This window comes from Streptomyces sp. SLBN-8D4 (assembly GCF_049739545.1).
Lineage (GTDB): Bacteria > Actinomycetota > Actinomycetes > Streptomycetales > Streptomycetaceae > Streptomyces > Streptomyces canus_C.
Genome location: NZ_JBMGQC010000001.1, coordinates 7,806,754 through 8,034,022, shown reverse-complemented (window position 1 = coordinate 8,034,022; position 227,269 = coordinate 7,806,754). Strand labels below are relative to the sequence as shown.

Below are 227,269 nucleotides of genomic sequence, written 5' to 3'. Positions count from 1 at the left end.
TTCCCCGCGCTCGGCGCGTCCGTGGCGATGCCGCTGGCGGGAAGCGTCAGCCACCGCTTCGGCGCGCGGAACGCCCTGCGCGGTCTGATCTCCCTGTGGACGCTGGCCCTGGTGCTGCCCTCCCTGGCCCCGAACCTCCTCACGCTCTGCCTGGCCCTGTTCGTCTACGGCGCCACCGCCGGCATGGCTGACGTGGCGATGAACGCGCTCGGCGTCGAGGTGGAGAACCGGCTGGGCCGCTCGATCATGTCCGGACTGCACGGCATGTGGAGCGCGGGTGCCCTGATCGGCTCGGCGGCCGGCACCCTCGCCGCGCATCTGGGCTCGGACGCCCGTCTGCACCACGCGCTCGCGTCGGTCACCCTCACCCTGCTCGGCCTGTTGTTCTGCCGCTGGGTGCTGGACCTCCAGCCCACCGAGGACGAGGAGCCGCCGCCCCGGTTCGCGCTGCCCCCGAAGTCGGCGCTGCTGATCGGCGCGGTGGGGTTCTGCGCGGTGTTCGCGGAGGGCGCGAGCCTGGACTGGTCGGCGGTCTATCTGCGGGACCAGCTGGAGACCTCGGCCGGACTCGCGGCAGCGTGCACCACCGGTTTCACGTTCACCATGGCGGTCACGCGGCTCGTCGGCGACCGGATCGTGGACCGGTTCGGTTCGGTGCGTACGGTCCGGGCGAGCGGGGCACTGGCCGTGCTCGGCGGCCTCCTCATCGTGGTCGCGAACCATCCGGCCGTGGCGATGGGCGGGTTCGCGCTGATGGGGCTCGGTATCGCGGTGGTCGTGCCGCTGTGCTTCGCCGCGGCGGGCCGCAGCGGGTCCAACCCCAGTCTGGCGATCGCCGGAGTCGCGACGATCACCTACACCTCGGGACTGATCGCCCCGAGTGCGATCGGCACGCTGGCCCAGGCGACGAGTCTGATGGTCTCCTTCGTCCTGGTGACCGTCCTGGCCGGCGGCCTCGTCGCCTTCGCGGGCGTGCTGCGCGCCGGCGACCGCGACCGCCCGAAGGTCAGTCCTGCGGCCGCAGCAGTTCCCGACCGGCGGCCCTGAAGCCCTCGCTCCAGGGCGTGGGGCGCAGCGTCTCCGCGTCCAGCCGGACCAGGACGCGGGTGCCGCGCGCGTACGTCGTGACCCCGTCCGCGGAACAGAACCGGAAACCGTAGGTCAGGCCGGTGGTGCCGAGCCGCTCCAGCCAGAGGTGGACGGCGTAGGGGCCGGTCCGGGTGACGGGGGCCTCGTAGCCGATCAGCAGCTCCTTGACCACGTTGCAGGCGTCCCCGGCGCTCGCCCAGTCACCGTCGAAGCGGATGCCGTGCCCCTCCCAGAACTCGGCCCAGGCCCGCTCGACGAGCAGCGGGTAGCGGGCGTTGTGGAGCATGCCCAGCGCGTCCAGGTCATCGAAGTGGACGGTGACCGGCATCAGCCGTCCGTAGGACAGGGCGGGGACGAGGTCGGGGACGAGGGTGGCTTCGGCGGTCACGGCGGGACTCCTGGGTGCATACGACAACGACCCCTATCCTAAGCGGTCGCTCACCCCGCCTGGTGTGGCGGTCCGGCTACGGCGAGGCCAGGTCATAGGCGTACGACGGGCTGAACGTGCCCGGTGTGCCCCTGCAGCTGTCCGACTCCCCCGGCAGCTTCACCCACAGGTAGGCGTCGATCTTCGCCTCGCCGGGGCTCAGGGTCGGGGGCCGGCCGATCTTCCGGCCCGCGGGGTCGCACCACTCGCCGTCGGGCGGGGCGCCGTTGCCGTTGCGGCTGGTGTCGATCACGGCCCCCAGGGTCGGCGGTCCGGCCAGGGCGTCGAGGACCCGGCGGTCGTAGGCGATCTCGGTGGACGTGGTGTGGAAGTTGGAGACGTTGCTGAAGATCCCGTCGGAGGAGGTGGCCGAGGCGGCGCCCGCCTGCTTGAGCAGGGCCGCCTGCTCGGCCGCCGGACGCCAACCGGAGTGACCGGCGTCGTAGTAGACGCGGGCCTCGGGGTTCGCGGCCTTCAGGACGCGTCCCGCGCGGGCCAGCGAGGCGAAGCGGTCGGCGCGCCCGGCGTCCGAGAGGCAGTCGGACTGGGCGATCGAGTCCGGTTCCAGGACTACGACGACCTCGGCGGAGCCGAGCCCCGCGGCGAACCGGTCGATCCAGGCGTCGTACGCGCCGAGGTCCGGTGCCCCGCCCTGGGAGGCGCCGCCGCAGTCGCGGTCCGGGATCGCGTACGGCACGAGCACCGGGACGCGGCCCTGCGCGGCACCGCCCGAGGTGACCGCGCGGACCCGGGAGGCAATGGTCGCCGGGGTGTAGTCGGCGAACCAGACCGCGGCCGGCCGGTCGGCGATGCGGGCCGCTATGACGCCGGCGCGCCAGTCGCCCGGGTGGTCCTGCACCCAGTCGAGGACCTGGGACTCGGGGTAGCGGTAGAGGCGGGTGGCGGTGGTCGGGCGGGCCTTCGTGGAACCGGGGCTCGCCTTCCTGGGGGACGGGGACGCACTCGCCTTCCCGCTTCCGGAAGCCGGGGCGGAAGGAGACACGGAGGGAGAGGCCGGCCGGGACGCCGACGGCACGGCGGACGGCGAACTCCGGCTGGGGGAGCCGCTGACGAGCCCGGGCCGAGCCTCGTCGGAGCCGTGCCGGTCGTCGTGCGCGGAGAGCATCCCTGTCGTAGTGCCGACGGCGACCACCAGGGAGGCCGCCGCGACCATCACGCCGCGGCCCGTGGCACGCCTGCGCGCGGCGCGGCGCGCGGCCAGCCGCTGGGCACGTGAGCCTGCCACCCTGGCGCTCCCCCCTCGCGCGACGGGCACGTTCCCCCGTTCTGGGGAAGCGTCGGGCCCGCCGGTACCCCGGCCAGCCTAGGACTGGGACCCTGCCGCTATGGCGCAATTGGAACAGTTCACCACTCCCCTCGACGCGGTCGTCTCCCGTATGCGCGCCCTGCACGAGGACCTGCCCGAACGGGACGGCGTCGCGGTCTTCAACCGCGTCTACCTCGCCGTCACCGAGGCGGTCGACCGGTGCGTCGACGGGGGCCGGTTCGCGGACGCGCGGGCCGCGATCACGCTGGACGTGCGGTTCGCCGAGCGCTATCTCGCGGCGGTGGACGCGGCGGCCCGTGAGCACCGTCCACCGGCCTGCTGGCGGCCCCTGTTCCAGTTCCGTCGTCATCCCGGCGTACGACCACTTCAGTTCGCGCTCGCGGGCATCAACGCGCACATCGGGCACGACCTGGCGCTCGCCGTGGTGGACACCTGTCGTAGCCTCGACTGCGAACCCGCGGACGTGGAGGACGAGTTCGACCGTGTGGGCGATCTCCTCGTCTCGCTGGAGGAGCGCATCCGCGAAGATCTGATGCCGGGCCCCGACCTCCTCCAGATCGCCGACCCGCTCACCCATCTGCTGGGCTCCTGGAGCCTGGAGCGCGCCCGCGACGCCACCTGGACCGCGGCCCGGGCGCTGTGGGCCCTGCGCGGACTGCCCGACGTGGCCGGGGAGTTCACCGAGCGCCTCGACACGGCGGTGGGCTTCGCGGGCCGCATGCTGCTCACGCCGCTGCCGGACTGAACCGACTCCCGCACACCGGGCTTACGTTGCGCGGGGCGCCGGGGGCTAGGGCCTGTCTGGCAATTCCCGTCTGCCTCGCGACGCCATGCACGCTCCCCCACTGCCTCAAGGGCGTGGGAGGTGCCCCCACTCGCCGCACCGGGCGCAGACCCAAGTACGTCCAGTACGAGGGCCTACGCCCGGCACGCCGAGAGCACGCACCTGACGCCGCGAGGCCGCCCTTCGGGCGACGACGGGAATTGTCAGACAGGCCCTAGTCCTCGGGGAGTTCGACAGGTGCGATCTCCTCGTACACGTCCCCCGGGCCGGGGTTGGTCGCGTCGGTCTCGCCGCCGAAGTGGTGCATGACGCCCCAGACCGCGTTCAGGGCGGTCTGGATCGCGCCCTCGGCCCAGCCGGCCGTCCAGGAGATGTCGTCGCCGGCGAGGAAGATGCCCCGCTTGTCCTCGGGCAGCCGGTCCTGCATGAAGTGGGTGAACAGGCGCCGCTGGTAGCGGTAGTGACCGGGCAGGTTGGCCTTGAACGCGCCCATGAAATAGGGCTCGTTCTCCCAGGAGACCGTCACCGGGCTGCCGATGACGTGCTTGCGGATGTCGACCTTGGGATAGATCTCGCCGAGCGACTTCAGCATGACCTCCATCCGTTCGTTCGCGGACAGCGGCAGCCATTTCAGGCTGTCGTCGCACCAGGTGTAGGAGAGGCAGATGACGGCGGGCCTGTCCGGGCCGTTGTCGAGGAGGTAGGTGCCGCGCGTCATACGGTCGGTGAGGGTCATCGACATGACGTCCCGGCCCGTCTCCTCGTCCTTGTCCAGCCAGAACGGGCGGTCGACGGGGACGAACAGCTTGGACGACTCCATGTAGTGGGTGCGCTCGATCGCCGTCCAGTGGTCGATCGGGAAGAGCGAGTCGTCACACGCGATCTTGGACAGCAGCATCCAGGACTGGGCGGTGAAGACCGCCGCCGCATAGGTGCGGATGTCACCGTCGGCGTCCGTCACGGTGATCCGGTTGCCCGCCGTGCGGTGCAGACGGGTGACCGCGGGACGGGGCTCACCGCCGACGTGCAGGGACTTCAGGGACGTGCCGTACGCCCAGTGCACGATCTTCTCCGGCTCGCGCTCCCACAGCCTGAGCGGCAGCTGCTGCGAACCGCCCACGATCCCGCGGTGGTGGTCGTCGGCCTCGGTGTAGACGACCCGCAGGATCTCCAGGATGGAGTTCGGGAAGTCGGTGTCCCAGCCGCCGGTGCCGAAGCCGACCTGGCCGAAGATCTCGCGGTGCCGGAAGGACTTGAAGGCCTCGGAGTCGCAGAGGAAGCCGTAGAAGGTCTGGTTGTCGAGCTTCTCGACGAGCTCGGCCCAGATCTCACGGATGCGCGGCACGTCCCGCTCGCGCATCGCGCGGTTCATGTCGGAGAAGTCGGCACCCTCTTCGAGGCACTTGTTCCAGGCGGCGGCGACATCGCGGTAGACCTGCGGCAGGTCGTCGATCGTCTCGGCGTAGTGGGACTCGCCCTTGAGGTCGACGACCGTCGAAGGGGTGGCCTCCGCGAGGGGGTTGGGGAAGGGCTGGGTCTCCAGTCCGACGAGGTCGATGTAGTGCTGGAGGGCGGTGGAGGAGGGCGGGAAGCGCATCGCGCCCATCTCCGCGGTGAGCGTGGGGTCGCAGCCCTCGAAGCCCACGGTCCTGAGCCGTCCGCCGATCCGGTCGGCCTCGTAGACGACCGGCTTGAGGCCCATCTTCATCAGCTCGTACGCGGCCACGATCCCGGAGAGACCGCCACCGATCACCGCGACCTCGGTGCCGTGCTCGGTCGCGGGAATCTGGCCGAGGCCCGCCGGATGGGCGAGGAAGTCGTCGTACGCGTACGGGAAGTCCGGTCCGAACATGGTGATCGGCGGTTGCTGCTCGTCTGCGTGCTCGACGGCGTTGGGCACGGTGGACGTCATGGGGTACGGACTCCTTTGAACAAAGGGGTGGTTCAGACGAGGGACCCGTAGAGGCCGGGTCGGCGGTCCGTCAGGTAGGGGTTCGCCTCGCGGGAGGCGGTGAGGAGGGCGGGGTCGGCGTCGGCGAACACCAGCTCCTCGGCGCGTCCGGCGCGAGCACGGGCCACCCCGTCGGGGCCGGCCAGCGTGGACAGCCCGACGAACTCGAACTCCCCTTCCTGGCCGACCCGGTTGACGTAGGCGACGTACAGCTGGTTCTCCCAGGCCCGCACCGGCACCAGGGACTCGGCGACGAACTGGAAGGGGTGCATCTGGGCCGTCGGCACGATCAGGAGGTCGGTGCCGGCGAGGGCGTGGGCGCGGACGTTCTCCGGGAACTCGACGTCGTAGCAGATCATGAGGCCGACGGTGAGTCCACCCAACTCGGCCTGGACGACCGGCTGTTCGCCCGGCTCGAAGTGGTCGTGCTCGAAGCAGCCGAAGAGGTGGGTCTTGCGGTAGTTGGCCAGCCGGACACCGTCGGCGGAGATCAGCTGGGCGGAGTTGAAGACGGACTCGCCGGACCGCTCGGGGTAGCCGTAGGCGATCGCGATCCCGTGCCGCTCGGCGATCTCCGCGACCGCGTCCGCCGAGTCGCCGTCGGCCGCTTCGGCGAGGCGGGCGATGTCGTCACCGATCGCGTACCCGGTGAGGAACATCTCCGGTGCGGCCAGCAGCGCGGCGCCCGCGGCGGCGGCCCGGCCCGCGGCCTCGTCGAGGACCTTGAGGTTCCCCTCGACGGAGCCGGGGCGGCCGGAGCTCTGGAGCAGGGCGGTGCGCATGCGTGATCCTCACCGGGCGGAAGGTGGATGTGGGGGCCACTGGAAGGGCCATGTAGACGGTACGGGCGGCCCGCCGGGGCGGACAAGGAGGAGCCGTTGCGCGCCCGTGAACGGTTCATTGCGTGCGGGGGCGGTCCTGCGGCGATTCGTTGCGCGGGCGCCCGCTTCCCCGGCCCAGCACCAGTGCCGTCACCAGATAGGGCACGGAAAGGATCATGAAGACCGTGCTGTGCGCCAGGGACGCTCCCAGGAGGGTATAGATCCCGAACACCAAGAGCGTCACCAGTTCCGTGCCCAGGCTCGCCACCGAGGTCACCGTGGCCCGGCGGGCGTCCTCGATGCGGTGCTGGAGGCGGACGTCGGCGAGCACCTCGGCCATCTGGAAGCCGGCGAAGGCGAGACCCACGAGGGCGATGCCGGCCGGGGTGCGGACCCCGGCGCCCACGGCCAGGGCGAGCGCGGAACCCGCGATCAGGGCGGCGAGGCCCCGGGTGCCGAGGCGCTCGGCGGGTCCGGCGCACAGGCTGCCGAGGGTCACCAGCGTCCAGACCAGCAGGACCAGGTAGGGGACGGTCGCGTCGGCCACCCCGAGGTCGCGGATCAGCAGTGACACGTACTCGTCGAGGGCACCCCACACCGCGGCGACGGCCGGGACGAGCAGCAGGGCACGCCGGACGGTCCGGTCCCCGCGGGCCTCGGCGAGTCCGGCCCGCAGGGTCGCCGACCAGCGTGTGCTCCCCTTCTCGTCCGGCACCCGGTGTTCGGGGAGCCGGGTCGCCGTCGCCGCGGCCAGCAGACAGGCCACGACGCTCGCGGCACCCACGGCCGGGTAGCCGCCGAGGGCGAGGACCGGTCCGGCCAGGCCCATCGCCGCGACCGTGGCCAGGAGCCGGGCCGCGCGGGTCCGTCCCATCACGCGCGCGTACCGCTCGGTGGCCCCGAGCCGTTCCAGCTCGTCGTAGACCAGGGCCTCCAGCGAACCGGAGCCGAGCGCGCCGCCCGCCCCCCACAGGACGAAGCCCAGCGCGAAGGCGCCGTAGGACGGCACGGTCACCCACAGGGTGAAGCCGGCGGCGGTGAGCAGCGGGCCGATCCACAGCAGCCGGCGCCGCGAGACGGTGTCGGCCCAGGCGCCGGAGGGCACCTCCAGGACGACGGCCGTGAGGGACCACAGGGCGAACAGCGAGGAGATCTGCCAGAGCGGCAGACCGGTGTCGGCGAACAGCAGCGCGTACACCGGGTAGAGCAGGACGAGATCGTCAAGGAACGCGTAGCCGTACAGCGTGGTCGTCAGCCGGCGTACACCGGTCGCGGGCACACGTGCGGGTGAGAGTGTCATGAGGCCTTCCCGGAAGGGCGGTTCGGACGTCGTCGGTACGGCGTCCGAGGCGGCCCTCGGGAGGCACGGCTGGTGGATCAATGTCGCCAGGTCATGGCACCGATGCTAGACAGTCGCGGGCCCGCTGCCCAGCGAAAATGTGGTGATCACCGCGGCGTGGTCGGACGGCCAGTCGTTGTCCTCGACGTCCGGCCAGGTCCCGGGGGTGCCGCTGACGCAGGTACGCGAGTCGAGGACCCGCAGGCCGCGATGGAGGACGAAGTCGATCCGGTCCTGCGGCTCCGGGTGAGGGTGCACCGGCGACCAGGTGTGTCCCGGGTCCCTTATGGCGTCGGGACGGGCCTGGCGGAAGGAGTCCCCGAAGCCCGCCTCCTCCGCCGCCTTCGTCACCGGCCACTCGACGTCCGGCCAGTCCAGGTGGGAGGGACACTTGAAGTCTCCGACGAGGACGACCGGCGCGGTGTCGCCGATGCGGTGCAGGGTGTCCCGCATCTGGGCGACCCGTACCTCCTCGTGGGCGAGCGGCTCGGACTCGTAGGGCCCGTACTGCTCGTAGTCGAGGTGGGCCGTCCAGACCTCGACCTCCCGCTCCCCTACGGCGATCCGCGCGCCGGCCGCCCCGTAGAACCCGACGTCCGGATCGCCCAGCACGGACGTGATCGGAAAGCGGCTGATGATGCCGAGGTTGGTCCCGGCCCGGTGGTGGTGCCAGCCGAGTGCCTCGGCGAGTTCCCCGGCGGCGGTGCCGTAGGTCTCCTGGAGCCCGACCACGTCCACATCGGTCTCGGCGATGACCTTGAGCTGCTTGGCCCGGTGGTCGTGGACCTTGGTGCCGCCGAACCAGAGGTTCCAGGTCATCACGCGGAGCCGGTGCGGCAGCAGGGCGCGCAGCCGGGCCACGGTGACGCCCTCCAGGCCCTCCGGTCCGGTCAGGACCGTACGGCCCGGGGCCGCCTCGATGGGGGCCAGTGAGGGCACGGCGAGGACCGCGCAACCGGCCGCCTCGGCGGAGCGCACGCCGGTCTCCGTGTCCTCGACGGCCACGCACCCCGAAGGATCCACGCCGAGCGCGCGGCAGGCGGCGAGATAGGGATCGGGTGCGGGCTTGGTGTGCTCGGTGTCGTCGGCGGTGACGGAGACGGCGAAGCGGCTCGCGCCCCCCAGGGCTTCCAGGACGGTGTCGGCGACGGCCCGGGGGGACGCGGTGACCAGGGCGGTGGGGATCTGCTCCCGCGCCAGGGCGTCCAGCAGGTCCAGCGCGCCGGGGCGGGGCACGACTCCGGTGCGGACGCGGTCCGCGAACTCCCGGTGCAGGGTCTCGGCGAGGCCGTCGGCCGGGGCTCCCGTGGCCGCGGCCAGCCAGGCTGCCGTGTGCTCGACCGGGCGGCCGAGCACGTCCGGCCGGTCCGCCTCGGTCAGGGGCCGCCCGGCGACCTGCTCCACCGCCTCCCACCACAGCCGCTCGGTGTCGACGAGCGTGCCGTCCATGTCGAACAGGACGGCCTGGAGCGGGAGTCGAGTCACGGTGATCTCTTTCGTGTGGGGGGAATCAGCGGTCGTACGACGGTCAGCGGGTGCGTTCCGCCACCAGGACCGGCCGCTCGGGCAGCGACACGCTCACCACGGCACCGGCGGTGAGCTCGGCCGCCTCGTGCGCGGCCAGGTCGGCCTTGACCTCGGTGCCGTCGGCGAGCCGGACGGTGACGCGGACGGCGGCGCCCAGGAAGGACGTGGCGACCACGCGGGACTTCCCGTCGGCCTCGGCCCGCACCCGCACGGCCTCAGGACGCACCAGCACGTCGACCTCGGTGGCGGACGGCACCGGGCCGTCGACCGGCAGCCGCTGCCCGAGCACGTCGACCGTGCCCTGGGCGAGCCGGCCCGGGATCCGGCTCATCGTGCCCACGAACTCGGCGACGAAGGGGGTGGCGGGACGGCCGTACAACTCGCTGGGCGGCGCGCACTGTTCGAGCTGGCCGGCGTGCATCACGGCGACCCGGTCCGCCATGGACAGGGCCTCCTCCTGGTCGTGGGTGACGAACAGGGTGGTGATGCCGAGCTCCTGCTGGAGCCGCCGGATCTCCTCGCGGAGGCTGAGCCGCACCTTGGCGTCCAGTGCCGACAGGGGTTCGTCGAGGAGCAGCACGCGGGGGCGCAGGGCGAGCGCGCGGGCCAGCGCGACCCGCTGCTGCTGGCCGCCGGAGAGCTGGTGGGGGAACCGGCCGCCCTTGTCGGCGAGCCCGACGAGGTCCAGCAACTCGGCTGCTCTGGCACGCCGTTCGGCCGTGCGGACCTTGCGCATCCGCAGTCCGAAGGCCACGTTGTCGAGCGTGTCGAGGTGCGGGAAGAGGCTGTACGACTGGAAGACCATTCCGGCGTCCCGGCGGTGGGCCGGCACCCGGGTCACGTCCTCGCCGTCGACCAGTACCTCGCCGGAGTCGGGGTGTTCGAAGCCGGCGAGCATCCTAAGGGCGGTGGTCTTGCCGCAGCCGGACGGGCCGAGCAGGGCGAGCAGTTCACCGGGCCGGGCGCTCAGGTCGAGTCCGTCGAGGGCGACGGTCGGGCCGAACTCCCGCCTGAGTCCCCGGAATTCGACGGTTGCAGCTGTTTCAGGCATGGGTCATCCCCGGGAGGTAGGACGGGTGCGGCCGCCGAAGCCGGCCAGGACGAGGAGCAGCACCCACGTCACGAGCAGGCTGAGCACGGACACGGCGACGGACAACTGGGCCTGCGAGCCGCTGACGTTGACGATCCACACGGCGAAGGGCCTAAAGCCCAGCAGTTGGGCCACGGTGAACTCGCCGAGCACCAGGGCCAGGGTGAGGAAGGAGGCGTTGAGGAGGGCGCCGCGCAGGTTGGGCAGGACGGCCTGGACGAGGGCCTGCGGCCAGCCGGCACCGCAGCTGCGGGCGGCCTCGACGAGGGTGCGGACGTCGACTGCGCGCAGTCCGGCGTCCAGGGCCCGGTAGACGAAGGGCAGCGCCATCACGACGTAGGCCAGGACCAGGACGAAGGGGAAGTCGGGGTTCTGGATCGCCACGAAGGTCTCGAACAGCGGGGTGCGGGAGAGGTGGTCGGGCCCCCACTTGAGGACCGTGCCGATACCGGCGACGAAGGCGATCGGCGGGACGACGAGCGGCAGCGAGCACACCACCTCGACGACCGGCCGCAGTCTGGGTGCGCCGAGCCGCAGCGCCACCATGGCGGGCACCATGAGCAGCAGCACGATCGCGATGGTGGCGAGGGCCAGTTCCAGCGAGAGCAGCAGGCTGGAGACGAAGCCGTCGGTGGCGAAGATCTGTGTGTAGGCGTCGAAGGTGATGCCCTGGCCCGGCACGTCGACGGTGAAGACGACGGACGCGGCCAGCGGCACCAGGAAGTACAGCCCGGCGAGGCCGAGCACGCCCCACCGCCACAGGTTCAGGCGAGCCATCGGGCGCTCCTTCGCTGAAGGGGCAGGTACACGGCCATGACCAGGCCGGCGACCAGGACCATGTCGAGGCTGAGGGCGAGCGCCACGTTCTCCTGGCCGACGAGCACGTTGCCGGAGATGGCGTCGGCTATCTGGAGGGTGACCAGCGGGATCGAGCTGCCCACCATCGCGGCGGCGGTGGCGTACGCGGCGAAGGCGCTGCCGAAGAGCAGCACGAACCCGCCGAGCAGCGTGGGCAGCAGGACGGGCAGGGCGACGAAGCGCCAGTACTGCACGCCCGTCGCCCCGTTGTTCTGCGCGGCCTCGCGCCACTGGACGCGCAGCCCGTCCAGGGCGGGGGTGACGGTGAGCACCATGAGCGGGATCAGGAAGTACAGGTAGACGATGACCAGGCCCCAGAAGCTGTACAGGTCCCAGCCCTTGTCGGTGAGGCCGAAGTGGCGGGTCAGCACACCGGCGTTGCCGAGGGTGGCGACGAAGGCGAAGGCCAGTGGGACGCCGCCGAAGTTGGCGAGCACCCCGGACGCGGTGAGCACGGCCTCGCGCAGGGCGCGGAAGCGGGAGGACACCACGGCCTGGGCGAGCGGCAGTCCGACCAGGGTGCCGAGGGCGGCGGACACCGCGGACAGCTTCACGCTGCCGAGCAGTGCGGTGAGGTAGGCGCCCTTGAGGGAGGTGGTCAGGTTGTCGAGGGTGTACGAAGTCGCCCCGGTGGCCGGGTCCTTGGCGGTGAAGGCGCCGTCGAGCATGGCGACCGCCGGCAGCCCGAAGGCGACCGCGACGAACGCGAGCAGCGGGACGACCGCGACCCAGCCGAGGGACCGGCGCCGCCGCTTCGTGCGAGCGGCGGGCGCCGTGTCCACCCGTACGGCGGTGGCCGTCATCCGGAGACGGCCTTCGCCCAGCCCTGTCCGAGGACCGTCTTGGCCTTGTCCTGCTGGGCCTCGGTCGGGAACTTGGGCGTTCCGGTGACCTCGGGCAGCTTGGCCGCGGCGGCCTTGTCGAGGGTGCCGGCCTTCTCCATGGCGGTCATCAGGGCCGGGCGGGCGTACCCCTTGAGCCAGAGGTTCTGCCCCTCGGCGCTGTAGAGGTACTCCTGCCACAGGCGGGCGGCGGCGGGGTGCGGGGCGCCCTTGTTGACGGCTTGGGAGTAGTACTGCGAGAACTGGCCGTCGCTCGGGACCGTGACCTTCCAGTCGACGCCCTTCGACTGGAACTCGTCGGCGTACCCGGCGTTCAGGTAGTCCCAGTCGATGCTGATCGGCGTCTCGCCCTTCTCGACGGTGGCCGGGGTCGACTCGACGGGCGTGTAGTTGCCGTTCTTCTTGATCTTGGCGAAGAAGTCGAGGCCGGGCTGGATGTCGTCGAAGGAGCCGCCGTTCGCGAGCGCGGCCGCGTAGACACCGCCGAAGGCCGAACCGGACTTGGTGGGGTTGCCGTTGAGGGCGACCTGGCCCTTGTACTGCGGCTTGAGGAGGTCGGCGAAGGTGGTGGGGCAGGTCTTGACGCGCTTGGCGTCGCAGCCGATGGAGATGTAGCCGCCGTAGTCGTTGTACCAGCGGGCCTGCGCGTCCTTCTGCCCGGTGGGGATGTCGTCGTACGACGCGACCTTGTAGGGCGCGAGCAGGCCCTGCTGGGCGGCGCTGATCGCGAAGGAGCTGCCGAGGTCGAGGACGTCGGGCGCCCGGTTCTGTCCCTTCCGCGAGGTCACGGCGTTGATCTCGTCCTGGCTGGAGCCGTCGGGATTCTCGACGGCGATCTTGATGCCGTACTTCTTCTGGAAGCCGTCGATGAGGGCGCCGTAGTTGGCCCAGTCGCGGGGCAGCGCGATGGCGTTGAGCGTGCCCTCCTTCTTGGCCGCGGCGACCAGCTTGTCCAGGCCGCCGAAGTCGGCGGCTGAGGTGGCGGTGGCGGCGTTCTTGCCGTCGGCGGTGGTCGACGCGGTGTCGGGGGCGGCGCCACAGGCGCTCAGGGCAAGGGCGGCGAGGGTGGCGAGAACACCGGCGGCGGCGGTTCTCGGCAGGGACACGGTCACGGCTTCTCCAGGGGACGCGCGAGGGTGCAGGAGTCGAACGGGACTCAGAAGGGAGAGAACTTGTCTGAACAAGTTGGCCTCAGTAAGGCTGCCGCTGGTGTCCTGTTCGTAAACACTGGCGAAACACTGACCCTTGAATTCCCGCACAATCAGGACTTCTCCGGGCCGGCTGCGATGTCGACTACGCTGGTCACGCTGTGCACAGTTGCCGACTCAGAGGGGAAGCATGGGGGCGCGACACGAGGAGATCGCCGACGAACTGCGCCGGGCGATCGACCGCGAGGAGTACACCGTCGGCAGTCTGCTGCCCGCCGAGACGGAACTCGCGGCCCACTACGGCGTCTCGCGCGGCACGGTCCGCCAGGCGGTCGCGGCGCTGACGGCCGAGGGGCTCATCGGCTCCCGGCAGGGCGCCCGCCGCGTGGTCCTCGCCAGCCGCCGCAGCCAGAGCTTCGCCGAACTGCGGAGCTTCGCCGAGTGGGCCCGGGCGATGGGGCGTGCGGCGACGGGCCAGGTGGTCGCACAGGAGTACCGTCCGGCCACCAAGGAGGACTCGGTACGCCTCCAACTGGCCGTGGGCACACCGGTGTTGCACGTCCTGCGGGTGCGCGGCCTGGACGGCGAACCGGTGTTGCTGGAGCGGACGGTGTACGCCGACTGGATCTCCCCGACCGTCGAGACCATCGAGCCGGAGTGCCCCTCGGTCACGCAACGCCTGTACGACGACACGGGGTTGGTGTTCGCCTACGGGGAGCACGTCATCGACGCGGTGGCCGCGGGGGCGCGGGACGCGGAACTGCTGGGCGTCCGCCGGACCAGCCCGCTGCTGCGGGTCCGCCGGGTGACCACGACCCGTGAGGGGCGACCGGTGGAGTGGTCGGACGACCGCTACCGTTCGGACGCGGTGAGCTTCAGCGTGCACAACTCGATCGACAACAACGCGCTGGCCAGGAAGACGGCCGACTGAAGGAGTCCCTCATGGAGATCAGCAGCCTCCCGCACGTGGACGAGCACACGCAGATCGTGGCGGCGGACGCCCCCGCCGTGTGGCAGAGCGTCGGCGAGGTACTGGACCGCTCCTTCTCCGGGGGACGCTCCGCCGGGTACGCCCGTCTGGTGGGCTGCCCGGACCGCACAGCCGCCGGACCGCGCCCCCTGGCGGAGGGCTCGGCCTTCCCCGGCTTCCACGTGCTGTCCGCCGACCCGGACCGGGAGCTCGTCCTGGTGGGCCGCCACCACTTCTCGACGTACGCCCTGGTCTTCCGCCTGGAGGAGGCCGGAGGCGGCCGCACCCGGCTGCGGGCCGAGACGCGGGCCCGGTTTCCCGGGCCCGGCGGTGCCCTCTACCGGCTGCTGGTCATCTCCTCAGGGGCGCACGCCCTGCTCACCGGACGCCTGCTGGCGGGGATCCGGCGCCGCGCCGAGCAGGTCAGGTAGGCGAGCCCGAGGAGAAGCGGCGCAGCAACGGGGAGAGGACCAGGACCGACTTGGTCCGCTCCACGAACGGCTCGCCGGCGATCCGTTCCAGGACGCGTTCGAAGTGCCGCATGTCGGAGGCGAAGACCTGCACGACCGCGTCCGCGTCGCCGGTGACGGTGGAGGCGGCCACGACCTCCTGGTAGCGCTCCAGGCCCCGCCGGATGGTGTCCGGCGAGGTGTTGTGCCGGCAGTAGATCTCGACGAACCCCTCGGTCTCCCAGCCGAGGGCCGACGGGTCGACCCGTACGGTGAATCCGGTGATGGCCCCGGTGGCACGCAGCCGGTCCACGCGCCGTTTCACGGCGGGCGCGGACAGGCCGACGATCTGCCCGATGTCCGCGAAGGAACGGCGGGCGTCCTCGGCGAGGGCGTGCACGATGCGTTCGTCGAGATCGTTCAGCACGGTGGGTGGATCAGCTTTCGGGTGTTGCGAGTCGGGAACGGCGATGGCCGTATACGAAGTAGAACACGAGTCCGACGGCCATCCAGACCCCGAAGACCACCCAGGTGACGGTGGACAGGCTGCCCATCATCCACACGCAGAAGCCGAAGCCCAGCGCCGGGAAGAACGGCGAGAGCGGGACACGGAAGGTGCGGGGCATGTCGGGACGGGTCCGGCGCAGCACGACCACGGCGATGTTGACCAGCGCGAAGGCGAAGAGCGTACCGATGCTGGTGGCGTCGGCGAGCCGGCCGAGCGGGATCGCCGCGGCCAGCACCCCGCAGAACAGGGACACGATCACCGTGTTGGCGCGGGGCGCGCCGGTCTTCGGGTGGACCCGGGCGAACACCTTGGGCACCAGTCCGTCCCGGGACATCGCGAAGAGGATGCGCGTCTGGCCGTAGAGGACGGTGAGGACGACGCTCGCGATGGCGATGACCGCGCAGAACGCCAGCAGGGTCCCCCAGAAGCTCTGCCCGGTGACCTCGCGCATGATCCGGGCGAGCGCGGCCTCCGAGTCGTTGAAGTGCTGCCAGGGCTTCGCGCCGACCGCGACGGCCGCGACCAGGACGTACAGCGCGGTCACGATGACCAGCGACAGCATGATCGCCCGCGGCAGGTCGCGCTGGGCGTTCTTCGCCTCCTCACCGGCGGTGGAGGCGGCGTCGAAGCCGATGTACGAGAAGAAGAGCGTGGCACCGGCCGCGCTCACGCCCGCCATCCCGAGGGGCATGAAGTGCTCGTAGTTGCCCGAGCGGAAGCCCTGGACGCCGATCGCGCAGAACAGCACGAGCGCGGCCATCTTCACGACGACCATGACGGTGTTGGCCCGGGCCGACTCGCGGGCGCCGCCCAGCAGGAAGGCCATGGCGAGGAGGACGACGATCAGCGCCGGGAGGTTGAAGACGCCGCCGTCGCCGGGCGGGGCGGACAGCGCGTCCGGGATGGTGACGCCGATGGTCCCGTCGAGCAGCTCGTTGAGGTACTCGCCCCAGCCGACGGCCACGGCGGCGACCGAGACGCCGTACTCCAGGACCAGGCACCAGCCGCAGATCCAGGCGATCAGTTCGCCCATGGTTGCGTACGCGTACGAGTACGAGGACCCGGCGACCGGGATGGTGCCCGCGAGCTCGGCGTAGGAGAGGGCCGAGAAAAGGGCGGTGAGGCCGGCGATCACGAAGGAGAGGGTGACGGCCGGGCCGGCCTTGGGGACCGCCTCACCGAGGACGACGAAGATGCCGGTGCCGAGGGTGGCGCCGATGCTGATCATCGTCAGCTGCCACAGTCCGAGCGAGCGCCTGAGGGCCCCTCCCTCACCCTGGCCGCCCTCGGCGACGAGGCGTTCCACCGGCTTGCGGCGCATGAGGCGCGCGCCGAGCCCCGTCGCCTGTGGGGTGCGCTGTTGCGGGGGTGCGCCTTGGTCGAGCACGCGCTGACTCCTTCGTCGTTGCAGGTGAGTACAGCGAAGCACCCTACGAGTCCGGACGTCGCAGCCGTAATGCAGCAACCTTGCACGCACTCGCAAGATCGTTGCGTTCCGCGCCGAAGGGTGGGCGTTCGTTGCGCGCGCCCCTGGCCGGCCCCCTTCGGCCCTCGTCAGTGCTCCTCCGGCTCCCCCGCCACCGCCCGCGCCTCGGCCACGTCCGCCTCGTCGAACCCCAGCTGCCCGGGCCTGCCGTGGGCCGCGGCCTGGGCGTCGATCCAGCGTGTGTGCGCCTCCCAGGCGGCCTGCTTGCTGGTGCCCAGCGCGGCCCCGATCTGCGACCAGGAGGCCCCGGCCTCGCGGGCCGCGCGCACGGTCAGCTGACGGCCGTAGGACGCCTTGCGCGCCACGACCTCGCTCAGCGCGAGGAGTTCGAGCAGTTCGGCCCGGTCGGGGGCGTCCGTGGCCCCGCCCGCGCCCATCGACTCCCGCATCCGCAGCTCGTCGAGCCGGGAGACGGCGGTCAGCAGGGTGTACTGCGGCTCGATGCTCTCCGGTGTCGTCATGCCTCCAGGCTCACGTCAAGCAGGCTTGACGTCAAGGTGGCCTGACGGGAGTTCCCTGACGAGGAACACACAGGCGTCGACGCACTCACAGGTCGTGCCGTCGTGGTCCTGGTACGCGTAGCGGTCCAGATAGTCGGTCGCCGGCCGGTAGCCGAGCCGTGCGTACAGGGCGGCCGCGCGCGGATTGTCCTTGCCGACCCCGATGCCCACGGTCGTCAGACCCCGCTCCCGGGCCAGTTCCTCGGCGGCCCGGATCAGCTCGGTGCCGATGCCCCGCGAGCGCAGGTCCTCGGGCCACACGGCGAGACCGCCGATCTCGGGGCAGTCCAGGGTGACCTCGGGTGCCGCGCAGCCGACCCAGCGCAGCTCCGTGTGCCCCACGGGCCGCCCGTCCAGCCACGCGACGAGGTAGGTGCACTCCCCCGCCTCCTGCCGCGCGAACCGCCGGGCATGGAACGACGTGGCTACCGGCGAGCCCATGTACCGGTCGAGCAGCGCGACATCGCCGCGCCGGCAGACGGTGATCTCCATACGCCGACCGTACGGTCCGCACGCGCGGACGGCCCCCGGTTTTCGCCGGGGGCCGTGCGAAACGGACTCAGCTCCAGCTGGCGTGCAGCGGCTTGCCCTCCGCGTATCCGGCCGCGCTCTGGATGCCCACGACCGCGTTCTCGGCGAACTCCTCCAGGGAGCCCGCGCCAGCGTAGGTGCACGAGGAGCGGACGCCCGCGATGATCGAGTCGATCAGGTCCTCGACGCCCGGGCGGGCCGGGTCGAGGAACATCCGGGAGGTCGAGATGCCCTCCTCGAACAGCGCCTTGCGGGCCCGGTCGTACGCGGACTCCTCGGACGTGCGGTTGCGCACCGCCCGCGCGGACGCCATCCCGAAGGACTCCTTGTAGAGCCGTCCGCTCGCGTCCTGCTGGAGGTCGCCCGGCGACTCGTAGGTGCCCGCGAACCACGACCCGATCATCACGTTGGACGCGCCGGCGGCCAGCGCCATGGCGACGTCGCGCGGGTGCCGGACACCGCCGTCGGCCCACACGTGCTTGCCGTACTTCTTCGCCTCGGCGGCGCACTCCAGGACCGCCGAGAACTGCGGCCGGCCGACCCCGGTCATCATGCGGGTGGTGCACATGGCGCCGGGCCCCACACCGACCTTGACGATGTCCGCGCCGGCCTCGATCAGGTCCCGCACGCCCTCGGCGGCCACGATGTTGCCGGCCACGATCGGGACCTGCGGGTCGAGCGCCCGCACCGTACGGATCGCGGTGATCATCGACTCCTGGTGGCCGTGCGCGGTGTCGATGACGAGCGTGTCGACGCCCGCGTCGAGCAGTTGCTTGGCCTTCTCCGCGAAGTCGCCGTTGATGCCCACGGCGGCCGCGATGCGCAGCCTGCCCCGCGCGTCGACGGCAGGCGTGTACAGCGTGGCGCGCAGGGCGCCCTTGCGGGTGAGGATGCCGGCGAGACGGCCGTCCCGGTCCACGGCGGGGGCGTAACGACGGTTGGCCGCGTCGAGGCGGTTGAAGGCCTCACGCGGGTCGATGTCCGCGTCGAGCAGCAGCAGGTCGCGGGACATGACCTCGGCGAGCTGGGTGAACCGGTCGACCCCGGACAGGTCCCGGTCGGTGACGACACCGACGGGCCGGCCCTCCTCGTCGACGACCACACCGGCGTTGTGCGCGCGCTTGGGCAGCAGGGCGAGCGCGTCGGCGACGGTCTGGTGCGGGGCCAGCACGATCGGGGTGTCCAGGACGTGGTGGCGGCTCTTCACCCAGGAGACGACCTCGGTGACGACCTCGATCGGGATGTCCTGCGGGATGACCACGAGGCCACCGCGCCGGGCCACCGTCTCGGCCATGCGGCGCCCGGCGATGGCGGTCATGTTGGCGACGACCAGCGGGATCGTGGTGCCCGTGCCGTCCGGGGCGCTGAGGTCCACGCCCTGCCGCGAGCCGACGGCGCTGCGGCTCGGGACCATGAAGACGTCGTCGTACGTCAGGTCGTACGGGGGCTGGATGTCGTTGAGGAAACGCACGTGCTGCACATCCCAGTCGATCAGAGGTGGCCCCCGGACAGGTCAGCCAGGGGGAAAGAGCACGTACTTCATTGTCCCATGCCGGGGGGAAAGCCACCCACGGGCGAATCGTCCAGACCGGCCGCGGGGGCCCTAGGACGAACCTCCAAGGGCGAGCGCCACGGTGAGCGCGGACGCCTCCGCGAACACCTCGCGCGCGGTCGCCCAGTCGTCCGGCCGCGTCTCGGCGTACCGGTCCCAGTGCCGTACGACCACGACGGTCTCCTCGACGCCGTCCCCGGACCACAGGCCCGGGTCGGACAGGACGTCGGCCAGCGCGTCCCAGTTGCGGCCGAACCAGTCCGGCAGCCGCAGGTCCCGGGCGCAGCGGTCCATCAGGCCCGCCTTGTCCGTGACCCCGTCGAGGTCCAGCGTGACCACGCGTGCCGTCATCTCAGTACCGCCCTGAACGAGTTGTAGTGATCATCGGTGTAGTAGACCTCGCCGCCCTGCCCGGTGACGATCCGCCGGGCCCCGCGGTCGCGCGAGCCCGGCGTGGGGACGGTGTACTCGTGGTAGTAGCCACGCCGGTGCGCGGGCAGCAGCCGCTCGAAGTTCCCGAAGACGGCGCCGTCCTTCTGGTACGGGAACGGGCCGCCTTGGTCGATGAGTTCGAGGGTCTGCCGGGCCTCGGCCGGGAGCTTCGACTCCTGGACGGTGGCCAGGCCGCCGCCCCGCGAGGGATCGTTGCCGGTGGCCGAACACCCCGTCAGGACCAGTAGACACAGAAGCATTCGGGAGACGAACCGCAGCAGCATGCGCTCGATGCTGCCACGGCCGTCCCCTCCTGACCCTCCGTCAGGGCCCGTCAGGGTCCGCCCTGTTCAGCGCCGGCTTCGGCGGTGTCCCCGCCGTCATCAGGTAGTCCGCGGCCGAAGTGTCCGTCACCAGGCTGGTGACGAGTCCGGACCGCAGCACCGCGTCGATCGCGGCCGCCTTGCGCTGCCCGCCCGCGATCGCGACGACCTCGGGGATACGGCGGAGCTGGTCGGCCTTGACGGTGATGCACCGCTCGCCCAGGTCCCGCCCGACCCTGCGGCCCTCGGCGTCGAAGAGGTGCGCGGACATCTCGGCGGCGACTCCGAGCGAGGCGTAGTGGCCGCGCTCCTCGTCGCTGAGCATGTCGTGCACCGTCGAGATGCCCGGCTCCCAGGAGCCGATGGAGACACAGGCGACCGTGACCTTGTCGAAGTACTCGTAGGCCCTGGCGATCCCGGGCTGGTTGCGCAGCGCGATCGCGGTGGCCGCGTCCGGCAGCAGCATCGGCGCGTAGATGGGGTGGGCGTCCCCGCCGGACACCTGGGCGGCCCGCCGTACCGCCTCCACCGAACCGCGCTCGGCGGTCCCGGCGTCGTACACGCCCGTCAACTGCACCACCGTGCACGGCGGGAGCCTGTCGAGGGCGGCCGCCATGTGGATGGTGGAGCGCCCCCAGGCCAGGCCCAGGATGTCGCCCTCGTCGACCAGTTCGCCGAGCAGGTCGGCGGCCACCTCTCCCAGGTTCTCCGGGTCGGGGGTCTCCTCGGCCTCGGCCGGGGACTCGACCACGACGGCGTGCCTGAGGCCGTAGCGGGCCCGGAGCGCGTCGGAGCGCTCCGCGTCCAGCTCGGCCGGCACGCGGATCTCGATGCGGACGAGATCCCGTTCGAGGGCGGTCTCCAGGACCCGGGCCACCTTGAAGCGGCTGACGCCGAACTCCTCCGCGATCTGGATCTTGGACTTGCCCTCCAGGTAGAAGCGGCGGGCCATGGCCGCCGCCTGCACCAGCTCAGCGGGTCCCATCCGCATGGCTGACCGGCCCGCCGACATACCCGACACGGCGTTCTCCTCACTGCTGTTCACACTCTGGATTCGCCGTTCATCCTTGCAGATCCGGCGCACTTGATCAGCCCTGATCGGAGCCGTTCACGTTCCTGACGCTCAGTGGTCGCACGCCCACGAAGCCTTCGCGGTCGCCCCCTCGGCTTGGTTGCGCAATGCACGTACCGCCTCGGCCGGGTCGGACGCCCCGTAGACCGCCGACCCGGCGACGAAGACGTCGGCGCCCGCGTCGGCGCAGCGCTCGATGGTGGACGCCGAGACGCCGCCGTCGACCTGGAGCCACAGCTCAAGACCATGCTTGCTGATCAACTCGCGGGTCCGGCGAATCTTGGGGAGCATGATGTCGAGGAAAGCCTGTCCCCCGAAACCGGGCTCGACCGTCATGATCAGCAGCATGTCGAGCTCGGGGAGCAGGTCCTCGTAAGGCTCGATCGGTGTCGCGGGCTTCAGCGCCATGGAGGCGCGGGCACCCTTGGCCCGGATCTCCCGGGCGAGCCGGACCGGAGCGGCGGCCGCCTCCACGTGGAAGGTGACGGAGGAGGCCCCCGCCTCTACGTACTGGGGCGCCCAGCGATCGGGGGCCTCGATCATCAGATGGCAGTCCAGCGGGGTGTCCGTCGCACGGGCCAGAGACTCTACGACCGGCACCCCGAGCGTGAGGTTCGGGACGAAATGGTTGTCCATGACGTCTACGTGGAGCCAGTCGGCTCCCTCGACCGCCTTCGCCTCGTCCGCGAGACGGGCGAAGTCGGCGGACAGGATGCTGGGATTGATCTGCGCGGCCATGCCCCAAGCCTCCCATGCCGGAGCGCGAACGGGCGCGCCGGTCCAGACCTAAGCCGTTCATCGGATGTTGTGGACGACCTGTGCGTGCCATGCTGGGCGGCTGATCGGCTCGACTGGTGGCGCCGGGGGTGGCCATGACCGGGAACAGGAGCATCGCGCACTACGTCTGCGGACGGCGTGCCAAGTGGGTGGTACTGGCGCTGTGGCTGGTGGTGCTGTTCCTGACGGCGCCCCTCGCCTCCAAGCTCACCGACGCCCAGGACAACGACGCGGCCTCCTGGCTGCCCGGCTCCGCGGAGTCGACCCAGGTCCTGCAGATCTCCGAGGACTTCAGGCCGGAGCAGATCCCCGCGGTCGTCGTCTACGCGCGCGACAGCGGCCTCACTCCGCAGGAACGCGCCGCGATCGCCAAGGACGCCGCCGAGATCAAGCAGCTCACGGCGCACGGCATCCGCGGCCCGGAGACCCGGGGGCCGATCTACGACCGGCAGGGCGACCCGCGCGCGGCCCAGATCCTCGTCCCGATCACCATGGACGAGAAGGGCTGGCAGGAGATCGCGCCCGCGGTCGACTCGATCCGTGACGTCGTCGGCAAGGGCGGCAACGGTCTCGCCGTGCACGTCACCGGCCCGGGCGGCACCTCCGCGGACTTCTCCAAGGCCTTCGAGGGCATCGACTCGACGCTGCTGCTGGCGGCGATGGGCGTCGTCGTGGTCATGCTGCTCATCACCTTCCGCAGCCCCACTCTGCTCTTCGTCCCTCTGCTCTCGGTGGTCGCCGCCCTGTTCACCGCGCAGGCCTTCATCTACCTGCTGGCGCGACACGCGGGCCTGACGGTCAACGGCCAGAGCGCGGGCATCCTCACCGTCCTCGTCTTCGGCGCGGGGACGGACTACGCCCTGCTGCTGGTCGCCCGCTACCGGGAGGAACTGCACAGCCACGAGGACCGCCACGAAGCGATGGCCCGAGCCCTGCACCGCGCGGGCCCGGCGGTGATCGCCTCCGGCGCGACCGTGATCCTCAGCATGCTGGTCCTGCTGGCCGCCGAGATGAACTCGACCCGGGGGCTCGGCCCCGTCGCCGCGATCGGTGTGGCGGTCGCCCTGCTGGCGATGATGACGCTGTTCCCGGCCCTGCTGGTGATCTGCGGCCGCTGGCTCTTCTGGCCGGCGACCCCGCGCTTCGGCTCCCCCAGCCGCACGGACTCCGGCGTCTGGGCCCGCACGGGCCGCCGTATCGCCCGGCGCCCGCGCTTTGTCTGGGCGGTCACGGCCCTGGTCCTCGGGGTCTGCTCGCTCGGCCTGATCCAGCTGCGCGCGGAGGGCATCAGCAACGCCGACGCGTTCACCGGGAAACCCGACTCGATCGTCGGCCAGGAGGTGTCCGCGAGGTACTTCCCGGCGGGCAGCGGCGACCCCCTGGTCGTCGTCAGCAACCAGGCCCAGGCACGGCAGGTCGGCGAGGCGGTCGCGGGCACACGCGGAGTCGTGCCCGAGTCCCTGGGTCTGCCACCGGGCACGAAACCGTCGTTCGAGGGCAAGGTCCTCTTCGAGGCGACGATGACCGCCCCGGCCGACAGCGATGCCGCGAAACAGACGGTGGAGCGGGTCCGGGACGCCGTCCACGCGGTCCCGGACGCCGACGCCCAGGTCGGCGGCGGTACGGCCGCCCTGCTGGACATGGACAGGGCGACCACGCACGACAATCTGCTGATCATCCCGCTGGTGCTCGCGGTCGTCCTGCTGATCCTGTGCGGCCTGCTGCGCGCCCTGATCGCCCCGCTGCTGCTGATCGGGACGGTGATCCTGTCCTTCACGGCGGCCCTGGGCATCAGCGCCCTGGCCTTCCGCCACCTCTTCGACTACGCGGGCGAGTCCACGGACTTCCCGCTGTTCGTGTTCGTCTTCCTGGTGGCGCTCGGCATCGACTACAACATCTTCCTGACCACCCGCATCCGCGAGGAGGCGGCCCGCGCGGGCACCCGTCCCGGCGTGGTCACCGGGCTCGCCGCGACCGGCGCGGTGATCACCTCCGCCGGCCTGGTCCTGGCCGGCACCTTCGCCGCCCTCGGCACCCTCCCGATGGTCGGCTTCGCGGAGATCGGCTTCGCGGTGGCGCTGGGTGTCCTGCTGGACACGTTCATCGTCCGGTCGGTCCTGGTCACAGCCCTGTTCCTGGACGTGGGCGCAAAGGTGTGGTGGCCTCACAGGCTTGCCAAGGAGGGGGATGAGTCGACCCACCCAGGGGCGCGGGGAACTGCGCGACCAGCCACGACGGCGCAGCGGACGAACGACTAGATCACCCTGTCCTGCGGATGATCGCCATGTACATGGCGTCGGTCCCATGCACATGCGGCCACAGCTGTACATCAGGCCCGTCCCCCAGCTCAGGCACCCCGGGGAACAACGGCCGCGCATCGACGAGCTCAGCCGTCGGCCACTGCTTCAACACGTCCTGCACCACCGCCCGGGTCTCCGCAAGGTGAGGAGAACAGGTCGCGTACCCCACCACCCCACCCACCCTGACGGAGTCCAGCGCGGTACTCAGCAACTCCCGCTGCAGCGGCCCGAACCCCTCCAGGTCCTCCGGCCGACGCCGCCACCGGGCCTCCGGCCGACGCCGCAGAGCGCCGAGCCCCGTGCACGGCACGTCCATCAGCACCCGGTCGAAACTCCCCGGCTGCCACGGCGGCCTGGTCCCGTCCGCGGCGATCACCTGATACGGCCCCGGGTTCCCGGCGAGCGCCTTGGCCACGAGCCCGGCCCGGTGCGGCTGCTTCTCGGAGGCGAGCAGCATCGCCCCGCGCTCGGCGGCGAGCGCGGCGAGCAGCGCGGCCTTGCCGCCCGGCCCCGCGCACCCGTCGAGCCACTTCTCGTCCCGTCCCTCGACAGGCGCGTTCGCGAGGGCCAGCGCGACGAGCTGACTGCCCTCGTCCTGCACTCCGGCCCGGCCTTCGCGTACGGCGTCGACGGCCCCGGGCTCGCCGCCCTCTGCCAGCCGTACGGCATACGGCGACCAGCGCCCCGGTACGGCGGACTCCTCGCGCAGCAGCTCCTCGGCGCTGGACCGCCCCGGCCGGGCGACGAGAGTCACCTCGGGCCGCTCGTTGTCGGCCTCCAGCAGCCGCTCGATACCGGCCCGCCCGCCGCCGAGGGAGTCCCACAGCGCGGAGACGACCCAGCGGGGGTGGGAGTGCACGACGGCGAGATGGTCCTCGGGATCGTCGTCGTAGGGCGGAGCGACCTTCGCGATCCATCCGTCGAGGTCGTCCTGCGCGATCTTCCGCAGTACGGCGTTGACGAACTTGGCCCGTCCGTCCCCGAGCACGACCCGGGCGAGCTCGACGGAGGCGGACACGGCGGCATGCGTCGGGATGCGCGTCCCGAGCAGCTGGTGCGCGCCGAGGCTCAGCACGTCCAGCACCGGCGGATCGACCTCACGGAGCGGCCGGTCGACGCACTCGGCGATGATCGCGTCGTACGTCCCCTGCCGCCGCAGCGTCCCGTACACGAGCTCGGTGGCGAGCGCCGCGTCCCGCGCCTCGAAACCGTCCTTCTCCCGCGCCTTCCGCAACAGCGGCGGCAGGACGAGGTTGGCGTACGCGTCCCGCTCGTCCACGGCCCGCAACGCCTCGAAGGCGAGGAAGCGGACGGGGTCCTTCTGGGGCCGACGGTAGGGCTTGCCGGGTTTGCGGGGCCGACGGGGCTGCTCGCTCACGAAAAAGGTGCTCCGGGTTCAAGGTCTGCTGACGCCCCCAAGAGTACGTCCGCCGGGGGGTGCGTCACCCTCCGAGGGGCGGGGCCGCAGCCACCCTGCCGGCCCCGTCACGCGCCGACGCTCTCCCCCTCCGAGATCCTGGCTCCCCGCGCCCAGTCCGCGGCCTTCATCGGCTTCTTCCCCTGTGCCTGCACCCACAGCAGTTCCACGCCGTACGAGCCGGTACCGACGTGGACGCTGTTCTTGCCGACGGCGAGCGCGCCGGGGGCGAGATCCGTGCGGTCGGGAACCGGCTGGACCTGGATGAGCTTGAGCCGCTCGCCGCGGAAGGTCGTCCAGGCGCCGGGCGAGGGGTGGCACCCCCGCACGACCCGGTCCACCCGCAGCGCGGGCGCGGCCCAGTCGACCCGGGCGTCCTCGACGGTGATCTTCGGGGCGACGGTGATGCCCTCGGTCGGCTGCGGTACGGCCTTCAGCGTGCCGTCCGCGATGCCGTCCATGGTCGCGGCGAGCAGCCCCGCCCCGGCGAAGGCCAGCCGGGTCAGCAGGTCACCGCTGGTGTCGGTGTGCCGGATCTCCTCGGTGACGGTGCCGTAGACGGGCCCGGAGTCCAGGCCCTCCTCGATGAGGAAGGTCGAGGCGCCCGTGATCTCGTCCCCCGCCATGATGGAGTGCTGCACTGGAGCGGCCCCACGCCAGGCCGGCAGCAGCGAGAAGTGCAGGTTGACCCAGCCGTGGGCGGGGATGTCGAGGGCGACTCGGGGCAGCAGGGCGCCGTAGGCGACGACGGGACAGCAGTCCGGGGCGATCTCGCGGAGCCGCTCGAGGAAGTCCGGGTCCCGCGGCTTGACCGGCTTCAGCACCTCGATCCCCGCCTCCTCGGCCCGCTCCGCGACCGGGCTCGCGACCAGCCTGCGTCCCCGCCCGGCCGGTGCGTCCGGCCGCGTGACGACGGCGGCGACCTCATGCCGTCCGGAGGCGATGAGAGCGTCCAGGGCGGGAACGGCGACCTCGGGGGTACCGGCGAAGACGAGCTTCATGGGTGGGCAGGGCCTCTCGGACGGGTGACTCGCACGGGTGACGACGGGCGACACACAAGTCTATGGCGAGCTCCGACAGCCGCACGGCCGGAGCGGGACCCCACGGGCGAGGCCCGTGTTCCCGATCAAGGCGCGAACCCCCGACCCCCGGCGCACGCATATGCCGGTACGCCCCCTCTGCGTGACCAGCGGAGCGTAAACGCGTTGGTCAAGAAAGAGTTGACCACAACGGGCCGCGATCGCGGCCCCATCCTTTTCAACGCCGGTTCGAGAGGCTTGTTCATGGCCGACCACGCAACCCACGACGCCCAGGCTCGGGCCAGCCTGCACTTGCTGGTGCGGGACATCGAGCGGGTCCGCCGGCAGGTGGACGCACTGCGCACCCTGACCGCCCAGTTGGGCAACGTCTACCGCCCGCGCCGCTCCGGTCCCTCCACGGGCTTCGTCGTCTACGGACGCGCCCCCGCCCCCACGGTCCGTCTCGCACAGGAACTGCGGGACAGCGTCGAGACCCTGGTGACGGCCGCGGTCGACTTCGACCGCTCGCTCGGCTTCTCGTGGGACGCGGTGGGCTCCGCCCTCGGCGTCACCAAGCAGGCGGTCCACCGCCGTTACGGCGCCCGCCGCGCCGCGGCCCAGGCGACGGCCGACGCCGAGCGCGCCGCGGAGCCGTCGGGAAGCCGCACGGTCAGCGTCAACACCGGTATCCCCACGGTGCCGTCGGTTCCCACGGTCCCCGCGGCCCGCTCCATGCCGACCCAGCCCACCGCGGGCAGCCCCGCCCTGCGCGAGGAGGCAAGGCCCACCGCCCTCCCCGGCCCCCGCAACGGCTGACCCGTCTCCCTTCTCTGCCCTCCCACCTCACGACCGGGAGGGCAGACGCATGTCCGGGCCCACCTGGCGTACGGCCGTTCCGCGATCGGTCGTACGCCGGTCCCGAGACCGGTCAGACTCCCCTCCAGCGACCGTCGCAGATCGCCGGGGCCGTGTGGACCCCAGTCCCCCCTCGGCCGGGATGGTCCGACGCCCCCGCCCGCACCACCCTCCGCGCCCCCGCTCCCACTCCCAACGTCACCCGATGTCAGGGGGATCGATCCGCACCCATACCGCTCCCTCGCCCCCGCTCCCTCCGCCCCGAGCCATCCGCGAAGCCTGCGCGGCCTTGAGCGAAGCCGCCAGCGCGGCCCCCCGCCCCGGCGGAACCCTCACCAGCACCCGCTCCCACTGCTCCCCGACCGGCGGTGCCCCCACCCTCCGAGGTCCCGCCGCCCCCGTCACCGGCAAGGGCACGGGCCCCAGCAGTTCGGCCTCTTCGGGCAGTTCCGCGGCCGTCAGGAACTCGGCGAGCGCCTCCCCCGTCCCCGACACCGCGGCCATCCGCGACACCGGCGGAAAGCCCAACTCGGCTCGCTCCCCCAGCTCCCGCACCGCATGTCCCACGGGGTCCCAGCGCACCAACGCCTGCACGGGCCGGAGCGTTGGCTCGGCGACCACCACCACGGTGCCCCCGGCCTCCTGCGCCCGCACCAGCGCCGACGCCGCGATCCACCGCCGCAGCGCGTCCTCCCCGGCCCGCAGATCGGGTCGCCCGAGCATGGCCCAGCCGTCCAGCAACAGCGCCGCCGCGTACCCGCCCTCGGCGACCGGCTCCGCACCCGGCGTACTCACGACCAGCGCCGGTGCACCCGGCACGGTGTCCAGCACATGCTCACGCCCCGACGTCCGCACCGGAACGGCCGGAAACGCCCGCCCCAGCTCCTCCGCGGTGCGCCGGGCCCCCACCACCTGCGCCCGCAACCGGAACCCCCCGCACTCCGGACAGTGCCAGGAGCTCTCCTCGCGCCCGCACCACCCGCACCGCAGCGCCGCCGCGGACTCCTGCCCCTCCAGCGGTCCGGCACAGTGCCGGCACCTCGCGGGCTCCCGGCAGTTGGCGCAGGCCATCCGCGGCACGTACCCCCGCCGCGGCACCTGCACGAGCACCGGCCCGTGCCGCAGGCCCTCCCTGACGGCCTGCCAGGCGAGCGTGGGCAGCCGAGCCGCCCGCGCCGCCTCGTCCCGCGCGAGATCCTGGTCGCCGACGGTCCGCACCAGCGGGGCGACGGCCCGCACCTGCTCCCGCGAGGCCACGAGCGGCCGGGCCCACCCGCTCTCCACGAGCTGCGCCGCCTCGACTGTGCAGCTCCAACTCCCCAGCAGAAAACCGCACTTGTCCTGCGCGGCCCGCAGCAGCAACACCTCGCGCGCATGCGGCTGCGGGGCGTGCGGCTCGCTGTGGCTGTCGTCGCCGTCGTCCCACAGAGCGACGAGTCCCAGGTCCCGCACCGGGGCGAACATGGCGGCCCGCGTCCCGACCACGGCCCGCACCGCGCCCCGCCGCACGGCCAGCCACTCCCGATACCGCTTCTCGGGCCCGGCGTCGGCGGTCAGGACCGCGTGCCGTCCCTCGCCCAGCACCGAGGTCAGCGCGGCGTCGACGCGCGCGACAGCCCTCCCGTCCGGCACGACGACCAGCGCGCCCCGACCCGAGGCCAAGGTCGCGGCAACGGCCCTCGCCAGCTCCTCACTCCACTCCGGCCCGGGCAGGGCGTTCCACACCGCGCGCGGCGCGCCCCCCGAGGCCAGTGAGTCCAGAAACGCGCCTCCACGCTCGTACCGCCCCCAGGACCCCGCCTCCGGCGCGGCGGGCGGCGGCAACGGCTCGGGCGAAGGCCGCTGTTCGGCCCGGGCGCTGCGAGGCGGCACGGCGAGCTGCAGCACGTCGGCGAGGCTGCCCGCGTACCGGTCGGCGACGGCCCGCGCGAGCCCCAGAAGCTCCTCGCCGAGCACCGGCTCGGGCGAGACAACCTGGGCGAGTGCCGCCAGCGGCCCGGAGTAGTCCGACTCCGCGAGCCGCTCGACGAGAAACCCGTCGATCAGCCCCCCGCCCTCACGCCGCCCTTCCCGGACCCGCCCCCGCCCGGCCCCGAAGCGCACCCGCACCCGCACCCCCGGCTGCGCGTCCGCGTCCAGCTCCTCGGGCACGGCGTAGTCGAAGTACCGGTCGAGATGCAGCACCCCTTTGTCGACCAGCACCCGCGCGACCGGGAGCTCCTTGGCCAGCGCGGCCCCCCGCCACGTCCGCGGCTTGGCACGCGGCACCTTGGCGTTCCGCACACTCTCCCGAATGAGCGCAAGCTGCTCGGGCTGCGCTCCCTCGGCGCCACCGTCGACCGACCCGTTCTCGCTGCTCACGCTTGCATTCTTACCAAACCCCACTGACAACCGACGCGCCCGAACCCGAAGGGAGGGGCCAGTGACCCGCGAGGTCCGGCACCCCAGGACGCCGCGAGGCCCGGCATCCCAGAGGGACACCGGGCCTCGCGGCAAGCCGCAGGGGGCTTACGGACCTACAGGCCCGCGGCCTTGCGCAGCGCCTCCACGCGGTCCGTCTTCTCCCACGTGAACTCCGGCAGCTCCCGGCCGAAGTGGCCGTACGCCGCCGTCAGGGAGTAGATCGGGCGCAGCAGGTCGAGGTCGCGGATGATCGCGGCCGGACGGAGGTCGAAGACCTCGTCGATCGCCTTCTCGATCTTGTCCGTGTCGACCTTCTCGGTGCCGAAGGTCTCGACGAACAGACCCACGGGCTCGGCCTTGCCGATGGCGTAGGCCACCTGGACCTCGCAGCGCGAGGCAAGCCCGGCCGCCACGACGTTCTTGGCGACCCAGCGCATCGCGTACGCCGCCGAGCGGTCCACCTTCGACGGGTCCTTGCCCGAGAAGGCACCGCCACCGTGACGGGCCATGCCGCCGTAGGTGTCGATGATGATCTTGCGGCCGGTCAGGCCCGCGTCACCCATCGGGCCGCCGATCTCGAACCGGCCGGTGGGGTTGACCAGGAGACGGTAGCTGTCCGTGTCCAGCTTGATGCCCTCGTCCAGGAGCGCCTTGAGCTCCGGCTCCACCACGAACTCGCGGATGTCGGGGGCCAGCAGGGAGTCCAGGTCGATGTCCGACGCGTGCTGCGAGGAGACGACGACCGTGTCGAGGCGGACGGCCTTGTCACCGTCGTACTCGATGGTGACCTGCGTCTTGCCGTCCGGGCGCAGGTAGGGGATGGTGCCGTTCTTGCGGACCTCGGACAGGCGCTTGGCCAGACGGTGCGCCAGGAAGATCGGCAGCGGCATCAGCGTCGGGGTCTCGTCCGTCGCGTAGCCGAACATCAGGCCCTGGTCGCCCGCGCCCTGGCGGTCCAGCTCGTCCTCGTCGCCCTCGACCCGGTTCTCGTACGCCGTGTCGACACCCTGGGCGATGTCCGGGGACTGCGCGCCGATCGACACCGAGACACCACAGGAGGCGCCGTCGAAGCCCTTCTTGGAGGAGTCGTAACCGATCTCCAGGATCTTGTCGCGCACCAGCTGGGCGATCGGCGCGTAGGTCTTGGTCGTGACCTCACCGGCCACATGCACCAGACCGGTGGTGATCAGGGTCTCGACCGCGACCCGGGAAGCCGGGTCCTCCTTGAGGAGCGCGTCGAGGATGGTGTCACTGATCTGGTCAGCGATCTTGTCGGGGTGGCCCTCGGTCACAGACTCCGAGGTGAACAGACGACGGGACACAACGCTCCCTGGGGTTGCAGCGGCTGCTGGCTGATCATTGGCGGACGGGCTCGGGGGCTGCGCCCGGCATCGTCCGAGAACAGTTTATCGGTCGCCCTCGGCCACCGGCCCCCCTGTCTCGCCCATCGGGAGTGCCGTGACCTGCGGCACGGGCATTGTGCCCAATTCCGAGCGGACTTGGCCAGAGGCGCCACACCTCTGCGACAGAGGTACGTGAGGGCCGAGAAGCGGATGAAGCGTTCAGTGCAGGCGGCTCACCACCAGGTCCCAGACCGTTTCGGCCAGGAACTCCTTCGGGCCGTGCGGCACCGGGGTCTCACTGCCGTCGGCGCCCAGCACCACCGCCTCGTTCTCCTCCGACCCGAAGGTCTTGCGCTCGCCCACCTCGTTGACGACGAGGAGGTCGCAGCCCTTGCGCTCCAGCTTCGTACGGCCGTTGGCCAGCACGTCGTCGGTCTCGGCGGCGAACCCGACGATCACCTGGCCGGGGCGGGCGCGCTCGGCCGAGATCTCGGCGAGGATGTCCGGATTCCGCACCAGGACGATGGGCTCGGGGTCCTGGCCGTCCTTCTTCTTGATCTTTCCGGCCGCGTACGTCTGGGGCCGGAAGTCCGCGACCGCCGCCGCCATGACGACGGCGTCGGCGTCGGCGGCCGCCTTCAGGACCGCTTCGCGCAGTTGTACGGCCGTCCCCACCGGGACCACGTCCACCCCGGCCGGATCCGGCATGCCGGTGTTCGCCGCGATCAGCGTGACCCGGGCGCCGCGCGCGGCCGCGGTGCGCGCCAGGGCGTACCCCTGCTTGCCGGAAGAGCGGTTGCCGAGGAAGCGGACCGGGTCGAGGGGCTCGCGGGTGCCGCCGGCGCTGACGACGACGTGCCGGCCCTGGAGGTCGGGCTCGGTGGCACCGCGGGCCAGCACACGGCGGCAGACCTCGAAGATCTCGGCGGGGTCCGGCAGCCGGCCCTTGCCGGTGTCGACGCCGGTCAGTCGGCCGACGGCCGGTTCGATCACGAGGGCGCCGCGGCGCCGCAGTGTCGCCACGTTCTCCTGGGTGGCCGGGTGCTCCCACATCTCGGTGTGCATGGCGGGCGCGAAGACGATGGGGCAGCGGGCCGTGAGGAGCGTGTTGGTGAGGAGGTCGTCCGCCAGGCCGTGTGCCGCCTTGGCGAGCATGTCGGCCGTGGCGGGGGCCACCACGACGAGGTCGGCGTGCTGCCCGATGCGGACGTGCGGGACCTCGTGGACGTCGTCCCAGACCTCGGTCGAGACCGGCTTGCCGGACAGCGCGGACCAGGTGGCGGCGCCCACGAAGTGCAGCGCGGAGGCGGTGGGGACGACGCGGACGTCGTGGCCGGACTCCGTGAGCCTTCTCAGCAGCTCGCAGGCCTTGTACGCGGCGATGCCGCCGCTGACCCCCAGCACGACCTTCGGCTTGTCCACCGTCTCTCCCCGGCTCGGCAACGTACGCGGGCGGCGTACGGGTCCATCACACACCACAGGCCCGGCAGTCGCGCTGCCGGGCCTGTGGATAAGTCAGCGAAAAGCTGAAAGTACTACTACTGCGCCGGGCCCTCGACGGCCTCGGACGTCAGCAGACCCGCGTTGATCTCACGCAGGGCGATCGAGAGCGGCTTCTCGTGGACGTGGGTGTCCACCAGCGGACCGACGTACTCCAGCAGGCCCTCGCCGAGCTGCGAGTAGTACGCGTTGATCTGGCGGGCCCGCTTGGCCGCGTAGATCACGAGGCTGTACTTCGAGTCAGTGGCCTCGAGGAGCTCGTCGATCGGCGGGTTGATGATGCCCTCGGGCGCGGAGATGGAAGAGGACACGCTCTACCTTCCGATGGATGGGAAAGAATCAGTGCGGATGATCAAGCCTCGATGAGCAGGCACGATCACACAACATCCATCAAGGCTAGCAGCTCGCGCGCCACGTCCTCGACGGAGGTGTTGACCAAGGTCACATCGAACTCGGGTTCAGCCGCCAGTTCGATCTTCGCCGCGTCCAGGCGGCGCTCGATCACCTCGGGCGGCTCGGTGCCCCGTCCGGTGAGTCTGCGCACGAGCTCCTCCCAGGAGGGAGGAGCCAGGAACACGAGCTGGGCGTCCGCCATGGACTCACGGACCTGCCGGGCACCCTGGAGGTCGATCTCCAGGAGGACGGGCTCGCCCGCCTCCAGCCGCTCCAGTACGGCCGCACGTGGCGTGCCGTAGCGGTTGCCGGCGAACTCCGCCCACTCCAGCAGCTCGCCGTTGGCGATCAGCTTGTCCATCTCCTCGTCGGTGACGAAGAAGTAGTGGACGCCGTGCTTCTCGCCGGGGCGGGGCCTTCGGGTCGTCGCCGACACCGAGAGCCAGACCTCGGGGTGTTCCTTGCGCATATGGGCGACGACCGTGCTCTTGCCGACCCCTGAGGGGCCGGAGAGCACGGTCAGCCGCGGACGTACGTCCGGGGGCTCGGGGGTCGTCCCCCGGAATGTTGCAGCCATGCAGCGATTATTCCAGCAATCCCGGAGTGCCCGGGACTCCCCTTCCCGGAGTGACCCGGTTCAGGAACCGGTGCTGCCGAACTCACGCTCCAGCGAAGCGATCTGGTTGGAGCCGAGGCCGCGTACACGACGGCTCTCGGAGATGCCGAGTCGCTCCATGATCTGCTTGGCGCGGACCTTGCCCACGCCCGGCAGGGACTCGAGCAGGGCGGAGACCTTCATCTTGCCGATGACGTCGTTCTCCTGGCCCTGCTTGATGACCTCATGGAGAGAGGCGCCGGAGTGCTTGAGTCGATTCTTGACCTCGGCCCGCTCCCGGCGAGCCGCGGCGGCCTTTTCGAGCGCGGCTGCGCGCTGTTCAGGGGTAAGGGGCGGAAGAGCCACGCCTACGTCACCTCGGATGTCGAACTGTCGGATACGGACCGGTGAGGAACCTAGTCGCCCCACACCTGGTGAGCCACGAGCAACACGCTTGCCCGTTGACTCTGCGTCGGAGACTAGCGGGCAAGTCCGCCAGAGTCAGCGAGAACAGCGGAAAAGTCCTGGTCAGCCTGCGCCAGGCCGGACATTCCTGACATAATGCCCCGGATTTGAGGATGTATTCAGAGTCAAGCGGGCCTCGAACCCCTCGTCGGAGGACTCGAACGAGGGGTTCGAACATCGTCATGCGCTCGGCAGAGCCGACCGGATCTCGTCCGCGAACCGCTCGGCGGAGTCGCGCAGCGCACCGGCGTCGGGGCCGTGCCGCAGCACTCCCCGGCTGACGTTCGGGACCACATTGCGGATCGCCGCCCCGAAGACCCGGGGAAGATCGGCCGGGGTGGCCCCCTGTGCGCCGACGCCGGGCGCCAGGAGCGGACCGTTGATGTCGAGGTCGTAGGTCGACAGATCGCCAAGCGTGGCCCCGACGACGGCGCCGAAGGACCCCAGGGGCTCCTCTCCGGTGTTCTCGGCGACCAGATGGGCCAGCATGGTCGCGCCGACGTTCCGGCCGTCCGCGCGGACCGCGTGCTGGACCTCGCCGCCCTCCGGGTTGGAGGTCAGGGCCAGCACGAACAGACCCGCACCGCTCTCGCGCGCCAGCGCGATGGCCGGCGAGAGCGAGCCGTAGCCGAGGTACGGCGACACGGTCAGCGCGTCCGAGAACAGCGGGGAGTCCTTGCGCAGGAAGGCCTCGGCGTACGCGGCCATGGTCGAGCCGATGTCACCCCGCTTGGCGTCCATGAGGACCAGCGCACCGGCCGCGCGGGCCTCCTGGACGGTCTTCTCCAGGACGGCGACGCCGCGCGAGCCGAAGCGCTCGAAGAACGCGCTCTGGGGCTTGAACACGGCGACCCGGTCGCACAGCGCCTCGACGACCGTGCGACTGAACCGCTCCAGGCCGGAGACGTCGTCGGCCAGGCCCCACTCGGTGAGGAGTGAGGCGTGCGGGTCGATCCCCACGCACAGCGGGCCGCGCTCGTCCATGACGTGGCGCAGTCGGGCGCCGAAGGGCTCGGTCATACGGTGATGTTCCTCACGTCGGCGCCGACCGCGTCGGCGAGGGTGGCGTACGGGCTCGTGCGCAGGCGCGCGGCGAGGCCCTTGTGGATGGCGCGGGCCCAGAAGGGCCCCTCGTAGACGAAGGCGCTGTAGCCCTGGACCAGCGTGGCACCCGCCAGGATGCGCTGCCAGGCGTCCTCGGCGTTCTCGACGCCCCCGACGCCCACCAGGGTGATCCGGTCGCCCACGCGCGCGTACAGACGCCTGAGGACCTCCAGGGAGCGCTCCTTGAGGGGCGCTCCGGAGAGACCGCCGGTCTCCTCCACCAGGGCGGGTCCGGACGTCAGACCGAGTCCCTCGCGCGCGATGGTGGTGTTGGTGGCGATGATGCCGTCCAGGCCGAGCTCGACGGCCAGGTCGGCGACCGCGTCGACGTCCTCGTCGGCCAGGTCGGGCGCGATCTTCACCAGGAGCGGGACCCGGCGGTTCGCGACGATCCGGTCGGCGGCCTCGCGGACGGCGGTCAGCAGCGGCCGCAGCGCCTCGGTGGCCTGAAGGTTGCGCAGGCCGGGTGTGTTGGGCGAGGACACGTTGACGACGAGATAGTCGGCGAAGGGAGCGAGCCGCTCCGCGGACTTCACGTAGTCGCCGATCGCCTCGGTCTCGTGGACGAGTTTGGTCTTGCCGATGTTGACGCCCACGACGGTCTTGAAGACCGGCTCACGGGACGCCAGACGGGCCGCGACGGCCAGTGAGCCCTCGTTGTTGAAGCCCATGCGGTTGATGAGCGCCCGGTCCGGCACGAGGCGGAAGAGCCGCTTCCTGGGGTTGCCCGGCTGGGCCTCCCCCGTCACCGTGCCGATCTCGATGTGGTCGAAGCCCAGCATCGCCATGCCGTCGATCGCGACCGCGTTCTTGTCGAAGCCCGCGGCGAGGCCGAAGGGGCCGTGCATGCGCAGCCCGAAGGCCTCGGTGCGCAGCTCCTTGTGGCGGGGCGCGAGGGCGGCCGCGACGAAGGTGCGCAGCACGGGGACGCGGACGGCGAGCCGGATCCAGCGGAAGGCGAGGTGGTGGGCCTTCTCGGGGTCCATGCGCTGGAAGACGAGATTGAAGAAGATCTTGTACATGGTGTCCTCATGAAGAGGGGGACACCGTTTCCGGTGTCCCCCTCAGGGCTGCTAGTCGCGGGCCGCGGTCAGATGCTGCGCGTGTTCCTGGAGTGAACGGACTCCCACGTCACCGTGGTTGAGGGCGTCGATGCCCTGGACGGCGGCGGCGAGCGCCTGGACCGTCGTCAGACACGGGACCGACCGCGCCACGGCCGCCGTACGGATCTCGTAGCCGTCGAGGCGGCCGCCGGTGCCGTACGGGGTGTTGACGATCAGGTCGACCTCGCCGTCGTGGATGAGCTGGACGATGGTCTTCTCGCCGTTCGGGCCGGTGCCCTCGGACTGCTTGCGCACGACGGTGGCGTTGATGCCGTTGCGCTTGAGGACCTCGGCCGTGCCGGAGGTGGCGAGCAGTTCGAAGCCGTGGGCGACGAGCTCGCGCGCCGGGAAGATCATCGAGCGCTTGTCGCGGTTGGCCACCGAGATGAAGGCGCGGCCCTTGGTCGGGAGCGGGCCGTAGGCGCCCGCCTGGGACTTGGCGTACGCCGTGCCGAAGACGGAGTCGATGCCCATGACCTCGCCGGTGGAGCGCATCTCCGGGCCGAGGACGGTGTCGACGCCGCGGCCGTGGATGTCGCGGAAGCGCGACCACGGCATGACGGCCTCCTTGACGGAGATCGGCGCGTCCAGCGGGAGTTCGCCTCCGTCGCCGTTGGCCGGGAGCAGGCCCTCGGCGCGCAGTTCGGCGACGGTCGCGCCCAGCGAGATCCGGGCGGCGGCCTTGGCGAGCGGCACCGCGGTCGCCTTCGAGGTGAAGGGGACGGTGCGGGACGCGCGCGGGGTTGGCTTCGAGGACGTAGAGGATGTCCCCGGCCATCGCGAACTGGATGTTGATCAGGCCCCGGACGCCCACCCCGCGCGCGATGGCCTCGGTGGAGGCCCGCAGGCGCTTGATGTCGAAGCCGCCCAGGGTGATCGGCGGCAGCGCGCACGCCGAGTCGCCGGAGTGGATGCCGGCCTCCTCGATGTGCTCCATGACGCCGCCCAGGTAGAGCTCCTGGCCGTCGTAGAGGGCGTCGACGTCGATCTCGATGGCGTCGTCCAGGAAGCGGTCGACGAGGACCGGCCGCGAGGGGCTGATCTCGGTCGACTCGGCGATGTAGGACTCCAGGCGGGTCTCGTCGTAGACGATCTCCATGCCGCGTCCGCCGAGGACGTAGGAGGGCCGTACCAGGACCGGGTAGCCGATCTCGTCCGCGATGGCCTTGGCGCCGGCGAAGGTGGTGGCGGTGCCGTGCTTGGGGGCCGGCAGGCCCGCCTCGGCGAGGACCCGGCCGAAGGCGCCGCGGTCCTCGGCGGCGTGGATCGCCTCGGGCGAGGTGCCCACGACCGGCACGCCGTTGTCCTTGAGCGCCTGCGCCAGGCCCAGCGGGGTCTGGCCGCCGAGCTGCACGATGACGCCCGCGACCGGGCCGGCCTGCTGCTCCGCGTGGACGACCTCCAGGACGTCCTCCAGCGTGAGCGGCTCGAAGTACAGCCGGTCGGAGGTGTCGTAGTCGGTGGAGACGGTCTCCGGGTTGCAGTTGACCATCACCGTCTCGTACCCGGCGTCCGACAGCGCGAAGGAGGCGTGCACGCAGGAGTAGTCGAACTCGATGCCCTGGCCGATGCGGTTCGGGCCCGAGCCCAGGATGATCACCGCGGGCTTGGTCCGGGGCGCGACCTCGCTCTCCTCGTCGTAGGAGGAGTAGAAGTACGGCGTCTTCGCGGCGAACTCGGCCGCGCAGGTGTCGACGGTCTTGTAGACCGGGCGTACGCCGAGCGCGTGCCGCACCTCGCGCACCACGTCCTCGCGCAGGCCGCGGATCTCGGCGATCTGCTGGTCGGAGAAGCCGTGCCGCTTGGCCTCGGCGAGCAGATCGGCGTCCAGGCGCTCGGCGGCGGCCAGCTCGTCCGCGGTCTCCTTGATCAGGAAGAGCTGGTCGACGAACCAGGGGTCGATCTTCGTGTACGCGAAGACCTCCTCGGGCGTGGCGCCCGCGCGGATGGCCTGCATGACCGTGTTGATACGGCCGTCGGTGGGCCGTACGGACTCCTCCAGGAGGGCCGCCTTGTCGCCGGGCTCGCCCACGAAGGTGAACTGGCTGCCCTTCTTCTCCAGCGAGCGCAGCGCCTTCTGGAAGGCCTCGGTGAAGTTGCGGCCGATCGCCATGGCCTCGCCGACCGACTTCATGGTGGTCGTGAGGGTGGAGTCGGCGGAGGGGAACTTCTCGAAGGCGAACCGCGGGGCCTTCACGACCACGTAGTCGAGCGTCGGCTCGAAGGACGCCGGCGTCTTCTCGGTGATGTCGTTGGGGATCTCGTCGAGCGTGTAGCCGACGGCCAGCTTCGCCGCGATCTTGGCGATCGGGAAGCCGGTCGCCTTGGAGGCGAGCGCCGACGAACGCGACACGCGCGGGTTCATCTCGATGACGATCACGCGACCGTCGACCGGGTCGATCGCGAACTGGATGTTGCAGCCGCCGGTGTCGACGCCGACCTCGCGGATGATCGCGATACCGACGTCACGCAGCCGCTGGTACTCGCGGTCGGTGAGCGTCATCGCGGGCGCGACGGTGATCGAGTCGCCGGTGTGCACGCCCATCGGGTCGAAGTTCTCGATGGAGCAGACGACCACGACGTTGTCGTTCTTGTCGCGCATCAGCTCCAGTTCGTACTCCTTCCAGCCGAGGATGGACTCCTCCAGGAGCACCTCGGTGGTCGGCGAGAGGGTCAGGCCCTGGCCGGCGATGCGGCGCAGCTCCTCCTCGTCGTGCGCGAAGCCGGAGCCTGCGCCGCCCATGGTGAAGGACGGGCGGACGACGACCGGGTAGCCGCCGAGCGTCTCGACGCCCTTGAGGACGTCGTCCATGGAGTGGCAGATGACCGAGCGGGCGGACTCGCCGTGCCCGATCTTCTTGCGGACCTCCTCCACGACGTCCTTGAACAGGTCGCGGTCCTCGCCCTTGTTGATGGCCTCGACGTTGGCGCCGATCAGCTCGACGCCGTACTTGTCGAGGGTGCCGGCCTCGTGCAGCGAGATCGCCGTGTTGAGGGCCGTCTGGCCGCCCAGGGTGGGCAGCAGGGCGTCGGGGCGCTCCTTGGCGATGATCTTCTCGACGAACTCCGGGGTGATCGGCTCGACGTAGGTGGCGTCGGCGATCTCCGGGTCGGTCATGATCGTTGCCGGGTTGGAGTTGACGAGGATGACGCGCAGGCCTTCGGCCTTGAGCACGCGGCATGCCTGGGTGCCGGAGTAGTCGAACTCGGCGGCCTGGCCGATGACGATCGGGCCGGAGCCGATGACCAGGACGGACTGGATATCGGTGCGCTTAGGCACGCTGGCCCTCCATCAGAGATACGAAGCGGTCGAACAGGTAGGCGGCGTCGTGCGGGCCGGCTGCCGCTTCGGGGTGGTACTGGACGGAGAAGGCCGGCTGGTCGAGCAGCTGGAGCCCTTCCACGACGTCGTCGTTCAGGCACACGTGGGAGACCTCGGCGCGGCCGAACTTCGTGTCGCTGACCTTGTCGAGCGGCGCGTCCACGGCGAATCCGTGGTTGTGCGCGGTGACCTCGACCTTGCCGGTGGTCCGGTCCTGCACTGGCTGGTTGATGCCCCGGTGCCCGTACTTCAGCTTGTAGGTGCCGAAGCCGAGGGCCCGCCCCAGGATCTGGTTGCCGAAGCAGATGCCGAACAGCGGTGTCCTCCGCTCCAGCACGGCGGTCATGAGCGCGACCGGGCCGTCGGCGGTCGCCGGGTCGCCGGGTCCGTTGGAGAAGAACACCCCGTCCGGCTCGACGGCGTAGACCTCGTCGACGCTCGCCGTGGCCGGCAGCACGTGCACCTCGATGCCCCGCTGGGCCATGCGGTGCGGGGTCATGCCCTTGATTCCGAGGTCGATGGCGGCGACGGTGAACTTCTTCTCGCCCACCGCGGGGACGACGTACGTCTCCTTGGTGGCGACCTCTTCGTACAGCGAGGCGCCCTTCATGTGCGGCTGGGCCTGCACGCGCGCGACGAGCTCGGACTCACCGGCGATCGCCTCGCCGGAGAAGATCCCGGCGCGCATGGAGCCGCGCTCGCGCAGGTGGCGGGTGAGGGCGCGGGTGTCGATGCCGGAGATCCCGACGATGTCCTGCGCGACCAGTTCGTCGTCCAGGGAGCGCTTGGCCCGCCAGTTGGACGGCACGCGCGCGGGGTCGCGCACGACGTAGCCGGAGACCCAGATGCGGCGGGACTCGTCGTCCTCGTCGTTCCAGCCGGTGTTGCCGATCTGCGGGGCGGTCGCGACGACGATCTGGCGGTCGTACGAGGGGTCGGTCAGGGTCTCCTGGTAGCCGGTCATGCCGGTGGAGAACACGGCCTCGCCGAAGGTCTCCCCCACGGCCCCGTAGGCACGGCCGCGGAAGATCCGGCCGTCCTCCAGGACGAGTACCGCAGGGGCCTTGGTGGCCCCCCTTGTGGAGGTCGTCATCGTGCGCCTTCCGTTTCCGTCTTGTTGATCATGGAGTTGATGGCGTCGACCCAGTCGGTGTGCTCGGCCGCGTGGTCCGAGCGGAACCCCGAGTCGATCAGTCGCTCGCCGTGCGCCCAGGTCACGACGAGGAGCCCGCCCTCGGTCAGGACCTTGCCCGCGATGCCCTTGCCGAGCACGGCCTCACGCAGGGCCTCGCGCGGGACGAAGAAGTCGGTCGCGCCTGGGCGTACGACGTCCAGTCCCGCGTCCGTCAGGGTGAGCTCGACCCGGCTGCGGGTGCCCAGGCCGTGCGCCACGATCCGGTCGAGCCACTGGCCCGCGGTGGTGGAGCCGTGGTAGCGACCGCTCATGCTCAGTCTCGCCGGGCCGGGGTCGTCGGGCACGGTGGGGAGCTCGGGCAGGTCGCCCTGGAGCGTGCCGCGCCACTTCCAGCCCTCGCGCATCAGCCAGTAGACGAGCGCGACGAAGAGGGCGAGGCCGACGAGCCAGCCGATGCGGGCGGCCCAGTCGGTGACCTCGGCCGACTTCTTCTCGGCGGCGAGTCCGGCGGCGATCAGGGTTACTGGTGTCACGTGAGCTTCCCGTCGACGAGCGTGGCCTTGCCCCGGAGCCACGTGTGCGTGACACGGCCCGGCAGCTCACGCCCCTCGTACGGAGTGTTGCGGCTGCGCGAGGCGAAGCCCGCGGGGTCCACGGAGCCACGGTATTCCGTGTCGACCAGCGTGAGGTTGGCGGGCTCACCAGCCGAGACGGGACGCCCGTGTCCGGTGGCCTGCCCGATGCGGGCGGGCGTGGCGGACATGCGCTCGGCGACCCCGGCCCAGTCGAGGAGCCCGGTGTCCACCATGGTCTCCTGCACCACTGACAACGCGGTCTCCAGGCCGACCATCCCCATGGCGGCGGCGGCCCACTCGCAGTCCTTGTCCTCGTGCGGGTGCGGGGCGTGGTCGGTGGCGACGATGTCGATGGTGCCGTCGGCCAGGGCCTCGCGCAGCGCGAACACGTCCCGCTCGGTGCGCAGCGGCGGGTTCACCTTGTAGACCGGGTTGTACGACCGCACCAGCTCGTCGGTGAGGAGCAGGTGGTGCGGGGTGACCTCGGCGGTGACGTCGATGCCGCGGGACTTGGCCCAGCGCACGATCTCGACGGACCCGGCGGTCGACAGGTGGCAGATGTGGACGCGGGAGCCCACGTGCTCGGCGAGCAGGACGTCCCGGGCGATGATCGATTCCTCGGCGACCGCGGGCCAGCCGCCCAGTCCCAGCTCGGCGGAGACGATGCCCTCGTTCATCTGGGCGCCCTCGGTCAGCCGCGGCTCCTGCGCGTGCTGCGCGACGACCCCGCCGAAGGCCTTCACGTACTCCAGCGCGCGGCGCATGATCACGGCGTCGTCGACGCACTTGCCGTCGTCGGAGAAGACGGTCACACCGGCGGCCGACTCGTGCATGGCGCCCAGTTCGGCGAGCTTCTTGCCCTCCAGGCCGACGGTGACGGCGCCGATGGGCTGGACGTCGCAGTAGCCGTGCTCCTTGCCCAGCCGCCAGACCTGCTCGACCACACCGGCGGTGTCCGCGACCGGGAAGGTGTTGGCCATGGCGAACACGGCGGTGTAGCCGCCGGAGGCGGCCGCGCGTGTACCGGTGAGGACGGTCTCGGAGTCCTCGCGGCCGGGCTCGCGCAGGTGGGTGTGCAGGTCGACGAGTCCCGGCAGCAGCACCTTGCCGCCGGCCTCGACGACCTCGGCGCCCTCGGCCGACAGACCGGCGCCCACCTGGGCGATCGTCGCGCCGTCGATCAGCACGTCCTGCGGCTCGCCGCCGAGCACCTTCGCACCACGGATCAGGATCTTGCTCATGTGACTTACTTCTCCTCGGTACGGGTGTGGCTGACGGCGGGCTCGTTGCCGCCCAGAAGCAGGTAGAGAACGGCCATCCGGATGGAGACTCCGTTTGCGACCTGCTCCACCACGGTGCAGCGGTCGGAGTCGGCGACCTCGGCGGTGATCTCCATGCCGCGGACCATCGGGCCGGGGTGCATCACGATGGCGTGCTCCGGCATCCGCGCCATGCGGTCGCCGTCCAGGCCGTAGCGCCGCGAGTACTCGCGCTCGGTCGGGAAGAACGCGGCGTTCATGCGCTCGCGCTGCACGCGCAGCATCATCACCGCGTCGGACTTGGCGAGCGTGCTGTCGAGGTCGTACGCCACCTCGCAGGGCCAGGTCTCGACGCCGACCGGCACCAGGGTGGGCGGAGCGACGAGGGTGACCTGGGCGCCGAGAGTGTGCAGCAGGTCGACGTTGGAGCGGGCGACGCGGCTGTGCAGGATGTCGCCGACGACCGTGATGCGCTTGCCGGAGAGGTCCTGGCCGATGCCCGCGTCCCGCCCTACGAGCCGGCGGCGCATGGTGAACGCGTCCAGGAGGGCCTGGGTCGGGTGCTGGTGGGTGCCGTCACCGGCGTTGATGACGGCCGCGTCGATCCAGCCTGAGTTGGCGAGGCGGTACGGCGCTCCGGAGGCGCCGTGGCGGATGACGACGGCGTCGACGCCCATGGCCTCCAGGGTCTGCGCGGTGTCCTTGAGGGACTCGCCCTTGGACACGCTGGAGCCCTTGGCGGTGAAGTTGATGACGTCCGCCGAGAGCCGCTTCTCGGCGGCCTCGAAGGAGATACGCGTGCGCGTGGAGTCCTCGAAGAAGAGGTTGACGATCGTGCGGCCGCGCAGGGTCGGCAGTTTCTTGATCGGCCGGTCGGCGACCCGGGCCATCTCCTCGGCGGTGTCGAGGATCAGGACGGCGTCGTCGCGGGTGAGGTCGGCGGCCGAGATGAGATGACGCTGCATCTGTCAGGCTCCGTAAGGCAGTTCAGGTATCGGGAGGATCCGGGCAGGCGAGGGCGCACCGAGAAGTGCCCCCGTGCACCTGCTGCTAGGTCTGCTTCACACCGAGCAGCACGGTGTCGCGACCGTCCTCCTCGACGAGCTGGACCTTGACCGTCTCCCGCAACGACGTGGGGAGGTTCTTGCCGACGTAGTCGGCGCGGATGGGCAGTTCGCGGTGGCCTCTGTCGACGAGGACCGCGAGCTGCACCGCGCGGGGCCGCCCGATGTCGTTCAGGGCGTCCAGAGCGGCGCGGATGGTGCGGCCGGAGAAGAGCACGTCGTCGACGAGGACCACCAGGCGGCCGTCGATGCCGTCACCCGGGATCTCGGTGCGGGCCAGCGCTCGCGGCGGGTGCATGCGCAGGTCGTCGCGGTACATGGTGATGTCGAGCGAACCGACCGGAATCACGCGGTCGGTGATCTCCTCGAGCTTCGCGGCGAGCCGCCGGGCGAGGAAGACGCCTCGGGTGGGGATGCCGAGGAGCACCACGTCGTCGGCGCCCTTGGCGCGTTCGACGATCTCGTGGGCGATACGGGTCAGCACGCGCGCGATGTCGGGGCCTTCGAGAACGGGCCGGGCATCGGACGCCTGGATATCGGAAGTGTCCTGCTTGTCCATATGAAACGGACCTCCTTCTCCGCCTCACGGGACGGACCTTAAAGGACGTCGGATTTGCGCCATCCACGGTAGCAGGCCGGAACGGGGCCCCTGATCACCCCCTTGGCCCAATCGGCCACCACTCTCACGGAAGCGTCGGTGTGGACCATTCGGCTTGACGCAGAAGAGTCACGCTGCGTAACCTCACAGTGAGTTACCAGACGCGCGGCTCGAAACCACTGCGGCCGCGTCGATCCAGTGTCCGGGGAGCTATATGTCCAGCGAATACGCCAAACAGCTCGGGGCCAAGCTCCGGGCCATCCGCACCCAGCAGGGCCTTTCCCTCCACGGTGTCGAGGAGAAGTCCCAGGGACGCTGGAAGGCGGTCGTGGTCGGTTCGTACGAGCGTGGCGACCGCGCGGTGACCGTGCAGCGTCTTGCCGAGTTGGCGGATTTCTACGGCGTTCCGGTGCAGGAGCTGCTGCCCGGCACCACTCCGGGCGGAGCCGCCGAGCCCCCGCCGAAGCTTGTCCTGGACCTGGAGCGGCTGGCCCACGTCCCGGCCGAGAAGGCGGGCCCGCTCCAGCGTTACGCCGCGACGATCCAGTCCCAGCGCGGTGACTACAACGGCAAGGTGCTCTCGATCCGCCAGGACGACCTGCGCACACTCGCCGTCATCTACGACCAGTCGCCCTCGGTCCTCACCGAGCAGCTGATCAGCTGGGGCGTGCTGGACGCGGACGCGCGTCGCGCGGTGTCCCACGAGGACGGCTGAGCCGCTCCCAGCCTCAGCAGAAACGTGCCGCCGGGGTGGCCGGAACTTCACGGTTCCGGCCACCCCGGCGGCTTTCTGCGGGCCTCGGGGAGCTCTCACGTACGCACACGCCTGAGGGCCCGCAACGCTCACGCTGCGGGCCCTCAGGCAATTTCGCGTCTCGAGCCGCCTCGGCGTCCCGGTTTACGCCTCGGGTCGGCGCAGCGACGGCTTCAGGTCCTTGAGCCGGCCCAGCAGGCCGTTCACGAACGAGGGCGACTCGTCCGTGGAGAACTCCTTGGCCAGCTGCACCATCTCGTCGAGCACCACGGCGTCCGGGGTCTCGTCGGCCCAGATCAGCTCGTAGGCACCCAGACGCAGGATGTTGCGGTCGACGACCGGCATCCGGTCCAGCGTCCAGCCGACCGAGTACTGCGCGATCAGCTCGTCGATGCGCGTCGCGTGTTCCGCGTAGCCCTCGACCAGCTGCATCGTGTACTCGCTCACCGGCGGCTGCCGGGTGTCTTCCCGGGAGTGCCGGATCCAGTCCGCCAGGACCGTCAGGACGTCGGCGTCGCGCTGGTCGCCCTCGAAGAGGATCTGGAAGGCGCGCTTGCGGGCCGTGTTGCGGGCAGCCACGGTTAGCTGTTCACCCGGCCGAGGTAGTCGCTCGTGCGGGTGTCGACCTTGATCTTCTCACCGGTGGTGATGAAGAGCGGGACCTGGATCTGGTGACCGGTCTCCAGGGTGGCGGGCTTGGTGCCACCGGTGGAGCGGTCGCCCTGCAGGCCCGGCTCGGTCTCCTGGACGACGAGCTCGACGGCGGCCGGCAGCTCGACGAAGAGCACCTCGCCCTCGTGCTGCGCCACGGTGGCCGTGAAGCCCTCGATCAGGAAGTTGGCGGCGTCGCCGACCGCCTTGCGGTCGACCATGAGCTGGTCGTAGGTCTCCATGTCCATGAAGACGAAGTACTCGCCGTCCATGTACGAGAACTGCATGTCGCGCTTGTCGACAGTGGCCGTCTCGACCTTGACGCCGGCGTTGAACGTCTTGTCGACGACCTTGCCGGACAGCACGTTCTTGAGCTTGGTGCGCACGAATGCGGGGCCCTTGCCGGGCTTGACGTGCTGGAACTCGACGACGGACCAGAGCTGGCCGCCTTCGAGCTTGAGCACCAGGCCGTTCTTGAGGTCGTTCGTGGAAGCCACGGTTGCGGAATCTCCTGGACTGACGTGGACGACCCCGGCGCACGCACGTTGCCTATAGTGCGAGCAGCTCCTTGGTCGTGATGGTGAGTAGCTCGGGTCCGCCGTCCGCCTCGGGGCGTACGACGAGCGTGTCATCGATCCGGACGCCGCCCCGTCCCGGGAGGTGGACCCCCGGTTCGACGGTGACCGGCACGCAAGCGTCCAGTTTACCCATGGCCGCGGGGGCCAACTGCGGGTCCTCGTCGATTTCGAGTCCCACACCGTGTCCGGTGAGGGTCGGGAGCCCCTCGTGGTGGCCCGCGGACTCCAGCACCTGGCGTGCCGCCCGGTCCACGTCACGGTAGGCGGCGCCGGGTGCCAGCGACTCCCGTCCGGCCCGCTGAGCGGCGAAGACGAGGTCGTAGAGCTCGATCTGCCAGGCGGCGGGGGACGTACCGATGACGAAGGTACGGCCGATCTCGCAGCGGTAGCCGCGGTAGTTCGCGCCCAGGCAGACGGAGAGGAAGTCGCCCTCCTCGACGCGGCGGTCGGTGGGGCGGTGGCCGGGGCGGCCGGAGTTCGGGCCGGTGCCGACGGAGGTGGCGAAGGCCGGGCCGTCGGCGCCGTGGTCGACGAGGCGGCGCTCCAGTTCGAGGGCGAGGTGGCGCTCGGTGCGGCCGACGAGGATGGACTCCAGGAGCTCGCCCAGTGCCTGGTCGGCGATCTCCGCGCCGATGCGCAGGCAGGAGATCTCCTCCTCGTCCTTGATGACGCGGAGTTGCTCGACCGCGCCGCCGAGGTCGGCGAGGCGCAGCCGCGGGACGACCGAGCGGATCGCCCGGTACCGGGCGACCGTGAGGTGCTGTTCCTCCACGGCGAGCGAGTCCGCGCCCTGAGCCGTGGCGAGGTCGGCCGCGGCGACAGCCGGGTCGCCCGCGGCGCCGGGAAGGTGCTGCAGCCGCAGGTTCTCGTCGGGGCGGCCGGCGCCGGGACGGTCGTCCGGGGGCCCGGCGCACACCAGCAGGTCCTCGGTCATGCCGAGCAGCAGCACGCTGCCCCGCGGGGCAGCCCCGGCGAGGTAGCGGACGTTGGCCGGGCGGGAGATCAGCGCGGACCGGCTGCCGCCGGCCTGGCAGCGGTCGCGGAGACGGGTTCTGCGGGTGGCGTACACCTCTGACATGACTTGAGCGTAGGAGTTCTACCGATATGCCGCTGTTTGGGAGAGTCCGAGTGGGGAGGGGCACTGGTCGTTCGGGCCGCTACCAGGTCGGTGGGCTCGCGATGGAGCGTGCCAGGACGTCGTCCAGGACCCTCGCCGTCTGCGGTACGTCCATCTGGGAGTTGTCGATGATCGGCAGCCCGGAGCCGTACCAGCCGGCCATCCGACCGTGGATCCGTGCCACCTCCTCGTCCGTCAGGCGGCGATTGCCGGACCGCTCCGCGTTGCGCTCCAGGACGATCTCCAGGCCGGGCAGCAGGACCACCGGCAGCAGTCCCGGGCCCACGTGCCGCTTCCAGCCGCCGAGGCCGACCACCGGCCGGTCCGGGAAGACCGCGTCGTCGAGGATGCAGGAGATGCCGTTGGCGAGGAAGTTGCGGGCGGCGAAGCCGCAGGTGCGGCGGGCGAGGCGGTACTGGGCCTCGGAGTGGTCGTTCCAGCCGGACTGCGGGTCGGCGAAGCCCGAGCGGACCCACTCGCGTACGTCGTCGAGGCTGATGTGGGCGGTGGGGACCCGGCGGTGGTCGGCCCAGTACTTGGCCACGCTGGTCTTTCCGGCGCCCGCCGGGCCGATGAGCAGCACCGCGAGGGTGGTGCCTGCGGGGTCCGGCGCGGCGACGGGCGGGGTGCTGGGGGCACCCACGGGGGCGCCGGGCGGCAGCGGCACATGGCCGGTGGTGTCCGGTACCGGCCCCGGTGAGTGCTGCGGGGCGGGCGGGACCGGGGAGTGCTGCGGCCCGGGCGGTGCCTGGGAGTGCGGTGGCGTCGCCGGTACCGGGGCCGGGGCGAAGCCCGGTGCCGACGGCGGTGGGGGCACCGGGGCGGAGCCCTGGTGCGCACCCGGGTGATGCGGTCCCGGGTGATGTGCGGCCGGCGACCAGCCGGCGGCCGGTCCGTGCCCCGGCTGATGGGGCGGCGGCAGCGGAGAACCCACTGCGTGCTGCATCCGGTGCCACTCCGTCTCGTCTTTTTCGGCTTGCGCGCCTCCGGGGCGCTCGCGTCGGTGCCGGGAGCCCGACCGGGCGCGGCCCGAAGGCCTCCGCTCGCTCGTCCTCTCGTCTCCGACGCGCCCCTCCGGCGCACTCGCGTCAGGCTGATCGGCGCTGGTTACGGGGATGTGCATACCCCGCTCGCCATCGAACGGTACCGCCCCCGGCCCACGTTTGGTGAAACGGCCGGGGGCGCCCCGAAGTGCCCCTGGTGCAAGGCGAATCAGGCGGAACGCCCGTCGCGGGACTTACTGGCCGACCTCGCCGTACGCGGCGAGCAGAACGGCCGGGTCCGGGCCCTCCAGAACGGTGGGCTTGCCCAGTCCGTCGAGGACGATGAACCGCAGCAGGTTGCCGCGGGACTTCTTGTCGACCTTCATGGTCTCCAGCAACTTGGGCCACTGGTCGTAGCGGTAGTGCAGCGGCAGGCCGACCGACTCCAGGACCGTGCGGTGGCGGTCGGCGGTCGCGTCGTCCAACCGGCCCGCCAGACGGCCCAGTTCGGCGGCGAAGTGCATGCCGACGGCGACCGCGGCGCCGTGCCGCCACTTGTACCGCTCGTTCTTCTCGATGGCGTGGGCGAGCGTGTGGCCGTAGTTGAGGATCTCCCTGAGGCCCGACTCCTTGAGGTCGGAGGAGACCACCTCGGCCTTGACCCGGATCGAGCGCTCGATGAGCTCGGAGGTGTGCGGGCCGGCCGGGGTGCGCGCGGCTTCAGGGTCGGACTCGATGAGCTCCAGGATCACCGGGTCGGCGATGAAGCCGGCCTTGATGATCTCGGCGAGCCCGGAGACGTAGTCGTTGACCGGCAGGGAGTCCAGCGCGGCCAGGTCGCACAGGACGCCGGCGGGCGGGTGGAAAGCGCCCACGAGGTTCTTGCCCTCGGCGGTGTTGATGCCGGTCTTGCCGCCGACCGCCGCGTCGACCATGGCGAGCACGGTCGTCGGGACGGCGATCCAGCGCACCCCGCGCAGCCAGGTCGCGGCCACGAACCCGGCGAGATCGGTGGTCGCGCCGCCCCCGACGCCGACCACGACGTCGGAGCGGGTGAAACCGGACTGTCCGAGCGCCTTCCAGCAGTAGGCGGCGACCTCGGCGGTCTTGGCCTCCTCCGCGTTCGGGACCTGGATGGCGACGGCCTCGTAGCCCTGCTCGGCGAGGTCGGCGCGCAGCGCGTCCCCGGTGTCGGCGAGCGCCTCGGGGTGGATGACGGCGACCCGTTGGGCCTTCTCTCCCACCAACGTGCCGAGCTCGCCCAGGAGTTGACGTCCCACCAGGACCTCGTACGGCTCGCTGCCCGCGGTGCCGCCGACCTGGATGCGCGTCACTGCCTCGCTCATACTTCCTTCAACTCCAGTGCGTCCAGCGCGATCTCGGTGACTTCTTCGGGGGTACGGCCGTCGGTGGCCACGACCGCCGTGGCGATCGACTCGTACAGGTGGCGGCGCGCCTCCATCAGCTCGCGCCACTGCTTGCGCGGGTTGACCGCGAGCAGCGGACGCGCGGCGTTCAGGCCGGTGCGCTTGACCGCCTCCTCGACGTCCATCGACAGGTACAGCACGCGCTGCCCGGCCAGCAGGGCGCGGGTGTCCTCGTCGAGGATCGATCCGCCGCCGAGCGCGAGGATCCCGTCGTGCCGGTCGAGCGCCCGGCTTACGGCGGCCTTCTCGATCGCCCGGAAGGCGGCCTCGCCCTCGTCGACGAAGATCTCCGCGATCGCGCGGCCCTGCTCGGCGACGATGTCGTCGTCGGTGTCCCGGTACCCCGTCGCGAGGCGCTCGGCGAGCAGCCGCCCGACGGTGGACTTGCCCACGCCCATCGGACCGACGAGGACGACCACAGGGCTCATCGGATGGCCAGGTTCTCGAGGTACGACCGCACGTTGCGGCGGGTCTCGGGCACGCTGTCGCCGCCGAACTTCTCGGCCACCGCGTCGGCCAGGACCAGCGCCACCATCGCCTCGGCGACGATGCCGGCGGCCGGGACCGCGGACACGTCGGAGCGCTGGTGGTGGGCCTGCGCGGCCTCGCCTGTGGTCACGTCCACGGTCTGCAGGGCCCGCGGGACGGTGGCGATGGGCTTCATCGCGGCCCGCACCCGCAGCAGCTCACCCGTGCTGAGCCCGCCCTCGGTGCCGCCGGAGCGGCCGGAGACGCGCCGGATGCCCTCGGGGGTGTTCACGATCTCGTCGTGCGCCTTCGAACCCGGCACCCGCGCCAGCTCGAAGCCGTCACCGAGCTCGACGCCCTTGATCGCCTGGATGCCCATCAGGGCACCCGCGAGGCGGGCGTCCAGCTTGCGGTCCCAGTGCACATGCGAGCCGAGGCCCACGGGCACGCCGTACGCCAGGATCTCCACCACTCCGCCGAGGGTGTCACCGTCCTTGTGGGCCTGGTCGACCTCGGCCACCATCGCCTTCGACGTGTCCGCGTCCAGGCAGCGCAGCGGATCGGCGTCCAGCTTCTCGACGTCGGCCGGGGTCGGGTAGACGCCTTGCGGGGCCTTCACGGAGCACAGCTCGACGACGTGGCTGACGATCTCGATGCCGGCCGTCTCCTTCAGGTACGACCGGGCCACCGCGCCCAGCGCCACCCGGGCCGCCGTCTCCCGCGCGGAGGCCCGCTCCAGGATCGGCCGGGCCTCGTCGAAGCCGTACTTCTGCATGCCCGCGAGGTCGGCGTGGCCGGGGCGCGGGCGGGGTCAGCGGGGCGTTGCGCGCGAGGCCCGCGAGGATCTCCGGGTCGATGGGGTCGGCCGACATGACCTGCTCCCACTTCGGCCACTCGGTGTTTCCCACCATGATCGCGACCGGGGAACCGAGGGAGAGACCGTGCCGGACACCGCCGAGGAAGGTGACCTGGTCCTGCTCGAACTTCATCCGGGCACCGCGGCCGTAGCCCAGCCGACGCCTCGCCAGGTGGTCCGCCACCAGCTCCGTGGTGATGGGCACGCCGGCGGGAAGGCCCTCCAGCGTCGCGACGAGTGCGGGGCCGTGGGACTCCCCCGCGGTCAGCCAGCGCAACCTGCTCAACGGTGCTCCTCAGTGCTCGCGCCCTGGTACTGCCCTGCGTACGCTCGTCCTCGCGTACGGCAACGGCGCGACCAGGTGCGCGGCCCCGGCCGGCCACCTCCGATCCTCCCACGTCCGGCCGCGACCACCGGTCACAGGTCCAGCAGACGGACGTGGAGCCGCGTACCGGGCCCTCAGGCCATCCGCTCCGCCGCGCTCTTGATCGCCTCCCGGATGCGGAAGTAGGTCCCGCAGCGGCAGACGTTGGCGATCGCGTCGATGTCCGCGTCCGTGGGGTTCTTCGTCCGCTTGAGGAGGGCCACGGCCGCCATGATCTGGCCGGGCTGGCAGTAGCCGCACTGGGCCACGTCCTGTTCCAGCCAGGCCTCCTGGACGGGGTGCAGGCGGTCCCCGTCGGCGAGCCCCTCGATGGTGGTGACCTCACGGCCCGCGGCCTCGGAGACGGGGAGCACGCAGGGGTTGAAGGCCTCGCCGTCGAGGTGGCTGGTGCAGGCCTTGCAGACGTTGATCCCGCAGCCGTACTTGGGGCCGCGGATGCCGAGCAGGTCGCGCAGCGCCCAGAGCAGGGGCAGGTCGTCGGGGGCGTCGACGGTGACGGACTTCCCGTTGACGGTGAAGGTGTGGGAGGGCATCAAGGCTCCTGGAACCGGGCGGGGTCAGCGCGGGAACGGGGTGAAGTCGACGTCGAAGGTGACGGGGAAGCTGCGCGGCTTGGTGCCGGTGGCCCGGGCGTAGGCGTTGGCCACGGCACCGACGGCCGCGGGGACGCCGAGTTCGCCCGCTCCGCCCGGTTCGCCGGCGCCCTCGATGACGTGGATCTTCACGTCCTTGGGGGCGTCCTTCTGGCGCGCGTAGTGGAACTGTGAGTAGCTGCCCTCCAGCGGCAGGCCCTTGTCGATGTGCAGGCCCGCCCTGAGCGTGGTGGAGATGGCGTCCGTGAGCCCGCCGAGGAGTTGGGCCTCCAGGCCGCGCGGGTTGATCACGCGGCCCACGTCGGCCACGATCACCGCCCTGGTCACCCGAGGTTTCCTCGGGTCGGTGGCGTCGATCTCGACCAGACAGGCCGTGCAGGACTTGTACTCCTCGTGGAAGCCGATCCCCTGGGCCCACCCGTCGGGCAGCTCGCGGCCCCAGTCGCCCTCCTTCGCGGCCCGGTCGAGGACGGCCCGCTGCCGGTCGGTCTTCAGGAACGACCGCCGGAACGCCACGGGGTCCTTCCCGAGCCTCGCGGCCAGCTCGTCGACCACGATCTCCTCGGCGCCGCGGGTGTTGGCCGAGTACACCGACCGCCACGACCCGGTGTGCATCTTGAGCGGCACCTCGGTGAGGGTCTGGGTGGTCACACCGAAGTCGTACGGCGACTTCACCGTGGTCAGGAACAGCGTCTGGGCGAAGGTGGCGTTGCCGAGTCCGGTGGGCAGACTCGCCGCGGCGGCGGTGACCGCGTCGCCGAGTCCGTGCCGGAAGTCGGTCTCCACGGCCGCCACCCGATGCTGGAAGGTGAGCACCTGACCGGCCGCGTAGGTGGCACGGACGCGGTGGTGGGTGGCGGGCCGCATCCGTCCGTGCCGCATGTCGTCGATGCGGGACCACATCAGCCGGACGGGCCGCCCGCTCCTCTTGGACACCACGGCGGCCTCCAGGGCCGCGTCGTGGAACAGCCGCCGCCCGAAGGAGCCGCCCGACTGCATCACATGCACCGTGACCTTGGAGACGGGCAGTCCGACGGCCCGCGCGATCGCGGCCTGGGCGACGATCGGCGACTTGAGGCCGGACCAGATCTCGGCGCGGTCCGGGCGTACGTCCGCGACGGCCGAGTTGGTCTCCAGCGGGGCGTGACTGGCGAACGCGAAGTCGAACTCGGTGTCCACCTTCTGCACCAGCGCTCCGAGCAGGCCGAGCGAGGGGGTGGCCGCCTTGAGCCGGGCGCGGATGTCGCTGTCCGACAGCGTGTCGACCGTCCCGCCGCCCCAGGTGACCTCCAGGGCGTTCTTGCCGTCGAGGGCCTGCCCGAACGTTTCCGCGACCACCGCGACGCCCGTGTCGATGACGACCACGTCGACGACCCCGGGCATGGCCCGTACGGCGGCCTCGTTGCCGACCGACCTGACCGTGCCGTTGATGGTCGGCGGGCGGCGCACCATGCAGGGCTTGGCGCCGGGCACGTCGAGGTCGAGGGTGTACGAGTGCGCGCCGGTGACGAGGGCGCGGGCGTCGATGCGGGAGGTGGGAGTGCCGACGAGGGTGTGCTCGGACTCCTTCTTCGGCGTGACCGTGAGCGAGCCCAGGTCCAGGGTCGCGGCCGCCGTCGTCAGGGAGCCGTAGGAGGCCGTGCGGCCGTCCGGCGCGACCACCACTCCGGCGCGGACCGTCAGTTCGCCCGCCTTCAGGCCCCATTGCCGGGCCGCCGCCGCGACCATCCTGGCCCGCGCGGCCGCCGCCGTCCGGCGCACCGGGTCGTACAGCGAACGCACCGCGTTGGAACTGCCGGTGAGCTGGTTGAACAGCAGCTCGGGCCGGGCGTCCTCCAGGTGCACGCGGACCCGGTCGAGCGGAGTGTCGAGTTCCTCCGCGACCAGCATGGCCACGGCGGTGGTGAGCCCCTGGCCGACCTCCTCGCGGGGCAGCCGGAAGTCGACGCCGCCCTCCTCGTCGACGCTCAGTACGAGCATGTCGGCGGTGGGCTTCCCGGCGAGGATCAGCAGGTCGCCCAGGTCGACCAGATCGGCCGGTGCGGGCGGGGTGGGGATCGCGGCGTCGGCGCTGCCGGGGGCGTAGGCGTCGACGCCGATCCGGGTCGCTACGGCGAGAGCGGGCGCGGCCACCAGATAGGTGAGAAACCTGCGCCGGGCGTGACGGGTCATGGCGGGCTCCGTTCGGCGGCCCGCCGACTCTGCCGGGCCGTCCGCAGAGCATGACCTGGGGTTACTTCTCAGTACAGCGCTTTCACAGGATCGCCATGTCCCCCTGCGTCACACCACGTCAGCGGGCCGCCAGAGCGTGCTCGCCCGCCTTGCGCATGGCGTCCACGGGCGCGGGCGTGCGGCCCGTCATCTGCTCGACCTGGAGCACCGCCTGGTGCACGAGCAGGTCGAGGCCGCTGACCACGGCTCCGCCGATCATCGACCAGCGGGCCGCCAGCCCGGTCGGCCAGGGGTCGTAGAGCACGTCGAACAGGGCCGCGGGGCGCTCCGGTACGGCGTGGGCGAGTGCGTCCGTCGCCCCGGCGGGGGTGGTGGCGATCACCAGCGGGGCGCGCAGGGCCTCGGCCGCGTCCGCCCAGTCCGCGGTGCGGATCTCGACGTCGAGGCGCTCCCCCCATTGCCGCATCTCGGCGGCCCGGGCCTCGCTGCGCACGTAGGCGACGACCTCACCGGTGCAGATCCTGGCCAGCGCGGCGAGCGCGGAGGAGGCGGTGGCGCCGGCGCCGAGGATCGCCGCCGAGTCGACCTGCTCGATGCCCCGCTCCCTGAGGGCGGCGACCATCCCCGGGATGTCGGTGTTGTCGCCGAGGCGACGGCCGTCGTCGGTGAACACCACCGTATTGACGGCCTCCACCGAGGCGGCGGTGTCGCTGATGCCGTCCAGCAGCGGGATGACGGCCCGCTTCAGCGGCATGGTCAGCGACAGCCCGGCCCACTCCGGCCCGAGCTGCTCCACGAATGCGGGCAGTGCGGCCTCGTCGAGCTCGAACCGGTCGTACGACCAGCCCGTGAGCCCCAGCTCCTCGTAGGCGGCCCGGTGCAGGTCCGGCGAGAGCGAGTGGGCGATGGGCTTGCCGAGTACGGCGGCCCGGCGGGCGTCAGCTGCCCGTGCTTGCATTGAACTTTTCCTTGAGGCGCAGGAATTCGGCGTGGGTCTTGGCGAATTCGGTCTTCTTCACACCGTCGGTCGCGACGAAGTAGTACCAGCCGTCGTCGGTCGGATCGAGTGTCGCCTTCATCGCGGTGTCGCCCGGGTTGTCGATCGGTCCGGGCGGCAGACCCTTGTTCGTGTACGTGTTGTACGGGTCCTTGTTGCTGTTGATCTCCTTCTCGGAGATCTCGATGTTGCTCTCGTTCTTCACGTAGTTGAAGGTCGAGTCGAACTGCAGGAACCCGTAGGTCTCGGGGTTCGCGAGGTTGAGCCTGTTGTAGACGACCTCCGCCATCTTGCGGTAGTCGTCCTCCGTCTTGCCCTCGGCCTGGACGAGGCTGGCGACCGTGATGACCTGGAGCGGACTGTCCAGCTTGAGCGCCTTGGCCTTGGCCTCCAGGTCGTACGCGGCGTACTTCGCGGCGGCCTCGGTGACCATGTCCTTCAGCACCGATTCGGGCTTCATGCCCTTCGCCGCGGGATAGGTACCCGGGTACAGGAAGCCCTCCAGCGGGTCCTTTATATCCCTGTTGTCGTTCGCCCAACTCGGCAGCCCGAGGGTCTTGTATTTCTGTTCGGCGATTTTCTTTGTGGCACCGGAAGCAAGATCGAGTTTCTCGTCGATCTTCTTGTATACGGCGGCGTTCCGCATCCCAGGAGCGACCAGCACGTTGTTCTGGCTCTTCGGGTCGAGCATCATCGCCACGGCGCTCTCGGCGGACATCTCCTTCTTGAGGAGATAGGCGCCGGCCTGGATCGAATTCCCCTTGTCGTTCTGCTCCTGGGCGGACACGAAGGCGTCGACGCTCTTGACGACACCCGCGTCCTTGAGCATCCGACCGATCTCGTACCCGCCCGCGCCCTTGGGGATCTGGACGGTGACCATCTGGCTCGTCCCGCCCCCGGCGTAGTCCGGAGCCGCGCCGAAACGATTTTTGTAGTACTGGTACCCGAAGTACCCGACGCCCGCGGTGCCGCCGCCGAACACCAGCAGCACCACCAGGCAGGCGCAGCCGCTCCTGCGCTTCTTGGATCCTTTGCCGCCGCGCCCCCGCCGGTCGCCGCGGCCGCCCTGTGGGTCGGCGGAATCGTCGGGGTCGTCCTGGTCGTCGTCACCGCCCGCGAAGAAGGCGTGTTCGCCCTGGTCGGGGCCCGGGTCCCAGTCGGTCTGCGGCTCCGGTTCGGCACGCCGACGGCTCGGCGGCTCCGGCGGCGGGTAGGCGTCCGGGCTGCCGTAGTAGTCCTGCTGCTCGGCGCCGTACGCGGCGGCCTGCTGACCGTAGGGATCCGACGGGTCGGCGGGGTACGGGATCTGCCCCTGGGTGCCGGTCGCCCAGCCGTTGTTGTCGTACGACTGCTGCTGCTGGTCCTGATAGGCCTGCTGGTCGTACTGCTGTTGACCGTACTGCTGCTGGTCGTACTGGTGGTTGTACTGCTGGTGCTGGTCGTACTGGCCGTTGTGCTGCGGGTACTGCTGCTGCGCCTGACCATAGGCAGCTTGCTGGCCTTCGCCCCAGCCGTTGTTGTCGTACTGCTGCTGCGGCTGCTGCGGGTAGTGCTGCGGCTGGCCGCCGTAGGGGGACTGCTGACCCGCGTGGGCCTGCTGTCCCTCCCATCCACCGTCCCCGTACAACGGGTCCTCGGGATTCCACGGTTCGGAGCCTTCGCCCCGGCCATACTCAGTCATCGATCCCCTAGAGCCGCGAGGCGGCGGTCTCCTGCTTCCACGATCCGGCTACCGTTCCGCCTCTTTCTGTGCGGTGACTGTTCGAATGTCGCCGCATCGCGCGGAACGTTACCGTATCGCGATCAGATGACCACTTCGACGCCCTCGCCGGGTGCTTTACCTGACACCCGTTCGGATTCCAGGGCCTGCTGAAGAATGATCACGGCTGCTGCCTGGTCGATGACCGATCTGCCCTTTTTGGATTTCACTCCGGATGCGCGCAGTCCCTGACTGGCCGTCACGGTGGTCATGCGCTCGTCGACGAGTCTGACCGGAACGGGGGCGATCCCCCGGGCGAGCTCCTGGACGAAGCCGCGGACCTTCACGGCGGCCGGGCCCTCGCCCCCCTTGAGGGAGCGAGGGAGACCGACGACGACCTCGATCGGTTCGTACTCCTCGACCAGCTGCTTCAGCCGGCGGTGGGCCGCCGGGACGTCGCGGCCCGGGACCGTCTCCACCGGGGTGGCGAGGATCCCGTCGGGGTCGCACGAGGCGACCCCGATACGGGCGTCCCCGACGTCGATCGCGAGCCTGCGGCCTCGGCGCATTACTTGGCCGTCTCCCCGACCGTGCGCTCCACGGCGTCCACGGCCTCGCCGATCGCGGCCGGGTTCTGGCCGCCGCCCTGGGCGACGTCCGGCTTGCCGCCACCGCCGCCGCCGAGCGTCTTGGCGGCCGTGCGGACCAGGTCACCGGCCTTGAGACCGCGCTCGCGGGCGGGCTCGTTGGTGGCGATGACCGTCAGCGGCTTGCCGTTGTTGACGGTGAAGAGGGCCACCACGGCGGCCCGGCCGCCCTGGATGCGGCCGCGCACGTCGAGGACCAGCTTGCGCAGGTCGTCGGGGGTGGTGCCGTCCGGGACCCGGCCGGTGACGACGGCGATCCCGCGGACGTCCTTGGCGGACTCGGCGAGACCGGCGGCGGCCTGGAGGACCTTCTCCGCGCGGAACTTCTCGATCTCCTTCTCGGCGTCCTTCAGCTTGCCGAGCATGGCGGAGACCTTCTCCGGAAGCTCCTCGGGACGGCCCTTGATCAGTTCCTGGAGCTGGGCGACGACGGTGTGCTCACGGGCGAGGAAGTTGTACGCGTCGACACCGACGAGCGCCTCGATCCGGCGGACCCCGGAGCCGATGGACGACTCACCGAGCAGCTTGACCAGGCCGAGCTGCGAGGTGTTGTGCACGTGGGTGCCGCCGCACAGCTCCTTGGAGAAGTCGCCGATGGTCACCACGCGGACCCGCTCGCCGTACTTCTCCCCGAACTCGGCGATGGCGCCCTGCTTCTTGGCCTCGTCCAGGCTCAGGATCTCGGCGTGCACGTCGAGATCGCGCGCGAGCACCTCGTTGATCTTCTGCTCGACGTCGGTCATCACGGCCGTGGGAACCGCGGACGGGGAACCGAAGTCGAAGCGGAAGCGGCCGGGCTGGTTCTCGGAACCGGCCTGGGCGGCCGTCGGACCGAGCGCGTCCCGCAGCGCCTGGTGGGTGAGGTGGGTGGCCGAGTGGGCGCGGGCGATGGCCGTACGGCGGCGGCCGTCGATCGAGGCATGGGCCTTGGCGCCGACGGTCACCTCGCCGAACTGGACGACGCCCTTGTGCACGTACACGCCCGGGACCGGCTTCTGGGTGTCGCGGATCTCGATGACGGCACCGGAGTCGACCTTGATCCTGCCGGTGTCGCCGATCTGGCCGCCGCCCTCGGCGTAGAAGGGGGTGCGGTCCAGGACGATCTCGACCTCGTCGCCCTCGGTGGCGGCCGGGGAGGAGGTGCCGTCGACGAGGATGCCGACGATCGTGGACTCGCTCTCGGTGTCCGAGTAGCCGAGGAACTCGGTCTCCCCGGCCTGGTCGGCGATCGCACGGTAGGCGCCCGCGCCGGCGTGGCCGGTCTTCTTGCCCTGGGCGTCGGCCTTGGCGCGCTCCCGCTGCTCCTTCATCAGGCGGCGGAAGCCGTCCTCGTCCACGGACAGGCCCTGCTCGGCGGCCATCTCCAGGGTGAGGTCGATCGGGAAGCCCCAGGTGTCGTGGAGCAGGAACGCCTTGTCGCCGGCGAGGACCTTGCCGCCGGCGGCCTTGGTCTCGGTGACGGCGGTGTCGAGGATGTTGGTGCCGGCCTTCAGCGTCTTGAGGAAGGCGTTCTCCTCGGCGACGGCGACCTTCTCGATGCGCTCGCGGTCGGTGACCAGCTCCGGGTACTGCTGACCCATCATGGCGATCACGGTGTCGACCAGGTCCAGCACGACCGGGCCGGTGGCACCGAGCAGGCGCATGTTGCGGATGGCCCGGCGCATGATGCGGCGCAGGACGTAGCCGCGGCCCTCGTTGCCGGGGGTGACACCGTCGCCGATGAGCATCACGGACGTGCGCATGTGGTCGGTGACCACGCGCAGCGAGACGTCCGAGTCGTGGGCGTCGCCGTAGGCCACGCCGGTCAGCTCGGTGGCCTTCTTGATGACGGCCATGGAGGTGTCGATCTCGTACATGTTCTGCACGCCCTGCAGGATCATCGCCAGGCGCTCGAGTCCGAGGCCGGTGTCGATGTTCTTGTTGGGGAGCTCGCCGAGGATCTCGAAGTTGTCCTTGCCGATGCCCTCGCCGCGCTCGTACTGCATGAAGACGAGGTTCCAGATCTCCACGTACCGCTCGTCGTTGACGGCGGGGCCGCCCTCGACGCCGAACTCGGGGCCGCGGTCGTAGTTGATCTCGGAACAGGGGCCACAGGGTCCGGGGACGCCCATGGACCAGTAGTTGTCCTTCATGCCGAGGCGCTGGATGCGCTCCTTGGGCACACCGACGACCTCGTGCCAGATGCGCTCGGCCTCGTCGTCGTCCTTGTAGACGGTGATCCACAGGCGCTCGGGGTCGAGGCCGTAACCGCCCTTGTCCTGGGCGCTGGTGAGCAGCTCCCAGGCGTACTTGATGGCGCCTTCCTTGAAGTAGTCGCCGAAGGAGAAGTTGCCGCACATCTGGAAGAACGTGCCGTGCCGGGTGGTCTTGCCGACCTCTTCGATGTCGGGGGTGCGCACGCACTTCTGCACGCTGGTGGCGCGCGGCCACGGCGGCTTGACCTCACCCAGGAAGTAGGGCTTGAAGGGCACCATGCCGGCCGGGACGAGGAGCAGAGTCGGGTCGTCCGCGATGAGCGACGCCGAAGGGACGACGGTGTGCCCGCGCTCCTCGAAGAAGCTCAGCCAGCGGCGGCGAATCTCGGCCGACTCCATCAGTGGTCCTCATTCCGGTTGTACGGGTGCGTCTTGTACGACTTCGTGGTGTACGTCGTGTTCTCGATGGCGGCGATGCGCCGGGGTGCGGGCAGTTCGGGACTCTCGCGGATACCGAGGGCGTCCGTCAGCTCGGCCTCCCGCTGGGCCATGTTGTCGCGGACGTCGAGCGCGAAACCGACCGCGCGGTCCTTGATCCGGGCGCCCGTCTCGATCGCCTTGTTGGCCGCCGTCGCGGCGAGGTTCTCGGGGGTCAGCTGCTTCAGCTTGCGATTCACCTTGGTGGTGGCCCAGACACCTGCGGCCACACCCGTGGAGAACCAGAAAGTACGGCGGAACATCTCTAGAGCCTCAGTCCTTCTTGCCTCGGCCCCGGGAGACCGTCCGGCCCACGATCACGGTACGCCGGGAGGGTTTGGCGGGCACGTCGTCCTTGCGGCCGCTGATCGCACGGCGCACGCCGTAGCCGAAGGCCGCGACCTTCACCAGGGGGCCGCCGAAGGTGGAGGCGACGGTGGTGGACAGCGCGGAGGCGTTCGACGTGACCTCCTGGACGTCCGAGGCGATCGCGTCGACCCGCTCGATCTGGGTCTGCGCGGAGCGCACCGCGGTGGAGGCCTCGGCCAGCAGCGGGACGGCCTGGTCGGTCACGTCCGCCACGAGCTTGGTGGTCGCCTTGAGCGTCTGGGCCAGCCTCGCCAGCGCGACGGCGAGGAAGGAGACCAGGATCGCCCAGAAGACGGCCACCAGGATGCCGGCAACCTCTCCACCGGACACTGTGTGCACCCGCTCCCTGAATACGTGCTGTCTATGGAAAAAGTCTCCGCCGAGCCTATCGCGCCGGGGACGGCGGTCCGCACCGGATTACCCCTCGCCCGCACCCGAGTTGTCCATGACGATTGTACGGAGTGCATACGCTTCAGTACGCTCCGTGTTCCATGCGCAGTCATCAGCCCGACGACACCGAGGCGAACGGCAATCTGCCCCTGGAGCTCGACGGCTTCGTGGGCCGGCGCGCGGAACTCCCGGAACTGGCACGGGCCCTGGACGCCTCTCGCCTGGTGACGGTGACGGGCCCCGGCGGTATCGGCAAGTCACGGCTCGCGGCACGGGTGGTGAGCGGCCGGCGCACCCCGCCCGACGGGGTGTGGCGCGTCGAGCTGGCCTCCGTACGCGACCCGGAGTTCGTCGACTACGCCGTCGTGGAGACCCTTGGCCTGACGGACCACACCGCACGGCCGCCGCGCGAGACGCTGCTGGCCCATCTGGCCGGGCGTCGGCTCCTGCTGGTCCTCGACGGTTTCGAGCATCTGGTGGACGCGTGCGCGACCCTGGTCGCCGACCTGCTGGGGCAGGTGCCGGGGCTGGCGGTCCTCGCCGTGGGGCGCCGGCCGCTGCGCGTCGCCGGCGAGCAGGTCTTCGCGCTGGGCCCGCTGGGCGAGGACGAGGCCGTGGAACTGTTCGCGGAGCGGGCCGGGCGGCAGGGGGTGACGGTCGGCGCCGATCCGCACGTACGGGAGCTGTGCCGGCGCCTGGACGGCATTCCGCTGGCGATCGAGCTGGCCGCGGGCCGGCTCGGGGCCCTGTGCCCCGGGCAGCTGCTGGAGCGGCTCGACGACCGGTTCCGGCTGCTGACGGGCGGCTGCCGGGACACCCTGCCCCGCCATCGGACGCTGCGCACGGCGATCGGCTGGAGCCACGAACTGTGCACGCCCGAGGAGCGGTTGCTGTGGTCGCGGCTCTCGGTGTTCGCCGGCCAGTTCGACCTGGAGGCCGCCGAGTACGTGTGCAGTGGCGGCGGCCTGAACTCCGACGACGTCCTCGACGTCCTGTCCGCACTGCTCGCCCAGTCGGTGGTGGTCCGCGAGGAGACCGCGACCGGCGTGCGCTACCGAATGCTCGACACGGTCCGGGCGTACGGCACCGAGTGGCTGGAGGCGACGGGGGACGCGATCCGGCTGCGCAGGCGGCACCGCGACTGGTACGTGGGCCTGGCGACCTGGTGCGAGCTGGACTGGTTCTCCCCGCGGCAGAACGAGGTGGCCGCGCGGATCGAGGCCGAGCTGCCGAACCTGCGCTGTGCCCTGGAGTACTGCCTGACCGAGCCGGACGGGGCGGAGCTGGGCCGGCATCTCGCGGGCTCCCTCTGGTTCTGCTGGGTGGGCTGCGGCCGGCTCTCGGAAGGCCGGCACTGGCTGGAGCGCTGCATCGAGCTGGAGCCGGGCCATGAGCACACCCGTCTGAAGGCCCTGTGGGTCCTCGGCTATGTGGCGATCCTCCAGGGCGAAACCGTGCCGGCGCTGGCGGCGCTGGAGGAGTGCCGGACGGAGGCGGAGCGGTCGGCGAATCCGACGGCTGTGGCGTACGCCGAGCACCGCGCGGGCTGTCTGGCGCTCGTCTCGGACGACATGCCCCGCGCGGAGAGGCTGCTGCGCTCGTCGCTGGAGCGCTACCAGGACATCGGCGAGCTCAACAGCAACGTGCTGATGGCCCAGGTCGAGCTGGCGATGGCCCGCGCCTTCCTGGGCAATCTGCCGGACGCGGTGCGGCTGTGCGAGGACGTGCGCCGGGTGTGCGAGGACCACGGCGAGCGCTGGGCGCGGTCGTACGCGCTGTACGTCCTGGCATACGCGGCCTGGAGCGAGGGGGACCCGGCACGCGCGCGTGAGCTGCTCACCGACTGTCTGGCCTGCGCGCACGCCTTCCACGACCTGCTGGGCTCGGTGCTGTCGATCGAACTCCTGGCCCTGGTCACGGTGACCCTGGGCGACGCGGCCGAGGCGGCCGTGCTCCAGGGTGCGGCGGCCTCGCTGTGGCCGTCGGTGGGCCTGCCGCTGTTCGGCTCGGCCTACTACAACGCCGCGCACGAGCTCTGCGAGACGTTGGTTCGGGAGCGGCTGGGCGACGCGCGGTACGAGGAGTGCGTACGGCAGGGCAGGGCGCTCGGGCGGGAGGCCGCGGTGTCCCGGGCGCTGAGCCGTGCCCACCCCGGCGCCGGGCTGCCGGCGCCGCGGAGCTGCGAGCGGCACACCGAGGCGACCCACGGCATGCAGCAGCCCGCCGCCTCGCCCACCCGGAAGGGCGGGGAGACGGCGGGCTGACGTGGTGCGTGTCCTACGGCCTGCGGATGATCAGCGGGCGTAGTACTCGACGACGAGCTGCTCGTCGCAGATCACCGGGATCTCCTTGCGGTTCGGCTCACGGTCCAGGCGGAACGCCAGGGCCTTGAGGTTCACCTGGAGGTAGCGCGGGGTCTCGCCCTCGGGGGCGAAGCCGCCCTCACGGGCGATCGAGAAGAGGGTCTTCTCGCGGCTGCGCTCGCGGACCATCACGACGTCGTCGGGACGGACGCGGAAGGACGGCTTGTCGACCTTCTGGCCGTTGACCTCGATGTGGCCGTGAACGACCATCTGGCGGGCCTGGTAGATCGTGCGGGCGATGCCCGAACGCAGGACCAGCGCGTCGAGACGGCGCTCGAGCTCGATGACCAGGGCCTCACCGGTCTTGCCCTGGGTCTTGGCGGCACGCTCGTAGGCGCGGACGAGCTGACGCTCGGACACGTCGTACTGCGCGCGCAGACGCTGCTTCTCGAGCAGACGGACCTTGTAGTCCGAGTTCTGCTTGCGGCCACGGCCGTGCTCACCCGGGGGGTAGGGACGGGCCTCGAAGTACTTGACGGCCTTCGGGGTCAGCGCGATGCCGAGAGCACGCGACTTCTTGACCTTGGGGCGGGGCTGGTTCGCCACAATCTCTCATCTCTTGTGTTCGGCTTGTCAGAGTTATGGGAGGTCGCATCCGCAGCCGGGGAAACCCGCCGAGTCCTCGAAGGACCCGCTGGGCAGCCGCTCCCCTGGTCTGGGCACATACGTGCAGCACGCGAGTGGCCCACCTACCGCTGGCGGTGGTGGGCTGCCCGCGACACCATTCGAACGGTGCGCGACGCTCCTGGAACCCCCGCTGGAGGTTCCGGCTGACCGTCCCGTTCTGACTGCACGGGACACAGCACTTCGAGGGATTCTACAGGGTGCTCAGGACCGCTTGCGACCGAGGTGCTTGCGGGTCCACTCCACCGCGTCCGCGTACCGGGCCTCGGCGCCGTGCCGGGTCGGTTCGTAGTACTCGCGGTCCTTGATGGCGTCCGGGGCGTACTGCTGCTCCGCGATCCCCTCGGGCAGGTCGTGCGGGTAGACGTACCCCTGCGCGTGCCCGAGCTTGGCGGCGCCCTTGTAGTGCCCGTCCCGCAGATGCGGCGGGACCGGTCCGGCCAGCCCCTTGCGTACGTCCTCCATGGCGGCGCCGATCGCCATGGTCGCGGCGTTGGACTTCGGGGCCAGGGCGAGCGCGATGGTGGCGTGGCTCAGCGTCAGCGCGGCCTCGGGGAAGCCGATCATGGCGACGGCCTGGGCCGCGGCCACGGCTATGGACAGGGCGTTCGGGTCGGCGAGGCCGATGTCCTCGCTGGCGGAGATCATCAGGCGGCGGGCGATGAAGCGGGGGTCCTCGCCGGCCTCGATCATGCGGGCCAGGTAGTGCAGGGCCGCGTCGACGTCGGAGCCCCTGATGGACTTGATGAGGGCGCTGGCCACGTCGTAGTGCTGGTCGCCGTCGCGGTCGTACTTCACGGCCGCGCGGTCGACCGTCTCCTCCAGGGTGGTGAGGGAGATCTCCGGCTCGCCCTTGTCGAGGGCGGCCCCGGCGGCTGCCTCCAGGGCGGTCAGGGCGCGGCGGGCGTCGCCGCCGGCGATCCGCAGGAGGTGGTCCTCGGTGTCCTCGGGGAGGGTTACGGCGTCCTTCAGACCGCGCTCGGCGCTCAGCGCCCGCTTCAGCAGTCCTCTGACGTCGCCGTCGGTGAGGGGTTCGAGGGTCAGCAGGAGGGACCGGGACAGCAGCGGAGAGATGATCGAGAAGTACGGGTTCTCGGTGGTGGCCGCGATCAGGGTCACCCAGCGGTTCTCGACCGCGGGGAGCAGGGAGTCCTGCTGGGCCTTGCTGAAGCGGTGGATCTCGTCGAGGAAGAGGACGGTCTCCTTGCCGAAGCCGCCGGTGGCGCGGCGGGCGCCCTCGATGACCGCGCGGACCTCCTTGACGCCGGCGGTGATCGCGGAGAGCTCCACGAAGCGCTTGTTCGTCGCCTTGGAGACGACGTACGCCAGGGTCGTCTTGCCGGTGCCGGGCGGGCCCCAGAGGATGACCGAGGACGGCCCGGCGGGGCCGCCGCTGCCCTCGCCGACCAGCCGGCGCAGCGGCGAACCCGGCTTGAGCAGGTGCTGCTGGCCCACGACCTCGTCGAGGGTGCGCGGGCGCATCCGGACCGCCAGGGGGCTGCCGGCCGGGTCCTTCTCCTGGCGCTCTTCCGCCGCGGCGGTGAACAGATCGGGCTCCACGTTCAAAACCCTATGTCACGCCACTGACAACGCCCGAAGGCTCAGGCCCAGAGCTTGTCGCCCCAGCGGGTCAGGATCATCATCGCGATGATGCCGCAGTGCGTGACCGGCAGGACCCAGGTGAACTCGGCGAGGAACCGCTTGAGCCAGCCCGGGGACGGCAGCAGGTCGTTGCGGATGTTGAACGAGGTCAGGTACCAGAACATCGTGATCGTCGCGACCCAGGCCAGCGAGCACCACAGGCACAGTGCGTTGATGCGGTACAGCGACTGGAACTGGAGCCAGGTGACGAAGGCCACCCCGAACAGGGTGCCGAAGTTGAAGGTGAGCCAGTACCAGCGCGGGAAGGTGGCGCGGGCCAGCAGGCTCATGCCGACGCAGATCACGATGCCGTAGGCGACCAGGCCGAGCATCGGGTTGGGGAACCCGAAGGCGGCGGCCTGCTTGCTCTCCATCACGCTGCCGCAGGAGACGATCGGGTTGAGGGAGCAGCTCGGCGTGAACGTCTTGCCGCTGACCTTGCCCTCGAGGATCTTGAACTTGTCGATCGTGATGACCCACGCGGCGAGCAGTCCGGCGGCGCCGGTGATCACCAGCAGCAGGGCGAAGGCACGGCTGCCGCCCACCGTCCGGGGCGCGGCGTCGGCGTTCGCCGACGAGGGCTCGGGCTGCGTGGAGACGTCTTTCACTGTGGTCTTGCTCATCACGCCGATCCGTCTGCTTGAGAGTTGGACCTTCTTCGGGCAGGGGCCATTGTGCCGCACCAGGAGGCTTGTCCACCGTTCGGTGGACATAAGGAAGTACGCACGGTCGTCCCTGAACGTTCGGTTCCGGCCGAGGCTCACAGGCATGACCACACACGCGAACGAGCTCGCGGTGGACGTTCGAGGGCTGCGCAAGCAGTACGGCGACGTGACCGCGGTCGACGGGATCGATCTCGGTATCCGCAGGGGCGAGGTGTTCGGCCTGCTCGGACCCAATGGCGCGGGCAAGAGCACCACGGTGGAGATCCTCCAGGGCAACCGGGACCGGGACGCGGGCGAGGTGTCCGTGCTCGGCGCCGACCCGGCGCACGGCACGCGCGCGTGGCGATCCCGGGTGGGAATCGTCTGGCAGGACGAATCCGCACCCGCCGAGTTGACGGTCGTGGAGACCGTCCGGCATTTCGCCCACTACTACCCGAGGCCCCGGGACCCCGAGGAGGTCATCGGGCTGGTGGGCCTGGAGGGCAAGGCGGGCAGCCGGATCAAGGCCCTGTCGGGCGGTCAGCGCCGGCGCCTCGACGTGGCGCTCGGCGTGATCGGCGACCCCGAGCTGCTGCTCCTGGACGAGCCGACGACCGGTTTCGACCCGGCGGCCCGGCGCCAGTTCTGGGACCTGATCCGCAGGCTGTCCGTCGAGGGCACGACGATCCTGCTCACCACGCACTACCTGGAGGAGGCCGAGGCGCTCGCCGACCGGCTGGCCGTGGTCTCCCGGGGCAGGGTCGTCGCCGAGGGCGAGCCGGCCGCCCTGCGGGAGCGGTACGGCTCCGGTGCCACCGTCGAGTGGACCGAGCAGGACGGCGCCCCGCGCGCGGTGCCCACGGACACCCCGACCAGGACGGTCGCCGAGCTGATGCGCCGCTTCGACGGCGAGATCCCGGGGCTCCAGGTCAGCCGCCCCACGCTGGAGGACGTCTACCTCCGGCTCACCGGACAGGAGGACGCGCGATGACCACGACCGCCGTACGATCCCGGACCGATGCTCGTGACGCGAGGCTGCCCGGCGTCTGGGGGCTCGGGATGCGGCGGGGCGCCCTGGAGATCAAACAGTTCTTCCGCCAGCGCGACCAGGTGGTGTTCACCTTCGCCTTCCCGGTGGTCTTCCTGTTCCTGTTCGCGTCGATCTTCAGCGACGACGTGGAGGGGGCCGGCATCAAGGCCTCGCAGCTGTACGTACCCGCGATGATGGCCGCCGGCATCATGTCGACGAGCTTCCAGTCGCTCGGCGTCTCGATCGCCGTGGAGCGGGACGAGAAGGTGCTGCGCCGGCTGCGCGGAACCCCGATGCCGCCGGCGGCGTACTTCCTCGGCAAGATCTGGCTGGTTCTCGTCACCGGCATCCTGGAGACGGCGATCCTGCTCCTCGTCGGCACCACGCTCTACGACGTCGCTCTGCCCTCGGACGCGGGCAGGTGGTTCGCCTTCGCCTGGATCTTCGTGCTCGGTCTCACGGCGTGCGCGCTGCTCGGCATCGCGGTCAGTTCGGTGCCCAAGTCCAGCAAGAGCGCGAGTTCCGTGGTCGTCCTGCCCTTCCTGGTCCTCCAGTTCATCTCCGGGGTGTACATCGCGATCGACACGATCCCCGACTGGATGCTGAACGTCGGCGCGCTGTTCCCGCTGAAGTGGATGTGCCAGGGGCTGCGCGGGGTGTTCCTGCCGGACTCCGCGCAGGTCCTGGAGCAGGCCGGGGGCTGGGAGTTCGGGCGCACCGCCCTGGTGCTGGGGGCGTGGTGCGTCGGAGGATTGCTGCTGTGTCTGCTGACCTTCCGGTGGAAGACCCGGCGCGCGGGGTGAACGGTCCGGCGGACGCCGGGGGCGCGTACTCCTGGGACCGCTCCTTCCGGCTCTGGGACACCTACTTCGCGTTGATCTGGCTGGCCACCCTGGTGTTCGTGCTGGGCACCGGGTATCCCGGGTGGCCGGTCCGTGTCACCGCGGCGGCGCTGCTGGTGCCGCTGGTCCCGCTCTTCGTACGGGTCGGGCGTCCCCTGCTCCGGCAGGATCCGCCCGACGCGCGCAAGGCCCTCGCCTATCTCGGCGCGATGATGGCGCTGTTCCTGCCGTCGGCGATCCTGGTGGGCGAGACCCGGCTGATGACCTTCGCCCTGGTGCCGCAGTGCTTCATGACACTGCGGATGCGGTGGGCGCTGACCGCCGTGGCCGTGATCAGCCTCGCGCCCGTGGTGGGCTGGGCCCTGTTGTGGTGGCCGAGCGACCAGGACGTCTTCTTCAACGGCCTGTTCGCCGTCGTCACCCTGGTCTTCTCGGTGGCCCTCGGCAGCTATGTCATCCGGATCATCGAGCAGAGCCAGGAACGGGCCGCCCTGATCGCCGAGTTGGACACCAGCCGGCACGAGGTCTCGCGCCTGTCGGCGGCGCACGGAGCACTGACCGAGCGGGAGCGGATGGCCCGGGAGATCCACGACACCCTCGCACAGGGCTTCACCAGCCTGCTGATGCTGATCCAGGCCGTGGAGGCCGAGCTCGACCACGACGTGCCGCAGGCCCGCCGGCATCTGGCCCTGATGGACGAGACGGCCCGGCTGAACCTCGCCGAGGCGCGGGCCCTGGTCGCCGACGGGACCCCCGCCGACCTGGAGGGTTCCTCGCTGCCGGACGCCCTGGGCAGGCTGGCGGCCCGGCACGCGGCGAGGCTCGACGTGACCGGACAGGTCCGTCCGCTGCCCGCGGGAGCCGAGGTCGTCGCCCTGCGCTCGTGCCAGGAGGCACTCACGAACTGCCGTAAGCACGCGGGAAGTTCGGCAGCGGTGGGAATCGGACTCGCCTACGCCGACGACAGCCTCACCCTCTTCGTACGGGACGACGGTCACGGCTTCGACCCGGGGGCCGTCCGTGACGGCTACGGTCTGGCGGGGCTCCGCTCCCGCGCCGCCGAGGTCGGCGGGACGGTCCGGGTGCACAGCGCGCCCGGCGACGGCACCACGGTCACCGTCCGTCTGCCCGTACCGCCCCCGAGGAGCTGTTCATGATCCGGATCATCCTGGCCGACGACCACCCCGTCGTACGGGAGGGCCTGCGGGCCATGCTGACGGCGGAGCCGGACCTGGAGGTGGTCGCCGACGCGTCCAGCGGGCCGCAGGCGGAGGCGCTGGCCGCGGAACTCCGGCCCGACATCGTGCTGATGGACCTGCGGATGCCGGGCGGCTCGGGCGTGGAGTCGATCGCGCGGATGACGCAGGCGGGTCTGCCCTGCCGGGTGATCGTCCTGACGACGTACGAGACGGACCGGGACATCCTGCGGGCCGTGGAGGCGGGAGCGGCCGGCTATCTCCTCAAGGACCTGCCCCGCGCCGAACTGGCGGAGTCGGTACGGGCCGCCGCGCGCGGCGAGACGGTCCTGGCGCCCACGGTCGCCGCCCGACTGGTCGACCAGTTGCGCGCCAGGCCGGAACGGCCCCGGCTCTCGGAGCGCGAGACGGCGGTGCTGCGCCTGGTGGCGGAGGGCTGCACGAACGCGGAGATCGGCCGCAGGCTGTACATCGGCGAGTCGACGGTGAAGACCCATCTCCTGCGCGCCTTCGCCAAGTTGGGGGTCGACGACCGGACGGCGGCGGTGACGAGCGCCATGCGGTTCGGGCTGTTGGAGTGAGGGGGCATGCCCCCTCACTCCCGCGCGCTCAGCCCAGGCGTGACTCCAGCTCCGCCACGATCTCGTTGACCCCGATCGCCGACTGCTCCCCGGACTCCATGTCCTTGAGCTGTACGACGCCCTCGGCGAGGTCGCGTTCGCCGGCGACGACGGTGTAGCGGGCACCGCTGCGGTTGGCGTTCTTCATGGCGCCCTTGAGGCCCTTGCCGCCGTAGGAGAAGTCCGCCGCGATGCCCACCTTGCGCAGTTCGGTGACCTTCGCGAAGAGGATCCGGCGGGCCTCCTCCCCCAGCGGTACCGCGAACACGGCCGTGGTGGAGGGGAGTTCGAGCTCGACGCCCTCCGCCTCCAGGGCGAGGACCGTGCGGTCGACGCCGAGGGCCCAGCCGACGGACGGCAGGGCGGGGCCGCCGATCATCTCCGACAGACCGTCGTACCGGCCGCCGCCGCCCACCGCGGACTGGGAGCCCAGACCGTCGTGGACGAACTCGAAGGTGGTACGGGTGTAGTAGTCGAGGCCGCGCACCAGCTTCGGGTCGTCCTCGAAGGCCACGCCCGCCGCGGTGATCAGCTCACGGACCTCCTCGTGGTACGCCTTGCAGGCGTCGCACAGGTAGTCCCGCAGCAACGGGGCGTCCCCGAGCTGCTTCTGGACCGACTCGCGCTTGTCGTCGAGGACCCGCAGCGGGTTGATCTCCGCCCGGCGCAGGGTGTCCTCGTCGAGGTCCAGTCTGCGCAGGAAGTCCTGGAGCGCGGCCCGGTACACCGGCCGGCACTCCTTGTCGCCCAGGCTGTTGAGCAGGATGCGGAAGTTCCTGAGGCCCAGCGAGCGGTACGCCTGGTCGGCCAGGATGAGCAGCTCGGCGTCCAGCGCCGGGTCCTCGGCGCCGATCGCCTCGGCGCCGACCTGGGAGAAGTGCCGGTAACGGCCCTTCTGGGGGCGCTCGTAGCGGTAGTAGGAGCCGGAGTACCAGAGCTTGACCGGCAGGTTGCCCGTCTTGTGCAGGTTCGCCTCCAGCGCCGCGCGCAGCACGGAGGCCGTGCCCTCGGGGCGCAGGGCCAGCCTGTCGCCGCCCTTGGTCTCGAAGGCGTACATCTCCTTGGTCACGATGTCGGTGGACTCACCGACCCCGCGCGCGAACAGCTCGACGCTCTCGAAGCCGGGCGTCTCGATGTAGCCGTAGCCCGAGGTGCGCAGCGGAGCGGCGATCGCCTCACGGACGGCCAGGAACCTGGCGCTGTCCGGCGGGATCAGGTCGTACGTGCCCTTGGGGGCCTGAAAGGTGCTCACGAAGTCTCTCGTCACATTCCTCGTCGGGGAGGGGTGTGCGAACCCTCTCCCTGGCCGGCGGCCACGTCCCGCAGATACGGGTTGGTGGCACGCTCCTGGCCGATGGTCGTCTGGGGGCCGTGGCCCGACAGCACCACGGTCGAGTCGTCGAGCGGCAGGCACACGCGGGCCAGCGAGTCGAGCATCTCGGCCATGTCACCGCCAGGCAGGTCGGTGCGTCCGATGGAGCCGGCGAAGAGCAGATCCCCGGAGAAGAACACGGAAGGGATCTCCGCGGTCTCGGGCATCCGGAAGGTCACCGACCCCTTGGTATGGCCCGGCGCGTGCGCGACGGACAGCTCCAGGCCCGCCAGCTCCAGCTTCGCGCCGTCGGTCAGCTCCTTGACGTCGTCCGGCTCGCCCACGGTGATCTCGCCCATGAGCGGCATCCCGATGGAACGCCCGAGCCCCATCGACGGGTCCTTCATCATGTAGCGGTCCTCGGGGTGGATCCACGCCGGTACTCCGTGCGCTCCGCACACCGGGACGACCGAGGCCACGTGGTCGATGTGGCCGTGCGTGAGGACGACCGCGACGGGCTTGAGCCGATGCTTTCTCAGTGCTTCCTCGACGCCTTCGGCGGCCTGGTGGCCGGGGTCGATGATCACGCACTCCTCGCCGGCGGCGGGGGCGACGAGATAACAGTTCGTCCCCCAGGCCCCGGCGGGGAACCCGGCAATGAGCACGATCGTCCTCGTTTTGTGTCGGTACGGGCGGTCTTCCGGGCGGCTGCCCCAGTGGTCAGAGCCTACCGGCGCTGCCGATTCCTCAGCGAACCCATATACGGTACGGGGCACACGCAGGCGGTCGGTTCATAGGACGCATGCGTACCGGTCGGCGTACGAGACGCATGAGGAGAGAACCCCGTGGTCACCCAGGAACAGCGGAAGCGGCAGCTCGCGCGGGAGAAGTTCTTGCGGCAGCAGCAGCGGCGCACGGAGGCGCGACGCAAGGCCCGTGTACGCAACTCTGTGATCGCGTCGGTGCTCGGCGTGATCCTGGTGGGCAGCCTCGCGCTCTACACCTCCGGGGTCATGAAGGACGACGACAAGGCCAACGCGAGCTCCGCGACGAGCCCCAGCGCGGCGGCGACCAGCAAGGCGCCGGACCCGTGCGACAAGCCGGCCGCCGGCAAGGTCGAGACGCAGAGCTGGAAGAAGGAGCCGGCGATGTCCATCGACAAGTCGGCCAAGTACACGCTTGACCTCGCGACGACGTGCGGGAAGATCGACATCGCGCTGAAGACGTCGGCGGCCCCGCACACCGTGAACTCGTTCGACTTCCTCGCGAACAAGGGCTTCTTCGACCACACCAAGTGCCACCGGCTCACCACCAACGGCATCTACGTCCTGCAGTGCGGCGACCCCACGGGCTCCGGCAGCGGCGGACCGGGCTACACCATCCCGGACGAGAATCTGAAGGACAAGAGCCTCAAGTCCAACGTCTACCCGGCGGGCACCGTCGCGATGGCGAACACCGGGCAGGCGCACACTGGAGGCAGCCAGTTCTTCCTCGTCTACCAGGACAGCCAGCTGCCCCCGAGCTACACCCCGTTCGGGACCATCTCGGAATCCGGTATGAAGGTGCTGAAGAAGATCGCCGCGGCCGGTGAGAGCACCGGCGCGGGCGACGGCGCGCCGAACGCGACCGTCGTGATCAACAAGGCGACGGTCACCAAATCCTGACCGTCAAGTGCGGAATTTCGGTCGCGCGGGATGCGGACAGGCAACCCGCTGGTCGCCTATGTTGGCCGTGACGAAACTGTGGACGATGCCCGGGGGCGGGGAAGCCTCCCGCAGGCATCATGTGGAGGAGGCGCTGTGAGCAGCGACCCGTGGGGCCGCGTCGACGAGACGGGGACCGTGTACGTGCGTACGGCCGACGGCGAGCAGGTCGTCGGTTCCTGGCAGGCCGGCTCCCCCGAGGAAGCCCTGGCCTACTTCGAGCGCAAGTACGAGGGCCTGGTTGTCGAGATCGGCCTCCTCGAGAAGCGGGTGAAGACCACCGACCTGTCGGCGAAGGACGCTTCTGCGGCCATCGACCACATCCGCGAGCAGGTCGACGCGCATCACGCGGTCGGCGACCTGGAAGCGCTCAAGGTGCGGTTGGACAAGCTCGTGGAGACCGTCGACAAGCGCCGCGAGGAGCGCAAGCAGCAGCGCGCGAAGCAGTCCGACGAGGCCCGGCACGCCAAGGAGGCGCTGGTCGTCGAGGCGGAGGAGCTGGCCCGGTCCGACCAGTGGCGGGCCGCCGGTGAGCGGCTGCGCGCGCTGGTGGACACCTGGAAGGGGCTGCCGCGCCTGGACCGCAAGTCCGACGACGAGCTGTGGCACCGCTTCTCGCACGCCCGCTCGGCCTTCTCCAAGCGCCGCAAGGCCCACTTCGCGTCGCTGGACGCGCAGCGCGAGGAGGCCCGCAGGACCAAGGAGCGGCTGGTCGGCGAGGCCGAGGCGCTGTCCGGGTCGACGGACTGGGGTCCGACGGCCGCGCGCTACCGCGAGCTGATGGCCGAGTGGAAGGCCGCGGGCCGCGCCCAGCGCGAGCACGAGGACGACCTGTGGAACCGCTTCCGCGGCGCCCAGGACGTGTTCTTCGCCGCCCGCAGTTCGGTCTTCGCCGAGCGGGACGCCGAGCAGACCGAGAACCTCAAGCTGAAGGAGGAGCTGGCCGAGGAGGCCGAGAAGCTCCTGCCGATCGGCGACCTGAAGAGCGCCCGCGCCGCCTTCCGCACGCTCAACGAGCGCTGGGAGGCCATCGGCCACGTCCCGCGGGACGCCCGGCCGAAGGTCGAGGGCCGGATGCACGCGGTCGAGCGCGCCCTCCAGGAGGCCGAGGAGACCGAGTGGCGCCGGACCAACCCGGAGGCACGCGCGCGTGCCGCGGGTCTGACCGGCCAGCTCCAGGCCGCCGTGGACAAGCTCCGGGGCCAGATCGACCAGGCCCGCGCCCAGGGCAACAACGCCAGGGCCGACAAGCTGGAGCGTGAGCTGGAGGGCCGCCAGGCACTCCTGGACCAGGCGCTCAAGGGTCTTGAGGAGTTCGGCGGCTGACAAGGCCGTACCTGCGAAAGGGCCCCGGTTTCCCGGGGCCCTTTCGTGTGTCCTACGACCGGCTCCGCGCCGAGGTCACGCGGTACACGTCGTACACGCCCTCGACTCCCCTGACCGCCTTCAGGACGTGACCGAGGTGCTTCGGGTCGCCCATCTCGAAGGTGAAGCGGGAGGTGGCGACGCGGTCGCGGGAGGTCTGGACGGCCGCGGAGAGGATGTTGACGTGCTGGTCGGACAGGACGCGGGTGACGTCGGACAGGAGCCGGGAGCGGTCCAGGGCCTCGACCTGGATGGCGACCAGGAAGACCGAGGACTGCGTGGGCGCCCACTCGACCTCGAGGATGCGCTCGGGCTCCCGGGACAGTGACTCCACGTTGACGCAGTCGTTGCGGTGAACCGATACGCCACTACCCCGGGTGACGAAGCCGATGATCGGGTCGCCCGGGACGGGGGTGCAGCAGCGGGCCAGCTTGACCCACACGTCCTCGACGCCCTTGACGACGACACCGGGGTCGGCGTTGGTACGCCGCTTGCGCCCGCGGCCGTGGGACGGCGGGACCGACTCGTCGATCTCCTCGGTGGCCGCCTCCTCGCCGCCGAGCGCCTGGACCAGCTTCTGCACGATGTTCTGCGCGGAGACATGGCCCTCACCGATCGCCGCGTACAGCGCGGAGATGTCCGAGTACCGCATCTCGTGCGCGAGGGTGACCAGGGAGTCACCCGTGAGGATGCGCTGGATCGGCAGGTTCTGCTTGCGCATCGCGCGGACGATGGAGTCCTTGCCCTGCTCGATCGCCTCGTCGCGGCGCTCCTTGGAGAACCAGGCACGGATCTTGTTGCGCGCCCGCGGCGACTTCACGAAGTTCAGCCAGTCCCGGGACGGCCCGGCCCCGGGCGCCTTGGACGTGAAGACCTCGACGAGGTCGCCGTTGTCCAGGGTCGACTCCAGCGGTACGAGACGGCCGTTGACGCGGGCTCCTATGGTGCGATGGCCCACCTCGGTGTGCACCGCGTACGAGAAGTCCACCGGGGTGGCACCCGCCGGCAGCGCTATGACGTCGCCCTTGGGGGTGAAGACGAAGACCTCGTTGCGCGAGAGGTCGAAGCGCAGGGACTCCAGGAACTCGCCGGGGTCCTCGGTCTCCTTCTGCCAGTCGAGGAGCTGACGCAGCCACGCCATGTCGTTGAGGTGGTCGTCCTTGCCGGTGGTCCTCGGCTGGTCCGAACGGACCTTGGAGGTGCCGGCTACGGCCTCCTGCTTGTACTTCCAGTGCGCGGCGATGCCGTACTCGGCGCGGCGGTGCATGTCGAAGGTGCGGATCTGCAGTTCGACCGGCTTGCCGTTCGGCCCGATGACCGTCGTGTGCAGCGACTGGTACATGTTGAACTTGGGCATCGCGATGTAGTCCTTGAACCGGCCGGGGACCGGGTTCCATCGCGCGTGCACGGTGCCGAGGGCGGCATAGCAGTCGCGGACGGTGTCGACGAGGACGCGGATGCCGACCAGGTCGTAGATCTCCGCGAAGTCGCGACCGCGGACGATCATCTTCTGGTAGACGCTGTAGTAGTGCTTCGGGCGGCCGGTGACGGTGGCCTTGATCCGGGCCGCGCGCAGGTCGGACTGGACCTCGTCGGTCACTATGGCCAGGTACTCGTCACGCTTCGGCGCCCGCTCGGCCACCAGCCGTACGATCTCGTCGTACATCTTGGGGTAGAGGATCGCGAAGGCGAGGTCCTCCAGCTCCCACTTGATGGTGTTCATGCCGAGGCGGTGGGCGAGCGGCGCGTAGATCTCCAGCGTCTCGCGCGCCTTCTTCTCCTGCTTCTCGCGCTTGAGGTAGCGCATGGTGCGCATGTTGTGCAGCCGGTCGGCGAGCTTGATGACCAGGACGCGCGGGTCCTTGGCCATGGCCACGACCATCTTGCGCACGGTCTCCGCCTGCGCGGCCTCACCGAACTTGACCTTGTCCAGCTTGGTGACGCCGTCGACGAGCAGCGCGACCGAGTCGCCGAAGTCGCGGCGGAGCTGGTCCAGGCCGTACTCGGTGTCCTCGACGGTGTCGTGGAGCAGCCCGGCCATCAGGGTCGCCGGGTCCATGCCGAGCTCGGCGAGGATCGTGGTCACCGCGAGGGGGTGCGTGATGTACGGGTCGCCGCTCTTGCGCTTCTGACCGCGGTGCCAGCGCTCCGCGACCTGGTACGCCTTCTCGATCTGGCGCAGGGTCGCGGTCTCGATCTTCGGGTCGTTGCTGCGCACTATCCGCAGCAGGGGCTCCAGGACCGGGTTGTACGGGTTGGAGCGCTGGACGCCGAGACGGGCGAGACGGGCACGGACGCGGTTGGAGGAGCCGGTGCGGGCGGGCTGGCCCGTGTTCGTGCGGGCCGCCGGGGTCGCCGAGTCGGCGGGCTCGGGCGAGGCGGGCTTGGGCCGGGGCGGCTCGGCCGGCTTGTCGACGGGCGCGGACTGGGCGTGCTCGACCGGCACGCGGACGTCGTTCGTCGCGGTCTTCGCGTCCGGCGCGGGCTTCGCCGCGGGCGCCGAGCCGGGCTCGGGCTTGGCGGCGGTCAGTGGCTGGGCCTCGTCTGGCAAGAGGACTCCTCGTGCGCGTTCCGAATCCCCCGGTCAGGCTCCGGAGAACCCATGGTAGCGATCCTGCGCCCCGGCATCGCCTGCAGGCCGATGTGAGGGTCGTCTACCTCTGGAACACGAGGGACTGCCGTCGGCACTCCGCCGGATCGGGCGACCGCCTCGCTCCCCCCATGCGCGACGGCCGTCCCGGTCTCCCGGAACGGCCGTTGCGCGATGCATGCGGGGTGCTGTCGGCGATCAGACCACCAGCAGCGCTTCCAGCGGGGCGCCCGAAAGGGCCGGCTCCAGACGGGCCCGCCCGCCCAGGAAGCCCAGCTCCATGAGCACCGCGAGGCCCGCCACCTCGGCGCCCGCGCGGCGGATCAGCTCGATGGACGCCTCGGCGGTGCCGCCCGTGGCCAGCACGTCGTCGACGATCAGGATGCGGTCGTCGGCGGACAGGTCCTCCGCGTGCACCTCGATCTCCGCCGAGCCGTACTCCAGGTCGTACGCCTGGCTGAGGGTCGCCCCGGGGAGCTTGCCCGCCTTGCGCACGGGGATGAAGCCCAGCCCCGCGCGGACGGCGACCGGGGCGCCGAGGATGAAGCCCCGGGCCTCCAGACCGACGATCTTCGTGGCGCCGGTGTTCGCGGCGACCGCGGCCAGCGCGTCGGTCAGCGCCGTGAACGCCGCCGGGTCCGCCAGGAGCGGGGTGATGTCCTTGAACATCACCCCCGGCTCCGGGTAGTCGGCCACATCGCGGATACGGCTGAGCAGCAGCTCCGTGACGTCTACGAGGCCGGTCATCGGCGCTTGCCCGACGGACGGCCACGGCCACGGCCGCGGGAGGCGGGCTGGGTGCGCGGACCGACGACCGCGTGCGCGGAGTCCTCCGGCTCACCCTCGTCCGAGAAGTCGCCGCGGACCTCCGCGAGTTCCTCCTCGGCGGTGGCCTGCGAGCGCTTGGCCAGGACCCGCTTCCTGAGGGCCTTCATGGCCGGCTCGCGCTCCTTGAGGTCGGCGACGAGCGGGGTGGCGATGAAGATCGAGGAGTACGCGCCGGCGGCGAGACCGACGAACAGCGACAGCGAGATGTCGTTGAGCGTGCCCGCGCCGAGGAAACCGCCACCGATGAACAGCAGGCCCGCCACCGGAAGCAGCGCGACCACCGTGGTGTTGATCGAGCGGACCAGGGTGCCGTTGATCGAGCGGTTGGCGATGTCGCTGTAGGTCCAGCGGTTCTGCTTGGTGATGTCCTTGGTCTGCTCCTTGAGGGAGTCGAAGACGACCACCGTGTCGTAGAGCGAGTAGCCGAGGATGGTCAGCAGACCGATCACCGTGCCCGGCGTGACCTCGAAGCCGACGAGGGCGTAGATGCCGACGGTGATGGTGATGTCGTGGATCAGGGCGACGAGCGCCGCGATGGCCATGCGCCACTCGAAGGCGATCGCCAGATAGATCACGACGAGGACCATGAAGATCGCCAGACCCTGCCAGGCCTTGTTGGCGATCTGGTCGCCCCAGCTGGGTCCGACCAGGTCGGCGGCGATGGTCTCCGGGTCGACCTTGAAGTCCTTGGCCAGGTCCGTCTTGATCTGGTCGGACTGCTGGGTGTCCATGCCGGCGATCTGGATGCGCAGCGTGCCGTTGCCGAGCTTCTGCACCACGGCGTCATGGCCGGAGGCTTCCTTCGCGAAGTCCTCGGCCTGGGAGACCGAGACGCTGGTCTTCTCGGTGGTGAAGACCGCGCCGCCCTGGAAGTCGATGCCCATGTTGAGGCCGCGTACCGCGAGGCCCAGGATCGCCGTGATGGTGATCAGGATCGAGATGCCGTACCAGAGCTTGCGGTGACCGATGAAGTCGTAGCTGATCTCGCCACGGTGCAGTCGGGCTCCGAGGTTGCCGAGTTTCGACATGCTCACGCCTCCTTCGTGTGGGCGGGGGCGGGACGGCGGGTACGGCGCAGCGGCGGCTTGGCACCCAGGCTCTTCGGGTCGAGGCCGGACCACTTGCTGCCGCTCGCGAAGAACTTCCGGCGGGCCAGCAGCGTCATCAGCGGCTTGGTGAAGAAGAAGACCACCACCACGTCGAGCACGGTGGTCAGACCGAGCGTGAACGCGAAGCCCTGGACCTTGCCGACCGTCACGATGAACAGCACCGCGGCGGCGAGGAACGACACGAAGTCGGAGACCAGGATGGTGCGCCGGGCACGCGGCCAGGCCCGCTCGACGGCGGGGCGCAGCGAGCGTCCCTCGCGGATCTCGTCCCTTATGCGTTCGAAGTAGACGATGAACGAGTCCGCGGTGATGCCGATGGCGACGATGGCACCGCACACGGCCGGCAGGTTCAGCGCGAAGCCGATGGCCGGGCCGAGCAGCGCCATGAGCACGTAGGTGAGGATGCCGGAGACGAGCAGCGAGGCCATCGCGACGACGGACAGGCCCCGGTAGTAGGCCACCAGGTAGATGACGACCAGGAAGAGACCGATGGCACCGGCGAGGAGACCGGCGTGCAGCTGGTCACCGCCGAGCGCCGCGGTCACCGTGGTCACGCTCTGCTCCTTGAAGGAGAGCGGGAGGGCGCCGTACGACAGCATGTTGGCGAGGTTCTGGGCCTCGTCCTGCGTGAAGCTGCCGGAGATCTGGGCGCTGCCGCCGGTGATCGAGGTGCTCACGGTCGGGCTGGAGACGACCTGGCCGTCGAGGACGATGCCGAACTCGTTCTGCGGCTGGGTGTTCTTCGCGAGCTGGCCCGTGATGTCCGCGAACTTCTTGGCGCCCTTGCTGTTGAAGGTCATGGTGACCTGCCAGCCGGCGGCGGTCTGGGTGTCGAAGACCGCCTGGGCCTTCTTGACCTCGGTGCCGGCGACGGCGGCCGGACCGAGCAGGTACTTGTACCAGACGCCGGAGTTCTCGCCGCAGCCCACGGTGGTGTCGCTGGGCTTGGCGCCATGGCCCGCGGTGGTGCGCTGCGCCTTCTTGGAGCAGTCCAAAGCGGTGTACTGGGCCTGGAGCTTGGCCTGGGCGGCGGACGGAGCGGTGCTCGCGGGGGCCGACGGGGCAGCGGAGCTCGACGCGCTCGCGGAGGCCGACGGCGTGGCGTCGGCCTTCAGCGCGTCGGTGACGGCGCGGCCCTGCGAGGTGGCGGTGGCCGACGGGGAGGACGACGAGGTCGCCTTCTCGCCGGTGCCGGACTTGCTCGGGGAGGGGCTCGGCGAGGCGGTCGAGGAGCCGCTGGCGGACGGGCTCGGCGTGGCGGCCGCGGCGCCGGTGGCCTCCTGGGCCAGGACCGGACGGAAGTACAGCTTGGCGGTGGTGCCGACCTGGTCGCGGGCCTCCCTGGAGTTGGTGCCCTTGGGGATGTTCACGATGATGTTGCGGTCACCCTGGGTCTGCACCTCCGCCTCGGAGACGCCCAGGCCGTTGACACGGCGGTTCATGATCTCGACCGCGGTGTCCATGTTGGCCTTGTTGATCGCGGACCCTTGGTCGGCCTTGGCCTCCAGCGTGATGCTGGTGCCTCCGGCAAGGTCGATGCCGAGACGCGGGGTGGTGTGTCCGGAGAGGAACATTCCACCGGTGAGCGCCACGATGGCGATCAGGATCAGGGCCAGCGCGCGCCCTGGCTTGCTCTGGGCACTCGCGCTCCGGCCCCTTTTAGGTGCTGCCACCTTCTCGTACTCCCTCTCGGGCCGCTCTCGCGCCGGTCGGCGGGCGGGCGGCCATGACTGGTGTCGGGATCCCGTGCGAGCCGCGCAGGTCCGGGGCGCGCCGAGCTGGTGGCGCGCACCCCGGAGTGCGACTACTTCGCGTCGGAGTCGCCGTCGGTCTTCTTCGGCTCGTCGTCCGACTTCGCCTCGGCGGCCTCGGCGGGCGCGTCGTCGGCGGGCTCCTCGGCCGTGTCCTTCTTACCGAGGTCGACGGACTTCTCGTCGGAGGCGGCGGCAGCTTCGTCGGCGGACTCGTCGGTCTCGGTGAGGGAGGAGGCGTCGTCCGGGACGACGTCGGAGTCGGACTTCAGGTCGTGCTCGATGCCGTGCACGATGCGGTTGTACTCGTCGTCCGTGAGCACGGCACCGATGGAGTTCTTCGCGAAGAGAAGATCGACGCCGGGAGCGGCGTCGAGGAGGACCGTGTCCTCGTTGACCTCCTTCACCGTGGCGTACATGCCCCCGATGGTGCGGACGCCGCTGCCGGGCTGCATGTCGTTCCGCATGCTCGCGGCCTGCTGCTGCTTCTTCTTGGCCGAGCGGGTCATCAGGAACATGGCCCCGATGAGCACGATGAACGGGAGGAGGGTCACGAGACTCACGGGTCGGTACTTCCTTCACGCGACCGCGAAGAGAGCGGCCTGATGGTTGGGGGTATGTATGCCGCCGACAAAGGCGGCATCGGCGGAGTCTAAGCGAGTCCGCGCGCAGGGAACAACGCTCAGCATCGCACCAGGGTTCCGGACCCGGCCAATGCTTCGCCGTCACAAAGGCATCACGTCCCGAACAGGTCCTGTTGTCCGTTTCCTGTGGACGCCGAGCGGGGCGGGGTGAGGCCGAGATGTGCCCATGCGGCGGGTGTGGCGACGCGTCCGCGCGGGGTGCGGGCGAGCAGGCCCTCCCGTACGAGGAAGGGCTCGGCCACTTCTTCGACGGTCTCGCGCTCCTCCCCCACCGCGACCGCGAGCGTGGACAGGCCGACCGGGCCGCCGCCGAAGAGCTTGAGCAGGGCCTCCAGGACCCCGCGGTCGAGCCGGTCGAGGCCGCGGGCGTCGACCTCGTAGACCTTGAGCGCGGCCGCGGCGATGTCGCGGGTGATGATCCCGTCGGCCTTGACCTGGGCGTAGTCCCGGACCCGGCGCAGCAGGCGGTTGGCGATACGGGGTGTTCCGCGGGAGCGGCCCGCGATCTCGGCGGCGCCCTCGGAGCCGATCTCGACGTCGAGCAGGTTGGCCGAGCGGTGGATGACGCGCTCCAGCTCGGCGGGCTCGTAGAACTCCATGTGGGCGGTGAAACCGAAGCGGTCGCGCAGCGGGGGCGGCAGCAGGCCCGCGCGCGTGGTGGCGCCGACCAGGGTGAACGGGGGCAGCTCCAGCGGGATGGCGGTGGCGCCGGGGCCCTTGCCGACGATGACGTCGACGCGGAAGTCCTCCATCGCCATGTACAGCATCTCCTCGGCGGGCCGCGACATGCGGTGGATCTCGTCGAGGAAGAGGACCTCGCCCTCCTGGAGGGAGGAGAGGATCGCGGCGAGGTCGCCGGCGTGCTGGATGGCGGGGCCCGAGGTGATGCGGATGGGGGCGCCCATCTCGGCCGCGATGATCATCGAGAGGGTGGTCTTGCCGAGGCCGGGGGCACCGGAGAGCAGCACATGGTCGGCGGTGGCGCCCCGCGCGCGTGCGGCTCGCAGGACCAGGTCGAGCTGCTCGCGGACCTTCTCCTGGCCGATGAACTCGTCCAGGTCCTTGGGGCGCAGGGCGGCCTCGACGGCCTGGTCCTCACGGTCGGCGGACGCACCGACGAGCCGCTCGGCGGCGGTCTCGTCGGTGGTGTCGTCCCAGTTCACTGACGTTCTCCTAGCGGGCGCGGTTCAGGGTTTGCAGGGCGGCCTTCAGCAGTTGGCCGACCTGAGGCGTGCCCTCGGACGCCTCTGCCTGCGGGGTCACGGCGGCGACGGCCTCGTCGGCCTCGCGCGTGGCGTACCCGAGGCCGATCAGGGCGGCGTGCAGCTGGTCGCGCCAGCCCTGGGTGACGGGAGCGCCGATCGCGGGGGCGCCGATCGGCTCGCCCAGCCGGTCCTTGAGCTCCAGGAGCAGCTTCTGGGCGCCCTTCTTGCCGATGCCGGGCACGGCGATGAGCGCCTTCTCGTCCCCCGTGGCCACCGCTCGGCGCAGCGCGTCGGGCGCGTGCACGGCCAGCATGGCCTGGGCAAGGCGCGGGCCGACTCCGCTGGCGGTCTGGAGCAGTTCGAAGGTCTGGCGCTCGTCGTCGTCGACGAAACCGTAGAGGGTGAGGGAGTCCTCGCGCACGACGAGGGAGGTGGCGAGCTTGGCCGGCTGGCCGAGGCGAAGGGTCGACAGCGTGTTCGGCGTGCACTGCACCGCCATGCCGACACCGCCGACCTCGACCACCGCGGTGTCGGGAGCGAGTGCGGCGATGGTGCCGCTCACGAAGGCGATCATGCCGTACGGCCTTTCCGTGCTGTGGCTGCGTGCAGGGCGACGGCCTGCTGGAGTCGGTTCTGGGCGGGCGCGCGCCAGATGTGGCAGATGGCGAGTGCGAGGGCGTCGGCGGCGTCGGCCGGTTTCGGGGGTGCGTCCAGCCGCAGCAGGCGGGTGACCATGGCGCCGACCTGGGCCTTGTCGGCGCGGCCGCTGCCGGTGACGGCGGCCTTGACCTCGCTCGGGGTGTGCAGGGCGACGGGGATGCCGCGGCGGGCGGCGCACAGCATGGCGACGGCGCTGGCCTGGGCGGTGCCCATCACCGTACGGACGTTGTGCTGGCTGAACACCCGCTCCACGGCGACGCATTCGGGCCGGTGCTCGTCCAGCCACTGCTCGATGCCCTGCTCGACGGCGACGAGCCGCTGCCCCAACTCGGCGTCCACGGGCGTGCGTACGACCCCGACGCCGATCATCGTGAGCGGCCGGCCCGCGACCCCCTCGACCACACCGACACCGCACCGCGTCAGTCCGGGGTCCACCCCGAGTACGCGCACCACGCCCCCCTCTCGCTTTCGATCGCCTGTTTGTGCAGGCTATCCGCTGCCACCGACAACGTCGGCGGGCCGGTGGGGTGTGTCCCACCGGCCCGCCGAAATCCGCTCAACTCGCGGCAGGGTTACGCGTCGACCTTCTCCATGACCTCGTCGCTGACGTCGAAGTTGGCGAAGACGTTCTGGACGTCGTCGCTGTCCTCGAGGGCGTCGATCAGCCTGAAGATCTTCCGGGCGCCCTCCTCGTCCAGCTCGACCTGCATGGTCGGGACGAAGTTGGCGTCGGCGGAGTCGTAGTCGATCCCGGCGTCCTGGAGGGCGGTGCGGACGGCGACCAGGTCGGTGGCCTCGCTGAGGATCTCGAAGGACTCGCCCAGGTCGTTGACCTCCTCGGCGCCCGCGTCCAGGACGGCACCGAGCACGTCGTCCTCGGAGAGCTCGCCCTTGGGGACGACGACGACGCCCTTGCGGTTGAAGAGGTACGACACCGAACCGGGGTCGGCCATGTTGCCGCCGTTGCGGGTCATGGCGACCCGCACGTCGGAGGCGGCGCGGTTGCGGTTGTCGGTGAGGCACTCGATGAGCACCGCGACGCCGTTCGGGCCGTAGCCCTCGTACATGATCGTCTCGTAGTCGGCGCCGCCGGCCTCAAGGCCGCCACCGCGCTTGACCGCGGAGTCGATGTTCTTGTTCGGGACCGACGACTTCTTCGCCTTCTGGATGGCGTCGTAGAGAGTCGGGTTGCCCTCGATGTCGACGCCGCCCATGCGGGCCGCGACCTCGATGTTCTTGATCAGCTTCGCGAAGAGCTTGCCGCGCTTGGCGTCGATCACGGCCTTCTTGTGCTTCGTCGTAGCCCATTTAGAGTGGCCGGACATCTGCCTGTCTCCTTCGCGTAACCCATCTCTGCAACCAACGCCTGAGATCCTACAAGGACTCCCGCGTCCGGTACGCGCGCACCATGTCGACAAAGAGGGAGTGCACGCGGTGGTCGCCGGTCAGTTCCGGGTGGAACGACGTGGCGAGCGCGTCGCCCTGACGGACCGCGACGATGTGGCCGTCGTGCTCGGCGAGCACCTCGGCCTGGGCGCCGACGGACTCCACCCAGGGGGCGCGGATGAAGACGCCTTCCACGGGATCGCCCGGGACTCCCTTGACGTCGACCGCGGCTTCGAAGGACTCGTTCTGACGTCCGAAGGCGTTGCGGCGCACGATCATGTCGATGCCGCCGATCGTCTCCTGGCCCGAGCGCGGGTCGAGGATCTTGTCGGCCAGCATGATCAGCCCCGCGCAGGTGCCGTAGACGGGCATGCCGTCCCGCACGCGCGCGCGGAGCGGCTCCATCACGCCGAACAGGACCGCCAGCTTGGAGATCGTCGTGGACTCGCCGCCGGGGATGACGAGGCCGTCCACCTCGGCGAGTTCGTCGGGGCGCCGCACCGGCCTGGCCACGGCGTCGGCCGCGGCCAGGGCCACGAGGTGCTCCCGGACGTCGCCCTGGAGGGCCAGGACGCCTATGACAGGAGTGCTCATGAGTGGTTACCAGCCGCGGTTGGCGTAGCGCTCGGCCTCGGGGAGGGTGTCGCAGTTGATGCCGACCATGGCCTCGCCGAGGTTGCGGGACGCGTCCGCGATGATCTTCGGGTCGTCGTAGAAGGTGGTGGCCTTCACGATGGCGGCGGCGCGCTTGGCGGGGTCGCCGGACTTGAAGATGCCGGAGCCGACGAAGACACCCTCGGCGCCGAGCTGGCGCATCAGCGCGGCGTCGGCCGGGGTCGCGACACCACCGGCGGAGAACAGCACCACGGGGAGCTTGCCGAGCTCGGCGACCTCCCTGACGAGCTCGTACGGGGCGCGCAGCTCCTTGGCGGCGGCGTACAGCTCGTTGTTGTCGTAGCCGCGCAGGCGGGCGATCTCGTTCTTGATCTGGCGCAGGTGGCGGACGGCCTCGACGACGTTGCCGGTGCCGGCCTCGCCCTTGGAGCGGATCATCGCGGCGCCCTCGGCGATGCGGCGCAGGGCCTCGCCCAGGTTGGTGGCACCGCAGACGAAGGGGGTCGTGAACGCGAACTTGTCGCTGTGGTTGACCTCGTCGGCCGGGGTGAGGACCTCGGACTCGTCGATGTAGTCGACGCCGAGCGACTGCAGGACCTGGGCCTCGACGAAGTGGCCGATGCGGGACTTTGCCATGACCGGGATCGAGACGGCCTCGATGATGCCCTCGATCATGTCCGGGTCGGACATACGGGCCACGCCGCCGTCCTTGCGGATGTCGGCCGGCACCCGCTCCAGAGCCATGACGGCCACGGCGCCCGCGTCCTCCGCGATCTTCGCCTGCTCCGGCGTGACGACGTCCATGATCACGCCGCCCTTGAGCTGCTCCGCCATGCCGCGCTTCACGCGCGCGGTGCCGGTCTCGGGAGCCTGGTTCTCGATGCTGGACACGGGTTGACCTCGCTGAAGTGAATAGGGACTGCTGCAGCACCGAGGAAACGCCACCGGACCAGTCCACAGCAAGGGCCAATGGAGAGCCGGTGGATCGTTTTGCGTTCGGTCTACGCGGCCCGGTCCACCAGGGCCGCGGGCGGCTCGTCGTCCATCTCGAAGGCCATCGGGAAGGGGGCGTGGCCGGCCAGGCGGAACCAGCGGACCTTGCGGTGCTGGCGCAGCCGGCGGGCGGCTCCGACGGCGTCGTTGTGGAAGCGGCGGGCCATGGGCACCCGGCGTACCGCCTCGGTGAGCTCATGGGCGGCCGCCTCTCCCCCGGGCACCTCGCGCACCGCCTCCACCTGGGCCGGCTCCCCGAACACGGCCCTCAGTGCCTGGCTCAGCTCGCTCTCGGCCACCTCCCGCTGCTCTTCCTCGGCCTGCCGGGCGGCGTGCGCGGCCTCGTACAGGACGATCGACGCGGCCGGGTCGAGTACGCCCGAGGTGGCCAGCTCCTGGGCCACGGAGGCCCGCCGGAGCAACTGCGCGTCCAGGCCCGCGCGCGTGGCGTCGATCCTGGCGTGCAGCCGGTCGAGACGGCCCGCGGTCCAGCTCAGATAAAGGCCGATCGCGACGAGCGCGACGAGAATCCAGATGAGGGTGGCAGTCACGGGCAGCAAGGCTATCGGGGCGGGTGGGGGCGGGGTGGGCCAGGCAGGGGGGTGGACGTCTGCGGGCGGCATGAGGGCGTGGCGGGGGTGTCCGACCGCCATGAGGCTGTCACCGGCGGACCTGGAGGCCCGCGTCGGCAGCGCCTTCCCGGGGGCAGGTCAGCCGGTGCCGTGTCGGGCGGGCCGCCGCCCGTCCCTCAGGGCCGCCCAGTCGTCGGTACGGTCGTCCGGTCAGGGGGCGTGCGGCCTCACGGGGTGACCGGGCGCGGGACGAGACAACCAGGCCCGTGACGGGCATGCGGGCGCGCGTGATGCGGCCCCGGCCTCCAGCGCCCCGCAGGGCCACGACGCCGCTCAGCCCGCCGGCCCGGCGATCATGTCGTCATCCTCGCCGGGTGCCCCGGCACGCGGCGAGTCAGCCTCGCCCCCCAAGGCCGTGACCCCGAGCAGCCCCCCACCGCGGCGATCAGTCCCGGGCCAGTCCCAGGCGCGCTCGCAAGCCCGGCCCCCGGGCGTCGTCCGCCGTCGCCACCGCCGCCGTGCCCGACGTCACCGTTTCGTAGACCGACAGGATGTCCGCGCCGACGGTCGACCAGTCGAAGCGGCGGACGTGTGCGCTGCCGCGTTCGCGGAGTTCGGCCAGTCTCGCCGGGTCGCCGAGCAGCCGTACCGCCGCCTCGGCCAGCGCGTCCGCGTCCTCGTTGGCGAAGAGCTCGCCCGCCCCGCCGTGGTCGAGGACCTGGGCGAAGGCGTCGAGGTCGGAGGCGAGCACCGGGGCGCCCGCGGACATGGCCTCGACCAGGATGATCCCGAAGCTCTCGCCGCCGGTGTTGGGGGCGATGTACAGGTCGACGCTGCGCAGGAAGCGGGCCTTGTCCTGGTCGCTGACCATGCCGAGGAACTCCACGCGCGCGCGCAGTTCCTCGGGAAGGGACTCCACCGCCTCTTCCTCGTCGCCGCGCCCGGCGACCAGCAGCCTGGTCTGCGGACGCTCGGCGAGGATCTTCGGAAGGGCCTTCATCAGCACCGGCAGGCCCTTGCGGGGCTCGTCGATACGGCCCATGAAACCGATCGTGTCGCCCTGCCACTCGGGCTTCGGCTCGGCCCTGGCGAAGAAGCCGACGTCCACGCCGTTCGGGATCACCACCGCGTCGCCGCCGAGGTGCTCGACGAGGGTGCGGCGGGCGTACTCGCTCACCGCTATCCGGGCGCTGATCTTCTCCAGGGCGGCCTGGAGGATCGAGTAGGCGGCGACCATGACGCGCGAGCGCGGGTTCGAGGTGTGGAACGTGGCGACGATCGGTCCCTGCGCGGCCCAGCAGGTCAGCAGCCCGAGCGAGGGCGAGGACGGCTCGTGGATGTGGACGACGTCGAACTCCCCGTCGTGCAGCCAGCGCCGGACCCGGGCCGCCGACAGGAAGCCGAAGCTCAGGCGGGCCACCGAGCCGTTGTACGGCACCGGGACCGCGCGGCCCGCCGAGACGACGTACGGCGGCAGGGGGGTGTCGTCGTCGGCCGGGGCGAGCACGGACACCTCGTGGCCGAGACGGATGAAGTACTCGGCGAGATCGCGGATGTGGAACTGGACGCCACCCGGCACGTCCCAGGAGTACGGGCAGACGATGCCGATTCTCACGGGCGGGCACCGTCCGAGGAGCGGGGTTCGAGGTCCTTCAGCCACAAACGCTGCAACATGTGCCAGTCCTCCGGATGGTCGGCGATCCCTGTGGCGAAGGCATCGGCCAGCGCCTGTGCCATGACAGACGTCTTTTCGGCCCGTGTACCTGTCTCGGGCACCCCGACCGGGGGATGCACCCGTCCCTGCATGACGGGCGAGTCGTCGTACCAGAGTGTCACCGGCAGCAGCAGCGCGCCCGTCTGCTGGGCCAGCAGGGCCGGGCCCGCGGGGATGCGGGTCGCCTCGCCGAAGAACCGCACCTCGACCCCGGAGGACGACAGATCTCGCTCGGCGACCAGGCAGACCAGGCCGCCGTCCCGCAGCCGCCGGGCCAGCGTGCCGAAGGCGGTGCCGCCGCTGTGCGGGAGCACCTCCATGCCGAGGCCCTCGCGGTAGGCGACGAAACGGTCGTACAGCGTCTCGGGCTTGAGCCGTTCGGCGACCGTGGTGAACGGTGTCTCCAGCTTGGTGGTGACCCAGGCGCCGGCCAGATCCCAGTTGGCCATGTGCGGCAGCGCGAGGATGACGCCCTTGCCCGCGGCGAGTCCGTCGGTGAGGTGGTGGAGGCCCTTGGGGTCAAAGCCGGCCTTGACGCGGTCCTTGCTCCAGGCGGGCAGCCGGAAGGACTCCATCCAGTAGCGCAGATACGACCGCATGCCCGCGCGCGAGAGCTCGGCGAGGCGCTCGGGGCTCGCGTCGGGCAGCACGCGCGCGTAGTTGCTCTCCAGCCGGAGCACACCCTTGCCGCGCTGTTTCCAGGCCAGGTCGGCGATGCTGCGGCCGAGGCGCACGGCGACCGGCTCGGGGAGCTTCTTCACCACGCCCCAGCCGAGGCCGTACAGCGAGTCCGTCAGCCGCTCCTGGGCGCTCACTTCGCGGCCTCGCTCCCCTGCGCCCGCGATTCCTGCCCGGCCGCGTCCGCCTCGCCGGGACCCGACTCGGCGGCACCCGGGTCCGCGGCGCCCGGCTCGCCGGCGGCCGGGTCCGCGGCGGCCTCCTCGGCCTCCGCGGACTCCCGGCGGACCGTGACGACCCGCTGGATCAGCGTGACCAGGCTGCCGACGGCGACGATCCACAGGGCGACCGGCAGCAGGTACTGGATGCCGGGCACGCCGAACTTGTGCAGGCCCGCGAGGCCGGCCGCGACCAGCGAGATCACCAGGCGCTCGGCACGCTCGACGAGGCCGTTGACGGCGACCGGCAGTCCGATCGACTCGCCACGGGCCTTCGTGTACGACACCACCTGGCCGCTGGCCAGGCAGAAGATGGAGACCGCGCACAGGGCGATGTCGTCGCCCCCGCCCGCGTACCAGAGGGCGAAGCCGCCGAAGATCGCGCCGTCCGCGACCCGGTCGAGCGTGGAGTCCAGGAAGGCCCCCCAGCGGCTGGAACGGCCCAGCTGACGGGCCATGTTGCCGTCGACGAGGTCGGAGAACACGAACAGCGTGATCACGACCGTGCCCCAGAAGAACTCGCCCATGGGATAGAAGACCAGCGCGCCCGCGACCACTCCGGCGGTGCCGAGGAGGGTGACCGTGTCGGGGCTGACGCCCCTTCTGATCAGAAACGAGGCGAACGGCGTGAGAACACGCGTGAAGAAAGCACGCGCGTACTTGTTCAGCATGGCCTTCCCGAGGGTCGGTGTCGCCGCGCGGCCCCTGCTGGCCACCGGCTGGCCCATCGTAGCCACGCGCGCGCCTGGGCGACGGCCGGGCACCCGGAGCCCGCGTCACGGGCTCGGCGCAACCGGGTCACGGCGCGATCGCGTCCGTCGTATGGACGCACCGTGACGGGAGTGGAAAGCTCGAAGGACCGCGGGCGTCACCGGAGCCGCACCGCACGCGGGTCCGCATGTCCGCGCCCACAGAGACCTCACCGTGCACGGGAGGCAAGGCCATGGGCGACAAGGCGAACGCACACCCCGGAGCCGCCGGCAGGGCAACAGCGGCCGACCACCCCGCGTCCGTACGGAATGTGGTGCTGGTCGGCCACTCCGGATCGGGCAAGACGACATTGGTGGAAGCTCTCGCACTCACCGCGGGGGCAGTGAACCGGGCGGGCCGCGTGGAGGACGGCGGCACCGTCTCGGACTACGACGAGATCGAGCACCGGCAGCAACGCTCGGTACAGCTCTCCCTGGTGCCCGTCGAATGGGACGGGTACAAGATCAATATTCTGGACACCCCCGGATACGCCGACTTCGTCGGGGAACTCAGGGCCGGTCTGCGAGCGGCGGACGCGGCCCTTTTCGTCGTCTCGGCCTCGGACGGGGTGGACGGCTCCACGCGCATGGTGTGGGAGGAGTGCGCGGCCGTCGGGATGCCCCGGGCGATCGTGATCACGCATCTGGAGGCCGCGCGGGCGGACTTCGAGGAGATGACGCGGATCTGCGCGGAGGTCTTCGGCGGCGACGACCCCGACGCCGTGCTCCCGCTCTATCTGCCGCTGCGCGGGCCGCAGGGGCCCGACGGGCACGCGCCCGTGACCGGGCTGACCGGACTGCTGTCGCAGAAGCTGTTCGACTACTCGTCCGGGGAGCGCAAGGAGTCCGAGCCGGGCGAGGACCTGCTGCCGGGGATCGAGGAGGCCCGCAACCGGCTGATCGAGGGGATCATCTCGGAGAGCGAGGACGAGACCCTCATGGACCGCTATCTGGGCGGCGAGGAGATCGACTTCAAGACGCTCGTGGAGGACCTGGAGCGGGCCGTCGCGCGCGGGGTGTTCCATCCGGTCCTGGCCGCCGCCCCCGCGGCCGACGGCGCCCGGCAGGGGCTCGGTACGGTCGAGCTGCTGGAGCTGATCACGGGCGGGTTCCCGACACCCTTCGAGCACCCCACGCCGGGCGTCACGACCATCGACGGCAAGCCGCGCGAGATCAAGGCGTGCGACACCGAGGGGCCGCTGGTCGCGGAGGTCGTGAAGACGGCGTCCGATCCCTATGTCGGCCGCATCTCGCTGGTGCGGGTCTTCTCCGGGACCCTGCGTCCGGACGAGACGGTCCATGTCTCCGGGCACGGGCTCGCCGACCGCGGGCACGAGGACCACGACGTCGACGAACGCATCGGCGCGCTGTCCGCTCCCTTCGGCAAGCAGCAGCGCTCGCTGACGCACTGCATCGCGGGCGACCTCGCGTGCGTGGCGAAGCTCAGCCGCGCCGAGACCGGCGACACCCTTTCGGCCAAGGACGACCCGCTGCTCATGGAGCCGTGGGAGATGCCCGACCCGCTGCTGCCGCTCGCCATCCAGGCGCACAGCAAGGCGGACGAGGACAAGCTCTCGCAGGGCCTGGCCCGACTGGTCGCCGAGGATCCGACCATGCGGCTCGAACAGAACCAGGACACCCACCAGGTCGTCCTGTGGTGCCTGGGCGAGGCGCACGCCGACGTGGCGCTGGAGCGGCTGCGCAGCCGCTACGGCGTGCAGGTGGACGTCGTACCGCACCGGGTGTCCCTGCGGGAGACGTTCGCGGACAAGTCGGCCGGACGCGGGCGGCATGTGAAGCAGTCCGGCGGCCACGGGCAGTACGCCATCTGCGAGATCGAGGTGGAGCCGCTGCCCGGCGGCTCGGGCATCGAGTTCGTGGACAAGGTCGTCGGCGGCGCGGTGCCGCGGCAGTTCATCCCGTCCGTCGAGAAGGGCGTACGGGCGCAGGCGGCCAAGGGAGTCGCCTCCGGCCACCAGCTCATCGACGTCCGGGTCACGCTGCTGGACGGCAAGGCGCACTCCGTGGACTCCTCGGACGCCGCGTTCCAGACGGCCGGGGCACTGGCCCTCAGGGAGGCGGCGGCGGAGGCGAGGATCCATCTGCTGGAGCCGGTGTCCGAGGTGTCCGTGCTGGTCGGCGACGACTACGTGGGCGCCGTGATGAGCGACCTGTCCGGGCGGCGCGGCCGGGTGCTCGGCACCGAGCAGACCAACGGCGGTCGCACCCTCATCAAGGCCGAGGTGCCCGAGATCGAGATCGGGCGGTACGCGGTGGACCTCAGGTCCCTGTCGCACGGCACCGCGCGCTTCAGCCGCTGCTACGCCCGGCACGAGCCCATGCCGCCGCAGATCGCCGAGAGGATCCGTGAAGAGGCGCGTGCCGCCTCGTAGTTGGGTCCGGACGCCGCACAAGTGGCGTCCGGAGCCCCTCGGGTGACGTTTCTGGAACGCTCCCCTCCGAATCGGCGGGCGGCTTCGGCCGTCCGCCGATTAATGTCAGCGCGTACGGATACGCTGATGACCTGATCAACAGGTGTGCGAAGCACGGAAGTCGGGAAGGCCGCAGTGGGTGAGTCCGGCGGCGATCGGGGGCGGGAATGACCGTTGACGGCGGTTACGCGGACATCTTCGGTCCGCAGGTGCCGCGCACGGGCGACGAGGCGCAGACGGCGACGTTCGCCCTGGCCTCGGCGGCCTATCGGGACAATCCGGTGGAGGAGATCCTCAAGGCCAACAACGAGTGGCACGAGTCGGCCGTCAAGGGCGGCCGCAAGTGGGCGAAGATCTTCCGCCCCAACCTGGGTGAGGCGTTCTCCACGGCCGTGGTCACCCGCATGCTCGGCGTGGGCCGCAAGCCGCTCATCCAGTCCTTCGGCGCCGAGCCGCAGGTCGTGGTCGAGCACTGTCTCGCGGCGAACAACATCCGCCGGGACCGGGACAACTGGCTGACCGCCGTGATGGTGCTGTGCGGTGTGCTCTTCCTGCCGGGGCTCCTCGTCTGGCTGCTGGTCTTCACGCTGCGCACCAACGTCGCCAAGCGCGAGGACAACAAGCAGGCGGGCGCGCTCGCCACCGCGCTGCTCGTCGCGATGGGCGCGCTCGCCGTGCTCTTCCTCCTCAAGATGCCGTTCAGCGGGTTCTGGGGTCTGTACGCACGCGCGTGCGTCGTCCTGCCCGTGGTCGGCTGGTTCTGGGCCAAGCAGATCTGCGAGCGCACCGCCAGGGATCTGCGGGACCGCTGGGCCAGTCTGCTGGCCGGCAGCAGCGTGGGCGCCAAGGTGCCCGAGGCGGTGCCGAGCAACCCCGGCGAGACGGCGGCCGAGCAACTGCGCCAGTCCCTGGCCACGCTCAGCGCCGAGCAGCAGTCCAACTCGGTCTTCTACGCCGGTCCCAAGGGCATACTCGGCATGGGCACCCGGTGGGGCAGCTGGCAGCTCGCTGAGGACCTGGTGTCCGCCGATCCCACCCGGGAGATCCACCCCTTCCGCAGCTGGGACGTCATCCGTTCCATCCATGACCAGCTCCGCATGCTGGAACGCAACACGATCAACACCGGCGGCTTCCCGAAGCCGTCGGTACGCCACTGGGTCGTCACCCCGATCGCGGAGGGCGCGAAGGAGGTGTCCCGGCCCGGGGGCACGGACGTGGACGCGTACCAGGTCAAGACCCACGCGATACAGGACATCTGCAACAAGCAGCAGTTCGGCGGCGGCGACCGGCACTACCTGGGCGTCCAGTGGACCCTCTGGGAGGGGCAGCTGGTCCTCACCATGCTGATCACGGTGACCGTGCTGCACGAGACGCTGCGCATCGAGGTCACCGGGCACGCCCTGGGGCCGGTGCACGGCCTGTTCACCTCGAAGCCGGCGGCCAAGGAGAAGGAAGTCGCCAAGCAGGTCAGGTTCTGGGAGACCAAGAAGATCAAGCTTCCGCTGGTCGACGCGGACGAGGTGGTCCGCCTCACCGCGCGGGCGCCGCTGACCCGGTATCCGCCGCTGCTCAACTGGCTCGGCGGCTCGCTCGTCCTGCCCGAGCCGTTCGGTCTGCGGCACGCCTGGGCGGACAAGCCGTGGCGGCACCGCTTCATGGCCGACGACGCGCTGCGCGCCGCGACCCCGGTACTGAGGGTCGTGCACTCGGCGGCGATCCGGGTCCTCCGGGAGAACGGCGTGGACACCGAGAAGTTCGGCACGCGGGCTGGCTTCCTGAGCACGCAGGTGCAGGAGGTGTCGCCCCGGAAGGCGGACGTCTACGACGCGTAGGGGTGGGGGTACGACGCGTAGGGCGGGGGCCGCGATGGCCGGCCCCCTGCCTCACTCACTCGCTCGGCCAGGCCTCCGCCAGCATCTTGCGGGTGTCGCCGAGAAGCTGGGGCAGCACCTTGGTGTGGCCGACGACCGGCATGAAGTTCGTGTCGCCGCCCCAGCGCGGGACGATGTGCTGGTGGAGGTGGGCGGCGATACCGGCGCCGGCGACCGTCCCCTGGTTCATGCCGATGTTGAAGCCGTGCGCCCCGGAGGCCGTCCGCAGGGCAGTCATCGCCTGCTTGGTCAGCGCTCCCAGCTCAGCTGTCTCCGGCTCGGTGAGTTCGGTGTAGTCGGCCACATGACGGTACGGCACGACCATGAGATGGCCGCCGGTGTAGGGGTAGAGGTTGAGCACCGCGTACACCAGCCGGCCGCGCCGCACGACCAGACCGTCCTCGTCGGACTTGGCCGGAATCGAGCAGAAGGGGCAGCCGTCGTCGGCACCCGGGCCGGTCGGCTTGTTCTCGCCCTGGATGTAGGCCATCCGGTGGGGTGTCCACAGACGCTGGAACGCGTCCTGCGTCCCCACTCCCAACTGCTGCTCCGGCTCACTCGTCATGCAAAGCAGCATATGACTTCGCCCGTTCGCGCCGTGTCGGCGGGGTTGTGGGAAAAGCAGCCCGGGCCAAGCTGGGCCGGTGGACGACGACAGCGGCACGCGCCGGGGCAGCGACGGGCAGTGAGCCGACGACAGCGGCACGCGCCCCGGCGGCAACGGGCACGAACCCGACGAGACTGACGCGCGCCCCGACAACGGCCAGCGGGCCGACGACAACCGCACACCCCCAACGGCAACAAGCACCCGGCCGACGACACCGACGCGCACCCCGACAACAACCAGCACGCGACCGACCCCAGCGGCACGCACTCCGACAACAACCAGCACGCGACCGACCCCAGCGGCACGCACCCCGACAACAACCAGCACAGGACCGACGAAACCGACGCGCACCCCGACAGCAACCGGCAGGGAGCCGACGACGACCGCACACCCTCCAACAGCAACGGGCACGAGACCGACGGCACAGACGAGCGCCGAACTCAGCGCAACGACGCGCGGAAGCCCTCCGGCGACGACGCTCGCGAGAGCAACGGCAACGACGGGCACGAAAGCGACGGCACAGACGCGCACCGGCCTCAGCACAGCGACGCGCAAAAGCCCTCCGGCGACCACACTCCCGAGCCCCACGCCCCTGGCAAGCACGAGGGCGACGGCCCAGCAGGCGACGACGTCCACAACCCCCGCGAACCCGACCTCCACAGCGCCACAGAGCCCCGGCACACCGGGCCCCGCCCCGCGCCACCCCCACCCGCCGCCGGACCCACACCACGAACACCCCCGGAACCCACCGCACCCCCCGCCCCCGAGCCGGCAGCCCCGAGCCCGGCCCGCTCGCCGACGCCGCCGACCGCCAGGCCCGCTGGGAGCAGCACGCCGAGTCCCCCTCGCCGTCGCCTCCCTGGCCTTCCTCGCCGCGTACGCGCTCCGGGTCCTGGCCCCCGGTCTTCCGCAGGCCGCGCTCGACCTCTGTCTGGCGGTGACGCTGGCCGCCTGGGCGCTGTTCGCCGTGGACTACGCGGTGCGCTGGCGCCTCAGCGGGCAGGGACGGCGCTTCGTACGGAAGCATGTGCTGGACACCCCGGTCCTGCTCCTTCCGCTGCTGCACCCGCTCAGGGTCGTCAAGGTGTACGAGGCCGTGCAGCGCCGTCACGGCCGGCCCCGGCTCGCCCTGCACGCGCGCGTGATCGCGTACTCCGGTCTGTCGACCCTGCTGCTGGGCTTCACCGGTGCCCTCGCCGTGTACCAGCCGCGACGCCCCCGGCACCACCATGCCCACGTTCGGCGACGCCGTCTGGTGGGCCTGCGCCACCCTGACCACCGTCGGCTACGGCGACGTCACCCCGGTCACCTCGATGGGGCGTCTGATCGCGGTCGGCGTGATGATGATCGGGCTGGGCCTGCTCGTCGCTGTGACCGGCACCTTCGCCTCCTGGCTGCTCCAGACGTTCTCCCTGGAGGACGACGAGAGGCCCCCGGGAAGCTGAACTCCCCGAGGGCCCCGCCGTACGGACATCAGACCTGCGCCCGCTCCTCCACGACCTTCGCGATCTTCGCGATGGCCTCGTCGAACGGGATGCCGTTCTCCTGCGAGCCGTCGCGGTAGCGGAAGGAGACCGAGCCGCCCGCCATGTCCTCGTCGCCCGCGATGACCATGAAGGGCACCTTCTGCTTCTGGGCGTTGCGGATCTTCTTCTGCATGCGGTCGGACGAGGAGTCGACCTCGACGCGCAGGCCCTGCTTCTTGGCCGCGGCCGCGAACTTCTCCAGGTACTCGACGTGCGCGTCGCCGATCGGGATGCCAAGCGCCTGGACCGGGGCCAGCCACGCCGGGAAGGCGCCCGCGTAGTGCTCCAGGAGTACCGCGAAGAAGCGCTCGATGGAACCGAACAGAGCGCGGTGGATCATGACCGGGCGCTGCTTGGAGCCGTCGGGAGAGGTGTACTCCAGCTCGAAGCGCTCCGGCAGGTTGAAGTCCAGCTGGATCGTGGACATCTGCCAGGTCCGGCCGATGGCGTCCTTGGTCTGGACGGAGATCTTCGGGCCGTAGAAGGCTGCGCCGCCCGGGTCCGGGACCAGGGGCAGGCCCTGCTTCTCGGCGACCTGGCGCAGCGTCTCGGTGGCTTCTTCCCAGACCTCGTCCGAGCCGACGAACTTCTCCGGGTCCTTGGTGGACAGCTCCAGGTAGAAGTCGGTCAGACCGTAGTCGCGCAGCAGGCCGAGGACGAAGGTGAGCGTCTTGTCGAGCTCCTCCGACATCTGCTCACGGGTGCAGTAGATGTGCGCGTCGTCCTGCGTGAAGCCACGCGCACGCGTGAGGCCGTGCACGACGCCCGACTTCTCGTACCGGTACACGGTCCCGAACTCGAAGAGGCGCAGCGGCAGTTCACGGTAGGAGCGGCCGCGCGCGTCGAAGATCAGGTTGTGCATCGGGCAGTTCATGGGCTTGAGGTAGTAGTCCACGCCCTCGTCGAGCTGCATGGGCGGGTACATGCCGTCGGCGTACCAGTCCAGGTGCCCGGACTGCTCGAAGAGCTTCCCCTTCGTCGCGTGCGGGGTGTAGACGAACTCGTACCCCTCCTCCTCGTGACGGCGGCGCGAGTAGTCCTCCATCACCCGGCGGATGATGCCGCCCTTGGGGTGGAAGACGGCGAGGCCGGAGCCGATCTGCTCCGGGATGGAGAACAGGTCGAGCTCGGAGCCCAGCTTGCGGTGGTCGCGCTTCTCGGCCTCGGCGAGGAAGTCGAGGTGCGCCTTGAGTTCGTCCTTGGTCGGCCACGCGGTGCCGTAGATGCGCTGGAGCATCGGGTTCTTCTCGCTGCCGCGCCAGTAGGCGGCGGCGTTGCGCATCAGCTTGAAGGCCGGGATCGCGCGGGTCGACGGCAGGTGGGGACCGCGGCAGAGGTCCTTCCAGCACAGGTCGCCGGTCTTGGCGTCGAGGTTGTCGTAGATCGTCAGCTCACCGGAGCCGACCTCGACGTCCGCGCCGTCGTCCGAGGAGGCCGAGCCCTTGATGCCGATCAGTTCGAGCTTGTACGGCTCGGACGCCAGCTCCTCGCGAGCCGCCTCGTCGGTCACCACGCGGCGGGAGAACTTCTGCCCCCGCTTCTGGATCTCCTGCATCTTCTTCTCGATGGCCTTGAGATCCTCGGGCGTGAACGGTTTCTCGACGTCGAAGTCGTAGTAGAAGCCGTCCTTGACCGGCGGGCCGATGCCCAGCTTGGCCTCGGGGAAGAGCTCCTGCACGGCCTGCGCCATCACGTGCGCGGTGGAGTGGCGCAGGATGTTGAGTCCGTCCTCGGAGGAGATCTCGACGCCCTCGACCGCGTCGCCCTCGGACAGGACGTACGCGAGGTCCTTGAGCTCGCCTGCCACGCGCGCGGCGACGATCGAGCGCTCGCCGGCGAAGAGCTCGGCGGCCGTAGTGCCCGTCGTCACCACGCGCTCTTCCCGCTCGGAATCGCGTTGGATGATCACACGGACGTCTGACACCGGTCTCTCCTGACTGAAGGGGGGTGCGGGCGCCATACCGGGAGCGCGCGCAATAGGGGATCGTACCGACCCGGCACCCCCCTCCGCGAAATCAGTCCCCTTCGCAGGACTCCTCGTACGACCCTTCGCAGGCCTCCTCGAAGAAGTCGAGATTCTCCTGGAGGGACTTCATCAGCCGGTCCCGCTCGGCCTCGTCCACCTGTACGGGCACGACGCCCGTGGCCCCGGTGAGCCTGCGGAAGCCGCCGCGGCTCTCCAGCCTGCCGTGCACCCGGACCGGGAGCCCGACGAGGTGGGCGTGCCCGGCGATGCGGTACGCCTCCTCGTCCAGGGTCAGCCGGACGTGCGGTATCTCGGCGCCGGCGATCACCCGCAGCCGGACCGAACCGTCCCCGCGTGGCCCCGACCTGCGCATCCGCACCACGGTGCCGGTGAGCCGCACCGCGACGGAGGGCTCCTCGCGCAGGAAGCGGGCCCCGGCCTCGCGCAGCACGGGCAGGTCGCCGGGCGAGAACTCGACGGCTTCCGAGGACGCCGCGCACCCTGCGGGAACCCCGGCGGCGGGCGCCCACTCGACGGCGATCCGCGCGCCTTCCGTCCCGCGGACGAGGGCGATCAGCGCCTCGGTGAGCTCACGGCTGACGCCGGCTTCCACGGCGCCGTCGAAGGCGTCCATGCCGCCGGTGGCCCGCTGGTAGTCGATGGCCTCGCGGGTGGCGCACAGAGCCTGGTGGAGGCGGACGGCGAGCGGGCGGCCGGTGTCGACGGGCACGAACGCGGTGAGGCGGCGGCCACCGGCGGCGGAGCCGACCAGGACCGTGTCGAGGGACGCGGCCGCCGTGCGGCGGTAACGGGCTCCGTAGTAGCCGGCACGCGCGCGTGTGGCGAGCGCGCCGGCGAGCAGGGTCTGGCGGGCGGCGGCGCGCAGTCGCTCCTCGACGGTCCAGGCCGTGGCGTCGGCGGGGCCGGTCGGGACGTCCCGCCACCAGCGGATCTCGTCGCTGGGCACGGCGAGCCCGAGGAGCACCTCGCGCGCGGCGGGTGTGCCGCTGCGGGACAAGGCGACGAGAGCTTCGCCGAGGAGGTCCTCGCTGTCGGGGAAGGCACGGCTCTCGGGCACGAGCAGGCTGGTCCCGCCGCCGCCCGGCCCCGGCGGGGTCCAGCGGCCGTAGCGGCCGGGGGCGCCGCCCCGCCGCTGCCAGCCGTGCCGGTGCAGCAGGGCGCTCAGGACCGCGGGGTCGACCTCGTCGGGGGTCGGCGGACGGTCCCAGTGGGCCTCCGGGTGGGGGCGTACCGCGCGCAGTGGCTCCTCCAGCGGGCGGTGGGTCATGGTCTGCCTCCCGTCCCGACCCGCGTCATGATCTCGCACAGCGCCCGGTCGTCGAAGATGCGGTTGGTGGGGATCCGCACGGTGGTCCGGGTCCGGCCGGTGATGGGGTGGCCGGCCAGGTTGACCCAGTAGCAGCAGTGTCTGAGGTCCAGGCGGTCGTGGCCGGCGCGCAGCCAGTCGTCCTGGGCTCTCGGCACGAGCATGACCACGAGGATCTTGTGCACCGAGACCGGGGTGCGGGCGAGTTTGCGCAGATGGTCGTTGTCGAGCGTGAAGGAGAAGAAGCGGCCGGGCGGGTTCGGGGCCACCTGGTAGGTGCACTTGAGCTGCACCTTGATGGTGACCTCGTCGTCGACGGTGTGTCCGGGTGAGCCGTGGCTGACGTGCCAGTCGATGCCGTTGTCCGGGAAGGGCTGGGACAACGAGCAGCCGGCCGCCGCCGCGACGGCGTGCAGATAGCCCACCTGCAGTGTCTCCATGCAGGCGGTGGTGGCGAGCGTGCCGCGAAGGGGGACCGTGCGCTCGGGCAGCAGCCCGCCCCGCTCGGGCTGCGCTATCGCCATGACCAACAGCCTTCCAAGCCAAGTGACATGCCCTCACAAGGGCCACATGAATCCCACGCCGGGCCGCTGAACTGCAAAGACCCGCACTCCTGTTGTGTCCTTCCGGCGTACGTCGCAAACAGCCCGGGTATCACCAAACAGGCAGAAGACGGTACGTCAGCTGCCGTGGGTGAACGAGGGGTTGAGTTGTTATGACGTGCTGGTACGAAGGGCCCCTGGCCGCTTTCGACACCGAGACCACCGGCGTGGACGTAGAGACCGACCGGATCGTGTCGGCCGCCGTCGTCGTCCAGGACGCGGCGGGCACCCGGCCACGGGTGAGCCGGTGGCTGGTCAATCCGGGTGTGCCGGTGCCCGCCGGGGCGACGGCGGTGCACGGGCTGACGGACGAGCATCTCCAGCGCAACGGCCGCTGGCCGGCGCCGGTGATGTTCGAGATAGCCGAGACGCTGGCGGAGCAGGCGGCGGCGAACCGCCCTCTGGTGGTGATGAACGCGCCGTTCGATCTGACCGTCCTGGACCGGGAGTTGCGCCGCCATCGCGCCTCGTCGCTGGACCGCTGGCTGGATTCCTCGCCGCTGCTGGTGCTGGATCCGCGGGTCCTCGACAAGCACCTGGACCGCTACCGCAAGGGCCGCCGCACCCTCACCGACCTGTGCGAGCACTACGGCGTCACGCTGGACGGCGCGCACGACGCGGCGGCCGACGCGCAGGCGGCGCTGGATGTCGTGCGGGCGGTCGGGCGCCGTTTCGCCGCCCGGCTGGAGCGGCTGGAACCGCCCGAGCTGCACAGCCTCCAGGCGGTGTGGCACGCGGCCCAGGCGCGGGGCCTGCAGGCCTGGTTCGCGCGCAGCGGCTCGGAGGAGTCGGTGGACCCGGCATGGCCGCTGCGCCCGGATCTGCCCGCGGCGGCGTAACGGAAAAACCGGCCTGCGAGTGCAGACCGGTTCTTTTCCGGGTGGGCGATACTGGGTTCGAACCAGTGACCTCTTCGGTGTGAACGAAGCGCTCTCCCACTGAGCTAATCGCCCGGGAACGCACTGAACAATACAGGTCCCCGCGGGTTTCCTTCAAACCGCTTCCAAGTAGGCGACGAGCCCCCGCCGTCCGGCGCGCATCATCAGCCGGTGGTTGGCCAGGAAGACCGGCCGTCCGGGCACGGCGAAGCGTCGGAGCAGCGGTTTGTTCACCTCGGTGACCTGGTCGTAGTGGGCGAGGCTGCCATCGCCGTCCGCGGTGATCGTCCAGCGCGCCCAGCCCTCCAGATCACCGTCCATCTCGATCTCCAGCACCCCGGCCGCGTTGTCGCGCCGTACCTCGCGCGCGGTGAAGACCAGGTCGTACGGCAGCACGGCGCGGATCGTGAACACGCCGGTGGTCCCGTCGAGCTGTCGCACCTCGCGCACCTGGGGCCACCAGCGCGGATACTCCTCGGCCCGCTCCAGCACGTCGTAGACGACTGCGGGCTTCGCCGGCAGGGACCACAGGCTGCGGAAGCGGAATCTGGTCCAGTCCATGGGGAGAGTCTGGCATCGGATCCGAGTACGTCCTTGAGTACCCGTACTCATGTCGCGCCGCGTGACCCAGCCCACACTTCAGGGCATGACGCACATCCCGCCCCCGGCCGAGGAGCTGCGGCTCCTCGACGCCGAGCTGTGGCAACTGGACGCCCGCCGGGCCCAGTTGCTGGCCCGCAGGGCCTGGCTGGTCGCCGCGCTCCAGCCGAAGTGGCAGGCGCCGCAGCCGACCGGCCCGATGCCCGCCGCATCTCCTCGCCCAGAGGCGAGCGCACCCAGCGTGCAGAACGTGCTCCTGGTGCTCGGCGGTGTCCTGCTCACCGTCGCGGCGATGGTGTTCACCCTGGTCAGCTGGGGTCACCTGGGGATCACCGGCCGGGCGTTGGTCCTGAGCGCCGTGACGGTGGCCGCGCTCGCCGCACCGCTTCCGCTGCTGAAGCGCGGGCTGCGCTCGACGGCCGAGTCGGTGGCGGGCCTGGGTCTGGCGCTGACGGTCCTGGACGCGGTCGCGCTGCACGGGGCCGTGTTCCTGGAGAGCCCCGGGGCGCCGTACACGGCGGTCGCCTCGGCCCTGCTGGCGGGACTCTGGGCGGCGTACGGCCTCCTGCCGCGCGTGTCCGAGCTGCGCCTGCCCCGCCCGGCCGCCCTGGTCGCGGCCCAACTCCCGCTGTTCTTCTGGGCGATCGCGGCCGACGCGGGCTCGTACGGGCTCACGGCCGCGCTTCTGGTGACGGCCGGGTTCGACACGGTCGTGGCGCTCCGGACGAAGTCCCTGCGCGTGGTCGCCGCGATCGGCGCGTACGGGGTGGGTGCCTGGGGCGTACTGGCCGCCGGTTGGCTGACCTGGACAGCCTCCGGCCCGAGCGCCGCCGCCCGTGCGGCGGCGCTCCTTCTCCTCGCGAGCGCGATCGCCCTGGCCGCCGCATGGCGGGCCGGCCCTGGGGCGACCCGCGTGCCCGGCGAGGAGCAGTCCCTCGGTCTCGCCCTCACCGCCGGTCTCCTCGCGGTGGCCGCCGTCGGCGGGGTGGGCCGGTCCGCGCTGCCCGAGGTGTGGACGGTCCCGGTCCATCTGGCCCTCGGCATCGCCCTGTTGGCGGTGCTGCGACCGGCCCGGCTGCCGGAGACGGTACGGCGAGGTCTGCTGCGGGCCTCCGGTGCGGTGCAGGCGCTGTCCTTCCTGTGGACTCTGCCCGTCGTCGGAGTGGTCGTGCTGGGGCCGCTCTCCTGGGCCTCGCAGGCGTGGACCGGCACCCCGCCGGACGCCCGCGCCGCGGTGACGTCCCACCTGACCTGGCCGCCGTACTCCGGGACGGTCCCCCTGGTCCTGGCAGCGCTGGCAGGCGTCCTGGCTCTGGCCGTGCGCGACACGACCTGGCGCCCGCGGGCACTGACCGCCGCCCTGGGCCTGGCCTGGGGCGCGCTCCTCACCGTTCCGGCGGTGCTGGAACTCCCCTACGCCGCCGGCCTGCTGATCCAGGGCGCGGCGACGGCGGGGGCCCTGGCGGCGGCCCTCCTGCTGTCCAGGCCCGTCGCTCTCGTCCCAGCCCTCGTCGCCTCCATGAGCCTCGCCTTCCTCTCCCTCGCCACCCGGCCGGCGACCCTCAGCACGCTGTGCGTCCTGGTCGCGCTGTTCGCGGCGGCCTCCTGGCGTGCCGCCCCCGTCACGGCGCCCACCGCCCTCGGGTACGCCGCCGCCCTCGCCTGCGCGACCGGCGCCGCCGCCGGCTGGTCAGCCCCGCACACGGCCCTGCTCGTCCTGACGGTCCCCGCGGCCGCGGCCCTGCTGGCCTGGCGGCTCACCGATTCCCCCGCGACCCTGCCGATCGAGCTGACCGGAGCCGCGACCGCGCTCCTGGCCGTCGCCCTGGCCGCCACCGATCTCCCGATGCTCGCCACGGTCCTGGCCCTGTGCGCAGTGATCGCGGCGGGCACGGCGATCCGTGCCGACCGCCGCCCCGTCGGCTACGCGGCGGCCGCCCTGTTCGTCCTGGCCACCTGGGTCCGCCTGGCGGCCTGGGACATGAGCGCCCCGGAGGCGTACACGCTCCCGGTCACGATCCCGGCCCTGCTCGTCGGCCACCTCCGCAGGCGGCGCGTCCCGGAGACCTCGTCCTGGACGGCGTATGGCCCGGGTCTGGCCACCACTCTCCTGCCGAGCCTGGTCATGGCCTGGGGCGACCCCGACTGGACCCGCCCGCTGCTCCTGGGTCTGGCCGCGCTGTCCCTCACCCTGATGGGCGGCGGCTACAGCCTCCAGGCCCCCCTGGTCCTGGGCGGCTCGGTCCTGACCCTGGACGCCCTCCATGAACTGGCTCCGTACATAGTTCAGGTGACGGACGCCCTCCCCCGCTGGGTACCCCCGGCGCTGGCAGGCCTCCTGCTCCTCGCGCTGGGAGCCACGTACGAGCGACGCATCAGGGATGTCCGAAGGATGCGGGACTTTCTGGGAAGCCTGCACTGAACCCACCCAGGGGCGCGGGGAACTGCGCGCCCAGCCCGAACGGACGCGCAGTTCCCCACCACCCCAACCCCTACGAAGGCATCTTGTCCCCGAGAAGCGCCAGGTTCTCAATGGCGGCAAGTCCGTACAGCGCGGTGTCGTTGCTCGACACCCAAGCCGCCTCACTACCCGCCACCAAAGACACCGGCCCGCTCAACGCCTCCGTCTTCCACGGCGCCGACTCCTTGTACCCGTCGGAGTTGTAGAACTTGTCCCACGCGCGCGTGGCCAGCTTGGCGTCCCCGGTCTTCACGGCCGCGTAGGCATCCAGCCGGGAGTGTCCCTGGAAGAGCAGCAGGGTCCCGAAGTTGGACCCGTACCGCGCCGCCTGCTCGGCCTTGGTCGCGTTGAAGTAGCGGCAGTAGTCGAAGTACGCCTCGTTGAACCTGGGCATGTCGACGAGGTCGATGAGCTCGGCGCACAGCTCGTTGAGCCCGAACACCGCGGACAGGTGCGAGACCCCGACGACCGGCGCCGAGGCCACCGCGAACTTGCCCGTGTCGAGGTCGTACAGGCCACTGCCCTGGACGAACCCGTTGGGCTGGGCGGCGATGCCCTCCATCGTCGACAGGACCCGCGCCTTGGCCTTCTCCCACTTCGGTCCCTTGCGCTCCCACTCGGTCAGCCACGCCGAGACGAGCCCGCTCCAGTCCGTGCCGAAGCCGACCGACAGGGCGTGCCGGTCGGGCGTGTACGGGTCCGTGCGTACCTTGCGCAGGGGGTCCAGTACGAGGAACGTCTCGTCGGAGTCGACGTTGGCGTGCATGAGGTCGCCCACCCGCTCGTCCGCGGTGAGGAAGTAGTAGTAGCGGCGGTACGTCGTGTTGGCGATGCGCTGCTGCTTGGCGCTGTCGGCGTAGTGCTGCACACCGTGCCGGGTGCCGAGTCCGGCCCACTGGCCCAGGTGGTAGACGTCGACCTCGCCGGTGTGCCGGGTCATCGCCTCGGCGAACCGGAAGATGTCCGCGCGGCCCGACCTGATGTACGCGAACCACAGCCAGAGGTCCGGCGAGAGCTCGGAGTTGTCCCAGGCGTAGCCGCCGATGTCGTACCGCCACTGGTGCCTGACGGTGTCATAGGTGTGCATGATGTCGCCGTAGTCCCAGAAGCCGTACCAACGGCGTTGCTCAACCTGGCCCTTGTAGTAGGTGAAGAGGAAGTCGAGGTGGTCCTCGATCTTCGCCTTGGCGGGCGTGGACCGGTCCGGCTCGGAGTAGAGACCGGGCCCGAAGACCTTCGCCTTGATGAGCTGCTTGGGCGGGGCGGCGAGCTGCGGCAACACCCGTACGGCCTCGACCTGTCGGGCCAGGGCCTCGGGGGACGGCGTCGACTCGTTGGCCCAGAACAGCAGTTCCGAGGTGCGGGCGATGCCGTAGGGCGTGCCGAACTCCGGCTCGTAGTCCTCGTAGGTGATGTTGAGGCCTTCGAGCTGCTCCGCGAAGGTGTCCTGGCCCATGCCGTCGTGGTAGAAGCGCAGGTCCATGGGCTGCGCCTCCGGCGACCAGAGCCAGAGGGTGACCTCGGCCTCGTCGGTCTGGGCGTCGCGGATGTCGAGCTGGGAGGGGTGCTTCTCCCAGAAGTCCCGCAGGCCGAAGGAGAATCCGCCGCTCGCGCCACCGACGTACCCGAACCCGGAGGCCCGCCTGCCGCCGCCGGCGCCGACCCAGCCGTGTCCCTTCTTGGTGCGCTTGCGCAGGGTGAAGCCGTCGGCGGAGAGCTGGGAGAGGGTGTAGTCGCCCCACTCGGGGATGTACTGGAGCCGGGTGGTGACCCGCTGGTCCCAGGTGGACGGGTCGGGCAGCTTCTTGCCCGCGTACTGGGCCTCCTGCACGGCGATGCCCGGGTCGCGGCGCAGCCCGGTGATGCCCTTGACGGCCTCCCGCAGCAGGCCGGTGCCCTCGCCGCCGATGCGGATGTGGCGGTCGTACGCCTGGTCGCGCATCGGCACGGTGAAGCGGACACCGAGGCCGCGGATGAAGTCGCCGCTCGCCTTGCCGGGTTCCTGGGTGCCGTCGTAGGTGATGGTGTGCACCATGCGGAAGGAGTCGGCGCCCGCGTAGAAGTAGAGGCGGATCGAGAACGGCAGCCAACTCCGGTTGCCCTTGCGGTGCTTGCCGTCGATCTTGACGACCGCGCGGACCGGGCCCGACTGCTCGACGGTGACCTCGGAGACGGCCCCCTCGAAGCGCTCCGTCCTGACCGTGCCCTGGTCCTCGTCCTCGACCTCGGGCTGGCGGATCAGCACGAGCCGCCCGTTCTTGGCGATCTCCGTCGACCCGCGGGTGACCGACTTGATGAGGGTGGCGCCCGACTTGCCGATCTTCGCGGTGATGACCCCGGTGGAGACGGTGATGGTGCCGCCGCTCTTGTCGACGGTGACCTTCTTGTCGGGTACGGCGGCGTCACCCGCGCTCAGCGACAGCTTGCCGTTGCCCGAACTGACCGCGTGCGCGGTCCACTTGAGCGAGCCGTCGGGCCAGTAGGCGATCGGCCAGGACTGGACGGGAACGGCCTTGCCGTCGGCGTCCGTGACCGCGAACTTCTGGCCCTCCTGATAGGTCCCCCTGGGCCAGGGGACACCGACGGTGGAACCGGGGGCGGCGCCGAGGCCGCCGTCCTCCAGCCAGTCCAGGGTCACGGGAGAGTCGTCGGCCTCGGCGGCTCTGGGCGCGGCCTGCGCGTCCTTGGCTCCCAGCGCCCAGCTGAACTGCGCGGCGGCGCCGGCGACGGCGGCCGCCTTGAGGATGGACCTGCGGGGGATGGGGGACATGGCCATTCCTTTCCATGGACAGGCTGGTCAGGGGCATGACAGAGAGAGGTGCGACGCCGAAAGCGCCGACCTTGTGACAGGGGCACCGCTCGTCAGCGGCGCCGGTAGCGCTCCTCCACGGCGACGGCCGCCGCCGCGACGGCCCCGAGGACCGGGACCGCCAGTGGTGCGACGAACCCCGCGGACAGGGCCACGACGGCCATACCGGCGACGATCAGGAAGGACCCGGCCGGGTCGCGCAGGGTCCGGCGTACGGCGTCCGCGAGCAGCGCGCGCCAGGAGGCGCCCGGAACCCAGACCGCCGCCGCGCGGAGCCCGGCCACCGCGAGTCCGATCAGTGCGAACAGTCCGACGGCCCCGACGAGCGGGCCGCCGGGGATTCCGGCCCGCGCGGCCTGGACGTCCACCCAGACCGCGGCCGCGGCCATCCACCCCGCGACCCCGACGAGCCACCCGCGACGCACGGCCGTACGGAAGTCCGCGACGAACTCCCGCCGGCCGCCGCCCTGATGGCTCGTACGACGCCGCAGGTGCCGGGCCCCGGCGGCGAAGGCCGCCGGGTAGGTGACGAGGCCGAGGCAGGCCACGGCGATCCACACGCCGGTGAGCAGGGACTCGGCGAAGAGAGCGAAGCGCTCGCCGCCGAACACGGAGGACTTGCGTGCCTTCACACGTGCTTGCGCCATGGTGACCGCCTCAGCCTTCTCACTTCAGTCCGGACGTCGCCATGCCGTCGATCAGATAGCGCTGGAAGGCCATGAAGAAGGCGATGACCGGCACCAGCGCCACCAGCGACATCGCGATCATGCTGCCGTAGTTGGAGATGCCCTCCTGGTCGCGGAACATCATCAGGCCGAGCGAGACGGTGTACTTGGAGGGGGTGTTGAGGTAGATCAACGGCCCCATGAAGTCGTTCCACGCGTTGATGAAGGTGAAGATCGCGCTGGTGATGAGGGCGGGACGGCACAGCGGCAGCACGATCGACCAGTAGGTCCTCAGATGCCCGCAGCCGTCGAGCTTGGCGGCCTCGTCCAGCTCGCGCGGCAGCCCGCGCATGAACTGCACCATCAGGAAGACGAAGAAGGCCTCCGTCGCCAGGAACTTGCCGGCCACGAGCGGCACCAGCGTGTCGACAAGTTCCAGCTTGCGGAACATCACGTACTGCGGGATGAGCAGCACGTGATACGGCAGCAGCAGGGTGCCGATCATGAGCGTGAACAGCAGGTTCCGGCCGGCGAAGCGGATCTTGGCGAAGGCGTACGCGGTCAGCGAGCTGGAGATCACGACCCCGGCCACGGCGAGGCCCGCGTAGGTCAGCGAGTTCAGGAAGAAGGTGCTGATGGAGATGCCGGAGATGCCGTCGGCGAGAGCGGAGAAGTTCGCCCAGACCGGCTTGGCGGGCAGCAGGTCGATGCTGGCGATGATGTCCTTGCTCGGCTTGAACGAGGCACCGAGCACCCAGATCACGGGGTACAGGACGATCGCGAGGACGGCGAGCGCGCCCACGTGCCAGGCGATCGATCCGGTGCGCCGCCGCTCGTTCGCGGTGCGCGCGACGGGCGGGCTGACAGTGGTCACTTGGCGGCCTCCTCGTAGTGCACCCACTTCTTCTGCGACCAGAACAGGACCGCCGTGACCAGCGCCACCGCGACCACCAGCGACCAGGCCATCGCGGAGGCGAAGCCCATCTGGGCCTCCTTGAAGCCCTTCTGGTAGAGGTAGCAGGTGTAGACGAGGGTGGCGTCGGCCGGCCCGCACTGGGTGTTGGAGACCACGTACGCGGACCCGAACACCTGGAACGCGTGGATGGACTCCAGCAGCACGTTGAAGAACAGCACCGGGGAGATCATCGGCAGGGTGATGTTCCAGAACCTGCGGAAGGGACCGGCCCCGTCCACCTCGGCCGCCTCGTACAGCTCCCGCGGGACCTGCTTGAGACCGGCCAGGAAGATGACCATCGGCGCGCCGAACTGCCAGATACTCAGGGCCACCAGGGAGTACAGGACGTAGTCCGGGTTGCCGATCCAGCCGCCCACGTTCAGCCCGAAGACCTTCTGCGTACGGTCCACGATCGCGTCGTCCGAGAACAGCGCCCGCCACACGAAGCCGACGGAGACGCTGGCACCGATGAGGGAGGGCATGTAGAACGCGGCCCGGTACAGGCCCTGCCCACGCCGGCTCTGCGCCAGCAGCAACGCGACACCGAGTGCCAGCAGCAGCTTCAGCGGAGTGGCCACGACGACGTACTTGAGCGTGACCTCCACCGACTTCTGCCAGCGCGGGTCCTGGAACATCGTCGTGAAGTTGTCGAGGCCCACCCACTCGGGCGGGGTGAACAGGTTGTACCGGGTGAACGCGTAGTACAGCGACGCGATCATCGGCCCCGCCGTGAGGACCAGGAACCCCGCGATCCACGGCGACATGAAGAGATAGCCGGCGAGGTTCTCGCGGCGCCGCCCGCGCCGCCCGGCGGCAGGAGCGGCGGACCGCTTCTTCGCCGGGCGCACGGGCGCTTCCTTGACGAGCGTCATGGTGGTACGTCCCCTCAGCCCGCGAACGCGGCCTTGGCCTCGCTGAACAGCGCCTTGGACGCGTCGGCGGGCTTGGTCTTGCCCTGGGAGACCTCGCCGCCGATCCGCAGGAACGCCGCCTCGATGACATCGGCGCCCGACGGGTGCGGGGTGATCTTCCCGAGCACGCCGGCCTTGGCGACCTCTTCCTCGTACGCCTTGACGCCCTTGTTGGTGGGGTCGGTGGGCGTGAAGGCGTCGTACTGCTCGGTCGTGGCGAGGATGCCGCGGTCGTAGCCCATGATCTTGCCGACCTCGGGGTCGTGGACCATGAAGGAGATGAACTGGGCGACTTCCTTGGGGTGCTTGGTCCCGGAGAAGCCGCTGAGCATCAGCGAGCCGAGGTACTGACCGGTGTGCTTGCCGTCCATGGTGGGGATCGGCGCGAGTCCGTAGTCCGACTCGCCCTCACCCTCGTAGCGGATGGAGAAGTTGTCCCAGGTGAATTCGGACGCGGCGAGCCCGGCCGACAGACCCGACTTGGGTTGCACCTGCTCGATCTTCTTCGGATCGGCGACCAGCCCGGACTTCACGCGCTTGTACGCGTCCGTCCACCACTGCGTCAGATCGTCCTCGGTGAAGCCGAGATCGGAGTCGGTGAAGAATGCCTTGCCGTTCTGCCGCAGATACAGGTCGTACAGGTACATGATGCCGTGGTATCCGGTGTCACCGGCGATCTTCAGCTTGTCCTGGATCGTCTGGAGCGCGGCGAAGTACTCGTCCCAGGTCCAGCCCATCTTCGCCTCGACGCCCGCCTTCTTGAAGGCCTTGAGGTCGACGACGAGTGCCATGGTGTTGGCACCGACGGGTATGCCGAGCTGCTTTCCGTCGACCTGACCGTTCGCCAGAACTCCGTTGCGGAAGTTGTCCAGGCTCAGATTCCCGGAGTCCGCCTGCGACTTGAGATCCAGCAGTACACCGCGCTTGTCGTACTTGCGCAGGAAGCCGACCGCATTCTGGAATACGTCCGGCGGATTCCCGCCGGAGGCCTGGGTCTGGAACTTCTCCCAGAACGCCTGATAGTCAGTGAATTCAGGCTTGATCTTGATCTTCGGGTACTTCTTCTCGAAGAGCGCGATCGTCTTCTTGATGGCGATGGTGCGCGGCTCGCCACCCCACCACGCGTAACGCAGTGTCACCGTTCCGTCTCCGGAACTGCCGCTGTCACCACCGCACCCCGTCGTCGCGGCCAGCCCCAGCGTCGCCGCCGTAGCCCCGGCCGCCTTCAGGATCGTTCGCCTCTCAACATTCCCGCCGGTGCCCACAGTCGAGTCCCTCCCCGCAGCGTCGCCGCCTGCATGAATCGTTTCAAGTAAGCGCTTGCTGGCACAAGCTACGGAGGCCCCGGAGGTGCGTCAATGATTCGGACAGGAATTTATTGAGAGTGTGGTGAGAGGCCGGAGCACCTTCAACGGGCGTGCAGCACGAGGAAACTGACGATGCCCCAGGTGAGAGACGCGGGATCGACCGGTCGAACGGCGCGCGAACTGTCCCAGGGGAGCGACGGGCGGCCGAAAGAGGACGACCGGCGAGGACGCCTCGCCCCGGACCGTCGCGCGCGGCGGAGGCGGCGGCCTCGACCTGCCGACCGGTCCGCGCACACGCCGACGGCCCGTCTGCGATATCGCAGACGGGCCGTCGGTCCGGGTGGGCGATACTGGGTTCGAACCAGTGACCTCTTCGGTGTGAACGAAGCGCTCTCCCACTGAGCTAATCGCCCGGGCGCAGGAAGTACATTACCCCATGTCAGGGGGTGCCTGTGACCAGCGGTGACAGCCTCGGCACCCCCCAGCGCGACTCACTGGTCCTTGATGTTCCAGGGCATCTCGAAGCCGAACTTCCAGAGGTAGACCCCGAGGATCGCGCCGATGATCACCAGGCCGACCGAGGTCAGGATGATGTTGCGTCGGCGCACCCTGGGATCGAGGGCGCGGTGGGCCGCTTCGGTCACCTTGCGTTTGGTCCAGCGCAGGACGAGCTGAGCCCAGACGAACTCGGTCGCCCAGATCGCCATGCCGCCGAAGATCACGACCCAGCCGGGCCCGGGCAGCGGCAGCATGATGATGCCGCCCACCACGACCGCGAGGCCGATGACAAAGACCAGAACCTGCCAGCTCAGGTGCAGCAGCCGCCGCGACTTGATGAATTCCGGCGCCCTGGAACCGAGCCCCTGCTCGTCCTGCGCCCCGTCCTGCGCCTCGTCCGGCTTCTTGCCCGCCTGCTCGTCAGGTGCCACAGCGACCTCGCGCGGCTCGTCACTCCCCGTATTCATACAGCTGAACCCTACCGGAGAGAAACCGGTCACCGGAATGGTCGTACCTCCCCAAGGGGGCCTCGGCCGGAAGAGTTACGTAAAGGCACGCAAAACACTCAGAGGGGTTTACAACGGCACCGTAGGTGGCATGTCGATTTCGCCGACGTGCGAATCCCCGAGCGCACACTGAGCGAAAGGCCCTGGCGCTTATGAACACCACGGTCAGCTGCGAGCTGCACCTGCGCCTCGTTGTGTCGAGCGAGTCCTCCCTGCCTGTCCCCGCAGGCCTGCGGTACGACACGGCCGACCCCTACGCCGTGCACGCCACCTTCCACACCGGAGCCGAGGAGACCGTCGAGTGGGTGTTCGCCCGCGACCTTCTCGCGGAGGGCCTCCACCGGCCCACCGGAACCGGCGACGTCCGAGTCTGGCCGTCGCGCAGCCACGGTCAGGGCGTCGTCTGCATCGCCCTCAGCTCCCCGGAGGGGGAGGCACTGCTCGAGGCCCCGGCGCGGGCCCTGGAGTCGTTCCTGAAGCGGACCGACGCCGCCGTGCCCCCGGGCACGGAACACCGTCACTTCGACCTGGATCAGGAGCTCTCGCACATCCTGGCGGAAAGCTAGGGCGAGGCCGCACAGAGCCGCCCGGCGCCGTCCACTCGGGGAGACGGCTCGGGCTGGTACAACCGCATAAGGAACGACAGGCGCCGTGGCTGCGGAGCGCTCCGCAGCCACGGCGCCTGTCGTGCGGCCCGTCACCGAGCACCGGCGAACCACTACCATCGGCCAGCATCGGCGGGCGTTCGCCCGACCCCCAGGCCAGGGAGCGAATCGTGCTGATCACCCACGACACCCGGTGCGCCCTCGACACCGTGGTCGATCTGGTGAACACCGCACCGGAGGACGACGCGTCGCCGGACGCGCTGCCGGATGTCGGGGCGCTCGAGGATTTCGTACAAAACCACGAGATCAGTGATGTCGGGGTGCTGTCGGAGCTCGACCTGTCGGCGGTGCGCAGGATCCGCGGCCGGTTCGCCTCGGTCTTCGCCGCCCCGGACGCCCGGGCCGCCGCCGCGCTGATCAACGATCTGGTCGCGGCCGCGGGCACCACTCCCCGGCTCACGGATCACGACGGCTACGAGTGGCATGTGCACTACTTCGCGCCGGGGGCCTCCGTCGCCGACCACCTGGCGGCCGACTGCGGGATGGCGCTGGCGTTCTTCGTGGTGGCCGGCGAGCAGGAGCGGCTGCGGCGCTGCGAGGCGCCCGACTGCCGACGGGCCTTCGTCGACCTGTCCCGCAATCGCTCGCGGCGCTACTGCGACAGCCGGACCTGCGGAAACCGTCTGCATGTGGCCGCCTACCGGGCGCGGCGCAAGGAAGCCGCGGGCTGAGACCCGGGCACGGGTGTCGTCGTGGTCCCCGACGGGTGACGCCGGGGACCACGGGTACGGCTCAGAGCAGCAGCAGGTCGTGCAGCGCAGCCATGAGCAGGAGAGACCCGATCACCGCAAGGAAGATCATCAGCGGTGGCTGGGAAAGGGCGAAAAGGCATCCACGCGGCTCGTCCTGCGGCGGCGCGGTATCGCTCTGTTTCGTGTCCAGCATCTCGCGGCGATGATGGCGCAGTCGGCGCCCCCGACGCGATCAACACGCCCGGAATGACCGGGAGTTCGCCGGATTCCGTGATGTCCGTTCCGAGTCGTGATCACTTACGGACCGACGCGGGTGCCACTGCGAACGTTTCAGTTCACCGCGCGATCTTCATATGCCGTGCTTCTTCAGGATGGCCTCGATGTCACTGAAGTCCTCCCCGGCGGACTCGGTGGCCCGGGACTTGCCCGCGGGGCGGGTCGCCGGGGTCGCCGGGGTGCGCGCGGCCGGGCCGATGGAGGGTGCCGAGGCCGTGGGGGCCACCGCCTCCCGCTGGGCGCCACGGGCCGCCTTGCGCTCCTTGCGGGTGCCGCGGCGGCGCTCCACCGCGCGCGTGGTCGAGAACAGCACCCACGACAGGCCGAGCACGCCGAAGCCCGCCCAGGCGGTCGGGCTGAAGGCGGTGTCCGCGAGCCAGTCGACGACGCCCGTCATCACCAGACCGAGTGGGACGAGGGAGTAGGCGGCGATACGGGTGGCCGCGAGGAAACGCTTCCGGTACGCGGTGACCGCCGCGATGCCCAGGCCGGCCGCGGCGACGGCGGAACAGACGGTCTCGGCAATCATCCGGTCCTCCAGGCAGGGCTCGATCGGCAACGTGCCGCTTCGTCCCTATCCATCCTGCACCTCCCGACCCCTACCGGGCCATGCCCCGGGCAGGACATCAGGGACATCTCCGGGTCACCTCCTCCGCAGGTGCCGGTCGGCCTCGTACCGGTGACGCGGGCTGAGCCGTCGCGGCCGGGGCGGTGCCGTCGTGGACGGGCGGGGGCGATTCGGCCAGATGGGCCCGAGCTGGGAGACTGGGACCATGAGCGACCCCTCCCCCGCCCGTGCCGCCGCGCCCGTTCTCGATGTCTGGTGCGAGCTCCAGTGCCCGGACTGCCGTGACGCGCTGGACGACGTCCGGGCCCTGCGTGCCCGTTACGGCGACCGTCTGGAACTTCGGCTGCGGCACTTCCCGTTGGAGAAGCACAAGCACTCCTTCGCCGCCGCGCAGGCCGCCGAGGAGGCGCTGGAGCAGGGCAGGGGCTGGGAGTACGTCGAGGCCGTGCTCGGGCGCGTCGAGGAGCTGGACCGTGAGGGAGAACCCTTCCTGGTCGAGGTCGCCCGTGAACTGGGGCTCGACGCCGAGGAGTTCGACACCGCGCTGATCGACGGCCGGCACATCCTGATCGTGGACGCCGACCAGGCCGAGGGCAAGGCGATCGGTGTGAGCGGAACACCGACGTACGTCATCGACGGCGAGCGTCTCGACGGCGGCAAGAGCCAGGACGGGCTGCGCGCCCGGGTCGAGGAGATCGCGGACCGGCTGCTCGCCGGGCAGGACCGAGCCGGGCAGGAGTGAGCCGCCTCAGAGCAGGCTCTTGTACATCGAGTAACCCACCGTCACGTATCCCAGCGACTCGTACAGCCGCTCCGCCGGTGTGTTGCCCGCGAAGACGTTGAGACCCAGGACCCGTCTGCCGGACGCGATCGCCTGGGCCTCGGCCAGCAGCATCAGGGAACGGCCGTGCCCCCGGCCGCGGAAGGCCTCCTCCGTCTCGACGTCGTAGACCATGGCCTTGGCGTCGATGAACTCCACCCACAGCACCCCGACCGGGACGCCGTCGTGCTCCAGGACGCTGTACAGCGCCTCCGGTGTCGCAAGACCCCGCTGCACCAGCTGTTCGTGCTCCGTGCGCGACCGCGCCCTGGCCTCGGCCTCGGGCACCCCGCGGGTGCTCCAGTCACCGGCGTACTCCGTGATGCCACGCTCCGCCCACAGCCGGAACTCGGCTTCCGTCATGGGCCTGCCCCGGCTGCCCGCGGGCAGTTCGGGCGCGTCGGCGCCGAGCGGCTTCTCCATGCCGCGGTTGCGGTGGACGTAGCCGAGCGTGGTGGCGAGCCGCAGCGTGGGCTCGGCGTCGGCGGGCACCCTGATCTCCAGCTGCCCGCAGCCCCAGCCCCGCGCCACCTCCTCGGCGGCCAGCGCGGCGACCGTGCCGCGGCCGCGTCTGCGGTCCGGCTCGTCGATCCGCAGGTCCCGGATCTGGGCGACGGCCAGTCCGAAGGCCGGATGGGTCGCGAGGTGTATCGCCCCGACGGGACGGCTGTTCACGCACACCGTGTAGTGGCGGGACAGCGCCCCGTCGGCGCCGCGCTGGAGCGGCTCGGTCGGCCGCAGAGTGGTGGTCATCACCGGAGTTCTACCCTGTGCGGCACGCCGGGGCAGCTCAATATCCCGGGCCTTTACGGATCGAGGTCGTGCCCGGCCCGCTCCTGGAAGATCCGCATGGCCTTGGCGGTCACCGGGCCGGGCGCGCCCGGCAGTTCGCGCGCGTCGACGCGGTGGACGGCCTGGACGTCCCGCAGGGTCGAGGTGAGGAAGATCTCGTCGGCCCGCTCCAGGACGTCCAGCGGCAGATCGGTCTCCTTGGCCCCGGTCCATTCGACGGTCAACGCGCGCGTGATGCCCGCGAGGCAGCCGGAGGCGAGCGGCGGAGTGTGGATCTCGCCGTCGAGCACGACGAAGACGTTCGACCCGGTGCCCTCGCACAACTGTCCGACCGTGTTCGCGAACAGCGCCTCGGAAGCGTCGTCCGCACGCGCGCGTGCAAGTGCGACGACGTTCTCGGCGTACGAGGTGGTCTTGAGCCCGGTGAGCGCGCCACGCTCGTTACGGGTCCACGGCACCGTGATCACGGCCGTAGACTCGGGGCGCGGGGCGGACTCGCCGAGGGCGACCACCAGGGTCGGCCCTTGCTCGCCCCGGTCGGATCCGAGGGGACCGTGACCACCGGTGTAGGTGATGCGCAGGCGGCCCAGCGGCATCGGATTCGCGTCGAGTACGGCGGCGCAGGCGCGGCGGACCTCGTCGTGATCGGGGTCGGGCAGCCCGAGTCCCCGCGCCGACAGGGTCAGCCGGTCGAGATGCCGGGTGAGGGCGAAAAGGCGGCCGTCCACCGCCTTCACGGTCTCGAAGATGCCGTCGCCCACGGTCAGCCCATGGTCGAAGACGGAGACGCGGGCGGTCTCGATGTCCTGCAGCCCGCCGTCGAGCCAGATCTTCACGTCAGGGTCCCTCCACTCACCTCGTGCACCCCCGACGCTACCGCGAGCAGCCGGGAGGCCTTCAGCTCGGTCTCCCGCCACTCCCCCTCGGGGTCGGACCCCCAGGTGATCCCGGCGCCGGTGCCGAAGCGCAGCACTCCCTCGGCCCGGTCGATCCAGAAGGTGCGGATGCCGACGGCCAGCTCCCCGGTGCCCCGGTCGGCGTCGACCCAGCCGACGCCCCCGCAGTACGGCCCCCTGGGCGCGGTCTCCAGGGCGTCGATGATCCGCAGGGCGCTGGACTTGGGCGCGCCGGTCACCGAGCCGGGCGGGAAGGCGGCGCCGAACAGCTCGGCCCAGCCCGCGCCCTCGCGCAGCTCGCCCCGCACACTCGACACGAGGTGGACGAGACCGGGGTGCTTCTCCACGGCGCACAGGTCGGGAACGGTGACGCTGCCCGTGGCGCACACCCGCCCCAGGTCGTTGCGCACCAGGTCCACGATCATCACGTTCTCGGCGTAGTCCTTGGCCAGCAGGTCGTCCTCGGTCCGCCCGGTGCCCTTGATCGGCCCCGACTCCACGACCCGCCCCGCCCGGCGCAGGAACAGCTCGGGGCTCGCGGTGGCGATCTCCACCCCGTGTCCGGGCAGCCGGATCGTTCCTGCATACGGCGCCGGGTTGCCGCGGGCCAGCAGCGCGGTCAGCGCGTCCACGTCGGCGCCGGGTGCGAGGGGCGCGGTCAGGACACGGCAGAGGTTCGCCTGATAGACCTCGCCGGAGGCGATGTGCGCGCGAATCCGTCGCACGCCCTCCGTGTACGCGGCGCGGTCCAATGACGACGTCCAGTCACCGGCCGCGGGCCCCCGCCACGCCCCCGGCACCGGGGCGGGCACCGGCTCCTGGCGTACGTGGGCGAAGCGGGCGCAGGTCAGGCCGCCCTCGAAGTCCGCCGCGACGGCCCAGAAGCCGCTGGAGTCCAGGGCCGCGGGGTCGCTGGTGACATCGAGGAGACCGGTGGCGACGCGGTCGCCGAAGCGGGCGAGAGGAGCGAGGTCGAGCACGCTGTCGAGTCTATGGCGGGTGTCCTGCGGGTGACCTGGCCATGTCCTTCCGGCCCCCCTGACCACGCACGTCGACATACGCACCGCAGCACGCTGCGCAAACGCGTTTTTGTGCTGGCCCCGGAATCCGCTAGAGTTCAACTCGTCGCCGGGCCGCGAGAGCGGACCGAAACGACAAGCGGACGTAGCTCAGTTGGTAGAGCGCAACCTTGCCAAGGTTGAGGTCGCGAGTTCGAGCCTCGTCGTCCGCTCGATGGAACCAGGGGATCTTCCCGAGCCCCTGCACTCCTGGTGGAGTGGCCGAGAGGCGAGGCAACGGCCTGCAAAGCCGTCTACACGGGTTCAAATCCCGTCTCCACCTCCAAGGACGATTAGCTCAGCGGGAGAGCGCTTCCCTGACACGGAAGAGGTCACTGGTTCAATCCCAGTATCGTCCACTGGATCTTCGACAAGATCATCGAAGGTTCGACCCGCGCGATTAGCTCAGCGGGAGAGCGCTTCCCTGACACGGAAGAGGTCACTGGTTCAATCCCAGTATCGCGCACGCAGTACACACGATCCTTGATCGTGGTTTCCCGCGCGATTAGCTCAGCGGGAGAGCGCTTCCCTGACACGGAAGAGGTCACTGGTTCAATCCCAGTATCGCGCACACACCGAAGCCCCCGGCCCTGCGGCCGGGGGCTTCTTCGTCTCCGGGTCAGCTGGAGAACAGCATGTGGCCGAAGCCGCGGTTGCGGTGGTGGCCGCCGTGATGACCGCCGTGGCCGCCGTAGTGACCGCCGCCGTGCTGCGGGGCGCCCCAGGCCGGTGCGCCGGGCTGGGCCGGGTACTGCGGCGCGGCCGGCGGCGGCGGAACGGCGGGGCCGCCGCCCCACTGGCCCTCCAGCCGGGTCAGCGCCTCCAGCTCGCCGTAGTCGAGAAAGATCCCGCGGCAGCCGCTGCACTGCTCGATCTGGACACCGTTGCGGTTGTACGTGTGCATCGGGGCGTGGCACTTCGGACACTGCATCGTCGGCTCAACTCCTCGCCGGTTGATCCTGCTTAGCGTTACGCCAGGACAGACTCTGTCCGGCTCTGGTCGGTTGCACCCTACTTCGCGAAACCGTCCGCCAACTGCGGCGGGGCGGAACCCATTCGGTCACAGGCGTCGACGACCGCCTGCTCCACGTCGTCCAGCGCGCGATCCGCCTCGATCGCCTTGACGATCGCCCGGGCCGCGGTCTGCACGGTGAGGGCGCGGGCGGGGACGTCCAGGGCCGGCCAGGGGTCGCCACCGGCCGGAACAGCGGGGCCGCCGGCCGCCCGGTAGGCACCGAGGAAGCGGGACCAGTCGTCGGGCGACAGCAGGCCGCAGGCGTACCAGGCGGCGGGACGGGCGAGGTCCCAGGCGGGCTCCCCCACGCCGAGGTCGTCGACGTCGATGAGACGCCAGGGACCGTCGGGAGCGGGGTGGCGGACGAGCTGGCCGAGGTGCAGGTCGCCGTGGCAGAGGGTCGTGGTGTCGCAAAGGGGGGTCTCGGCGCGGGCCCAGGCCGGGAGGGTGAGCCAGGCGCGCAGCACAGGAACGGCGTGCCCCCGGCGAGTGGTGGCGAGCAGACGGGCAACGGCGAGGGCCGCCTTGGCCGGGCCACGCATGGGGGGCAGTCCTGGCGGGGCGGGAGTGCGGTGGAGATGGGCGAGGAGACTGGCGGCCGGTTCCCAGGGGGCGGCATCGGGGTTCTCCGGGTCCACGGGTTCGCCGTACGGCCAGAAGGTGACGAGCCTGCCGTGCAGGTGGACGGGGGTCTCGCCGAGTGGGGGCAGGAGGATGCCGGGGAGGCGGGCGGCCATGGCGAGGCGGGGAGCCAGGTCGGCGGGGGCCGTACCGGGGGCGTGCGCCTTCGCGACGGTGTCGGCGTGCCGGACGACGGTGGCGTCGGGGCGGTCGGCGAGCGTTGCCGCACCGCAGCCGCACGCCTTTTCCTCGCCGGGGTGAGCCGCGCTTCTCGCTCTGAGGGTGAGCTCGGTGAGCAGGCGGTGGGTGGTCACGGGGCTCCCTGGGCGGCGGGGTCTGGCGCCCTCAGTATGGTGCCGGGTTCGGGGCGCCTATGGGGGTGCCGGGTCAGGTTGTCGGGCGGGTGCGGGTGCGTTGTGGCTGGTCGCGCAGTTCCCCGCGCCCCTAGGTAAGTGCAGTCACCCCGGCCAGGACGGGACCGTACGCCACCTCATGCGCCACGACGGACCGTTCGACACCTTCCTCCGCCGCGACCGCGCGCCACGACGGGCCGTCAGCCGCGTACGGCGGGCAGGGGACGGGGTGGGGGGTGTCCGCCCGCAGCGGCCGGCGTCCGTCACCGGGCACTACTCAAAGGAACCGAGCCGCCGGACCGAGGACGGATACCCCCCACCCCGGCCCCGACCCACCCACCGAACCGCACGCGCTACACAAGCCCCCACCGGACCCGCAGCTGCGCCGCAGGCACCCAGGGGCGCGGGGAACTGCGCAAAAACCCCCGCCCCCACGCACCCGCACCCGCACAGCCGCCCAACCCCCGGAGGGAAACGCAATGCCGGCGCAGCTCCCCAGCTGCGCCGGCATTTTGCCGTCCGCCGCACCCCCGTCCCCACGGGGTTTCATAGGTTGATGTCCCCGCCCGGACCGCTCTTCCGGGCCTGGGGTCGCCGCTCAGCGCCCCAGCATCACTCCCACGGACGACGCTTGTGTGGCCACTGTCTCCCAGCCGTCGAAGACGACGAGGAGCAGGACCGCCAGAGGAAGGGCCATCAGTGTCGCCACCAGCGGGTGGCGACGACCCGTACGGCGGGGCTGACGTGTGCGGGACAGTGTCCGCGGTGCCGTAAGAGCCATGGTCCCTCTCCTGACCGATCTGTTGTCGTTGGCAGCGGCGGGTGTCTGACCTCGGGGGACGAGTGCTGCACCCGCCGCTTGACCTCAAATCTAGGCGTCATGGGCTCCCCGCACGTCATGCCCTCGTACCGATTGCCGGGCCTCCCCGAGGATGAGCCATGACGAGCGGAGTACTCCCGTGGGTGGAGACGAGGACCTAGGTCTCCGGGTCTTCCCGGAGGGGTCGCCCGGTCTGCCCCGCTTTCTCCGAGCTGTCCTCGCGCGGCACCGGCTGCTCCACCAGAGCCAGCACCCGGGTTGCCATGAAACGGGCCGTACGCACCACCGATCCGTTCCGCGTGACTTCGCTCACTTCCACGACACCTCGTCGTACCGCCGTCTCCACCCGGCGGCCCGCCCTGCTCGCCACCACCTCGTAGGTGCGCGTCGTGTCCCCTGCGTCCACGACTATCTCCACGCGATCACCCTTCACGGGTTCAATCCCCCTTCTGCGACGGGTGGTTGGGATCACATCCGAACCGAAGTCCGCCCGCCCTCCGGCTCCCTGACCACCCTTCAATTCTCCCACCCGGCACTGACAATCCATCGGGACGAGAGGGCGCGGCCTCTGCGCGCGGCGGCCCGCGGAAACGTAAGCTGTGGCTCGTCACACGGACCGGGCAGCGGGGATGAACATGGCGATGATGCGCCTGAGGCGCGAGGACCCGCGCGTCGTCGGCTCGTTCAGGCTTCACAGACGGCTCGGCGCCGGGGGGATGGGAGTCGTCTACCTGGGCTCCGACCGCAAGGGGCAGCGGGTCGCGCTGAAGGTCATCCGGCCGGATCTGGCCGAGGACCAGGAGTTCCGGTCACGGTTCGCGCGCGAGGTCTCCGCGGCCCGGCGGATCCGCGGCGGCTGCACCGCGCGGCTGGTCGCGGCCGATCTGGAAGCGGACCGCCCGTGGTTCGCCACCCAGTACGTGCCCGGCCCCTCCCTCCACGACAAGGTCGCCGACGAGGGTTCCCTCGGGGCCGCCGAGGTCGCCTCCATCGGGGCGGCCCTGTCGGAGGGGCTCGTCGCCGTGCACGAGGCGGGGGTCGTGCACCGCGACCTCAAGCCGTCGAACATCCTCCTCTCCCCCAAGGGCCCCCGGATCATCGACTTCGGCATCGCCTGGGCGACCGGAGCCTCCACCCTCACCCATGTCGGCACCGCCGTCGGCTCCCCCGGGTTCCTCGCGCCCGAGCAGGTGCGCGGCGCCGCGGTGACGCCGGCCACGGACGTGTTCTCCCTGGGCGCGACCCTGGCGTACGCCTCGATGGGCGACTCGCCCTTCGGACACGGCAGTTCCGAGGTGATGCTGTACCGCGTGGTGCACGAGGAGGCCCAGCTGCACGGTGTGCCCGACGCGGTCGCCCCCCTCATCCGGGCCTGTCTGGCGAAGGACCCCGAGGAGCGGCCGAGCACCCTCCAACTGTCGCTGCGGCTCAAGGAGATCGCGGCCCGCGAGGCGCAGGGCCTGCCGGATCTTCGCCCGCCGGCCCCCGCGCGCCGGGGAGGTGGACCGGCCCACCGGACGCATCGCCGACACCTACCCGGAGCGGGCCGCCCAGCGACGCCCCCAGGGACAGCCCGGCCCGTCCGGCTCCCAGGGAGGTTCCCAGGCCCGCGGTTCCGGACAGACCCGGGGCCAGGCCGCCGCGCGAGGCGGTGCTCCGTCACGCGGCGGCAGCACCCCGCGCGGCAATGGCTTGCCCTCCTCCCGTCCCGGCTCCCGGCCCACCCCGTCCTCCTCCTCGCGGAACACGACCCGCTCCGGCAGCGGAAGCCGGCCCGCGCCGCGCAGCGGTACGGGCCGCCCGGCGCCCAGGAACACCAAGTCGGGGCTGCGCCCCGCGAACCCGCGCCTCCTGCGCCAGCGGCTGTTCGTGTTCGTCGTCGTGACCCTGCTCGTGGCACTCGGCATCGCCGCGGCCCAGGGCTGCCAGGGACCGTCGCGCGGACTCGGCGGCGACGGCGACGGCGTCGTACGGGAGCAGCGGCAGGGTCAGGTGCACGCGTCGCCGGACCAGGTACCGCCGCAGCGGCCGGCCGGCGTCGGCACGGACTGAGCACGCCGCCGGGACCGTCGTAGGGCAGGGTCCGGAGCGGACGGGGACCGCCGGTCAGGCCTGCGGTCGTCCCGTGGCCACCGCGTAGAAGGCCACCGCGGCCGCCGCTCCCACGTTGAGGGAGTCGACGCCGTGGGCCATCGGGATGCGGACCCATTCGTCGGCGGCGACCAGGGCCTGGGTGGTCAGGCCGTCGCCCTCGGCGCCGAGCATCAGCGCGACCCGGTCCATCCGGTGCGGGGCGGCCTCGTCGAGGGTCTTGGCCTTGGCGTCCGGGGTGAGGGCGAGGAGGGTGAAGCCGGCCTCGCGGACCGAGTCCAGGCTCTTGGGCCAGGTGTCGAGGCGGGCGTAGGGGACGGAGAAGACCGCGCCCATCGAGACCTTGACGCTGCGGCGGTACAGGGGGTCGGCGCAGTCGGGCGACAGCAGCACCGCGTCCATGCCGAGAGCCGCCGCCGAGCGGAAGATCGCGCCGATGTTGGTGTGGTCGTTCACCGACTCCATGACCACCACGCGCCGGGCGGTCTGGAGCAACTCGGCCGCCGTGGGCAGCGGTTTGCGCTGCATGGAGGCGAGCGCGCCCCGGTGCACGTGGTACCCGGTGACCTGCTCGGCGAGCTCCGGGCTGACGGCGTACACCGGGGCGGGGAGTTCGTCGATGACGTCACGCATGACGTCGACCCACTTCGCGGACAGCAGCATGGAGCGCATCTCGTAGCCGGCGTCCTTCGCCCGGCGGATGACCTTCTCGCCCTCGGCGATGAACAGGCCCTCGGCCGGCTCGCGTTTGCGGCGCAGTTCGACGTCGGTCAGGCCCGTGTAGTCGTGCAGGCGCGGGTCGTCGGGGTCCTCGACGGTGATGAGATCGGCCACAGAGTGATACTGCCTTGTCCTGGGAGCGGTGCCAACGGCTGGGAGCGGGTTGTGTTACCCCGGGTTACTCCGACGGCTCCGACACCGGCGGTCCTACGGCGACGACCTCGCCGACGACGATGACGGCCGGGGGCTTCACGTCCTCGGCGACGACCACCTCGCCGACCGTCGCCAAAGTGGCGTCGACCCGGCGCTGGGCGGCCGTCGTCCCCTCCTGGACCAGGGCGACCGGGGTGTCGGACGACTTGCCGTGGGCGACCAGGGTCTCCGCGATCCGGCCGATCTTGTCGACGCCCATGAGGATCACGAGGGTGCCCGTGAGCTTGGCGAGCGAGGGCCAGTCGACCAGGGAGCGGTCGTCGTCCGGCGCCACGTGGCCGCTGACCACCGTGAACTCGTGGGCCACGCCCCGGTGGGTGACCGGGATGCCGGCCGCGCCCGGGACCGAGATCGAGCTGGAGATGCCGGGAACGACCGTGCACGGGATGCCGGCCTCGGCGAGGGCGTGCAGCTCCTCCATGCCCCGGCCGAAGACATAGGGGTCCCCGCCCTTCAGCCGTACGACCGACTTGCCCTGCTTGGCGTGCTCGATCAGGGCGTTGTTGATGGCCTCCTGGGCCATGAAACGGCCGTACGGGATCTTCGCCGCGTCGATCACCTCGACGTGCGGCGGGAGTTCGGCGAGGAGGTCGCGGGGGCCGAGGCGGTCGGCGATGACGACGTCGGCCTCGGCGAGGAGGCGACGGCCGCGGACCGTGATCAGGTCGGGGTCGCCCGGGCCGCCGCCGACCAGCGCGACGCCGGGGGTGCGGGTGCGGTGGTGGGGGGCGACGAGGGTGCCGTCGCGCAGGCCCTCGACGACCGCGTCCCGGACGGCCGCCGTGTGGCGGGGGTCGCGGCCCTTCGCGTTGGTCGTGAGCACGGCGACCGTGACGCCCTCGCTGTGGCCCGTCGCCGGGGTCCAGGCGGTGGCGGCGTCGGCGTCGTCGGAGCGGACGCACCACACGCGGTGGCGCTCGGCCTCGGCGGAGGCCCGCGTGTTGGCTTCCGGGTCACTGGTGGCGATGAGGGCGTACCAGGCGTCCGCGAGGTCGCCCTCGCGGTAGGGCCGTTTCTCCCAGGCGATCTCGCCCGCGTCCGCCATCGCCTCCACCGAGGGGGTGGCCTCGGGGGACACCAGGAGGATGTCCGCGCCCGCCGCGATGAGGGCGGGCAGACGGCGCTGGGCGACCTGACCGCCTCCCAGGACGACGACCCTGCGGCCGGTGAGGCGGAGGCCTACGGGGTAGGCGGGGTGTTCGGCCATGAGGTGCGGCTCCTCGTCCTGGCAAGGCGATGGGTGCTACGGCGCCGGAGCAGCCCTGACGTGCAGATTTTAGAGATGGGTTCAGCGTACGGCCGGGGTGGGGTGCACGCAGGAGCGCGTACCCCACCCCGGTCGCGGGGTCACTTCTCGGTGACACCCGCCGAGTCGAACGTGGCGACCTCGTGCATGGCCCGCGCCGTGCTCTGGACCAGCGGCAGGGCCAGCAGGGCGCCCGTGCCCTCGCCGAGGCGCAGGTCGAGGTCGACCAGGGGGCGCAGGCCGAGCTTGTTCAGGGCGGCCACATGGCCCGGTTCGGCGCTGCGGTGGCCCGCGATGCAGGCCGCGAGGACCTCCGGGGCGATCGCGCGGGCCACCAGGGCGGCGGCGCCCGCGCTGACGCCGTCGAGGATGACCGGCGTGCGGAGGGAGGCGCCGCCTAGCAGCAGGCCCACCATCGCCGCGTGTTCGAAGCCGCCGATCGCCGCCAGGACGCCGATCGGGTCGGCGGGGTCCGGCTGGTGGAGTTCGATCGCGCGGCGGACGACCTCGGTCTTGCGGGCCAGGGTCTCGTCGTTGATGCCGGTGCCGCGGCCGGTGACCTCGGCGGGGTCGGTGCCCGTGAAGACGGAGATCAGGGCGGCGGACGCGGTGGTGTTCGCGATGCCCATCTCGCCCGTGAGGAGCGCCTTGTTGCCGGCCGCGACCAGGTCGCGCGCGGTCTCGATGCCGACCTCGATGGCCTGTTTGGCCTCCTCGCGGGTCATCGCGGGGCCGGTGGTCATGTCGGACGTGCCGGCCCGGATCTTGCGGGGCAACAGGCCGGGGGTGGCCGGGAGTTCGGACGCCACGCCGACGTCGACCACGCACACCTCGGCGCCCACCTGTCCCGCGAAGGCGTTGCAGACCGCGCCGCCGCCGAGGAAGTTGGCGACCATCTGGGCCGTCACCTCCTGCGGCCAGGGGGTGACGCCCTGGGCGTGCACGCCGTGGTCACCGGCGAAGATCGCGACGGCCGCGGGCTCCGGGATCGGCGGCGGGCACTGCCGGGAGAGCCCGGACAACTGGGCGGAGATGATCTCCAGCATGCCGAGCGCACCGGCCGGCTTGGTCATCCGCTTCTGGCGCTCCCAGGCCTCGCCGAGCGCCTTGGCGTCCAGCGGGCGGATCTGGGCGACGGTCTCGCCGAGCAGGTCGTGCGGCTCCTCGCCGGGCAGGGCGCGGCGGCCGTACGTCTCCTCGTGCACGACCCAGGACAGCGGGCGGCGCTTGGACCAGCCGGCCTGCATCAGCTCGGGCTCGTCCGGGAACTCGTCGACGTACCCGACGCACAGGTACGCGATGACCTCCAGGTGCTCGGGCAGCCCCAGCGCACGGACCATCTCGCGCTCGTCGAAGAAGCTGACCCAGCCGACGCCGAGGCCTTCGGCGCGGGCCGCGAGCCAGAGGTTCTCCACGGCGAGCGCGGCGGAGTACGGGGCCATCTGCGGCTGGGTGTGCCGGCCGAGGGTGTGGCGGCCGCCGCGGGTGGGGTCGGCGGTGACGACGATGTTCACCGGGGTGTCGAGGATGGCCTCGATCTTCAGTTCCTTGAACTGCTTGGCCCGGCCCTTGGGCAGCGACTTGGCGTACGCCTCGCGCTGGCGCTGGGCCAGGTCCTGCATCGCCGCGCGCGTCTCGGCGGAGCGGATGACGACGAAGTCCCACGGCTGCGAGTGGCCGACGGAGGGCGCGGTGTGGGCGGCCTCCAGGACGCGGAGCAGCACCTCGTGCGGGATCGGGTCGCTGCGGAAGCCGTTGCGGATGTCGCGGCGCTCCCGCATGACCTTGAGGACGGCCTCGCGCTCGGCGTCGTCGTAGGCGGGCGCGGCGGGGCCCGTGGACTGTCGTGCTTCTGCCACGGGAGCCGTGCTCACTTCCTGGTCTTCCTGGTCTTCCTGGTCGGCCGCCCGGGTGTCCAGGTCGTCCGCCTGCTGGGCGAGCTGGGGGCCGTCGACCGCGTCACGCGGGGCCGGGACCACGCCTTGCGGGGTGTCGTCCGTCGGGAGCGACAGGGGGTGGGGCGGGGTCGGCGCGAGGTGCGGGGTCGTCGGCACCGTTCCGTCCACCGGCACGAACTCACCGAGGGGCTGACCCGGTTGGGGCTCCAGGGGAACTCCCACGGGCATGACGACGGGCACCTCGGCGGAACCGGGGGTCGCGAACTGGGGCTGGGCGTCGGGGAGTTCGGCCAGGATGGGCTGGGGCGCGGGCGCCTGATCCGGGGTGGGCGGGAACTCCGCCTGCTGGACTGCGTCCTCCGGAACCGTCGGGTCCATCGGCTGTACGTCGATGTCGGCCGCGTCCGCCGCGACGGGCTCCGGCGCTTCAGGGACGGAGTCCTGCGGGGCGGGAACGACGTGGGGCGGCTGCGGCTCCCCTGTGGACTGGGCGGCGGGGGCAGGCTCCTGGGCCTGCTCGATCGCCGGTGCCGCCTGCTCGACGGGCACCGCTTCCTCGGCGGGGAGCGGCTCGGAAGCCTCCGCGGGGAGCGGCTCGGAAGCCTCCGCGGGAAGCGGCTCGGAAGCCTCCGCGGGAAGCGGCTCGGAAGCCTCTGCGGCCGAGTCGTCCTCCGCGAGTGCGGGGAGCTCTTCGGCCGGCGCGGTGACGGCGTCCGCCGACTGCGGGGCCTGTTCCGCCTCCGCGGGTGCCTGGAGGGCTACGGCTTCGGGGGCGTCCGGAGCGGCCACGGCGACGGCTTCCCCGGCGGGGGGTGCGATTTCGGGGGCGGCGGTTTCCGGGGCTGGGACGGCTTCCTGGGCAGCGTCGGGAGCAACCACCGGTTCCTGGGGCACGTCCTCGGCCGTCACCATTTCCGGAACGACTTCTTCCGGAACGACAACTTCCGGCGCGACTGCCTCCGGCGCGACACCAGCCTGCGGGACGGCGGCAGCCACCGCCTCCTGTCCCTCCGCGACCGACTCGGCTCCGGCGACCTCCGTCTCGGCCACGACGGGCTCGGACACCACGGGCTCAGACACGACGGCCTCGGGCACGACGGCCTCGGGCACGGGCGTCTGCTCGGCCGCCTCGCCCACCTGGGCCTCCTCGTCCGTGGCGACCGCAGCGGTGTCGGCGCCAGACGCGTCCGCCTCGGCAGCGGGTGCGGGTGCGGGTGCGGGCTGAACCTCATCGGGCAGGGAACCGTCTCCCGGCACCTGTGGCTGAGCTCCGTCCGCCCCGGAACCGTCGGCCAAGACCTGGCCCGCCTCAGCCACCGGCACGTGCGCGGCCTCGGCCACCGGCACGTGCGCGGCCTCGGCGACCGGCTCGGCATCCGGCACCGGAGCCACCGCGGCCTCGTACTCGGCGCCGTCCTCCTCGGAAGCGAGGTGGCCCACCGCGGCCTCCGTCGCGGCCACCGGTGCCGGCGCCGGAACAACCGTTTCGGCAGCGGGGGCCACCGTGCTCACCGGCACCTGGACGGCGGCCTGGGCCGGGGCGCCCCACGGGACCGCGCCCTGCGGCTGCGGGGCTTCGAAGTACTCGGGGCCGGGACCGGGCGCGGCCGGCTGCCGTACCGGCGCGCCCGCGGGGCCGCGGTCGGCAAGGGAGCGGACCGGGCTCGCGGAGGCGTCGGGGATCGGCGGCCCGAGGTGCAGCGGCCGGCGGGGCGTGATGGGCGGGATCGGCACCGTAGGAGCCTGGACCTGCGGTGTACGGACCGCGCTCAGATCGTGCACTCCGCTGTCCCGGCCGGCCATCTCGTGCGGACCCGGCTCGTGGACGGTCTCGACGACCGGCTCCGGGGCGGGCGGGGCGACCTCGTTGCCCCAGGGGCTCTGGGCGCCCGGCAGCAGCAACAGGTCTTCGTCCTCGGCGGTGGTCTCGGAGAGGTAGGTGTACGCACCCGGCGCGGGAACGCCGGGCTGTTCCACCATGCCTGCGTTCTCCGGCAGTCCCTCGCCCGGAACCTGGCCGGTGTCGGTCATGCGTACCCCTCGCCCATCGGTTAGTGCTTATACGACCAGCTCACCGGGGACGGCGCACCGACCGCCCCCGTGGTGAAGAACGAGCGTGCGTGCCCAGCGGCACGAACGGCCCGCCGAGAAAGACGACAAAGCCATTAACTGGCATTGTCCCGGCCGTTCTCCCGTCGCGACAGGTTGATCCGCGACAGCCCACTGTGGACTGCGCCACGTTGCGCGTCCTCCGGTTCTGCCGTACCGCACCCCATCCCAAAACGGGCGCGCTTTCCGGACATTGACGAACGAATGCCGGTCGGCCGGGAGCGGTACAACGGTCGGCCAGCCTACCGCGCGCAGTACGACAACAGGATCACGGGGACGGCGAAAGCGCGACGAGCGGCGTCAGGCCGTACGGTCCGGCAGGACCCCGCTGAGCAGGAACGCGACACTCCGCTCCGTCTCCGTCCAGGCCCGGGTGTCGAGTTCGACTGACTGGAGGAGGGCGCACTCGACGCGGTAGCCGTGCTCGGTGAGGTCCCGGCCGACGAGTTCGGCCTCGTCGCGGGTGGCCGCGTGGGCGACGATGCGCTGCGGACGCCGGTCGGCGACCGCGGAGACCACGGCCACTCCCCCGCCGCCGACGCGGACGACGTCCGGTTCGGGCAGGTTCTCCAGGACGTGCGGGGCGATGCCGGGGACGATCTGGACCTGCAGTCCGAAGGCGCGGGCGTTGGCCTCGGTGCGCTCGCAGGCCCTCAGATCGCGGTCGACGGCGATGACGGCGGCCCCGGCCCGGGCGGCCTCGGTGGCGAAGGCGCCGCTGCCGCAGCCGATGTCCCACACGAGGTCGCCGACGCGCGGTCCCAGTCGGGCGAGTTGGGCCGCGCGGAGCGGTTCCAGTTCGCCTTCGCCCATGAGGCCGCCGTAGGCCTCGGCGGGCAGGGTCCAGCCGCGGGGCGTGGCGGCCGGGTCACGGCCCGCGATCCAGCCGCCGTCCTCCGTGACGGCGGCCGTGCCGCCGATGACAATGACGAGGTTGGGGTCGCGCCAGGTGTGGTCGGCGGCCTTGTCGGAGGTGACGACGGTGACCTGTTCGCGGTCGGTGCCCAGCTCCTCGCAGATGACGAAGGTGCGGTGGACGCCCTCCATCAGCAGGCCGAGTTCGGCGGGGCCGGCGCCGGGCGAGGTGAGGACGGCGACCTTGGGGTGCGCCCGGCACACGTTCACCGCGCGGCGCAGGGTGCGCCGGTGGGCGACGACCACCTGGGCGTCGTCCCAGGCCATACCGGCGCGGGCGAAGGCGGCGGCGACCGAGGAGACACCGGGGACGACCTCGACCTCCAGGCCGAACTCGGGTGCGCGCAGGGTCCGTACGACTCCGAAGAACCCGGGATCGCCGTCGGCGAGCACGACCGCGGTGCCGCGGTGGCCGGTGATACGGCGGGCGGCGAGGGCGACGCTGCCGAGGCGGATGCGTTCGGCGGTGGGGGGCACCTCGGGGAGTGCGAGGTGGTGGGCGGCGCCCGCGACCAGCGTGGCGGCGCCGAGGGCGGAGCGTGCCGCGGCGGTCAGCGGCGAGCCGTCCCAGCCGATCACCGTGACCCGGTCGGCCATCGTCTCTCAGTCTCCAGGGGTGTGCGCAGGTTGTCGTCGGTGGGCAGCCCGCGGGGGGCTCCGTGAGGGTACCCGCTGCGCCTCGGGAGCGCTTTCGCCGGCCCGAGTCCGAATCCGGTCAGTTCCAGTCGGAGTACGTCGTGAAGCCGTCCGTGTCGGCCAGCCGGTCGCCCGCTCCGTCGAGGTCCTCGGGCAGCAGGCTCCACACGATGAAGTCGGTGCGGACATCGCTCCAGGTACCGTCGTCGGCGCGGACGTGCGCTATGCAGGCGCCTCGCAGGACACCTTCGCTGATACAGCCGATCTTCTGGGCGACCTGCTGGGAGGCGGTGTTGTCGGCCGCCGTGCGCAGCTCGATCCGCTCGAACTTCTGGTCGGTGAACAGCCACTGGGCGGTGGCGAGCGCGGCCTCGGAGGCGTAGCCCTCGCCGCGGGCCCAGGGGGCGATGATGTACGACAACTCCGTGGAACGGACATGCCAGTTGGTCTTCGCGAGCTGGACGACGCCGACCAGGCGCTGGGTGAGGAACTCGGTGACGGCGAAGTTGATGCCGCGACCGGACTCCCGCTCGCTCGGCGCGTACTGCGTGATCCAGCCGCGCGCCTGGTCCTCGCTGTAGGGCTGGGGCACGTCGGTCCAGGCCCCCACCTGCTCGTCGTTCATCATCTCGGCCAGCGCGGGCACGTCGTCCTCGTCGAGGGGGCGCAGCACCAACCGCTCCGTGCTGATGGAGATGTTGGGGAAGCTGCCACTCATGCGCCACTCCGTAACCGTCGGAAACCTGCGGGGCCTGCTGAACTGCCCAGCATGCAGCATGAAAGCACCGAACCGCATCACGGGGCCCACACATGGTGAGCGAGTGGACCCCGTGCGTGGCGATACGTCGTATACGCGCCGGTGGCTACGCCGTTCAGAAGGACGCGATGACGGAACCGGCGTACTTGTCCTCGATGAACTTCTTGACCTCGGGGGAGGTGAGGAGCTTGGCGAGCTTCTTCACGCGCGGGTCGTCCTGGTTGCCGTCCTTCACCGCGAGGAAGTTGCCGTAGGGGCTGTTCTTCGCGGACTCCAGGACGAGGGCGTCCTTGGTCGGCTTGAGGTCGGCGGAGATGGCGTAGTTGCCGTTGACGACCGCCGCGTCCACGTCGTCGAGGGAGCGCACGGTCTGGGCCGCCTCGACCTCCTTGAACTTGAGGTTCTTCGGGTTCTTGGTGATGTCCCGGGGCGTCGCTTCGCTGCCGGCGCCGTCGTTGAGCGTGATCAGCCCGTTGGCGGCGAGCAGCTTCAGGGAGCGGGCCTCGTTGACGGCGTCGTTCGGAACGGCGACGGTCGCACCGCTCTTCAGGGCGTCGGCGCTCTTCACCTTGTGGGAGTAGAGGCCGAGCGGCTCCAGATGCACCGTGACGACGGGCACGATGTGCGTGCCGCGCTTCTTGTTGAAGTCGTCGAGGTACGGCTGGTTCTGGAAGTAGTTGGCGTCCACCGAGCCGTCCTCGGTCGCCGTGTTCGGCACGATGTAGTCCTGGAACTCCTTGACCTCCAGGTCGAGGCCCGCCTTCTTCGCGAGGTGCTCCTTGACGTAGTTCAGGATCTCGGCGTGCGGGGTGGGGCTCGCGGCGACGACCAGCGGTCCGCTGGTGTCGGAGGCGGAGCCCGAGCCGGACGAACCGCAGGCGCTGAGCCCGAAGGTGAGGGCTCCGGCGGCGAGGACGGCGGTGCTGAGCTTTGCGGTGTTACGCACGAAAAGTGCCTTTCCTTTTGGGTGCAGCGATCCCGCGATGGGGTGCACGGGAAGATCCGGGAGGGGTCAGACGGTCTTGGTGTCCGCCGTCGAGGCCTTCAGCAGCCGCAGCTTCGGCGCCGGGCCGGAGCGACCGCCGCGGCGGTGCAGCGAGCGGGCCGCGAAGTCGCCGGCGAACTGGATGAGCGAGATGACGACGGCGAGGATCGCGACGGTGATCCACATGAGCTGGGTCTCGAAGCGCTGGTAGCCGTAGCGGATGGCGATGTCTCCCAGGCCGCCGGCGCCGACGGTTCCGGCCATTGCGGAGTAGCCGATGAGCGCGACGATCGTGGTGGTGGTGCTGGCGATCAGCGAGGGCAGTGCTTCCGGTACGAGGACCTTGCGGACGATCGTCCAGGTGTTGCCGCCCATCGACTGCACGGCCTCGACCAGCCCGCCGTCCACTTCGCGGACAGCCGTCTCGACGAGCCGTGCGAAGAACGGGATCGCGCCGATGGCGAGCGGCACGATCGCGGCCTCGCGGCCGATGGTCGTGCCGGTGATCGAGCGGGTGAAGCCCATGAGCGCGACCATCAGGATGATGAACGGCATCGAGCGGGCAACGTTCACGACCTGGCCGATGACCTTGTTCGCGACGACGTTCTGGAGGAGTCCGCCCCGGTCGGTGAGGACGAGCAGGACACCGAGCGGCAGACCGCCCACGACGGCGATGAGGGTGGACCAGCCGACCATGTAGAGGGTGTCCCAACACGCCTGCTCCAGCAGGGGCTGCATCTCGGACCAGGTCACTTGGCACCTTCCTTCACCAGCTGGTGCTCACCGACGACATCGATCTGCAGGCCCTGTTCGCGCAGGAAGCCGACGGGCACGACGTTGTCCTCGTAGCGGCCGGGCAGTTCGATGCGCATCCGGCCGACCTGGAGGCCGCCGACGGTGTCGATGGCTGCGCCGAGGATCGATATGTCGATGTTGTAGGTGCGCGAGAGCTGGGAGATGACGGGCTGGGTGGCCGCGTCCCCCTGGAAGGTGACGTCGACGACGGTCCGGTCCTCGCCGGTGGCGGTGCCACCGACCGGGAAGAGCGCGGAGGCCAGTTCGGAGCCGGGAGTCGCGAGTAGTTCGCTGACCGTGCCGGACTCGACGATGCGGCCGTTCTCCATCAGGGCCGCCGAGTCGCAGACCGACTTCACGACGTCCATCTCGTGGGTGATGAGCAGGACGGTGAGGCCCAGCTGCCGGTTCAGGTCGCGCAGCAGCTGGAGGATCGAGCGGGTGGTCTCGGGGTCGAGGGCGCTGGTGGCCTCGTCGGACAGGAGCACCTTGGGGTCGCCGGCCAGGGCGCGGGCGATGCCGACACGCTGCTTCTGGCCGCCGGAGAGCTGGGCCGGGTAGGCGCCCACCTGGTCGGCGAGTCCGACGAGGTCCAGCAGCTCGAGTGCCTTGCGTGAGCGCTCCTTGCCGGACTTGCCGAGGATCTCCAGCGGCAGTTCGACGTTGTCCCGGACCGTCCGGGTGGACAGCAGGTTGAAGTGCTGGAAGACCATGCCGATACGGCTGCGCGCCTGCCGCAGCTCCTTGCCGGCGCGCTGGCCGCGGCCCGCGAGGGCGGTGAGGTCCTGCCCGGCGACGGTCACGGTGCCGGCGGTGGGGCGCTCCAGCAGGTTGACGCAGCGGATGAGCGAGGACTTGCCGGCGCCGGACTGGCCGATGACGCCGTACACCTCGCCTTCGCGGACGTGCAGATCGACGCCGTCCAGGGCGGTGACCTCACGGCCGCGCGAGCGGTAGACCTTGGTCAGGCCTGTTGTCGTGATCACTGGGGTTTCCGTCACTGTCGAGTACCCGGGCGTGGGTGTGCCCTGGTACGGGAGAGAAGTCGTGCGCGGGCACATGGGTCACGTACGGCGTTCAACGCGTACGGACGTGCCGGGGCTGCTCGCTTCGGGGGCGAGGCTCAGGAGGTGGTGCGGGGGCCCTCTAGCAGGCGCACATTCGACACATACAACGAGCACCGGGCGTCAGGGTCGCCTCGGTCGCAAGGGTGCGGCAGCTCGTCGTGGTCATGCGATCAGTAAAGCAGACGTATGGGAGCGACCAAGAACCTGTTGTCCGAATAGTGGACAGCGGTGGACAGGTGTCAGGACCGGACGGAGATCTCCACCTTCCCGGCGGTGACCAGGGCCGACAAGGCCGACAGGTTCTCCACCACCAGGTCGGCGTCGAGCTCGTGGGCCTGGTGCGTTGTGGTCAAGGCCACGGTGGTCATTCCGGCGGCGCGCCCGGCGCGCAGGCCGGCGGGGGCGTCCTCGAAGACGACACAGCGGGACGGGTCGACGCCGAGTTCGCGGGCGGCGAGCAGATAGGGCTCGGGGTCGGGCTTGCCGCGGGTGACGTCGTCGGCGGCGACCAGGGTCTTGGGCAGGATGCCGACGGCCTCGAGCCGGGCCTCGGCGAGCCGGCGGGTGGCGGAGGTGACGACGGCCCAGCGGTCGGCGGGCAGGGAGTCCAGGAAGGGCGCGGTCCCGGGCAGCAGATGAGCACCGCCGTTGGGCACGTCCTCCACCTCCAACTCCTCGATCCGCGCGAGGGCCCGTGGCACGACGTCGGCGGGGAGCAGGTCCGCCGCTATCTCGACGGCCGGGCGCCCGTGCAGTTCGACCTGTGCGAAGGCCTCGGCGGTGATGCCGAACTCCGCCGCCCAGCGCGTCCAGCAGCGGTGCACGGATTCAAGGGAGGAGACGAGCGTTCCGTCGTTGTCGAACAGGAGGGCTTCGGCCTGGATCTTCATGCCTTCGACCCTACGGTGCCGGGCGGGGGCGGCCGCATCAGGCCTTTTGCGCCGTAATAGGCTCGCCGCATGTTTGATGCCCTGACGCTGGTGACCGGCGTCGCCGCGCTGCTGCTGGCCGCCTGGTGCGGCTGGGCCGCCTACCGTGACGAGCCGACCAAGGACTGGCACTTCATCGGGATGGCCGTGGTGTCGGTGCTGGCGCTGGTCCAGCTGGTGGTCGGGATCGTGCAGCTCGCACGGGGCGAGAAGCCGGAGCAGGGGACGACGATCTTCGTCGCCTATCTGCTGGGGGCGTTCGCGTGTGTGCCGGCGGCGGGGTTCATGTCGCTCGCGGAGCGGACGCGGTGGGGATCGGTGACGGTTGCCGCCGGCGGGGTGGTGCTGGCCGTTCTGGAGGTACGGCTCTATGACATCTGGGGAAGCTGACGTGAGCCGACGGTTGACCAGTGGGCCGGGGACGCTGCTGGTGTGGTTGTACGGGGTGATGGTCGTGGGGGCGGTGTCGCGTTCGGCCGTGCAGATCTCCACCGACTTCGACCGGGCGCCGCTCGCGTATTCGCTGTCAGCGGTGGCCGGGGTGGTCTACGGGTTCATCACGTACTCGCTGGTGCGGGGTGGGGAGACGGCACGCAAGGCGGCGCTGGTGTGCTGTGTCGTGGAGCTGTTGGGTGTGCTGACCGTCGGCACGTGGACGCTGGTGGAGCCCTCGGCGTTTCCGGATGCCACGGTCTGGTCGGACTTCGGGATCGGATACCTCTTCATCCCCGTGCTCCTGCCGCTTTCCGCCATTTACTGGTTGCGGAAAGGTGCGCCCACGGGGGATGCCGCCTGAGGTTCTTGGGCGGCATCCGGCCGTACATGCAATCGTCAAGCCGTAGCTGCGTATGTGCCGGCCGGCTTCTCCAGGACGATCATCGGGACCCCGTCCGCGCCCTCCGACGTGCCCACGGTCTGGTAGCCGACCTTGCGGTAGAGGCGGAGGTTGCCCTCGCTGCGGTGGCCGGTGAAGAGGCGGAAGCTGGTGGCGCCGCGGTCGTCCGCGAGGGCGGATTCGGCTGCCCTGAGGAGGCGGGCGCCGATGCCGTGGCCCTGGAGGCGGGGGTGGACGCAGAGTTTGCCGATGGCGGCCGAGCCGTCCTCGGTGACCCGGCCGCGGACCGAGCCGACCACCTCGTCTCCCAGACGGGCCACGAAGACACAGTCCGAGGCCACCTCGGCACGGACCGAGTCCAGGGTCTGGACGAGCGGATCGATGCGGTAGTTGCCGTACAGCGCCGCCTCACTCTGGAAGCACAGGTACTGCAGCCTGAAGATCTGCTCCGCGTCCTGCTCGGCCGCCGCAGAGATGGTCACGCTCATGCCCATGTGCGCACGCCTCCCGCTCACCTGATCGCCTGTTGTCCCCCACTCCTATCCCCGCGTTCGGCGTGTCGCAACCTCCGGTGCAAGCAGTCGTCGCAGACATCCCAGGCATCTGGAACGTTCCGGACCAAGACTGCCCTGTGAGATACCCAACTCCCCCGCGATCTCGCGGTAGGTGAGGTCCCTCGGGGACAGGAGGGCCGCGATCAGCGAGGGGCAGCGGCCGGGCAGTCGGCGTACCGCGTCGTGCAGGGCCCTGCGCCGGGCCGCGGCGAGGGTGAGCTGCTCGGGGGTGCGGTCGGCGTCGGCCGCGGGCTCGGTGTCGTAGGGCCGTTCGAGGCGGGTCGTACGACGGCTGCGGCGGGACTCGGAGCGGACGGCGCGGCGGAGCCAGCCGGGCGGGTCGAGGGGCGGGCCCTGGGTCTCCAGGTGCTCCAGGAGCCGGAGCCAGACCGCCTGTTCCAGATCGGCGGGTTCCGTACCGGAGGCATGTGCCTCAGCGGAGGCCTCGGCGGTGAGCAGCGGGCGCAGGGTGGTGACCAGGTCGGGCGTCATATGCGGTACGACACGGCCGCCCGGGTCGTGGGTTGCCCGGGCGGCCGTAAGTCACCCCCATCGGGGGCCGCCGGCTCAGCCGTTGACGAAGTCCTGACGTGCCAGGACTCCGGTGTCCGCGTTGTCGGTGAAGACGCCGTCGATGCCGGTGGCGAAGTACCGCTTGAACGCGCCGAAGGCGTCTCCGTAGGCGTCCGCGTCCGTGCCCTTGCGGTACTCCGCCGGCAGGAAGGGGTTCTCGTTGCGCATGGTGTAGGGGTGCAGGATCAGCCCGACCTTGTGCGCGTCGGCGACCAGGGTGGTCTCCTTGTCGAGGCTTCCGTCGGCCTTCTTCGTGATGACCAGGTCGAGGGTCGGGCCGATGCCCTGGGCGTAGCCCGCGATCTCCCTGAGGCCCTTGGGGGTGATCAGGTCGGCGACCGTGCGCGGGTCGCCCGTCGCGACGAAGTCCCAGGGGCGGGTGTTCGCGGCGGACAGGAGGACGACCAGGGGGTTGTCGACGAGCTTGTTCAGGCGCTGGATGCTGGTCGGCTCGAAGGACTGGAGGATGACCGGGGAGTTGCGCCTGGCCTTGCCGTGCTTGTGCAGCAGCTTCGCGACACGCTCCTCAAGGCCCAGACCGAGCCCCCGGAAGTAGGTGGGATGCTTGGTCTCGGGGTAGATCCAGACCTGCTTGCCGCGCCTGCGGGTCTGCTCGTCCTGCCACTTGAGGACTTCCTCGAAGGTGGGGATCTCCCAGCGGCCGTTGTAGAGCGTGTTGTGCGGGCGGTTGGCCGGGATGCGCTCGATCGCGCGGAGCGTCTTGAGCTCGGCGAGCGTGAAGTCCTCGGTGAACCAGCCGGTGACGGAGACGCCGTCGAGGACCTTGGTCCTCTTGCGGTCGGCGAACTCCTTGTGGTCGGCGACGTCGGTCGTGCCGCCGATCTCCGGTTCGTGGCGGCAGACCAGGTGACCGTGCCTGGTGGGGACGAGGTCGCCGGCCTCGACGATGTCGGCGCCCAGGTCGAGGGCGAGCTGGTAGGAGCCGAAGGTGTGCTCGGGGCGGTAGCCGCTGGCACCCCGATGGCCGATGATCGTCGGCACGGGCAGGCTCTTCAGCCCGCCGCCGTGCCCGGCGGATCCGGCGGTCGCGGCTCTCGCCGTACCGGAGAGGCCGAGGACCGCTCCCCCGGCGCCGAACATCGCGGCCCCGAGAAGTGCCCGTCGTCCGGTGCCGTCCGTGTGCTCGTCCTGCGATCCCATGGGGACCCCTCCTGCCGTCGCCTCTTCGATGCGGGCCGATCGTAGGTCGGGGTCCGTGACGGACGGGAGACCTCCCGCGGAACACGCGGGTGACGCGGGATGTCGTATGGGAACAGATGTCTGATGGTTCGTCGGCTTCATGGCGGAGGGGCGGGGTACGCGTCCGTCGGGGCGACCTCCGTCACATCGTTCCGCCCGGGTTTCCGGGAGGCAACGGGGTTCAACCGCAGGTAAACGAGTGTCAACAGTGCGTAAGACCTCGGTGAACCCCGGGCGCCCGATGTGCACGACCCCCCGAGCCGCGAGTAATGTCCTCACCTGCACAGACTCATACAGTTTCCCTGGTCGTTCTCTTGACACCGGAGGGCCCGTTGTCCCGCTTCGCGCTCATCAAGGCAGTGCTCGGACCGATCATGCGCCTGATGTTCCGCCTACGGGTGGAGGGCGCGGAGCACATCCCTGGCGACGGTCCGGTCATCCTGGCCGGCAACCACCTCACCTTCATCGACTCGATGATCCTTCCGCTGGTCTGCGACCGGCAGGTGTTCTTCATCGGCAAGGACGAGTACGTCACCGGCACGTCCCTCAAGGGCCGGTTCATGGCCTGGTTCTTCATCGGCGTCGGCATGATCCCGGTGGACCGCGACGGCGGCCGCGGTGGCGTGGCCGCGCTGATGACCGGGCGCCGGGTCCTGGAGGAGGGCAAGGTCTTCGGGATCTACCCCGAGGGGACCCGCTCGCCCGACGGCCGGCTGTACCGGGGGCGTACGGGCATCGCCCGTCTGACCCTGATGACGGGTGCGCCGGTGGTCCCCTTCGCGATGATCGGCACGGACAAGCTGCAGCCGGGGGGTGCGGGGATGCCGCGTCCGGGGCGCGTGACGGTTCGGTTCGGTGAGGCGATGGAGTTCTCGCGGTACGACGGGATGGACCGGGACCGCTACGTGCTGCGGGCCGTGACGGACTCGGTGATGACCGAGGTCATGCGGCTGTCCGGCCAGGAGTACGTGGACATGTACGCGACGAAGGCGAAGGCTGCGTAGCCGGTTCGTCGTCGGGCGCGGGTCCGTGGGGCTTCTCGCGCAGTTCCCCGCGCCCCTAGAAGCCCTTGTCCAACCGTTGGTTCTTCAGCATGAACCAGGCTGCTGCTGCCGTGACCAGCAGGACCGCCGCCCCAGCACCCGCGGCGGTCGCGAGGCCGTCCACAAAGGACTCCCGAGCTGACGACAGCATGTGCTGAGCCGTGTTCGCCGGCATCACCGACGCCGCTTCCACCGCCCCGCCCAGTGACTCGTGTGCGCCGTCCGGAGTACCCGTCGGAGCCGCGAAGCCCCGGTACACGCCCGTCACGATCGAGCCCAGTACCGCGATGCCCAGGGCCGCGCCCAGTTCGTACGCCGTCTCGGAGACCGCCGAGGCCGCGCCCGCCTGTTCCTTCGGGACGCTCGACAGGATCACGTCGGCGGTCACCGTGAACGAGAAGCCCGCGCCCACGCCCACGACCAGCAGGGCCGCGCCCAGAATCGGGTAGCCCGTGGACTGGTCGAGCAGGGTCAGTGACGCCAGGGCCAGCCCGATGGCCGCGAGGCCGCCGGAGACCACCGCGCGTACCGAGTACCTGCGGGCGACCGTACCGGCCACCAGGCCCGCCGCCACCGCGCCCACCGCGGCCGGGAGTTCCGCCAGGCCCGCCTTCAACGGGCCCATGCCCTGCACGAGTTGCAGGTACTGGGAGAGGAAGAAGACCAGGCCGGACAGGCCGAGGATGGTGAGCAGGTCGGCCAGGACGGCGCCGCTGAAGCCGTGGTTGCGGAAGAGACGCATGTCCAGGAGCGGGGCCGGGAGGGTCAACTGGCGGCGGACGAAGGCACAGAGCGCTGCCGCGCCCAGGGCGCCCGCGGCCAGCGGCTCCCACGTGATGCCGTGCGCGGCGAACTCCTTGACCGCGTAGACCACGCCGATCATGCCGACCAGGGACAGTGCCACGCTGGTCATGTCCCAGGGGCCCGGGTTCGGATTGCGGGACTCCGGCAGCAGCTTGACGCCGACGAGGACCAGGACCGCCATCACCGGCAGGTTGATCAGGAAGACCGAGCCCCACCAGAAGTGTTCGAGGAGGAAGCCGCCGACGATCGGTCCGATCGCCGTACCGGCGGAGGCGGTCGCGCCCCAGACGCCGACGGCGAGGCTGCGTTCGCGCGGGTCGTGGAAGAGGTTGCGGATCAGGGCCAGGGTGGCGGGCATGAGGGTCGCGCCGGCGACGCCGAGCAGCGCCCGCGCCAGGATCAGCAGCTCCGGTGTCGCCGCGTAGGCGTTGAGGACCGATATCGCGCCGAACGCCGTCGCGCCCAGCAGCAGGATCCGCTTGCGGCCGATGCGGTCGCCGAGGCTGCCCATCGACACCAGCAGGCCCGCGATGACGAACGAGTAGACGTCACCGATCCACAGGAGCTGGGTCCCGGTGGGCCTCAGGTCCTCGCTGATGTACGGGGTCGCGAGGCCGAGGACGGTCGCGTCGACGGCCACCAGCAGCACGGCGAGCACCAGGACGGACAGCGCGAGCCAACGGCCGGGACGCTTCACCGCCTCGGTCGTGGTCGCCGGCTGCAGGGTGCTGGTCATGATTCCTCTCTCGGTCGTGCGGAATGACGTAGTGCGCCACCGAGCAGCAGCTCGGTGATCATGTGGGTGAAGTCCTTGGGAGCCACGCGGCCCGCCTGAGCGGCCCAGGCGCACGAGGCGACCAGTCCGTAGAGCGCTTCGGTGAGCCAGACCGGGCTGAGGTCGATGCGGAACTCGCCGTTCTGCTGGCCGCGTACGAACACCGAGGCGATCCGGAGGTCCAGTCGCGACCAGGGGTCGCCTCCGCCGTCCTCCCACAGCTCGTTCTCGCCGTAGAGGAAGGCCAGCAGCCCGGCGACGGGTTCGATCTCCCGCACGAGCCTGCGTACGGCGTCGCTCGCGGGCCCCTCGTCCAGGCGGGCCGTGTCGAGCGCCGCCTCGCACTCGGCGATGCCGTGCTCCTCCAGGGCCCGGACGAGCGCGTCCCGTCCCGCGAAGTGGCGGTGCAGCGTGGCCCGGCTGATCCCGGCGGCCTTGGCGACCTCGTCCATGGTCGCGGTGGATTTGCGGGTCAGCAGGGCCGCGGCACTGCGCAGCACGTGGTCACGATCGACAGCCATGAGACAACGATACCTCGTGTGAGACATTCTTGTCTCACACGAGGTATGGGTGTCTCACGGCTGCCGTTGAGGTGGCTTCTCTCAGTGCCAGGGCAGCTGCCCGCGCCGCTCCCAGTACACCTGCGGCTCCTCCACCAGTGCCGCGAGCCGGGACAGCTGCTCGTCGTCCAGGTCCACGACGGCGGCGTGCAGATTGGACGACAGCTGGGCGGTGGTGGCGGCTCCCGAGAGGACGACTCCGGCCCAGGGCTGCCGCAGGACGAGCGCGAGGGCCACGGCGTCACAGCCCAGAGAGGTCTCCTCGGCCACCGCCCGGAGAGCGTCCGGGGCGTGCGGTCCGGCGAGCCTGCCGTTGGCCATGCCCTCCTTGACGATCACCGTGAGACCGGCGTCGTGGGCCTCGGCGAGGGCGGGGGCGGCCGAGGTCTCCAGGGCGTTGTACGTCGACTGGACGGTACGGAAGAGGGGCTCGCCGTCGACCGTCAAGGCGAGGGCGGCGCGGATGGCGTCCGCCTGGGCGGGACCGCTGGTGGAGAAGCCGATCGTGGTGCCCTGGGCCGCCGCCTCCGCGAGCCTCGCGTGGAGTTGCCTGTCGGTGAGGGCGGGGCTGTCCGGGGTCACCGAGTGGATCTGGTAGAGGTCGAGGCGGTCGCCGAGCAGGTCGGCGGATTCGGCGCGCTGGCGGTCGTACGTCTGGACGCTGTGGTCCTTGACCTCGTGCTTCTCGGCGTCGGTGGTCCAGTCGGCGGTGTAGGTGTAGCCCCATTTGCTGCCGATGACCACGTCGTCGATCTGGGGGTTCTTCTTGAGCCAGTCGGCGAGGAACTCCTCGGAGCGGCCGTAGGAGCGGGCCACGTCGAAGTAGCGGACGCCCTGGAAGTAGGCGGCGTCGAGGAGTTCGTGGGTGCGGGCCCGAAGCGTCTCGACGCTCCGGTTGTGTCCCAGGTCTTCGTCTCGGCCCAGGTTGATGTAGCCGGGCCGGCCGACCGCGGCCAGGCCGAGGCCGATGTGGCAGGTGGGGGTCGTCGCTGTGGCAAGGCGGGCGAAGGGCATACCGACAACGTAGCTCGGGATGCCCTTCGCCTCAGGGGGTGGGTTGATCCGTATTCTGGCGTGTGCGGGTCTGTGGGGGGCTGGTCGCGCCCGCGCGGCGGAGCCGCAAATCGATACAGCCCCGCGCCCCTAGGGGTGCTTGGCCCACCGGTGTTGAGCCGCCACGTCCGCCTTCACTTCAGTCAGCTGGATCGCCACCGCGCTCGGGGCCGTGCCGCCCCGGCCGTTGCGGGACGCCAGCGCGCCGCGGACGTTGAGGACGGTCCGCACCTCGGGGGTCAGGTGGCTGGAGATCTTGGCGAACTGGTCGTCCGTCAGGTCGTTCAGCTCCTTGCCCTCGGCCTCCGCCGCCTTGACGCACTCGCCGGCGACCTCGTGGGCCACACGGAAGGGCACGCCCTGCCTGACCAGCCACTCGGCGATGTCGGTGGCGAGGGAGAAGCCGGCCGGGGCCAGTTCCTCCATGCGCTCGCGGTTGACCGTGAGGGTCGCCATCATGCCGGTGAAGGCGGGGAGCAGGACCTCCAGCTGGTCGCAGGAGTCGAAGACGGGCTCCTTGTCCTCCTGGAGGTCGCGGTTGTAGGCGAGGGGCAGCGCCTTCAACGTCGCCATCAGACCCGTCAGGTTGCCGATCAGACGGCCGCTCTTGCCGCGCGCCAGCTCCGCGATGTCCGGGTTCTTCTTCTGCGGCATGATCGACGAGCCCGTGGAGAACGCGTCGTGCAGGGTCACGAAGGAGAACTCCTTCGTGTTCCAGATGATGATCTCCTCGGCGATCCGGGAGAGGTTGACGCCGATCATCGCGGTGATGAAGGCGAACTCGGCGACGAAGTCACGGGAGGCCGTGCCGTCGATGGAGTTGCCGACGCTGCCGTGCTCGAAGCCGAGGTCCTTCGCGACCGCCTCCGGGTCCAGGCCCAGCGAGGAACCGGCCAGAGCGCCCGAGCCGTACGGCGAGACGGCCGTGCGCTCGTCCCACTGGCGCAGCCGCTCCGCGTCCCGGGACAGGGACTGGACGTGGGCCAGGACGTGGTGGGCGAACAGCACCGGCTGGGCGTGCTGCAGGTGGGTGCGGCCGGGCATCGCCACGTCCGGGTGGGCCTCCGCCAGCCCGACCAGGGCGTCCTGGAGTTCGGCGATCAGGCCGCCGATGATCCGGGCATGGTCCCGGAGGTACATCCGGAAGAGGGTCGCGATCTGGTCGTTGCGGGAACGGCCGGCGCGGAGCTTGCCGCCGAGATCGGGACCGACCCGCTCCAGCAGGCCCCGCTCCAGGGCCGTGTGGCAGTCCTCGTCGGTGATCGTGCCCACGAAGGAGCCGTCGGCCACGTCGGCCTCCAGCCGGTCGAGTCCGGCGAGCATGCGCTGGAGCTCGTCCTCGCTCAGGAGGCCCGCCTTGTGCAGCACGCGCGCGTGGGCACGCGAACCGGCGATGTCGTACGGCGCGAGGCGCCAGTCGAAGTGGACGGACGCGGACAGCTTCGCCAGCGCCTCGGCGGGACCGTCGGCGAAACGACCGCCCCAGAGCCGGACATCACCGCTGTTGCTGCTCACTTGCGTTGCTCCTCACCGCTGCACTCCACCGTCCTGCATGATTATGCAGAGCCCTGCATGATTCGTCAATTCGGACTCGGGCCCGCCTCCATACTCCGGGGCGGCAGAGAATTTGCGGTCCCTTTGAACACCGGAAACCGCTTGCCCGTATTCCACGCCGAACGCAGGCGCCGCGTTTGTAAACGAAGACCACTTCCCGACCCCGAGTGAGGCATCCGCATGTCCAGGGCTCTTCCGAAGTACAACAAGCGCCGCGTGGCGATCATCGGCGGCGCCGCCGCCGTGGCACTGACCGGGGCGATCGTCGCCGGTACCGCCCTCGCCGGGGAGACCTCCAAGAGCAGCACCACGGGCGCCCGCACGCTGGCCGCCGGCCCCGGCACGATCTCCTGCCCGGACGTGGCCTCGAAGCTGCCCGCGATCCCGGCCACCGCCCAGGCCGAGGTCACCCGCAACCTCACCCTCCTGCAGACCCAGATCAACGAGGCAAACAAGCGGCTCGTCGACACCGTCGGCCAGGGCGGCCCGAACTTCGTCAACAACGCCATCCTCGGCCCGCTGGCCGACAAGCGGAAGTCGACCATCGACCGCATCGCCATCTCCATCGGCCGGACCGCGGAGAAGCCGCAGGGCCTCGACTCCCTGGCCGCCTGCACGCTCACCAAGTGACGTGACAGGCGCTGTGGCCGCCCCGTGTGAGCGCCGGCCGGGGCGGCCACGGGCGTCGTCGGGACAAGCCGACGCCCGAATTCCTTAGACAGGCGAAAGGTCTGCGCCCATAATGCTTAGACATGGGAAAGACTTATGAGCGCATAGACGACCGGCTCCGCTCCTTCATCGAGGCGCAGCCCCTCTTCTTCACCGCGACCGCTCCCCTGTCCGGCGACGGCACGGTCAACCTCTCCCCCAAGGGCCTACGCGGCTGCTTCGCGGTCCTCGACGAACTCACCGTGGCCTACCTCGACTTCGCCGGTTCCACCGCCGAGACGGTCGCGCATCTGCGGGAGAACGGCCGGATCACCCTCATGTGGTGCGCGTTCCAGGGGCCGCCGAACATCGTCCGGGTGCACGGTCGCGGCGAGCCGGTCTTCCGCGACGACCCGCGGTTCAAGGAACTGCTCGCGCACTTCCCGGACATCGACCCCACCGCGCACGGACTGCGGGCGATCGTCGTCGTGACGGCCGAACTGGTCCGGGACTCCTGCGGTTACGCGGTGCCGTACATGGCGTACGAGGGCGAGCGCGACCTGCACGGCAGGCGGTTCTCACGTGAGGACGACGTGTCGCTCAGTGAGTACTTCAGCAAGAAGGAGCACATCGCCACGAGCCTGGACGGGCTGCCGGGGCTGCCGTTGCCGTTGCCGCCGTCCGCGGTCTGATTCACGCCTTGCCGAGCCGGACGGTGAAGGTCGTTGATCCCGGCCTGCTCTCCACCGCCACGACTCCCCCGTGCGCCTCCACCACCGCCGCCACGATGGACAGGCCGAGTCCCGCGCCGCCGGTCTCCGCCTTGGTGCTGCGGTCGGCGCGGGTGAAGCGTTCGAAGACGCCCGACTGGATGTCCTCGGGGATGCCGGGGCCGTCGTCGTGGACCTTCAGCAGTGCCGTGGTGGCCTCGGCCTCCAGTGTCACCGTCACCTTGGTGCCGGCCGGGGTGTGCAGGCGGGCGTTGGACAGCAGGTTGGCCAGGACCTGGTGGAGGCGGTGTTCGTCGCCCGTCACCGTGACCGGGTCCTCCGGGAGGTCCAGCTCCCAGCGGTGACCGGAACCCGTGGCCCGCGCGTCCGTGAGGGCGTCGAGGACCAGTCGGGTGAGGTCGACGGGCGCGGCCTCCAGGGGGCGGCCCGCGTCCAGGCGGGCCAGCAGGAGCAGGTCGTCGACCATGGCGCCCATGCGGGTCGACTCGGCGGCGATGCGTTCCAGAGCCCGGGTGATCTCCGGCGGCAGCGGGCCGGGGTGCAGCAGGGCGAGTTCGGCGTGGCCGCGAACCGAGGCGACCGGGGTGCGCAGTTCGTGGCTGGCGTCGGCGGCGAAGCTGCGCAGCCTCTCCTCGCTGGCGTGGCGCTTGGTGAGGGCGTCCTCGACGTGGCCCAGCATGCGGTTGAAGGCGCCGGCGACCCGGCCCACCTCACTGCGCGGGTCGGTTTCCGGGGCGCGCGGCGGGAGAGCCACCTCCCCGCTGGCCAGCGAGAGTTCGCTGACCCGGGTGGCGGTCGCGGCGACCCGGCTGAGCGGGCGCAGGGACCAGCGCACCCACAGGGCGCCCGCGATGCCGGCGGCCGTGAGGGCGGCGCCGAAGACGATCCCGGCGACCAGTTCCAGGCGGTGGACGGCGGCCTCGACGGGCTCCAGGGGCAGCCCGGTGATCAGGACGTCGCCGTCCAGGCCGCGGGAGACGAGCATCCGGTACTCGTGCAGCGCGGAGAGCTCGACGCTGTGGCCCCTGCCGTCCACCGGGACCGCGGCGAGCCGTTTCCGGTCCTGCGCGGTCAGGTCGACGGTCAGGGTGCCGCTGGGGCGGACCACCGCCGCATGGGTGACCGTGCCGTCCACCAGCCGGGCGCCGAACGTGCCCGTGGCCTGCCGACGGGTGTCTCCACGCTCGTCACCGTCGTGGTCGTCCGGCACCTGGCCCTGGTGTTCCAGACTGACCGCGAACCTGTTCCCGGCCTCGGTGAGCTGCTCGTCGAGCCGACTGGTCAGGAAGCCGCTCAGCTCCACCACGGCGGCCAGTCCGACGGCGGCGCAGCTCACCGCGAGGAGCACCAGGAGGCCGAGAGTGAGGCGGGCCCGCAGCGAGTGCGGCCGCAGGCTCCTCATGTCGTCACCGGCTTGATCACGTACCCCGCCCCGCGCACAGTGTGGATCATCGGCTCGCGGCCGGCGTCCACCTTCTTGCGCACGTAGGAGATGTACAGCTCGACGACATGGGCGCGGCCCCCGAAGTCGTAGGACCACACCCGATCCAGGATCTGCGCCTTGCTGAGCACGCGGCGCGGGTTGCGCATGAGGAAGCGCAGCAGCTCGAACTCGGTCGGGGACAGCTCGATCAGCTCGCCGCCGCGGGTGACCTCGCGGGCGTCCTCGTCCATGACCAGGTCGCCGACGGTCAGCCGGGGGCCCTCGTCGAGTTGCCGGGCCATGCCCGCGCGGCGCAGCAGTCCGCGCAGCCGGGCGACGACCTCCTCCAGGCTGAACGGCTTGGTCACGTAGTCGTCGCCGCCCGCCGTGATGCCCTTGATACGGTCCTCGACGGCGTCCCGGGCGGTCAGGAAGAGCACGCACACGTCGGCCTTCACGGTGTGCAGGGAGCGGAGCACGGCGAAGCCGTCGGTGTCCGGGAGCATCACGTCCAGGACGACGGCGTCGGGCAGCAGTTCCCGGGCGGCGGCCACCGCCGAGGCGCCGTCGCCGGCCGTGCGGACCTGCCAGCCCTCGTAGCGCAGGGCGCCGGACAGGACCTCGGCGAGATCGGGGTCGTCGTCGACGACGAGGACGCGCAGCGGGGTGCCGTCGGGGCGGGTGAGTGCGGGGCGGCCGGAGCGGGTGGTGTTCATCGCTCTTCCAGGATCGCCCCTCGTCGGGGCCGCGGACATCCCGGCAAGCTCTGAGTTTCCTCTGAGTCCGCTCAGCGGGTGCCCGTTCAGAGGGTCCTGAGAAGTTCACCTCGCACAGTGGTGTCCAGGACAGGCGAAAGGACACCCCCTATGACCACCGTGTACGAGCGGCGGGCCGCACCGCCCGTGGCGCCGCCCGCGCGGCGCTCCCCCGCGGGTGCCGTGCTGGCCCTGCTGTGGGCGGGGGCGGCGGCCGTGATCGCCCTGTGGTGGGCGGACACCGGGTCGGTGGTCGGCGCGGCCGGGTGGCTGACCGGGGCCGGGCGGATCGCCGGCTTGCTGTGCGGGTACGCCTGCGCGGTGCTGGTGGGCCTGATGGCACGGGTTCCGCTGCTGGAGAAGCGGGTCGGCTCGGACCGGGTGGCCCGGTGGCACGCGATGGCCGGCCGCTACACCGTCTCCCTGCTGCTCGCGCACATCGGGCTGATCCTCGCCGGGTACGCCGCCCAGGACGGAGCCTCGCTGTGGCACGAGACCGTCACGGTGGTCCTGGACTACCCGGAGATGCTCAAGGCGACCGCCGGCACGGTGATCCTCCTCGCGGTCGGCATCACCTCCGCCCGCGCGGTGCGCCGCCGGACCAGTTACGAGTTCTGGTACTACGTCCATCTCCTCACGTACGCGGCCGTGTTCCTCTCCTTCGGTCACCAACTGGCGCTCGGGAACGACTTCAACGGCAACACGGCAGCCACGGCCGCCTGGTACGCCCTCTACCTCGGTGTCGCGGCCCTGGTGCTGTGGTTCCGGATCCTCGCGCCGGTGCGGCTGAACCTGCGCCACCGGCTGCGTGTGGAGTCGGTACACAGGGAGGCACCGGACGTGTACTCGGTCGTCGTGCGCGGTCGGCGGCTGGACGAACTGGGCGCGCGGGCCGGGCAGTTCTTCCGCTGGCGGTTCCTCGGGGAGGGCATGGGCTGGACCTCGACGCCGTACTCGCTCTCGGCGCCGCCCCGCCGCGACCGGATGCGGATCACTGTCAAGGCGCTCGGAGACCACAGCGCCGCCGTGGCGTTGCTGCGGCAGGGCACCCGCGTGTGGGCGGAGGGGCCGTACGGCTCGCTGACCGAGGACCGCCGGACCTCGCCCAAGTCGCTGCTCGTCGCCGCGGGCGTGGGCATCACGCCGATGCGCGCCCTGTTCGAGACCCTCCCCGGTCAGGTCACCCTCGTCTACCGGGCCCGTACCGCGGAGGACCTGGCGCTCGGCGGCGAGCTGGAGGCCCTCGCCCGCTGGCGCGGCGCGAAGGTGCTGTACGCGCTCAACGGGCCGGACGGCCGGCGTCCGGACCTGAGCGCCAGGTCCCTCCGGGCGACCGTCCCGGACCTCGCGGGCCACGACGTCTACATCTGCGGCCCGCACGGCTTCGCCAGGGACCTGTACGAGGAACTGCGCGCGGCCGGAGTCCCGGACCGGCGGATCCACCACGAGTCATTCGAACTCTGAGCGCTGTGAGGCCGCAGAAGTGCACGCACTGAAGAAGAACCGTCCGCTGCGCCGCATCGTGCTAGCGAGCGCCGCCACCGTCTCCGGGATGGTGATGCTGTTGTCGCTGAAGCCGCACGCGTCACCTACGGCCGCCCTGGCCGTCCCCGCGCCCTCCAGCAGTTCGAGCGTGTCGAGCGGCACCGGCAAAACGGCCACCACCGGCACGAAGACGGTCACCGGCGACACGATCCAGACCCGCTGGGGCCCGGTCCAGGTCCGCGTCACCGTCAAGGACGGCAAGCTCACCGAGGTCACGGCGGTCACCTACCCGACGGACAACCCGCGGGACCAGGAGATCAACAGTTACGCGCTCCCCCGGTTGCGCAGCGAGGCCCTCCAGGCCCAGAGCGCGGACATCGACACGGTCTCGGGAGCCACTTACACGAGCGATGGTTACCGCCAGTCACTCCAGTCCGCACTGGACTCCGCGGGCAGCTGAACACACCGGCGTCACCGCACGTATCTGAGGACCAAGGGACCACGCCCACCCCCCTTGCCCCCGTCCCCGGAGGAAACGTGACCACCACGCTCGCCAGCGGCCGCGCCGCCCGCCGTCAGACGATGCGCCGCATCCGTCCGCGCCGTTCCCCGGCGACCGTTCTGCTGATCGCCGTATGGGCGGGCGCGGCCGGTGTGCTGTGGCTGTGGTGGCACAACACGCCGTCCGTGGCCGACGACAACAGCAAGATCCTCAACGCGGGCCGGATCACCGGTCTGCTGGCCGGCTATCTGATGGCGCTCGTGGTGCTGCAGATGGCCAGGGTGCCCGCGCTGGAACGCCGGGTGGGCTCCGACCGGGTCGCCCGCTGGCACGCGATGACCGGCCGCTACACGCTCTGCCTGGTCGTCGCCCACGTCTTCCTGATCATGTGGGGCTACGCCCTCCAGGCCGGCAAGGGGCTCGGCGACATCGTCCAGCAGACGATGGACTCCATCAACCAGCTCCCGGACATGGGCAAGGCGGCCATCGGCACCGGGCTGCTGTTCGTGATCGGGCTGATGTCCATCGGCGGGGTGCGTCGCAGGATCCCGTACGACACCTGGTACCACGTGCACCTGCTGACGTACGCGGCGGTCTTCCTGACGTTCTGGCACCAGCTGACCACCGGCAACGACTTCGCGGTCGAGCCGGTCGCCAAGACCGTCTGGTACGGGCTGTACGGCTCCGTCACCGCGCTGGTGCTCTGGTACCGGATCCTCACGCCGATCCGGCTGAACCTGCGCCACCGCATGTACGTCGAGGCGGTCGTCGAGGAGACGCCGGGCGTCGTCTCGGTGCTGATCGGCGGGCGCAAGCTGCACCGGATGGGCGCGGAGGCGGGCCAGTTCTTCCGCTGGCGGTTCCTCGCCCCGGGCATGCGGTTCAGCTCCCACCCGTACTCGCTGTCCGCCGCGCCCCGGCCGGGCATGCTGCGGATCACGGTGAAGGCGATCGGCGACCACAGCGAGCGGCTGCGCGAGCTGGAGCCCGGCACCAAGGTGTGGGCCGAGGGGCCGTACGGCGCCCTGACCGCCCAGCGCCGCAGCCGCGGCAAGGTGCTGCTGGTGGCCGGCGGTGTCGGCATCACGCCGATGCGCGCCCTGTTCGAGACGCTGCCGGGCGCGGCCGGTGACATCACCCTCCTATACCGGGCCAACACCACCCAGGACCTGGCCCTGTGGGACGAGCTCGCCGCCATCGCCGAAGAGCGTGGCGCCCGCCTGATGTACGCGGTGAACAGTCCGGACGGGGAGCGCCCGGACATCTCCGCCGAGTCCCTCCAGCGCAAGCTCCCCGACATCGACAAGCACGACGTGTTCATGTGCGGGCCGAACGGTTTCGCGCAGTCCGTGTTCGAAGCACTGCGCGGCGCGGGTGTGCCCGCCCGCCGCATCCATCACGAGTCGTTCGAGATGTGACGACGGGAATTCAGGAGCTGTTGAAGCGATGAGGAAGAGTCACCCCGTCCGTCGAGTCGTGCTCGCGACCGCCGCCACCGTCTCCGGTGTCGTGCTGATGCTGTCGCTGAAGCCGTCCTCGGACCCGGCGTCCGCCCAGGCGGGCGGAACGATCCCGCAGCAGACCGCGGCGGCGCAGGAGTCGGCCCAGGGCGGCACCGGGGCGGCCGCCGGCGGCGCGGTCACCGGGGACGTGGTCCAGACCCAGTACGGTCCCGTCCAGGTCCGTATCACCGTCAGCGGCAACAAGATCACCAAGGCGGAGGCGGTCCAGGCGCCCAAGGGCGGCACCAGCGACCAGAAGACCGCCCTGTCCGTTCCGAAGCTCAACCAGGCCGTGGTCGCCAAGCAGAGCCCGCAGATCGACACGGTCTCCGGGGCGACCTACACGAGCGAGGGCTACAAGAAGTCGCTCCAGTCGGCGATCGACAAGGCGAACGCGGCCGCCCCGGCCCAGCCGTCGGCTCAGCCCTCCAAGCCGGCCGGCGGGGGCGCGGGGGCGGCCGCGAAGACGGTCACCGGTGCGGTCTCCCAGACCCAGTACGGTCCGGTCCAGGTCCGGATCACGGTCAGCGGCGGCAAGGTCACCAAGGCCGAGGCCGTGCAGGCCCCCAAGGGCGGGACCAGCGACCAGAAGACGGCGCTGTCCATCCCGAAGCTCAACCAGGAGGCGGTGGCGGCCGGCAGCGCGGACATCGACTCGGTGTCCGGTGCCACCTACACCAGCGAGGGCTACAAGAAGTCGCTGCAGTCCGCGCTGGACCAGGCCGGTGGCTGACACGGTGGCCGAGCCGGCACAAGCTCCCGCCGCGGTGCGTCACGCGGAGGAGGTCATGGGGACGGTCTTCTCCTTCGACGTCCGCGGCGGGGAACCCCTTGCCGTGCAGGCGGCACTGCGGGAGGCGGTGGCGGGGCTGCACCGCGTGAACGAGGTGTTCAGCACCTACCGCGACGACAGCCAGGTCTCCCGCCTGGCCCGCGGTGAGCTGACGGTCGACGACTGCGATCGCGAGGTCGCCGAGGTCCTCGAACTCGGCGCCGAGGCCGAGCGGTTGAGCGACGGCTGGTTCAGCATGCGCTACGAGGGCCGCCTCGATCCGACGGGCATCGTCAAGGGCTGGGCGGTGGAACGCGCGGCCCGTCGTGTGGCCGAGTCGGGCGCGACGGGCGTCAGCGTCAACGGCGGCGGAGACGTACAGCTGTTGGGCGTACCGGGCCCCGAACGCCCCTGGCGGGTAGGCGTCTCGGACCCGCTCCGCCCGGGCGGCCTGGCGGCCGTGGTCTCGGCGGCGGGCGCGACGGAACTGGCGGTGGCGACGTCCGGCACGGCCGAGAGAGGCGCCCACATTGTCGACCCCCGCACGGGCCGCTCGGCGGTCACGGACCTGCTGGCGGTGACGGTGGTGGCCCCGACCATCACCTGGGCGGACTGCTGGGCGACGGCGGCTTTCGCGATGGGGTCACGGGAGGGCCTGGCCTGGCTGGAGAGCCTGCCCGACGTGGAGGCCCTGCTGATCACGGCGGGCGACGAGGTGCTGATCACAGGGGGCCTGGCAGCTAGGTTGGGGTGAAGGCCTTTGGGGGCGCGGGGAACTGCGCGACCAGCCCCCGCGCACCCGCACCCGACCGACAACCTCTAGTGCCCGTTCTGAGCCAACCGCAACAGATGCTCAGCCAGCGCCTGCCCCCCCGTAGGGTTCCGGCTGATCAGCATCAACGTGTCGTCACCGGCGATCGTCCCGAGAATGTCATGCAGCTCGGCCTGATCAATCGCCGACGCCAGGAACTGCGCGGCCCCCGGAGGAGTCCGCAGCACCACGAGGTTCGCCGAAGCCTCCGCGGAGATCAGCAGCTCCTGGGAGAGCCGCCGCATCCGCTCCTCCTTCGCCGACTCCCCCAGCGGAGCACGGGGGGTCCGGAAACCCCCCTCACTCGGCACCGCGTAGATGAGATCGCCGTCGGTGTTGCGGATCTTCACAGCGTTCAGCTCGTCGAGGTCCCGGGAGAGCGTCGCCTGGGTGACGCTCAGCCCATCGTCGGACAGCAGCTTGGCCAACTGGCTCTGCGACCGCACCGGTTGCCGGTTGAGGATGTCCACGATCCGCCGGTGGCGCGCGGTACGCGTCTGCGGCACCGCGGGTCCCGCGACCCCGTTGTGCTCGTGCTCCTGCGCATGGCTCATCGTCGTCTCATTCCCCGGATCATCCGTCTCCCTCGGCGGTACCCAGGATGCCGGGGAGAGCCTGAAGAAGCGCGTCCACTTCGTCGTCGCCGAGGTTCAGCGGCGGCATCAGCCGTACGACATCGGGGGCGGGCGCGTTCACCAGGAAACCGGCGTCCTGAGCCGCCTTCTGCACCTGCGGTGCGAGCGGCTCGGTGAGCACGATACCCAGGAGGAGTCCCGCACCCCGGACATGGTCGATCAGCGGGTGTCCCAGGGACTCGATTCCGTCCCGCAGCTTCTCGCTCTGCCGCTTGACGTTCTCCAGCAACCCGTCGTTCTCGATGGTGTCGAGAACGGCGAGTCCGGCGGCGCACGCGACCGGGTTCCCGCCGAAGGTCGTCCCGTGCTGTCCCGGCTGGAGGAGGTCCGCGGCCCGCCCGAAGGCGACGGTCGCGCCGAGCGGCAGTCCGCCGCCGAGCTGCTTGGCGAGGGTGACCACGTCCGGCAGCACACCCTCGTGGGCCTGGTACTCGAACCAGTGCCCGGTACGGCCGATGCCGGTCTGGACCTCGTCGAGGACCAGCAGCGCGCCCTTGGCCGCCGTGATCGCCCGGGCCGCCTTGAGGTAGCCGGCCGGGGGCACCACGACGCCGTTCTCGCCCTGGATGGGCTCGATGACGACGAGTGCGGTGTCCTCGGTGACCGCGGCGGCCAGGGCCTGCGCCTCGCCGTAGGGCACATGCGTGACGTCCGCGGGCAGCGGCAGGAAGGGGGTCTTCTTGGCGGGCTGGCCGGTGAGCGCGAGGGCGCCCATGGTGCGGCCGTGGAAGCCGCCCTCGGTGGCGACCATGTGGGTGCGCCCGGTCAGCCGGCCGATCTTGAAGGCGGCCTCGACGGACTCGGCGCCCGAGTTGCAGAAGAAGACCTTGCCGTCCCGGCCGAAGAGGTGGAGCAGCCGCTCGGCGAGCGCGACGGTCGGCTCCGCCATGAAGAAGTTGGAGATGTGGCCGAGGGAGGCGATCTGCCGGCTCACTGCCTCGACGATCGCCGGGTGGGCGTGGCCGAGCGCGTTGGTGGCGATGCCGCCGACGAAGTCGAGGTACTGCCTGCCCTCGCTGTCCCAGACCTTGAGCCCCTCGCCGCGGACGAGAGGCAGGCGCGGGGTGCCGTAGTTGTTCATGAGCGAGCCCTGCCAGCGCTGGGCGAGCTCCTGATTGTCGGTCATACGGCATCCCCCTCTTGCGCGTCCGGCACGACCATCGTGCCGATGCCCTCGTCGGTGAAGATCTCCAGCAGGATCGAGTGCTGGACCCGCCCGTCGATGACCCGGGCCGTGGTCACGCCGCCTCGCACGGCGTGCAGGCAGCCCTCCATCTTCGGGACCATGCCGGAACTCAACTCCGGCAGCAGCTTCTCCAGTTGGGAAGCCGTGAGGCGGCTGATCACCTCGTCGCTGTGCGGCCAGTCCTCGTAGAGGCCCTCGACGTCCGTGAGGACCATGAGGGTTTCGGCGCCCAGAGCAGCAGCGAGTGCCGCAGCCGCCGTATCAGCATTGACGTTGTAGACATGGTGGTCGTCCTGGCTTCGGGCGATCGACGAGACGACCGGGATCCGGCCGTCGGCGAGCAGTGCCTCGATCGCGCCCGTGTCGATCTCGGTGATCTCGCCCACCCGCCCGATGTCGACCAACTCGCCGTCGATCTCGGGCTGGTGCTTGATGGCGGTGATGGTGTGGGCGTCCTCGCCGGTCAGTCCGACGGCGAGCGGCCCGTGTTCGTTGAGCAGGTTGACCAGCTCGCGCTGGACCTGGCCGGCCAGCACCATCCGTACGACGTCCATGGCGTCCTCGGTGGTGACGCGCAGGCCGGCCTTGAACTCGCTGACGATGCCGTGCTTGTCGAGGGCCGCGCTGATCTGCGGGCCGCCGCCGTGCACGACGACCGGCTTGAGTCCGGCGTGGTGCAGAAAGACGACGTCCTGGGCGAAGGCGGCCTTGAGGTCCTCGTCGATCATGGCGTTGCCGCCGAACTTGATGACGACGGTCTTGCCGTTGTGGCGGACCAGCCAGGGCAGCGCCTCGATGAGGATCTGGGCCTTGGGGAGCGCGGTGTGCTTTCGCGTGGTGCTCATGAGGAGTAGGCGCTGTTCTCGTGGACGTAGTCGGCGGTGAGGTCGTTGGTCCAGATGGTGGCGGTCTCGGACCCGGCCGCGAGGTCGGCGATGATGTGCACCTCGCGGTAGCGCATGTCGACCTTGTCGCGGTCCTCGCCGACGCCGCCGTTCTTGCAGACCCAGACCCCGTTGATGGCGACGTTGAGCCGGTCGGGCTCGAACGCGGCCTTCGTGGTGCCGATCGCGGAGAGCACGCGGCCCCAGTTGGGGTCCTCGCCGTGGATCGCGCACTTGAGGAGGTTGTTGCGGGCGATGGAGCGGCCGACCTCGACGGCGTCGTCCTCGCTCGCCGCGTTCACGACCTCGACCTTGATGTCCTTGCTGGCGCCCTCGGCGTCCCGGATGAGCTGCTGGCCGAGGTCGTCGCAGACCTGCCGTACGGCTTCCGCGAAGTCCGCGTACTCCGGGGTGACTTCGGAGGCGCCCGAGGCGAGCAGCAGCACGGTGTCGTTGGTGGACATGCAGCCGTCGGAGTCGACGCGGTCGAAGGTCGTGCGGGTGGCGGCCCGAAGCGCCTTGTCCAGTACGTCACTCGGCAGGTCGGCGTCGGTGGTGAGGACGACCAGCATGGTGGCAAGGCCGGGGGCGAGCATGCCCGCGCCCTTGGCCATGCCGCCGACGGTCCAGCCGTCCTTCGTCACGACGGACGTCTTGTGGACGGTGTCGGTGGTCTTGATGGCGATGGCGGCCTTCTCGCCGCCGTGCTCGGAGAGTTGAGCGGCCGCGGCCTCGACTCCGGGCAGGAGCTTGTCCATGGGGAGAAGCAGACCGATGAGGCCGGTGGACGCGACGGCGACCTCGCCCGCGCCGATCTCCAGCACCTCCGCGACCTTCTCGGCGGTGGCGTGCGTGTCCTGGAAGCCCTTGGGGCCCGTACAGGCGTTGGCGCCACCGGAGTTCAGTACGACGGCGGTCAGCTCACCGCTCTTGAGGACCTGCTCGGACCACAGCACCGGCGCGGCCTTCACACGGTTGGAGGTGAAGACGCCGGCGGCGGCGCGGCAGGGCCCGGTGTTGACCACGAGGGCCAGGTCCGGGTTGCCGTTCTCCTTGATTCCGGCGGCGATGCCCGCCGCCTGGAATCCCTTGGCTGCCGTGACGCTCACGGTGCGACTCCGATCGTGGAAAGACCGAGCTCCTCGGGGAGACCGAGGGCGATGTTCATGCTCTGGACGGCACCGCCCGCGGTGCCCTTGGCCAGGTTGTCGATGGCGCTGATCGCGATGATGCGGCCCACGGACTCGTCGAGGGCGACCTGCACCTGAACGCCGTTCGAACCGTAGACGGACGCCGTGGCGGGCCACTGGCCCTCGGGCAGCAGGTGGACGAAGGGTTCGTCGGCGAAGGCCTTCTCGTAGGCGGCGCGCACGGACTCGGCGGTGACGCCGGGTTTCGCCGAGGCGCTGCACGTGGCGAGGATGCCGCGGGGCATCGGCGCGAGGGTCGGGGTGAAGGAGACCTTCACCTTCGCACCGGCCACCCCACTGAGGTTCTGGATCATCTCGGGCGTGTGCCGGTGGCCGCCGCCGACGCCGTACGGCGACATGGAGCCCATGACCTCGCTGCCCAGCAGGTTCGGCTTGGGCGCCTTGCCCGCACCGGAGGTGCCCGAGGCGGCGACGATCACGGCCTCGTTCTCGGCGAGCCCGGCGGTGTAGGCCGGGAAGAGGGCGAGCGTGACGGCGGTCGGGTAGCAACCGGGCACCGCGATCCGCCTGGTGCCGGTAAGGGCGGTGCGGGCACCGGGCAGTTCGGGGAGGCCGTAGGGCCAGGTGCCGGCGTGCGCGGAGCCGTAGAACTTCTCCCAGTCGGCCGCGTCCTTGAGCCGGAAGTCGGCGCCCATGTCGACGACGAGGACGTCCGGGCCGAGCCGCTCGGCGACGGCGGCGGACTGTCCGTGCGGCAGCGCGAGGAAGACGACGTCGTGTCCGGCGAGGACTTCGGCCGTGGTCTCCTGGAGTACCCGGTCGGCCAGCGGCAGCAGGTGGGGCTGGAGCGAGCCGAGTCGCTGGCCGGCGTTGGAGTTGCCGGTCAGGGCTCCGACCTCGACCTCGGGGTGCGCCAGGAGCAGTCGCAGGACCTCACCGCCCGCGTATCCGCTCGCTCCCGCCACCGCCGCACGTACCGCCATGTCATCCTCCTCCTGGATGGCATGACTATACGTATCGCTGCACGTTTATGCAACCGCGTGCATACTCACGCCCTCCGTCGGCGCACGGCCCCGAACACCCCGAGCCCGGCGAGAACCGCGAGCGAACCGCCCCCGACCGCGGTACCCAGGCGCAGGCCGGGCGGACGGAAAGCGCAGGTGACACCGGTCGAGCCGGCGTCGAGCGGTACGGCGATCAGCCCGTGGTACTGCTTCGCGGGTACGAGGGCCGCGTCACCGGCGGCGCAGCGCCAGCCGGCGATGCGGGGCGCGGCCACGACGGCGACGCCCCTGCTGCCCGCCGGGAGCTCGGCCCGGATCGTGCCGCCGGAGCCGGAGACGGTCACCCGGGTGGCTCCGGTGGCCCGGAGCTGCCGTACGGCGGCACGCAGGCGCCCGGTGTCCAGGCAGCCGACCGCCTGGTCCGGCACGACGCCCAAGCGGCTCGCGGACAGCTCGATCGTGAGGCGCCCGGAGTCCGGGACCGTGCCGAGCCGCTCCATCGCGGCGATCTTGGTGAGGGGCCGCCAGTCGGCCCGGAACCGTCCCGTCAGGCCGTGGGCCGAGGGCCCGGCGAGCCGCGCGGTGCCCGCGAAGTACGGCGCCCAGAGGTAGACCTCGCCGCCCGCCCGGCACCGGGCGGTGATCGTCGCCTTTCCCCCCACCCGCACGCCCTGGCGCCGGTCGGTGCTGCGGTCCGCGTCCTTCCCGGCGGCGTTGAGCACGGTGATGCGCGGCAGGGTGTAGACATGGGCGCCCAGCAGCAGCTCCTGGTTGTGGTACGGCGACGGCCCGAAGGCGCCGGTCGCGGCGGAGGGCCGTACCGTCACCAGGGGCGGCACGTCCTCGCGGGTCACGGTCTCCCCGGTGCCGTCCTGCGGGAACCAGTTCTGGTGCGGGTCCGGCGGGGAGTGCACCCGGGCGCCGACGGAGAAGATCGCGTCCGTGACCGCGTTGTCCAGGCTCTGGAGGCTGCGGCCGCCGGACGTCCAGCCGCCGCCGAGGGCGCTGAGCGTGCTGCTGAGCACGGCCGAGGTGTGGCTGCTGTAGTACTGGGCGCCCTGCCCGCCGACCTCCAGCGGGTCGTTGCCCACGGTCTGCTCGCGGCCCGGGTCGGTGCGGTAGCGGGGCCAGCCGTCGGCCCGCGCGATCGCCTCGGCCTGGTCCTGCTGACGCCGGCCCCAGGGCGCGTAGTCGTCCATGTGCCCGAACCGCATCCGGGTGGCCACGGCGTCGGTGGCGGTGGCCTCGCCCAGTTGCACTCCGACGAGCAGTACGGCGGCCAGCGCGGCCGGGGCCGTGCGCAGCACGGGCCGTGCGCGGGTGAGCAGGACCAGTCCGAGCAGCGCGCCCGCGGCCGCCGTCAGGAACACCGGCCAGGCGAAGGAACGGACCAGCTGGCTGCCGCTCGCGACGAGGGCGATCAGCGCGAGGAGTCCGCCCGCCGCGCCCAGTGCCCGCCGGTCGAGGGGACCGTAGGAGAGCGCGTGCCAGGCAGCGATCACCAGCAGGGCGCACACCACGAAGGTCTGGCGGTAGGAAGTGCCCTGCGGCTCGGCGAAGGCGTGCCACATCAGATGGGTCGGACCCCACTGCATCGACAGGGTCACGAGGACCACCAGCAGCGTCCACCCGGCGCGCACCCGGCGGGGAGCCGCGCGGTGGAAGGGCAGGGCGAGGGCGAGCAGCAGTGCCGTGGTGCCCACGAAGAGCGCCGGGGAGCCGAAGCTGTACGTCGTCGGCAGCAGCCGGGCCAGCAGGTCCTCCGTGCCCACCGGCGCGAAGTGCGTGAACCGGCCCTCGGAGGCGTGCGCGCTGCCGAAGTAGACGACCGTCACCAGGGGGGCGGCCAGGCCCATGCCGAGGGCGAAAGTCAAGGCGGCGCGGCCCGCGGCGGTGAGCCTGCGGCGGCGCGGCAGGTCGGCCAGCCACAGTCGCAGCAGGAACACCAGAGCGGCGGCGAGGGTGGCCATGTACGCCGTGTAGAAGTTGGCGACCCAGGCGGCCGTCACCACGAGCACCCCGACGAGCGGGCGCCGGCCGCTCAGGACCCACTCGCCGACCAGGCAGAGCAGGGGCAGGGCGATCAGTCCGTCGAGCCACATGAGGTTGTACGAGGCGGTCGCCACGGTCCAGCCGCACAGGGCGTAGGACGTGCCCAGCAGGCCCGCCGCCCACCAGCGCCCCGGACGCAGCCTCAGCAGCAGCCAGGCCATGGCGGCAGCGGCGCACGCGATCTTCAGCACGGTGATCACGTAGACCGCGAGATCGATCTCGTCCCGTGGGAACACCCCTACGAGCAGGGCGAACGGGCTGGTGAGGTAGGTGCCGAGGTCGGGCAGGAAACTGGTGCCGAACCCCGACTGCCAGTTGACCAGGAGCCCGCCGGTGGCCCGCCCGTGCAGCAGGTCCCACAGGTGCGCGTGGAACGGCACGTACTGGTTGCCCAGGTCGTTGACGTTCCGGGTGCGCGGCCCGAAGGGGTGGCTGCGGGCGACGGCGTCGGCCGCGCAGAGCACGACGACGGTGAGCGCCGCCGCGAGCAGGGCGGCCCGCGCCGGCCCCGGCGGTGGGGCCGCAACAGGGCTGGTCGGCCGGTCGCCCCTGAGGTCGTCCGCGGTCTTCGGGTCGGGTGGGACGGTCGGTCGCACCCTTTGTCCGCTGGTCAATTCAAGCCCCCGTCCGGGGCGTTCACCCCGTGCGTTGTCACTGCGTCGATTTAGACAGGGGGTGCATACGGTTGGTTGTCCGACCGCCGATGGCGGTGAAGTGAATTCCGTGCGCCCCCGAGGCAAAGGTGGCCGAGGGGGGCCGTACAGGCAGAGGGAGCTGACATGAGCGAGAGCACCACCCGCGAGGAGCGCTTCGCGCGGGGCCTGGAGATGCTGGGCAGCGTCAACCCCGAGGTGGGGCAGCTGGTCGTCGACTCGCTCGCCGACATCAGCCCGGAGATGGGCCACCAGGTCATCGCCTGGGGATTCGGCGAGATCTACGCGCGGCCACAACTCGCGCCTCGTGACCGCCAGTTGGTCACCCTGGGCATGCTCACCGCGCTCGGCGGCTGTGAGGCCCAGCTGGAGGTGCACATCAACACGGCCCTGAACGTGGGCCTGACCCCCGAGCAGATCGTCGAGGCGCTGTTGCAGTCGGCCGGATACTGCGGCTTCCCGAGGGCCCTCAACGCCACGGCGGTGGCGAAGAAGGTCTTCGGTGAGCGGGGGCTGCTGCCCGTCGGACAGCAGCCCGCCGACCCGTCGGCTACCTCTGCCTGATCCTCAGGAAGGTGACCGAGTTCGCCGGGAAGGTGTACGAGAACTTCCCGGCGACCCCGTCGAAGGTGGACCTCACCGGGGCGACCGCGGTCGACGTCTCGCTGTTCACGGCGTCCGGGGCGGCCGCCAGGGTGGTCACCCGGGCCCTGGAAGCGACCTTGGCGCGGCCCAGGTCGATCGCCGTACGGGCCGCCGAGTCCTGGGCGTTGACGACCTTGACGATCAGGTCACCGGTCTTCTGATCCAAGGTTGCGACCTGGCGGAACGGCTCGGCCGGCTTGTCGTCGGTGAAGCTGCCCCACTCCTGTCCGTCGAGGTAGAGGGTCACCTGGCGGCCGCGCACCTTGACGTCGATGTCGTAGGCACGGCCGGTCTCGACCGATCCGGCCTTGGAGATCAGCGTCGACTTGCCGCCGTCCACGGCCTGTTCGACGGCGGTCTGGGTGTTGTTCCAGCCGCCGATGTTCCACCAGTAGTAGTTGCCGGTGTCCTTGACGCCGAAGGCGACGAGGAAGCCCTCCTTGCCGGCCTTCTTGGTGGCCTTCACCTTCAGGTCGTAGTCGTGCCAGGACGGGTCGCCGGCCGAGACCATGGTGTTCTCGGCGTTGACGTCGCTCTGCAGGTACTGCCCGTCCTGGACGCTCCAGCTGCCCGCACCGGTGTGGGTCCACTGCGAGGCGCCGGAGGAGAAGTCGTCGGTGAGCAGCGCCCGGCCGTCGGCGTCCGTGACCAACACGTCGTCGTACGCCGCCGTCGTCGCCCACGTCGAGAGGCCCACGGCACCGGTGATCGGGGCGAGCAGCGAGGGCGTTCCGGTGGCCGTCGAGGGCACCACGCGGTCGCCGACGTTGTTCATGAACAGCTTCTGGACCTCGTAGTTGGCGGAGTTCCAGGAGGCGTGGTTGTTGAACCAGATCAGGTCCGGGCGCCACTGGACGTAGTCCTCGTTGGCGAACAGCGGGGCGTAGGAGGCGAGTTTGACGACGTCGGCGTTGCGTTCCAGGCCGGTCATGAAGGCGGCCTCGGTGAGGCCGTTCTTGAAGGTGTTGCCCTGGGAGGCGTACTCGCCGAGGAAGACCTTCGGGCCGTTCCTGTCGTAGGAGTCGTAGCGGTCGTTGTTCTGGAGGAACCACTGCGGGCTGTTGTAGTAGTGCTCGTCGACCATGTCGACCTTGGCGTCCTTGTTGAGCTGCCAGGCCGTGTCGAAGGTCGTACCGGAGTCGTCCGGGCCGGAGTTGGAGATCACCTGGATGTCCGGGTACTTCGCCTCGACGGCGGCGCGGAACTCCTTGAACCGGGCGAAGAACTCCTCGGGCAGGTTCTCCTCGTTGCCGACCTCGATGTGGGTGAGGTGGAAGGGCTCGGGGTGGCCCATCTTCGCCCGTACCTTGCCCCACTTGGAGCTCGCATCCCCGTTGGCGAACTCGATGAGGTCGAGGGTGTCCTGGATGTGCCGCTTGAGCAGTGCCTCATCGACGACGGCCTTGTTCTGGCCGCAACCGGTGACGAGGGCGGGGACGACGGGCAGCGGCATGGCGCCGATGTCCTCGGAGAGGCGGAAGTACTCGTAGTAGCCGAGGCCGTAACTCTGGTTGTAGCCCCAGAAGTTGGCGTTGGTCGCACGCTGCTCGACCGGGCCGACGGTGTCCTTCCACTGGTACGAGCGCTTGCGCTGCCAGCCGGAGGCCTGGCTGTAGTCCTCCATGGACCCCGTGTTGACCAGGCAGCCGCCGGGGAAGCGCACGAAGCCCGGGTGCAGGGCGGCGATCTTCTCGGCGAGGTCCTTGCGCAGGCCGTTGGGCTCACCCCGGTAGGTGTCGCGCGGGAAGAGGGAGACCATGTCGAGGGCGGCCGCGGCGGAGGAGGCCACGGTGAGGCGGCCGCGGGAGCTGGTCCTCGTCGCGGTGAGGACGACCTTGTACCGGGCCCAGCCGCTCTTCGTCACGGCCACCTTGCGGGCGGTGGCGAGCGTGCCGTCGGCGTCCTGGAGGGAGATCGTGAGGGCCGCCCCCGCGTCTGCGCGGGCCCACACCGAGAAGTCGTACTTCTTGCCCTCGTCGACGTGGATGCCGGTGTTGTATCCGGCGTTGGTGACGGATGAACCTGCGGCCAGGGAGAGGTAGGTGCGGTTGCGTTCGTTGAGGCGGCCGTCGTCGCTCAGGACCTGGGCCGTGCCGTCGACGGTCCAGGAGGTCAGCGGGGCGTACGAGGCGTTGTCGGCGGTCGCGTACTCGAAGGACCGGTTCTGCACGAGCTCGGCGTACAGACCGCCGTCCGCGGCCCGGTTGATGTCCTCGAAGAAGACGCCGTACATCGTGTCGTCGATCTTCGCGCCCTTGGCGGCCGGGTCGACGGTGATCGTGTAGTCGGTGACGTCCTCGGCATGGGCGGGGGCGGGGACCAGGCCGGCGGCCACCAGGAAGGCGGTGGCGCTGAGACCGAGTCTCCAGCGGGTGCGTGACATGGATGCTCCGCGGCTCTCTGTCGAAGGTGACGTTCGAAATATCAAACGATGATCAGCACTTCGAACGGCAAGATAGGGAGAGTGATCCGGAGCGTCAACGGGTCGCGCGGTTTCGAAAGTGTCGGAAGGCAGGGGCGGATGGGCGGGTTCTGGCCAGTGACGGATCTGCTGGGGTACCTGGCCGGGAGCTGGCGGACCGAGCGGACGGTGCGGGATCTGGCGAGCGGGGACGAGGGGCGGTTTTCCGGGACGACCGCTTTCGGCCGACTGGAGAGCGGCGGGCTGCTGTCCCAGGAGTCGGGCGTCTTCGTCTGGCAGGACGTCCCCCGCCCCGCGGAACGGACCCTGCGCTTCCTGCCGGGCGGGACACCGGGTGCGGCGGACGTCCGCTTCTCCGACGGGCGCCCCTTCCACCAGCTCGACCTGACATCCGGCCACCATGTCGCCGACCACCCCTGCGCGGCCGACCTCTACCGCGGCGAGTTCACCGTCCTGGACGCGGACCACTGGCGCACGGTGTGGCGGGTCGGCGGCCCGGCGAAGGACCTGGTCCTGACGACCGACTACACGCGCGGGAACCCCGGCATCGGCTACGCGCGCGCGGGGTGAGCCGGTGCGCCCTCGAAACGCAGGTTCCACCGGCCGGCCCTGCCGGTGACGGTGGTCGCCGACAGCGGACGTACGTCGATGTTCCAGTAGGTCGGCGGCGGCGCCTTCAGCGCGTACACGAGCGCGGCACGGACCACGGCGGGCTCCGCGACGGCGACGACACGGCCGCCGTCCTCGACGGGCCGGGTGTCGAGCCAGTTTCCGACGCGGGTGATGAAGTCGAGCAGTGACTCGCCGCCGTGCGGGGTCGCCCGCGGGTCGGCGAGCCAGGCGTCCACGGCCTCCGGCTCGCGGGCCATCGCCTCGCCGAGGGTCAGCCCGCGCCAGCGCCCCATGTCACAGTCGCGCAGGCCGAGTTGGACCAGCGGGGAGTAGCCGAGGGCATCCCCCGTGGCGCGGCTGCGGGGCGTGGGTGAGCAGTACCGCAGCTCGGCCGCCGCGAGCGGCAGAAGGTCGGGCGCCACGCCCAGCACCTCGTCCCAGCCGGCCTGGTCGAGCGGACGGTCGTCCTCGAACCGCTCGGCGAGCAGCGAGGAACTGCGCGCGGCGGCGACGAACGTGACCCGAAGTTGCATGCGGCGATCGTGAGCCGCGAAAGTGCGCAGGTCAAGAGGCGTTACCGGGGAGTTACCCAGGGTACCCCGGGGCTCACTGCCCGAAGACGAGCGCCATCCAGCGATCCGGTTCGGCCAGCGGCGCGAACCCGAGCTTCTCGTACACCCCGTGGGCGTCCTGGGTGGCGAGCAGAACGCGCCGGAGGCCGTGGGGCCGCAGGTGCTCGCGCACGGTCCCGACCAACGCCGTACCGATCCCCTCGCCCCGCACCGGCCGGTCCACGTACACATCGCACAGCCAGGCGAAAGTTGCCATATCGGTAATCACCCGGGCATAGGCCACTTGATCCCCCGATTCCATCGCGTACACCCCGAAGTTGAGCGATCCGGCGATCGCCCGGTCGTGCTTCTCCCGCGGCCGCCCGGTCGCCCAGTACGAGTCGGTCGACAGCCACCGGTGCACCCGCTCGGCGTCGATGCGGTCGGGGTCGGTGGAGATCTCATAGCCCTTGGCGAGGGGCGGGATGTCGTTCATGGGCGTGACGTTGGCAGCTCACGGAGGCCGGAGTCGAGCGCTTTTCGCCGGGAGCACCTCGTCGCAGGCGGTCCGCAACCGTCGTACCCCCTCCGCGATCTCCCCCGCCCCGGCCACCGCCGCGAAGCTCAACCGCAGGTGTCCCGCCGGGGGTTCCGCGCTGAAGTACGGGCGGCCAGGGGTGATCGCGACGCCCGCGCGCAGGGCCGCGGCGGTCAGGGCGGTCTCGTCCGTTCCGTCCGGGAGGCGGAGCCAGAGGTGGTAGCCGCCCGAGGGGATGTGCGGGAGGGCGAGTTCGGGCAGGTCGAGGCGGAGGGCCGTGGTCATGGTGTCCCGGCGGGTCTTCAACTCCGCCGAGATCGTGCGCAGATGGCGGGGCCAGGCCGGGGAGCCGACAAGCTCCAGGGCCGCCTCCTGGAGGGGGCGGGGGACGAAGAAGGTGTCGACGATCTGGATCGCGCGCAGGCGCTCCAGCACCGGGCCGCGTGCGGCGAGCGCGCTCACCCGGAAGCTCGGCGAGGTCGCCTTGGTCAGCGAGCTCACGTGCACGACGACTCCGTCGGGGTCGTCGGCGGCCAGCGGGCGCGGCAGCGGGCCGGCGTCCTCGTGCACCAGCCGTCGTACGAAGTCGTCCTCGACGACGAACGCGCCGGCCTCGCGGGCGATCCGCAGCACCTCACCGCGCCGCCCGGGGGCCAGCACCGCGCCGGTCGGGTTCTGGAACAGCGGCTGGCACACGAACACCCGGGCGCCGGTCGCCCGGAACGCGTCGGCGAGCAGGGCGGGCTTCACCCCGTCCGGGTCCACCGGGACGGGGACCGGGCGCAGGCCCGCCGAGCGGGCGATCGCCAGCATGCCGGGATAGGTGGGCGACTCGACGAGCACGGGTGCGCCGGGCGGGGCCAGCGCGCGCAGCGCGGTCGTGAGCGCCGACTGGCCGCCCGCGGTGATCAGCACCCCCGCGGCCGTGACCGCGCCGCCGATGTTCCGCGCGAACCACTCGCGCAGTTCCGGCAGCCCTTCCGTCGGCGGCCGGCCCCAGGCTCCCGGGCGGCGGCCCGCGCGGGCCAGGGCCGCGGACATCGCGCGCTCCGGCTGGAGGGCGGGGTGCAGATAGCCGCCGTTGAACTCGACCACCCCGGGCGCCGGTGCGGCGAGCGAGACCAGGACGCCGGACGCGTCGACCGAGCGCGGTACGAGGTCGGCGGCGCCGTCCGCGCTCAGCGCGACCTCCTGCCAGGAGGTGTCCCCGGCCGCGGCGGCGATGGTGCGCGCCTGAGCGCGGTAGGCGCCGGCGCCGGGGCGGGTGACCACCAGCCCCTCGGCGGCGAGCTGGGCGAGGGCCCGGGAGACGGTCACCGGGCTGACCCGGAACCGGTCGACGAGAGCCCGGCTCGACGGGAGCTTTCCGCCAGGAGAGTAGCGGTTGAGCTCCTGCCGCAGCCGTTCCGCCAGGTCGGTGACGCTGCTACGCTCTTGCATGAGAGTACAGAGTAGCGCTACCGCACCGACCGGGATAGCGGTTCCGGCCCCGACGAGGACCTTCGGCACCGTCCAGGCCGCGCTCGGCGTCGCCGCCTTCTCCCTCACCTTCCCCGCCACGGCGTGGGGTCTTGAGGGCTTCGGGCCCTGGTCGCTCGTCGCCGTGCGCAGCGTCCTCGCGGCACTCGTCGCGGGCGGGTGTCTGCTCGCGCTGCGCGTCCCGATGCCGAGCCGTCGTCACTGGCCGGGGCTCGCGGTCGTCGTGGCCGGGGTCGTCGTCGGGTTCCCGCTGCTGACCACGCTCGCCCTGCAGACCTCGACCACCGCGCACGCCGCCGTCGTGGTGGGTCTGCTCCCCCTGACGACCGCTCTGCTCTCCGCCCTGCGCATGGGCACCCGCCCCTCGCGCACCTTCTGGACGGCGGCTCTCGCGGGGGCCGCCGCGGTGGTGGCCTTCACCGTGCAGCAGAGCGGCGGCGCCCTGACGACCGCCGACCTGTATCTGTTCGCCGCGCTGCTGGTGTGCGCGGCCGGCTACACCGAGGGCGGCCGGCTGGCCGGGGTGATGCCCGGCTGGCAGGTCATCGCCTGGGCGCTGGTGCTGTGTCTGCCGTTCAGCCTGCCCGCGGCGGCTCTCGCGCTGTCGTACGAGCCCGTGCGCCTCACCGCGCACAGTGTCGCCGGGCTGCTGTGGGTGGCGGCGGGCTCGCAGTTCGTCGGCCTGGTCGTCTGGTACCGGGGCATGGCGGCGATCGGGATCCCCAAGGCCAGCCAGTTGCAGTTGGCCCAGCCCCTGCTCACACTGGTGTGGTCGGTGCTGCTGCTCGGCGAGCACCTGACGGTGGCCGCCCCGCTGACGGCCGCGGCGGTGCTGGTGTGCATCGCGGTCACCCAGCGGGCGCGGGGCTGAGCGGCGCGCACGCGCCGGTCCCAACGGCTCCCCGCGCCGTAGAATCGGGCCACGGACCGCTGCTCCCGCACTTGGTGAGGAGGCCCCAGACGATGCATGCAACCGTGGGCGACCAGCTTGTCCAGCACGGCAGGGTGGTCGGACAGCAGGACAAGGTCGGTGAGATCGTCGAGGTGCTGGGGCGGGGGGGCACCCCTCCGTACCGCGTCCGCTTCGAGGACGGGCACGAAGGCGTGTGCTCACCCGGCCCCGACACCGAGATCAGGCACCGCTTCCAGCAGACCGGCCGGTGACCCGGCGCGGGGGGCCCGCCGGCTCCCGGTAGTGGTCGGCGACCACCCGCGCCATCGCCCCGATGCGGTCGGCGGAGACTTCCTTCGCGGCGAAGAAGACATGCCCGCGCACCTGTGCGTACTCGCGCGCGAGCGTGAGGTGCCGGGACAGCTCCGCGGGGTCCTGCCAGGCCGAGGGCTGCGCGGGGTCCCCCGCCTTGTACAGCGCCTCGCCGAGGTACAGCTTGGTCCTGCTCCCCCGCGCCTGCTCCGCCCACCAGGGCACCAGTTCGGCGTAGTCGGCGGCGGCGAAGCCGATGTTCCAGTACAGCTGCGGCACGAGGTAGTCGATCCAGCCCTCGCGCACCCACTTGCGGGTGTCCGCGAAGTTGTCGTCGTACGACTGCACACCCGCGCGCGTGTCCGAGCCGAGCGGGTCGGTGGCCGCGTTGCGCCACACCCCGAAGGGGCTGATGCCGAACTGCGTGGTGGGCCGGATCCGCTTGATGCGGGCCGCGGTCTCCAGGACCAGCTTGTCGATGTTGTCCCGCCGCCAGTCGGCCCGGTTCGAGAAGGCGCCGCCGTACGCGTCGTAGGCCGCGTCGTCGTCGAAGGTCTGGCCGGCCACCGGGTACGGGTAGAAGTAGTCGTCGAAGTGGACCCCGTCCACCGGGTACTTGTGCACCGCGTCGAGGATCGCGTCCTGGACGAAGGCGCGGACCTCGGGCAGTCCGGGGTTGTAGTAGAGCTTCCCGCCGTACGGCACCACCCAGTCCGGGTGCCTGCGTGCGGGGTGGGAGGCGACCAGCTTCGTCGGGTCCGTGTGGCCCGCGACGCGGTACGGATTGAACCAGGCGTGCAGTCGCAGGCCCCGCCGGTGCGCCTCGGTGACGGCGGTGCCGAGCGGGTCCCAGCCGGGGCTCTTGCCCTGCGTCCCGGTGAGGTACTGCGACCAGGGCTCGTACGGCGAGGGCCACAGGGCGTCGGCGGTGGGCCGTACCTGGAACATCACCGCGTTCAGGCGGTTCGCCGCCGCCCGGTCGAGGTGGGCGAGCAGCTCAGCGCGCTGCTGTGCGGCGGTCAGCCCCGGCTTCGACGGCCAGTCCCGGTTGGACACGGTGGCCAGCCACACGCCGCGCATCTCGATCGCCGCCCGCCCCCTCGGGCGGCCCGGCGCGGCGGCCGCTCCCGAGGCCGTCGTCAGGGTGGACAGCGCGGCCAGCGCGAAGGCCCGGCGCGACAGACGTCCCATGTGCACACTCCCCCTACACCACGGATCCGCTCGGTCACGGATCGTCTCCGCGCCCCAGAATGCCCGAACGATGCCGGACCCAGACGATCGATCATCGATACTTGGGAGTAACGTGCTCGAACGGAGCAGGATCCGGCCACCGTCGGCCTGCCACCAGGTGAAGATCAGCGAAAGGGACGAAGTGACGGACTTCCCGGCCGGAGACATCGCGCGTGTCGGAGTCGTGGGCTGCGGCCAGATGGGGGCGGGCATCGCCGAGGTGTGCGCCCGCGCCGGTCTGGACGTGAAGGTCGCCGAGACCACCGGCGAGGCCCTGGAGATCGGCCGCACCCGGCTGTTCAACTCCCTGACCAAGGCCGCCGAACGCGGCAAGATCACGGCGGACGAGCTGGCGGACACCCAGGCCCGCCTGAGCTTCACGACCGACCTCGGCGAGTTCGCGGACCGCGATCTGGTCATCGAGGCCGTCGTGGAGAACGAGCAGGTGAAGACCGAGATCTTCCAGGTGCTCGACCAGGTGGTGACCCGCCCGGACGCGATCCTGGCCTCCAACACCTCCTCCATCCCGCTGGTGCGGCTGGCGGTCGCCACCTCGCGGCCCGACCAGGTCGTCGGCATCCACTTCTTCAACCCGGCCCCGGTGCAGAAGCTCGTCGAGCTGATCCCGGCGCTCACCACCTCCGAGGGCACCCTGGCGCGCGCCCAGCAGTTCGCCGAGAAGCTGCTCGGCAAGCACGCGATCCGCGCCCAGGACCGCTCCGGCTTCGTGGTCAACGCGCTGCTGATCCCGTATCTGCTGTCCGCGATCCGGATGTTCGAGTCGGGCATCGCGAGCCGCGAGGACATCGACAACGGCATGGAGCTGGGCTGCGCCCACCCGATGGGACCGCTGAAGCTGTCCGACCTGATCGGCCTGGACACCGTCGCCTCGGTCGCCTTCTCGATGTACGAGGAGTACAAGGAGCCGCTGTACGCCGCTCCCCCGCTGCTCCAGCGCATGGTCGACGCGGGCCGGCTGGGCCGCAAGTCCGGCTCGGGCTTCTACACCTACGGCTGACCTGCACCCTGTCCGTTCCAGGGTGCTGATTACACAGTGCTACGAACACGGGCCCGGCACTCTGGGGAGTGCCGGGCCCGTGTCATTCACACACCGTGTGCGCGTCGGGCCCGCATATGCCCGTCGCACACTCTCCCCACGCGCCCACCAGGCGAGTTGACTCTTCATGCGCATGCAAGGGATGTGACGACTACGGAAAGGAGCGGACCCGTGACCGCCGACCCGGAGCATCCCGTGGTCCATGGAGAACTCGCAGAGTTACGACGCCGCCTCGATGTCGCGTACGCACGTGTCGAGGGAGGTCTCGCTCTGCTCAGTCACCGTACGGAGGAGACGGACAAGGAGATCGACGAGCTGAGCGCACGCATCATCGCCCTGGAGCACGCCCGCTGGCCGCTTCCCGCGATCTCGGCGATCACCGCCGCGGGCGCGCTCGTCGTGGCGATCTGGCAGGCCCTCGGTCACTGAGGCTTCGGGACAACCGGGCGGGGGATCAGGGCCAGGTGTCCTGACCGAGCCTCAGATGATGCAACAGGAGTAACGCGGCTGCCATGTTGGCGGCCGGGACCTCCCCGCGGGCGACCATGTCGGGGACGAGTTTCAGGGGGACCCATTCCCGGCGGTCGGACTCGAAGTCGTCCACGGGGTGCCCGATGTACTCGCCCTCGTCGGCCCAGTAGATGTGGTGCCGGGCGTCGGTGAGCCCGTTGGAGGGCTCCACGCTCATGAGGTGCTGGAGCGGCCCCGGTCGCCAGCCGGTCTCTTCCTCGAGTTCCCTGGCGGCCGCGACGGCGATGTCCTCGCCGTCCTCGACCACCCCCGCGGCGAGTTCCCAGCCCCAGCTGTCGGTGATGAAGCGGTGGCGCCACAGCAGCAGGACCTCGTTGGCCTCGTTCACCACCGTGGCGACGGCGACGGGCCGCAGCCGTATCAGGAAGTGGTCGAGATGCCGGCCGTCCGGCAGCTCGACATCGGCGAGATTGACGCTGAACCAGCGGTTTTCATACACAGTTTGTTCGTTCTGTTTCGTCCACTGCACGGTTCTGCCACCTTCCGTCGAGTAAGTGGCAATATCGCAGCAGGGACTGTGAGGTGTCGGCGTCCGTGTGCCGGCCTACAGGGGCACGCGCAGTGCGCCGTCGATCAGTTCGGCCGCCGCGGAGGTACCCGCGCAGCCGCTCCGGACCAGGTGTTCGCGCACCGCTCTGAGCCTGTCGCGCAGGCGCTGGGACTCCATTCCCCGGGCCTGTTCCGCCATCTGCACGGCGGTGGCCACCGCTTTGTCGGTGTTGCCCTGACGCAGCTCGATCGTGCTGAGCATGGCGAGCCGGTGCACCCGGCCCCGGTCGTGGGCCGGGTTGTCGACGGCGGCCGCCGCGTGCGCGGCCGCCGCCGCGAGTTCGCCGAGGCTGAGGAGTGCCTCCGCCACCTGGACGTTGACGAGGCCCGGCTGGACATAGCCGGTCTCGTCCGGTTCGTATCCGCGCCGGATGCGTTCGGCGGCCTGCTCGGCCCGCCGGATGCAGGACAGCGCGGTCGCGCCGTCGCCTAGGTGGGCGTACGCCTTGGCCTGCATCGCGTAGAGGTCGCAGGCGAGCGCGGGGGTGATGTGCTTGCCGGCGGCCCGGAGCGCGGCCTCGGCGAAGGCGACGGCCTGGCGGTACTCCCGCATGAACAGGGACTGGTTGACCAGCAGCGCGATGACGTATGCGCCAAGGCCCCGGTCGCCGCTGGCCTTGGCGAGCCTGAGGGCCTGGTGGAAGTAGCGCTGGGCCAGACCGTGCGCGTCGGAGTCGTAGGCGCAGATGCCGGCGACCGCGACCAGGCCACCGGTGGCGCGGTGCAGTTGGCGGCCCGTCTCGTCGGTGTAACTGCCGCGCAGCAGCGGGGCGGCCTCGGCGTTGAGGAAGCCGACGATCCGGGTGCGGGTCGCTACACCGCCGGCCTTGCGGTACATCTGCTCGTAATGGGTGCGGGCGGCGCGGAGCATCTCGATGTCGGCGTGGGTGACCCGGTGCCGGCCACCGCGGGAGACGTCGACGTCCTCGGGCGGGTTCTCCCACTCCCATACGGGCATGACGGCGGGCGTGCCGGTGACCGCGGGGGCGCCCAGGATGTGCGGGCGCTGCTGTTCGTCGGAGCGCCACAGGGCGGTGGCCCGCTCGACGAAGCCGGACAGGGAGGTGCCGTGCGGGGCGGACGGTTCGCCGGGCACGCCGAGGCCGATGTCGTCGAGGGTGACGGGACGCCGGAGCCGGTGCGCGAGCACCTCGCAGATCAGGTCGGGCACCTGGCCGCGCGGGCGCTGGCCCTTCAACCACCGTGCCACGGCGGTGTGTTCGTACCTGAGCGCGAGGCCGCGCGCCCTCCCGGCCTGGTTCACATGTGCGGCAAGCCCGGCGTGCGAGATCCCGGCTTCGTCAAGGATCGCGTCGAGCAGAGTGTTGGGCTGCATCGGTGCCCCCCGGATGGCTCGGTGCCGTCAGATTAGTGGGTGCGTCTTCACACGGGGTGTGAACGGAGTGCTCGAATCCGCAGGGTGTGCGCACTGTTGCGGAGAGTTTCCACCCGGTTGACTGAAATGCCTCGCAAGAGGCCGGTCGGGCCGCCGGCTCCCCCTCGTACAGTGCGGTGGCCTGGCCGGCGGCTGAACCGGTCAGAGGTGCGTTGTCGGCTGCGGCCCCGTGGTGGCTGGTCGCGCAGTTCCCCGCGCCCCTTGGGTGGGCTGCAGTTGACGGTCGTTTCTCAGTACCAGTAAGGCCACGTCGTCCTTGGGTGTGCCACCCGTGTGGTTCAGCAGCTCGGTGAAAACCGTGCCAAGGGCAGCCTGGGGTGTGGTGTGCACGGCCTTCTGAAGGGCTGCGCGCAGAGGAAAGAACCGGCCATGAGCGTCCCTGGCGTCTTCGGCGCCGTCTGTGTGCAGGACCAGGGTCTCGCCCGGCAGCAGGTGGCCGCACTGTGCCCCGGACAGGTCGCCCGGCAGCGGGAACGGCCCGAGCGGTGGCAGCGGTTCCTCACAGGAGAGCGGCTCGACCACTGACCCGCTGAGCAAGTAGGGCCACGGGTGACCGCAGTTCAGTGCGCGCAGCTCGCCGTCCTCGCCGATCTCCAGCAGCAGTACGGTGACGAACTCCTCCGCGGCCGTGCCGTCCCGTTCGGCGCGCTCGCGCAGGTGACGGGCGAGCGCGCGGTCCAGTCTGCGCAGCACTCCCCCGAGTTCGGGCTCGTCGTGGACGGCCTCGCGGAAGCTGCCGAGGACCGCGGCGGCCGTACCGATGGCGGCGAGGCCGTGGCCGCGGACATCGCCCATGATCACACGCACGCCGTAGTCGGTGGCGACGGCCTCGTACAGGTCGCCGCCGATGGTGGCGCCCCGGTCGGCGGACATCTGTGCCGCGGCCACGCTGAGCCCGTCGATCCGCGGGGGCAACGGCCGCAGCAGCACGCTCTGGGCGGCGCCCGCGACCTGACGGGCCTGCCGGAGTTCCCGCAGCAGGGCGCGCCTGACATGGATGATCAGCCCGGTGCCCACCGCGAAGAACACGGCACTGGTCGCGACCCGCGCGCCCAGGCCGTTCTGCTGCGCGAGCGGGCAGGTCAGCTTGTACGTGATCGCGACGGCACCCCACATGGTGGGGAGCCCCATCGAGAGGACACGGCGCAGCGACCCCTCCCGGGGGACCGCAGCCTTGATGGACATCATGCCGATGGCCCCCCAACTAGGCCCTGCACACGCGATCGGACCGACCTCGAAAGGCCGGTCCGATTCTGTCGAGCGCATGGGCCAAAAGGGCCAGATCGCCGGGAGAACTCACCCTATCGAGTGAAGTGACCGGATATGGGGGTGTGCGGGCGCAGCCCCACACCCCCAGGGCGACTAGGCCCTCAGCACCGCCCCGGTCCGCTCGCCCGCAAGGGCGACCGCCGCGTCCCGAGCCGCGGAGGCCTCGTCCACGGTCAGCGTCCGGTCACCCGCACGGAAGCGCAACGCGTACGCCAGCGACTTCCGCCCGTCACCCAGCTGCTCCTCGTTCTCGTACACGTCGAACAGGCGGATGCCCTCGAGGAGTTCGCCCGCACCATCACGCAGCGCGGCCTCGACCTCGGCGTGCGGCACGAACTTGTCGACGACCAGGGCGACATCCTGCGTGGCCACCGGGAACGTGGAGATGTTCGGCGCCTGCGGGGTGTCGTCGCCTGCCGCCTCCAGGGCGTCCAGGTCCAGTTCCATCGCACAGGTGCGGGCGGGCAGCCCGAACGCCTTCACGACGCGCGGGTGCAGCTCACCGGCACGGCCGACGACGGTGTCGCCGATCACGAACTCGGCACAGCGCCCGGGGTGCCACGGCCCGTACTGACCGCCCCGCACGACCGGTTCGACCCCGGCCTCACGCGCGACCAGGCGACCGGCCTCGACCGCGTCGGCCCAGTCCGCCGGACGGCCCTTGCCCCACCAGCCGGCCTGCTCGCGCGCCCCGGCGAGCACCACGGCCACGTGCCGCGGCTGCTCCGGCAGCGCGGCGTCCAGCTCGGCGATCTCGGCGTCCGTGGGACGCCGGTCGACCGGCAGCACCGCGGCGACCCGCTGCTCCGAGCGCGGCAGGAAGACCAGGCCGGTCTCGAACAGCGCCAGGTCGTGCGTGCCCCGCCCGTCGTTGCGTCGCAGCGCACCGAGCAGACCCGGCAGCAGGGACGTACGGAGCGCGGGCTCCTCGTCGTTGAGCGGGTTCGTCAGCTTCACGACACGGCGGGCCGGGTCGTCGGCCTCCAGGCCGAGCTGGTCGAAGACCTGCTCGCTCACGAAGGGGTAGTTCGGCGCCTCGACGTACCCGGCACCGGCCAGCACCCGCCCGACCCTGCGGTGCAGCCGCTGGCGGTGGGTCAGGCCACGCCCGGCCGGCGGCCTGGGCAGCGTGGAGGGCAGGTTCTCGTAGCCCTCCAGACGGATGACCTCTTCGGCCAGGTCGTTGATCTCCCGGAGGTCGGGACGCCAGGACGGCACGGTGACGATCAGCTCGTCCTGCCCGTACACGTCGCAGCCGACCTCCTGGAGACGCCGTACGACGGTCTCGCGGCCGTAGGAGACACCCGCGACCTTGTCGGGGTGGTCCGCCGGGACGCTGATGGTGTGCGGGGCGGACGGGGCGACGACCTCGGTGACACCGGCCTCGGCGGTGCCGCCCGCGAGCAGCACCAGCAGGTCGACCGTGCGCTGCGCGGCAGCGGCAGCGGCCTGCGGGTCGACACCGCGCTCGAAGCGCCGGGACGCCTCGGAGGACAGCTTGTGGCGACGGGCCGTACGGGCGATGGAGACCGCGTCGAAGTGGGCCGCCTCGATGACGACGTCGGTCGTGCCCTCGGCTTCGGAGTGGTCGGCGATCTCGGTGTTGGCGCCGCCCATGACACCCGCGAGACCGATCGGGCCGCGCTCGTCCGTGATGACCAGGTCCTCGGCGTGCAGCTTCCGCTCGACGCCGTCGAGGGTCTTGATCCGCTCGCCCTCCTCGGCGCGGCGCACCCCGATGGCGCCCTGGACCAGGGTGCGGTCGTAGGCGTGCAGCGGCTGGCCGAGCTCCATCATCACGTAGTTGGTGACGTCGACGGCGAGCGAGATCGGGCGCATGCCGACCTTCTGGAGCCGGCGCTGGAGCCAGAGCGGGGAGCGGGCCTCGGGGCTCAGACCGGTGACGGTGCGCGCGGTGAAGCGGTCGCAGCCGAACGGGTCGGAGACCTGGACCGGGTAGCCGAAGGCGTTCGGGCCCGGCACGTCGAGGAGCGCCGGGTCGCGCAGCGGCAGGCCGTAGGCGATGGCGGCCTCGCGGGCCACACCGCGGATGGACAGGCAGTCGCCGCGGTTGGCCGTGACGGCGATGTCCAGGACCTCGTCGACCAGTTCGAGGAGCTCGATGGCGTCCTTGCCGACCTCGGTCTCCGGCGGCAGCACGATGATGCCGTGGCTGCCGTCGTCGCCCATGCCCAGCTCTTCGCCGGAGCAGATCATGCCGTGCGAGGTCTTGCCGTAGGTCTTGCGCGCGGAGATCGAGAAGCCGCCGGGCAGCGTGGCACCCGGGAGCACGACCACGACCTTGTCGCCGACCGCGAAGTTCCGGGCGCCGCAGACGATCTCCTGGGGCTCACCGGTGCCGTTGGCCTGGCCGACGTCGACCGTGCAGAAACGGATCGGCTTCTTGAAGCCCTCCAGCTCCTCGATGGTCAGCACCTGACCGACGACCAGGGGGCCCTTGAGGTCGGCGCCGAGGTGCTCGACGGTCTCGACCTCAAGACCCGCGGAAACGAGCTTGGCCTGGACGTCACGGCCGGTTTCGGTCGCCGGCAGGTCGACGTACTCCCGCAGCCAAGAAAGCGGGACCCGCATCAGATCTCCATCCCGAACGGCCGGGTGAACCGGACGTCACCCTCGACCATGTCTCGCATGTCCTCGACGTTGTGGCGGAACATCAGCATCCGCTCGATGCCGAACCCGAAGGCGAAGCCGCTGTACTTCTGCGGGTCGACGCCACACGCGGTCAGCACCTTGGGGTTGACCATCCCGCAGCCGCCCAGCTCGATCCAGCCCTCCGAGGAGCAGGTACGGCAGGGGCGGTCGGGGTTGCCGACGGACTCGCCGCGGCAGACGTAGCACACCATGTCCATCTCGGCGGACGGCTCGGTGAAGGGGAAGAAGTTCGGGCGCAGCCGGGTCTTCATGCCCTCGCCGAACAGGGCCTGGACCATGTGGTCCATGGTGCCCTTGAGGTCGGCCATGGTCAGGCCCTCGTCGACGGCCAGCAGCTCGACCTGGCGGAAGACCGGGGTGTGCGTGGCGTCCAGCTCGTCGGTGCGGTAGACGACGCCGGGGCAGATCACGTAGACCGGCAGCTCACGGCTGAGCAGCGAGCGGATCTGCACGGGCGAGGTGTGAGTGCGCAGCACGACACCGGACTCGGTGCCGCCCTGGGGTCCCTCGACGAAGAAGGTGTCCTGCTCGCCGCGGGCCGGGTGGTCCGGGCCGATGTTGAGCGCGTCGAAGTTGAACCACTCGGCCTCGACCTGCGGACCCTCGGCGACCTCGTAGCCCATGGCCACGAAGACGTCCTCGATGCGCTCGGAGAGCGTGGTGAGCGGGTGGCGGGCGCCGGCCGGTACGCGGTCGTACGGCAGGGTGACGTCCACCGCCTCCTCGACCAGCACACGCTGGTCGCGCTCGGCCTCCAGTTCGGCCTGGCGGGCGGCGAGGGCCTTGTTCACCGCGCCCCGGGCCTGGCCGACGAGCTTGCCGGCGGCGGCCTTGGCGTGCGGGGGCAGGGCGCCGATCTCGCGGTTGGCGAGGGCCAGCGGGGAGGCGCCCCCGGTGTGGGCGACCTTGGCCTCCTGGAGCGCGTCGAGGGAGTCCGCTGCGGCGAAGGCGGCGAGCGCCTCTTCCCGCATGCGCTCGATCTCTTCCGGTTTCAGGGCCTCGACCTCTACAGGGTCGTACGACTTGTTCGGTGCCGACATCTCTTCCCGTGCTTCCGATTGGCTGGCTGAAGGTCCCCGTCACCGACTCACGCCGACTCTTTCGGAGGGCCGTCCATGGGACACAAAGGTGCCAAAGGCCGAGTCTAACGGGGTGGGGGTGTACGAATGCGCCCGCGGGCACTCAGCTCAGATAGGCCGGAGCGCTCACGGGCAACGTAAATCGGAACTCGGCGCCGCCCTGGGGGCCGCGGCCGACCGTGATGGTGCCGCCGTGGGCCTCGACGATGCCCTTGACGATGTAGAGCCCGAGGCCGGTGCCACCGCGCTTGCTGCCCCGCCAGAAGCGGGTGAAGACGCGGTTCATGGACTCCTCCGGGATGCCGGGACCCTCGTCGCTCACCGTGACCGACGTACCGGTGTCCTCTCCCTCCCGGGGGGACGCCGTGGGCGTGATGTCAATCGTGACGGTTCCCTCGCCGTGCCGCACCGCATTTTCGAGCAGGTTGCTGAGCACCTGGTCGATCTTGTCGGGGTCGGCCCACAGCGCGGGCAGCGGCTGCTCCAGGCGCAGCAGGAACCGGTCGGCGGCGAGGCCCGCGGCGACGTAGGCCTGGATGTGGCGTCCGACGGCGGCGCCGATGTCGACGGGCTGGCGCCTGACCTCCAGGCGCCCGGAGTCGATGCGGGAGATGTCGAGCAGCTCGGCGATGAGCCGGGTGACCCGGTCGGCGTCCGCGTCGACCGTCTCCAGCATCAGGCGCTTCTGGTCGTCGGTGAACCTCTCCCACTTGGCGAGGAGGGTCGCGGTGAAGCCCTTGACGGAGGTGAGCGGGGAGCGCAGCTCGTGGGCGACGGTGGCGATCAGCTCGGCGTGACTGCGCTCGGTGCGGCGGCGGGCCTCGGTGTCGCGCAGGCTGACCACGACACGATGGACGGGTCCGGTGGGCTCGGTGCGCACGTACTGCGTGGAGACCAGGACCTCACGGCCGCCCGGCAGCAGCAGGTTCCGCTCGGGCTGTCGCCTGCGGATGGCGAGGCCGCCGTAGGGATCGGTCAGCTGCCACCAGCGCCGCCCCTCCAGGTCCTCTAACGGAAGGGCCTTCTCCAGTCGCTGTCCGAGGGCGTTCTCGGCGGGCAGGGCGGTGATCCGGGCCGCGGCGGCGTTGAAGCAGATCACGCGGCCCTGCTCGTCCGCGACGACCAAGCCGTCGGGCAGCTGGTCGGGATCGATGCCGAGCTCGGCGAGACCACCGGCGCAGGCCTCGGACACGCCTTGCGCGCTCCTCGTGCCGACACTCATCCCCGCACCCCACCTCTCAGGCGTCTGAGGGGCCCCCGAGCTGGTCACCCTACTGGTTCTCGGTGACGGAGCGGCACCCTCCGGGGGCGCGCTGTGCACGGGCTGACGCATAGAGACATACGGCGGCCGCGGTGGCGAGGTTCAGGCTCTCGGCCTTCCCGTGGATCGGGACGCGCACCACGGCGTCCGTGAGTGCGCGGGTCTCCTCCGGGAGCCCCCAGGCCTCGTTGCCGAAGACCCAGGCGGTCGGCCCGCCCATGGTGCCCTTGTCGAGCTCGGCGTCGAGGTCGTCGGTACCGGCCCCGTCGGCGGCGAGAATACGCACACCGGCCCGCCTGAGTCCCTCGACGGCCTCCTCCACGGGCACCCCCACGGCGACGGGGAGGTGGAAGAGGGAGCCCACCGAGGCGCGTACGGCCTTGGGGTTGTAGAGATCGACGGACGCGTCGGTCAGTACGACGGCCTCGGCCCCGGCGGCGTCGGCGCAGCGCAGGACGGTGCCGGCGTTCCCGGGGTCCCGTACGTTCGCGAGCACGGCGACGAGCTTCGGCCGGGCGGCGAGGATCTCCTCGAAGGGGGTGTCGAGGAACCGGCAGATCCCGACGAGCCCCTGCGGGGTGACGGTCGTCGAGATGTCGGCGATGACGTCCTCGGCGGCGAGGTGCACGCGGGCCCCGACGGCCCGGGCCTCCCCCACGATGTCGGCGTACCGCTCCGCGGCCTCGACGGTGGCGAACAGCTCGACCAGGGTGTCCTCGTGTCCCGCGGCCTCGCGCACGGCCTGCGGCCCCTCGGCGAGGAAGAGCCGCTCCTTGCCCCGGAAGTTCCGCCGGGCGAGCCGCCGGGCGGCCGAGACCCGGGGGGAACGGGGGGAGATCAACTCGGGGGTGACGGGGGGCATTCGACTCACCTTCGGTACCAATTTTCCGCACCACTCAACGCAACGGACCCGCGGGCAGAAACCCACGGGTCCATCCAGTCACGTCGGCCTAGGCCAAGTGCGACGTCACGCGGCCTTGGGCGCGTTCACGTCCGCCGGCAGCGCCTTCTGGGCGACCTCGACGAGCGCCGCGAAGGCGGTCGCGTCGTTGACGGCCAGCTCGGCCAGGATCTTGCGGTCGACCTCGATGTTCGCGGCCTTCAGACCCTGGATGAGGCGGTTGTACGTCATTCCGTTGGCGCGGGCAGCGGCGTTGATGCGCTGGATCCACAGCTGACGGAAGTCGCCCTTGCGCTTCTTGCGGTCGTTGTAGTTGTAGACCAGCGAGTGGGTGACCTGCTCCTTGGCCTTGCGGTACAGGCGCGAACGCTGACCGCGGTAGCCGGAGGCCGCCTCGAGGATCGCCCGGCGCTTCTTGTGGGCGTTGACTGCCCGCTTGACGCGTGCCACTTGTTAACTCCTTGTAGCGGGGCCGTGGTTGGACTCACACGGCCCGGTATCGATTGGGTCCCGGTCTAGAGGTGCTTCAGGCGCTGGGCGCCCGGCCTCACTTGCCGAGAAGCTTCTTGATCTTCGCGGCGTCGCCCGGGGCCATCTCGGCGTTGCCGGTGAGGCGACGCGTCACGCGGGACGACTTGTGCTCGAGCAGGTGGCGCTTGCCGGCGCGCTCGCGGAGCACCTTGCCGGAGCCGGTGATCTTGAAGCGCTTGCTGGCACCGCTGTGCGACTTGTTCTTCGGCATAGCGCCGTTCTCTCCTCGTCGGTGGCGCTCCGGTGCCCGGTCCTGAAACCGGGCACTGTGAGCGTCGCTCTTGTATCGGTTGGGTCCTGGGGACTCGCGTCCCCCGGGATCACGCCTCGGCGGAAGCCTCTGCCGGGGTCTCGACCTCGGCCTCGGTCTCGATGCCGGTCTCGTCCTCGTCGGACTCCGCGGCGTTCTGCGACTTGCCGGGGTTGGCCTTCGCGTCTGCCTTGCGGGCTTCCTGCGCCTGGCGGGCCTCGGCCATCGCCTCGGTCTTCTTCTTGTGCGGACCGAGAACCATGATCATGTTTCGGCCGTCCTGCTTCGGGTTCGACTCGATGAACCCGAGGTCCTGGACGTCCTCCGCGAGACGCTGCAGCAGTCGGTAGCCCAGCTCGGGCCGGGACTGCTCGCGACCACGGAACATGATCGTGATCTTGACCTTGTCGCCCTGCTTGAGGAACCGGACGACGTGACCCTTCTTGGTGTCATAGTCGTGCGGGTCGATCTTCGGCCGGAGCTTCATCTCCTTGATGACCGTGTGCGCCTGGTTCTTGCGCGCCTCACGGGCCTTCATGGCCGACTCGTACTTGAACTTCCCGTAGTCCATGAGCTTGCACACAGGCGGACGGGCGGTCGCCGCCACCTCGACCAGGTCCAGGTCGTACTCCTGCGCAAGCTCCAGTGCCTTGGCCAGGGGGACGATGCCCACCTGCTCGCCACTGGGACCGACAAGTCGCACCTCTGGAACGCGAATCCGGTCGTTGATGCGGGGCTCGGCGCTGATGGATCCTCCTCGGTTAGCACCACACGGCGGTCTGGCGGACAGCCGCGTATGTCATTTTCGTCAGACCTAACCGCGCCGAAGCATAAAAAATGCCCCGGACGATCACAGACGGGGCTCCAAACACTGCCGGAGCACCGCCGCGATGCCGCGGGGCGCGCTTTCGGGCGACTCCATCGTCCGTACGGAACGATGGTGGCCGCCTGACCGGGGTGACCCGCCGTCCCGGAGGGCGGTCGGGTGGGAGATCGGAGCCTCCACTTGTGGGCCGGTCACACTTACACACAGGTGTGTCCGGCCGGTCGTCACACAAGGTTAGCAGCAACCCGGGGGTGGTGCGAACCGGCGGGCGCCGGGCCCTATCGTGTGGGGCATGAGTGACACCCCTCCCGCGTCTCCTGACTCCCCCGGCTTCGACGAGATGACCCGCGACATCGCCGAGGTCCCCGCCGTCGAGGTGATCGTGACGGTCGCCGTCAATTTGATGAGCGCCGCCGCCGTGAAGCTCGGTCTGACCGAGGAGGGGGACAAGTACAAGGACCTGGACGAGGCCCGCAAGCTGATCCACGCCCTCGCCGGCCTGCTGGACGGCAGCGCGACGGAGATCAGCTCCTTCCACGCGGCCCCGCTGCGGGACGGCCTGAAGTCCCTCCAGCTGGCCTTCCGCGAGGCGTCCCTGGTCCCGGACGAGCCGGGCCACGGCCCCGGCGAGAAGTACACCGGGCCGATCTACGGCTAGCTCATCCCCGTACGTACAAGGGCTCGCCCGGCGGTGTGGCCCCGGCCGGCAGGACTGCCAGGTCGAGGCCGCGCACCAGGCGGGCCCTCAGTGTCTCGTCGGCGGCGAGGCGCTCGGCGACGGCCCGTGCGGCGTCCGCGGGCGTCGCGGACGGCTCCAGCACGAGGGCCAGGGTGCCGTCGGCCTGCCCCGGCCCGAGGTGGGCGCGGAGCACGGCGGGCTCGGCGGCCACGGCGTCCCGTACGGCCCCGATGACGGCCGGGTCGGCCAGCGGGTCGGCGTTCACGCGGCCTTCGGCGAGCGCGAGCAGCGCGGGACCGGTCAGCTCGAAGGGCACCGGGCCCGCCAGGTCCAGTACGACCGTGTCGGCCTTCTCGTGCGCGGCGGCCTGCAGCGCCTGGTGCAGGGGTACGGCGACGGGGCGGGCCTCGGGGTCCCAGCGGGCCAGGGACTCGGTGGAGGTGAAGGCGGGCAGGGCGGTCCGGGAGCCGGCCTTCAGCGTCGGGACGGCCATGTCGCTGGTCTTCTCGCGGCGCAGCCCGTTCTCGTCCTCCTCGACCTCGCCGAGCACGGCCACCACCGGGACGAGCAGCCGGGCGCCCTTGAGGGCCTCCAGGACGGGGCCCACGGCGGCGCGGTCCTCGGCCCACGCGCCGAGCGCCGCGCTCAGCCGGGGGTCGGCGGAGCCGTCGTCGTCGGAGAAGCCGGAGTCGGGAATGTTCTTGTTCGCCACGGTCACCGACCCTATAGGGGGCTTGCTGTTGCGGTTGTGCGGGCCCGGAAACGTGCCCGTGACGGCTTTCACGGGTTTCTCAGAGTTCGCTGACACAGCTCTAACGTCCGTCTAACGGCCCGCACAGTCGGCGGCCCGACGATCGGCGCCATGGAGTCCTCCAGAGCCGCCAGACGCCGCGCCCGCAGGTTCCCGCGACGGCCGTTGACGTACACCGCGCTCGCCTTCGTCGCCGTCGTCGGTGTCACGGCCGGCGGGACGGTGTACGTGAAGGCGCAGGCGCACTCCGGGAGCAGCGCCGTATCGTCGGCGGCGACGCCGGCGGTCGCGCCCTCGCCGGCGACCGCGACTGAGGAGGCGGCCGTGGCGGAACCCGTGGTGGATCTCGACGAGCGGCTGGCCGACGCCATGACGTCGGTGGACGTGACGGGCGAGCAGAGGGTCTCGGCGGCGGTGCTCGACCTGGAGTCGGGCGACAGCGCGGTCCACGGCGACGGCGCCTTCGACACGGCGAGCATCGTGAAGGTCGACATCCTGGCGGCGCTGCTGCTGCGGCACCAGGAGGCGGGCACGCGGTTGAGCGCGCGGGAGAGGGCGTACGCGGCGACGATGATCGAGAACAGCGACAACGCCTCGGCGTCCGCGCTGTGGGACGCCATCGGGAGGGCCGCGGGGCTCGACGCCGCCAACAAGACGTTCGGGCTGACCGGTACGCAGGGCGGTGACGGGGCCTTGTGGGGGCTGACCTCGACGACGTCCGCCGACCAACTCATCCTGCTCCAGCAGGTGTTCGGGGACGACTCGAAGCTGAGCGAGGCCTCGCGGTCGTACGTTCAGGGACTGATGGGGCGGATAGAGGCCGATCAGCGGTGGGGGGTGTCGGCGGCGGCCGACGGGTCCGGCTGGGCTCTGAAGAACGGGTGGCTGCCGCGCAGTACGACCGGGCTGTGGGACGTCAACAGCATCGGACGGGTGTCGGTGGACGGCCACACGTATCTGGTGGCCGTGCTGTCGAACGGCAACTCCACGCAGGCGAAGGGGATTTCGCTGGTGGAGGCCGCGGCGAAGGCGGCGGTGTCGGTGTTCACGGCCGAGGACGCGTCCGCGGCGGCCTCGGCGAACGCCACGAGTGCGGCGGCTCGCTGAGGCTGCGGATCCGCCTCAGAAGCCCTCGTAGGACCGACGGGGGCCGCGGCGGCCGCGCCACAGGAACACCGCGGCGATCAGCAGGGCCACGCCCAGGCCGCCCGCCAGCGGGGCCGCCCAACTGGCCATGTGCTCCTCCGACTTGGCGGTGTCCGGGCCCGGGCCGAAGTACTTCTCGCCGTAGGAGGCCGGCTGCAGGCCCTGCGGCTTCAGCCGGTCCGCCGCCTTGAGCGCCGCCGCGGGGTCGACGAAGCCGAAGCCCCGGGAGTCGTCGCGGCCGCCTGCGGGGGCGTTGCGGGCCGTGTCCTCCAGGAGGCGCTTGATCTGCGCGGGCGTCAGGTCGGGGTGGGCGGCCTTGACGAGGGCGGCCGCGCCCGAGACGAACGCGGAGGCGGCGCTGGTCCCCCACCCCTCGTAGTACTTGTGGTCGGGGTCGGCGATGACCACGTCGTCGCCGGGGGCCGCGACCGTGGCGTACCAGCGGCGGGTGGAGAAGGAGGCGCGGGTGCCGAACTTGTCGACGGCGGTCGCGGCGATGACGCCCGGGTAGGCGGCCGGGTAGGAGATGTGGTCGCCCTTCTCGCCGCCGTTGCCCGCCGAGGCGACGACGACGGAGCCCTTCCTGAGGGCGTACTGGACGGCGTCGTCCTCGCCGGCCTCGGGGTGCGCGGAGGCGGAGTCGTCGCCGAGGGAGAGGTTGATGACGTCGGCGCCGTGGTCGGCGGCCCAGCGGATGCCCTCGGCGAGGGCGTTGCCGCGGGTGTTGCGGGCCTTGGCGCGGGCCGGGTCGCCGTCCTCCAGGATCACGCGGACGGGGAGGATCCTGGCCTCGGGGGCGATGCCCATGACCCCGTCGCCGTTGCCGCCCCCGTGTCCGTGACCGGCGATGATGCCGGCCATGGCGGTGCCGTGCCGGGCCCAGGAGCGGTCGCCCCGGGTGGCGCCGAAGCCGATCATGTCCTTGCCGGTGAGGACGTTGCCGACGAGGTCGGGGTGGTCGTTCTCGACGCCGGTGTCCAGGACGGCGACGGTGACGCCGGCGCCCTTGGTGGTCTGCCAGGCCTGCTGGGTGTGCATGGCGTCCAGGGCCCACTGCTTGGCTCGGATGCCGTCGGCGTGCGCGGCGGTGGGCGGGACGAGGGCGACGGAGGCGGCGAGGAGGACGCTCAGGAGACCTGCCCTGCGGGTGCTGACGCTCATGAGGACTGCTCCGGGGGCGAGGTGACCGTCTTGCGCAGGGCCCGTTCGACGCGGTCGGCCAGGCCCTGGGCCTCGTTGCCGAGGCCGGCCTGGGCGGCGGGGGTGGTGTCGCCGGACTCCATGGCCTTCTCGGCGGGTTCCGGGGTGTCGACCGCACGGCCGTCCGCCCAGCCGGAGACGGCGTAGGCGACGACGGGGGCGTCGGTGAGGACGGAGATCGTCCAGGAGGCCCGCTGCCCGGCGCCGAACCCTGCCGCGAGGGTGTTCCTCGCGGCGTACGGGAGGGGCATCAGGTCGGTGCGGGAGCCCAGGCCCTCCCGGGTGAAGCGGGCGTCGAGGTCGCGCATGGCGGTGGCGTCGGCGTCGGTGAAGAGGAGGCCGACGGTGGTGACGTAGCTCTGGGTGGCGTCCGTGTAGGTGGCGCGCAGGAGCCGTTCGCAGCCGACGGGGGCGAGGGCCTTGCGCAGCAGGGGGTCGAAGGCGTCCTTGCAGCCGCTGTCCGGGGCGACGGCGATCCGCGTCCAGGTGCGGTCGGCCCCGCCGGGCCCGGCGCCCTGGCCGTCCACGGTCGGCGGGAACAACTGGTCGACGGGCACGCTGTGCCACAGCTCGCCGGCCTGGGTGAAGGTGTCGCCGCGCCCTTCGTCCCCGGAGCCCCCGATCAGCCAACTCCCGGTCACGGCACCGCCGATGAGCCCGAGTCCGAGCACGACGCACGCGGCCACGGCGACGATCCGGGGAGGGATCCGCACTCCCCACGACCGCTCCTTGTAACCGACCTCGGGCTCACCGAACGACACAACAGGCCGCCCGTTGCCGGGTGTTCCGTCATGCGGGGGCGGGGCGGCGCTCCAGGAGAGAGCGGGGTCGGGAGTGAAGGATGCGGTCCGCGGCGGTGTCGTGGGCGCCGGAGGCGTACCCGGGGCACCGGAGAGCGGCGCCTCACGCGTGGGGCGCGGCGGGAATCCGGGGCGGACGTCGGGCATGGGCGGTACGACGGTGCCGCCGGACTCCGCCCGGGCCGCGGACGCCGCCCCTGTACGGCCGTCCCCGGCCGTCGGAACGGGCCGCATCCGGAAGGTCGTCTCCGAGGCGGTCTCGGCGGGGGCGCCGGTACGACGCGGGGGGACGGTGGGCCGAGTCCTCGGCCGGGGCGGCACGGACGCACCGCCGGTGCCCGTCCCGCGCGGCTGGGCACCCGAGGCGGGCGGCATCGGGCCGGGGGCGGGTCTGCGGGGGTGCGTGGAGGGCGAGTCGGAGGTACCGGCGGTGTCCGCACCGCCGGAGGCCGGTGGGGTGTCGGGAAAGCGGGCCGAGGCCGGGGGTGGGGGCGGGATGCTGCCGGGGTACGGGGCTCCCGGGCGCTGCGCAGGTGCACCGTCCGCGGGCGTCGAGGGGGCCCGGTTGCCGGAACCGTCCCCGTCGGTCCTGCCGGAGTCGGACGTGCCGTGTGACTCGTCGCGCGACGGCGTCGAAGCCGAGCCGGTGCCGTTCGTCGTGCGTATCGGCGGCCGTCCCGCGGCGGCCGATCCCCGGGACGGCTCTCCGCCCGGCGCGCCGGACTCCCGTCCCGCGCTCATGTCGCCGAGCTCACGGGGTGCCGTACCGCCGAGGTCCTGTCGGCCCGCACCGGCACTCCCGAAGACCGGTCGGCCGGAGTCGCCGCCCCCCTGCGCGTCGCCCGGCATCTGGCCGTCCGTCTCCGGCCGGTCCTGCCAGTCGAACCCGCCGAACGTCGGTCGCGTCGCCGCCCCTGAGCTGCGTCGGTTCCGCTCGCCGAACGCCTGCCAGCCGGAGTCGTCGTTCATCCGTCCGCCCGGGTCGACCATCGCTCGCTCGACCGACTCGCCGGCCTCGCGTCGTCCCGGCTCCTCGGACGCGGAGCCGGGCCCGCCCTCGCCCGTCGCCGGCGGCTGGGCCGGCCGCGGTGGGGTCGTCGGGCGGGGAGGAATCGAGGCGCGGCGTGCCTCCGTGCTCATGCGCCCCCCGTTTCCTCATGTCCGGGCCGTTCGGTCGTGCGCGGGCCCTCGCCGGAGTCGTCGGTGTGGAAGACCGCCGTCCGGGCACGCATACCCGCACGGAAGGGCCGGCATCCCGGCGCGGCGGCGACGGGGGGCGAACGGCCCTGCGTGCGTGCGCGTCACTCTACGGGTTGTTCCTGGGCGAACGGGAACCAGTCCGCCGGGCCGGGGGCATCTGCCCGGAACGTCCCCCTACCCTGCGGTAATCCTGTCTGGCAGGCTTCGTTCATGACTGCACGCGCCGCCGACCGGGCCCGTTACGACCGGGCCACCGCCCATCTCGACGCCCCCGTCGCGATCGTGGACCTGGACGCCTTCGACGCCAACGCGGACGATCTCGTCCGCCGGGCGGCGGGCAAACCCATCCGCGTCGCCAGCAAGTCCGTGCGGTGCCGGGCCCTGCTCGAACGTGTCCTGGCGAAGGACGGCTTCGCGGGCATCATGTCGTTCACCCTCGCCGAGTCCCTGTGGCTGGCCCGGAGCGGTTTCGACGACATCCTGCTCGCCTACCCCTCCGCCGACCGCTCCGGGTACGCCGAACTCGCCGCCGATCCCAAGCTCGCCGCCGCCGTGACGGTGATGGTCGACGACCCCGCGCAGCTCGCCTTCATCGACGGTGCCCGCGCGGGCGGCACCGAAGTGATCCGGGTCTGCCTGGAGTTGGACACCTCGCTGAAGCTCCTCGGCGGCCGGGTCCGGGTCGGTGCCCGCCGTTCGCCGCTGCACTCCCCCGCCCAGGTCGCCGACATGGCCCGCGCGGTGACCCGGCGCCCCGGGTTCAAGGTCGTGGGGATCATGGCCTACGAGGGGCACATCGCCGGTGTCGGGGACTCCGTCGCCGGACGCCCGCTGCGTTCCCGGGCCGTCCGGCTGATGCAGGCCACCGCCCGCCGGGAGCTGGCCGAGCGCCGCGCCGCCGTCGTGGGCGCGGTGCGGGCCGTCGTACCGGACCTGGAGTTCGTCAACGGCGGTGGCACGGGCAGTGTGCAGCACACCGCCGCGGAGGACGCCGTCACGGAGATCGGCGCGGGGTCGGGGCTGTACGTGCCGAGGCTGTTCGACAACTACACGTCTTTCAGCGGGCGTCCGGCCGCGCTCTTCGCCCAGCCCGTCGTGCGCAGGCCGGGGGTCGGCGTGGTGACGGTCCTCGGCGGCGGCTACCCGGCCTCCGGCGCGGCAGGGCCCGACCGGCTGCCGGTGCCGTATCTGCCGGAGGGACTGAAGTACGACCCGCAGGAGGGGCCCGGCGAGGTGCAGACCCCGCTGCTCGGCGCCCCCGCCGACGACCTGCTGCTCGGCGACAAGGTGTGGTTCCGGCACGCCAAGGCCGGTGAACTGTGCGAGCGGTTCGAGCGGCTGCACCTGATCGAGGGGGACGCGGTGACGGCGACCGTGCCGACGTACCGCGGGGAAGGCCACACGTTCCTCTAGGTCAACGGTCCACGGACCGGATCCCCTCGGTGATGCGGTCCATGTCGGCGAGCGGCGGCCCGTCAGGCCCCGCGTCGAAGGCGAAGCGGACGACGAGGGCGTCGGAGGGTCCGCCGCGGGCCGGGGTGAGGGCCAGCGACTGGACGTAGGCACCGGGCCCCCGGGCCGTCTTCACGCGCCAGCGCACCAGGTATCCGGTGCCTCCGGCGACGGCGACGCGCTCCGACCTGACGAGCCGGTGGCTGCGGATGCGCCCGTAGGACGTGTCGGCGGCCTGCGGTATGTCCTGCTGGGCGAGGGCCGCCGGGGCTCTCGCGGAGCCGGCTGGCAGCGTGCGGGTGAAGACCCTGCCGCCGTCGGTGGTCATCACGACGTGGTCGCGGGTGACGTACTTCGAGGGGACCCAGCCGTCCGGCAACGGCAGGCTGATGCCGTCGAGTTCGTCGACCAGGCGGGACGGGGCCGGGGCCGGGGAGGCGGTGGTGGGCGTCGGGCTCTCGACCGTCGGTGCCGTGTCCGCCACCACGTCGTCCCCGTCGCCCCGGGCGAGGGCGAACGCCCCGCTGACGAGCGCGGCGACGAGGGCGGTCCCGCAGGCCGTGAGGGCGACGGCCCTGGCGCGCCCCGCGGCCCGGCCGGCCGCCCGTGGCGGGCCGGGGGCCTCGGGGGCGCGCCGGTGGTCCGTCCAGGCCGTCCCGTCCCACCGGCGCTCCAGCAGCGGAGCGTCGGGGTCCGGGTACCAGCCGGGCGGGAGCGTCCTGCTCATCGACGCACTGTAGGACGACCCCTACATCGGTGTGACGTACGCCCCCGAGATCCCGCCGTCCACGAGGAAGTCGCTGGCGTTGACGAACGAGGAGTCGTCGCTGGCCAGGAAGGCGACGGCGGCGGCGATCTCCTCGGCCTCGGCGAACCGGCCGACCGGAATGTGCACCAGGCGCCGCGCGGCCCGCTCGGGGTCCTTGGCGAACAGCTCCTGGAGCAGCGGGGTGTTGACCGGGCCCGGGCACAGGGCGTTCACGCGGATGCCCTCCCGTGCGAACTGCACGCCCAGTTCACGGGACATGGCGAGCACGCCGCCCTTGGAGGCGGTGTACGAGATCTGGGAGGTGGCCGCGCCCATCCTCGCCACGAAGGACGCGGTGTTGATGATGGACCCCTTGCCCTGCCGCCGCATGTAGGGGATCGCGGCCTTGCAGCACAGGTAGACGGAGGTCAGGTTGACCTCCTGGACGCGCTTCCATGCCTCCAGCCCGGTCTCCAGGATGGAGTCGTCGTCGGGCGGGGAGATACCCGCGTTGTTGAAGGCGACGTCGACGCTGCCGTAGGTGTCGTACGCCGTCCTGAACAGGGCCTCGACCTGCTCGGGGTCGGTGACGTCGACCTTGACGAAGAGCCCGCCGACCTCGTCGGCGGCGGCCTTGCCGCGGGTCTCGTCGACGTCGGCGCAGACGACGTGGGCGCCCTCGGAGGCGAGCCGGCGGGCGGTGGCGAGGCCGATGCCGCTGCCGGCTCCGGTGATGACGGCCGTACGGCCGACGAGGCGGCGGCACACGATCGGGTCGGTCGCAGAGGTCGAAGAGGTCACTGGGCGGGGCCTTCCGTGCTGATGAAGACGTTCTTGGTCTCGGTGAAGGCGGTCAGGGCGTCCGGGCCGAGTTCCCGGCCGAGTCCGGACTGCTTGTAGCCGCCGAAGGGGGTCCAGTAGCGGACGCTGGAGTGGGAGTTGACGGACAGGTTGCCCGCCTTGACGGCCTTGGACAGACGCAGCGCGCGGCCGATGTCGCGGGTCCAGAGGGAGCCGGAGAGGCCGTACGGGGTGTCGTTGGCGAGCCGGATCGCGTCCTGTTCGTCGGTGAAGGGCAGCAGAACGGCGACCGGGCCGAAGATCTCCTCGCGGGCGGCCTCCGAGTCGGGGGCCTCGCCGGTGAGGACGGTCGGCGCGAACCAGAAGCCGGGCCCGTCGGGCGCGCTCCCGCGCAGACCGGGCGCGTCCGAGGGCACCAACCGCCGCACCCGGTCCAGTTGCTGACGCGAGATCAGCGGGCCCATCTGGGTCTTCTCGTCGGCCGGGTCGCCCACGACCACGGAGGCGACGGCGTCGGCGAGCAGGTCACGGACCTCGTCGTACACCGACTCCTGGACCAGGATCCGGGTGCGGGCGCAGCAGTCCTGGCCGGAGTTGTCGAGGAAGGAGAAGGGGTCGACGGCCGTCTTCAGGTCGGCGTCCGCGAAGACGATGTTGGGGCTCTTGCCGCCCAGTTCGAGGGTGACGGGCTTGACCTGGCGGGCGCAGCGCTCCATGACGTCACGGCCGGTGCGGGTGGAGCCGGTGAAGACGATCTTCGCGACGCCGGGGTGCTCGACGAGGGCGGTGCCCGCGACCGGGCCGTGGCCCGGCAGCACCTGGAACAGGCCCTCCGGCAGCCCCGCGTCCAGGGCGAGTTCGGCGAGCCGCAGGGCGGTCAGCGGGGTCGTCTCGGCGGGCTTGAGGACGACCGCGTTCCCGGCGGCGAGCGCGGGTGCCGTACCCCAGGCGGCGATCGGCATGGGGAAGTTCCAGGGCGCGATGACGCCGACCACGCCGAGGGGTTCGAGAATGGTGACGTCGAGGCCGCCGGGGACCGGGATCTGGCGGCCGTTCAGCCGCTCCACCCCGCCCGCCGCATAGGCGAGCAGGTCACGGACGTTGCCGGCCTCCCAGCGGGCGTTGCCGAGGAGGTGACCGGCTTCCCGGACCTCCAACCGGGCCAGTTCCTCGACGTGTCGGTCGACCACGTCGGCGAACCGGCGCAGCAGCCGTGCCCGGTCGGCCGGTGCGACGGACGCCCAGCGTTCCTGCGCCTTCGACGCGCGGGCGACCGCCGCGTCCACGTCGGCCGCGGTGGCTGCGGGGACGGTGGCGACGACCTCTTCGGTGGCCGGGTTGAGGACGGTCAGTTCATGCTCGTACGACAACGAAGTACCTCTCACAGACGTCGACATCACAGACGTTCGAAGGAGCGGCGCAGCTCCCAGTCGGTGATCGCCGCGTCGAAGGCCTGGAGTTCGACGCGGGCCATGTTGCGGTAGTGCGCGACGACCTCGTCGCCGAAGGCGGCCTGGGCGATCGGGCTGTTCTCCCAGAGTTCGGCGGCCTCCCGCAGGGTGGTGGGGACCTGTGCGTACTCGGCGGTGTAGGCGTTGCCGGTGCACGCCTCGGGCAGCTCCAGCTTCTGCTCGATGCCGTACAGCCCTGCGGCGACAAGACCGGCGACCGCGAGGTGCGGGTTGACGTCCCCGCCTGGCAGCCGGTTCTCGAAGCGCAGGGAGCGGCCGTGGCCCACCACCCGCAGCGCGCAGGTGCGGTTGTCGTGGCCCCACGCGACGGCCGTGGGGGCGAAGGAGCCGGGCTGGAACCGCTTGTAGGAGTTGATGTTGGGGGCGTAGAGGAGCGAGAAGTCCCTGAGGGCCGCGAGCTGTCCGGCGAGGAAGTACCGCATCACGTCGGACATGCCGTCGGGGCCCGCCATGGCGTTGTTGCCGTCCGCGTCGGCGAGCGAGAGGTGGATGTGGCAGGAGTTGCCCTCGCGCTCGTCGTACTTGGCCATGAAGGTGAGCGACACGCCCTCCTGGGCGGCGATCTCCTTGGCACCTGTCTTGTAGATCGTGTGCTGGTCGCAGGTGACCAGGGCCTCGTCGTACTTGAACACGATCTCGTGCTGGCCGGGGTTGCACTCCCCCTTGGCGGACTCGACGGTGAGGCCTGCGGCCGTCATGTCGTTGCGGATCCGGCGGAGCAGGGGCTCGATGCGGCCGGTGCCCAGCACCGAGTAGTCGATGTTGTACTGGTTCGCCGGTGTCAGACCCCGGTACCGGGCGTCCCAGGCCTGCTCGTAGGTGTCCTTGAAGACGATGAACTCCAGCTCGGTGCCGACCTGGGCGGTGTAGCCGAGCTCGGCGAGCCGCTCCAGCTGGCGGCGCAGGATCTGGCGGGGCGCGGCGACGACCGGCGAACCGTCGTTCCAGGCGAGGTCGGCGATCAGCATGGCCGTACCGGCGTTCCAGGGCACGCGGCGCAGGGTGCTCAGGTCCGGGTGCATGGCGAAGTCGCCGTAGCCGCGGTCCCACGACGACATCGCGTAGCCGTCGACGGTGTTCATCTCGGTGTCGACGGCGAGGAGGTAGTTGCAGCCCTCGGTGCCGTGGTGGAGTACCTCGTCGAGGAAGAAGCGGGCGGCGAACCTCTTGCCCTGGAGCCGCCCTTGCATGTCGGGGAAGGCCAGGACGACAGTGTCGATCTCGCCGCTCGCGACGAGGGCGTGCAGTTCCTCGACGCTGAGCGGGGGTGTGCGGTCTGCCACGGGAGAGCTCCTTCGGCTGCTGCGCGTTTTTCCGACCGGGCCGGGAGCCATAAGGTATTGCTCTGAACCATTGCTTGGGAAGGGGGCTCGGCCATATGTCGGTGGACGCTGACGGCGGTGCGGCCGACCGGTTGACTCCGGTGCTGCGGCCGGTCAGGGCGGGCAACGGCTTCGAGGAGGCGCTGGAGCAGATCCTTCAGGTCGTGCGGCTCGGGCTGGTGCCGGGGGGCGAGCGGCTGCCGGCCGAGCGGGAGCTCGCGGAGCGGCTCGGGATCAGCCGGGTGACGCTGCGCGAGGTGCTGAAGGTGCTCCAGGACCAGGGGCTGGTGGAGTCGCGGCGCGGGCGGTACGGCGGCACGTTCGTGCTGCCCCGCACGCGGGACGCGGTGGGCGAGGAGGAGCTGCGGCGCCGGATCGCCGAGGCGGACATCGAGGACGTGCTGCGTTTCCGGGAGGTCCTGGAGGTGGGCGCGGCGGGCCTGTGCGCGGCGCACGGACTCACGGACGAGCAGGCGGAGCGGCTGCGCGCGGCACTGGGCGCCACCCAGGAGGCACCGCTTGAGGACTACCGGCGCCTGGACACCCTGCTGCACCTGACGATCGCCGAGCTGTGCGGCTCACCGACCCTGACCGCGCAATACGCGGCCGTACGGGCCTCGGTGAACGATCTCCTGGACTGCATCCCGCTCCTGGTCCGCAACCTGGAGCACTCGCAGCGGCAGCACGCGGCGCTGGTCGAGGCGGTCCTGGACGGGGACGCGGACGGGGCGCGGGAGATGATGCGGGAGCACTGCGCGGGGACGGCGGCGCTGCTGCGGGGATTTCTGGCGTGACCTTGCGGCCGGGCGGCCCGGGAGGCAAAGGTATGACTGTGGGCCATTGCAAGCCTGGGAGGGCCGAGTGACGACCGTACGACCGCTGATCGGCGTGAGCACGTATCTGGAGGCCGGGGCGCGCTGGGGCGTCTGGGAGCTGGAGGCGGCGCTGCTGCCGGCCGGCTATCCGCGCCTGGTCCAACGGGCGGGCGGCCTGGCCGCGATGCTCCCGCCGGACGCCCCGGAGCACGCGGCGGCGACGGTGGCCCGCCTGGACGGGCTGGTGATCGCGGGCGGCCCGGACGTGGAACCGGTCCGATACGGCGCCACCCCCGACCCCCGCACCGGGCCGCCCGCTCGCGCCCGTGACGCCTGGGAACTGGCCCTGATCGAGGCGGCGTTGGCGACCGGACTCCCCCTGCTCGGCATCTGCCGGGGCATGCAGCTCCTGAACGTGGCCCTGGGCGGCACCCTCGTCCAGCACGTCGACGGCCACGCGGAGACCATCGGCGTCTTCGGCCACCACCCGGTCAAACCCGTACCGGGCACGCTCTACGGCGACCTCGCCCCCGAGGAGGCATCCGTACCGGCCTACCACCACCAGGCGGTGGACCGCCTCGGGGCGGGCCTGCTGGCCTCGGCCCACGCGGCGGACGGAACCGTGGAGGCAGTCGAACTCCCCGGCCCGCACTGGGTGTTGGGCGTGCAGTGGCATCCGGAGATGGGCGAGGACCTGCGCGTGACACAGGCCCTCGTCAAAGCCGCAGGCGGCGCCTGAGCCAGGCCAGGGCCGCGTCGCCCTGAGCGCGTTGGAAGGCCCGCACGGTGGGGATGCCCGGCGGCGCGGGCAGCAGGCAGTGGTACAGGAAGTACCCGGTCAGGGCAGCGAGCGCGGTGGTGACGGCATCGGGGTCGGCGTCCGCGCCCAGCGGATGTGCCGTGAACAGTTCCTCCGGGTCCGGGCCGCCCTGGGCGCGGACGCACGGCAGCATCAGCAGCAGGTCGAACCACACGGCGGCGCGCAGGGCGTGCGGCCAGTCGACGAAGACGGTACGGCCGTCGTCGGTCAGCAGGATGTTGTCGGCCCGCAGGTCGCCGTGGGCGAGGGTGTCACCGGTGACGGCCTCGGGCCAGGGGGCGGCGAGTTCCGCGAGGTGGGGCAGGTGGCCGGCGGCCCAGGGGTCGAGGCGTGCCGTGAGGTCCTCGTGCTCAGCGCGCAGGAGTCGCCGCCAGCCGCTGAAGGTGCCGGCGAGGGCCGTGGCGGCGAGCGGAGCGTCGAGGGGAGACGGGGTGAGGGTGCGGCCCAGGTCCGCCACTGCGTCCAGGACGCGCTCCAGCTCGGTCCTGTGCCATGGGACACGGGGCTGGCGGCCCGGGACGTCCTCGTAGACGAGCGCCACCCAGGTGCCGTCGTCGTGGGTGCCGAGGAGCCGGGGTGCCGGGACGGCTGCTGGGAGCGCGGCGGCGTTGCGGGCCTCGGTGCGGTGCAGTTCCGGGCTGTCGGGGTTGGTGTCGCCGCTGACGGCCTTGACGAAGGCGCGGCGGCCGCTGGTGGTGCGCACGCGGGTGGCGGCGCCCGGGGAGAATCCGCCGGGTTGGGTGACGGCGTGGGCGACCGGCTCGCGCGAGCACGTCGGCGACAGCGTCGCGTACGGCCTCGGGGAGGTCCTCCCAGGGGGTGCGGACGCCGGTGGCGGGTGGGGCGGTCGCGGTCATGCGGTTCATGGTGCGGGTCCGCCGCGTCGACGCGCCAAGGGTTTTCGCGCGCCTGAGCGCCGGCCTGTCGACGGTCTTCGGGCCCTAGGACCGTGTCAGCGACAGCAGGTCCCTCGCCGGGCCCACCGGTCGGTGGCCCGTGGGCCATACCGCCCGCAGGTCCCGGGCCAGTGACACGCCGGCCACCGGGACCCGTACCAGTCGGCGCAGCGCCAGTTCCTCGCCGACGGCCAGTTCGCTCAGGACCGCCGGGCCCGCTCCGCTGACCGCCGCCGCCTTGACCGCCGTGGTGGACGACAGCTCGATCAGGGGGCGGGCCAGGCCGCCCAGAGCCGCGTCCAGGACCTGGCGGGTGCCCGAGCCCTTCTCCCGGAGGATCAGCGGTGTCGCGGCCAGTTCGGCGGCTTCCAGGGGGCGCCGGCGGCGGGCCCAGACATGGCCCGGGGCGGTCACCACGATCAGGTGGTCGTGGGCTATCACCACCGAGTCCAGCCCCGACGGGACCGTCAGGCCCTCGACGAAACCCAGGTCGGCCTCGTCGGACAGCAGGCGCTCCACGACCGTCGCGGAGTTCCCCGCGTGCAGCGACACCGCCGTGTCCGGGCGCCCCGCGCGCAGGGCGAGGAGCCACCCCGGCAGCAGGTACTCCGCGATCGTCATGCTCGCCACCACCCGCAGCCGGGAGTCCCGGCGGACCCGCAGCGCCTGCGCCCCGGCGTCGAAGGCCTCCGCCGCCTCCACGATCCGCCGCGCCCAGTCCGTGACCAGCGCCCCGGCGTCCGTGAGCCGGGAGCCGCGGGGCGAGCGGTCGACCAGGGCCACCCCCAACTGCCGTTCCATGGATCGGATCCGGCTGCTCGCCGCCGGCTGGGTGATGCCCAGCTCCCGCGCCGCCGCGCCCAGGCTCCCCAGCCGCGCCACGGCCAGCAGCAGCTCCAGCGCGCCCAGATCCGGCACCCGGTGGGACAGCCCCCCGCCGACCGCCGGTTCTCGCTCCTCCACACCGCTCATAAAGACAGCTTATGCCCTCATAGAGCCATACTCCCTGGTCGCGACCCTTCCCGAACGACACCGTGGAGACATGGTCACCGCCGTCCGTCACCTCGGGCCCAACTGGTACGCCTGCGTCATGGGTACCGCGATCGTCGCCACCGCCGGCGTCGCGCTCCCCGTGCATTTCCCCGGCCTCCGCGCGATCTGCGCCGCCGTCTGGCTCTTGTCCCTGGCCCTGCTGCTCGTCCTCCTCTGCGCCCGCGCCCTGCACTGGCACCACCACGCCGACCAGGCCCGCGCCCACCTCCTGGACCCCGCCACGGCCCCCTTCTACGGCTGCCTCGCGATGGCCCTGCTGGCCGTGGGCGGCGGCGCCCTCACCGTCGGCCGGTACTGGATCGGGACGACGGCCGCGGTCGCCCTGGACGCCGTGCTGTTCACCGCCGGTACCGCCGTGGGGCTCGCGTCCGCCGTCGCGGTGCCGTACCTCATGGCCGTACGGCAGCACGCCGAGCCCCGGCAGGCCACGCCCGTGTGGCTGCTCCCCCTCGTCGCGCCCATGGTGTCCGCCGCCCTGGGCCCGCTCCTCGTGCCTTATCTCCCCGCAGGTCAGCCGCGCGAGACCCTCCTGCTCGCCTGCCTCGCGATGTTCGGACTCAGCCTCTTCGCGACCCTGCTGATGCTGCCGCTCGTCTTCGCCCGGATCGTCACCGGCGGGCCGCTCCCCCTCGCCCTCACCCCGGCCCTCTTCCTGGTCCTCGGCCCGCTCGGCCAGTCCACCACCGCCGTCGGCAAGTTCGCGGACGTGGCCCCCGGGGTCGTACCGGCCCCCTACAGCCAGGGCTTCGGAGTCCTCGCGGTCCTGTACGGCGTGCCCGTGATGGGGTTCGCACTGCTGTGGCTGGGGCTCGCCACCGCGCACGTGGTCCGGGCCCGTCGGCACGGGATGCGGTTCTCGATGACCTGGTGGGCGTTCACCTTCCCGGTCGGCACCTGTGTCACGGGCGCCGAGACGCTGGCCAGGCACACCGGGCTCGTCGTCTACGACTGGCTCGCCACCGGGCTGTACGCCGCTCTCGTCGCCGCCTGGGCCACGGCCGCCGTGCACACCGCGCGCGGGGTCGTCAGCGGAGCGCTGCTCGCAGGGCCTCGTCCAGTGCCCGTGGTGCTGCGGCCAGCGACGGCCCGTACCACGTCAGGTGCCGTCCGCTGACGAGTGCGCAGGGCAGGCCGGGGAAGGCCTCCGGGCCGTCGTCGGGGGTGAAGCGGTACGGTTCGTCCGGGAGGACGACCACGTCCGGGGCGGCCGCCCGCAGCTCCTCCAGCGGGATGCGCGGATAGCGGTCGGCGTGGCCGGCGTACACATGGTCCACCCCCAGGCGGGACAGCACGTCGCCGGCGAAGGTGTCCCGGCCCAGCACCATCCACGGCCTGCGCCAGACGGGCACGACCGCCGTCACGCGGTGCTCCCGTGCGGGAAGCGCCGACCAGGCCTCCTCGGCCTCGTCCAGCCAGCGCGGCCGTACGACGCCGCACGCCTCGACGACCCGGGCCAGCTCCCTGAAGGCCTGCGGGACGTCCCGGACCTCGGTGAGCAGGACCTCCAGGCCTGCCGCGCGCAGGGCTTCCAGATCCGGCTCGCGGTTCTCCTCCTCGTTGGCGATCACCAGATCGGGGGCGAGGGCGACGATCCGGTCGACTTTCGGGTTCTTGGTGCCGCCGATCCGGGGGACGTCGAGGTCCGCCGGGTGCGTGCACCAGTCGGTGGCGCCGACCAGGGCGCCGGGTGCCGAGCGGGCGATCGCCTCGGTCAGCGAGGGGACCAGGGAGACGACCCTCACTGCCGGGGCCGGTCCTGGACCGCCTCGATGTGTTCGGCCACGGCGACGACGACCACGCGGGTGTCCGCCACGGTCGCCCGCCAGCGGTGCCGCACCCCGCCGGTCAGGTACAGGGTGTCGCCGCGGCCCAGCCGGTAGGCGCGCCCCTCGGCCTCGACGTCCACCGCCCCGTCGGCCACGTACATCAACTGGTCGTTGCGGTACTGGAGTTCACGGCCCGCGTCATGGTCGCCGGTGAACTCCTGGGCGTGCATCTGGTGGTGCCCGCGCACCAGGGAGCGCATCCGGGGTTCGTCGCCCCGCTCCGGGCCCTCGGCGTGCACGACGTCGACGCTGCACGCCGGGTCGGCGGCCGCGAGGAGTTCCACGGCCGTGGTGCGCAGGGCGTCGGCGACCTTCTCCAGGGAGCTGCGGCTGGGGCGGGCGCGTTCGTTCTCGATCTGGCTCAGGAAGGGGACCGAGAGGCCGCTGCGCTCGGCGACGACGGCGAGGGTGAGCTCCAGCGCGCGGCGCCGACGGCGCACGGCCGCGCCGACCCGAAGGGGCTGTTCTTTGTGGTCGCCCATGGCTCCGGCTCCCTCCTCCGCTCGTCGGTCCTGTGACCCGTCCCCTGATGAGTTGTCTGCACCCTACGCATGTTCGGCAAACCGTTTCACGCGGCCGTCACATCGATGCCATACGGCGGGCGACCGTACCTCACCTTTCGCGCCAGCCGAACGGCCCCCTGGAGGGGGCCAGGGGGCCGGGTTTCGGTCACCCGTCCGTTGTGAGCCGCCCAAGTCCCCTTGTCGGCATCGGAGTTCGGGCGATGGCATAGCTCTATGTGGTTGGCCGGATCCTTACCGTGCACACGGAGCGGTTATGACGGTGTCATCCGCCCGACCATCTCCGGGTGCTTCTTGAGCCAGGCGGTGACCGCCTGCTCCTCGTGACCCTGGCCGTACTTGTTGATCTCTCCCTCCAGGGTACCGAGCTCGTCCTCGCTCATGTGGAATCGCTTGATCCACTTGGTGAGCTGGGGGTACTGCCCGGGGAACTCCTCATGGGCGATGGTGCGGATCGTGTTGCCCTCGCCGAAGAGCTTTTTGTCGTCCTTCAGCTTGGTCAGGTCGTACTGGCTGTACGCCCAGTGCGGGGACCACAGGACCACGGCGACGGGCTGCTTCCTGGCGTAGGCGCGCTTGAGCTCGGCCAGCATCGCGGGCGTGGAGCCGTCGACGACCTCGTACTCCTTGTCGAGGCCGTAGCCCGGCAGGACCTTGTTCTTGAGGAGGTTCATCTCGCCGGTGCCCGGTTCGATGCCGATGATCTTCCCGTCGAACTGGGAGGCCTTGCCCTTGAGGTCCTCGTACGTCTTCACACCCTTGACGTACGACGGCACGGCGACCTCCAGCGACGTCGGCCGGTACCAGGTGCCGAGGTCGGCCAGGCTGTCCTTGCTCTTGTCCCAGTAGTTCTTCTGCGCGTACGGCAGCCAGGCGTCGAAATTGAGGTCCAGGTCGCCGGAGGCGAGGCCGGTGTAGACCGGGCCGACGTCCATCTGCTTGAGGTTGAGCTGGTAGCCGCGCTTCTCCAGGACGTTCTTCCAGAGATACGTGACGGCGATGTCCTCGTCCCAGGGGAACCAGGCCACGTTGACCGGCCGCTTCGCCTCGGCCGGAGTGCCGCTGTCCTTGACGGGGGCCATCTTGTCGACCAGGCCCGGGTGCTGCTTGAGCCAGGTGCGCACGGCGTCCTGCTGCCTGCCCTTGCCGGCCTTGTTGATCTCGGCCTCCAAACTGGTGAGCTGCTTCTCGTCCAGCTTGAAGTTCTTCAGCCACCCTCCGACGAGCGGATTGTCGTCGGCGAAGCCCTTGCGGGCCACTGCGTGGATGCCGTCGCCCGAGCCCCAGGCGCCCTTGGGGTCCTTGAGCTTCTTCAGGTCGTAGTCGTTGTACGCCCAGTGCGGCGACCAGAGCGTGACGGCGATCGGGGCCTTTTTGGCGTAGGCGCGCTTGAGCTCGGCCAGCATGGCGGGCGTGGAGCTGTCGACGACCTTGTACTCCTTGTCGAGGCCGTACGCCTTGAGGACCTTGCTCTTCAGCAGGGCCATCTCACCGGCGCCGGGCTCGATGCCGGTGATGTTGCCGCCGAACTGAGAGGCCTTGCCCTTGAGGTCGGCCAGGGAGTTGATGTCCTTCATGTACGACGGGACGCTCAGCTCCAAAGACGTCTTGTCGTACCAGGCGCCGAGGTCGTCGAGCTTCCCGCCGTACTTCTTCCAGTACTGCTCGTGGGTCGTCGGCAGCCAGGCGCCGGTCATGAAGTCGGCGCTGCCGGAGGCGAGGGAGGTGTAGAGGGGGCCCGCGTCGAACTGCTTGGCGTCCACCTGGTAGCCGCGTTCCTCCAGGATCTCCTTCCACAGGAAGGTGGAGGCGACCCCGTCGTCCCAGGGGACGTAGCCGATGCTGATCTTCTTGCCCTGGCCGACGTCCTTGCTTGCGGAGACGGCCGTGGCCTCGCCCGAGGTGCCGCCGAAGATGCCCATGCCGCCCGCGACCAGGGCGAGGACGACGACGCCGATCACGGCGATCTGCGGGCGGGGGCGGTAGGACCAGATCCTGAGGCCCTGGGTCGCGCGGGCCTTGGCGGCGGCGCGGCGGCCCAGCGGGGAGACCTGGGTGCCGAGCGCGCTGGTCATGCGGTCCAGGTAGATCGCGAGGATCACGATGGCGACACCGGCCTCGGAACCGAGACCCACGTTGAGCTGGCCGATGGCCTCGTTGACGTCACCGCCGAGGCCGCCGGTGCCGACCATGCCGGCGATCGCGGCCATGGACAGGCCGAGCATGATGACCTGGTTGACGCCGGCCATCACGGTGGGCAGCGCCAGGGGAAGCTGGACGCGCAGGAGAGTGTCGCGCGGGGTGGTGCCGAACGCCTCGGCGGCCTCGACGAGCTCCTTGTCGACCTGGCGGATGCCGAGCTCGGTCATGCGGACGCCGGGAGCGAGCGCGAAGATCAGGGTGGCGACGATGCCCGCGGAGGCGCCGGTGCCGAAGAACAGGATCGCCGGGATGAGGTAGATCATCGCGGGCAGCGTCTGCATGAAGTCCAGGACGGGGCGGACGATGCCGCTGACCCGGTTCGAGCGGGCCGCCCAGATGCCCACGGGGACGGCTATCACCAGCGCGATGATCGTGGCGACGAGGACCAGCGAGAGGGTCGTCATCGCGTCCTCCCACAGTTCGAGGGAGTCGATGAAGGCGAATCCCGCGAAGGTGAGGACGCCGGCCAGGGTGCCGCGCAGCCAGAACGCGATCACTGCGAGGATGCCCGCGAGCAGCAGGGGCTGGGGCGCCTGGAGGACGGCGTCGATGCCGTCGTAGGTGCCGGTGAAGACGGTCTTGAGGAAGTCGAAGAGCCAGGACACGTGGTCGAGCAGCCAGTCGACGGTGTCGTTGACCCAGTCGCCGAGCGGGATCCTAGGCATGAGCGGCCTCCTGGGGGGACTCCACGTCGCCGAGGAAGCCGATCAGGCGCTCCTGCGCGACCACACCGACGAGCCTGCGCTTCGCGTCGAGGACGGCCACCGGGTGGCTCGATCGGGCGCTCATCGCACACAGCTCGGTGAACGGCGTGTCGGGCGTCGCGGTCTCGCAGTCGTCGGCGCAGCCGCAGTCGGCCGGGGTGCCGCTCACGTCCGTGTCCATGACGGCGGACGCGGTCAGCACCCGGGAGCGGTCGACGTCCTTGGTGAAGGAGGCGACGTAGTCGTCGGCGGGCCGCACGAGGATGTCCTCCGCGCTGCCGATCTGGACGATCCGGCCGTCGCGCATCACGGCGATCCGGTCGCCGAGCCGCATGGCCTCGTTGAGGTCGTGGGTGATGAAGACGATGGTCTTCTTCAGGGTCTTCTGGAGCTGGAGGAGCTGGTCCTGCATGTCCCGTCGGATCAGCGGGTCGAGCGCGCTGAAGGACTCGTCCATGAGGAGCAGGTCGGCGTCGGTGGCGAGGGCCCGGGCCAGGCCCACGCGCTGCTGCATACCGCCGGACAGCTCGTCGGGCCAGGACTTCTCCCAGCCTCCAAGGCCGCACAGCTCCAGGGCCTCGGTGGCCCGCTCGATGCGCTCGGCCTTGGGGACGCCCTGGACGGCGAGTCCGTAGGCGGCGTTCTCCAGGACGCTGCGGTGCGGGAAGAGCGCGAAGTGCTGGAAGACCATGCTGATCTTCTGGGCGCGTACGGCGCGCAGCTCGCGGTCGGTGAGCGCGGTGAGGTCCTGGCCGTCGAAGCGGACATGGCCCGCGGTCGGCTCCAGGAGGCCGTTGAGCATGCGCAGCAGCGTGGACTTGCCGGAGCCCGACAGGCCCATGACGACGAAGATCTGGCCCGGGTCCACGGTGAAGGAGGCGTCGATCACCGCCGCGGTGGTGCCCTCGGCGCGCAGTCCCTCCCGGTCCGCGCCCTCGCGAAGCCTCTCGACCGCCTCGTCCGGCCGTCTTCCGAAGACCTTGTACAGCTGCTCTGCCTCAAGCCTTGATGACACGCGTGCCTCTCGTCTCTTCGACCACTGGGGGAGACGAAGGGCCGCGAACAGTTGAAAGTGCAACCTGCCCCGCTCCGAGGCGGCGCCTGCCCATAAGCCTTTGGGCCAAACACACGGGTGTCCTGGTTCACAGGACGCTCACACCGCCGCACGAGCCGTGGGACGGCGGCCGCTGTCGGTGCCGTACGGCATGATGCGAGACGTGACCGGACGACTGATGCTCCTCGACACCGCCTCGCTCTACTTCCGTGCCTACTTCGGGGTGCCGGAGTCGGTGAAGGCACCCGACGGCACGCCGGTGAACGCTGTGCGCGGCCTCCTCGAATTCATCGACCGCCTGGTCAAGGACCACCATCCCGACCTGCTGGTGGCCTGCATGGACGCCGACTGGCGCCCCCAGTGGAGGGTCGACCTCATCCCCTCCTACAAGGCGCACCGCGTCGCCGAGGAGCACGAGGGCGGCCCGGACGAGGAGGAGGTGCCGGACACGCTGTCGCCGCAGGTGCCGATCATCGAGGCCGTCCTGGACGCACTCGGCATCGCGCGCGTGGGGGTGGCCGGATACGAGGCGGACGACGTGATCGGCACGTTCACCGCGCAGGCGACCGGCCCGGTCGACATCGTCACCGGCGACCGCGACCTGTACCAGCTGGTCGACGACGAGCGCCGGGTGCGGGTGCTGTATCCGCTCAAGGGCGTCGGCACGCTCCAGCTGACCGACGAGGCGTGGCTGCGCGAGAAGTACGGCGTCGACGGCCGCGGGTACGTGGATCTGGCGCTGCTGCGCGGCGACCCCAGCGACGGTCTGCCGGGCGTGCCCGGCATCGGCGAGAAGACGGCCGCCAAGCTGCTCGACCAGTTCGGCGACCTGGCCGGGATCATGGCCGCGGTCGACGACCCGAAGGCGAAGCTCACGCCGTCGCAGCGCAAGCGGCTGGACGAGTCGCGGCCGTACGTGGCCGTGGCGCCGAAGGTCGTGCGGGTGGCCGGTGATGTCCCGCTGCCGCGGGTGGACACCGCGGTTCCGCGCACGCCGCGCGATCCCGCGGCCCTGGAGAAGCTGGCGGAGCGGTGGGGCCTCGGTGGATCATTGCAGCGACTGGTGGCGACGCTCGGCGCGTAAATATTGCCCTCGCTTTCCACGGGTGGCATGCCGTCGCCAGCGAGGCGGATGCTAACTTAGGTAAGCCTAAGCGTAGGGAACTGGGAGGCCGCCATGGCAGAAGGACCGGGACGCAAGCCGCGGAAGCCCCACTCCGCACAGGTGCTGCGCACCGAGCGCCTCACCCCGCACATGCAGCGCGTGGTGCTCGGCGGCGACGGACTCGCCGAGTTCGCGGCGGACACCTGTACCGACCACTACGTCAAGATCCTGTTCCCGGCCGAGGGCGCGACCTACCCCGAACCCTTCGACATGCAGCGGATCCGCGAGGAGTTCCCCCGCGAGCAGTGGCCGGTGACCCGCACGTACACCGTGCGCCACTGGGACGCCGAACACCGCGAGCTCACCCTGGACTTCGTGATCCACGGCGACGAGGGCCTGGCCGGTCCCTGGGCGGTGCGGGTCCAGCCCGGCGAGACCGTGCGCTTCATGGGCCCGGGCGGCGCCTACGCCCCGGACCGGGACGCCGACTGGCATCTGCTCGTCGGGGACGAGAGCGCGCTGCCCGCGATCGCCCGCTCCCTGGAGTCGCTGCCCGACGGCACCCGGGCGCACGCCTTCATCGAGGTCTCCGGGCCCGAGGAGGAGCAGAAGATCGAGTCCGACGTGGAGGTCGTCTGGCTGCACCGCGGCTCCCGCCCCGTCGGCGAGGCCCTGGTGGAGGCCGTCCGCGCGCTGGAGTTCCCGGAGGGCCGGCTGTGCGCGTTCGTGCACGGCGAGGCGCACTTCGTGAAGCAGCTGCGCCATCTGCTGCGGGTCGAACGGGCAATGCCGCGCGAGGACCTGTCGATCTCCGGCTACTGGCGCCTGGGCCACAACGAGGACGGCTGGCAGGCCTCCAAGCGGGACTGGAACGCGCGCATCGAGGCGGAGCAGGAAGGGGCGGCGCCCGCCGCTTAGGCCTGCGCTTCTGGCTTGCCTGTCAGGTCTGCGCTTCAGGCATACGTCCCCGAAAGGGGCGGCACCTTCGAGGGTGCCGCCCCTTTCGTCGCGTCCGGGAGCGGTCACACCGACCGCTGGTACGACCGGAACGTCCGGATCGACAGCCACACCGCCACGACCGCCAGCCCGAGCAGCGCTCCCCCGCGGCTCAGCACGACGCTCCAGTCCGGATCGGCGGACAGGGCCGAACGGCCCGCCACCATCGCCCAGTTCAGCGGGTTGAAGTCGGCGACGTGCCGCATCCAGGAGGGCATCTGCGAGGGCGCCATGAAGGCGCTGGACAGGAAGGTGAGCGGGAGCAGCAGGAAGGTGTTGATCCCGATGATCGACTCCCGCTCCCGCACCAGCATGCCCAGCGCGTTGGACAGCGCCCCGAAGACGGTGCCCAGCAGGACCGAGGCGAGCACCAGGACGGCGATCCCCGCGATGCCGCCCGGGTAGTCGGCGCCCCCGAGGAGCCCGAGCAGCACGATGACCGCCGACTGGAAGGCGGTGACCAGGCCGTTGTTGACGACGTTCCCGTTCATCAGCGCGGCCCGGCTGACCGGGGTGGTCAGGAAGCGGTCCAGAGTCCCGCGCTGGATCTCCTCCAAGGTGCCCATGCCGGCCCACATGTTGGAGCCGAGCGCGCTCATCACGACCACGCCCGGGACGAGGTAGTCGAGATAGGAGGTGGTCCCGAAGCCGCCGAGCTCGACGACCTTCTTGAAGAGGCTGCCGAACAGGAACAGCCAGATCACCGGCTGGATCAGGGTGATGATCGCGTACGCGGGCTGCCGTACGAACACCATGAGTTGACGCTGCGTCATGTACCAGGTCTGGGAGACGGCCATGCTCATCGGGCACCCACCAGGTCTTCGGCGTCGGAGTAACGGCGGCCCGCGTAGCGCAGGTAGACGTCGTCGAGGGACGGGCGGGCGACGGTCGCGGTGGCGACCTTGACCCCGGCCCGTTCCAGGGCGGCGAGGAGGGCGGGTACGGCGGCGGCCCCGTCGTCGGCGCGGACGCTGACGCGGTGTCCGTCGGCCAGCACCTCGTGCACGCCCGGCACGTCGCGCAGGGCGCCGGTCAGCAGCGTGCGCCCCGCGTCGCCGAGCGGCTCGCGCAGCTCCACATGCACGGCGTCCCCGCGGAGTTCGCCCTTGAGCGCGTCCGGGGTGCCCTCGACGACGATCCGGCCGCGGTCGACGACCGCGACGCGCTCGGCGAGCCGGTCGGCCTCTTCGAGGTAGTGCGTGGTGAGCAGGATCGTCAGCCCCTCCTCCGCCGCGAGCCGCCCGATCTCGTCCCACATCGCGCTGCGGGCCTCGGGGTCGAGACCGGTGGTGGGCTCGTCGAGGAAGAGCACCTCGGGGCGGTGCACCAGGCCGAGGGCGACGTCGAGCCGGCGTCGCATGCCGCCGGAGTAGCCCTTGACCGGACGCCGGGCCGCCTCGGTGAGTGTGAAGCGGTCGAGGAGCTCGTCCACCCGCTGGTCGAGGGTGGCGCCCTTCAGGCCGTAGAGCCTGCCCTGGAGTCGGAGGTTCTCGTGGCCGGTGGCGACCGGGTCGGCGCCGGAGCCCTGGGCGACCACGCCGATGGCCCGCCGGACCCGGTCCGGGTGGCGCAGCACGTCATGACCGGCGACGGTGGCCGAGCCGGAGTCGGGGCGGGCCAGGGTGGTGAGGATCTTGACGGTGGTGGACTTGCCGGCGCCGTTCGGGCCCAGCAGGCCGAAGACGCTGCCCCGCTCGACGACGAGGTCGATGCCGTTGAGGGCGGTGACCTGACCGCCGTAGGTCTTGATCAGTTGACGCGCCTCGATCGCGGGCGCACGGGTGTTCATGGCAGGTGCTCTCCTGGGTCTCCTGGCTGAGCGGATGACAACTGATCCGCGTGAGGAGCACCGGGCTATCCTGGGTGTGCCGCACCTCGATCGCCTGGATGTGCCTCAGGGCGGATTCAGTTCGGGGTTCGAGGCCCCGGCGGGCTGCTGCAACAGCCGTGCCGGGGCCTGTTCCTGTTCAGGTCATGGATCTTGTTCAGGGCGTGGCTCTCGTTCCGGGCCCGGCTCGTGGAACGCCTTCCACTCCTCGATGCCGGGCAGCGTGCCCTTGGTGAGCTCGTCGAGGAAGCCGCGGACCCACTCCGCCTCCGCCTCGACCATGTGGAGCTGGTACTCGTTCTCCACGAGGAAGAGCCGGGGCAGCGTCTCGTACAGCTTCTCCAGCGCGCCTCGGCCGCTCGCGATCTGCACCTCCAGGGCGTCGAGCCGTTCCTTCAGCAGCGGCACCACCTCGTCGGGGTGCAGCACACCGAGCAGGGAGAGCGCGGTCTCGAAGATCGGGTACTCCTTGGCCGGGAAGGCGACCAGGTCCGACATCCACTCGGTGGTCTCCTGACGCCCGGCCGCGGTGATGCCGTAGACGGTCCGCTCGGGCCGGTTGCCCTGCCGCTCCACGTCCGTGACCTCGACGAATCCATGCTTCTCGAGGTTCTGGACGACCGTGTAGAGCGAGCCGTAGTTGATCTTCGTGCTGGAGTCCTTGCCCTGGCGGCGCAGGGTCTGGGCGATTTCGTAGGGATGCATCGGCTTCTGCCAGAGCGTCGCCAGCACGGCGAGCGCCAGGGGGTTGCGGAGCTTGCGACGCCCCATCGACTCCACCTCACCTCCGCAGCCGTCCGGTCGCACCGCCGCGCCACCGTGTCGCAGCACCTCGCCGCCGAATATCCGTGAGCGAACATATCGCGACCCACGACGAACCGTCAATAGACACGATGTATCGCGTATGGGCGGTCCGCGCAAGGGAGTGAGGACTTGGGCGCCGCTCCGACACGGCTGCGTCACGCGCCCGAAACAGCCCCTCCCTAATTTCTGTCACCCGACAGGAATTCAGCTCCCGCACCGCTGTTCCGCTCTTTCGCCCTCATGCCGCCGAAGGCAGGTGCCGCCGTGACGACGACCAGTCCCTCCGACGTCCGTCCCGATCCCCCGCACTCCTCCTCCCCCTCCCCCGACGACCGGTCCCTCGCCGAGTTCGGCTATCCCCAGGAGCTGCACCGCAGCCTGGGCCGGTACGCGTCCTTCGCGGCCGGGTTCTCCTTCATCTCGGTCCTGACGACCGTCTTCCAGTTCTTCGCCTTCGGGTACGCGTTCGGCGGCCCCGTCTTCTTCTGGGCCTGGCCGGCGGTCCTGGTCGGACAGCTGCTGGTGGCGGCCTGCTTCGCGGAACTGGCGGCCCGCTACCCGCTCTCGGGCGCGATCTACCAGTGGTCGTCCCGCCTCTCCACCCCGGTCTTCGGCTGGTTCGCCGGCTGGATCATGGTGATCGGGCAGGTCGTCGTGGTCGCCGCGGCGGCGCTGGCCCTGCAGATGGTGCTCCCGGCGATCTGGTCGGGCTTCCAGCTGGTCGGCACCGACCCGTCGCCGATCTCGGCGGACGGGGCGGCCAACGCGGCCGTCCTCGGCGTGATCCTGCTGGTCCTGACGACCGTCGTGAACATCCTCGACAACCGTGTCCTGTCCCTGGTCAACCGGGTCGGCGTCACCGCCGAGATCATCGGCGCGGTGCTGATCATCGTGCTTCTGCTGACCCACTCCGAGCGCACCCCGAGCATCACCTTCCACACCGCGGGCGCCGCGCAGAGCGGCCTGTTCGGGGCGCTGCTGGTGGGCTCGTTCACGGCGGCGTACGTGATGATCGGCTTCGACAGCGCGGGCGAGATGAGCGAGGAGACCCGCAACCCCCGGCGAGTCGCGCCCCGCACGATCCTGACGGCGCTCGGCGCGGCCGGCGCGCTCGGCGGCCTGATCGTCCTGGGCGGCCTGCTCGCCGCCCCCAGCCTCACCGACGGGCACCTGTCGGTCGACGGCCTCAGCTACGTCCTCACCAGCAGCCTCGGCGACGGTGTCGGCAAGGCGCTGCTGGCCGACGTGGTCATCGCGATCACGGTGGCCACCCTCGCCATCCAGACGGCGGCCTGCCGCATGCTCTTCTCCATGGCCCGCGACGGCCAACTGCCCTTCGCGGGCCGCCTCGCGCGCGTGAACCCCCGCACCGGCATGCCCACCGCCCCCGCTCTGGTCGTCGGCATCCTGGCCGCCGCCCTGCTCCTGCTCAACTTCGCCTCACCGGAGGCGTTCCTGGCGATCGGAACGACCTGCATCGTGATGCTGTACCTGGCGTACGCGATGGTCACGGGCCCGCTGCTGGTCCGCCGCATCCGGGGCGAGTTCGCCTCGTCGGGCACCGACGAGGCGGGCGGCCGACTGTTCTCCCTTGGCCGCTGGGGCATCCCGGTCAACGCCCTGGCCCTCCTCTACGGCCTCCTGATGACCGTCAACCTGGCCTGGCCCCGGGCCGAGGTGTACGACCCGGCGGGCGGGCACTGGTACTTCCAGTGGTTCACGGTGTTGTTCCTGGCCGCGACGCTGGCGGTGGGCGTGGCGTGGCGCGCGCTGCGTCGGCCTACGCCGGCGGGGTAGCGGGACGGAGCGCGGCGGCCGCCCCACGTCGGGCGGCCGCATTTTCGACGGACGGGCCGCATCTTGACGGCCCGTCAGTCACCCCGCACCCGCGCGTGCAGATGCATGTCGTGCCAACCGTCGGGATGCAGCACCGCGCTCCGCTTGGTCCCTTCCAGAACGAAGCCCGTCTTGGCCGCGACCCGGCACGACGCCTCGTTGCGGACGGCGTGCATGAGTTCGAGACGGTGGAACCCGACGGCGTCGAGAGCCCAGCGGGACAGGGCGACCGTGGCACGCGCCGCTACACCCTTCCCCCGAGCCCCGGTGGTCGTCCAGTACGCCATCTCGGCCTGCCCGTCGTCGAGACGGATCTCGCGCAGGGCCACCCGGCCGAGCAGCAGATCGGTGCCCGCGTCCACCACGGCCCACTGAGCGGTCCCCTCCCCTGCCCAGGCCTCCCGCCACTCCTCGATCCAGCCGCCGACCTCCTCCACGGAGTCGGCGGCACGGGCGTGCCACTGGTGCATCACCGGATCCTGGAACGCGGCGTGCACCGCGGGCGCGTCCTCGGGCCGCCAGGGGCGCAGGAGCAGGCCGTCGCCGGTGGGGAGGGTGGGCTGGGCTGTGCGGGAGAGGGTGCCGGGTGCGAGCACCGGGCCGGTGAGGTACGGCATGACCCGCATCCTGCCAACCGGACGGGGCCCGTCCCAACGGGTTTTCCTCTTGACGAGAGGGAGGCAGGAATTGCACATTCCACCCCCCGGCCGACCGATGCCCGCGTCCCGGCCGCGCGGCACCGACGTCTGGTCCCCGCGACGAACTTGCATCCCAACTGCCGCAAACGGGGGTGGTACTCGCGGCGCATCAACGGCCTGGAATGCGCGGCCGTGCACCCGGCGGCCAGGCGATCCGCTCCGTGCGCCGGGGCTGCGCCCCCTAGCCCGCGGCCGGAAATCGTCGCATGGTGCGAAGTAGTGGGCTGTCAGGGTGAAGTGCGGGCATGAGCGGTGTCGCACCCGGGCCGGTGAGGGTGGTGGCCGGATGGCTGCGATGGTCGGCGGGGGGTCTCGGGGATGCGGTTCGCTTGAGCCACTCATGCAGTCCGTGAGGTCGTGTACGAATGCGAAACCGCCCGACAGAGGCGAACACCTCCTGCCCGCCGAGCCGTCCGGAATGTCGCCGAGAACATGGAACCGACTTCCGCCCTACGTGCCGTTAACACTCGCCGACCACGACACCTCACACCAGCTCCAGACCGCCCCACACAGTTGACGAAACCCACGGCGGCACTGGAAGGTAAGGGATGATCCACGGCCTCGCCACCGACAACGCTGTCGTGGCGGTGGTGGCCACGGATTGTCGACGCCGTCGGGTGGTCGCCTCGAGGGTCACACCAGCGAACTGTCCGGCATGCGATGGACGAGGCCCGTTCGACCAATTCGGCCAGCAGGTCCCGCAACAACGAGTCAGCAACGCTGCAATCGCAGCGCATGGAGCACAACGCACAGTTCATAAACTTGGTCAACTCCGCCTCCGGAGGGCATCATGAAAAACTCTGCTCGTGCCCGGTTGCCTCGGTCCGCCCCCACGGACCCGCAGAGGGCCCTTGATCGGCCACCATCCGACCTGTCAGCACGTCGCGAGCGACTCGGAAGGCGCTGATCGCCTCGTCGGCCTCGTCGGCAGCGGCCGTGGATCGGTTTCAGGAGAAGCCGGAAACGGCCTAGGCCCTTCTCATCCCCTGATGATCAATTCGATTGGTCTCTGGACAGAACACTGAAGCAGCGACACCCGCAGGTGCCAGGTATTGACGACCACCCAACCTGCTGGGCCGTTACGCCTGCTGAGGCAGAAACTGGGAGAGAGTAATGCCCCAGAACGTCACCATCAAGTTGCCTATTCCGCCCCGGCTCAACACTGGTTTGGCAGCCGCCAGGGAACGCAACTTGGAGTGGATGCGCCGGCAGAAACTGGTGTCGGGGCGCAGGGCCATCCATCGCTACATGTTCTCGGCAGTAGCGGACTTGGCCGCCTACAGCTACCCGGAGGTCGAAGGCGACGACCTCGATCTGGCCTTTGACACTATGGGCTGGTTCTTCCTGTTCGATGATCTGTTTGATGTGCCCGAGGGGCGTAAAGCCGATGCAGCTGTCGACGTGTGCCAGCAGCTCATCTCACTCGTCACCAACCCCTCGTCACAGAAGGCCACCTACCACGAGCCTCTGGTGAGCGCCTTCGCGGACATCTGGCGTCGAGCCAAGACGGGAATGTCCGAGGAATGGCAGCAACGGGCCGCTCACAATTGGGTGGACTACCTGACAGGAAACCTCACCGAGGAAATCGATCGTCGTACGTGGATCCCCCAGGACTTCACCACCCGGATGAGGGTCGGTCACCGCACCCTGGGTCTTATCCCCTCACTCGACCTGGCAGAAAGGGTGGGACACTTCGAGATTCCCCAGATCATTTGGCACAGCAGCCATCTGGAATCGATGCGGCGAGGGGCTGTCGATTCCGTCAAACTGATCAACGAGGTGATGTCTCTCGAGAACGACGACGCACGAGGCGATCCCAACCTGGTGCGCTGTCTCATGCAGCAACGCAATTGTTCACGTGAGGAAGCCATCCGGCTCGCCATAATTCTCGTTCAGACAACAGTCGGTCAGCTCCTTGAGCAGATGAAGCTGATCCCGCTGTTCTGCGCCAGGCTCGGACTCACGAGCGCGGAGGCCGAGAAAGTCCAACGCTATGCGTCCGCCTTGTTCACGTGGATACGCGGGAGCTACGACTGGAGCCGCAGCAACGGTCGTTATTCACCACGCACAGCCAGCGCCCTGAGCCCGAATGTGACCGGCCAACTTCACCCTGCGAACCTCACGACAGTGTCTCCATAGCTTCTCGCCGCCTGCCAAGGAGCGCAGCAAAGACGCCTCGGTGTCAGAGTCTCCTCGTAGGCTTGGTCCTGATGAGACGCCGCTCTTCACCCCCGCCCCCTCCCCTGCCGCAGCGCGACGGGGTCGATCCGGTGCGGGTGCGGTTGCCGCCCGGTGACGCCTGGGCGACCGTGCGGGATCATCTCGTGGCGCGGCTCGCGGCCGGGGCCGAGGTGATCGACGGGATGCTGGAGACGGGCCAGATCGTGGACGCCGCCGGACGTCCGGTGCCGCACGACATGGCGTACGTGCCGGGGATGTCCGTGTGGTTCCACCGGGAACTGCCCGACGAGGAGCGGGTGCCGTTCCCGATCGACGTCATCTACCGCGACGAACACCTGGTGGTGGCCGACAAACCCCACTTCCTCGCCACCACCCCGCGCGGCAGCCATGTCGCCGAGACGGCCCTGGCACGGCTGCGCCGGCAACTGGACATCCCTGCGCTGGGCGCCGCACACCGCCTGGACCGGCTGACGGCCGGCCTGGTGATGTTCACCGTGCGGCCCGAGGAACGCGGCGCCTACCAGTCGCTGTTCCGGGACAAACGGGTGGCCAAGGAGTACGAAGCCGTCGCCCCCTACGACCCCGCCCTGCCGCTGCCCCGCACCGTGCGCAGCCGCATCGTCAAGGAGCGCGGAGTCCTGGCCGCCCAGGAGGTCGAGGGAGAGCCCAACGCCGTCAGCCGGGTCGAGTTGCTGGAGCACCGGGGCGAGCGCGCCCGGTACCGGCTCACGCCGGGTACCGGGCAGACACACCAGCTCAGGGTGCACATGAGCGCCCTCGGAGTGCCGATCCTCGGTGACCCTCTCTATCCGGTGGTCACCGCCCCCGTGGCGCCCGGCGACTTCCGACGTCCGCTCCAACTGCTGGCGCGGGTCCTGGAGTTCACGGACCCGGTCACGGGAGGCGAGCACCGCTTCGTCAGCTCGCGCGTGCTGCGGGCCTGGTCGTCGTACGACGAATGGACCACCGGGTAGCAGGCCCGGCCCCGGAGCCGACGGGGTCACTCTCCGCGCCACCACCGCAGAAGGCGCTGGAACACACCCGGCCTGCGGGCCGGTTCGGGCGTCTGCGTCGGAGCGGTGGACGGAGCGGTGCTCTCCACAGACGCCGTCCTGGGCTGGGGTGTGCTGACCAGCCAGTTGCTGTTGGAACGCTGAAACGCCAGAGGGTGCGCGGGCCGCGCCATGACATCCTGCTGGGGCTTCGCCTCGAACTTCACCGGTAGCTCCAGCAAGTGCCGGTTCGAGATGGACGCCCACCAGCGCAACTCGTCCTCTTCGCAGGCGAGTTGCACGTCAGGCAGGCGGGTCAGCAATGCGTCCACGCCGACCTCGGCGATGACACGACCGATGTCCTGCCCCGGGCACTCATGGGGACCGCCCCCGAAGGCCAGGTGGGAGCGATTGCCCTGCATGTGAGCCTTGGTGTCGGGCCGTACCCGTGGGTCGACATTGCCCGGCGCGATGCCGAGGATGAGGGCGTCACCTTTCCGAATGCGCTGGCCGCCCAGCTCGGTGTCCTGCTTCGCGACGTAGGGCATCACGGTGCTGAACGGCGGCTCATCCCACAGGGACTGCTCGACCGCCTGAGGAACCGTCATCTGGCCGCCGTTGAGCTGGGCGCGGAACCGCGGGTCAGTGAGCACCACCCGCAGGACGTTGGCGATCAGGTTGGCGGTGGCCTCGTACGCGGCGACCAGGATGATTCGAAGGTGCTGACCGACCTCGTCGTCAGTGAGCCGCGCCGGGTGGTTGATCAGGTGGCTGGTGAAGTCGTCCCTGGGCTCGGCCCGGCGACGGGCGGTGAGACGCATCAGGACGTCCATGAGGTATGCGTTGCTGGCGATTGCAGTCTCGCTGCCCTTGGGCATGTCACGAGCGGCCTGCACCATCTGATCGTTGTACTCGTCGGGCATACCGAGGATTTCACACATCACCTCCATGGGCAGGTGCTCGGCGAACTGTCCTACCAAGTCGGCCCTGCCCTCTTGGCAGAACTTGTTGACCAGTTGCTGGGTCGCTCGGTTGATGTAACGGCGGATGCCCCGGTGATCGATGGTCGACATGGCGCCGGTGACCGCACCGCGCAGCCGCAGATGCTCGTCGCCCTCGGCGTGGCTGCAGATGGGCTGCCAGGCGAAGTGCGGCATGAGCGGGTGATCGGGCTTGACCGTGCCGTCCTGCAGGGCGGACCACAGTCGGGTATTACGGCAGAACTGCGAGGGGTTTCGCACCATGTGCAGGTTCTCGGCGTGGCCGAGCACCAGCCAGATCGGCACGTCCTCGTGAAGCAGCGCAGGAGCCACGGCTCCGTGCTCGGCGCGGAGCTTCTCGTACACGGCCTCCAGGTCCTCGGCTCCTGGGCCGTACAGCCGACGCAGTCCACCGACGCCGATGCCGTGCGCGGGGCAGCCCGGGGGCGGGGCGGCTGTCGAGTGATCCGTACCGGCCGGGGAAAAGGATTCAGGCGTCACGATGGTCGCTCCGGAGCTGAGGTCGATCTGGTCTGAAAAAAGTCATGGGCTGCCCCGGCCCGGGTGGGTCGAGTGAGGCCGGGGGCGTGGGGAGAGGTCGTGCGGCCGTACGGCTCTGCCGGGCCTCGGCTCACACCGGAGCCCTCTCCACCGTCAGCGAATGAAGAAACCGCATCAAGGTCATCAGCACATCCCGGCTCGACGCCCGCCGGCGCGCATCGCACTCGACGATGGGGATGTCCGCGCTGAGGTCGAGCGCGCTGCGCAGGTCCTCGATGGCGTGGCGGGGGCCGTCGGGGAAGGTGTTGACGGCTACGACGAAGGGCACGCCCCGTTCCTCCAGGCGGTCCATGACGTCGAAGCTGACTTCGAGGCGTCGGGTGTCCACCAGGACCACCGCGCCGAGCGCGCCTTCGAACAGGCCGTTCCACAGGAACCAGAAGCGTTCCTGGCCGGGGGTTCCGAAGAGGTACAGCACCAGTTGCTCGGTGATGCTGATGCGGCCGAAGTCCATGGCCACGGTGGTGGCCGTCTTGGTCTCGGAGCCGTAGTTGTCGTCGACCCCGATGCCGGCCTGGGTCATGGTCTCCTCGGTGGTCAGCGGTTTGATCTCGCTGACCGAGCCGACCATGGTCGTCTTGCCGACGCCGAAGCCGCCGACGATGACGATCTTCACCGCGGCCTGGGCGGTCTGGGGCAGGTGGTCCTCTGTTCGCGGACCGGGGATGGTGTCAGAGCCTTTGAAGTCCATGCATCACCGCTTCGAGGAGGGAACGGTCGGCCAGCGCCTGGCGGATCACAGGGGCGCGCGCCGTCACCAGTTCGGCCGTCAGCAGCTCGGTGAGCAGGACGGTCACCACGCTGAACGGCAGGCTGAGATAGGCGGACAGCTCGGCCACGGACAGGGGGGCCGTGCAGAGCCTGAGCAGCGCCGCCTGCTCGGGCGTGGCGGAGGGCGGTGGGTCGGCGTGCGCCACGATTAAGGTGACCAGGTCGAGTTCCGAGCGCTCGGTTCCGTCGGGGCCGGTGATGACGTACAGCCGCTCGGGGTTCTTCTTGGGTCCTTCGGGTGGGTCCTGGCCCTCCTGCGGGGGTTGCGGTGCCGGTTCCGGACTGGCCTTGGGGAATCGCCGTCGGCGTTGTGGAGGAGTCATACGGTCTGCCCGTTGCGGCGGGGCGGACTGGTGAGGTGCGCGCCGATGCGGACGACCAGATCGCTCATGCGGGCGCTCATGTGGCCGGGTTCGGTGATGATGTCGGAGAGCACCGCGAGATAGGCGTTGGGGCCGGCGGCCATCAGGTAGAAGTAGCCCCCGTGGATCTCGATGAGGACCATCTTCATCTTGCCGTCGCTGCCGGGGATCTCCCCGGCGACGGCGCCCGCCAGGCTCTGCAGGCCCGCGCAGGCCGCGGCGACGCGGTCGGCGGTGTCCGGGTCGCCGCCGTGGCGGGCGATGCGCAGGCCGTCGGCGGAGAGCACCACGATCATCTGGATGCCCGGTACGCCTTTGGCGAGGTCCTGGAGCATCCAGTCGAAGTTGCCTCGCTGCTGGATCACTTGAGGTTCCCCTCATCTTCGGCCTCGGTACGGGCCGGTTCGTCGGTCGGCTGACTGGCGGTGGAAGCGGTGGGGCGCTTGAGGCCGTCCATGAACGCCTGGACCCACAGGCCCGGCGGGGTGTCGTCCGGCTTCTGTGCTGGCTCGGGTTCGCGGCCGGCCGTCGACCAGATGGTCGGGCGGCCCTCCCGCTCGGCGCGTTCGATCTCGGCCTGCTCGGCGTAGCGCTGGGTGAGCGAGGTCTTGACCCGGCTGCGGCGCTGCGGCAGCCCGTTTGCCGTCCACTCGGTGACCTCGGGGACGTCGTCCTCCATGGACACCGGCGTCGTGAACTTGGGGCTGGTGGGGCGGCGCTTCTTGATCGTGCGCTTGGGGCCGGGCAGCGCGCCGAGTTCGGCCTTGGGGACGGCGGTGGCGCCGATGCCGTGGGCGAGTCCGACGCCGGGCTCGTCGGTGAGCATGTCGCTGGGCACGACGAGGATGGCGCGGACGCCGCCGTACGCGGAGGCACGCAGGGAGACCTGCATGTCGTACGCCTGGCAGAGCCGGCCCACGACGGCGAGGCCGAGGCGCGGCGACTCGCCGAGGTCCTGGAAGTCCACGCCGGCCTTGGCCCGCTCCAGCATGCCCTCGGCCCGCAGCCGGGCCTCCTCGCTGAGGCTGACGCCGGCGTCCTCGATCTCGATGCAGACGCCGGTCTGCACCTCGGTCGCGGTGACGTGCACCTTGCTCTGCGGCGGCGAGTACCGGGTGGCGTTGTCGAGGAGTTCGGCCGCTGCGTGGATGACCGGCTCGACGGCGGTGCCCTTGACGTTGACCTTGGCGATCGACGAGAGGTCGATGCGCCGGTACTCCAGGATCCGGGACATGGCGCCGCGCAGCACGCTGTACAGCGCGACGGGCTCGGGCCACTGCCGACCGGGGCGGCCGCCGCCGAGGACGGAGATGGAGTCGGCGAGCCGGCCGATCAGCGCGGTGCCGTGGTCGATGCGCAGGAGGTCGTCGAAGACCTCGGGGTTACGGCCGTGGTCCTCCTCCATCTCCCGCAGTTCGTTGGCCTGTTGGTGCACGATGGCCTGGACGCGGCGGGCGATGTTCACGAAGGAGCGCTGCGCGGCGTCGCGCATGATCTCCTCGGTGTCGACGATGGTGAGCACCGTCTTGAGCAACCGGACCTGTGGCTCGGGCAGGTTCGCCCAGGCGGGGTCGAACTCACCGAGTCGGCGAATCACCTCTCCAGGGGAACTTCCGCGGCGCAGCCAGTCCAGCGCGGTGGGCGCGATCTCCCTGGCGAACCGGATCAGGTCCTGGTCGTGGTCGGCGATGCGCTGCTTCAGATCAGCCGTGTGACGGATGTGCTCAAGTCGCTGCTCGCGCAGTTCCCGACCGCGCCGGACGGCTTCGGCCGCCACCGCGATCACCAGCAGCGTGGCGACGGCACCGCACCAGCCGACCGCGGCCCTGGCGGGCTGCTGCACCAGCGCGACACCGGTCCCGGTCACCGCGGCCATGACTATGGCGGGAAGCAACAGCACGCGCGCATACGGCAGTTCACGGCGTCCTGGGGGGGATTGAACACTCACCATGTGGGCCCTCTGAGACGTATCGACGGGGAGTCGCACATATAGGGAACAAGCGCACGAATACACATCAACTCGGTGCGCTGCGGGCGAGCTTAGTCCGACCGGATCATCGCCGTGTCATATTCAGCAAGCACCTGAAACGGGCATAGCGACTGGAGTACCCTCGGCCCATTTGCACGCTCCGACACCGTTCGAACACGGTTAGTCACGGCGTACGGGCATGCGAAAACCCCTCACCGCGGCGAGTGAAGATCAGCCTCCGGCCGGGTGCCGGAGCCGGACTCCGGCGATGCGCAGGGCGGCGTCCGCGGTCGCCTCCGCGAAGGCGGAGACGGGGCGCTCGGGGTCGGAGCGGTGGACGAGGATCACGCCCTCGATCAGGCCGAACAGCAGGTCCGTGCGGAGATCGAGCTCGCTCTTGGCGAGGGCGCCACCCGCGACCGTCGCGGCGAGCAACTGCCGGTAGGCGTCCTTGAGTTCGGCGCGCACGGCATGGAAGCCGGCGAACCGCTCGGCGCGCACCTCGGGCAGCAGATAGAGCCCGCCGAGGTTGTGCGGCCCACCGCACAGCACCTCGACGTCCGCACGGCACAGCTCCCACAGCCGGCTCTCCGCGGAAACTTTGTCGTCCGCGAGCAGTTCACGGGCGTACGCCAGCGAGGGCGTGACGGTGGACTCCAGGAGCTCAGCGAGGAGCTCCTCCTTGCCGGACACGTAGTGGTACATGGACGCCTGCCGCATGCCCGCGCGCTCGGCGACGGCCCGGGTGCTGGTGGCGGCATAGCCCAGCGAGGTGAACAACTCGGCTGCGGCGACGAGGAGTTCGTCGCGCGGAGCCAGCCCGCTGGCCGGCCGCCGATCGGCCCGCGGCCTGCCGACCCGCCGCCCGGACTCCGCCGCCCCACCTGTCGTACCCATGCGTTCGATCCTCGCACACGGGGCCCGAGCACACGGCACCCGAGGACGCGGGGCCGCAGGCAGGGGCCACGGGGCACGAGGCCGCGCCATACGGGGCGAGCACCTGGAGACGCGAAGGCATCTCCGGGCGAGCGTCGCACCCCGGCGTGCCGCAACACCCTGGGGGCGCGGGGAACTGCGCGACCAGCCCCCACCAGGCCGCACCCGACGACGCAACCGCCCCTCCACCGGCAAGCGGTGAGCGCCCGGTAACTCCCCCGCAACACCCGGGCAATCCCCCCGACCTACCCGGCCCCTAATTTCTGTCAAGCGACAGAAACACCCCACCCCCACCCCACCTCACCCCGCCCCCACCCCGCCCCCGGAGCCGGAGGTCCGCCATGGCCACAGAGACCACCTACGGAGCCCGAGACCACGCCCGAGCACAGGAGGGCACCCGTACCGAGGCCATGCCCGTCGTCCCGGCCGGCGACTGGCCGGACCCGCCCTGCGAGGCGGGCCACCTGGTGTGGGCGGAGACCGTCGCGGGCGGCAACTACACCCACCGCGTCCTCGCCCGCGGCACCGAAGTCCGCCTCACCGACCTCCACGGAGACGCCTGCGCCCACCTCCTCCTCTACGCGGAGGGCCGCCCCTGGGAGCGTCTGAACGTCGCCGACACGGTGAAGGTCCAGTGGAACGCCTACCTCGGCGAGGGCCAACTGCTCCTGTCCGACCAGGGCCGCGTCCTCGCGAGCGTCGTCGCCGACACCTCCGGCCGCCACGACGCCCTGTGCGGCACTTCCACCCTGGTCCGCAACACCGCGCGCTACGGCGACGGGACGCCCCAGAGCCCCTCCCCCGCCGGCCGCGAGCTCTTCAAACTGGGGGCCGCGAAGAACGGCCTCGAACCCCGCGATCTCCCGCCCTCCCTCTCCTTCTTCCAGGGCGTGCGGATCCGCGAGGACGGCGGCCTCGACTTCACCGGCTCGGCGGGCCCCGGCGGCAGCGTCACCCTCCGCGCCGAACAGGACGTGACGGTCCTGATCGCGAACGTCCCGCACCCCGCCGACCCCCGGCCCGCCTACGTCAGCACCCCGCTGGAGGTCCTCGCCTGGCGCGCCGAGCCCACCCGCGCCGGCGACCCCCTCTGGGATGCCACCCCCGAAGGCCGCCGCGCCTTCCTGAACACCGCCGAATTCCTGGCCTCGAAGGGACGCGCATGAAGACCGTGGTTCCGGCCCGCACCGCCTGGTCCTCCGTCATCCGCGAGGGCGAGACGCTCACCATCACCGACCTGCACGGCAACCAGGCCGTCGACTTCCTCGTCTACGACGCCCACGACACGGCGGTCCGCTACAGCGCCCCCGACACCATCCAGGCGCAGGGCGGCATCTTCCTCACCACGGGCAGCGTGCTGATGTCCGACGAGCACACCCCGCTGATGACGGTCACCGCCGACGACGTGGGTCGCCACGACACGGTCGGCGGAGCCTGCTCCAAGGAGTCGAACACCCTGCGCTACGGCCACCACACCTGGTCGCAGCACGCCTGCGTGGACAACTTCCTCGCCGAGGGCGCGAAGCACGGCCTCGGAAAGCGCGACCTCGTCTCCAACATCAACTGGTACATGAACGTCCCGGTCGAGAAGGACGGCACCCTCGGCATCGTCGACGGCATCTCCGCCCCGGGCCTGACCCTGACCCTGCGCGCCGAACGCGACGTCCTCGTCCTCGTCTCCAACTGCCCCCAGATCAACAACCCCTGCAACGGCTTCGACCCGACACCGGTCGCGATGACGATCGGAGCCGCGGCGGAAGGTGCGGTCGAGGCCGCGGAGACCGCGCCCGGCGCCACAGCGACCGCGATCGGGGCCGGCGCATGACCTTCGACACCCTCCTCGTCGCCAACCGGGGCGAGATAGCGGTCCGGATCATCCGCACGGCCCGCGAACTGGGCCTGCGGACCGTCGCGGTGTACTCCGACGCCGACCGGTCCGCCCCCCACGTCCGGCTCGCCGACCAGGCCGTACGCCTCGGCCCGGCGCCCGCGAAGGAGTCGTACCTCGACGCCGACCTGGTGCTGAAGGCGGCCAAGGACTCGGGCGCGGGCGCTATCCACCCCGGGTACGGTTTCCTGTCCGAGGACGCCGCGTTCGCCCGCCGCTGCGAGGACGCGGGGATCGTGTTCGTGGGCCCGACGCCGGAGCAGCTGGAGCTGTTCGGCGCGAAGCACACCGCGCGGGCGGCGGCGCAGGCGGCGGGGGTGCCGCTGGCGCCGGGCACGGGCCTGCTGCCCTCGCTCGACGAAGCGCTCGAAGCGGCCGGAGCCATCGGCTATCCCGTCATGCTCAAGGCCACCGGCGGTGGCGGCGGCATCGGCATGTCCGCCTGCCGCTCCGCCGACGAGCTGACCGACGCCTGGGGCCGTGTGCAGCGCGTCGCCGCCGCCTCCTTCTCCTCCGCCGGCGTCTTCCTGGAACGGCTCGTCGAGCGGGCACGCCATGTCGAGGTGCAGGTCTTCGGCGACGGCGACGGCACGGTCGTCACCTTCGGCGACCGCGACTGCTCCCTCCAGCGCCGCAACCAGAAGGTCGTGGAGGAGGCTCCCGCGCCCGGTCTCCCCGCTCACGTCCGCGCACAACTCACGGACAGCGCCCGCGACTTGTGCGCATCTGTCGGCTACCGCTCCGCGGGCACCGTCGAGTTCGTCTACGACGCCGCCCGCGAGGAGGCCTACTTCCTGGAGGTCAACACCCGTCTCCAGGTGGAGCACCCGGTCACCGAGGAGATCTACGGCGTCGACCTGGTCGCCTGGATGCTCCGCCTGGCCCGGGGCGAGCGGGACGTCGTGCGCCGGCCGGGCCCCCCGCGCGGCCACGCCGTGGAGGCCCGCGTCTACGCCGAGGACCCCTCCCGCGAACACCGTCCCAGCGCCGGCCTGTTGACGCGGGTCGAGTTCCCCACCGGGGTCCGCGTCGACGGCTGGGTGGAGACCGGCACCGAGGTGACGACGTCGTACGACCCGATGCTCGCGAAGGTCATCGCGTACGGCCCGGACCGCGCCCACGCGCTCCAGCGGCTGGACCAGGCCCTGGCCCGCACCCGTGTCGACGGCATCGAGACCAACCTGGGCCTGGTCCGGGCGGCACTGGCCGACAGCGACTTCAGGACGGCCGCCCACTCCACGGCGACCCTGTCCGGGGTCCAGGACCCGACCCCGCGCATCGAGGTCGTGGCCGCCGGCACCCTCACCACGGTCCAGGACTGGCCGGGCCGCACCGGCTACTGGCAGGTCGGTGTTCCGCCGAGCGGCCCGATGGACGACCGTTCCTTCCGCCTCGGCAACAGCGCGCTGGGCAACCCGGAGGGCGCCCCGGGCCTCGAATGCACCTTGCAGGGACCGTCGTTGAGGTTCACCCACCCCACGACCGTCTGTGTGACGGGCGCTCCGGCCCCGGTCAGCGTCGACGGCACACCGGTGCCGCAGTGGGAACCGGTGACCGTGCCCGCGGGCGGAGTCCTGGAAGTCGGGGCACCCGCCGAACACGGTCTGCGGACGTACGTCCTGTGCGCGGGCGGCCTCGACGTCCCGGCCTTCCTCGGGAGCGCGAGCACGTTCACGCTGGGCCGCTTCGGCGGACACGGCGGACGGGCGCTGCGGACGGGCGACGTACTGCGCTCGGGACGTCAGGGCGAGGGGACGCCGCTCGAAGAGACACCGGCCGAGGGGACCCAGGCCAGGGAGACGACCGAGCGGGCACCGGCCGAGAGGACACCCGTCGGGGACGACCACCCCGCCTTCGCCTCCGCCTGGCACATCGCCGCCGCCGAAGGCCCCCACGCCGCCCCGGAGTTCTTCACCGAGGACGACATCCGCGACTTCTACGCCGCCGACTGGAAGGTCCACTTCAACTCGGCCCGCACCGGAGTCCGCCTGGTCGGCCCCAAGCCCCGCTGGGCCCGCACCGACGGCGGCGAGGCCGGACTGCACCCGTCCAACATCCACGACACCCCGTACTCGGTCGGCGCGGTCGACTACACGGGCGACATGCCGGTGCTGCTGGGCCCGGACGGCCCCTCCCTCGGCGGGTTCTTGTGCCCTGCGACCGTCATCAGCACCGAGCGCTGGAAGCTGGGCCAGCTGCGCCCCGGTGACACGGTCCGCTTCGTCCCGGTGCACACGGACGGCTCGGCGCGCCCGGCGATCGTGGACGGCGGCATCCTCGCCCGCGACGGCGACGTCACGTACCGACGCAGCGGCGACGACAACCTGCTGGTCGAATTCGGCCCCATGCAGTTGGACCTGGCGCTGCGCATGCGCGTCCACGCGCTGATGGAGGCGGTCGCCGAACAGGGCCCGGACGGCATCACCGACCTCACCCCCGGCATCCGCTCCCTCCAGATCCGCACGGACCCGAACCGGCTGCCCCAGCACGAACTGCTCGCCACCGTACGGGAGATCACCGCGTCGCTCCCGCCCTCCGACCAACTGGTCGTACCCTCCCGCACCGTCCATCTCCCGCTCTCCTGGGACGACCCCGCGACCCGCGAGGCGATCGCCCGCTACATGGCGGGCGTGCGCGACGACGCGCCCTGGTGCCCGTGGAACATCGAGTTCATCCGCCGCGTCAACGGCCTGGCCTCGGTGGACGACGTCTACCGCACGGTCTTCGACGCGGAGTACCTGGTCCTGGGCCTGGGCGATGTCTACCTCGGCGCCCCGGTGGCCACACCGCTCGACCCGCGCCACCGCCTGGTGACCACGAAGTACAACCCGGCACGCACCTGGACGGCGGAGAACTCCGTCGGCATCGGCGGGGCGTATCTGTGCGTCTACGGCATGGAGGGCCCCGGCGGCTACCAGTTCGTGGGCCGTACGACCCAGGTGTGGTCGCCCTGGCAGCAGCGCGGCGCGTTCGAGCCGGGCTCGCCCTGGCTGCTGCGCTTCTTCGACCGCATCAAGTGGTATCCGGTGGACGCGGACGAACTCCTTGAGTTGCGCGCCGACATCACGTCCGGCCGTTTTGTGCCCCGTATTGAGGAGGGCACCTTCTCGCTCGCCGAGTACCAGGCCTTCCTCGCCGAACACGCCGAGCCCATAGCGGAGTTCAGGGAGCGCCAGCAGGCGGCCTTCTCCACGGAGCGGGACGCGTGGGAGGCGGCGGGCGAGTTCGCGCGGGCCGAATCGGCGGCCACGCCGGCCGTCGCCCCCGTGGACATCGCGGTCCCTCCGGGCGGCCGTCTGATCGAGGCTGAATTCGCCGCTTCCGTATGGCAGTTGAACGTCGAACCGGGTGACGAGGTGGCGGCCGGGCAGCCGCTCCTGGCCCTGGAGGCGATGAAGATGGAGTCCAGGGTGCACGCGCCGGCGGCCGGCGTGGTCGCGGAGATCCTGGCCAGGCCGGGCGACCAGGTGGAGGCGGGGACGGCACTGCTCGTCCTGGCCCCGCCCGCATCGTGAACGCCGGCACAGTGAGCGGCCGTCCAGTGAGCGGCCGCACAGTGAAAGAGGAGCGCGTCATGTCCAGCACCGTCACCCGGGTCCGTGCCGCCCACGACCGCGTCGAGGCCGTCGACCGCCCGGAGATCTGGATCGACCTGCGCCCGCGGGAGGAGGTCGAGAAGGAGGCCCGGGCGATCGACGAACGGCTCGCACAGGGCGAGCGACTCCCCCTCGCCGGCCGCCTGTTCGCCGTCAAGGGCAACATCGACGTGGCCGGCCTGCCCACCACCGCGGGCTGTCCGTCGTACGCCTACCGTCCCGAGGCCGATGCCCCGGTGGTCGCCCGTCTCCGCGCGGCGGGCGCGATCGTGCTCGGCACCACGAACCTGGACCAGTTCGCGACGGGCCTGGTCGGCACCCGCTCTCCGTACGGCGCGGTCCGCAACGCGTACGACCCGGCGAGGGTCAGCGGCGGTTCCAGCTCCGGTTCGGCGGTCGCCGTGGCGCTGGGCATCGTCGACTTCGCCCTCGGCACCGACACGGCGGGCTCGGGCCGGGTCCCGGCCGCCTTCAACGGCATCGTCGGGCTCAAGCCCACCCGCGGCCTGGTCCCGACGGCCGGGGTCGTCCCGGCCTGCGCCTCGATCGACTGCGTGACGGTCTTCGCCCGCACCCTCCCGGAGGCCGAGCAAGCGCTGTCCCACATGACGACCGGCACCGCCCCGGCCCTCCCCGGACGCCGACCCGGCCCCTGGCGGATCGCGGTCCCGCCCCGCGAGCAGCTCGGCGAACTGGACGAGGGCTGGGCCGAGGCGTACGAGCAGGCGGTGGATCAGCTGATCGCGGCCGGCTCGTCGGTACGCGAGCTCGACCTCACGCCCTTCACGGAGGCGGCGGCGATGCTCTACGAGGGCGCGTTCGTGGCCGAGCGCTACACGGCGGTGGGCGCCTTCGTCGACAAGGCGACAGCGGCACGCGACGACTCCCTCGACCCCACGGTCGCCGCCATCATCACCGGGGCCCGCGACCTTCCGGCCCACCAGCTCTACGCCGACCTGGACCGTTTGGCCGCACTCCGCACCCGGGCCCTGGCCGAACTGGCCGACGCGGACACCCTTCTCCTGCCCACCGCCCCCGGTCACCCCACCCTGGCCGAGGTCGCCGCCGACCCGCTGGGCGCCAACGCCCGCCTTGGCCGCTTCACCAACTCCACGAACCTCTTCGACCTGGCCGCGGCAGCCGTCCCGGCGGGCGAGGTGAACGGCCTCCCGTTCGGCGTGATGCTGATCGGCCCGGCGCACACCGACGAGCGCCTGGCGAGCATCGCGCGTCTGCTCCAGCCGGAGACACGGCTCGCGGTGGTCGGCGCGCACCTGACGGGCCGGCCGCTCAACCCCCAACTGCTGTCCCTGGGCGCCCGCTACGACCGTACGACGACCACAGCCCCGGTGTACCGCCTGCACGCTCTGCGCACCGACCCCCCGAAGCCGGGCCTGGTCCATGTGGGCGAGGGCGGCGCCGCGATCGAGGCAGAGGTGTGGCGCCTACCGGCGGAGGGTTTGGGCCGCCTCCTGTCGGCCCTCCCCCGCCCGATGACCCTGGGCAGTGTGGAACTGGCAGACGGAACCAGGGTCCCCGGCTTCCTCTGCGAACCGAGCGCGCTGGAGAATGCCGAGGACATCACGTCGTACGGGGGCTGGCGCACCTACTTGGACCGCAGCTGACTGCAACCCAGTCACCCCACCGACGAGTAGGCCACAACCCCCCGCAGCAACAGGTCAACGGCCTTCCGCGCGTTCTTCGCGACCGTGGACCCCTCGCCCCCGGAAACCGGCGCCGCCGCCGAGATCTGTCCCAGCACGTCGATCACCTGCTTGCACCACCGCACGAAGTCCCCGGCCGGCATCTCCGCCTCCCGCAGCACCTCGTCCAGCCCCTTGCCGGAAGCCCACATGTACGCGGCCCAGGCGAACCCGAGGTCGGGCTCACGCTGGCCGACCCCCTCGGTCTGGTTGATGCGGAAGTCCTCCTCGAGGGCGTCCAGCCGCCCCCAGATCCGCACCATCTCGCCGAGCGCGGCCTTGGCTTTGCCGGACGGCACCTTGGGCGCCATGGCGTCGTCGCTTACGCGGGACTCGTACACCAGCGCCGACACGCACGCGGCCAGTTCGGCGGGGCCGAGTCCCTCCCAGACGCCTTCTCGCAGGCACTCGCTGGCCAGCAGATCGAGCTCGCCGTACAACCGGGCCAGCCGCTTGCCGTGCTCGGTGACCTCGTCGGCGCGCAGATAGTCCAGCTCGGTGAGCAGGGCCACGATCCGGTCGAAGGTCCGCGCGATCGTGTTCGTGCGCCCCTCGATGCGCCGCTCCAGCTGCGAGGTGTCGCGCAGCAGCCGGTGATAGCGCTCGGCCCAACGGGCGTGGTCCTCGCGGTCGTCGCACCCGTGGCAGGGGTGCGCCCGGATCGCCGTCCGCAGCCGTGCGATCTCGCGGTCGTCGGCCGCCTGCGCCCGCTTCTTGCGGGCCCGCTCCGGCGGAATGTGCCCGGCCTTGGTGCGCAGCGCGGAGGCCAGGTCCCGACGGGACTGCGGCGAGCGGGGGTTGAAGGACTTGGGGATCCGCATCCGCTCCAACGCCTCGACCGGCACCGGGAAGTCCATCGAGGCGAGCCGCTTGACCTGCCGCTCGGCGGTCAGCACCAGGGGCCGGGGGCCGTCGTGGTGCTCGAAGCCCCGGTGGCCGTTGGACCGCCCGGCGGGCAGGCCCGGGTCCAGTACCAGGGCGAGGCCCGCGTACTTGCCCGTCGGCACGTGGATGACGTCGCCCGGCTTGAGCTTCTCCAGGGCCACGGCCGCCTCGGCCCGCCGCTGGGAGACGCCCTGCCGGGCCAGCTCCGTCTCGCGGTCCTTGAGCTCGCGGCGCAGCCGCGCGTACTCCTCGAAGTCGCCGAGGTGGCAGGTCATGGAGGCCTTGTAGCCGTCGAGCCCCTCCTCGTTGCGCTGCACCTGCCGGGAGATCCCGACGACCGACTTGTCGGCCTGGAACTGCGCGAACGACGTCTCCAGGAGCTCGCGCGAGCGGTGCCGCCCGAACTGCTCCACGAGATTGACCGCCATGTTGTACGACGGCTTGAAGCTGGAGCGCAGCGGGTACGTGCGCGTGCCGGCCAGTCCCGCCAGGTGCTCGGGGCTGCTCCCGCGCTGCCACAGGACCACCGCGTGACCCTCGACGTCGATGCCGCGCCGGCCCGCACGCCCCGTCAGCTGGGTGTACTCGCCGGGCGTGATGTCGGCGTGCTGTTCGCCGTTCCACTTGACGAGCTTCTCCAGCACCACCGAGCGCGCGGGCATGTTGATGCCCAGCGCGAGCGTCT

200 protein-coding genes, 7 tRNA genes and 7 pseudogenes (2 of these 214 running past the window's edge) are annotated in these 227,269 nt (G+C 71.0%); 59 read left to right on the top strand and 155 right to left on the bottom strand.

All coding sequences use genetic code 11. From position 1 onward, the window contains the following. Positions 1-1,047: the 3' portion of an MFS transporter gene (locus RKD20_RS36555; protein ID WP_424881426.1), read on the top strand. It extends 165 nt beyond the left edge of the window; the window shows 1,047 of its 1,212 coding nt (coding positions 166-1,212); the start codon falls outside the window, past its left edge; its stop codon occupies positions 1,045-1,047. Here the strand turns inward: RKD20_RS36555 and RKD20_RS36550 are convergent. Both RKD20_RS36550 and RKD20_RS36545 read right to left on the bottom strand, forming a co-directional pair. Continuing rightward, positions 1,007-1,477 (bottom strand): acyl-CoA thioesterase, encoded by a 471-nt coding sequence (locus tag RKD20_RS36550; protein WP_424881425.1) that lies wholly within the window; start codon positions 1,475-1,477, stop codon positions 1,007-1,009. The genes RKD20_RS36555 and RKD20_RS36550 overlap by 41 nt on opposite strands. A 76-nt stretch (positions 1,478-1,553) precedes the next feature. Further along, the gene (locus RKD20_RS36545) at positions 1,554-2,690 is read right to left on the bottom strand and encodes a glycoside hydrolase family 6 protein (protein ID WP_424883401.1); all 1,137 of its coding nucleotides are present in this window, start codon (positions 2,688-2,690) and stop codon (positions 1,554-1,556) included. 172 nt (positions 2,691-2,862) lie between these two features. Here RKD20_RS36545 and RKD20_RS36540 point away from each other — a divergent pair, with 172 nt between their 5' ends. Further along, a complete protein-coding gene (locus RKD20_RS36540) occupies positions 2,863-3,549 on the top strand; it encodes a DUF5995 family protein (RefSeq protein ID WP_424881424.1) in 687 nt (228 codons plus the stop codon). Positions 3,550-3,802: 253 nt separating this feature from the next. On the opposite strand, the gene RKD20_RS36535 is transcribed toward RKD20_RS36540, so the two are convergent. From RKD20_RS36535 to RKD20_RS36500, 8 genes are all read right to left on the bottom strand, one after another. Further along, on the bottom strand, positions 3,803-5,500 hold the full coding sequence (locus tag RKD20_RS36535; RefSeq protein ID WP_424881423.1) for a flavin monoamine oxidase family protein: 1,698 nt from the start codon (positions 5,498-5,500) through the stop codon (positions 3,803-3,805). A gap of 32 nt (positions 5,501-5,532) precedes the next feature. Beyond that, positions 5,533-6,321, bottom strand: coding sequence for a carbon-nitrogen hydrolase family protein (locus RKD20_RS36530; protein ID WP_424881422.1), 789 nt, complete (start codon positions 6,319-6,321; stop codon positions 5,533-5,535). A gap of 115 nt (positions 6,322-6,436) precedes the next feature. Then, the gene (locus RKD20_RS36525) at positions 6,437-7,660 is read right to left on the bottom strand and encodes an MFS transporter (RefSeq protein WP_424881421.1); all 1,224 of its coding nucleotides are present in this window, start codon (positions 7,658-7,660) and stop codon (positions 6,437-6,439) included. A gap of 105 nt (positions 7,661-7,765) precedes the next feature. Then, positions 7,766-9,184: an HAD-IA family hydrolase gene (locus RKD20_RS36520; RefSeq protein ID WP_424881420.1), complete on the bottom strand. Its 1,419-nt coding sequence runs from the start codon at positions 9,182-9,184 to the stop codon at positions 7,766-7,768. 43 nt (positions 9,185-9,227) lie between these two features. Beyond that, positions 9,228-10,277 (bottom strand): ABC transporter ATP-binding protein, encoded by a 1,050-nt coding sequence (locus RKD20_RS36515; RefSeq protein WP_424881419.1) that lies wholly within the window; start codon positions 10,275-10,277, stop codon positions 9,228-9,230. Positions 10,278-10,280: 3 nt separating this feature from the next. Beyond that, positions 10,281-11,093: an ABC transporter permease gene (locus tag RKD20_RS36510; protein ID WP_424881418.1), complete on the bottom strand. Its 813-nt coding sequence runs from the start codon at positions 11,091-11,093 to the stop codon at positions 10,281-10,283. Then, on the bottom strand, positions 11,081-11,977 hold the full coding sequence (locus RKD20_RS36505) for an ABC transporter permease (protein ID WP_424881417.1): 897 nt from the start codon (positions 11,975-11,977) through the stop codon (positions 11,081-11,083). Before RKD20_RS36505 ends, RKD20_RS36510 begins: the two co-directional genes overlap by 13 nt. Next, entirely contained in the window at positions 11,974-13,128 is a 1,155-nt protein-coding gene (locus RKD20_RS36500; RefSeq protein WP_424881416.1) for an ABC transporter substrate-binding protein, read from the bottom strand. The genes RKD20_RS36505 and RKD20_RS36500 overlap by 4 nt, the downstream gene beginning before the upstream one ends. Before the next feature lie 226 nt (positions 13,129-13,354). Here RKD20_RS36500 and RKD20_RS36495 point away from each other — a divergent pair, with 226 nt between their 5' ends. Both RKD20_RS36495 and RKD20_RS36490 read left to right on the top strand, forming a co-directional pair. Further along, on the top strand, positions 13,355-14,095 hold the full coding sequence (locus RKD20_RS36495) for a GntR family transcriptional regulator (RefSeq protein WP_424881415.1): 741 nt from the start codon (positions 13,355-13,357) through the stop codon (positions 14,093-14,095). Positions 14,096-14,106: 11 nt separating this feature from the next. Continuing rightward, entirely contained in the window at positions 14,107-14,565 is a 459-nt protein-coding gene (locus RKD20_RS36490) for a hypothetical protein (protein ID WP_424881414.1), read from the top strand. Here RKD20_RS36490 and RKD20_RS36485 read toward each other — a convergent pair. The 9 genes from RKD20_RS36485 to rpe form a co-directional block, all read right to left on the bottom strand. Next, the gene (locus RKD20_RS36485) at positions 14,558-15,010 is read right to left on the bottom strand and encodes an Lrp/AsnC family transcriptional regulator (RefSeq protein ID WP_424881413.1); all 453 of its coding nucleotides are present in this window, start codon (positions 15,008-15,010) and stop codon (positions 14,558-14,560) included. The two genes, RKD20_RS36490 and RKD20_RS36485, sit on opposite strands and share 8 nt — an antisense overlap. A gap of 10 nt (positions 15,011-15,020) precedes the next feature. Next, complete coding sequence (locus RKD20_RS36480; protein WP_424881412.1) at positions 15,021-16,478, bottom strand: amino acid permease; 1,458 nt, start codon at positions 16,476-16,478, stop codon at positions 15,021-15,023. A gap of 167 nt (positions 16,479-16,645) precedes the next feature. Beyond that, complete coding sequence (locus RKD20_RS36475) at positions 16,646-17,038, bottom strand: hypothetical protein (RefSeq protein ID WP_424881411.1); 393 nt, start codon at positions 17,036-17,038, stop codon at positions 16,646-16,648. Positions 17,039-17,053: 15 nt separating this feature from the next. Beyond that, positions 17,054-17,569 (bottom strand): GNAT family N-acetyltransferase, encoded by a 516-nt coding sequence (locus RKD20_RS36470; protein WP_424881410.1) that lies wholly within the window; start codon positions 17,567-17,569, stop codon positions 17,054-17,056. 67 nt (positions 17,570-17,636) lie between these two features. After that, on the bottom strand, positions 17,637-19,079 hold the full coding sequence (locus RKD20_RS36465; RefSeq protein ID WP_424883400.1) for a GuaB1 family IMP dehydrogenase-related protein: 1,443 nt from the start codon (positions 19,077-19,079) through the stop codon (positions 17,637-17,639). 132 nt (positions 19,080-19,211) lie between these two features. Continuing rightward, on the bottom strand, positions 19,212-19,511 hold the full coding sequence (locus RKD20_RS36460; protein ID WP_424881409.1) for a barstar family protein: 300 nt from the start codon (positions 19,509-19,511) through the stop codon (positions 19,212-19,214). Further along, positions 19,508-19,876, bottom strand: a complete 369-nt coding sequence (locus RKD20_RS36455) for a ribonuclease domain-containing protein (RefSeq protein ID WP_424881408.1) — start codon at positions 19,874-19,876, stop codon at positions 19,508-19,510. Before RKD20_RS36455 ends, RKD20_RS36460 begins: the two co-directional genes overlap by 4 nt. Positions 19,877-19,916: 40 nt before the next feature. Then, complete coding sequence (locus tag RKD20_RS36450; protein WP_020117433.1) at positions 19,917-20,960, bottom strand: sugar-binding transcriptional regulator; 1,044 nt, start codon at positions 20,958-20,960, stop codon at positions 19,917-19,919. 78 nt (positions 20,961-21,038) lie between these two features. Continuing rightward, the gene (gene rpe / locus RKD20_RS36445; RefSeq protein WP_007380668.1) at positions 21,039-21,725 is read right to left on the bottom strand and encodes a ribulose-phosphate 3-epimerase; all 687 of its coding nucleotides are present in this window, start codon (positions 21,723-21,725) and stop codon (positions 21,039-21,041) included. Between the two features lie 134 nt (positions 21,726-21,859). Here rpe and RKD20_RS36440 point away from each other — a divergent pair, with 134 nt between their 5' ends. Beyond that, on the top strand, positions 21,860-24,022 hold the full coding sequence (locus RKD20_RS36440) for an MMPL family transporter (RefSeq protein WP_424881407.1): 2,163 nt from the start codon (positions 21,860-21,862) through the stop codon (positions 24,020-24,022). 1 nt (position 24,023) lies between these two features. Here the strand turns inward: RKD20_RS36440 and RKD20_RS36435 are convergent, their stop codons facing one another. Together RKD20_RS36435 and fmt are read right to left on the bottom strand one after the other, a co-directional pair. Beyond that, entirely contained in the window at positions 24,024-25,442 is a 1,419-nt protein-coding gene (locus RKD20_RS36435; protein WP_424881406.1) for an RsmB/NOP family class I SAM-dependent RNA methyltransferase, read from the bottom strand. A 107-nt stretch (positions 25,443-25,549) separates the two neighbouring features. Continuing rightward, positions 25,550-26,482 (bottom strand): methionyl-tRNA formyltransferase, encoded by a 933-nt coding sequence (gene fmt, locus RKD20_RS36430; RefSeq protein WP_424881405.1) that lies wholly within the window; start codon positions 26,480-26,482, stop codon positions 25,550-25,552. Between the two features lie 282 nt (positions 26,483-26,764). Here fmt and RKD20_RS36425 point away from each other — a divergent pair, with 282 nt between their 5' ends. Further along, complete coding sequence (locus tag RKD20_RS36425) at positions 26,765-27,316, top strand: hypothetical protein (protein WP_424881404.1); 552 nt, start codon at positions 26,765-26,767, stop codon at positions 27,314-27,316. Between the two features lie 237 nt (positions 27,317-27,553). Here the strand turns inward: RKD20_RS36425 and RKD20_RS36420 are convergent, their stop codons facing one another. The 14 genes and pseudogenes from RKD20_RS36420 to pyrR form a co-directional block, all read right to left on the bottom strand. Next, positions 27,554-29,716: a primosomal protein N' gene (locus RKD20_RS36420; RefSeq protein WP_424881403.1), complete on the bottom strand. Its 2,163-nt coding sequence runs from the start codon at positions 29,714-29,716 to the stop codon at positions 27,554-27,556. 155 nt (positions 29,717-29,871) lie between these two features. Then, positions 29,872-31,080 (bottom strand): methionine adenosyltransferase, encoded by a 1,209-nt coding sequence (metK, locus tag RKD20_RS36415; RefSeq protein ID WP_424881402.1) that lies wholly within the window; start codon positions 31,078-31,080, stop codon positions 29,872-29,874. A 240-nt stretch (positions 31,081-31,320) separates the two neighbouring features. Continuing rightward, entirely contained in the window at positions 31,321-32,523 is a 1,203-nt protein-coding gene (gene coaBC, locus RKD20_RS36410; RefSeq protein WP_424881401.1) for a bifunctional phosphopantothenoylcysteine decarboxylase/phosphopantothenate--cysteine ligase CoaBC, read from the bottom strand. Positions 32,524-32,639: 116 nt separating this feature from the next. Further along, entirely contained in the window at positions 32,640-32,912 is a 273-nt protein-coding gene (rpoZ, locus tag RKD20_RS36405) for a DNA-directed RNA polymerase subunit omega (RefSeq protein ID WP_003988945.1), read from the bottom strand. Between the two features lie 65 nt (positions 32,913-32,977). Next, positions 32,978-33,571 carry a guanylate kinase gene (gmk, locus tag RKD20_RS36400; RefSeq protein WP_351992403.1) on the bottom strand — a complete coding sequence of 198 codons (594 nt, stop codon included), beginning with the start codon at positions 33,569-33,571 and terminating at the stop codon, positions 32,978-32,980. A gap of 60 nt (positions 33,572-33,631) precedes the next feature. Continuing rightward, entirely contained in the window at positions 33,632-33,955 is a 324-nt protein-coding gene (locus tag RKD20_RS36395; RefSeq protein WP_003977346.1) for an integration host factor, read from the bottom strand. A 279-nt stretch (positions 33,956-34,234) separates the two neighbouring features. Further along, entirely contained in the window at positions 34,235-35,074 is an 840-nt protein-coding gene (gene pyrF, locus RKD20_RS36390) for an orotidine-5'-phosphate decarboxylase (protein WP_424881400.1), read from the bottom strand. Further along, positions 35,071-36,180 carry a quinone-dependent dihydroorotate dehydrogenase gene (locus RKD20_RS36385; protein ID WP_424881399.1) on the bottom strand — a complete coding sequence of 370 codons (1,110 nt, stop codon included), beginning with the start codon at positions 36,178-36,180 and terminating at the stop codon, positions 35,071-35,073. The genes pyrF and RKD20_RS36385 overlap by 4 nt, the downstream gene beginning before the upstream one ends. 51 nt (positions 36,181-36,231) lie before the next feature. Next, positions 36,232-39,541, bottom strand: a pseudogene (carB, locus tag RKD20_RS36380) (carbamoyl-phosphate synthase large subunit). Then, on the bottom strand, positions 39,534-40,676 hold the full coding sequence (gene carA, locus RKD20_RS36375) for a glutamine-hydrolyzing carbamoyl-phosphate synthase small subunit (RefSeq protein ID WP_424881398.1): 1,143 nt from the start codon (positions 40,674-40,676) through the stop codon (positions 39,534-39,536). Before carA ends, carB begins: the two are co-directional and overlap by 8 nt. Next, positions 40,673-41,251: a hypothetical protein gene (locus RKD20_RS36370; protein WP_424881397.1), complete on the bottom strand. Its 579-nt coding sequence runs from the start codon at positions 41,249-41,251 to the stop codon at positions 40,673-40,675. Before RKD20_RS36370 ends, carA begins: the two co-directional genes overlap by 4 nt. Continuing rightward, complete coding sequence (locus tag RKD20_RS36365) at positions 41,248-42,534, bottom strand: dihydroorotase (protein WP_424881396.1); 1,287 nt, start codon at positions 42,532-42,534, stop codon at positions 41,248-41,250. The genes RKD20_RS36370 and RKD20_RS36365 overlap by 4 nt, the downstream gene beginning before the upstream one ends. A 5-nt stretch (positions 42,535-42,539) precedes the next feature. Further along, entirely contained in the window at positions 42,540-43,517 is a 978-nt protein-coding gene (locus RKD20_RS36360) for an aspartate carbamoyltransferase catalytic subunit (protein ID WP_020117449.1), read from the bottom strand. Between the two features lie 85 nt (positions 43,518-43,602). After that, positions 43,603-44,175: a bifunctional pyr operon transcriptional regulator/uracil phosphoribosyltransferase PyrR gene (gene pyrR / locus RKD20_RS36355; protein ID WP_007380684.1), complete on the bottom strand. Its 573-nt coding sequence runs from the start codon at positions 44,173-44,175 to the stop codon at positions 43,603-43,605. A 253-nt stretch (positions 44,176-44,428) separates the two neighbouring features. On the opposite strand from pyrR, the gene bldD reads away from it, so the two are divergent. Beyond that, positions 44,429-44,929, top strand: a complete 501-nt coding sequence (bldD, locus tag RKD20_RS36350; protein ID WP_069761463.1) for a transcriptional regulator BldD — start codon at positions 44,429-44,431, stop codon at positions 44,927-44,929. A 183-nt stretch (positions 44,930-45,112) separates the two neighbouring features. Here bldD and nusB read toward each other — a convergent pair whose 3' ends face one another. The 15 genes and pseudogenes from nusB to RKD20_RS36275 form a co-directional block, all read right to left on the bottom strand. Then, a complete protein-coding gene (gene nusB / locus RKD20_RS36345; protein WP_424881395.1) occupies positions 45,113-45,547 on the bottom strand; it encodes a transcription antitermination factor NusB in 435 nt (144 codons plus the stop codon). A gap of 2 nt (positions 45,548-45,549) precedes the next feature. After that, entirely contained in the window at positions 45,550-46,116 is a 567-nt protein-coding gene (gene efp / locus RKD20_RS36340) for an elongation factor P (protein ID WP_020117452.1), read from the bottom strand. Positions 46,117-46,168: 52 nt separating this feature from the next. After that, entirely contained in the window at positions 46,169-47,275 is a 1,107-nt protein-coding gene (locus tag RKD20_RS36335; protein ID WP_424881394.1) for an aminopeptidase P family protein, read from the bottom strand. 79 nt (positions 47,276-47,354) lie between these two features. Beyond that, positions 47,355-48,260 carry a Pro-rich N-terminal domain-containing protein gene (locus RKD20_RS36330; RefSeq protein WP_424881393.1) on the bottom strand — a complete coding sequence of 302 codons (906 nt, stop codon included), beginning with the start codon at positions 48,258-48,260 and terminating at the stop codon, positions 47,355-47,357. Positions 48,261-48,551: 291 nt separating this feature from the next. Further along, positions 48,552-49,643, bottom strand: a complete 1,092-nt coding sequence (gene aroB / locus RKD20_RS36325) for a 3-dehydroquinate synthase (protein WP_037899306.1) — start codon at positions 49,641-49,643, stop codon at positions 48,552-48,554. Continuing rightward, complete coding sequence (locus RKD20_RS36320) at positions 49,640-50,152, bottom strand: shikimate kinase (protein WP_424881392.1); 513 nt, start codon at positions 50,150-50,152, stop codon at positions 49,640-49,642. Before RKD20_RS36320 ends, aroB begins: the two co-directional genes overlap by 4 nt. Continuing rightward, a pseudogene (gene aroC, locus RKD20_RS36315) lies at positions 50,149-51,334 on the bottom strand (chorismate synthase). Before aroC ends, RKD20_RS36320 begins: the two are co-directional and overlap by 4 nt. A gap of 173 nt (positions 51,335-51,507) precedes the next feature. Then, positions 51,508-51,966 (bottom strand): (2Fe-2S)-binding protein, encoded by a 459-nt coding sequence (locus RKD20_RS36310; RefSeq protein WP_424881391.1) that lies wholly within the window; start codon positions 51,964-51,966, stop codon positions 51,508-51,510. Positions 51,967-51,990: 24 nt separating this feature from the next. Then, positions 51,991-54,198, bottom strand: a complete 2,208-nt coding sequence (locus RKD20_RS36305; RefSeq protein ID WP_424881390.1) for a molybdopterin cofactor-binding domain-containing protein — start codon at positions 54,196-54,198, stop codon at positions 51,991-51,993. A 118-nt stretch (positions 54,199-54,316) separates the two neighbouring features. Further along, positions 54,317-55,156, bottom strand: coding sequence for a shikimate dehydrogenase (locus RKD20_RS36300; RefSeq protein WP_424881389.1), 840 nt, complete (start codon positions 55,154-55,156; stop codon positions 54,317-54,319). Then, entirely contained in the window at positions 55,137-56,876 is a 1,740-nt protein-coding gene (mltG, locus tag RKD20_RS36295) for an endolytic transglycosylase MltG (RefSeq protein WP_424881388.1), read from the bottom strand. The genes RKD20_RS36300 and mltG overlap by 20 nt, the downstream gene beginning before the upstream one ends. A 122-nt stretch (positions 56,877-56,998) precedes the next feature. Beyond that, positions 56,999-57,463, bottom strand: a complete 465-nt coding sequence (ruvX, locus tag RKD20_RS36290) for a Holliday junction resolvase RuvX (RefSeq protein WP_007380695.1) — start codon at positions 57,461-57,463, stop codon at positions 56,999-57,001. Then, entirely contained in the window at positions 57,463-60,135 is a 2,673-nt protein-coding gene (gene alaS / locus RKD20_RS36285) for an alanine--tRNA ligase (RefSeq protein WP_424881387.1), read from the bottom strand. Before alaS ends, ruvX begins: the two co-directional genes overlap by 1 nt. Then, complete coding sequence (locus RKD20_RS36280; protein ID WP_424881386.1) at positions 60,135-60,476, bottom strand: hypothetical protein; 342 nt, start codon at positions 60,474-60,476, stop codon at positions 60,135-60,137. The genes alaS and RKD20_RS36280 overlap by 1 nt, the downstream gene beginning before the upstream one ends. 10 nt (positions 60,477-60,486) lie before the next feature. Next, positions 60,487-60,921 carry a DUF948 domain-containing protein gene (locus RKD20_RS36275; protein WP_199790141.1) on the bottom strand — a complete coding sequence of 145 codons (435 nt, stop codon included), beginning with the start codon at positions 60,919-60,921 and terminating at the stop codon, positions 60,487-60,489. A gap of 152 nt (positions 60,922-61,073) precedes the next feature. Here RKD20_RS36275 and RKD20_RS36270 point away from each other — a divergent pair, with 152 nt between their 5' ends. Continuing rightward, positions 61,074-63,236, top strand: coding sequence for an ATP-binding protein (locus RKD20_RS36270; RefSeq protein ID WP_424881385.1), 2,163 nt, complete (start codon positions 61,074-61,076; stop codon positions 63,234-63,236). 30 nt (positions 63,237-63,266) lie between these two features. Here RKD20_RS36270 and rpsD read toward each other — a convergent pair whose 3' ends face one another. The 3 genes from rpsD to RKD20_RS36255 all read right to left on the bottom strand — a co-directional run bounded on the left by rpsD (position 63,267) and on the right by RKD20_RS36255 (position 66,223). Continuing rightward, positions 63,267-63,881 carry a 30S ribosomal protein S4 gene (gene rpsD, locus RKD20_RS36265; RefSeq protein ID WP_007380699.1) on the bottom strand — a complete coding sequence of 205 codons (615 nt, stop codon included), beginning with the start codon at positions 63,879-63,881 and terminating at the stop codon, positions 63,267-63,269. 282 nt (positions 63,882-64,163) lie between these two features. Next, on the bottom strand, positions 64,164-65,519 hold the full coding sequence (locus RKD20_RS36260; protein ID WP_424881384.1) for a replication-associated recombination protein A: 1,356 nt from the start codon (positions 65,517-65,519) through the stop codon (positions 64,164-64,166). Between the two features lie 41 nt (positions 65,520-65,560). Continuing rightward, entirely contained in the window at positions 65,561-66,223 is a 663-nt protein-coding gene (locus tag RKD20_RS36255; protein WP_020117467.1) for a vitamin K epoxide reductase family protein, read from the bottom strand. Positions 66,224-66,368: 145 nt separating this feature from the next. On the opposite strand from RKD20_RS36255, the gene RKD20_RS36250 reads away from it, so the two are divergent. From RKD20_RS36250 to RKD20_RS36235, 4 genes are read left to right on the top strand one after another with little or no spacing between them, the layout of a single operon-like run. Then, positions 66,369-67,235 carry an ABC transporter ATP-binding protein gene (locus RKD20_RS36250; protein WP_424881383.1) on the top strand — a complete coding sequence of 289 codons (867 nt, stop codon included), beginning with the start codon at positions 66,369-66,371 and terminating at the stop codon, positions 67,233-67,235. Beyond that, positions 67,232-68,077, top strand: coding sequence for an ABC transporter permease (locus tag RKD20_RS36245; protein ID WP_424881382.1), 846 nt, complete (start codon positions 67,232-67,234; stop codon positions 68,075-68,077). The genes RKD20_RS36250 and RKD20_RS36245 overlap by 4 nt, the downstream gene beginning before the upstream one ends. Continuing rightward, a complete protein-coding gene (locus RKD20_RS36240; RefSeq protein WP_424881381.1) occupies positions 68,035-69,273 on the top strand; it encodes a sensor histidine kinase in 1,239 nt (412 codons plus the stop codon). The genes RKD20_RS36245 and RKD20_RS36240 overlap by 43 nt, the downstream gene beginning before the upstream one ends. Next, on the top strand, positions 69,270-69,893 hold the full coding sequence (locus RKD20_RS36235) for a response regulator (protein ID WP_424881380.1): 624 nt from the start codon (positions 69,270-69,272) through the stop codon (positions 69,891-69,893). The genes RKD20_RS36240 and RKD20_RS36235 overlap by 4 nt, the downstream gene beginning before the upstream one ends. Before the next feature lie 28 nt (positions 69,894-69,921). Here RKD20_RS36235 and hisS read toward each other — a convergent pair whose 3' ends face one another. Beyond that, a complete protein-coding gene (gene hisS, locus RKD20_RS36230) occupies positions 69,922-71,184 on the bottom strand; it encodes a histidine--tRNA ligase (RefSeq protein ID WP_424881379.1) in 1,263 nt (420 codons plus the stop codon). A gap of 11 nt (positions 71,185-71,195) precedes the next feature. Then, positions 71,196-71,909, bottom strand: coding sequence for an MBL fold metallo-hydrolase (locus RKD20_RS36225; RefSeq protein ID WP_424881378.1), 714 nt, complete (start codon positions 71,907-71,909; stop codon positions 71,196-71,198). Between the two features lie 180 nt (positions 71,910-72,089). On the opposite strand from RKD20_RS36225, the gene RKD20_RS36220 reads away from it, so the two are divergent. Beyond that, entirely contained in the window at positions 72,090-72,908 is an 819-nt protein-coding gene (locus tag RKD20_RS36220) for a peptidylprolyl isomerase (protein WP_424881377.1), read from the top strand. A 135-nt stretch (positions 72,909-73,043) separates the two neighbouring features. Beyond that, positions 73,044-74,273 carry a DUF349 domain-containing protein gene (locus RKD20_RS36215; RefSeq protein WP_424881376.1) on the top strand — a complete coding sequence of 410 codons (1,230 nt, stop codon included), beginning with the start codon at positions 73,044-73,046 and terminating at the stop codon, positions 74,271-74,273. Between the two features lie 52 nt (positions 74,274-74,325). Here the strand turns inward: RKD20_RS36215 and RKD20_RS36210 are convergent, their stop codons facing one another. From RKD20_RS36210 to pgsA, 15 genes are all read right to left on the bottom strand, one after another. Next, positions 74,326-76,863 carry a RelA/SpoT family protein gene (locus RKD20_RS36210; protein WP_424881375.1) on the bottom strand — a complete coding sequence of 846 codons (2,538 nt, stop codon included), beginning with the start codon at positions 76,861-76,863 and terminating at the stop codon, positions 74,326-74,328. A gap of 237 nt (positions 76,864-77,100) precedes the next feature. After that, complete coding sequence (locus RKD20_RS36205; protein WP_424881374.1) at positions 77,101-77,649, bottom strand: adenine phosphoribosyltransferase; 549 nt, start codon at positions 77,647-77,649, stop codon at positions 77,101-77,103. After that, on the bottom strand, positions 77,646-78,758 hold the full coding sequence (gene secF / locus RKD20_RS36200) for a protein translocase subunit SecF (protein ID WP_424883399.1): 1,113 nt from the start codon (positions 78,756-78,758) through the stop codon (positions 77,646-77,648). The genes RKD20_RS36205 and secF overlap by 4 nt, the downstream gene beginning before the upstream one ends. 2 nt (positions 78,759-78,760) lie before the next feature. Next, positions 78,761-80,512, bottom strand: coding sequence for a protein translocase subunit SecD (gene secD, locus RKD20_RS36195; protein ID WP_424881373.1), 1,752 nt, complete (start codon positions 80,510-80,512; stop codon positions 78,761-78,763). A 131-nt stretch (positions 80,513-80,643) separates the two neighbouring features. Continuing rightward, on the bottom strand, positions 80,644-81,153 hold the full coding sequence (yajC, locus tag RKD20_RS36190; RefSeq protein WP_020117481.1) for a preprotein translocase subunit YajC: 510 nt from the start codon (positions 81,151-81,153) through the stop codon (positions 80,644-80,646). A 173-nt stretch (positions 81,154-81,326) separates the two neighbouring features. Beyond that, positions 81,327-82,397 carry a Holliday junction branch migration DNA helicase RuvB gene (gene ruvB, locus RKD20_RS36185; RefSeq protein WP_031043160.1) on the bottom strand — a complete coding sequence of 357 codons (1,071 nt, stop codon included), beginning with the start codon at positions 82,395-82,397 and terminating at the stop codon, positions 81,327-81,329. A 10-nt stretch (positions 82,398-82,407) separates the two neighbouring features. After that, positions 82,408-83,013 carry a Holliday junction branch migration protein RuvA gene (gene ruvA, locus RKD20_RS36180; RefSeq protein WP_424881372.1) on the bottom strand — a complete coding sequence of 202 codons (606 nt, stop codon included), beginning with the start codon at positions 83,011-83,013 and terminating at the stop codon, positions 82,408-82,410. Continuing rightward, positions 83,010-83,549 (bottom strand): crossover junction endodeoxyribonuclease RuvC, encoded by a 540-nt coding sequence (gene ruvC / locus RKD20_RS36175; protein WP_028807675.1) that lies wholly within the window; start codon positions 83,547-83,549, stop codon positions 83,010-83,012. Before ruvC ends, ruvA begins: the two co-directional genes overlap by 4 nt. A 122-nt stretch (positions 83,550-83,671) precedes the next feature. Next, positions 83,672-84,424, bottom strand: coding sequence for a YebC/PmpR family DNA-binding transcriptional regulator (locus RKD20_RS36170; protein ID WP_424881371.1), 753 nt, complete (start codon positions 84,422-84,424; stop codon positions 83,672-83,674). 49 nt (positions 84,425-84,473) lie between these two features. Continuing rightward, the gene (gene pdxT / locus RKD20_RS36165; protein WP_020117486.1) at positions 84,474-85,079 is read right to left on the bottom strand and encodes a pyridoxal 5'-phosphate synthase glutaminase subunit PdxT; all 606 of its coding nucleotides are present in this window, start codon (positions 85,077-85,079) and stop codon (positions 84,474-84,476) included. Positions 85,080-85,085: 6 nt separating this feature from the next. Next, positions 85,086-85,991, bottom strand: coding sequence for a pyridoxal 5'-phosphate synthase lyase subunit PdxS (gene pdxS / locus RKD20_RS36160; RefSeq protein ID WP_020117487.1), 906 nt, complete (start codon positions 85,989-85,991; stop codon positions 85,086-85,088). Positions 85,992-86,101: 110 nt separating this feature from the next. Continuing rightward, positions 86,102-86,644: a hypothetical protein gene (locus tag RKD20_RS36155; protein ID WP_424881370.1), complete on the bottom strand. Its 543-nt coding sequence runs from the start codon at positions 86,642-86,644 to the stop codon at positions 86,102-86,104. Between the two features lie 466 nt (positions 86,645-87,110). After that, positions 87,111-88,280 (bottom strand): glycosyltransferase family 4 protein, encoded by a 1,170-nt coding sequence (locus tag RKD20_RS36150; RefSeq protein ID WP_424881369.1) that lies wholly within the window; start codon positions 88,278-88,280, stop codon positions 87,111-87,113. After that, complete coding sequence (locus RKD20_RS36145; RefSeq protein WP_424881368.1) at positions 88,277-89,194, bottom strand: phosphatidylinositol mannoside acyltransferase; 918 nt, start codon at positions 89,192-89,194, stop codon at positions 88,277-88,279. The genes RKD20_RS36150 and RKD20_RS36145 overlap by 4 nt, the downstream gene beginning before the upstream one ends. Continuing rightward, positions 89,191-90,003 carry a phosphatidylinositol phosphate synthase gene (pgsA, locus tag RKD20_RS36140; RefSeq protein WP_424883398.1) on the bottom strand — a complete coding sequence of 271 codons (813 nt, stop codon included), beginning with the start codon at positions 90,001-90,003 and terminating at the stop codon, positions 89,191-89,193. The genes RKD20_RS36145 and pgsA overlap by 4 nt, the downstream gene beginning before the upstream one ends. 215 nt (positions 90,004-90,218) lie before the next feature. Between pgsA and RKD20_RS36135 the strand changes: the two genes are divergently transcribed. Next, positions 90,219-92,417, top strand: a complete 2,199-nt coding sequence (locus RKD20_RS36135) for an elongation factor G-like protein EF-G2 (protein ID WP_424883397.1) — start codon at positions 90,219-90,221, stop codon at positions 92,415-92,417. Between the two features lie 206 nt (positions 92,418-92,623). Then, positions 92,624-94,288: a hypothetical protein gene (locus RKD20_RS36130; protein WP_424881367.1), complete on the top strand. Its 1,665-nt coding sequence runs from the start codon at positions 92,624-92,626 to the stop codon at positions 94,286-94,288. 55 nt (positions 94,289-94,343) lie between these two features. Here RKD20_RS36130 and RKD20_RS36125 read toward each other — a convergent pair whose 3' ends face one another. Beyond that, positions 94,344-94,904 carry an HIT family protein gene (locus tag RKD20_RS36125; protein WP_424881366.1) on the bottom strand — a complete coding sequence of 187 codons (561 nt, stop codon included), beginning with the start codon at positions 94,902-94,904 and terminating at the stop codon, positions 94,344-94,346. A gap of 827 nt (positions 94,905-95,731) precedes the next feature. Here RKD20_RS36125 and RKD20_RS36120 point away from each other — a divergent pair. Continuing rightward, positions 95,732-96,379, top strand: a pseudogene (locus RKD20_RS36120) (potassium channel family protein); the annotation flags it as partial. A gap of 28 nt (positions 96,380-96,407) precedes the next feature. Here RKD20_RS36120 and thrS read toward each other — a convergent pair. The 3 genes from thrS to RKD20_RS36105 all read right to left on the bottom strand — a co-directional run bounded on the left by thrS (position 96,408) and on the right by RKD20_RS36105 (position 100,277). Beyond that, positions 96,408-98,384 carry a threonine--tRNA ligase gene (thrS, locus tag RKD20_RS36115; protein WP_424881365.1) on the bottom strand — a complete coding sequence of 659 codons (1,977 nt, stop codon included), beginning with the start codon at positions 98,382-98,384 and terminating at the stop codon, positions 96,408-96,410. Between the two features lie 91 nt (positions 98,385-98,475). Then, positions 98,476-99,714: a hypothetical protein gene (locus RKD20_RS36110; protein ID WP_424881364.1), complete on the bottom strand. Its 1,239-nt coding sequence runs from the start codon at positions 99,712-99,714 to the stop codon at positions 98,476-98,478. Beyond that, a complete protein-coding gene (locus RKD20_RS36105) occupies positions 99,711-100,277 on the bottom strand; it encodes a DUF4365 domain-containing protein (RefSeq protein WP_424881363.1) in 567 nt (188 codons plus the stop codon). The genes RKD20_RS36110 and RKD20_RS36105 overlap by 4 nt, the downstream gene beginning before the upstream one ends. 191 nt (positions 100,278-100,468) lie before the next feature. Between RKD20_RS36105 and RKD20_RS36100 the strand changes: the two genes are divergently transcribed. Continuing rightward, the gene (locus RKD20_RS36100) at positions 100,469-101,194 is read left to right on the top strand and encodes a 3'-5' exonuclease (protein WP_424881362.1); all 726 of its coding nucleotides are present in this window, start codon (positions 100,469-100,471) and stop codon (positions 101,192-101,194) included. A 42-nt stretch (positions 101,195-101,236) separates the two neighbouring features. Here the strand turns inward: RKD20_RS36100 and RKD20_RS36095 are convergent. Both RKD20_RS36095 and RKD20_RS36090 read right to left on the bottom strand, forming a co-directional pair. Next, a tRNA-Val gene (locus RKD20_RS36095) sits at positions 101,237-101,308 on the bottom strand. Positions 101,309-101,347: 39 nt separating this feature from the next. After that, entirely contained in the window at positions 101,348-101,794 is a 447-nt protein-coding gene (locus tag RKD20_RS36090; RefSeq protein ID WP_424881361.1) for an SRPBCC family protein, read from the bottom strand. Between the two features lie 49 nt (positions 101,795-101,843). Here RKD20_RS36090 and RKD20_RS36085 point away from each other — a divergent pair, with 49 nt between their 5' ends. Next, positions 101,844-104,255 (top strand): SCO7613 C-terminal domain-containing membrane protein, encoded by a 2,412-nt coding sequence (locus RKD20_RS36085; RefSeq protein WP_424881360.1) that lies wholly within the window; start codon positions 101,844-101,846, stop codon positions 104,253-104,255. Between the two features lie 70 nt (positions 104,256-104,325). Here the strand turns inward: RKD20_RS36085 and RKD20_RS36080 are convergent, their stop codons facing one another. From RKD20_RS36080 to RKD20_RS36050, 7 genes are all read right to left on the bottom strand, one after another. Further along, a complete protein-coding gene (locus RKD20_RS36080) occupies positions 104,326-107,064 on the bottom strand; it encodes a Tat pathway signal sequence domain protein (protein WP_424881359.1) in 2,739 nt (912 codons plus the stop codon). 92 nt (positions 107,065-107,156) lie between these two features. Next, positions 107,157-107,750 (bottom strand): hypothetical protein, encoded by a 594-nt coding sequence (locus RKD20_RS36075; protein ID WP_424881358.1) that lies wholly within the window; start codon positions 107,748-107,750, stop codon positions 107,157-107,159. Between the two features lie 19 nt (positions 107,751-107,769). Then, positions 107,770-108,642: a carbohydrate ABC transporter permease gene (locus RKD20_RS36070; protein WP_424881357.1), complete on the bottom strand. Its 873-nt coding sequence runs from the start codon at positions 108,640-108,642 to the stop codon at positions 107,770-107,772. Continuing rightward, entirely contained in the window at positions 108,639-109,595 is a 957-nt protein-coding gene (locus tag RKD20_RS36065) for a carbohydrate ABC transporter permease (RefSeq protein WP_020117505.1), read from the bottom strand. The genes RKD20_RS36070 and RKD20_RS36065 overlap by 4 nt, the downstream gene beginning before the upstream one ends. A 14-nt stretch (positions 109,596-109,609) precedes the next feature. Further along, positions 109,610-110,899, bottom strand: coding sequence for an extracellular solute-binding protein (locus RKD20_RS36060; protein WP_424881356.1), 1,290 nt, complete (start codon positions 110,897-110,899; stop codon positions 109,610-109,612). 383 nt (positions 110,900-111,282) lie between these two features. Next, positions 111,283-111,354, bottom strand: a tRNA-Val gene (locus RKD20_RS36055). Positions 111,355-111,432: 78 nt separating this feature from the next. Then, positions 111,433-111,906, bottom strand: coding sequence for a TIGR02611 family protein (locus RKD20_RS36050; RefSeq protein WP_424881355.1), 474 nt, complete (start codon positions 111,904-111,906; stop codon positions 111,433-111,435). Between the two features lie 191 nt (positions 111,907-112,097). On the opposite strand from RKD20_RS36050, the gene RKD20_RS36045 reads away from it, so the two are divergent. Then, entirely contained in the window at positions 112,098-112,511 is a 414-nt protein-coding gene (locus tag RKD20_RS36045) for an SsgA family sporulation/cell division regulator (RefSeq protein WP_004002642.1), read from the top strand. Positions 112,512-112,720: 209 nt separating this feature from the next. Next, positions 112,721-113,281: a CGNR zinc finger domain-containing protein gene (locus RKD20_RS36040; RefSeq protein ID WP_424881354.1), complete on the top strand. Its 561-nt coding sequence runs from the start codon at positions 112,721-112,723 to the stop codon at positions 113,279-113,281. A 61-nt stretch (positions 113,282-113,342) separates the two neighbouring features. On the opposite strand, the gene RKD20_RS36035 is transcribed toward RKD20_RS36040, so the two are convergent. Together RKD20_RS36035 and RKD20_RS36030 are read right to left on the bottom strand one after the other, a co-directional pair. Next, the gene (locus tag RKD20_RS36035) at positions 113,343-113,495 is read right to left on the bottom strand and encodes a hypothetical protein (RefSeq protein WP_020117509.1); all 153 of its coding nucleotides are present in this window, start codon (positions 113,493-113,495) and stop codon (positions 113,343-113,345) included. A 156-nt stretch (positions 113,496-113,651) separates the two neighbouring features. After that, the gene (locus RKD20_RS36030; protein WP_424881353.1) at positions 113,652-114,107 is read right to left on the bottom strand and encodes a hypothetical protein; all 456 of its coding nucleotides are present in this window, start codon (positions 114,105-114,107) and stop codon (positions 113,652-113,654) included. 244 nt (positions 114,108-114,351) lie between these two features. Between RKD20_RS36030 and RKD20_RS36025 the strand changes: the two genes are divergently transcribed. Next, the gene (locus tag RKD20_RS36025) at positions 114,352-114,888 is read left to right on the top strand and encodes a DsbA family protein (RefSeq protein ID WP_424881352.1); all 537 of its coding nucleotides are present in this window, start codon (positions 114,352-114,354) and stop codon (positions 114,886-114,888) included. 6 nt (positions 114,889-114,894) lie between these two features. Here RKD20_RS36025 and RKD20_RS36020 read toward each other — a convergent pair whose 3' ends face one another. Genes RKD20_RS36020 through RKD20_RS36010 form a run of 3 tightly spaced genes read right to left on the bottom strand, consistent with a single transcriptional unit; the run spans position 114,895 to position 117,634 of the window. Further along, complete coding sequence (locus RKD20_RS36020) at positions 114,895-115,722, bottom strand: GNAT family N-acetyltransferase (protein WP_424881351.1); 828 nt, start codon at positions 115,720-115,722, stop codon at positions 114,895-114,897. Between the two features lie 50 nt (positions 115,723-115,772). Next, on the bottom strand, positions 115,773-116,594 hold the full coding sequence (locus RKD20_RS36015) for an aminotransferase class IV (RefSeq protein WP_020117513.1): 822 nt from the start codon (positions 116,592-116,594) through the stop codon (positions 115,773-115,775). Then, complete coding sequence (locus RKD20_RS36010; protein WP_424881350.1) at positions 116,591-117,634, bottom strand: chorismate-binding protein; 1,044 nt, start codon at positions 117,632-117,634, stop codon at positions 116,591-116,593. Before RKD20_RS36010 ends, RKD20_RS36015 begins: the two co-directional genes overlap by 4 nt. A 178-nt stretch (positions 117,635-117,812) precedes the next feature. On the opposite strand from RKD20_RS36010, the gene RKD20_RS36005 reads away from it, so the two are divergent. From RKD20_RS36005 to RKD20_RS35985, 5 genes are all read left to right on the top strand, one after another. Beyond that, positions 117,813-117,885: transfer RNA gene (locus RKD20_RS36005), tRNA-Gly, on the top strand. 39 nt (positions 117,886-117,924) lie between these two features. Beyond that, positions 117,925-117,998 (top strand) — tRNA-Cys (locus RKD20_RS36000). Position 117,999: 1 nt separating this feature from the next. Next, positions 118,000-118,071 (top strand) — tRNA-Val (locus RKD20_RS35995). A 35-nt stretch (positions 118,072-118,106) separates the two neighbouring features. Further along, positions 118,107-118,178 (top strand) — tRNA-Val (locus RKD20_RS35990). A gap of 33 nt (positions 118,179-118,211) precedes the next feature. Beyond that, positions 118,212-118,283 (top strand) — tRNA-Val (locus RKD20_RS35985). Positions 118,284-118,331: 48 nt separating this feature from the next. On the opposite strand, the gene RKD20_RS35980 is transcribed toward RKD20_RS35985, so the two are convergent. The 4 genes from RKD20_RS35980 to RKD20_RS35965 all read right to left on the bottom strand — a co-directional run bounded on the left by RKD20_RS35980 (position 118,332) and on the right by RKD20_RS35965 (position 120,954). Further along, positions 118,332-118,643, bottom strand: a complete 312-nt coding sequence (locus RKD20_RS35980; protein WP_037899326.1) for a zf-TFIIB domain-containing protein — start codon at positions 118,641-118,643, stop codon at positions 118,332-118,334. A gap of 80 nt (positions 118,644-118,723) precedes the next feature. Further along, positions 118,724-119,662 (bottom strand): aminoglycoside phosphotransferase family protein, encoded by a 939-nt coding sequence (locus tag RKD20_RS35975; protein ID WP_424881349.1) that lies wholly within the window; start codon positions 119,660-119,662, stop codon positions 118,724-118,726. A gap of 637 nt (positions 119,663-120,299) precedes the next feature. Beyond that, complete coding sequence (locus RKD20_RS35970; RefSeq protein WP_028809711.1) at positions 120,300-120,482, bottom strand: hypothetical protein; 183 nt, start codon at positions 120,480-120,482, stop codon at positions 120,300-120,302. 196 nt (positions 120,483-120,678) lie between these two features. Then, positions 120,679-120,954: a hypothetical protein gene (locus tag RKD20_RS35965; protein ID WP_007380750.1), complete on the bottom strand. Its 276-nt coding sequence runs from the start codon at positions 120,952-120,954 to the stop codon at positions 120,679-120,681. A gap of 196 nt (positions 120,955-121,150) precedes the next feature. Here RKD20_RS35965 and RKD20_RS35960 point away from each other — a divergent pair. Then, a pseudogene (locus tag RKD20_RS35960) lies at positions 121,151-122,573 on the top strand (serine/threonine-protein kinase). Between the two features lie 54 nt (positions 122,574-122,627). Here RKD20_RS35960 and RKD20_RS35955 read toward each other — a convergent pair. The 9 genes from RKD20_RS35955 to RKD20_RS35915 all read right to left on the bottom strand — a co-directional run bounded on the left by RKD20_RS35955 (position 122,628) and on the right by RKD20_RS35915 (position 134,843). After that, positions 122,628-123,446 carry a TrmH family RNA methyltransferase gene (locus RKD20_RS35955; RefSeq protein ID WP_351993518.1) on the bottom strand — a complete coding sequence of 273 codons (819 nt, stop codon included), beginning with the start codon at positions 123,444-123,446 and terminating at the stop codon, positions 122,628-122,630. Positions 123,447-123,510: 64 nt separating this feature from the next. Further along, positions 123,511-124,752 (bottom strand): uroporphyrinogen-III C-methyltransferase, encoded by a 1,242-nt coding sequence (cobA, locus tag RKD20_RS35950; RefSeq protein ID WP_424881348.1) that lies wholly within the window; start codon positions 124,750-124,752, stop codon positions 123,511-123,513. 140 nt (positions 124,753-124,892) lie between these two features. After that, on the bottom strand, positions 124,893-128,720 hold the full coding sequence (gene cobT, locus RKD20_RS35945; RefSeq protein ID WP_424881347.1) for a nicotinate-nucleotide--dimethylbenzimidazole phosphoribosyltransferase: 3,828 nt from the start codon (positions 128,718-128,720) through the stop codon (positions 124,893-124,895). A 378-nt stretch (positions 128,721-129,098) separates the two neighbouring features. Next, the gene (gene cbiE / locus RKD20_RS35940) at positions 129,099-130,310 is read right to left on the bottom strand and encodes a precorrin-6y C5,15-methyltransferase (decarboxylating) subunit CbiE (protein ID WP_359433687.1); all 1,212 of its coding nucleotides are present in this window, start codon (positions 130,308-130,310) and stop codon (positions 129,099-129,101) included. Positions 130,311-130,428: 118 nt separating this feature from the next. Beyond that, positions 130,429-131,067, bottom strand: a complete 639-nt coding sequence (locus RKD20_RS35935; protein WP_424881346.1) for a GNAT family N-acetyltransferase — start codon at positions 131,065-131,067, stop codon at positions 130,429-130,431. A 154-nt stretch (positions 131,068-131,221) separates the two neighbouring features. Then, positions 131,222-132,052 (bottom strand): MetQ/NlpA family ABC transporter substrate-binding protein, encoded by an 831-nt coding sequence (locus tag RKD20_RS35930; RefSeq protein WP_424881345.1) that lies wholly within the window; start codon positions 132,050-132,052, stop codon positions 131,222-131,224. A gap of 66 nt (positions 132,053-132,118) precedes the next feature. Further along, positions 132,119-132,844, bottom strand: a complete 726-nt coding sequence (locus RKD20_RS35925) for a methionine ABC transporter permease (protein ID WP_424881344.1) — start codon at positions 132,842-132,844, stop codon at positions 132,119-132,121. Next, positions 132,841-133,872, bottom strand: coding sequence for a methionine ABC transporter ATP-binding protein (locus RKD20_RS35920; protein WP_424881343.1), 1,032 nt, complete (start codon positions 133,870-133,872; stop codon positions 132,841-132,843). The genes RKD20_RS35925 and RKD20_RS35920 overlap by 4 nt, the downstream gene beginning before the upstream one ends. A gap of 320 nt (positions 133,873-134,192) precedes the next feature. Continuing rightward, positions 134,193-134,843 carry an HAD family hydrolase gene (locus RKD20_RS35915; RefSeq protein WP_424881342.1) on the bottom strand — a complete coding sequence of 217 codons (651 nt, stop codon included), beginning with the start codon at positions 134,841-134,843 and terminating at the stop codon, positions 134,193-134,195. 69 nt (positions 134,844-134,912) lie between these two features. Here RKD20_RS35915 and RKD20_RS35910 point away from each other — a divergent pair, with 69 nt between their 5' ends. Together RKD20_RS35910 and RKD20_RS35905 are read left to right on the top strand one after the other, a co-directional pair. Further along, on the top strand, positions 134,913-135,272 hold the full coding sequence (locus RKD20_RS35910; protein WP_028807693.1) for a hypothetical protein: 360 nt from the start codon (positions 134,913-134,915) through the stop codon (positions 135,270-135,272). Further along, positions 135,253-135,678: a hypothetical protein gene (locus RKD20_RS35905; protein WP_424881341.1), complete on the top strand. Its 426-nt coding sequence runs from the start codon at positions 135,253-135,255 to the stop codon at positions 135,676-135,678. Before RKD20_RS35910 ends, RKD20_RS35905 begins: the two co-directional genes overlap by 20 nt. Before the next feature lie 35 nt (positions 135,679-135,713). Here RKD20_RS35905 and RKD20_RS35900 read toward each other — a convergent pair whose 3' ends face one another. From RKD20_RS35900 to RKD20_RS35890, 3 genes are all read right to left on the bottom strand, one after another. Next, on the bottom strand, positions 135,714-136,211 hold the full coding sequence (locus RKD20_RS35900) for a GNAT family N-acetyltransferase (RefSeq protein WP_359433696.1): 498 nt from the start codon (positions 136,209-136,211) through the stop codon (positions 135,714-135,716). A gap of 45 nt (positions 136,212-136,256) precedes the next feature. Then, a complete protein-coding gene (locus tag RKD20_RS35895) occupies positions 136,257-136,763 on the bottom strand; it encodes a sigma-70 family RNA polymerase sigma factor (protein WP_020117625.1) in 507 nt (168 codons plus the stop codon). 75 nt (positions 136,764-136,838) lie between these two features. After that, positions 136,839-138,005: a glycerophosphodiester phosphodiesterase gene (locus RKD20_RS35890; protein ID WP_424881340.1), complete on the bottom strand. Its 1,167-nt coding sequence runs from the start codon at positions 138,003-138,005 to the stop codon at positions 136,839-136,841. 371 nt (positions 138,006-138,376) lie between these two features. Between RKD20_RS35890 and RKD20_RS35885 the strand changes: the two genes are divergently transcribed. Further along, positions 138,377-139,048: a lysophospholipid acyltransferase family protein gene (locus tag RKD20_RS35885; protein ID WP_020117627.1), complete on the top strand. Its 672-nt coding sequence runs from the start codon at positions 138,377-138,379 to the stop codon at positions 139,046-139,048. A gap of 55 nt (positions 139,049-139,103) precedes the next feature. On the opposite strand, the gene RKD20_RS35880 is transcribed toward RKD20_RS35885, so the two are convergent. From RKD20_RS35880 to argH, 4 genes are all read right to left on the bottom strand, one after another. Next, a complete protein-coding gene (locus RKD20_RS35880; protein WP_424881339.1) occupies positions 139,104-140,627 on the bottom strand; it encodes an MFS transporter in 1,524 nt (507 codons plus the stop codon). Then, on the bottom strand, positions 140,624-141,187 hold the full coding sequence (locus RKD20_RS35875) for a TetR/AcrR family transcriptional regulator (protein WP_020117629.1): 564 nt from the start codon (positions 141,185-141,187) through the stop codon (positions 140,624-140,626). The genes RKD20_RS35880 and RKD20_RS35875 overlap by 4 nt, the downstream gene beginning before the upstream one ends. A gap of 81 nt (positions 141,188-141,268) precedes the next feature. Next, on the bottom strand, positions 141,269-142,240 hold the full coding sequence (locus RKD20_RS35870) for an aldo/keto reductase (RefSeq protein ID WP_424881338.1): 972 nt from the start codon (positions 142,238-142,240) through the stop codon (positions 141,269-141,271). A gap of 129 nt (positions 142,241-142,369) precedes the next feature. Then, on the bottom strand, positions 142,370-143,794 hold the full coding sequence (argH, locus tag RKD20_RS35865) for an argininosuccinate lyase (RefSeq protein ID WP_424881337.1): 1,425 nt from the start codon (positions 143,792-143,794) through the stop codon (positions 142,370-142,372). A gap of 219 nt (positions 143,795-144,013) precedes the next feature. On the opposite strand from argH, the pseudogene RKD20_RS35860 reads away from it, so the two are divergent. Together RKD20_RS35860 and RKD20_RS35855 are read left to right on the top strand one after the other, a co-directional pair. After that, positions 144,014-144,454: pseudogene (locus RKD20_RS35860) on the top strand (hypothetical protein); the annotation flags it as partial. Positions 144,455-144,585: 131 nt separating this feature from the next. Next, complete coding sequence (locus RKD20_RS35855; RefSeq protein ID WP_424881336.1) at positions 144,586-145,173, top strand: pyridoxamine 5'-phosphate oxidase family protein; 588 nt, start codon at positions 144,586-144,588, stop codon at positions 145,171-145,173. 1 nt (position 145,174) lies between these two features. On the opposite strand, the gene RKD20_RS35850 is transcribed toward RKD20_RS35855, so the two are convergent. Together RKD20_RS35850 and RKD20_RS35845 are read right to left on the bottom strand one after the other, a co-directional pair. Continuing rightward, the gene (locus RKD20_RS35850) at positions 145,175-146,614 is read right to left on the bottom strand and encodes a sensor histidine kinase (protein ID WP_424881335.1); all 1,440 of its coding nucleotides are present in this window, start codon (positions 146,612-146,614) and stop codon (positions 145,175-145,177) included. Further along, positions 146,611-147,351 (bottom strand): response regulator transcription factor, encoded by a 741-nt coding sequence (locus RKD20_RS35845; RefSeq protein ID WP_424881334.1) that lies wholly within the window; start codon positions 147,349-147,351, stop codon positions 146,611-146,613. Before RKD20_RS35845 ends, RKD20_RS35850 begins: the two co-directional genes overlap by 4 nt. A 150-nt stretch (positions 147,352-147,501) precedes the next feature. Here RKD20_RS35845 and RKD20_RS35840 point away from each other — a divergent pair, with 150 nt between their 5' ends. From RKD20_RS35840 to RKD20_RS35820, 5 genes are all read left to right on the top strand, one after another. Beyond that, entirely contained in the window at positions 147,502-148,854 is a 1,353-nt protein-coding gene (locus RKD20_RS35840) for a ferredoxin reductase family protein (RefSeq protein ID WP_424881333.1), read from the top strand. Positions 148,855-148,873: 19 nt separating this feature from the next. Then, complete coding sequence (locus tag RKD20_RS35835) at positions 148,874-149,335, top strand: FMN-binding protein (protein ID WP_424881332.1); 462 nt, start codon at positions 148,874-148,876, stop codon at positions 149,333-149,335. Between the two features lie 77 nt (positions 149,336-149,412). Next, complete coding sequence (locus RKD20_RS35830) at positions 149,413-150,795, top strand: ferredoxin reductase family protein (RefSeq protein WP_424881331.1); 1,383 nt, start codon at positions 149,413-149,415, stop codon at positions 150,793-150,795. Positions 150,796-150,823: 28 nt separating this feature from the next. After that, positions 150,824-151,612 (top strand): FMN-binding protein, encoded by a 789-nt coding sequence (locus RKD20_RS35825; protein ID WP_424881330.1) that lies wholly within the window; start codon positions 150,824-150,826, stop codon positions 151,610-151,612. After that, positions 151,605-152,405 carry an FAD:protein FMN transferase gene (locus RKD20_RS35820; protein ID WP_424881329.1) on the top strand — a complete coding sequence of 267 codons (801 nt, stop codon included), beginning with the start codon at positions 151,605-151,607 and terminating at the stop codon, positions 152,403-152,405. Before RKD20_RS35825 ends, RKD20_RS35820 begins: the two co-directional genes overlap by 8 nt. A gap of 65 nt (positions 152,406-152,470) precedes the next feature. On the opposite strand, the gene RKD20_RS35815 is transcribed toward RKD20_RS35820, so the two are convergent. The 6 genes from RKD20_RS35815 to RKD20_RS35790 all read right to left on the bottom strand — a co-directional run bounded on the left by RKD20_RS35815 (position 152,471) and on the right by RKD20_RS35790 (position 159,970). Beyond that, a complete protein-coding gene (locus RKD20_RS35815; RefSeq protein ID WP_020117641.1) occupies positions 152,471-153,016 on the bottom strand; it encodes an arginine repressor in 546 nt (181 codons plus the stop codon). 19 nt (positions 153,017-153,035) lie between these two features. Further along, a complete protein-coding gene (locus RKD20_RS35810; protein ID WP_424881328.1) occupies positions 153,036-154,223 on the bottom strand; it encodes an acetylornithine transaminase in 1,188 nt (395 codons plus the stop codon). Next, on the bottom strand, positions 154,220-155,128 hold the full coding sequence (argB, locus tag RKD20_RS35805; protein ID WP_020117643.1) for an acetylglutamate kinase: 909 nt from the start codon (positions 155,126-155,128) through the stop codon (positions 154,220-154,222). The genes RKD20_RS35810 and argB overlap by 4 nt, the downstream gene beginning before the upstream one ends. Further along, the gene (gene argJ / locus RKD20_RS35800; protein WP_424881327.1) at positions 155,125-156,276 is read right to left on the bottom strand and encodes a bifunctional glutamate N-acetyltransferase/amino-acid acetyltransferase ArgJ; all 1,152 of its coding nucleotides are present in this window, start codon (positions 156,274-156,276) and stop codon (positions 155,125-155,127) included. The genes argB and argJ overlap by 4 nt, the downstream gene beginning before the upstream one ends. Further along, a complete protein-coding gene (gene argC, locus RKD20_RS35795) occupies positions 156,273-157,301 on the bottom strand; it encodes an N-acetyl-gamma-glutamyl-phosphate reductase (protein WP_424881326.1) in 1,029 nt (342 codons plus the stop codon). The genes argJ and argC overlap by 4 nt, the downstream gene beginning before the upstream one ends. A 65-nt stretch (positions 157,302-157,366) precedes the next feature. Beyond that, the gene (locus RKD20_RS35790) at positions 157,367-159,970 is read right to left on the bottom strand and encodes a YfhO family protein (protein ID WP_424881325.1); all 2,604 of its coding nucleotides are present in this window, start codon (positions 159,968-159,970) and stop codon (positions 157,367-157,369) included. Between the two features lie 183 nt (positions 159,971-160,153). On the opposite strand from RKD20_RS35790, the gene RKD20_RS35785 reads away from it, so the two are divergent. Further along, positions 160,154-160,591, top strand: a complete 438-nt coding sequence (locus tag RKD20_RS35785) for a carboxymuconolactone decarboxylase family protein (protein WP_424881324.1) — start codon at positions 160,154-160,156, stop codon at positions 160,589-160,591. Here RKD20_RS35785 and RKD20_RS35780 read toward each other — a convergent pair. After that, positions 160,578-163,055, bottom strand: a complete 2,478-nt coding sequence (locus tag RKD20_RS35780) for an alpha-L-arabinofuranosidase C-terminal domain-containing protein (RefSeq protein ID WP_424881323.1) — start codon at positions 163,053-163,055, stop codon at positions 160,578-160,580. The two genes, RKD20_RS35785 and RKD20_RS35780, sit on opposite strands and share 14 nt — an antisense overlap. A 138-nt stretch (positions 163,056-163,193) precedes the next feature. Between RKD20_RS35780 and RKD20_RS35775 the strand changes: the two genes are divergently transcribed. Next, positions 163,194-163,664 carry a DUF6314 family protein gene (locus RKD20_RS35775; RefSeq protein WP_424881322.1) on the top strand — a complete coding sequence of 157 codons (471 nt, stop codon included), beginning with the start codon at positions 163,194-163,196 and terminating at the stop codon, positions 163,662-163,664. Here the strand turns inward: RKD20_RS35775 and RKD20_RS35770 are convergent. From RKD20_RS35770 to RKD20_RS35760, 3 genes are all read right to left on the bottom strand, one after another. Continuing rightward, positions 163,646-164,239, bottom strand: coding sequence for a histidine phosphatase family protein (locus RKD20_RS35770; RefSeq protein WP_424881321.1), 594 nt, complete (start codon positions 164,237-164,239; stop codon positions 163,646-163,648). The genes RKD20_RS35775 and RKD20_RS35770 overlap by 19 nt on opposite strands. Positions 164,240-164,312: 73 nt before the next feature. Next, the gene (locus RKD20_RS35765) at positions 164,313-164,753 is read right to left on the bottom strand and encodes a GNAT family N-acetyltransferase (protein WP_424881320.1); all 441 of its coding nucleotides are present in this window, start codon (positions 164,751-164,753) and stop codon (positions 164,313-164,315) included. An 18-nt stretch (positions 164,754-164,771) separates the two neighbouring features. Then, positions 164,772-166,235 carry a PLP-dependent aminotransferase family protein gene (locus RKD20_RS35760; protein ID WP_424881319.1) on the bottom strand — a complete coding sequence of 488 codons (1,464 nt, stop codon included), beginning with the start codon at positions 166,233-166,235 and terminating at the stop codon, positions 164,772-164,774. On the opposite strand from RKD20_RS35760, the gene RKD20_RS35755 reads away from it, so the two are divergent. Together RKD20_RS35755 and RKD20_RS35750 are read left to right on the top strand one after the other, a co-directional pair. Then, positions 166,234-167,145, top strand: coding sequence for a DMT family transporter (locus tag RKD20_RS35755; protein WP_424881318.1), 912 nt, complete (start codon positions 166,234-166,236; stop codon positions 167,143-167,145). The genes RKD20_RS35760 and RKD20_RS35755 overlap by 2 nt on opposite strands. 92 nt (positions 167,146-167,237) lie before the next feature. Continuing rightward, positions 167,238-167,438 (top strand): DUF1918 domain-containing protein, encoded by a 201-nt coding sequence (locus RKD20_RS35750; RefSeq protein ID WP_424881317.1) that lies wholly within the window; start codon positions 167,238-167,240, stop codon positions 167,436-167,438. Here RKD20_RS35750 and RKD20_RS35745 read toward each other — a convergent pair. Further along, positions 167,407-168,669: a glycoside hydrolase family 10 protein gene (locus RKD20_RS35745; protein ID WP_424881316.1), complete on the bottom strand. Its 1,263-nt coding sequence runs from the start codon at positions 168,667-168,669 to the stop codon at positions 167,407-167,409. The genes RKD20_RS35750 and RKD20_RS35745 overlap by 32 nt on opposite strands. A gap of 181 nt (positions 168,670-168,850) precedes the next feature. Between RKD20_RS35745 and RKD20_RS35740 the strand changes: the two genes are divergently transcribed. Then, on the top strand, positions 168,851-169,726 hold the full coding sequence (locus RKD20_RS35740; protein ID WP_424883396.1) for a 3-hydroxybutyryl-CoA dehydrogenase: 876 nt from the start codon (positions 168,851-168,853) through the stop codon (positions 169,724-169,726). Positions 169,727-169,936: 210 nt separating this feature from the next. After that, positions 169,937-170,194 carry a hypothetical protein gene (locus RKD20_RS35735; RefSeq protein ID WP_424881315.1) on the top strand — a complete coding sequence of 86 codons (258 nt, stop codon included), beginning with the start codon at positions 169,937-169,939 and terminating at the stop codon, positions 170,192-170,194. Positions 170,195-170,219: 25 nt separating this feature from the next. Here the strand turns inward: RKD20_RS35735 and RKD20_RS35730 are convergent, their stop codons facing one another. The 10 genes and pseudogenes from RKD20_RS35730 to infC form a co-directional block, all read right to left on the bottom strand. Beyond that, the gene (locus RKD20_RS35730) at positions 170,220-170,765 is read right to left on the bottom strand and encodes an NUDIX hydrolase (protein ID WP_424881314.1); all 546 of its coding nucleotides are present in this window, start codon (positions 170,763-170,765) and stop codon (positions 170,220-170,222) included. Positions 170,766-170,840: 75 nt separating this feature from the next. Then, positions 170,841-172,181 carry a transcriptional regulator gene (locus RKD20_RS35725; protein ID WP_424881313.1) on the bottom strand — a complete coding sequence of 447 codons (1,341 nt, stop codon included), beginning with the start codon at positions 172,179-172,181 and terminating at the stop codon, positions 170,841-170,843. Between the two features lie 201 nt (positions 172,182-172,382). Further along, positions 172,383-173,429: a PP2C family protein-serine/threonine phosphatase gene (locus RKD20_RS35720; RefSeq protein ID WP_424881312.1), complete on the bottom strand. Its 1,047-nt coding sequence runs from the start codon at positions 173,427-173,429 to the stop codon at positions 172,383-172,385. Positions 173,430-173,603: 174 nt separating this feature from the next. Then, a complete protein-coding gene (gene pheT, locus RKD20_RS35715; protein ID WP_424881311.1) occupies positions 173,604-176,102 on the bottom strand; it encodes a phenylalanine--tRNA ligase subunit beta in 2,499 nt (832 codons plus the stop codon). Next, positions 176,102-177,223, bottom strand: coding sequence for a phenylalanine--tRNA ligase subunit alpha (gene pheS / locus RKD20_RS35710; protein WP_424881310.1), 1,122 nt, complete (start codon positions 177,221-177,223; stop codon positions 176,102-176,104). The genes pheT and pheS overlap by 1 nt, the downstream gene beginning before the upstream one ends. 142 nt (positions 177,224-177,365) lie before the next feature. After that, a complete protein-coding gene (locus RKD20_RS35705) occupies positions 177,366-178,484 on the bottom strand; it encodes an ATP-binding protein (RefSeq protein WP_424881309.1) in 1,119 nt (372 codons plus the stop codon). A gap of 49 nt (positions 178,485-178,533) precedes the next feature. Further along, on the bottom strand, positions 178,534-179,385 hold the full coding sequence (locus RKD20_RS35700; RefSeq protein WP_424881308.1) for a TrmH family RNA methyltransferase: 852 nt from the start codon (positions 179,383-179,385) through the stop codon (positions 178,534-178,536). 105 nt (positions 179,386-179,490) lie between these two features. Continuing rightward, positions 179,491-179,874: a 50S ribosomal protein L20 gene (gene rplT / locus RKD20_RS35695; protein ID WP_424881307.1), complete on the bottom strand. Its 384-nt coding sequence runs from the start codon at positions 179,872-179,874 to the stop codon at positions 179,491-179,493. 97 nt (positions 179,875-179,971) lie between these two features. Further along, positions 179,972-180,166 carry a 50S ribosomal protein L35 gene (rpmI, locus tag RKD20_RS35690; protein ID WP_003977225.1) on the bottom strand — a complete coding sequence of 65 codons (195 nt, stop codon included), beginning with the start codon at positions 180,164-180,166 and terminating at the stop codon, positions 179,972-179,974. A 109-nt stretch (positions 180,167-180,275) separates the two neighbouring features. Then, positions 180,276-180,978, bottom strand: a pseudogene (infC, locus tag RKD20_RS35685) (translation initiation factor IF-3). Between the two features lie 345 nt (positions 180,979-181,323). On the opposite strand from infC, the gene RKD20_RS35680 reads away from it, so the two are divergent. Next, on the top strand, positions 181,324-181,689 hold the full coding sequence (locus RKD20_RS35680) for a DUF1844 domain-containing protein (RefSeq protein ID WP_020117667.1): 366 nt from the start codon (positions 181,324-181,326) through the stop codon (positions 181,687-181,689). A 1-nt stretch (position 181,690) separates the two neighbouring features. Here RKD20_RS35680 and RKD20_RS35675 read toward each other — a convergent pair whose 3' ends face one another. After that, positions 181,691-182,422, bottom strand: coding sequence for an SseB family protein (locus tag RKD20_RS35675; protein ID WP_424881306.1), 732 nt, complete (start codon positions 182,420-182,422; stop codon positions 181,691-181,693). Between the two features lie 150 nt (positions 182,423-182,572). On the opposite strand from RKD20_RS35675, the gene RKD20_RS35670 reads away from it, so the two are divergent. Then, complete coding sequence (locus tag RKD20_RS35670) at positions 182,573-183,568, top strand: serine hydrolase (protein ID WP_424881305.1); 996 nt, start codon at positions 182,573-182,575, stop codon at positions 183,566-183,568. Positions 183,569-183,583: 15 nt separating this feature from the next. Here RKD20_RS35670 and mycP read toward each other — a convergent pair whose 3' ends face one another. Together mycP and RKD20_RS35660 are read right to left on the bottom strand one after the other, a co-directional pair. After that, positions 183,584-184,768, bottom strand: coding sequence for a type VII secretion-associated serine protease mycosin (gene mycP / locus RKD20_RS35665; protein ID WP_424881304.1), 1,185 nt, complete (start codon positions 184,766-184,768; stop codon positions 183,584-183,586). Then, positions 184,765-185,568: a hypothetical protein gene (locus RKD20_RS35660; protein WP_424883395.1), complete on the bottom strand. Its 804-nt coding sequence runs from the start codon at positions 185,566-185,568 to the stop codon at positions 184,765-184,767. The genes mycP and RKD20_RS35660 overlap by 4 nt, the downstream gene beginning before the upstream one ends. 1,449 nt (positions 185,569-187,017) lie before the next feature. Here RKD20_RS35660 and RKD20_RS35655 point away from each other — a divergent pair. Continuing rightward, positions 187,018-188,220 (top strand): amino acid deaminase/aldolase, encoded by a 1,203-nt coding sequence (locus tag RKD20_RS35655; protein ID WP_424881303.1) that lies wholly within the window; start codon positions 187,018-187,020, stop codon positions 188,218-188,220. Between the two features lies 1 nt (position 188,221). Here RKD20_RS35655 and RKD20_RS35650 read toward each other — a convergent pair whose 3' ends face one another. From RKD20_RS35650 to RKD20_RS35635, 4 genes are read right to left on the bottom strand one after another with little or no spacing between them, the layout of a single operon-like run. Then, positions 188,222-188,986 (bottom strand): DUF2510 domain-containing protein, encoded by a 765-nt coding sequence (locus tag RKD20_RS35650; RefSeq protein WP_424881302.1) that lies wholly within the window; start codon positions 188,984-188,986, stop codon positions 188,222-188,224. Between the two features lie 21 nt (positions 188,987-189,007). Then, the gene (locus tag RKD20_RS35645; protein ID WP_020117675.1) at positions 189,008-189,808 is read right to left on the bottom strand and encodes a 3-oxoacyl-ACP reductase; all 801 of its coding nucleotides are present in this window, start codon (positions 189,806-189,808) and stop codon (positions 189,008-189,010) included. Next, positions 189,805-191,178, bottom strand: a complete 1,374-nt coding sequence (locus RKD20_RS35640; protein ID WP_424881301.1) for an aldehyde dehydrogenase family protein — start codon at positions 191,176-191,178, stop codon at positions 189,805-189,807. Before RKD20_RS35640 ends, RKD20_RS35645 begins: the two co-directional genes overlap by 4 nt. Positions 191,179-191,204: 26 nt before the next feature. Continuing rightward, on the bottom strand, positions 191,205-192,563 hold the full coding sequence (locus tag RKD20_RS35635; protein ID WP_424881300.1) for a glutamine synthetase family protein: 1,359 nt from the start codon (positions 192,561-192,563) through the stop codon (positions 191,205-191,207). Positions 192,564-192,658: 95 nt separating this feature from the next. On the opposite strand from RKD20_RS35635, the gene RKD20_RS35630 reads away from it, so the two are divergent. Both RKD20_RS35630 and RKD20_RS35625 read left to right on the top strand, forming a co-directional pair. Continuing rightward, positions 192,659-193,396, top strand: coding sequence for a FadR/GntR family transcriptional regulator (locus RKD20_RS35630; protein ID WP_424881299.1), 738 nt, complete (start codon positions 192,659-192,661; stop codon positions 193,394-193,396). Positions 193,397-193,463: 67 nt separating this feature from the next. Further along, entirely contained in the window at positions 193,464-194,156 is a 693-nt protein-coding gene (locus RKD20_RS35625; protein WP_424881298.1) for a gamma-glutamyl-gamma-aminobutyrate hydrolase family protein, read from the top strand. Here the strand turns inward: RKD20_RS35625 and RKD20_RS35620 are convergent. Beyond that, positions 194,134-195,094, bottom strand: a pseudogene (locus tag RKD20_RS35620) (aminoglycoside phosphotransferase family protein). The gene RKD20_RS35625 and the pseudogene RKD20_RS35620 sit on opposite strands and share 23 nt — an antisense overlap. Before the next feature lie 84 nt (positions 195,095-195,178). Further along, the gene (locus tag RKD20_RS35615; protein WP_424881297.1) at positions 195,179-196,105 is read right to left on the bottom strand and encodes a LysR family transcriptional regulator; all 927 of its coding nucleotides are present in this window, start codon (positions 196,103-196,105) and stop codon (positions 195,179-195,181) included. 70 nt (positions 196,106-196,175) lie between these two features. On the opposite strand from RKD20_RS35615, the gene RKD20_RS35610 reads away from it, so the two are divergent. After that, the gene (locus RKD20_RS35610; RefSeq protein ID WP_424881296.1) at positions 196,176-197,300 is read left to right on the top strand and encodes a TDT family transporter; all 1,125 of its coding nucleotides are present in this window, start codon (positions 196,176-196,178) and stop codon (positions 197,298-197,300) included. On the opposite strand, the gene RKD20_RS35605 is transcribed toward RKD20_RS35610, so the two are convergent. The 4 genes from RKD20_RS35605 to RKD20_RS35590 all read right to left on the bottom strand — a co-directional run bounded on the left by RKD20_RS35605 (position 197,212) and on the right by RKD20_RS35590 (position 202,454). After that, the gene (locus RKD20_RS35605; RefSeq protein ID WP_424881295.1) at positions 197,212-197,928 is read right to left on the bottom strand and encodes a helical backbone metal receptor; all 717 of its coding nucleotides are present in this window, start codon (positions 197,926-197,928) and stop codon (positions 197,212-197,214) included. The genes RKD20_RS35610 and RKD20_RS35605 overlap by 89 nt on opposite strands. Beyond that, the gene (locus RKD20_RS35600; RefSeq protein WP_424881294.1) at positions 197,925-198,494 is read right to left on the bottom strand and encodes a helix-turn-helix domain-containing protein; all 570 of its coding nucleotides are present in this window, start codon (positions 198,492-198,494) and stop codon (positions 197,925-197,927) included. Before RKD20_RS35600 ends, RKD20_RS35605 begins: the two co-directional genes overlap by 4 nt. Before the next feature lie 293 nt (positions 198,495-198,787). After that, positions 198,788-201,400, bottom strand: a complete 2,613-nt coding sequence (locus RKD20_RS35595) for an ABC transporter permease/substrate binding protein (RefSeq protein ID WP_424881293.1) — start codon at positions 201,398-201,400, stop codon at positions 198,788-198,790. Then, positions 201,393-202,454 carry a quaternary amine ABC transporter ATP-binding protein gene (locus RKD20_RS35590; protein ID WP_424881292.1) on the bottom strand — a complete coding sequence of 354 codons (1,062 nt, stop codon included), beginning with the start codon at positions 202,452-202,454 and terminating at the stop codon, positions 201,393-201,395. The genes RKD20_RS35595 and RKD20_RS35590 overlap by 8 nt, the downstream gene beginning before the upstream one ends. Positions 202,455-202,647: 193 nt before the next feature. Between RKD20_RS35590 and RKD20_RS35585 the strand changes: the two genes are divergently transcribed. Next, positions 202,648-203,577 (top strand): 5'-3' exonuclease, encoded by a 930-nt coding sequence (locus tag RKD20_RS35585; protein ID WP_424883394.1) that lies wholly within the window; start codon positions 202,648-202,650, stop codon positions 203,575-203,577. Positions 203,578-203,670: 93 nt separating this feature from the next. Then, entirely contained in the window at positions 203,671-204,516 is an 846-nt protein-coding gene (locus tag RKD20_RS35580) for a siderophore-interacting protein (RefSeq protein WP_424881291.1), read from the top strand. A gap of 104 nt (positions 204,517-204,620) precedes the next feature. Here RKD20_RS35580 and RKD20_RS35575 read toward each other — a convergent pair whose 3' ends face one another. The 3 genes from RKD20_RS35575 to RKD20_RS35565 form a co-directional block, all read right to left on the bottom strand. Further along, positions 204,621-205,397, bottom strand: coding sequence for an ABC transporter permease (locus RKD20_RS35575; protein WP_424881290.1), 777 nt, complete (start codon positions 205,395-205,397; stop codon positions 204,621-204,623). After that, a complete protein-coding gene (locus tag RKD20_RS35570; RefSeq protein ID WP_424881289.1) occupies positions 205,394-206,383 on the bottom strand; it encodes an ATP-binding cassette domain-containing protein in 990 nt (329 codons plus the stop codon). Before RKD20_RS35570 ends, RKD20_RS35575 begins: the two co-directional genes overlap by 4 nt. 183 nt (positions 206,384-206,566) lie before the next feature. Next, positions 206,567-207,193, bottom strand: a complete 627-nt coding sequence (locus RKD20_RS35565) for a PadR family transcriptional regulator (RefSeq protein WP_424881288.1) — start codon at positions 207,191-207,193, stop codon at positions 206,567-206,569. A gap of 297 nt (positions 207,194-207,490) precedes the next feature. Between RKD20_RS35565 and RKD20_RS35560 the strand changes: the two genes are divergently transcribed. Continuing rightward, positions 207,491-209,023, top strand: coding sequence for an amino acid permease (locus RKD20_RS35560; protein WP_424881287.1), 1,533 nt, complete (start codon positions 207,491-207,493; stop codon positions 209,021-209,023). A 74-nt stretch (positions 209,024-209,097) separates the two neighbouring features. Here the strand turns inward: RKD20_RS35560 and RKD20_RS35555 are convergent, their stop codons facing one another. Continuing rightward, complete coding sequence (locus tag RKD20_RS35555; protein ID WP_424881286.1) at positions 209,098-209,679, bottom strand: GNAT family N-acetyltransferase; 582 nt, start codon at positions 209,677-209,679, stop codon at positions 209,098-209,100. Positions 209,680-210,873: 1,194 nt separating this feature from the next. On the opposite strand from RKD20_RS35555, the gene RKD20_RS35550 reads away from it, so the two are divergent. Continuing rightward, positions 210,874-211,899, top strand: a complete 1,026-nt coding sequence (locus tag RKD20_RS35550) for a terpene synthase family protein (RefSeq protein WP_424881285.1) — start codon at positions 210,874-210,876, stop codon at positions 211,897-211,899. 71 nt (positions 211,900-211,970) lie between these two features. Next, positions 211,971-212,915 (top strand): RluA family pseudouridine synthase, encoded by a 945-nt coding sequence (locus RKD20_RS35545; protein WP_424881284.1) that lies wholly within the window; start codon positions 211,971-211,973, stop codon positions 212,913-212,915. Positions 212,916-212,941: 26 nt separating this feature from the next. Here RKD20_RS35545 and RKD20_RS35540 read toward each other — a convergent pair whose 3' ends face one another. From RKD20_RS35540 to RKD20_RS35515, 6 genes are all read right to left on the bottom strand, one after another. Then, complete coding sequence (locus RKD20_RS35540; RefSeq protein ID WP_424881283.1) at positions 212,942-214,414, bottom strand: cytochrome P450; 1,473 nt, start codon at positions 214,412-214,414, stop codon at positions 212,942-212,944. A gap of 130 nt (positions 214,415-214,544) precedes the next feature. Then, positions 214,545-215,165 carry a GTP-binding protein gene (locus tag RKD20_RS35535; RefSeq protein WP_424881282.1) on the bottom strand — a complete coding sequence of 207 codons (621 nt, stop codon included), beginning with the start codon at positions 215,163-215,165 and terminating at the stop codon, positions 214,545-214,547. Next, positions 215,146-215,568, bottom strand: a complete 423-nt coding sequence (locus RKD20_RS35530) for a DUF742 domain-containing protein (protein WP_020117698.1) — start codon at positions 215,566-215,568, stop codon at positions 215,146-215,148. Before RKD20_RS35530 ends, RKD20_RS35535 begins: the two co-directional genes overlap by 20 nt. Then, a complete protein-coding gene (locus RKD20_RS35525) occupies positions 215,565-215,972 on the bottom strand; it encodes a roadblock/LC7 domain-containing protein (RefSeq protein WP_007380839.1) in 408 nt (135 codons plus the stop codon). The genes RKD20_RS35530 and RKD20_RS35525 overlap by 4 nt, the downstream gene beginning before the upstream one ends. Further along, positions 215,969-217,558, bottom strand: coding sequence for a sensor histidine kinase (locus RKD20_RS35520; RefSeq protein ID WP_424881281.1), 1,590 nt, complete (start codon positions 217,556-217,558; stop codon positions 215,969-215,971). Before RKD20_RS35520 ends, RKD20_RS35525 begins: the two co-directional genes overlap by 4 nt. 249 nt (positions 217,559-217,807) lie before the next feature. Beyond that, complete coding sequence (locus tag RKD20_RS35515) at positions 217,808-218,473, bottom strand: TetR/AcrR family transcriptional regulator (RefSeq protein ID WP_424881280.1); 666 nt, start codon at positions 218,471-218,473, stop codon at positions 217,808-217,810. Between the two features lie 380 nt (positions 218,474-218,853). Between RKD20_RS35515 and RKD20_RS35510 the strand changes: the two genes are divergently transcribed. From RKD20_RS35510 to atzF, 4 genes are read left to right on the top strand one after another with little or no spacing between them, the layout of a single operon-like run. Then, positions 218,854-219,678 (top strand): urea amidolyase associated protein UAAP1, encoded by an 825-nt coding sequence (locus tag RKD20_RS35510; RefSeq protein WP_424881279.1) that lies wholly within the window; start codon positions 218,854-218,856, stop codon positions 219,676-219,678. Next, positions 219,675-220,337, top strand: coding sequence for an urea amidolyase associated protein UAAP2 (locus RKD20_RS35505; protein ID WP_424881278.1), 663 nt, complete (start codon positions 219,675-219,677; stop codon positions 220,335-220,337). The genes RKD20_RS35510 and RKD20_RS35505 overlap by 4 nt, the downstream gene beginning before the upstream one ends. Continuing rightward, a complete protein-coding gene (locus RKD20_RS35500) occupies positions 220,334-223,915 on the top strand; it encodes a 5-oxoprolinase/urea amidolyase family protein (RefSeq protein WP_424881277.1) in 3,582 nt (1,193 codons plus the stop codon). Before RKD20_RS35505 ends, RKD20_RS35500 begins: the two co-directional genes overlap by 4 nt. A gap of 59 nt (positions 223,916-223,974) precedes the next feature. Then, on the top strand, positions 223,975-225,621 hold the full coding sequence (atzF, locus tag RKD20_RS35495; RefSeq protein WP_424881276.1) for an allophanate hydrolase: 1,647 nt from the start codon (positions 223,975-223,977) through the stop codon (positions 225,619-225,621). A gap of 11 nt (positions 225,622-225,632) precedes the next feature. Here the strand turns inward: atzF and RKD20_RS35490 are convergent, their stop codons facing one another. Further along, positions 225,633-227,269, bottom strand: the 3' portion of a protein-coding gene (locus RKD20_RS35490) for a DEAD/DEAH box helicase (protein ID WP_424881275.1). It continues 1,225 nt past the right edge of the window; only the last 1,637 of its 2,862 coding nucleotides appear in the window; the start codon falls outside the window, past its right edge; the stop codon is at positions 225,633-225,635.

What these genes read in the sequence shown, in the direction of transcription:
- RKD20_RS36545 (WP_424883401.1), bottom strand. Translation starts at nt 2,690, where the DNA reads ATGGTCGCGGCGGCCTCCCTGGTGGTCGCCGTCGGCACTACGACAGGG.
- RKD20_RS36540 (WP_424881424.1), top strand. Translation starts at nt 2,863, where the DNA reads ATGGCGCAATTGGAACAGTTCACCACTCCCCTCGACGCGGTCGTCTCC.
- RKD20_RS36535 (WP_424881423.1), bottom strand. Translation starts at nt 5,500, where the DNA reads ATGACGTCCACCGTGCCCAACGCCGTCGAGCACGCAGACGAGCAGCAA.
- RKD20_RS36530 (WP_424881422.1), bottom strand. Translation starts at nt 6,321, where the DNA reads ATGCGCACCGCCCTGCTCCAGAGCTCCGGCCGCCCCGGCTCCGTCGAG.
- RKD20_RS36525 (WP_424881421.1), bottom strand. Translation starts at nt 7,660, where the DNA reads ATGACACTCTCACCCGCACGTGTGCCCGCGACCGGTGTACGCCGGCTG.
- RKD20_RS36515 (WP_424881419.1), bottom strand. Translation starts at nt 10,277, where the DNA reads ATGCCTGAAACAGCTGCAACCGTCGAATTCCGGGGACTCAGGCGGGAG.
- RKD20_RS36510 (WP_424881418.1), bottom strand. Translation starts at nt 11,093, where the DNA reads ATGGCTCGCCTGAACCTGTGGCGGTGGGGCGTGCTCGGCCTCGCCGGG.
- RKD20_RS36505 (WP_424881417.1), bottom strand. Translation starts at nt 11,977, where the DNA reads ATGACGGCCACCGCCGTACGGGTGGACACGGCGCCCGCCGCTCGCACG.
- RKD20_RS36495 (WP_424881415.1), top strand. Translation starts at nt 13,355, where the DNA reads ATGGGGGCGCGACACGAGGAGATCGCCGACGAACTGCGCCGGGCGATC.
- RKD20_RS36490 (WP_424881414.1), top strand. Translation starts at nt 14,107, where the DNA reads ATGGAGATCAGCAGCCTCCCGCACGTGGACGAGCACACGCAGATCGTG.
- RKD20_RS36475 (WP_424881411.1), bottom strand. Translation starts at nt 17,038, where the DNA reads ATGACGACACCGGAGAGCATCGAGCCGCAGTACACCCTGCTGACCGCC.
- RKD20_RS36470 (WP_424881410.1), bottom strand. Translation starts at nt 17,569, where the DNA reads ATGGAGATCACCGTCTGCCGGCGCGGCGATGTCGCGCTGCTCGACCGG.
- RKD20_RS36460 (WP_424881409.1), bottom strand. Translation starts at nt 19,511, where the DNA reads ATGACGGCACGCGTGGTCACGCTGGACCTCGACGGGGTCACGGACAAG.
- RKD20_RS36455 (WP_424881408.1), bottom strand. Translation starts at nt 19,876, where the DNA reads ATGCTGCTGCGGTTCGTCTCCCGAATGCTTCTGTGTCTACTGGTCCTG.
- rpe (WP_007380668.1), bottom strand. Translation starts at nt 21,725, where the DNA reads ATGGCCGCGCAGATCAATCCCAGCATCCTGTCCGCCGACTTCGCCCGT.
- RKD20_RS36440 (WP_424881407.1), top strand. Translation starts at nt 21,860, where the DNA reads ATGACCGGGAACAGGAGCATCGCGCACTACGTCTGCGGACGGCGTGCC.
- fmt (WP_424881405.1), bottom strand. Translation starts at nt 26,482, where the DNA reads ATGAAGCTCGTCTTCGCCGGTACCCCCGAGGTCGCCGTTCCCGCCCTG.
- RKD20_RS36425 (WP_424881404.1), top strand. Translation starts at nt 26,765, where the DNA reads ATGGCCGACCACGCAACCCACGACGCCCAGGCTCGGGCCAGCCTGCAC.
- gmk (WP_351992403.1), bottom strand. Translation starts at nt 33,571, where the DNA reads ATGGCTGCAACATTCCGGGGGACGACCCCCGAGCCCCCGGACGTACGT.
- pyrF (WP_424881400.1), bottom strand. Translation starts at nt 35,074, where the DNA reads ATGACCGAGCCCTTCGGCGCCCGACTGCGCCACGTCATGGACGAGCGC.
- RKD20_RS36385 (WP_424881399.1), bottom strand. Translation starts at nt 36,180, where the DNA reads ATGTACAAGATCTTCTTCAATCTCGTCTTCCAGCGCATGGACCCCGAG.
- carA (WP_424881398.1), bottom strand. Translation starts at nt 40,676, where the DNA reads ATGACGACCTCCACAAGGGGGGCCACCAAGGCCCCTGCGGTACTCGTC.
- RKD20_RS36365 (WP_424881396.1), bottom strand. Translation starts at nt 42,534, where the DNA reads ATGAGCAAGATCCTGATCCGTGGTGCGAAGGTGCTCGGCGGCGAGCCG.
- RKD20_RS36360 (WP_020117449.1), bottom strand. Translation starts at nt 43,517, where the DNA reads ATGCAGCGTCATCTCATCTCGGCCGCCGACCTCACCCGCGACGACGCC.
- pyrR (WP_007380684.1), bottom strand. Translation starts at nt 44,175, where the DNA reads ATGGACAAGCAGGACACTTCCGATATCCAGGCGTCCGATGCCCGGCCC.
- bldD (WP_069761463.1), top strand. Translation starts at nt 44,429, where the DNA reads ATGTCCAGCGAATACGCCAAACAGCTCGGGGCCAAGCTCCGGGCCATC.
- RKD20_RS36335 (WP_424881394.1), bottom strand. Translation starts at nt 47,275, where the DNA reads ATGTCAGAGGTGTACGCCACCCGCAGAACCCGTCTCCGCGACCGCTGC.
- RKD20_RS36330 (WP_424881393.1), bottom strand. Translation starts at nt 48,260, where the DNA reads ATGCAGCACGCAGTGGGTTCTCCGCTGCCGCCGCCCCATCAGCCGGGG.
- aroB (WP_037899306.1), bottom strand. Translation starts at nt 49,643, where the DNA reads ATGAGCGAGGCAGTGACGCGCATCCAGGTCGGCGGCACCGCGGGCAGC.
- RKD20_RS36320 (WP_424881392.1), bottom strand. Translation starts at nt 50,152, where the DNA reads ATGAGCCCTGTGGTCGTCCTCGTCGGTCCGATGGGCGTGGGCAAGTCC.
- RKD20_RS36310 (WP_424881391.1), bottom strand. Translation starts at nt 51,966, where the DNA reads ATGCCCTCCCACACCTTCACCGTCAACGGGAAGTCCGTCACCGTCGAC.
- RKD20_RS36305 (WP_424881390.1), bottom strand. Translation starts at nt 54,198, where the DNA reads ATGACCCGTCACGCCCGGCGCAGGTTTCTCACCTATCTGGTGGCCGCG.
- RKD20_RS36300 (WP_424881389.1), bottom strand. Translation starts at nt 55,156, where the DNA reads ATGCAAGCACGGGCAGCTGACGCCCGCCGGGCCGCCGTACTCGGCAAG.
- mltG (WP_424881388.1), bottom strand. Translation starts at nt 56,876, where the DNA reads ATGACTGAGTATGGCCGGGGCGAAGGCTCCGAACCGTGGAATCCCGAG.
- ruvX (WP_007380695.1), bottom strand. Translation starts at nt 57,463, where the DNA reads ATGCGCCGAGGCCGCAGGCTCGCGATCGACGTCGGGGACGCCCGTATC.
- alaS (WP_424881387.1), bottom strand. Translation starts at nt 60,135, where the DNA reads ATGGAGTCGGCCGAGATTCGCCGCCGCTGGCTGAGCTTCTTCGAGGAG.
- RKD20_RS36280 (WP_424881386.1), bottom strand. Translation starts at nt 60,476, where the DNA reads ATGTTCCGCCGTACTTTCTGGTTCTCCACGGGTGTGGCCGCAGGTGTC.
- RKD20_RS36270 (WP_424881385.1), top strand. Translation starts at nt 61,074, where the DNA reads ATGCGCAGTCATCAGCCCGACGACACCGAGGCGAACGGCAATCTGCCC.
- RKD20_RS36255 (WP_020117467.1), bottom strand. Translation starts at nt 66,223, where the DNA reads ATGAGCAAGACCACAGTGAAAGACGTCTCCACGCAGCCCGAGCCCTCG.
- RKD20_RS36250 (WP_424881383.1), top strand. Translation starts at nt 66,369, where the DNA reads ATGACCACACACGCGAACGAGCTCGCGGTGGACGTTCGAGGGCTGCGC.
- RKD20_RS36245 (WP_424881382.1), top strand. Translation starts at nt 67,232, where the DNA reads ATGACCACGACCGCCGTACGATCCCGGACCGATGCTCGTGACGCGAGG.
- RKD20_RS36235 (WP_424881380.1), top strand. Translation starts at nt 69,270, where the DNA reads ATGATCCGGATCATCCTGGCCGACGACCACCCCGTCGTACGGGAGGGC.
- RKD20_RS36205 (WP_424881374.1), bottom strand. Translation starts at nt 77,649, where the DNA reads ATGACCGGCCTCGTAGACGTCACGGAGCTGCTGCTCAGCCGTATCCGC.
- secF (WP_424883399.1), bottom strand. Translation starts at nt 78,758, where the DNA reads ATGTCGAAACTCGGCAACCTCGGAGCCCGACTGCACCGTGGCGAGATC.
- ruvA (WP_424881372.1), bottom strand. Translation starts at nt 83,013, where the DNA reads ATGATCGCCTTCGTGAGCGGCACCATCGCCGCACTCGCTCCCGACACC.
- RKD20_RS36170 (WP_424881371.1), bottom strand. Translation starts at nt 84,424, where the DNA reads ATGTCCGGCCACTCTAAATGGGCTACGACGAAGCACAAGAAGGCCGTG.
- pdxT (WP_020117486.1), bottom strand. Translation starts at nt 85,079, where the DNA reads ATGAGCACTCCTGTCATAGGCGTCCTGGCCCTCCAGGGCGACGTCCGG.
- pgsA (WP_424883398.1), bottom strand. Translation starts at nt 90,003, where the DNA reads ATGGGCCAGCCGGTGGCCAGCAGGGGCCGCGCGGCGACACCGACCCTC.
- RKD20_RS36135 (WP_424883397.1), top strand. Translation starts at nt 90,219, where the DNA reads ATGGGCGACAAGGCGAACGCACACCCCGGAGCCGCCGGCAGGGCAACA.
- RKD20_RS36130 (WP_424881367.1), top strand. Translation starts at nt 92,624, where the DNA reads ATGACCGTTGACGGCGGTTACGCGGACATCTTCGGTCCGCAGGTGCCG.
- RKD20_RS36125 (WP_424881366.1), bottom strand. Translation starts at nt 94,904, where the DNA reads ATGCTGCTTTGCATGACGAGTGAGCCGGAGCAGCAGTTGGGAGTGGGG.
- RKD20_RS36110 (WP_424881364.1), bottom strand. Translation starts at nt 99,714, where the DNA reads ATGACCCACCGCCCGCTGGAGGAGCCACTGCGCGCGGTACGCCCCCAC.
- RKD20_RS36105 (WP_424881363.1), bottom strand. Translation starts at nt 100,277, where the DNA reads ATGGCGATAGCGCAGCCCGAGCGGGGCGGGCTGCTGCCCGAGCGCACG.
- RKD20_RS36100 (WP_424881362.1), top strand. Translation starts at nt 100,469, where the DNA reads ATGACGTGCTGGTACGAAGGGCCCCTGGCCGCTTTCGACACCGAGACC.
- RKD20_RS36090 (WP_424881361.1), bottom strand. Translation starts at nt 101,794, where the DNA reads ATGGACTGGACCAGATTCCGCTTCCGCAGCCTGTGGTCCCTGCCGGCG.
- RKD20_RS36085 (WP_424881360.1), top strand. Translation starts at nt 101,844, where the DNA reads ATGTCGCGCCGCGTGACCCAGCCCACACTTCAGGGCATGACGCACATC.
- RKD20_RS36080 (WP_424881359.1), bottom strand. Translation starts at nt 107,064, where the DNA reads ATGTCCCCCATCCCCCGCAGGTCCATCCTCAAGGCGGCCGCCGTCGCC.
- RKD20_RS36075 (WP_424881358.1), bottom strand. Translation starts at nt 107,750, where the DNA reads ATGGCGCAAGCACGTGTGAAGGCACGCAAGTCCTCCGTGTTCGGCGGC.
- RKD20_RS36065 (WP_020117505.1), bottom strand. Translation starts at nt 109,595, where the DNA reads ATGACGCTCGTCAAGGAAGCGCCCGTGCGCCCGGCGAAGAAGCGGTCC.
- RKD20_RS36050 (WP_424881355.1), bottom strand. Translation starts at nt 111,906, where the DNA reads ATGAATACGGGGAGTGACGAGCCGCGCGAGGTCGCTGTGGCACCTGAC.
- RKD20_RS36045 (WP_004002642.1), top strand. Translation starts at nt 112,098, where the DNA reads ATGAACACCACGGTCAGCTGCGAGCTGCACCTGCGCCTCGTTGTGTCG.
- RKD20_RS36035 (WP_020117509.1), bottom strand. Translation starts at nt 113,495, where the DNA reads ATGCTGGACACGAAACAGAGCGATACCGCGCCGCCGCAGGACGAGCCG.
- RKD20_RS36030 (WP_424881353.1), bottom strand. Translation starts at nt 114,107, where the DNA reads ATGATTGCCGAGACCGTCTGTTCCGCCGTCGCCGCGGCCGGCCTGGGC.
- RKD20_RS36025 (WP_424881352.1), top strand. Translation starts at nt 114,352, where the DNA reads ATGAGCGACCCCTCCCCCGCCCGTGCCGCCGCGCCCGTTCTCGATGTC.
- RKD20_RS35980 (WP_037899326.1), bottom strand. Translation starts at nt 118,643, where the DNA reads ATGCAGTGTCCGAAGTGCCACGCCCCGATGCACACGTACAACCGCAAC.
- RKD20_RS35970 (WP_028809711.1), bottom strand. Translation starts at nt 120,482, where the DNA reads ATGGCTCTTACGGCACCGCGGACACTGTCCCGCACACGTCAGCCCCGC.
- cobA (WP_424881348.1), bottom strand. Translation starts at nt 124,752, where the DNA reads ATGGCCGAACACCCCGCCTACCCCGTAGGCCTCCGCCTCACCGGCCGC.
- cobT (WP_424881347.1), bottom strand. Translation starts at nt 128,720, where the DNA reads ATGACCGACACCGGCCAGGTTCCGGGCGAGGGACTGCCGGAGAACGCA.
- cbiE (WP_359433687.1), bottom strand. Translation starts at nt 130,310, where the DNA reads ATGGCCGACCGGGTCACGGTGATCGGCTGGGACGGCTCGCCGCTGACC.
- RKD20_RS35935 (WP_424881346.1), bottom strand. Translation starts at nt 131,067, where the DNA reads ATGAGTGGCAGCTTCCCCAACATCTCCATCAGCACGGAGCGGTTGGTG.
- RKD20_RS35915 (WP_424881342.1), bottom strand. Translation starts at nt 134,843, where the DNA reads ATGAAGATCCAGGCCGAAGCCCTCCTGTTCGACAACGACGGAACGCTC.
- RKD20_RS35910 (WP_028807693.1), top strand. Translation starts at nt 134,913, where the DNA reads ATGTTTGATGCCCTGACGCTGGTGACCGGCGTCGCCGCGCTGCTGCTG.
- RKD20_RS35905 (WP_424881341.1), top strand. Translation starts at nt 135,253, where the DNA reads ATGACATCTGGGGAAGCTGACGTGAGCCGACGGTTGACCAGTGGGCCG.
- RKD20_RS35900 (WP_359433696.1), bottom strand. Translation starts at nt 136,211, where the DNA reads ATGGGCATGAGCGTGACCATCTCTGCGGCGGCCGAGCAGGACGCGGAG.
- RKD20_RS35895 (WP_020117625.1), bottom strand. Translation starts at nt 136,763, where the DNA reads ATGACGCCCGACCTGGTCACCACCCTGCGCCCGCTGCTCACCGCCGAG.
- RKD20_RS35890 (WP_424881340.1), bottom strand. Translation starts at nt 138,005, where the DNA reads ATGGGATCGCAGGACGAGCACACGGACGGCACCGGACGACGGGCACTT.
- RKD20_RS35880 (WP_424881339.1), bottom strand. Translation starts at nt 140,627, where the DNA reads ATGACCAGCACCCTGCAGCCGGCGACCACGACCGAGGCGGTGAAGCGT.
- RKD20_RS35875 (WP_020117629.1), bottom strand. Translation starts at nt 141,187, where the DNA reads ATGGCTGTCGATCGTGACCACGTGCTGCGCAGTGCCGCGGCCCTGCTG.
- RKD20_RS35870 (WP_424881338.1), bottom strand. Translation starts at nt 142,240, where the DNA reads ATGCCCTTCGCCCGCCTTGCCACAGCGACGACCCCCACCTGCCACATC.
- RKD20_RS35855 (WP_424881336.1), top strand. Translation starts at nt 144,586, where the DNA reads ATGGGAAAGACTTATGAGCGCATAGACGACCGGCTCCGCTCCTTCATC.
- RKD20_RS35850 (WP_424881335.1), bottom strand. Translation starts at nt 146,614, where the DNA reads ATGAGGAGCCTGCGGCCGCACTCGCTGCGGGCCCGCCTCACTCTCGGC.
- RKD20_RS35845 (WP_424881334.1), bottom strand. Translation starts at nt 147,351, where the DNA reads ATGAACACCACCCGCTCCGGCCGCCCCGCACTCACCCGCCCCGACGGC.
- RKD20_RS35840 (WP_424881333.1), top strand. Translation starts at nt 147,502, where the DNA reads ATGACCACCGTGTACGAGCGGCGGGCCGCACCGCCCGTGGCGCCGCCC.
- RKD20_RS35825 (WP_424881330.1), top strand. Translation starts at nt 150,824, where the DNA reads ATGAGGAAGAGTCACCCCGTCCGTCGAGTCGTGCTCGCGACCGCCGCC.
- RKD20_RS35815 (WP_020117641.1), bottom strand. Translation starts at nt 153,016, where the DNA reads ATGAGCCATGCGCAGGAGCACGAGCACAACGGGGTCGCGGGACCCGCG.
- RKD20_RS35810 (WP_424881328.1), bottom strand. Translation starts at nt 154,223, where the DNA reads ATGACCGACAATCAGGAGCTCGCCCAGCGCTGGCAGGGCTCGCTCATG.
- argB (WP_020117643.1), bottom strand. Translation starts at nt 155,128, where the DNA reads ATGAGCACCACGCGAAAGCACACCGCGCTCCCCAAGGCCCAGATCCTC.
- argC (WP_424881326.1), bottom strand. Translation starts at nt 157,301, where the DNA reads ATGGCGGTACGTGCGGCGGTGGCGGGAGCGAGCGGATACGCGGGCGGT.
- RKD20_RS35785 (WP_424881324.1), top strand. Translation starts at nt 160,154, where the DNA reads ATGAGCGAGAGCACCACCCGCGAGGAGCGCTTCGCGCGGGGCCTGGAG.
- RKD20_RS35780 (WP_424881323.1), bottom strand. Translation starts at nt 163,055, where the DNA reads ATGTCACGCACCCGCTGGAGACTCGGTCTCAGCGCCACCGCCTTCCTG.
- RKD20_RS35775 (WP_424881322.1), top strand. Translation starts at nt 163,194, where the DNA reads ATGGGCGGGTTCTGGCCAGTGACGGATCTGCTGGGGTACCTGGCCGGG.
- RKD20_RS35770 (WP_424881321.1), bottom strand. Translation starts at nt 164,239, where the DNA reads ATGCAACTTCGGGTCACGTTCGTCGCCGCCGCGCGCAGTTCCTCGCTG.
- RKD20_RS35765 (WP_424881320.1), bottom strand. Translation starts at nt 164,753, where the DNA reads ATGAACGACATCCCGCCCCTCGCCAAGGGCTATGAGATCTCCACCGAC.
- RKD20_RS35755 (WP_424881318.1), top strand. Translation starts at nt 166,234, where the DNA reads ATGAGAGTACAGAGTAGCGCTACCGCACCGACCGGGATAGCGGTTCCG.
- RKD20_RS35760 (WP_424881319.1), bottom strand. Translation starts at nt 166,235, where the DNA reads ATGCAAGAGCGTAGCAGCGTCACCGACCTGGCGGAACGGCTGCGGCAG.
- RKD20_RS35750 (WP_424881317.1), top strand. Translation starts at nt 167,238, where the DNA reads ATGCATGCAACCGTGGGCGACCAGCTTGTCCAGCACGGCAGGGTGGTC.
- RKD20_RS35745 (WP_424881316.1), bottom strand. Translation starts at nt 168,669, where the DNA reads ATGGGACGTCTGTCGCGCCGGGCCTTCGCGCTGGCCGCGCTGTCCACC.
- RKD20_RS35725 (WP_424881313.1), bottom strand. Translation starts at nt 172,181, where the DNA reads ATGCAGCCCAACACTCTGCTCGACGCGATCCTTGACGAAGCCGGGATC.
- RKD20_RS35720 (WP_424881312.1), bottom strand. Translation starts at nt 173,429, where the DNA reads ATGATGTCCATCAAGGCTGCGGTCCCCCGGGAGGGGTCGCTGCGCCGT.
- pheT (WP_424881311.1), bottom strand. Translation starts at nt 176,102, where the DNA reads ATGCGGGTCCCGCTTTCTTGGCTGCGGGAGTACGTCGACCTGCCGGCG.
- pheS (WP_424881310.1), bottom strand. Translation starts at nt 177,223, where the DNA reads ATGTCGGCACCGAACAAGTCGTACGACCCTGTAGAGGTCGAGGCCCTG.
- RKD20_RS35705 (WP_424881309.1), bottom strand. Translation starts at nt 178,484, where the DNA reads ATGAGTGTCGGCACGAGGAGCGCGCAAGGCGTGTCCGAGGCCTGCGCC.
- RKD20_RS35700 (WP_424881308.1), bottom strand. Translation starts at nt 179,385, where the DNA reads ATGCCCCCCGTCACCCCCGAGTTGATCTCCCCCCGTTCCCCCCGGGTC.
- rpmI (WP_003977225.1), bottom strand. Translation starts at nt 180,166, where the DNA reads ATGCCGAAGAACAAGTCGCACAGCGGTGCCAGCAAGCGCTTCAAGATC.
- RKD20_RS35680 (WP_020117667.1), top strand. Translation starts at nt 181,324, where the DNA reads ATGAGTGACACCCCTCCCGCGTCTCCTGACTCCCCCGGCTTCGACGAG.
- RKD20_RS35670 (WP_424881305.1), top strand. Translation starts at nt 182,573, where the DNA reads ATGGAGTCCTCCAGAGCCGCCAGACGCCGCGCCCGCAGGTTCCCGCGA.
- mycP (WP_424881304.1), bottom strand. Translation starts at nt 184,768, where the DNA reads ATGAGCGTCAGCACCCGCAGGGCAGGTCTCCTGAGCGTCCTCCTCGCC.
- RKD20_RS35655 (WP_424881303.1), top strand. Translation starts at nt 187,018, where the DNA reads ATGACTGCACGCGCCGCCGACCGGGCCCGTTACGACCGGGCCACCGCC.
- RKD20_RS35650 (WP_424881302.1), bottom strand. Translation starts at nt 188,986, where the DNA reads ATGAGCAGGACGCTCCCGCCCGGCTGGTACCCGGACCCCGACGCTCCG.
- RKD20_RS35630 (WP_424881299.1), top strand. Translation starts at nt 192,659, where the DNA reads ATGTCGGTGGACGCTGACGGCGGTGCGGCCGACCGGTTGACTCCGGTG.
- RKD20_RS35615 (WP_424881297.1), bottom strand. Translation starts at nt 196,105, where the DNA reads ATGAGCGGTGTGGAGGAGCGAGAACCGGCGGTCGGCGGGGGGCTGTCC.
- RKD20_RS35610 (WP_424881296.1), top strand. Translation starts at nt 196,176, where the DNA reads ATGGTCACCGCCGTCCGTCACCTCGGGCCCAACTGGTACGCCTGCGTC.
- RKD20_RS35600 (WP_424881294.1), bottom strand. Translation starts at nt 198,494, where the DNA reads ATGGGCGACCACAAAGAACAGCCCCTTCGGGTCGGCGCGGCCGTGCGC.
- RKD20_RS35595 (WP_424881293.1), bottom strand. Translation starts at nt 201,400, where the DNA reads ATGCCTAGGATCCCGCTCGGCGACTGGGTCAACGACACCGTCGACTGG.
- RKD20_RS35585 (WP_424883394.1), top strand. Translation starts at nt 202,648, where the DNA reads ATGCGAGACGTGACCGGACGACTGATGCTCCTCGACACCGCCTCGCTC.
- RKD20_RS35580 (WP_424881291.1), top strand. Translation starts at nt 203,671, where the DNA reads ATGGCAGAAGGACCGGGACGCAAGCCGCGGAAGCCCCACTCCGCACAG.
- RKD20_RS35575 (WP_424881290.1), bottom strand. Translation starts at nt 205,397, where the DNA reads ATGAGCATGGCCGTCTCCCAGACCTGGTACATGACGCAGCGTCAACTC.
- RKD20_RS35570 (WP_424881289.1), bottom strand. Translation starts at nt 206,383, where the DNA reads ATGAACACCCGTGCGCCCGCGATCGAGGCGCGTCAACTGATCAAGACC.
- RKD20_RS35565 (WP_424881288.1), bottom strand. Translation starts at nt 207,193, where the DNA reads ATGGGGCGTCGCAAGCTCCGCAACCCCCTGGCGCTCGCCGTGCTGGCG.
- RKD20_RS35555 (WP_424881286.1), bottom strand. Translation starts at nt 209,679, where the DNA reads ATGCCGTACCTCACCGGCCCGGTGCTCGCACCCGGCACCCTCTCCCGC.
- RKD20_RS35550 (WP_424881285.1), top strand. Translation starts at nt 210,874, where the DNA reads ATGCCCCAGAACGTCACCATCAAGTTGCCTATTCCGCCCCGGCTCAAC.
- RKD20_RS35545 (WP_424881284.1), top strand. Translation starts at nt 211,971, where the DNA reads ATGAGACGCCGCTCTTCACCCCCGCCCCCTCCCCTGCCGCAGCGCGAC.
- RKD20_RS35535 (WP_424881282.1), bottom strand. Translation starts at nt 215,165, where the DNA reads ATGGACTTCAAAGGCTCTGACACCATCCCCGGTCCGCGAACAGAGGAC.
- RKD20_RS35530 (WP_020117698.1), bottom strand. Translation starts at nt 215,568, where the DNA reads ATGACTCCTCCACAACGCCGACGGCGATTCCCCAAGGCCAGTCCGGAA.
- RKD20_RS35520 (WP_424881281.1), bottom strand. Translation starts at nt 217,558, where the DNA reads ATGGTGAGTGTTCAATCCCCCCCAGGACGCCGTGAACTGCCGTATGCG.
- RKD20_RS35515 (WP_424881280.1), bottom strand. Translation starts at nt 218,473, where the DNA reads ATGGGTACGACAGGTGGGGCGGCGGAGTCCGGGCGGCGGGTCGGCAGG.
- RKD20_RS35510 (WP_424881279.1), top strand. Translation starts at nt 218,854, where the DNA reads ATGGCCACAGAGACCACCTACGGAGCCCGAGACCACGCCCGAGCACAG.
- RKD20_RS35505 (WP_424881278.1), top strand. Translation starts at nt 219,675, where the DNA reads ATGAAGACCGTGGTTCCGGCCCGCACCGCCTGGTCCTCCGTCATCCGC.
- RKD20_RS35500 (WP_424881277.1), top strand. Translation starts at nt 220,334, where the DNA reads ATGACCTTCGACACCCTCCTCGTCGCCAACCGGGGCGAGATAGCGGTC.
- atzF (WP_424881276.1), top strand. Translation starts at nt 223,975, where the DNA reads ATGTCCAGCACCGTCACCCGGGTCCGTGCCGCCCACGACCGCGTCGAG.